General features: G+C 45.3%; 198 protein-coding genes, 5 tRNA genes, 1 riboswitch and 1 other annotated feature (1 of these 205 only partly in view). Of the genes, 78 read left to right on the top strand and 125 right to left on the bottom strand.

Annotation, left to right across the window (positions count from 1 at the left end):
* The 3 genes from NL646_RS13005 to NL646_RS12995 all read left to right on the top strand — a co-directional run.
* On the top strand, positions 1–56 hold the end of the coding sequence (locus NL646_RS13005; protein ID WP_005483298.1) for a hypothetical protein. It extends 175 nt beyond the left edge of the window; the window shows 56 of its 231 coding nt (coding positions 176–231); the start codon falls outside the window, past its left edge; it ends in the stop codon at positions 54–56.
* A 198-nt stretch (positions 57–254) separates the two neighbouring features.
* Positions 255–554, top strand: a complete 300-nt coding sequence (locus tag NL646_RS13000; RefSeq protein ID WP_005458048.1) for a hypothetical protein — start codon at positions 255–257, stop codon at positions 552–554.
* Between the two features lie 373 nt (positions 555–927).
* Positions 928–2,118: an amino acid aminotransferase gene (locus NL646_RS12995; protein WP_253664309.1), complete on the top strand. Its 1,191-nt coding sequence runs from the start codon at positions 928–930 to the stop codon at positions 2,116–2,118.
* A 99-nt stretch (positions 2,119–2,217) separates the two neighbouring features.
* Here NL646_RS12995 and NL646_RS12990 read toward each other — a convergent pair whose 3' ends face one another.
* Complete coding sequence (locus NL646_RS12990) at positions 2,218–2,859, bottom strand: outer membrane beta-barrel protein (RefSeq protein WP_005485468.1); 642 nt, start codon at positions 2,857–2,859, stop codon at positions 2,218–2,220.
* A gap of 194 nt (positions 2,860–3,053) precedes the next feature.
* On the opposite strand from NL646_RS12990, the gene NL646_RS12985 reads away from it, so the two are divergent.
* The gene (locus tag NL646_RS12985) at positions 3,054–4,943 is read left to right on the top strand and encodes a putative nucleotidyltransferase substrate binding domain-containing protein (protein WP_140355782.1); all 1,890 of its coding nucleotides are present in this window, start codon (positions 3,054–3,056) and stop codon (positions 4,941–4,943) included.
* A gap of 8 nt (positions 4,944–4,951) precedes the next feature.
* A complete protein-coding gene (locus NL646_RS12980; RefSeq protein WP_172401897.1) occupies positions 4,952–5,671 on the top strand; it encodes a 3'-5' exonuclease in 720 nt (239 codons plus the stop codon).
* Between the two features lie 101 nt (positions 5,672–5,772).
* Here the strand turns inward: NL646_RS12980 and NL646_RS12975 are convergent, their stop codons facing one another.
* Both NL646_RS12975 and NL646_RS12970 read right to left on the bottom strand, forming a co-directional pair.
* A complete protein-coding gene (locus NL646_RS12975) occupies positions 5,773–7,656 on the bottom strand; it encodes a methyl-accepting chemotaxis protein (protein WP_005458057.1) in 1,884 nt (627 codons plus the stop codon).
* A gap of 226 nt (positions 7,657–7,882) precedes the next feature.
* On the bottom strand, positions 7,883–9,454 hold the full coding sequence (locus tag NL646_RS12970) for a BCCT family transporter (RefSeq protein ID WP_005458059.1): 1,572 nt from the start codon (positions 9,452–9,454) through the stop codon (positions 7,883–7,885).
* A 395-nt stretch (positions 9,455–9,849) separates the two neighbouring features.
* Here NL646_RS12970 and cosR point away from each other — a divergent pair, with 395 nt between their 5' ends.
* Complete coding sequence (gene cosR, locus NL646_RS12965) at positions 9,850–10,326, top strand: MarR family transcriptional regulator CosR (protein WP_005494763.1); 477 nt, start codon at positions 9,850–9,852, stop codon at positions 10,324–10,326.
* 37 nt (positions 10,327–10,363) lie between these two features.
* On the opposite strand, the gene NL646_RS12960 is transcribed toward cosR, so the two are convergent.
* The 6 genes from NL646_RS12960 to NL646_RS12935 all read right to left on the bottom strand — a co-directional run bounded on the left by NL646_RS12960 (position 10,364) and on the right by NL646_RS12935 (position 16,394).
* Positions 10,364–11,002, bottom strand: coding sequence for a response regulator transcription factor (locus NL646_RS12960; protein WP_005458063.1), 639 nt, complete (start codon positions 11,000–11,002; stop codon positions 10,364–10,366).
* Positions 10,986–12,350: a cache domain-containing protein gene (locus NL646_RS12955; protein ID WP_020840950.1), complete on the bottom strand. Its 1,365-nt coding sequence runs from the start codon at positions 12,348–12,350 to the stop codon at positions 10,986–10,988. Before NL646_RS12955 ends, NL646_RS12960 begins: the two co-directional genes overlap by 17 nt.
* 114 nt (positions 12,351–12,464) lie before the next feature.
* A complete protein-coding gene (locus NL646_RS12950) occupies positions 12,465–13,751 on the bottom strand; it encodes a TRAP transporter large permease subunit (protein WP_005483284.1) in 1,287 nt (428 codons plus the stop codon).
* Between the two features lie 12 nt (positions 13,752–13,763).
* Positions 13,764–14,303 carry a TRAP transporter small permease subunit gene (locus NL646_RS12945; protein WP_020838784.1) on the bottom strand — a complete coding sequence of 180 codons (540 nt, stop codon included), beginning with the start codon at positions 14,301–14,303 and terminating at the stop codon, positions 13,764–13,766.
* Between the two features lie 125 nt (positions 14,304–14,428).
* Positions 14,429–15,517, bottom strand: coding sequence for a TRAP transporter substrate-binding protein (locus NL646_RS12940; RefSeq protein ID WP_005483136.1), 1,089 nt, complete (start codon positions 15,515–15,517; stop codon positions 14,429–14,431).
* Between the two features lie 487 nt (positions 15,518–16,004).
* The gene (locus tag NL646_RS12935) at positions 16,005–16,394 is read right to left on the bottom strand and encodes a hypothetical protein (RefSeq protein ID WP_005490722.1); all 390 of its coding nucleotides are present in this window, start codon (positions 16,392–16,394) and stop codon (positions 16,005–16,007) included.
* A gap of 270 nt (positions 16,395–16,664) precedes the next feature.
* Here NL646_RS12935 and NL646_RS12930 point away from each other — a divergent pair, with 270 nt between their 5' ends.
* Positions 16,665–17,330: a DUF2982 domain-containing protein gene (locus NL646_RS12930; protein WP_238802734.1), complete on the top strand. Its 666-nt coding sequence runs from the start codon at positions 16,665–16,667 to the stop codon at positions 17,328–17,330.
* Between the two features lie 20 nt (positions 17,331–17,350).
* Here NL646_RS12930 and NL646_RS12925 read toward each other — a convergent pair whose 3' ends face one another.
* The 15 genes from NL646_RS12925 to nrfB form a co-directional block, all read right to left on the bottom strand.
* Entirely contained in the window at positions 17,351–18,007 is a 657-nt protein-coding gene (locus tag NL646_RS12925) for an MBL fold metallo-hydrolase (protein WP_005457830.1), read from the bottom strand.
* Between the two features lie 96 nt (positions 18,008–18,103).
* Positions 18,104–18,652 (bottom strand): DUF882 domain-containing protein, encoded by a 549-nt coding sequence (locus NL646_RS12920; RefSeq protein WP_005457820.1) that lies wholly within the window; start codon positions 18,650–18,652, stop codon positions 18,104–18,106.
* A gap of 181 nt (positions 18,653–18,833) precedes the next feature.
* A complete protein-coding gene (locus tag NL646_RS12915) occupies positions 18,834–20,375 on the bottom strand; it encodes a murein L,D-transpeptidase (protein ID WP_024702487.1) in 1,542 nt (513 codons plus the stop codon).
* Between the two features lie 152 nt (positions 20,376–20,527).
* A complete protein-coding gene (locus NL646_RS12910) occupies positions 20,528–21,610 on the bottom strand; it encodes a DUF1513 domain-containing protein (RefSeq protein ID WP_253664308.1) in 1,083 nt (360 codons plus the stop codon).
* A complete protein-coding gene (locus NL646_RS12905) occupies positions 21,591–22,628 on the bottom strand; it encodes an imelysin family protein (RefSeq protein ID WP_069514905.1) in 1,038 nt (345 codons plus the stop codon). The genes NL646_RS12910 and NL646_RS12905 overlap by 20 nt, the downstream gene beginning before the upstream one ends.
* Before the next feature lie 10 nt (positions 22,629–22,638).
* Positions 22,639–24,021, bottom strand: a complete 1,383-nt coding sequence (locus NL646_RS12900; protein ID WP_180787701.1) for a di-heme oxidoredictase family protein — start codon at positions 24,019–24,021, stop codon at positions 22,639–22,641.
* A gap of 84 nt (positions 24,022–24,105) precedes the next feature.
* Positions 24,106–25,368 carry an imelysin family protein gene (locus NL646_RS12895; protein ID WP_025593582.1) on the bottom strand — a complete coding sequence of 421 codons (1,263 nt, stop codon included), beginning with the start codon at positions 25,366–25,368 and terminating at the stop codon, positions 24,106–24,108.
* A gap of 176 nt (positions 25,369–25,544) precedes the next feature.
* Positions 25,545–26,201 carry a GTP cyclohydrolase II gene (gene ribA, locus NL646_RS12890; protein WP_005457833.1) on the bottom strand — a complete coding sequence of 219 codons (657 nt, stop codon included), beginning with the start codon at positions 26,199–26,201 and terminating at the stop codon, positions 25,545–25,547.
* A 221-nt stretch (positions 26,202–26,422) separates the two neighbouring features.
* Positions 26,423–26,599, bottom strand: a complete 177-nt coding sequence (locus tag NL646_RS12885) for a hypothetical protein (protein WP_005483239.1) — start codon at positions 26,597–26,599, stop codon at positions 26,423–26,425.
* A gap of 148 nt (positions 26,600–26,747) precedes the next feature.
* A complete protein-coding gene (gene nrfF / locus NL646_RS12880; protein WP_029842703.1) occupies positions 26,748–27,158 on the bottom strand; it encodes a heme lyase NrfEFG subunit NrfF in 411 nt (136 codons plus the stop codon).
* A complete protein-coding gene (locus NL646_RS12875) occupies positions 27,145–27,678 on the bottom strand; it encodes a DsbE family thiol:disulfide interchange protein (protein ID WP_005457824.1) in 534 nt (177 codons plus the stop codon). The genes nrfF and NL646_RS12875 overlap by 14 nt, the downstream gene beginning before the upstream one ends.
* A complete protein-coding gene (locus NL646_RS12870) occupies positions 27,656–29,563 on the bottom strand; it encodes a heme lyase CcmF/NrfE family subunit (protein ID WP_253664307.1) in 1,908 nt (635 codons plus the stop codon). Before NL646_RS12870 ends, NL646_RS12875 begins: the two co-directional genes overlap by 23 nt.
* 9 nt (positions 29,564–29,572) lie before the next feature.
* Positions 29,573–30,544 (bottom strand): cytochrome c nitrite reductase subunit NrfD, encoded by a 972-nt coding sequence (nrfD, locus tag NL646_RS12865; protein ID WP_017448430.1) that lies wholly within the window; start codon positions 30,542–30,544, stop codon positions 29,573–29,575.
* A complete protein-coding gene (nrfC, locus tag NL646_RS12860) occupies positions 30,541–31,227 on the bottom strand; it encodes a cytochrome c nitrite reductase Fe-S protein (RefSeq protein WP_253664306.1) in 687 nt (228 codons plus the stop codon). Before nrfC ends, nrfD (NL646_RS12865) begins: the two co-directional genes overlap by 4 nt.
* A 1-nt stretch (position 31,228) precedes the next feature.
* On the bottom strand, positions 31,229–31,831 hold the full coding sequence (gene nrfB / locus NL646_RS12855) for a cytochrome c nitrite reductase pentaheme subunit (RefSeq protein WP_023623873.1): 603 nt from the start codon (positions 31,829–31,831) through the stop codon (positions 31,229–31,231).
* A 450-nt stretch (positions 31,832–32,281) separates the two neighbouring features.
* Between nrfB and nrfA the strand changes: the two genes are divergently transcribed.
* A complete protein-coding gene (gene nrfA / locus NL646_RS12850) occupies positions 32,282–33,709 on the top strand; it encodes an ammonia-forming nitrite reductase cytochrome c552 subunit (protein ID WP_161610316.1) in 1,428 nt (475 codons plus the stop codon).
* A gap of 116 nt (positions 33,710–33,825) precedes the next feature.
* Here nrfA and NL646_RS12845 read toward each other — a convergent pair whose 3' ends face one another.
* The 3 genes from NL646_RS12845 to gyrA all read right to left on the bottom strand — a co-directional run bounded on the left by NL646_RS12845 (position 33,826) and on the right by gyrA (position 37,791).
* The gene (locus NL646_RS12845) at positions 33,826–34,377 is read right to left on the bottom strand and encodes a hypothetical protein (RefSeq protein WP_017448426.1); all 552 of its coding nucleotides are present in this window, start codon (positions 34,375–34,377) and stop codon (positions 33,826–33,828) included.
* 32 nt (positions 34,378–34,409) lie between these two features.
* Positions 34,410–35,033, bottom strand: a complete 624-nt coding sequence (locus tag NL646_RS12840) for a hypothetical protein (RefSeq protein ID WP_253664305.1) — start codon at positions 35,031–35,033, stop codon at positions 34,410–34,412.
* A gap of 121 nt (positions 35,034–35,154) precedes the next feature.
* Entirely contained in the window at positions 35,155–37,791 is a 2,637-nt protein-coding gene (gyrA, locus tag NL646_RS12835; RefSeq protein WP_005494728.1) for a DNA topoisomerase (ATP-hydrolyzing) subunit A, read from the bottom strand.
* Positions 37,792–38,100: 309 nt separating this feature from the next.
* On the opposite strand from gyrA, the gene ubiG reads away from it, so the two are divergent.
* The 4 genes from ubiG to yfaE all read left to right on the top strand — a co-directional run bounded on the left by ubiG (position 38,101) and on the right by yfaE (position 43,085).
* Positions 38,101–38,808 carry a bifunctional 2-polyprenyl-6-hydroxyphenol methylase/3-demethylubiquinol 3-O-methyltransferase UbiG gene (ubiG, locus tag NL646_RS12830; protein WP_025535381.1) on the top strand — a complete coding sequence of 236 codons (708 nt, stop codon included), beginning with the start codon at positions 38,101–38,103 and terminating at the stop codon, positions 38,806–38,808.
* A 501-nt stretch (positions 38,809–39,309) separates the two neighbouring features.
* Positions 39,310–41,592, top strand: coding sequence for a class 1a ribonucleoside-diphosphate reductase subunit alpha (gene nrdA / locus NL646_RS12825; protein ID WP_005457837.1), 2,283 nt, complete (start codon positions 39,310–39,312; stop codon positions 41,590–41,592).
* 81 nt (positions 41,593–41,673) lie between these two features.
* Positions 41,674–42,807, top strand: a complete 1,134-nt coding sequence (gene nrdB, locus NL646_RS12820; RefSeq protein WP_023623868.1) for a class Ia ribonucleoside-diphosphate reductase subunit beta — start codon at positions 41,674–41,676, stop codon at positions 42,805–42,807.
* Complete coding sequence (gene yfaE, locus NL646_RS12815) at positions 42,807–43,085, top strand: class I ribonucleotide reductase maintenance protein YfaE (RefSeq protein ID WP_005457859.1); 279 nt, start codon at positions 42,807–42,809, stop codon at positions 43,083–43,085. Before nrdB ends, yfaE begins: the two co-directional genes overlap by 1 nt.
* 72 nt (positions 43,086–43,157) lie before the next feature.
* Here yfaE and NL646_RS12810 read toward each other — a convergent pair whose 3' ends face one another.
* Complete coding sequence (locus NL646_RS12810; RefSeq protein ID WP_021448871.1) at positions 43,158–44,390, bottom strand: CinA family nicotinamide mononucleotide deamidase-related protein; 1,233 nt, start codon at positions 44,388–44,390, stop codon at positions 43,158–43,160.
* A gap of 197 nt (positions 44,391–44,587) precedes the next feature.
* Here NL646_RS12810 and NL646_RS12805 point away from each other — a divergent pair, with 197 nt between their 5' ends.
* Positions 44,588–45,490 carry a DUF3943 domain-containing protein gene (locus tag NL646_RS12805; RefSeq protein ID WP_180798422.1) on the top strand — a complete coding sequence of 301 codons (903 nt, stop codon included), beginning with the start codon at positions 44,588–44,590 and terminating at the stop codon, positions 45,488–45,490.
* A gap of 224 nt (positions 45,491–45,714) precedes the next feature.
* Positions 45,715–46,227 carry a glycine cleavage system protein R gene (locus tag NL646_RS12800; RefSeq protein ID WP_005483182.1) on the top strand — a complete coding sequence of 171 codons (513 nt, stop codon included), beginning with the start codon at positions 45,715–45,717 and terminating at the stop codon, positions 46,225–46,227.
* Between the two features lie 77 nt (positions 46,228–46,304).
* Here NL646_RS12800 and nspC read toward each other — a convergent pair whose 3' ends face one another.
* The 10 genes from nspC to uvrY form a co-directional block, all read right to left on the bottom strand.
* Entirely contained in the window at positions 46,305–47,438 is a 1,134-nt protein-coding gene (gene nspC / locus NL646_RS12795) for a carboxynorspermidine decarboxylase (RefSeq protein WP_253664304.1), read from the bottom strand.
* Positions 47,439–47,552: 114 nt separating this feature from the next.
* Positions 47,553–48,806, bottom strand: a complete 1,254-nt coding sequence (locus NL646_RS12790) for a carboxynorspermidine synthase (RefSeq protein ID WP_253664303.1) — start codon at positions 48,804–48,806, stop codon at positions 47,553–47,555.
* 18 nt (positions 48,807–48,824) lie between these two features.
* Complete coding sequence (locus tag NL646_RS12785) at positions 48,825–51,701, bottom strand: pyridoxal phosphate-dependent class III aminotransferase (protein ID WP_140082479.1); 2,877 nt, start codon at positions 51,699–51,701, stop codon at positions 48,825–48,827.
* A gap of 736 nt (positions 51,702–52,437) precedes the next feature.
* Positions 52,438–52,513, bottom strand: a tRNA-Gly gene (locus tag NL646_RS12780).
* Between the two features lie 10 nt (positions 52,514–52,523).
* Positions 52,524–52,610: transfer RNA gene (locus tag NL646_RS12775), tRNA-Leu, on the bottom strand.
* A 76-nt stretch (positions 52,611–52,686) separates the two neighbouring features.
* A tRNA-Gly gene (locus NL646_RS12770) sits at positions 52,687–52,762 on the bottom strand.
* A gap of 37 nt (positions 52,763–52,799) precedes the next feature.
* Positions 52,800–52,873, bottom strand: a tRNA-Cys gene (locus NL646_RS12765).
* A gap of 390 nt (positions 52,874–53,263) precedes the next feature.
* Positions 53,264–53,821: a CDP-diacylglycerol--glycerol-3-phosphate 3-phosphatidyltransferase gene (gene pgsA, locus NL646_RS12760; RefSeq protein ID WP_005494716.1), complete on the bottom strand. Its 558-nt coding sequence runs from the start codon at positions 53,819–53,821 to the stop codon at positions 53,264–53,266.
* Between the two features lie 46 nt (positions 53,822–53,867).
* Positions 53,868–55,700 carry an excinuclease ABC subunit UvrC gene (uvrC, locus tag NL646_RS12755; protein WP_005494715.1) on the bottom strand — a complete coding sequence of 611 codons (1,833 nt, stop codon included), beginning with the start codon at positions 55,698–55,700 and terminating at the stop codon, positions 53,868–53,870.
* 1 nt (position 55,701) lies between these two features.
* Positions 55,702–56,346 carry a UvrY/SirA/GacA family response regulator transcription factor gene (uvrY, locus tag NL646_RS12750; protein WP_005386783.1) on the bottom strand — a complete coding sequence of 215 codons (645 nt, stop codon included), beginning with the start codon at positions 56,344–56,346 and terminating at the stop codon, positions 55,702–55,704.
* Positions 56,347–56,845: 499 nt separating this feature from the next.
* On the opposite strand from uvrY, the gene NL646_RS12745 reads away from it, so the two are divergent.
* The gene (locus NL646_RS12745; RefSeq protein WP_140252630.1) at positions 56,846–59,209 is read left to right on the top strand and encodes a DNA polymerase II; all 2,364 of its coding nucleotides are present in this window, start codon (positions 56,846–56,848) and stop codon (positions 59,207–59,209) included.
* Here the strand turns inward: NL646_RS12745 and NL646_RS12740 are convergent.
* A complete protein-coding gene (locus NL646_RS12740) occupies positions 59,206–59,973 on the bottom strand; it encodes a nucleotidyltransferase domain-containing protein (protein WP_005465078.1) in 768 nt (255 codons plus the stop codon). The two genes, NL646_RS12745 and NL646_RS12740, sit on opposite strands and share 4 nt — an antisense overlap.
* 186 nt (positions 59,974–60,159) lie before the next feature.
* Between NL646_RS12740 and yeiP the strand changes: the two genes are divergently transcribed.
* Positions 60,160–60,726: an elongation factor P-like protein YeiP gene (yeiP, locus tag NL646_RS12735; protein WP_005465079.1), complete on the top strand. Its 567-nt coding sequence runs from the start codon at positions 60,160–60,162 to the stop codon at positions 60,724–60,726.
* 2 nt (positions 60,727–60,728) lie between these two features.
* Positions 60,729–61,049: an HI1450 family dsDNA-mimic protein gene (locus NL646_RS12730; protein WP_005465080.1), complete on the top strand. Its 321-nt coding sequence runs from the start codon at positions 60,729–60,731 to the stop codon at positions 61,047–61,049.
* 150 nt (positions 61,050–61,199) lie between these two features.
* Here NL646_RS12730 and rluB read toward each other — a convergent pair whose 3' ends face one another.
* A complete protein-coding gene (rluB, locus tag NL646_RS12725; protein WP_005465081.1) occupies positions 61,200–62,138 on the bottom strand; it encodes a 23S rRNA pseudouridine(2605) synthase RluB in 939 nt (312 codons plus the stop codon).
* A gap of 344 nt (positions 62,139–62,482) precedes the next feature.
* Here rluB and NL646_RS12720 point away from each other — a divergent pair, with 344 nt between their 5' ends.
* Positions 62,483–63,193: a calcium-binding protein gene (locus NL646_RS12720; protein WP_015296975.1), complete on the top strand. Its 711-nt coding sequence runs from the start codon at positions 62,483–62,485 to the stop codon at positions 63,191–63,193.
* An 89-nt stretch (positions 63,194–63,282) separates the two neighbouring features.
* Here NL646_RS12720 and NL646_RS12715 read toward each other — a convergent pair whose 3' ends face one another.
* Both NL646_RS12715 and NL646_RS12710 read right to left on the bottom strand, forming a co-directional pair.
* Positions 63,283–63,903 (bottom strand): L-threonylcarbamoyladenylate synthase, encoded by a 621-nt coding sequence (locus NL646_RS12715; RefSeq protein ID WP_005465083.1) that lies wholly within the window; start codon positions 63,901–63,903, stop codon positions 63,283–63,285.
* 109 nt (positions 63,904–64,012) lie between these two features.
* On the bottom strand, positions 64,013–64,870 hold the full coding sequence (locus NL646_RS12710) for a PHP domain-containing protein (RefSeq protein ID WP_005465084.1): 858 nt from the start codon (positions 64,868–64,870) through the stop codon (positions 64,013–64,015).
* Positions 64,871–64,965: 95 nt separating this feature from the next.
* Between NL646_RS12710 and NL646_RS12705 the strand changes: the two genes are divergently transcribed.
* From NL646_RS12705 to NL646_RS12670, 8 genes are all read left to right on the top strand, one after another.
* The gene (locus NL646_RS12705; protein ID WP_005465085.1) at positions 64,966–65,091 is read left to right on the top strand and encodes a trp operon leader peptide; all 126 of its coding nucleotides are present in this window, start codon (positions 64,966–64,968) and stop codon (positions 65,089–65,091) included.
* Positions 65,038–65,141: a sequence feature (Trp leader region), on the top strand. Its footprint overlaps the gene before it by 54 nt.
* A 125-nt stretch (positions 65,142–65,266) precedes the next feature.
* The gene (locus tag NL646_RS12700) at positions 65,267–66,844 is read left to right on the top strand and encodes an anthranilate synthase component 1 (protein WP_025578818.1); all 1,578 of its coding nucleotides are present in this window, start codon (positions 65,267–65,269) and stop codon (positions 66,842–66,844) included.
* Between the two features lie 5 nt (positions 66,845–66,849).
* Positions 66,850–67,440, top strand: a complete 591-nt coding sequence (locus NL646_RS12695; protein WP_005465090.1) for an aminodeoxychorismate/anthranilate synthase component II — start codon at positions 66,850–66,852, stop codon at positions 67,438–67,440.
* 19 nt (positions 67,441–67,459) lie between these two features.
* A complete protein-coding gene (gene trpD / locus NL646_RS12690; protein ID WP_253664302.1) occupies positions 67,460–68,458 on the top strand; it encodes an anthranilate phosphoribosyltransferase in 999 nt (332 codons plus the stop codon).
* Positions 68,459–68,471: 13 nt separating this feature from the next.
* Positions 68,472–69,911: a bifunctional indole-3-glycerol-phosphate synthase TrpC/phosphoribosylanthranilate isomerase TrpF gene (trpCF, locus tag NL646_RS12685; RefSeq protein ID WP_253664301.1), complete on the top strand. Its 1,440-nt coding sequence runs from the start codon at positions 68,472–68,474 to the stop codon at positions 69,909–69,911.
* A 40-nt stretch (positions 69,912–69,951) separates the two neighbouring features.
* Positions 69,952–71,142, top strand: coding sequence for a tryptophan synthase subunit beta (gene trpB / locus NL646_RS12680; protein ID WP_005465096.1), 1,191 nt, complete (start codon positions 69,952–69,954; stop codon positions 71,140–71,142).
* On the top strand, positions 71,142–71,948 hold the full coding sequence (trpA, locus tag NL646_RS12675) for a tryptophan synthase subunit alpha (protein WP_021484954.1): 807 nt from the start codon (positions 71,142–71,144) through the stop codon (positions 71,946–71,948). Before trpB ends, trpA begins: the two co-directional genes overlap by 1 nt.
* 173 nt (positions 71,949–72,121) lie before the next feature.
* Positions 72,122–72,814 (top strand): Crp/Fnr family transcriptional regulator, encoded by a 693-nt coding sequence (locus NL646_RS12670; RefSeq protein WP_005465100.1) that lies wholly within the window; start codon positions 72,122–72,124, stop codon positions 72,812–72,814.
* Positions 72,815–72,932: 118 nt separating this feature from the next.
* Here NL646_RS12670 and NL646_RS12665 read toward each other — a convergent pair whose 3' ends face one another.
* Positions 72,933–74,474 (bottom strand): long-chain fatty acid--CoA ligase, encoded by a 1,542-nt coding sequence (locus NL646_RS12665; RefSeq protein ID WP_025793136.1) that lies wholly within the window; start codon positions 74,472–74,474, stop codon positions 72,933–72,935.
* Positions 74,475–75,015: 541 nt separating this feature from the next.
* Between NL646_RS12665 and NL646_RS12660 the strand changes: the two genes are divergently transcribed.
* From NL646_RS12660 to NL646_RS12625, 8 genes are all read left to right on the top strand, one after another.
* Positions 75,016–76,275, top strand: coding sequence for a dicarboxylate/amino acid:cation symporter (locus NL646_RS12660; RefSeq protein WP_005481619.1), 1,260 nt, complete (start codon positions 75,016–75,018; stop codon positions 76,273–76,275).
* A 155-nt stretch (positions 76,276–76,430) separates the two neighbouring features.
* Entirely contained in the window at positions 76,431–77,612 is a 1,182-nt protein-coding gene (gene opaM, locus NL646_RS12655; RefSeq protein ID WP_253664300.1) for an acyl-homoserine-lactone synthase OpaM, read from the top strand.
* On the top strand, positions 77,605–80,157 hold the full coding sequence (locus NL646_RS12650; RefSeq protein WP_253664299.1) for a hybrid sensor histidine kinase/response regulator: 2,553 nt from the start codon (positions 77,605–77,607) through the stop codon (positions 80,155–80,157). Before opaM ends, NL646_RS12650 begins: the two co-directional genes overlap by 8 nt.
* A 95-nt stretch (positions 80,158–80,252) precedes the next feature.
* Positions 80,253–80,495: a hypothetical protein gene (locus tag NL646_RS12645; protein WP_005481662.1), complete on the top strand. Its 243-nt coding sequence runs from the start codon at positions 80,253–80,255 to the stop codon at positions 80,493–80,495.
* Positions 80,496–80,716: 221 nt separating this feature from the next.
* Positions 80,717–81,280 (top strand): septation protein A, encoded by a 564-nt coding sequence (locus NL646_RS12640; protein ID WP_253664298.1) that lies wholly within the window; start codon positions 80,717–80,719, stop codon positions 81,278–81,280.
* 157 nt (positions 81,281–81,437) lie between these two features.
* A complete protein-coding gene (gene yciA, locus NL646_RS12635; RefSeq protein WP_005459205.1) occupies positions 81,438–81,833 on the top strand; it encodes an acyl-CoA thioester hydrolase YciA in 396 nt (131 codons plus the stop codon).
* A 115-nt stretch (positions 81,834–81,948) separates the two neighbouring features.
* The gene (locus tag NL646_RS12630; RefSeq protein WP_005481648.1) at positions 81,949–82,245 is read left to right on the top strand and encodes a YciI family protein; all 297 of its coding nucleotides are present in this window, start codon (positions 81,949–81,951) and stop codon (positions 82,243–82,245) included.
* Positions 82,246–82,248: 3 nt separating this feature from the next.
* Positions 82,249–82,641: a GspS/AspS pilotin family protein gene (locus NL646_RS12625; protein ID WP_015296982.1), complete on the top strand. Its 393-nt coding sequence runs from the start codon at positions 82,249–82,251 to the stop codon at positions 82,639–82,641.
* Between the two features lie 144 nt (positions 82,642–82,785).
* Here NL646_RS12625 and metE read toward each other — a convergent pair whose 3' ends face one another.
* Positions 82,786–85,068, bottom strand: a complete 2,283-nt coding sequence (gene metE / locus NL646_RS12620) for a 5-methyltetrahydropteroyltriglutamate--homocysteine S-methyltransferase (protein ID WP_140116059.1) — start codon at positions 85,066–85,068, stop codon at positions 82,786–82,788.
* 445 nt (positions 85,069–85,513) lie between these two features.
* On the opposite strand from metE, the gene metR reads away from it, so the two are divergent.
* Complete coding sequence (gene metR, locus NL646_RS12615) at positions 85,514–86,425, top strand: HTH-type transcriptional regulator MetR (protein WP_005481610.1); 912 nt, start codon at positions 85,514–85,516, stop codon at positions 86,423–86,425.
* Positions 86,426–86,445: 20 nt separating this feature from the next.
* Here metR and NL646_RS12610 read toward each other — a convergent pair whose 3' ends face one another.
* The 3 genes from NL646_RS12610 to NL646_RS12600 form a co-directional block, all read right to left on the bottom strand.
* On the bottom strand, positions 86,446–86,646 hold the full coding sequence (locus tag NL646_RS12610; protein WP_005457961.1) for a DUF4250 domain-containing protein: 201 nt from the start codon (positions 86,644–86,646) through the stop codon (positions 86,446–86,448).
* A 108-nt stretch (positions 86,647–86,754) separates the two neighbouring features.
* Entirely contained in the window at positions 86,755–87,441 is a 687-nt protein-coding gene (locus tag NL646_RS12605; protein ID WP_021453098.1) for a hypothetical protein, read from the bottom strand.
* A gap of 164 nt (positions 87,442–87,605) precedes the next feature.
* Positions 87,606–90,062, bottom strand: a complete 2,457-nt coding sequence (locus NL646_RS12600) for an EAL domain-containing protein (RefSeq protein ID WP_021453774.1) — start codon at positions 90,060–90,062, stop codon at positions 87,606–87,608.
* A 432-nt stretch (positions 90,063–90,494) separates the two neighbouring features.
* Here NL646_RS12600 and NL646_RS12595 point away from each other — a divergent pair, with 432 nt between their 5' ends.
* Positions 90,495–92,828: a YgiQ family radical SAM protein gene (locus NL646_RS12595; RefSeq protein WP_253664297.1), complete on the top strand. Its 2,334-nt coding sequence runs from the start codon at positions 90,495–90,497 to the stop codon at positions 92,826–92,828.
* A gap of 134 nt (positions 92,829–92,962) precedes the next feature.
* Here the strand turns inward: NL646_RS12595 and NL646_RS12590 are convergent, their stop codons facing one another.
* On the bottom strand, positions 92,963–95,059 hold the full coding sequence (locus tag NL646_RS12590; RefSeq protein ID WP_253664296.1) for a methyl-accepting chemotaxis protein: 2,097 nt from the start codon (positions 95,057–95,059) through the stop codon (positions 92,963–92,965).
* Between the two features lie 561 nt (positions 95,060–95,620).
* Between NL646_RS12590 and NL646_RS12585 the strand changes: the two genes are divergently transcribed.
* Together NL646_RS12585 and NL646_RS12580 are read left to right on the top strand one after the other, a co-directional pair.
* A complete protein-coding gene (locus NL646_RS12585) occupies positions 95,621–96,298 on the top strand; it encodes a response regulator transcription factor (RefSeq protein ID WP_005457963.1) in 678 nt (225 codons plus the stop codon).
* Positions 96,295–97,599, top strand: coding sequence for a HAMP domain-containing sensor histidine kinase (locus NL646_RS12580; protein ID WP_253664295.1), 1,305 nt, complete (start codon positions 96,295–96,297; stop codon positions 97,597–97,599). The genes NL646_RS12585 and NL646_RS12580 overlap by 4 nt, the downstream gene beginning before the upstream one ends.
* A gap of 85 nt (positions 97,600–97,684) precedes the next feature.
* Here NL646_RS12580 and NL646_RS12575 read toward each other — a convergent pair whose 3' ends face one another.
* Positions 97,685–98,923 (bottom strand): leucine-rich repeat-containing protein kinase family protein, encoded by a 1,239-nt coding sequence (locus NL646_RS12575; RefSeq protein ID WP_253664320.1) that lies wholly within the window; start codon positions 98,921–98,923, stop codon positions 97,685–97,687.
* A 280-nt stretch (positions 98,924–99,203) separates the two neighbouring features.
* On the opposite strand from NL646_RS12575, the gene NL646_RS12570 reads away from it, so the two are divergent.
* The gene (locus NL646_RS12570; protein WP_253664319.1) at positions 99,204–100,100 is read left to right on the top strand and encodes a 1-aminocyclopropane-1-carboxylate deaminase/D-cysteine desulfhydrase; all 897 of its coding nucleotides are present in this window, start codon (positions 99,204–99,206) and stop codon (positions 100,098–100,100) included.
* 39 nt (positions 100,101–100,139) lie between these two features.
* Here NL646_RS12570 and NL646_RS12565 read toward each other — a convergent pair whose 3' ends face one another.
* A complete protein-coding gene (locus NL646_RS12565) occupies positions 100,140–100,682 on the bottom strand; it encodes a hydrolase (protein ID WP_025591497.1) in 543 nt (180 codons plus the stop codon).
* A gap of 150 nt (positions 100,683–100,832) precedes the next feature.
* Positions 100,833–101,693: a LysR family transcriptional regulator gene (locus NL646_RS12560; protein WP_005376746.1), complete on the bottom strand. Its 861-nt coding sequence runs from the start codon at positions 101,691–101,693 to the stop codon at positions 100,833–100,835.
* A 99-nt stretch (positions 101,694–101,792) separates the two neighbouring features.
* On the opposite strand from NL646_RS12560, the gene NL646_RS12555 reads away from it, so the two are divergent.
* Together NL646_RS12555 and NL646_RS12550 are read left to right on the top strand one after the other, a co-directional pair.
* Positions 101,793–102,857, top strand: a complete 1,065-nt coding sequence (locus NL646_RS12555) for an HlyD family secretion protein (protein WP_253664294.1) — start codon at positions 101,793–101,795, stop codon at positions 102,855–102,857.
* A gap of 9 nt (positions 102,858–102,866) precedes the next feature.
* The gene (locus tag NL646_RS12550) at positions 102,867–103,886 is read left to right on the top strand and encodes a DUF2955 domain-containing protein (RefSeq protein WP_015296992.1); all 1,020 of its coding nucleotides are present in this window, start codon (positions 102,867–102,869) and stop codon (positions 103,884–103,886) included.
* Between the two features lie 91 nt (positions 103,887–103,977).
* On the opposite strand, the gene NL646_RS12545 is transcribed toward NL646_RS12550, so the two are convergent.
* The 3 genes from NL646_RS12545 to NL646_RS12535 form a co-directional block, all read right to left on the bottom strand.
* On the bottom strand, positions 103,978–105,006 hold the full coding sequence (locus NL646_RS12545; protein WP_025524089.1) for a methionine synthase: 1,029 nt from the start codon (positions 105,004–105,006) through the stop codon (positions 103,978–103,980).
* 30 nt (positions 105,007–105,036) lie between these two features.
* Positions 105,037–106,011, bottom strand: a complete 975-nt coding sequence (locus tag NL646_RS12540; protein ID WP_025794951.1) for a DUF1852 domain-containing protein — start codon at positions 106,009–106,011, stop codon at positions 105,037–105,039.
* Between the two features lie 328 nt (positions 106,012–106,339).
* Positions 106,340–107,254 carry a GlxA family transcriptional regulator gene (locus NL646_RS12535; protein ID WP_253664293.1) on the bottom strand — a complete coding sequence of 305 codons (915 nt, stop codon included), beginning with the start codon at positions 107,252–107,254 and terminating at the stop codon, positions 106,340–106,342.
* A gap of 110 nt (positions 107,255–107,364) precedes the next feature.
* On the opposite strand from NL646_RS12535, the gene NL646_RS12530 reads away from it, so the two are divergent.
* On the top strand, positions 107,365–107,889 hold the full coding sequence (locus tag NL646_RS12530) for a cysteine hydrolase family protein (protein ID WP_253664292.1): 525 nt from the start codon (positions 107,365–107,367) through the stop codon (positions 107,887–107,889).
* A gap of 120 nt (positions 107,890–108,009) precedes the next feature.
* On the opposite strand, the gene NL646_RS12525 is transcribed toward NL646_RS12530, so the two are convergent.
* From NL646_RS12525 to NL646_RS12495, 7 genes are all read right to left on the bottom strand, one after another.
* Complete coding sequence (locus tag NL646_RS12525) at positions 108,010–108,729, bottom strand: ABC transporter ATP-binding protein (RefSeq protein WP_005457931.1); 720 nt, start codon at positions 108,727–108,729, stop codon at positions 108,010–108,012.
* Between the two features lie 22 nt (positions 108,730–108,751).
* A complete protein-coding gene (locus NL646_RS12520; RefSeq protein ID WP_253664291.1) occupies positions 108,752–110,035 on the bottom strand; it encodes an ABC transporter permease in 1,284 nt (427 codons plus the stop codon).
* Between the two features lie 2 nt (positions 110,036–110,037).
* Positions 110,038–111,252, bottom strand: coding sequence for an ABC transporter permease (locus NL646_RS12515; protein WP_021822522.1), 1,215 nt, complete (start codon positions 111,250–111,252; stop codon positions 110,038–110,040).
* Complete coding sequence (locus tag NL646_RS12510; protein WP_253664290.1) at positions 111,249–112,520, bottom strand: TolC family protein; 1,272 nt, start codon at positions 112,518–112,520, stop codon at positions 111,249–111,251. Before NL646_RS12510 ends, NL646_RS12515 begins: the two co-directional genes overlap by 4 nt.
* On the bottom strand, positions 112,513–113,646 hold the full coding sequence (locus tag NL646_RS12505; protein WP_253664289.1) for an efflux RND transporter periplasmic adaptor subunit: 1,134 nt from the start codon (positions 113,644–113,646) through the stop codon (positions 112,513–112,515). Before NL646_RS12505 ends, NL646_RS12510 begins: the two co-directional genes overlap by 8 nt.
* Positions 113,647–113,873: 227 nt before the next feature.
* Entirely contained in the window at positions 113,874–114,308 is a 435-nt protein-coding gene (locus NL646_RS12500; RefSeq protein ID WP_024703003.1) for a hypothetical protein, read from the bottom strand.
* Positions 114,309–114,310: 2 nt separating this feature from the next.
* On the bottom strand, positions 114,311–115,123 hold the full coding sequence (locus NL646_RS12495; RefSeq protein ID WP_020841003.1) for a TIGR02594 family protein: 813 nt from the start codon (positions 115,121–115,123) through the stop codon (positions 114,311–114,313).
* Between the two features lie 376 nt (positions 115,124–115,499).
* Between NL646_RS12495 and NL646_RS12490 the strand changes: the two genes are divergently transcribed.
* Positions 115,500–116,033: a hypothetical protein gene (locus NL646_RS12490; protein WP_005457970.1), complete on the top strand. Its 534-nt coding sequence runs from the start codon at positions 115,500–115,502 to the stop codon at positions 116,031–116,033.
* A 49-nt stretch (positions 116,034–116,082) separates the two neighbouring features.
* Here NL646_RS12490 and NL646_RS12485 read toward each other — a convergent pair whose 3' ends face one another.
* From NL646_RS12485 to NL646_RS12475, 3 genes are all read right to left on the bottom strand, one after another.
* Positions 116,083–116,598 (bottom strand): protein disulfide oxidoreductase, encoded by a 516-nt coding sequence (locus NL646_RS12485; RefSeq protein ID WP_253664288.1) that lies wholly within the window; start codon positions 116,596–116,598, stop codon positions 116,083–116,085.
* Positions 116,595–118,706, bottom strand: a complete 2,112-nt coding sequence (locus NL646_RS12480; RefSeq protein ID WP_253664287.1) for a protein-disulfide reductase DsbD — start codon at positions 118,704–118,706, stop codon at positions 116,595–116,597. Before NL646_RS12480 ends, NL646_RS12485 begins: the two co-directional genes overlap by 4 nt.
* A 61-nt stretch (positions 118,707–118,767) precedes the next feature.
* Positions 118,768–119,166 carry a hypothetical protein gene (locus NL646_RS12475; protein WP_005494637.1) on the bottom strand — a complete coding sequence of 133 codons (399 nt, stop codon included), beginning with the start codon at positions 119,164–119,166 and terminating at the stop codon, positions 118,768–118,770.
* A gap of 140 nt (positions 119,167–119,306) precedes the next feature.
* On the opposite strand from NL646_RS12475, the gene NL646_RS12470 reads away from it, so the two are divergent.
* Positions 119,307–120,203 (top strand): LysR family transcriptional regulator, encoded by an 897-nt coding sequence (locus NL646_RS12470; protein WP_253664286.1) that lies wholly within the window; start codon positions 119,307–119,309, stop codon positions 120,201–120,203.
* Between the two features lie 19 nt (positions 120,204–120,222).
* Here the strand turns inward: NL646_RS12470 and NL646_RS12465 are convergent, their stop codons facing one another.
* Together NL646_RS12465 and NL646_RS12460 are read right to left on the bottom strand one after the other, a co-directional pair.
* A complete protein-coding gene (locus NL646_RS12465) occupies positions 120,223–120,834 on the bottom strand; it encodes a response regulator transcription factor (RefSeq protein ID WP_253664285.1) in 612 nt (203 codons plus the stop codon).
* Positions 120,835–120,854: 20 nt separating this feature from the next.
* Positions 120,855–122,690 carry a sensor histidine kinase gene (locus NL646_RS12460; RefSeq protein WP_253664284.1) on the bottom strand — a complete coding sequence of 612 codons (1,836 nt, stop codon included), beginning with the start codon at positions 122,688–122,690 and terminating at the stop codon, positions 120,855–120,857.
* Positions 122,691–122,868: 178 nt separating this feature from the next.
* Here NL646_RS12460 and dsrO point away from each other — a divergent pair, with 178 nt between their 5' ends.
* The 8 genes from dsrO to NL646_RS12420 all read left to right on the top strand — a co-directional run bounded on the left by dsrO (position 122,869) and on the right by NL646_RS12420 (position 133,571).
* Positions 122,869–123,636, top strand: a complete 768-nt coding sequence (dsrO, locus tag NL646_RS12455) for a sulfate reduction electron transfer complex DsrMKJOP subunit DsrO (RefSeq protein ID WP_025502983.1) — start codon at positions 122,869–122,871, stop codon at positions 123,634–123,636.
* Positions 123,633–124,763 (top strand): NrfD/PsrC family molybdoenzyme membrane anchor subunit, encoded by a 1,131-nt coding sequence (gene nrfD / locus NL646_RS12450; protein ID WP_253664283.1) that lies wholly within the window; start codon positions 123,633–123,635, stop codon positions 124,761–124,763. The genes dsrO and nrfD (NL646_RS12450) overlap by 4 nt, the downstream gene beginning before the upstream one ends.
* Positions 124,764–124,779: 16 nt before the next feature.
* The gene (locus NL646_RS12445) at positions 124,780–127,872 is read left to right on the top strand and encodes a tetrathionate reductase subunit A (protein ID WP_253664282.1); all 3,093 of its coding nucleotides are present in this window, start codon (positions 124,780–124,782) and stop codon (positions 127,870–127,872) included.
* A 164-nt stretch (positions 127,873–128,036) separates the two neighbouring features.
* The gene (locus tag NL646_RS12440; protein WP_017448376.1) at positions 128,037–128,648 is read left to right on the top strand and encodes a c-type cytochrome; all 612 of its coding nucleotides are present in this window, start codon (positions 128,037–128,039) and stop codon (positions 128,646–128,648) included.
* 8 nt (positions 128,649–128,656) lie between these two features.
* Entirely contained in the window at positions 128,657–129,709 is a 1,053-nt protein-coding gene (locus NL646_RS12435) for a c-type cytochrome (protein ID WP_052697646.1), read from the top strand.
* A 313-nt stretch (positions 129,710–130,022) separates the two neighbouring features.
* A complete protein-coding gene (locus NL646_RS12430) occupies positions 130,023–131,354 on the top strand; it encodes a paraquat-inducible protein A (protein ID WP_005457979.1) in 1,332 nt (443 codons plus the stop codon).
* Positions 131,347–132,993 carry an intermembrane transport protein PqiB gene (gene pqiB / locus NL646_RS12425; protein WP_005457973.1) on the top strand — a complete coding sequence of 549 codons (1,647 nt, stop codon included), beginning with the start codon at positions 131,347–131,349 and terminating at the stop codon, positions 132,991–132,993. The genes NL646_RS12430 and pqiB overlap by 8 nt, the downstream gene beginning before the upstream one ends.
* Positions 132,993–133,571 carry a membrane integrity-associated transporter subunit PqiC gene (locus tag NL646_RS12420; RefSeq protein WP_025540129.1) on the top strand — a complete coding sequence of 193 codons (579 nt, stop codon included), beginning with the start codon at positions 132,993–132,995 and terminating at the stop codon, positions 133,569–133,571. Before pqiB ends, NL646_RS12420 begins: the two co-directional genes overlap by 1 nt.
* 91 nt (positions 133,572–133,662) lie before the next feature.
* Here NL646_RS12420 and NL646_RS12415 read toward each other — a convergent pair whose 3' ends face one another.
* Genes NL646_RS12415 through NL646_RS12400 form a run of 4 tightly spaced genes read right to left on the bottom strand, consistent with a single transcriptional unit; the run spans position 133,663 to position 137,856 of the window.
* The gene (locus NL646_RS12415) at positions 133,663–135,387 is read right to left on the bottom strand and encodes a glycosyltransferase family 39 protein (protein WP_253664281.1); all 1,725 of its coding nucleotides are present in this window, start codon (positions 135,385–135,387) and stop codon (positions 133,663–133,665) included.
* A complete protein-coding gene (locus tag NL646_RS12410; RefSeq protein ID WP_025593952.1) occupies positions 135,384–136,052 on the bottom strand; it encodes a TVP38/TMEM64 family protein in 669 nt (222 codons plus the stop codon). The genes NL646_RS12415 and NL646_RS12410 overlap by 4 nt, the downstream gene beginning before the upstream one ends.
* Positions 136,049–136,798 (bottom strand): glycosyltransferase family 2 protein, encoded by a 750-nt coding sequence (locus tag NL646_RS12405; RefSeq protein WP_025555633.1) that lies wholly within the window; start codon positions 136,796–136,798, stop codon positions 136,049–136,051. Before NL646_RS12405 ends, NL646_RS12410 begins: the two co-directional genes overlap by 4 nt.
* A 53-nt stretch (positions 136,799–136,851) precedes the next feature.
* Entirely contained in the window at positions 136,852–137,856 is a 1,005-nt protein-coding gene (locus NL646_RS12400; protein WP_017448371.1) for an NAD-dependent epimerase, read from the bottom strand.
* 490 nt (positions 137,857–138,346) lie between these two features.
* Here NL646_RS12400 and NL646_RS12395 point away from each other — a divergent pair, with 490 nt between their 5' ends.
* Positions 138,347–138,586, top strand: coding sequence for a hypothetical protein (locus NL646_RS12395; RefSeq protein WP_005457983.1), 240 nt, complete (start codon positions 138,347–138,349; stop codon positions 138,584–138,586).
* Between the two features lie 71 nt (positions 138,587–138,657).
* On the opposite strand, the gene NL646_RS12390 is transcribed toward NL646_RS12395, so the two are convergent.
* The 8 genes from NL646_RS12390 to sohB all read right to left on the bottom strand — a co-directional run bounded on the left by NL646_RS12390 (position 138,658) and on the right by sohB (position 147,717).
* Positions 138,658–140,496, bottom strand: coding sequence for an extracellular solute-binding protein (locus NL646_RS12390; protein ID WP_017448370.1), 1,839 nt, complete (start codon positions 140,494–140,496; stop codon positions 138,658–138,660).
* 434 nt (positions 140,497–140,930) lie between these two features.
* Positions 140,931–141,632 (bottom strand): orotidine-5'-phosphate decarboxylase, encoded by a 702-nt coding sequence (gene pyrF / locus NL646_RS12385; protein ID WP_025502055.1) that lies wholly within the window; start codon positions 141,630–141,632, stop codon positions 140,931–140,933.
* Between the two features lie 90 nt (positions 141,633–141,722).
* A complete protein-coding gene (lapB, locus tag NL646_RS12380; protein WP_005457985.1) occupies positions 141,723–142,898 on the bottom strand; it encodes a lipopolysaccharide assembly protein LapB in 1,176 nt (391 codons plus the stop codon).
* 18 nt (positions 142,899–142,916) lie between these two features.
* Positions 142,917–143,210 carry a lipopolysaccharide assembly protein LapA domain-containing protein gene (locus tag NL646_RS12375; RefSeq protein WP_005457987.1) on the bottom strand — a complete coding sequence of 98 codons (294 nt, stop codon included), beginning with the start codon at positions 143,208–143,210 and terminating at the stop codon, positions 142,917–142,919.
* Positions 143,211–143,460: 250 nt separating this feature from the next.
* Entirely contained in the window at positions 143,461–143,742 is a 282-nt protein-coding gene (ihfB, locus tag NL646_RS12370; protein WP_005491075.1) for an integration host factor subunit beta, read from the bottom strand.
* Between the two features lie 204 nt (positions 143,743–143,946).
* Entirely contained in the window at positions 143,947–145,617 is a 1,671-nt protein-coding gene (gene rpsA, locus NL646_RS12365; protein WP_005494602.1) for a 30S ribosomal protein S1, read from the bottom strand.
* 110 nt (positions 145,618–145,727) lie between these two features.
* Positions 145,728–146,408, bottom strand: coding sequence for a (d)CMP kinase (gene cmk / locus NL646_RS12360; protein WP_011106010.1), 681 nt, complete (start codon positions 146,406–146,408; stop codon positions 145,728–145,730).
* A 247-nt stretch (positions 146,409–146,655) separates the two neighbouring features.
* Positions 146,656–147,717: a protease SohB gene (sohB, locus tag NL646_RS12355; protein WP_005494599.1), complete on the bottom strand. Its 1,062-nt coding sequence runs from the start codon at positions 147,715–147,717 to the stop codon at positions 146,656–146,658.
* 255 nt (positions 147,718–147,972) lie between these two features.
* Here sohB and NL646_RS12350 point away from each other — a divergent pair, with 255 nt between their 5' ends.
* The 4 genes from NL646_RS12350 (at position 147,973) to NL646_RS12335 (ending at position 154,032) form a co-directional block, all read left to right on the top strand.
* Entirely contained in the window at positions 147,973–148,719 is a 747-nt protein-coding gene (locus tag NL646_RS12350) for a YciK family oxidoreductase (RefSeq protein WP_253664280.1), read from the top strand.
* A gap of 131 nt (positions 148,720–148,850) precedes the next feature.
* A complete protein-coding gene (imuA, locus tag NL646_RS12345; RefSeq protein WP_015297025.1) occupies positions 148,851–149,543 on the top strand; it encodes a translesion DNA synthesis-associated protein ImuA in 693 nt (230 codons plus the stop codon).
* A gap of 4 nt (positions 149,544–149,547) precedes the next feature.
* Complete coding sequence (locus NL646_RS12340) at positions 149,548–150,951, top strand: DNA polymerase Y family protein (RefSeq protein ID WP_140156470.1); 1,404 nt, start codon at positions 149,548–149,550, stop codon at positions 150,949–150,951.
* Between the two features lie 6 nt (positions 150,952–150,957).
* Positions 150,958–154,032: an error-prone DNA polymerase gene (locus NL646_RS12335; RefSeq protein ID WP_253664279.1), complete on the top strand. Its 3,075-nt coding sequence runs from the start codon at positions 150,958–150,960 to the stop codon at positions 154,030–154,032.
* A gap of 58 nt (positions 154,033–154,090) precedes the next feature.
* Here the strand turns inward: NL646_RS12335 and NL646_RS12330 are convergent, their stop codons facing one another.
* Together NL646_RS12330 and NL646_RS12325 are read right to left on the bottom strand one after the other, a co-directional pair.
* Positions 154,091–155,044 carry a chemotaxis protein CheV gene (locus NL646_RS12330; RefSeq protein WP_005494587.1) on the bottom strand — a complete coding sequence of 318 codons (954 nt, stop codon included), beginning with the start codon at positions 155,042–155,044 and terminating at the stop codon, positions 154,091–154,093.
* Between the two features lie 288 nt (positions 155,045–155,332).
* A complete protein-coding gene (locus tag NL646_RS12325) occupies positions 155,333–156,550 on the bottom strand; it encodes an ROK family protein (protein WP_021453636.1) in 1,218 nt (405 codons plus the stop codon).
* Positions 156,551–156,971: 421 nt separating this feature from the next.
* On the opposite strand from NL646_RS12325, the gene pyk reads away from it, so the two are divergent.
* Positions 156,972–158,414, top strand: a complete 1,443-nt coding sequence (gene pyk / locus NL646_RS12320) for a pyruvate kinase (RefSeq protein ID WP_005453949.1) — start codon at positions 156,972–156,974, stop codon at positions 158,412–158,414.
* A 68-nt stretch (positions 158,415–158,482) separates the two neighbouring features.
* Here the strand turns inward: pyk and NL646_RS12315 are convergent, their stop codons facing one another.
* Complete coding sequence (locus NL646_RS12315) at positions 158,483–159,634, bottom strand: patatin family protein (protein ID WP_005453952.1); 1,152 nt, start codon at positions 159,632–159,634, stop codon at positions 158,483–158,485.
* Between the two features lie 30 nt (positions 159,635–159,664).
* A complete protein-coding gene (locus tag NL646_RS12310; protein WP_005494575.1) occupies positions 159,665–159,757 on the bottom strand; it encodes a YnhF family membrane protein in 93 nt (30 codons plus the stop codon).
* 127 nt (positions 159,758–159,884) lie between these two features.
* On the opposite strand from NL646_RS12310, the gene NL646_RS12305 reads away from it, so the two are divergent.
* From NL646_RS12305 to NL646_RS12295, 3 genes are all read left to right on the top strand, one after another.
* Positions 159,885–160,475: an outer membrane beta-barrel protein gene (locus NL646_RS12305; protein WP_005494573.1), complete on the top strand. Its 591-nt coding sequence runs from the start codon at positions 159,885–159,887 to the stop codon at positions 160,473–160,475.
* Between the two features lie 477 nt (positions 160,476–160,952).
* The gene (locus tag NL646_RS12300) at positions 160,953–162,419 is read left to right on the top strand and encodes a sodium-dependent transporter (protein ID WP_005453956.1); all 1,467 of its coding nucleotides are present in this window, start codon (positions 160,953–160,955) and stop codon (positions 162,417–162,419) included.
* The gene (locus NL646_RS12295) at positions 162,416–162,511 is read left to right on the top strand and encodes a MetS family NSS transporter small subunit (protein WP_005494570.1); all 96 of its coding nucleotides are present in this window, start codon (positions 162,416–162,418) and stop codon (positions 162,509–162,511) included. The genes NL646_RS12300 and NL646_RS12295 overlap by 4 nt, the downstream gene beginning before the upstream one ends.
* A gap of 66 nt (positions 162,512–162,577) precedes the next feature.
* Here the strand turns inward: NL646_RS12295 and NL646_RS12290 are convergent, their stop codons facing one another.
* The 15 genes from NL646_RS12290 to yceD form a co-directional block, all read right to left on the bottom strand.
* Positions 162,578–162,979 carry a hypothetical protein gene (locus NL646_RS12290; RefSeq protein ID WP_005453959.1) on the bottom strand — a complete coding sequence of 134 codons (402 nt, stop codon included), beginning with the start codon at positions 162,977–162,979 and terminating at the stop codon, positions 162,578–162,580.
* 284 nt (positions 162,980–163,263) lie between these two features.
* Positions 163,264–164,694, bottom strand: coding sequence for a PTS glucose transporter subunit IIBC (ptsG, locus tag NL646_RS12285; RefSeq protein WP_005453963.1), 1,431 nt, complete (start codon positions 164,692–164,694; stop codon positions 163,264–163,266).
* A gap of 445 nt (positions 164,695–165,139) precedes the next feature.
* On the bottom strand, positions 165,140–165,907 hold the full coding sequence (locus NL646_RS12280) for a TatD family hydrolase (RefSeq protein WP_017448366.1): 768 nt from the start codon (positions 165,905–165,907) through the stop codon (positions 165,140–165,142).
* On the bottom strand, positions 165,898–166,860 hold the full coding sequence (locus NL646_RS12275) for a DNA polymerase III subunit delta' (protein ID WP_253664278.1): 963 nt from the start codon (positions 166,858–166,860) through the stop codon (positions 165,898–165,900). The genes NL646_RS12280 and NL646_RS12275 overlap by 10 nt, the downstream gene beginning before the upstream one ends.
* 24 nt (positions 166,861–166,884) lie before the next feature.
* On the bottom strand, positions 166,885–167,517 hold the full coding sequence (tmk, locus tag NL646_RS12270; RefSeq protein ID WP_005490472.1) for a dTMP kinase: 633 nt from the start codon (positions 167,515–167,517) through the stop codon (positions 166,885–166,887).
* A complete protein-coding gene (mltG, locus tag NL646_RS12265; RefSeq protein ID WP_253664277.1) occupies positions 167,514–168,530 on the bottom strand; it encodes an endolytic transglycosylase MltG in 1,017 nt (338 codons plus the stop codon). Before mltG ends, tmk begins: the two co-directional genes overlap by 4 nt.
* Entirely contained in the window at positions 168,527–169,345 is an 819-nt protein-coding gene (pabC, locus tag NL646_RS12260) for an aminodeoxychorismate lyase (protein WP_025532769.1), read from the bottom strand. Before pabC ends, mltG begins: the two co-directional genes overlap by 4 nt.
* Before the next feature lie 106 nt (positions 169,346–169,451).
* A complete protein-coding gene (gene fabF, locus NL646_RS12255; RefSeq protein WP_031815438.1) occupies positions 169,452–170,702 on the bottom strand; it encodes a beta-ketoacyl-ACP synthase II in 1,251 nt (416 codons plus the stop codon).
* Between the two features lie 93 nt (positions 170,703–170,795).
* A complete protein-coding gene (acpP, locus tag NL646_RS12250) occupies positions 170,796–171,029 on the bottom strand; it encodes an acyl carrier protein (protein ID WP_004406112.1) in 234 nt (77 codons plus the stop codon).
* Between the two features lie 245 nt (positions 171,030–171,274).
* Positions 171,275–172,009, bottom strand: a complete 735-nt coding sequence (gene fabG / locus NL646_RS12245; protein ID WP_253664318.1) for a 3-oxoacyl-ACP reductase FabG — start codon at positions 172,007–172,009, stop codon at positions 171,275–171,277.
* Positions 172,010–172,043: 34 nt separating this feature from the next.
* Positions 172,044–172,967, bottom strand: coding sequence for an ACP S-malonyltransferase (gene fabD, locus NL646_RS12240; protein WP_015297035.1), 924 nt, complete (start codon positions 172,965–172,967; stop codon positions 172,044–172,046).
* A gap of 76 nt (positions 172,968–173,043) precedes the next feature.
* On the bottom strand, positions 173,044–173,994 hold the full coding sequence (locus NL646_RS12235; protein ID WP_005490641.1) for a beta-ketoacyl-ACP synthase III: 951 nt from the start codon (positions 173,992–173,994) through the stop codon (positions 173,044–173,046).
* 5 nt (positions 173,995–173,999) lie between these two features.
* A complete protein-coding gene (plsX, locus tag NL646_RS12230) occupies positions 174,000–175,025 on the bottom strand; it encodes a phosphate acyltransferase PlsX (protein ID WP_005490633.1) in 1,026 nt (341 codons plus the stop codon).
* Positions 175,026–175,035: 10 nt separating this feature from the next.
* Positions 175,036–175,206 carry a 50S ribosomal protein L32 gene (rpmF, locus tag NL646_RS12225; protein WP_005396978.1) on the bottom strand — a complete coding sequence of 57 codons (171 nt, stop codon included), beginning with the start codon at positions 175,204–175,206 and terminating at the stop codon, positions 175,036–175,038.
* Between the two features lie 59 nt (positions 175,207–175,265).
* Positions 175,266–175,790 (bottom strand): 23S rRNA accumulation protein YceD, encoded by a 525-nt coding sequence (gene yceD / locus NL646_RS12220; protein WP_005461584.1) that lies wholly within the window; start codon positions 175,788–175,790, stop codon positions 175,266–175,268.
* A gap of 149 nt (positions 175,791–175,939) precedes the next feature.
* On the opposite strand from yceD, the gene NL646_RS12215 reads away from it, so the two are divergent.
* On the top strand, positions 175,940–176,521 hold the full coding sequence (locus NL646_RS12215; protein ID WP_015297036.1) for a nucleoside triphosphate pyrophosphatase: 582 nt from the start codon (positions 175,940–175,942) through the stop codon (positions 176,519–176,521).
* A gap of 94 nt (positions 176,522–176,615) precedes the next feature.
* Here NL646_RS12215 and rluC read toward each other — a convergent pair whose 3' ends face one another.
* The gene (rluC, locus tag NL646_RS12210; RefSeq protein ID WP_025505949.1) at positions 176,616–177,563 is read right to left on the bottom strand and encodes a 23S rRNA pseudouridine(955/2504/2580) synthase RluC; all 948 of its coding nucleotides are present in this window, start codon (positions 177,561–177,563) and stop codon (positions 176,616–176,618) included.
* A gap of 638 nt (positions 177,564–178,201) precedes the next feature.
* Here rluC and rne point away from each other — a divergent pair.
* Entirely contained in the window at positions 178,202–181,300 is a 3,099-nt protein-coding gene (gene rne, locus NL646_RS12205) for a ribonuclease E (protein WP_253664276.1), read from the top strand.
* A 328-nt stretch (positions 181,301–181,628) separates the two neighbouring features.
* Positions 181,629–183,188: a SulP family inorganic anion transporter gene (locus NL646_RS12200; protein ID WP_005482406.1), complete on the top strand. Its 1,560-nt coding sequence runs from the start codon at positions 181,629–181,631 to the stop codon at positions 183,186–183,188.
* A 61-nt stretch (positions 183,189–183,249) separates the two neighbouring features.
* Here NL646_RS12200 and NL646_RS12195 read toward each other — a convergent pair whose 3' ends face one another.
* Complete coding sequence (locus tag NL646_RS12195) at positions 183,250–183,699, bottom strand: low molecular weight protein-tyrosine-phosphatase (RefSeq protein WP_005462468.1); 450 nt, start codon at positions 183,697–183,699, stop codon at positions 183,250–183,252.
* Between the two features lie 117 nt (positions 183,700–183,816).
* On the opposite strand from NL646_RS12195, the gene cobO reads away from it, so the two are divergent.
* Positions 183,817–184,422: a cob(I)yrinic acid a,c-diamide adenosyltransferase gene (gene cobO / locus NL646_RS12190; protein WP_239959000.1), complete on the top strand. Its 606-nt coding sequence runs from the start codon at positions 183,817–183,819 to the stop codon at positions 184,420–184,422.
* Positions 184,423–184,490: 68 nt separating this feature from the next.
* Here the strand turns inward: cobO and NL646_RS12185 are convergent, their stop codons facing one another.
* The 3 genes from NL646_RS12185 to apbC all read right to left on the bottom strand — a co-directional run bounded on the left by NL646_RS12185 (position 184,491) and on the right by apbC (position 188,656).
* Positions 184,491–186,578 carry an AsmA family protein gene (locus tag NL646_RS12185; RefSeq protein ID WP_253664275.1) on the bottom strand — a complete coding sequence of 696 codons (2,088 nt, stop codon included), beginning with the start codon at positions 186,576–186,578 and terminating at the stop codon, positions 184,491–184,493.
* Positions 186,579–186,766: 188 nt separating this feature from the next.
* Positions 186,767–187,408 (bottom strand): uridine kinase, encoded by a 642-nt coding sequence (gene udk / locus NL646_RS12180; RefSeq protein ID WP_005461598.1) that lies wholly within the window; start codon positions 187,406–187,408, stop codon positions 186,767–186,769.
* 171 nt (positions 187,409–187,579) lie between these two features.
* Positions 187,580–188,656, bottom strand: coding sequence for an iron-sulfur cluster carrier protein ApbC (apbC, locus tag NL646_RS12175; RefSeq protein ID WP_025553341.1), 1,077 nt, complete (start codon positions 188,654–188,656; stop codon positions 187,580–187,582).
* Between the two features lie 162 nt (positions 188,657–188,818).
* On the opposite strand from apbC, the gene metG reads away from it, so the two are divergent.
* Positions 188,819–190,885 carry a methionine--tRNA ligase gene (gene metG / locus NL646_RS12170; protein ID WP_253664274.1) on the top strand — a complete coding sequence of 689 codons (2,067 nt, stop codon included), beginning with the start codon at positions 188,819–188,821 and terminating at the stop codon, positions 190,883–190,885.
* Positions 190,886–191,097: 212 nt separating this feature from the next.
* Positions 191,098–191,904, top strand: a complete 807-nt coding sequence (locus NL646_RS12165; protein ID WP_005494538.1) for a hypothetical protein — start codon at positions 191,098–191,100, stop codon at positions 191,902–191,904.
* Positions 191,905–192,019: 115 nt separating this feature from the next.
* Here the strand turns inward: NL646_RS12165 and fadR are convergent, their stop codons facing one another.
* Positions 192,020–192,859 (bottom strand): fatty acid metabolism transcriptional regulator FadR, encoded by an 840-nt coding sequence (fadR, locus tag NL646_RS12160; protein ID WP_005461531.1) that lies wholly within the window; start codon positions 192,857–192,859, stop codon positions 192,020–192,022.
* 641 nt (positions 192,860–193,500) lie between these two features.
* Here fadR and nhaB point away from each other — a divergent pair.
* A complete protein-coding gene (gene nhaB, locus NL646_RS12155; protein ID WP_005461506.1) occupies positions 193,501–195,087 on the top strand; it encodes a Na(+)/H(+) antiporter NhaB in 1,587 nt (528 codons plus the stop codon).
* A gap of 84 nt (positions 195,088–195,171) precedes the next feature.
* Complete coding sequence (dsbB, locus tag NL646_RS12150) at positions 195,172–195,708, top strand: disulfide bond formation protein DsbB (RefSeq protein WP_025535112.1); 537 nt, start codon at positions 195,172–195,174, stop codon at positions 195,706–195,708.
* Between the two features lie 84 nt (positions 195,709–195,792).
* On the opposite strand, the gene NL646_RS12145 is transcribed toward dsbB, so the two are convergent.
* Positions 195,793–196,401, bottom strand: a complete 609-nt coding sequence (locus tag NL646_RS12145; RefSeq protein WP_253664273.1) for an SEC-C metal-binding domain-containing protein — start codon at positions 196,399–196,401, stop codon at positions 195,793–195,795.
* 149 nt (positions 196,402–196,550) lie between these two features.
* Between NL646_RS12145 and dusC the strand changes: the two genes are divergently transcribed.
* Positions 196,551–197,519: a tRNA dihydrouridine(16) synthase DusC gene (gene dusC, locus NL646_RS12140; protein ID WP_005461533.1), complete on the top strand. Its 969-nt coding sequence runs from the start codon at positions 196,551–196,553 to the stop codon at positions 197,517–197,519.
* Positions 197,520–197,632: 113 nt separating this feature from the next.
* Here dusC and NL646_RS12135 read toward each other — a convergent pair whose 3' ends face one another.
* From NL646_RS12135 to yfbV, 6 genes are all read right to left on the bottom strand, one after another.
* Positions 197,633–199,093, bottom strand: a complete 1,461-nt coding sequence (locus NL646_RS12135) for a sensor domain-containing diguanylate cyclase (protein WP_005493122.1) — start codon at positions 199,091–199,093, stop codon at positions 197,633–197,635.
* 108 nt (positions 199,094–199,201) lie between these two features.
* Positions 199,202–201,028, bottom strand: coding sequence for a maltodextrin glucosidase (malZ, locus tag NL646_RS12130; protein ID WP_115206390.1), 1,827 nt, complete (start codon positions 201,026–201,028; stop codon positions 199,202–199,204).
* 174 nt (positions 201,029–201,202) lie between these two features.
* Positions 201,203–201,997, bottom strand: coding sequence for an ABC transporter ATP-binding protein (locus tag NL646_RS12125; RefSeq protein WP_005482418.1), 795 nt, complete (start codon positions 201,995–201,997; stop codon positions 201,203–201,205).
* Positions 201,994–202,929 carry an ABC transporter permease gene (locus tag NL646_RS12120; protein ID WP_005461508.1) on the bottom strand — a complete coding sequence of 312 codons (936 nt, stop codon included), beginning with the start codon at positions 202,927–202,929 and terminating at the stop codon, positions 201,994–201,996. Before NL646_RS12120 ends, NL646_RS12125 begins: the two co-directional genes overlap by 4 nt.
* Positions 202,930–203,118: 189 nt before the next feature.
* On the bottom strand, positions 203,119–204,084 hold the full coding sequence (locus tag NL646_RS12115; protein ID WP_005461481.1) for an ABC transporter substrate-binding protein: 966 nt from the start codon (positions 204,082–204,084) through the stop codon (positions 203,119–203,121).
* 367 nt (positions 204,085–204,451) lie between these two features.
* Complete coding sequence (gene yfbV / locus NL646_RS12110; protein WP_005461479.1) at positions 204,452–204,904, bottom strand: terminus macrodomain insulation protein YfbV; 453 nt, start codon at positions 204,902–204,904, stop codon at positions 204,452–204,454.
* Positions 204,905–205,249: 345 nt separating this feature from the next.
* Between yfbV and NL646_RS12105 the strand changes: the two genes are divergently transcribed.
* Together NL646_RS12105 and pta are read left to right on the top strand one after the other, a co-directional pair.
* Positions 205,250–206,446 carry an acetate kinase gene (locus tag NL646_RS12105; RefSeq protein WP_005461478.1) on the top strand — a complete coding sequence of 399 codons (1,197 nt, stop codon included), beginning with the start codon at positions 205,250–205,252 and terminating at the stop codon, positions 206,444–206,446.
* Positions 206,447–206,581: 135 nt separating this feature from the next.
* Positions 206,582–208,726, top strand: coding sequence for a phosphate acetyltransferase (pta, locus tag NL646_RS12100; RefSeq protein ID WP_005461502.1), 2,145 nt, complete (start codon positions 206,582–206,584; stop codon positions 208,724–208,726).
* Between the two features lie 90 nt (positions 208,727–208,816).
* On the opposite strand, the gene NL646_RS12095 is transcribed toward pta, so the two are convergent.
* A complete protein-coding gene (locus NL646_RS12095; protein WP_020838701.1) occupies positions 208,817–210,091 on the bottom strand; it encodes an MgtC/SapB family protein in 1,275 nt (424 codons plus the stop codon).
* A gap of 285 nt (positions 210,092–210,376) precedes the next feature.
* Here NL646_RS12095 and NL646_RS12090 point away from each other — a divergent pair, with 285 nt between their 5' ends.
* The gene (locus NL646_RS12090) at positions 210,377–210,799 is read left to right on the top strand and encodes a hypothetical protein (protein ID WP_031815427.1); all 423 of its coding nucleotides are present in this window, start codon (positions 210,377–210,379) and stop codon (positions 210,797–210,799) included.
* Positions 210,800–210,913: 114 nt separating this feature from the next.
* Here the strand turns inward: NL646_RS12090 and NL646_RS12085 are convergent, their stop codons facing one another.
* The 11 genes from NL646_RS12085 to moaA all read right to left on the bottom strand — a co-directional run bounded on the left by NL646_RS12085 (position 210,914) and on the right by moaA (position 221,089).
* A complete protein-coding gene (locus NL646_RS12085) occupies positions 210,914–211,861 on the bottom strand; it encodes a glutathione S-transferase family protein (protein ID WP_140330589.1) in 948 nt (315 codons plus the stop codon).
* Between the two features lie 212 nt (positions 211,862–212,073).
* Positions 212,074–213,066, bottom strand: coding sequence for a murein tripeptide/oligopeptide ABC transporter ATP binding protein OppF (gene oppF / locus NL646_RS12080; RefSeq protein ID WP_017447834.1), 993 nt, complete (start codon positions 213,064–213,066; stop codon positions 212,074–212,076).
* Positions 213,063–214,034 (bottom strand): ABC transporter ATP-binding protein, encoded by a 972-nt coding sequence (locus NL646_RS12075; protein WP_005482402.1) that lies wholly within the window; start codon positions 214,032–214,034, stop codon positions 213,063–213,065. Before NL646_RS12075 ends, oppF begins: the two co-directional genes overlap by 4 nt.
* A 27-nt stretch (positions 214,035–214,061) precedes the next feature.
* On the bottom strand, positions 214,062–214,964 hold the full coding sequence (gene oppC / locus NL646_RS12070; protein ID WP_005482423.1) for an oligopeptide ABC transporter permease OppC: 903 nt from the start codon (positions 214,962–214,964) through the stop codon (positions 214,062–214,064).
* A gap of 15 nt (positions 214,965–214,979) precedes the next feature.
* Positions 214,980–215,900, bottom strand: coding sequence for an oligopeptide ABC transporter permease OppB (gene oppB, locus NL646_RS12065; protein ID WP_017447833.1), 921 nt, complete (start codon positions 215,898–215,900; stop codon positions 214,980–214,982).
* Between the two features lie 132 nt (positions 215,901–216,032).
* Positions 216,033–217,706 (bottom strand): ABC transporter substrate-binding protein, encoded by a 1,674-nt coding sequence (locus NL646_RS12060; RefSeq protein WP_054391303.1) that lies wholly within the window; start codon positions 217,704–217,706, stop codon positions 216,033–216,035.
* Between the two features lie 561 nt (positions 217,707–218,267).
* The gene (moaE, locus tag NL646_RS12055; protein WP_253664272.1) at positions 218,268–218,723 is read right to left on the bottom strand and encodes a molybdopterin synthase catalytic subunit MoaE; all 456 of its coding nucleotides are present in this window, start codon (positions 218,721–218,723) and stop codon (positions 218,268–218,270) included.
* Between the two features lies 1 nt (position 218,724).
* Positions 218,725–218,982, bottom strand: a complete 258-nt coding sequence (gene moaD / locus NL646_RS12050) for a molybdopterin synthase sulfur carrier subunit (RefSeq protein WP_005461535.1) — start codon at positions 218,980–218,982, stop codon at positions 218,725–218,727.
* Positions 218,979–219,458: a cyclic pyranopterin monophosphate synthase MoaC gene (moaC, locus tag NL646_RS12045; protein ID WP_005461493.1), complete on the bottom strand. Its 480-nt coding sequence runs from the start codon at positions 219,456–219,458 to the stop codon at positions 218,979–218,981. Before moaC ends, moaD begins: the two co-directional genes overlap by 4 nt.
* 26 nt (positions 219,459–219,484) lie before the next feature.
* Positions 219,485–219,997 (bottom strand): molybdenum cofactor biosynthesis protein B, encoded by a 513-nt coding sequence (gene moaB, locus NL646_RS12040; protein WP_005461494.1) that lies wholly within the window; start codon positions 219,995–219,997, stop codon positions 219,485–219,487.
* A gap of 102 nt (positions 219,998–220,099) precedes the next feature.
* Positions 220,100–221,089, bottom strand: a complete 990-nt coding sequence (gene moaA, locus NL646_RS12035) for a GTP 3',8-cyclase MoaA (protein ID WP_140276697.1) — start codon at positions 221,087–221,089, stop codon at positions 220,100–220,102.
* Positions 221,078–221,211: riboswitch (molybdenum cofactor riboswitch) on the bottom strand. Its footprint overlaps the gene before it by 12 nt.
* Before the next feature lie 173 nt (positions 221,212–221,384).
* On the opposite strand from moaA, the gene NL646_RS12030 reads away from it, so the two are divergent.
* On the top strand, positions 221,385–222,278 hold the full coding sequence (locus NL646_RS12030; protein WP_253664271.1) for a YvcK family protein: 894 nt from the start codon (positions 221,385–221,387) through the stop codon (positions 222,276–222,278).
* A 76-nt stretch (positions 222,279–222,354) separates the two neighbouring features.
* On the opposite strand, the gene luxU is transcribed toward NL646_RS12030, so the two are convergent.
* The 3 genes from luxU to uvrB all read right to left on the bottom strand — a co-directional run bounded on the left by luxU (position 222,355) and on the right by uvrB (position 226,419).
* Complete coding sequence (luxU, locus tag NL646_RS12025; RefSeq protein WP_020838698.1) at positions 222,355–222,693, bottom strand: quorum-sensing phosphorelay protein LuxU; 339 nt, start codon at positions 222,691–222,693, stop codon at positions 222,355–222,357.
* A 2-nt stretch (positions 222,694–222,695) separates the two neighbouring features.
* Positions 222,696–224,099, bottom strand: a complete 1,404-nt coding sequence (gene luxO, locus NL646_RS12020) for a quorum-sensing sigma-54 dependent transcriptional regulator LuxO (protein ID WP_005461534.1) — start codon at positions 224,097–224,099, stop codon at positions 222,696–222,698.
* A gap of 289 nt (positions 224,100–224,388) precedes the next feature.
* On the bottom strand, positions 224,389–226,419 hold the full coding sequence (uvrB, locus tag NL646_RS12015) for an excinuclease ABC subunit UvrB (protein ID WP_005494496.1): 2,031 nt from the start codon (positions 226,417–226,419) through the stop codon (positions 224,389–224,391).
* Between the two features lie 587 nt (positions 226,420–227,006).
* Between uvrB and NL646_RS12010 the strand changes: the two genes are divergently transcribed.
* The 4 genes from NL646_RS12010 to rsxC form a co-directional block, all read left to right on the top strand.
* Positions 227,007–227,082: transfer RNA gene (locus tag NL646_RS12010), tRNA-Asn, on the top strand.
* Positions 227,083–227,409: 327 nt separating this feature from the next.
* On the top strand, positions 227,410–227,988 hold the full coding sequence (gene rsxA, locus NL646_RS12005; protein WP_005380762.1) for an electron transport complex subunit RsxA: 579 nt from the start codon (positions 227,410–227,412) through the stop codon (positions 227,986–227,988).
* A gap of 3 nt (positions 227,989–227,991) precedes the next feature.
* Positions 227,992–228,588: an electron transport complex subunit RsxB gene (gene rsxB / locus NL646_RS12000; protein ID WP_005480813.1), complete on the top strand. Its 597-nt coding sequence runs from the start codon at positions 227,992–227,994 to the stop codon at positions 228,586–228,588.
* Positions 228,589–228,596: 8 nt separating this feature from the next.
* A partial coding sequence (gene rsxC, locus NL646_RS11995) for an electron transport complex subunit RsxC (protein WP_253664317.1) occupies positions 228,597–230,686 on the top strand: 2,090 nt, incomplete at its 3' end.

The raw sequence follows: 230,686 nt of genomic DNA, 5'->3' as shown, positions 1-230,686 counted from the left end.
CACCAACAGAAGAGCACGCAAAAGAGGCGATTGTTAAGCACATTAATGGTGAATAGCCAGAAGCGAACCTTCTGTTATGCAAGGTTGAGAGCCTTTTGGAACAAAACATGTCTGAATGAGAACTGTGCATCATCGTGAGCAATCTATCGACAGGATAAATAGATTGCTATCACATTAATTTTCATGCCATCTGTTACATTTAGAGGCTAATGGTGATGCACACCTCAACTCATAGACTATGAGAGACGATTATAATGACGAAATACAACGAGAATGACATCAAATATAAAGGCGAGACCAATGGCGTACATACGTGGAGTGTGCCATCAGGACAGCCTTACTACTGGCATCCAGATTGGCTACACGTTGCCGAAGATGCGACAGGGTCACACCCAAAAGAAAAACTAGATGTTCAAGCTGGTGACACCCCAACGCAAAAGCATGCGCTTAAAGCAATCCTAAAACACATGAACGATTGGGCGACAGATAAGTTGTCTTCAAATCCTGACATCGAAACCAATGCGGTAGAGTCAGAAATTGAGCTAAAGAAATAGACCTCAACGTTCGATGTAAATTGAATATGCAAGCGCCCCTCACCGTTGGGGCGTTTCTTACCCTTCCCTACTTTTTCCTCCACAACAGGCTCTGCTTACCTCGCTGGATTCACGTTTTAAACCGCCTAAAATCGCTCCTCAGTAGCCATCAGATTCATGAATTGTTCGATTGAATAAATTAGCACCGAGTTGCTACAAAACTCCCCTTTACATCCGGATTTAACCAAGGTTTTCATAGCAAAAGCATCGGTTATGTTAGCATCCTGTTTCAAATCGAAATTTTTTTACGTTTTCTTATCAGTAAGTGTTGTAACGAATATTGCTGAAAGGTATAAATACGAGCAGACCCCTTCGATTAACATGGATGAAGATTATGTTTGAAAAAGTAGTTGCCGCTCCGGCCGACCCTATCCTTGGCCTTACTGAAGAATTTAAAAAAGATCCTCGCGCTGAAAAGATTAACCTTGGCGTTGGTATTTACAAAAACGAACAAGGCGAAACACCTGTTCTTGCTACCGTAAAGAAAGCCGAAGCAGCACTGATTGAAACGGAAAAAACCAAATCATACCTAACCATCGAAGGGACTGCTGAGTACGGTCTGGCGGTACAAAAACTACTTTTCGGTGCAGACGCTGAAATCGTAGCGGAAAAACGCGCAAAAACAGCTCAAGCGCCTGGTGGTACAGGTGCATTACGCGTGGCGGGTGAATTCATCAAACGCCAACTTGGTAACGTAAAAATCTGGATCAGCAACCCAACTTGGGCAAACCACAACGGCGTGTTTACCGCTGCAGGTCTAGAAACGGCTCAATACACTTACTACAACGCAGAAACTAAAGACAAAGACTTCGATGCAATGCTAAACGATCTTCAAGCTGCATCTGAAGGTGACATCGTTCTTCTACACGGCTGCTGCCACAACCCAACCGGCATCGATCCAACTGCTGAAGAATGGGAAACACTAGCGAAGCTGATTGCTGAGAAGAAACTGCTTCCTCTGTTCGACTTTGCATACCAAGGCTTTGCTAAGGGTGTAGAAGAAGACGCAGCTGGCCTACGTACTTTCGCGAAATACAACAAAGAAATTCTCGTTGCGAGCTCGTTCTCGAAAAACTTCGGCCTATACAATGAACGTGTAGGCGCATTCACGCTTGTTGCTGAATCTGAAGAAGTGGCAACAACAGCATTCTCTCAAGTGAAAGCGATCATCCGCTCTATCTACTCTAACCCACCAGCTCACGGCAGTGCTGTTGTTACTCATATTCTAAACAACGAAGAACTGCGTGCCGAATGGGAAGCGGAAGTACAAGAAATGCGTGACCGTATTCAAGAGATGCGCGAGCTGTTCGTAGCAACTCTGAAAGAAGAAGGTGTGGATGCAGATTTCAGCTTTATCGAACGTCAAAACGGCATGTTCTCGTTCTCTGGTCTATCTAAAGAGCAAGTTAACCGTCTGAAAGATGAGTTCGCAATTTACATCGTTGGTTCTGGCCGTATCAGCGTAGCTGGTATGACACAATCAAACATGGGCCCGCTATGTAAAGGTATCGCAGCGGTTCTATAATCTGTCGAAAACAGACAAAATAAACGAAAAGGTCAGCGTATGCTGACCTTTTTTGTTGTTCTTAAATCTGTTGATTCCGGTTGAAGTTACTAAATGGGATTAAAATACGAACTTCAAACTTAAGCCGACTTCGTTGATGTAATCCGAACTTTCACCACTGTAATCTGTATCACGGTATTGGTAATACAAGCCCGTGCCAATCACATCATGCCATTGGTAATTGAAGCCGATTCTGTACTTGTTCTCGTCAACCACATCACTTCGGTTGGCCTGAATCTGTGCTGACACCATCCATTGTTCATTTAAAAGATAGTTTGCACCAATGGTCACCGCTTGAAGAAACTCGGTGTCAGAGGAAATGGTGCTATCCGTTTTTTCATCCGTCGCTTTCGCTTTCAGCGCACCAAGCCCATAAGTACCATAAACGTCCAGTTGGTCGTTAATCCCATAACGATAACCACCACCAAACAACAATCGATCCACACGTAGTGTTAGATCGTCAGGATGGAAAAACTGCGCTGAGTAATCAACATTAAACAACCAATTATCGGTGATGAGATAATTGCCACCCAATCCCAGCGTGGTCGCATTCGAGTTGTCTAGCCAATCTTTATTGGTCGTACCCGACCCCACATCCAAATAAATGTGCTCATACCCAAATTTTGCAGCTTGTTCCGCTTCCGAAGCGATACTGATTGCGGGCAAAACTACAAGAGGTACAAGCAATAACTGTCTCACCATCTTACTTCCTTTCATGAGAGTCACCTAAAAACTTAACTACAATTGGCAATTTCCATATTAGCCGAATTAACAAAACCTTGTCGCGGGAGATGTCCGAATCTTATGACTCAGTACGAAAAAGCGTGATCCAATAAGATTCTGTCTTAAAACTGCGTTAAGATTACTTTATTATTTGCGAAACAAAAGGCACCCGAATGGATGCAGAACTTCTCGAGATATATAACTTTCTCGCCAAGTACCCCCCTTTCAACGAACTTCCAGAAGAAACTCTGACCAAAGTGACAGAAAACGTTGAAATCTCTTACTACCGACAAGATACCCCAATCATTCACTTTGGTGATCATATTCAAGATCTCTTCGTGGTAAGAAGTGGCGTGGTGGAAGTTTATCGCCGCAAGGGTGAGCTTTATAACCGTCTCGATGAAGGCGACTTATTCGGTCAAATGGGGCTGCTTACCAACAACAAAGTTCGTTTCCCGGTAAAAGCTATTGAAGACACCCTACTCTACTGCATTCCGGTCGAGGTGTTTCAAGAGATCTACGACAACTTCGACTCTTTCGCCGATTTTGTTGAAGTAGAAAACAGCGCCCGCTTGCGCCAAACCATTTCAGAAAACAAAGACGCAAACGACTTAACCACCTCTAAAGTCAAGACCCTACTTACTGGCGATGCCCCGACCATAAACCGCGGCCAAACAATCCAACAAGCAGCGCAGTTAATGGCTCAGGACAACATTTCATCACTCTTGATTGTCGACCCCGATTTTGTCCTTGACGAAGATGACCCGCAATCGCCCGTTTTAGGCATCATTACTGACCGAGATTTATGTACTCGAGTGCTTGCAGAAGGCTTGTCTCCTCAAGATGATGTTTCAACGGTCATGACGACGGAAGTGATTTCTCTCGACCATAATGCTTACATCTACGAAGCCATGCTAACGATGTTACGCTACAATGTGCATCATCTGCCGGTGGTCAAAAATCAACTGCCGATAGGCATCATCGAAACTACCGATATTGTTCGTTATGAATCGCAAAACTCACTGCTTCTCGTAAGCAGCATTTTTCAGCAGCAAAGCATCGAAGATTTAGCAACAGTCGCAGAAGAAGTCAAAAGCAGCTTCGTACGTCTGGTTAACGAAGACGCCAATTCACACATGGTTGGCAGCGCGATGTCGGTAATTGGCCGAAGTTTCAAACAGCGTTTGTTGGAGTTGGCCGAAGAAGAACTTGGTGCGCCTCCGATTCCTTATTGTTTCCTCGCATTAGGTTCAATGGGACGCGACGAACAGTTGCTGGTTACTGACCAAGACAACGCCATTATTCTGGACGAATCCTATCAAGAAGAGAAACATGGCAAGTATTTTGAAGATCTCGCCAAGTTTGTCAGTGACGGCCTTGACGCTTGTGGTTACAAATATTGTACCGGTGACATCATGGCCACGAACCCAATGTGGCGAATGACTCGCTCCGAATGGGAAGAATGTTTCGCTGACTGGATTGACGATCCCAACCCGAAAGCGTTACTGAATGCATCAATATTTTTCGATTTAGATGGCGTGTATGGCCGCTTAAAATGGGCAGAACAGCTCACCAGCTTCATTGTGCGTCGAGCGCGTAAAAATAATCGCTTCTTAGCATGTTTGGCTAGAAATGCGCTAAACCGCACGCCGCCATTAGGCTTCTTCAAAGATTTTGTGATGGAAAAAGACGGCCAGCACAAAAACTCGATCAACCTAAAACGTCGTGGCACCGCGCCGCTGGTTGATCTGATTCGTGTGCATGCCTTGGCAGTTGGCTCTCGTGCACAAAACTCGTTTGAACGTCTCGACGACATTATTGACGCAGGCATCTTGCCAAAAGGTCGAGCACAGGATTTAAAAGACGCGTTAGAGTTCATCTCTATGGTACGAATTCGACATCAAGCGACCGATGTTGAGCTCGGAATTGAGCCAGATAACAACATCGAGCCAGAAAATCTCTCCGATTTTGAACGCCGTAATTTGAAAGATGCCTTCCAAATTCTCAGCAATGGGCAGAACTTCCTTAAGTTTCGCTATCAAGCAAATAAGAGCTTTAAGTGAGGTTTGGCATGATCAAAAAGCTATTTCAAAAGCCTGCGATTCAATGGCCAACCAAGTTCCAGCAAAAGTTGGAGCTCGTCAGTGATGAAAATCTTGTCGCCTTTTACGACAGCGAATTACCAGCGCCCAATACCCCCATTTCAGAGGTTGAATTTGTCGCATTGGATTTCGAAACGACGGGACTCAATCCCGAAAAACACGACATTATTACTATCGGTTTAGTACCTTTCAATCTGAGACGTATTTTTCTGCGCGATGCTCGACATTGGAAAGTAAGGCCTCAGAAAAAGTTGGATGAAGATTCCGTCATCATCCACGGCATCACTCACAGCGAATTGATTGATGCGCCAGATCTGAGCGATATTTTGGGTGAGTTGCTGCCTTGCTTAAGCGGCAAAATCATCGTTGTACATTATCGTCGAATCGAGAGAGAATTCTTGGATCAAGCGCTGAAAGCGCGCATAGGGGAAGGGATTGAGTTTCCCGTGTTAGACACGCTACAAATCGAAGAGAACATCCAAAAGAGAAGCGCTGGCGGCATTTGGAATCGCCTGAAAGGAAAGAGACCAGAGTCTCTACGTTTGGCGCAGTCTCGACGCCGCTATGGGTTACCAGACTACTCTCCGCATCACGCGTTAACTGATGCGATTGCTACTGCCGAGTTGCTTCAGGCGCAGATGGCGCATCACTACAATGATGACCAACCCATCAGTGATTTTTGGTTGTAGATAGATTTTTTGTTGTAGCTATTTACCAACAATCATTCACCGAAAAACATGCATTAAAAAGGAGCCTATCGGCTCCTTTTGTTTTTTAGTCAAACTGAGAATTACAGTTTAAAACGTTTGATCTCTTGCTCAAGCTCGTGAGACAGCTCAGATAGGTGCGCTGCTTGCTCCGCTGCTGAGTGAGCTTCTACAGAAAGCTCGTTCGATACGTCGCGGATGCCTTCTGTGTTACGAGTGATTTCTGTCGTTACAGATGCTTGCTCTTCCGCCGCAGACGCAATTTGCGTTGCCATGTCACTGATGCGCTCTACCGCACTGTGGATTTGCGTCAGGCTCGCTGCTGCAGAATTCGCGTCATCCACACTGGTATCAGCCAAACGACGACCATCTCCCATGATATCAACCGCTTTCTTGGTTGTACCTTGAAGCATTTCGATCGTTTCTTGGATTTCTTTGGTCGATGCGTGAGTACGTTGGCTCAATACGCGAACTTCGTCAGCAACGACCGCAAAACCACGACCTTGATCGCCTGCACGCGCCGCTTCGATCGCTGCGTTCAGTGCCAACAAGTTAGTTTGCTCTGCAATGTCTTGAATCGTCGATAGAATCGTGTTGATGCTATTACCGTGCGCTTCAAGTTCTTGGATAACATTTGTCGCGACTTGAACTTCTTGCGCCAAATTCTGGATAGAACCTTGCGTTTGATTCACTTGGCTAGAACCGTGAGCACATGCTTGCACCGCTTCTTCAGAGCTATGCGCTGTGCTGTCTGCGTTACCCGCAATCTCTTGCGTTGCTGCTGCCATTTCATTAACCGCTGTCGCAACCATGTTGATTTCGTCTTGCTGGTAAGAAATACGCTGGCTACGTTCTTCTGCTTGTTGTGCCGTTGTACGAGCTTGCTCAGAAAGTGAGGCAGAAACTTGGCTTAGCTTGGTAACCATCGTGTGCATGTTACCCACAAAGCGGTTGAAGTTCTCAGCCAGTTTGCCCACTTCATCGTCACTGCGAGGTTCTAGGCGTTGAGTAAGGTCGCCCTCACCAGATGCAATTTCTTCCAATGCATCAGACACGCGGCCTAGGTCACGGAACAAGAAGCCAACCAACCAAGATACCGCAAGAATCACAACGATGGTGATCATCACAGCGGTGATCAGCAGGTCACGAAGCAGTACTGCATGGCCTGCTTCTTCTGTTGCGCGATCCATTTCAATCGCGAACATCCAATGCGTGCCAGGTACTTTCTTGAAGTAGTAAAGCTTCTCTTGGCCTTTCAGCATCGTGCTTTCAATCTTGCCTTCTGCTGCCGCACGCTCAATAGCCTCTTCTGAAAAGTCTTTTAGAAAACTGGTGATAGGCTTAAGCGTTAGGCTTTTATCTGGGTGAGCAAGGAACGTACCTTCGTTCATATCAATCAACATTGCGTGCGCATTTTCACCCGCATCAAGATTGATTACGTCATCGATAAGCTGATCAATAAGTACGTCAGCACCCACTACACCGATAAACTTGCCGTTTTTCATTACTGGTTCAGCAATGGTCACTAGCAATGCGTTAGTGATAGCGTCTTGATATGCTTCTGTGATGATCTGCTTACCTGCTGCATTGGCATCTTTATACCAAGGGCGAGTACGCGGATCGTAGTCAGCACGGTTACGCTCTGGGTGAGAACGGTACATATCTCCGTTTGGTGTACCCAAGAAGATGTCGTCAAAGCCACCAGCTTTGCGTGCTTGCTGTAGGAAAGGAACAACGTCTTGCTCTGTCGAGTAGTCGTTGAATGCGCTTGCAATATCCTTACGGATATTAACCCAGTCCGAAATACCTTCTGACGCTGTGGTACTTAGACTTTGTGCTCGTGAATAGACACCTGAACGAGTCTGATCAAATAATTGACCAGCCGACAACCAAGTAAGTGCTGTTGCCATCACAACAACAGCAGAAAGGCTTGCGCCTATTAGCTTTTGTTTTAATGATATTTTCATAATTATAATTGAGTTGGGAGAACAGTTAAGGTGGGTGAATATTACACACTTTTTCACGACTATTCACTAATTTTTAAAAAACAAAATAGCGCATTAACTCTTTGTAAAATATGGACTTTTACGTGTCATTTTTTTGTCTAGCGTCAGAAAAACCGCACAAAAAAAGCCAGCAGGGTGCTGGCTTCTTAATTACTTGTTATTTAAGCAAATTTATAAAATTGATCGATTATTGACGCTCTGTCTTCATCCCCATCAATAAACTTACACACATTGCTAGCAATATAAAGGTAAATGGCAGTGCTGTAGAAATGGCGCCCGCTTGTAACGCTTGTACCGCTTCTGAGCCACCAATCCAAAGCAATGCAACCGCAATCGCACCTTCCATAAATGCCCAGAAAACACGTTGCAATACAGGCGCATCGACTTTACCACCCGCCGTAATGCTGTCGATAACCAACGAGCCAGAGTCTGAAGAGGTGATAAAGAATACCAATACCAGAACCACAGCAATGATCGACAATATGTTGCCAAATGGCAGCACATCAAACATTTGGAACATCGCCAGTGATACGTCGGTCAGACCGTTTGCGCCTAACTCGCCTACTTTGTTGACGACTTGATCAATCGCCAGACCGCCAAACACCGACATCCAAACCACGGTGACTACCGTCGGAACAATCAGTACCGCTGTGATGAACTCACGTACTGTACGGCCACGTGAAACGCGAGCGATGAACATACCAACGAATGGTGACCAAGAGATCCACCAAGCCCAGTAGAATACCGTCCAGCCTTGGAACCAAGCTTCGTCGGTACGACCAAACGGGTTACTCAATGGAATGATGTTTTCTACGTACGCCATTAACGTTGTTGGGATCGAGCCTAAACTCGCCGCCCAGCCAATCAAACCAACAAGGATAAGCAGCAAAAACGCTACAACCATGTTGATGTTACTGATCACTTTTACGCCGCCGTCGATACCGCGAACAACAGAAACCACTGCGAGCAGAGTAACCACAGTGATAACTACAATTTGCAAACCTAAACCAGGTTCAACACCAAATACATGGTGAATACCACTTGCCGCCTGCTGAGCGCCCAAACCAAGTGATGTCGCTAGACCAAATAGAGTGGCAAGTACTGCAAGAATATCAACGATATGGCCAGCCCAGCCCCAAGCGCGATCGCCCAATAATGGGTAAAAGATCGAACGCATTGATAGAGGCAAACCTTTGTTGTAGGTGAAAAATGCAAGTGAAAGTGCCACAACGCCGTAAATTGCCCAAGGGTGGAGACCCCAGTGGAACATCGTCGCGCCTAGCGCCAAACGTGCGGCTTCTGGTGAGTTTGCTTCTACGCCGAGTGGCGTTTCGTACCAACCAGTGAAGTAAGCCACAGGTTCTGCCACACTCCAGAACATCAAACCAATACCCATACCGGCTGCGAACAACATCGCGAGCCAAGACATGAATGAATAATCAGCGACGGCATCTTTACCGCCTAAGCGTATTTTCCCAAGCGGCGACACAATCAACGCTAAACAGAAAATAACGAAAATGTTACCAGCGATAATAAACAGCCAGTCGAATGAACCAATGATCTTCCACTTAAGCCCATCCAATGCCGTCTTCGCGGTATGAGCATCTAGAACTAATGCTGCGACAAGAAACAGTGCAATAAAGCCTGCACTAATACCAAAAACTGGGTTATGAACATCAAAGCCCCACTTTTGAACGTTGTCTTGACCTACCGTATAGTCGGTACTGTCAATACTGTACTTATCTATACCCTTTGTCATCGTTCCTCTCTATTTTTGTATTATTTTTTCCGTACCAAACAAAAAATCGTTCGAACACGATACGTTTTACATTCCGTGAAAGCGGAAGATCCTATCATTTGAGGCGTTTTTGTCTATCTTTTGCTGTTAAAAAATCCAATAACTTACTTTTCAGTCGGTAATTTGCATTACAAAAAGCGCAAATCCCCACACCATTAATTAGACCACAAACAATTATTGCTATAATAATTTTAGGTCTTTCTGTTTCAGTTGCACGAGCGAATAAAAAGAAATCGCCAAAGACGAATAAATAGTTGAAAAATGTCGACCTAAATTTTGACTACAGCCCTTTAAATAACAGCGCATTTGAGTTAGTGTCGCGTCGTTACATGTTCCCTACAGACTGGATGAAAAAATTGGAAAAGTACGAAGAAGTATTGGTCTCGATTCGTCAGATCATCCGCGCTATTGATTTACATTCTAAAAAGCTGAGCAAAGAGTCGGGATTGACCGCTCCGCAATTGATTTTGATGCGTGCTATCAATGAGTTAGATAACGTGACTATCAAACAGTTGTCTAACCACACCAATATGAGTCAAGCAACTGCGACCACGATTTTGGACAGATTAGAACGCAATCAACTCGTTGAGCGTCGTCGTAGCGTTGAAGATAAACGTAAGGTACATGCGGTACTTACCGAGAAGGGCGAAGAAGCTCTGAGACAGGCGCCAACTCCGCTGCAAGAACACTTCATCAATCGATTCCAAAAATTGGAAGAGTGGGAACAAACATTGCTGCTTTCTTCTGTCCAGCGCATCTCCACCATGATGAACGCAGAAGACATCGATGTAGCGCCTCTTCTAGAAATCGGCAGCATCACCAAACCAGAATAATCACCTCTTTAAGTGCTCGTATTAAACGGGCACTTTTTTATTCCGTCAGCCCCGTTTCAAATGCGTATTTGGCTAATTCCGCTGTCGAATGCAGATCTAATTTGTGTTTGATGTTGTGACGATGCGTTTCTACTGTTCGATAGCTGATATTGAGTAACGTCGCGATTTTCTTACTGCTATTGCCTTGTGCCACCAACCTCAAGACCGCCTCTTCTCGTCGACTAAGCGGATTGGGTTTGTGATGGGCGGGTTTGATTTCTTGCGTAAAGAGCGTCTGAGTTACGGACTCGCAAAAATAGGTTGAACCTTGGTTCACGGTTTTGATGGCTTGCACCATTTTCTCGGCTGAAATTTCCTTGAGCATGTACCCCACCGCCCCTGCCTGCATCACTTTCATGATGTATTCGCGGTTATCATGCATCGTAAGCATGAGAATTTTACTCTCTGGTAATTCCTCTTTAATCACACCCGTTGCTTCGATGCCATTCATGATTGGCATGCTGATGTCCATAAGCACAACATCCGGACGCAGATGCTTAACGACCTCAATCGCTTCCAAGCCGTTGCTTGCCGTGCCAATCACATCAATGTCCGGCTCCAGCTCTAAACGCGCGATAAATCCATCTAACACCACTTGGTGATCATCGACGATCACCACACTAATCGGTTTGTCCATAAACTAATTCATCCAAATTCAAAAGCACGGTAATTTCCGTGCCTAAACCAAGCTCACTCATGAGTTCGAACTCGCCACCAATAAACTCCACACGTTCTTGCATGTTGCGCAAACCAATCCCTTGGCGATGCACAGCTTGGTTGACGACAAACCCTACGCCATCGTCTCTAATGAGTAATTGCAGCATATTGCCCATTTTTTGCAAAATAACCGTCACTTTTTTCGCTTTTGCATGCTTTTCAATGTTATTTAGCGACTCTTGCGCAACTCGGTACAGTGTTGTTGCGACTTCGGAGGTCAGCTTGTGCTGTTGAGTGTCAAAATGGCTGTCGATATCAATTTCAGAGTGTGAATGAAAATCTTGCAACAATGTCGTCAACGCAGCTTCCAAACCGATATCATCCAATGCGCTTGGGCGAAGTTGATGGGAAATGTGCCGCACTTCATTAATTGCCGTCACCAAAGAACGTTGTGATTTGTCGAGATGTGACTTGAGCTTTTCATCTTGCAATCGATGGCTCATTAAATCCAAATGACATTTACTCGATACCAGAAGCTGATTGATCCCATCGTGCAACTCGCGCGCTAAATGTTTCTTCTCATCTTCTTGAAACATCACCGTTTTGTGAGCAAGTTCTTTGAGGTTTTTATCGGCAAGTCGATGCTCATGTAAATTGATGGCTAAAGTCAGAACAATGATCACCGCCACGGTGACCACCAAAATCACCACCACAGAAAAAAACGTGGTCTCGATGTTTTTGTTCACCGCAGCACGCATGTTCGCGACTTCTTGGCTGACATCTTCAATGTAAAGACCAGTGCCAATCATCCACTCCCATTTATCCAACCATGCGGCGTAACTGAGCTTGGGTACAATGTCGCCAGTCGAGGGTTTCTGCCACAAGTATTGGTGAAAGCCGCCTCCGGATTGCGCTTGGTAAAGCAACGCTTCTATAAGCCTGTCGCCATTTTCGTCTTCTAGGTGAAGTAAGTTCTCCCCAACCAATTCAGGAAGAACGGGATGTACGAGGTTAGTGCCGTGTTTATCGTAAGCAAAGAAGTACCCGTCAGAGCCGTAAGTTAGGCGATTGAGAATGGCCTTCACTCGAGCTTTAGCGACACGTTCTTCAATCGTCGAATCGTTGTAAATGTGGGAAATGGCATCAAATGCGACATCAACGGTATCTTTGAGCGCCGCTTCTTTGGATTGAATGAGGTTTTGATGGAAGATCTCCACCTCTCGTTGACCCAATGTTTTGGCCTGATAAATGGAAATCCAACTGATGCTTGCCGACACTAAAACCACTGGAATCAATGTCAGCAAAATTAACTTGGCTTTGAGAGGCATCCTTCCCTCCATGAAACGCTGCCCAAAGGGTCAATATGCCCCAAAAGCAGCTTAACAACTTGTCTCAAAAGGTGAAGACTCTCAGCTCACAAAATCTCTTTTATTCCTTACTCATTACCCCATGCCGTAGAAACTTGGGAAAAACAGTAAGGAGGCAAGGACGAGAATTTGAATCGCAATGAATGGCATCACGCCACGATAAATATCCCGTGTAGTCACGCCTGCAGGCGCAACCCCTTTCAAATAGAACAAGCTGAAGCCAAATGGCGGTGTTAAGAAGGAGGTTTGTAAGTTCATCGCGATGAGAATCGCAAACCACGTCATGTTGATGCCGAGCAGCTCAGCAACCGGTGCGATAATAGGAACGATGATGAAACAGATTTCAACGAAGTCGATAAAGAAGCCCAGAATCAAAATCACAATCATCGTAATGATCAAGAAGCCCCACTTCTCACCCGGGATCTGCAACATCCATTCTTCGACCAGATAGTCACCGCCTGTATACGTAAACGCCATCGAGAACGCCGTCGCACCCAGCAAAATCGCGAACACCATCGCGGTCACTTTAACCGTCTCTTTCGACGCATCGTAGACCATTGACCAACTAAATTGCTTGTACAGTACGGCGAGAACAATCGCCCCAGCCCCACCCAGTGCTGCCGATTCCGTTGGCGTTGCAACACCGGCAAAGATGGAGCCCAACACAACAATGATCAACGCCAATGGTGGTAATACAGCTTTCAGCGCCTTGATCACTTCTTCCCTGCGGCTGAGTGACTCATCACGTTCAATCGGCTGCGCTGCTTCAGGGTTAAGCTTGGCGTAAATAAGGATGTAAACAACGTATGCACCCACTAGCGCGATACCCGGCCACACGGCCGCTTGGAACAAATCTCCCACTGGCACGCCAAGCACATCGCCGAGCAAAATGAGTACGATGGAAGGAGGAATAATTTGCCCCAACGTACCTGAAGCACAAATGGTTCCGCACGCGAGGCCTTTGTCATAGTTGTATTTGAGCATCACAGGCAGAGAGATCAACCCCATGGCCACCACAGACGCCCCCACTACGCCAGTCGATGCCGCAAGTAGCGCGCCCACCAGCACCGTCGAAATTGCGATGCCGCCACGGACGCCACCAAACAGACGCCCCATCGATTCCAGCAGCTGCTCTGCTAGCTTCGTTTTTTGCAGCACGAGCCCCATGAAAACAAACAGCGGTACAGCCATCAGCACCGTGTTTTCCATGATGGATTGAATTCGATATGGCATGAAGGCAAACATGTCCATGCCCTCTGCCCAAACACCAAAAATAAGAGCAATACCGCCGAATGTGAACGCGACGGGAAACCCGAGCAGTAACGCAAAGAGCGCCACAAAAAACATCACTATACCGATCATAATGACTTCCTTTTACGACTTACCGTTGCTACCGGCATAGATAAGATGAGGGTTAACGATTTTATTGACTGAGTGCAGCAGCAAACCAACGCCACTTACCGCCATAAATAAGAAAGAAACCGGGATCATGCCTTTGATTATCCATCGATACGGCAAACCACCTGGGTCACCAGACGTCTCGCCCAAGGCATAACTCTCTTTCGCGAAATCAATACCAAACCATGCGACCAGCAAACAAAAAGGAAAGAGGAAAAACAGGGTGCCGATGATGTCGATGATGGATTGCGCTTTATATGACAGTCGCTCATAAAAAATGTCGACTCGAACGTGACCGCCGGATTTGATGGCATAAGGCACGCCAAGCAAAAAGACAGCAGAGAATAAGTGCCACTCCATTTCTTGAAACGCGATAGACACGTCGTTAAACACGTAACGCATCACAACGTCATACACCACGTTCAACAACAACAAAATGAAGAGGATGCTGGATAACCACCCCAGAAAATCACCAAAGCGGTTGAAGATTCGCTCAATATAGATAAGGCTTCTCATTCCGAACTCCATGGAACGTGTGGGTTGGCTCCGCAGTATCTACGGAGCGTTTTTATGATTTTTATTTGAAATTTTTCTTGGGCTTCCTCGTCGGCCAAATCATACGATTTGGCCAGACCGAGTTTTTATTGCGCTTGGCTATTCAAGTACGCTCGGTGCGAGATGTTCGACCATGGACGAACTTGCTTAATGTAGTTCGCTTGAGATTCTTGAATCTCTTTTGCCAACGCATCTTCCTCAGCATGCTGTTTAAGCAGCTTGTCATTGGCAGCACGCAGCGCGTCCATCACCTCAGGTGGGAAATCTTTTACTTCCACATTTGGGTACTCAGACTGAATAGATGCCCAGTTTTTGCCGCTTTCATGCTTCGATTGCGTGTACATGTCGTACGCAGCGGTTTTCATCGCGACTTGGAGAATTGCTTTCAGATCATCCGGTAGACGCTCCCAAGTTCGCTTATTGACGAGGAACTGAAGCTCAGTCGCAGGCTCATGCCAACCTGTGTAGTAGTAAGGCGCAATTTTGTGAAAGCCCATACGTAAATCCAAAGACGGACCTACCCACTCCAACGCATCGATAGTGCGACGCTCAAGTGAGGTATAAAGCTCACCCGGTGCGATGTTGGTTGGCTTCGCGCCTAATTCTGCCAAGATTTCACCCGCAAAACCCGGAATACGCATCTTCAACCCTTGTAGGTCATCGACCGACTTAATTTCTTTTTGGAACCAGCCACCCATCTGAACATCGGTGTTACCACCAGGGAAAGACATCAAATTGTGCGGAGAGTAAACCTTCTCCATCAACTCCATCCCGCCACCGTAGTAGAACCATGCGTATTGTTCTGTCGGTAACATACCGAAAGGCATAGAAGTGAAGTAAAGCGTGTTTGGCACTTTGCCTTTCCAGTAATAAGACGCAGAGTGTCCCATGTCGTATTGGCCGGATTTCACCATGTCAAATACGCCAAATGGTGCTTTGTGTTTGTTCGCAGAGTCGATACGAATTTGTAGACGACCGTTTGACATTTCCTCTGCCATTTTCGCCATATTTTTCGTCGTGTCGCCAAAGATTGGGAAGTTAGGCCCCCACGTTTCAGCCAGCTTTAGGCGATATACTTTTTCAGCAGCACTTGCAGAAGTTGCCACGAATGTCATCGCTGCCACTACGGCAGTCATTTTGAGCACTCGTTTCAAAGATTTTTGGATAAGACTCATCGTTCACGTCCTTTGTCACCAAGGTTATTGTTGTCATCCATTTCATGCGGATTTGAAGTACGACAAGCTGACCAGCACCATTCTCATGTCAAAACACGAGCCGAGTCGCGACGCTTGAAGTAACTTGGGTATAAAGATGTAACAATGTTGTCTAATTCGAAATGGGCGTGAACACGCAAGTTATCTTAGTATCAATAACCTGATTAGCCCTTAGTATTACGTATTTATACGTAGGAGATTAGATGGTGGTAATGTTATAACGCCTTAAATCATTAAGTTATGAATCAGGCATGAAAGGCATTATTTAGAAAGCTACTTACGTATTAACTTGCCAAAAAATTTACACAGTATTTAAAAAAATGTGACAAACGCCATTTTTGTATCGCTAAAATACACGCTTGTTTAGAAGGGAAAGTTAAGAAATTAGGGCAAAAAAATACCTCGGCGATCACCGAGGCATTGTATAAAAACAGAACAATAGCGGTAATTAAACTGCTTTGTAGATAACTTTGTTACCTGCCAACTGCTCTTTTTGAACTAGGTTTTCTTCAAGAAGCTTCTTCAGTGCGCCAGTAGCCCATGATGCTGCTTTAGCGTCTTCTTGACCCGCTGCTAAACCGATGCCTTTAGGATTGATACCTTCAGCATTCGCTACAACGATGTCTAGTACTTGTTGTTGCTTAGGAGTAAGTGCAACATCAACAGTTTTCGCTGCAGCTACTTTCTTCTCAGCTACTGCTTTCTCCACAACAGGTTTTACTGCTGCTTTTTCCGCAACAGGCTTTGCTGTTTTTGGTGCTGCAGCTAGGTTTGCTACTGTCGCTTTAATGCGTTTTTGCAGTTTCATCTGCACTTTACGCTTATGAGCAAGTCTCATTGAATATTTCTCCAGTTCACTGCATCTCAGCAGGGATGAAAATTTGAAGCGCGTTTTATACCAAAATTTACAATCGATTTGTAGGTTTTAGCGGCGAAACGCTACGAAAAATGCGCTCAAAGCTTAGAACGTCTACTATTTAAACAGATCATTTGTGAACGGATTTATTGAATACTGGGTATAAAAACAGAGGTTTCGTTTTGATTAAAAGCATCAAGTTGCATATCAAGAAATCTCGATTTTATTTAGAGTATTCATTGAGGTATGAGCATGGAAACGCTGCATCTAACAAATTCACACTTCAAGTCTGATTCGCCAATCAACAGATTGATTTTGTTGCTGGTAGCGCTCATTACGCTATTTCTTGTCGTGATTTCTCCGGGTTGGAAACAAGCAATGCTTTCCGTCATTTTGATGGCAATCATCGTCGGTTTCGCCGTCTTGATGATTAAGAAAAGCCAAGTCACTTTCACACTGACCGCCTCGCACTTTCAACAACACCTGTTTAAAGGCGGTTGGGTTGTTCGTTGGCGAAATATTGAGTCCATTGGTATATGCAGTTATCAACAAGACGGTTGGCATCAACCGCTCCCGTGGATAGGCATCCGCTTGAAACACTACTCCCCTTATCTTGATGCAATTTGCCCGCGTATCGCGACGGAGATTTTACTTAGCCAACGCGCTTTGTTGTATTTGGGCGCAAGGCAGAACCATTGTGAAGAGAAATTTGAAGATATGGTGCTCGACTCACAACCGTACACTAGCAAAGCGGGAAAACAATACGACGGTTTGCAAGCCATGCTGGCGAATAGAATGAAGTATCAAAGAAAATTTTACGGCTATGATGTGTTTATTTCTGCCAGTGATTTAGACAGGGAAGCCGACGAATTTGTAGGGCTGACTCGGCGATACTTAGCGGCCGCCGAGCCAGAATAGTAACGAGTACAGACAAGGCGCTAGTATAGTGGCATCTCGTCAGCAACAAACGGGTTGGTTTTGCGCTCGTGACCGAAGGTAGATTGAGGACCATGACCCGGTACAAATGTAACATCGTTACCTAGAGGCCAAAGTTTCTCTTTAATTGAACTAATCAACGTATTGAAGTCGCCTTGGGGGAAGTCAGTACGACCAATGCTACCGTTAAACAGGACATCACCAACAAACGCTAAACGGGCTTCTTCACTATAAAGTACTACGTGACCTGGTGTATGACCCGGCGTATGGATAACGTTCAGCTTTTGATTACCAAAAGTGACAACGTCACCCTCATTCAACCATTGATTCGGCTCAAATGCCTCAGTTAGAGGGAAACCGAACATTTTGCTTTGCCCTTCCAAACCTTGTAGCCAGAAGTTATCCGCTTTGTGCGGACCAACGATTTCTGTTCCGCCTAACAGCGCTGATAATGGCTCAGTACCGCCAACGTGATCTAAGTGACCATGGGTCAATACCAATTTCACCACATCAACACCCAGCTCTTTGATGAGCATTGCAAGCTGTTTTTCGTCACCGCCAGGGTCAACAACGATGCCTTTCATCGTTTCGTCACACCAAACGATAGAACAGTTTTGAGAAAAAGAAGTCACTGGGACAACTTGGTATTTCAGAGCCATAGATAACCTATTACCGAATAAATTTGCGTTAAAACTGCCGCAACTATGACACTAACCCTAGGCGACTTCAAGACTTACGCCAGCCCTAAAATAGGCTTACCAACTGCGTACTGCACCCGTATCAATGTGGACAAAGTTACTGCCCGGATAGTATCCAACACCACCAGCCTTCAAACTGATTGCCGCATCACGCACCGTAGACAGCTTTACACCATCGAGACGAAAATCAATCGCCTTCCCTTCCATGTGTAGACTCTTCTTAGCAACACCAGTAGAACCGCTGCGCAGGGACGCATTGGTCACAGGAGAACGGTAGCCAGAAATCACGATAACTTCGGATTCAGTACCGATGAGCTTTTGAATTTGGCTGATTTGATCGAACAGACGTTTATCCATTGGATGCACTTCATTACGGCGATGATCACGGCAGAACTCATTCAAACGCTGCAATTCTTTGCCGACGTAGCGATTGCCATCGAAGTAGCACGTCTCGAGAAGCTCACCCGTATTCAAGTTATTCATGGCTAACACGCGTGGTTCATCCGGAAGTGAAGCCCATGAAAGTGTAGGCATTGCAGACGCCAGTACGACACCACCAGCGGTCATTTTAAGGAAATCACGGCGAGAAAAATTACGACTTACCATAAACAAAAACACTGCTCAATTACTAAACAAAGAAAGCGGACGATACCGAAACCAATTTATCTCGTCAAATGCATAAATTGGTCCGGAATATCGAAGTCTCGCTAAAACTTTTGTTTACTTATTGAACAGAAAACGATTTTTTAGAATTGTAAATTTTCTTAAATTTACGAGCCATGCAGGCTTAGCCTTGATGGTCGTATTTGTAGATGTCATCTCGGTAATACAGCGTACCTTCTTCCAACCAAGCTGTTTGGTAGATGATGTGTACCGGAATACGCTCCCCTAGTGGCACCGAAGTCGTTGATGAACGAGCGCTTTCCCGCTTTTTCTCTAAACGCTCTTCCAAACCTTGAGTTTTGAACAGAAGCTCTGCAAGTTGATCGGCGTTTTCTACTCGAACACAACCCGAGCTAAACGCCCTTCTATCTTGTTGGAACAAGTTTTTACTCGGCGTGTCGTGTAAATATATGGCTTGTGGGTTCGGCATGTTGAATTTGTACAAACCCAACGCATTGTGCGAACCAGAAGCCTGACGCATGCGGTACGGGAAGGTTCTTGGATTAACTGTTGCCCAGTTGATCGTGGTTGGATCGATGATTTCGCGCGAGGTCCAAGAACGGATGATTTGAATGTTATGTTCCATTAAATACATCGGATTGCGTTTCACTTTTGGAATAATGTCTTTCACCATGATTTTCCAAGGCACATTCCAAGTAGGATTTAAAATCACCGAATCTAGCGTTCCAGTCATGATTGGGGTTTTTCTTGAAGCTCGACCAACCACAACTTTTGATTCAAACAGTGGCTGACCATCATGCCAGTACGTAACTTCATAACCCGGCACGTTCACAAACACGACATTGTCTCGTTCTTTCGCCCAAATACGAGAACGCTCAGCATTCAATGCCAGCAAGTGCAAACGTTGTTGAGGAGAGAAGTTGATCCAACGAATGGTGTTCGGACCAATTACGCCATCTTGGTTCAAGCCATGAATACGCTGGAACTCTTTCACCGCCAGCTCCAAATTTTCATCGTATTGCGGTATTTCTGAATCGATGTAACTGACATCCACTCCGACGATCGCCATGCGTTCAACAAGGGTTGATTTGTTTTCTATCGGATCACCGACGCGCAACAGACCTTTTTGCTCATAGAAAGGATATTGATATTGCGAGAATTCAGAAAGCGAAGCAAATACCGTATTAAATGAGGCATCCATTTGCAAAGGCGATCGCAAGCTGGCTAAAAACTGATCCAACTTCCCTACCGTGATCTCATTGCTCAGTACAGATAGCGTATCCACACTAGGCGCAGGAAAGCTCACATGGGCTTTATTTGCAAACAACCAGTTAACGCCTTCTTGAGGAACCTGCTCAAGATAGCTGAGGTACATAAGGAGGGAATCGGTCATCACCAAATCGAAGTCAAGGTTGTCACCTTTCCATCTTACTTGGTTAATACGATGCAGTTGGTTGTCAAACTCTTTAGAAACGTCAGCAAGCGCGACCAGCTTCATCTGAAAAATGAACTGTTCAACATCGCTCTCATTTTCCCAATTCAAACGGTAATTCGTACTTTGATAAAGTTGATCAATCACCGTTGGATAATGGATCATTTTTTCAACAGACAACTGCTCTACGGCCCCTTCTTGCTCCGTTTGGGCAGAAGCGTCGAGAGAAACCACGGTAGAAAAGCTGCAAAACGGCACCATAAGTGCCGTCATTATTAAAACCCTAGCAAACACTGAAACGATCCTTGCGCTACTTGCCATAAAAAAAGTATGGCAAATATCTCACAGCTTGCAGGTTTAAAATTAAGAATCTGGTGACGAAATCGACAACAAATCTCTCAATAAGAGATTATTTATTGAACTTTTTAAATAATTCGCGACCAATGATTGTCCCATTGAACACCGCTTGAGTATGCGTTTTTGAATTGCGAAGGTCTCTGTTCAACGACTTTTCCCGCTCCAGAACTGACGCGAAACTCATCGCCGTAAATCACCACACCAGACGCATCTGGCAGTGCATTCAGCTCCACCAGCTTGCCCGTTTCTTTAGACCAAATACCATAACAACTGCCCGGAGGTGATGTTGCTAAAATCCAATCATTGGTTGCAGCAATACTGGCTATATATTGATTAAAGCGTGCCCATTCTTCAGGTTCTGCTTGCAGTGTTTGCATCTCTCCTCCACGCGTATGCATGGCGAGCAAAGCAGGATATTCGTCAGGTTCTCCGCGATATTGCTGGCCGCACAACACCGTTTCTGAACCATCATGCGCAAGGTGACGAATGCTCAACTTATGATCCGGCAACGCAACTTGATCAAGCAACTCGCCGTTTTGCGAAAGGTAGCTCAAGCTTGGCGTCATGCTGTCCAAATTCAAAGGCTCACGACCATTAGTATGCACCCCACCCACACCAATCGCTAACGTGCCATCGGGCATCATGATCACTTCATGAGGCCCAATGCCGAATCCCGATAACTCAGCGATTTTTCGGTATTGGTTTTTAACATCGTAAACACCGATGATACCTCGGCTAGTGCCTCTTTCGCCTTCCGTAGCGAAGAGATAAAGACCATCGTGAGAATAAACGCCGTGGCCGTAAAAATGGCGCTCCGGTTTTGCCAGTTCCAACTTGAGCATTTGTTCTGTTCGATAGTCGAACACCATAAAGAAAGTGCCAGGACGTCGACCAAAAACAACCGCGTGGCCATGCTGATTGGTCGCCACGCCATGTCCACGTTCAGGGATAGGTAACGTCGAAATAGGCATACCATGTTCATCAGCCACCACGGCAGCAAACTGATCTCGCCCGACAATGGAACAGCCAATTAATGCGGGCTCTCGCTTTGTTGTCGCCGCACAACCAAACGGCAACACGGGAGTTGCCGCTCCAAATAGTGCCGCTTTTAGAAGCGTTCGGCGGATTTGATCAGTCACCATCGGTTGCATTAAACCCTATAACGACACCAAGCTCGATAGCCACCTCTTCATGGATGAGGTATTTAAGTTGTTCTAGCTTGTTGTATTGCGCGAGAACCAAACGATATCCGTCCACACTTTGTAGTGCAGAGAACAGGCTTTTATCTTCAGGCCAAGTCTCTAAAGCCATGTCAAACTGATACGCAACGCGATCCGCCAATTGCGTTTTACCTTGCGCTCTCAACAGCGCATCTAAACCTTTACCGTTCGCAAAATACAACTGATGCAAGCTTTCTAGGTTAGCTTTTAAGTTAGAGAGCGAGGTTTCTGAGCGCCAAGACTCCGAGAAGTAAGGACGAGGATGCCCTATCTTGGCTAGCGGACGGCTGAGCTTTTTCATGCTGTATTCTAGCTGGTTAGAAAGCAGCGAAATGTACTCCGATTCCCACTCTGTCTTTTGCAAAGACTTCCACGGGTTTTGAGCCCAAGAATTAGCGATGATCTGTGCTTTATCGTGCAAGTTTTCGGCAATAGCAACACCTGAGGCACATACATTGCTATTGGTATTAAGCGTGGATGCATCATCAAAAAGTAACCATTCCAACGCCCCCAGACCTTGCACAGTCACGCTTTGTGTCGAGATCTCTTCCACTGTCCAAACTTTATCGGCTTTAGTCAGCGCCGACATTTTACGCCCGGTGGTATTTTTTTTATCGGGCCAGAATTGTACGTTCCAGCTTTGCTCCAGCGCGGTCGCGGGGCCACGTTCCTGTCCTTGAAGCGCCATCCAAGCCAGCATGGTGCTGTGCCACTGTTGTTGTACTGGTTCCACGTCATTTTTCGGCGCCGAACAAAAATCAGCAAAGCTCTGTTCTAACTGCGAAGCTTGGCTTAAAAATGACTGTGCGGCATGAAACTCCACTTCGTAAACAGCTTGAGAAATATGGCTAGTTTGCTCTGGTTGTGCATCCGACGAGCCCGTTGTCGATTGGCAACCAACTAAGCTTAGCGTTGCAACAACAGCGCTCATTAATATTGTTTTCTTCATGGTTGCATCCTTACAGAGAGTTCAGAAACGCGATCAATGCGTCACGTTCTTTTTGGTTAAGCGATAGCACGTTTTGTTTCGCTTGTTCCGCTTCACCACCATGCCAAAGCACCGCTTCCATCAAGTTACGTGCTCGACCATCATGTAAGAAATACGTGTGACCGTTCACTTCTTCTGTGTAACCAATCCCCCAAAGTGGTGGCGTACGCCATTCACGGCCATTGGCAAGATATTCAGGTCGATGATCAGCAAGGCCCTCTCCCATGTCATGCAACAGCAGATCGGTATACGGGTGGATAAGTTGCTCTGAAAGCGCAGGCCGGTCTGCTCGTTTTGTCGTTTTTACACTGGTTTTATGGCAGCTTTCGCACCCCGAAGCAGCAAAGATCTTTTGGCCAAGCTGAACATCAGGATCATTCACATTTCGACGAATCGGCACGGCTAAGTGTTGGCTGTAAAACTCTACGAAGTCGAGTATGTTTTGGCTTACTTCTGGCTTGCCGCCATTTGGCAACTCCTCACAAAGGGATTGCTTCGCCGTGCAATTTTCATTCGGGAACAAGTGACTTGTTAGACCGACATCACCATTAAACGCGGCCGCATTTTGCTGCATCAACGTTGGTTGTCCTGCTTTCCATCCAAAACGGCCAATCGAAAAGTCGCCTTTTTCGATGTCCCAAACTTTATTCACCTTGCCTGAGATGCCATCGCTATCACTGTCATTTTCGTCTGCCCACTTAAGCAACGTTTCATCAGGAATACTTTCTAGCAAACCTAAACCAATCATAGGTGGCGCGACACGAGCGGAAAACTGCGTATCAGGGTGCATGTCCCCATAACCTAAATCGGTAATTTTCAGCGCAGGCTTTCTCAACGTCACTTTGGTGCCATCTTTAAACTCAACGGGAACGTCCGTATAAGTAATAGCAATTTTGCCCTCTGGCGTTTGGTCTTGCAGAGCAAAATCTTGCAGTTGTCCGCCATACGTAGGCTCCGGAATACCGCCATCCATGATGTAAGCTTTCTTCTGCTCTAGCGTCATCGCCGGGATACTCAAACGCACCAACATAGACACGGCATGAATGTCGCCTTTTTCAGGAGGATGCCCACGGCCATCTTTTATGTGGCAATTCTGACAACCATTGGTGTTGAAAAGCGGGCCAAGGCCGTCTCTTGCATCTGTAGTCGCTGGCGCTTGCACCCATGGGTTACGGAAAAAACTATTGCCCACACTAAAATCGAGTCGCTTACTCATTGGCAAGTTCGTCGCGGGTAATGAATAGGCATTAGCACCGTCTTTTTTGACACTGGTGTTGCCACCAGACTTAACATCGTAAGCCATGGCAGAAGTCGAAAGGATCGCGGCAAAGGCGGAAAGTAGGTATGGCTTCATATCACTGCTCTTATATGAATGGATAACAACGAGCTCTAACGGCAAAAGGGCTCACGATGAGCCCTTGTTTATTATTATGTGTTCTTAAAACTCGTGGTCTGCGGTGTCTGGGCTTAGGCTATCGATGCCGACAATACCCGCTGCACGCTCAATAGCACCTGTTTGTGCAACCAACGCCATGATGGTGTCGTTAACCAGAGCATTGCCTTGAGCATTACCCGCCGCAATAAGTTGGTCGAAATGCTGATTGTGTTTTTCAGCAGAAGTCACCAACTCGCCAACTTGACTGCGTGTTGCGTCAAATTGCTTCTGGATTTCTTCAGCGGCTTTCTTATCTTCCTGAGCAACTAGGTTTGCGATACTTGGACCAGTAAGAACCGTGCCATCTTGGCGGCTGTATGTACCCGTATAAACGTTGTAGATACCTTGCTCGTTGTAGTAATGCGAGTTGTGCGTGTTATCCGAGAAGCAATCGTGCTCGTCTTCCGTAGAGTTCGCTTCTAGCGCAACTTTCATACGCTCACCAGCTAACTCACCCAAAGACAAAGAGCCCATACCAAACAGCATTTTACGTAAACCATTCTCTGCTGAACCTGTTAGTAGCTCTTGACGGTAGTTGCCTTTTTCATCAGCAGACCACTGTTTTTCCATCCATTCAAGATCTTGAACAAGTAGATCGGCCGCGGCTTTTAAGTACTCACCGCGACGATCGCAGTGACCATTTGTACAACCAGAACCAACAACAAAGTCCGTGTAAGCACGCTGACCTGCACCTGCATTGGTGCCGTTCAGATCTTGTCCCCATAGAAGAAATTCGATCGCGTGATAGCCCGTTGCTACGTTTGCTTCTGAGCCACCTACTTCGTTCAAGCTAGCAAGTAATTCTGGAGTAATTTTTGCCACGTCAAGCTTAGACGGGCCGATCGTTAGGCTTGTGTTGGCAATGATATTTGCCGCTGCACCTTCGTTACCAAGCTCATATTGGTAGTCAGCAGCCACATAATCGATAAGACCTTCGTCAAGTGGCCAGGCATTAAGTTGACCTTCCCAATCGTCGACTACTGCGTTGCCAAAACGGAAAACTTCAGACTGTTGGTATGGCACGCGGGACTCTAGCCAAGCTTGCTTAACGTCTTCAAGCTTTGCCTCAGATGGTGCTTTTAAAAATTCAACGATTTTCACTTCCAACGTTTTTGCCGTCGTCAGTGAGTCAGCAAATACGGCGTGAGCCACATCTGCATAATGTTCAACAACTTGTTGTTTTGTTACTTGAGCAGCAACGGTAGTACCACTGGCAATGAGGAGTGAAGCAGCAATAGATTGGACTAATACTGTTTTTGCATTCATCTGAAGCATCCTTGTTGAGCAATTCATTTGTTATATTCGTAGTGCTAATTATTCTTATTTGCACTTTTAGTCACGAGATAATACAAATTTACAATTTATTTGCAACTCCAGATACAAAAAAAGCCTCATCACTGTGAGGCTTTTAACATTCATAATTGACAGTTTTCTCTTTAGGATTAAACCTTTAGGTTATGTTTGCCGTGAGAAACTTTCGCTCTAAGATAGTTTTCATTACCATCTTTAATGTGCGCCGAAGTATTGACAACTTCGACAATCTCAATTCCGTATTCCGCTAATTCACGGATTTTCTTAGGGTTATTGGTCACAAGACGAATTTTCTTGATACCTAACGCTTCTAACATTTGTGCCGCTTCGGTGAAGTCTCTTAAATCATCATCAAAGCCTAAATGGTTGTTTGCTTCGTAAGTGTTCATCCCCTGGCTTTGCAGACGATACGCATCAATCTTGTTGTACAAACCGATACCACGGCCCTCTTGGCGAAGGTAAAGGATCACGCCGCCAGATTCGCCCATACGTTGGATCGTTTCTTCTAACTGCTCACCGCAGTCACAGCGAGATGAGTGGAAAACATCGCCAGTCAGACACTCGGAATGCATACGCACTAGCGGCGTGTCTTGCGTTTGATCCGCTTGTTTAAAAATAACTGCCACATGCTCTTTATCTGTCTTAAGGCCACGGAAAGACAGGATCTCAGCATCGATATTACTTTTAGCCCCGACTTTAAAATCTACTCTGGCACGTACTTCCGCCATATCTATACTCACTCGATTTATTGCTTGATGCGCTTGATGCGTTTTTGTTATTGCATTCATGGGATTCACTTATTGCCCTTCAACTATGGGGATTGATACCGCATTTTTCAATGTTGAGATCACAATTGGGTTGATCTTATCCCCTTCCGCGAACAAAGACGATCACTTATCTTGCTGCGCTGATGAATTGTTATAGTATAACAATTTTATAAAACTACAATAAAAAACCCCAGACAAATTTTTGCCTGGGGTTGGTAAAGGTTAGAGCATGAAAAGGAATCTTAATGAGTTTGGCTACGTTTCCAAACCGCTAATTCTATCCATACCGCTTCGAGTTCTTGAATTTCTTCGTCTGTTAGGACGGCGAGAGTTGAAGTCACTTGTGGCAGCTTCGGTGTTTGAAACGCACGAATCTGCGAATAAAAGTCCTTCTTTAACTGCAATATAACTGAATCCACTGCGTACACCTACTGTTGTTCTTTTATTACTTCTCCAGCTCAAATTTTATCGTTAGCTTTATACTGGAGGCTTCATAAATTCCAAAAAATGATAACACTCTGCTTGTTATATGCACAATTTATTTTCCATACTGGAATAATGGTCACATTAATTTCGCTTGATTAGTCGGATCGAAAATAGAGCAAAAAAGATCAAAAATATAATAGGAAAGATCCACAATAGCGCAGTTGAATAATTAAATGGAGGTTGATACAGAACAATATTTCCATATCGTTCAACCAAATAATCTTTTACCTGCTGATCGGAGCTACCTTCATTGACCATGGTATAGACCTTTAACCGAAGATCTTTAGCCGCTGGCGCATTGGACTCAATCAAGTTCTGGTTTTGGCATTGTGGGCAGCGCAATGTCTTAGCGAGCGAGGTTGCTCGTTGTTGCACTTCTACAGATTGAAATTCAAAAAGATCAACGTTCTGCTTAATTTCACTCCCATTGCTCACAGGAGAATATAATGCAAGTGCAAAAACGGTAACAAATATATATTTAAATAGCGCCATTAAAATACCTAGAAAATATTGAGTTCCATTTGTCGATCGTGATTGCTCCCCGATATTTGATCAAAACCTTGCCATTTTGATCAATAAGATAAGTTTCTGGTGTACCTATCACTCCCAGCTCAACCGCTAATTCGCCATTTGGGTCACTAATCACGTCTTGATAAGGATTGTTTTTAGAGCTCAAGTAGTTTTGAGCGGCAGAGTTATTATCTCGATAATTCAAACCAATGATCGGCACTCCCGCATCCGCTATCTGCAAAAGTGTTTCATGTTCTTTCTTACAGATCCCACACCATGACGCCCACACATTCAGCAACTTATAGCCATTGTCTTGAAACAACACCTGAGTGACCTCTTTTCCAGAGATAACCGATACAGCGCTGAAATTTGGAACCATTAGCGTGCTTTCCTTTGCTTGCTCAACGTGGGGGCGGTCAGATAACGCCGCAACGACCACGACTGAAAAGACGGCAACAACAATAAATAACCCGAATAGTTTAGGCATAGTTTTCGGTGACATTCACGGCCCTCTTTCTTTTGCGATACACAGTCGTCAGTGCGCCAAACACCGCTATCAAACCGCCTGACCATATCCACCAAATCCCCGCCCGGTACTGAACTTTTATCGCATAAGCGTTTGTGCCAACTTTATCCCCCAACGTCAGATAATAGTCTCCGTGCCATAAACTCAGAATCGCGGGCTCAGTCATGTTCATTACTCGCACGGGATAATGGCGTTTTTCAGGTTGTAATGCATAGCGGGTCTGATCATCAAGGCGCAAAATGATCCTTGCTTGTTCTGCGGTGTAATTTGGCCCTATTACCCAATCCATACCTTGATAATCGATACCAATGTTTGCTCTTTGATGTGAAACACCTGGCTCTACTCGCAAGTTGTATTGGTACGAGTATTCACTGTTGAAGACAGCTCCTACAACGGCTAAAGAAAAACCGACGTGTGCTAATACCATCTTGATTAGTGGCCCTTTGTTTTCGGCATTCAGCCATAACATAGTGTGCGTAGTAATAACCCAAGCTGCTAAAAATACACTTGTAATTGTCCCAATACGCACGGTATCAACCGATAAGATAAAGACGGCTACGGCACCTAATGCGATTATACTTGCGAAGGCGAATTGCCTTTTCCAGTTCGCACACACTCCTTTTGTCCACCGCAAAATTGGCGTCATGGCTAACGCCAACAAAGCGAAAATACTAAGAGGAAATATCAAGCTATTAAAATACGGCGCACCAACAGAGATGTTTCCCAACCCTAGCAATTGATAAATCATCGGGTAGAACGTACCTAAAAAGACGATCGCCGTGGATATGACCAAAAGTCCAATGGCCACACACACCATATAAGAACGACTAATCAAGGAACGTAATCTAAATGGTTTGATGGCATCTCCACGCACAATCAGTACGCCAAACGTCATCAATACTAACGCACTAAGCACAGCAAGCAGGGCTAAACCTTTGGTAGGATCCACTGCAAAAGCATGCACCGATGTCAATACGCCAGAACGTACGATAAATGTCCCGAGAATGCTTAAACTAAAGGTTGCAAACGCCAACGCGTATGTGCTCCACAACGCTCCCTGATTTTTCTTTGCTAATACCCCGCTGTGCAGGAGTGCAGTGCCGGTTAACCACGGCAATAAAGAGGCATTTTCTACTGGGTCCCAAAACCACCAGCCTCCCCAGCCAAGTTCATTGTATGCCCACCAAGAGCCGACGAGGATACCAACAGTCAGGGTTCCCCAGGCAAAATACGCGGCCTTTCGCGTACAACGGTACCATTCATTGACAGGCCGTTTGCTTAATAACGCCGCAAGTGCAAACGCCAAAATGGCGGAATAACCAACGTAACCTAAATATAAAAGTGGCGGATGAATGATCAATCCGATGTCCTGCAGCATTGGATTCAAATCACGTCCTTCTACCGCCAATGTTTTTGCGAACTCAAAAGGGTTAGACGTTGTTAACGTAAACCAAGCAAAAACGGCAATCAGAACATTCATAATGCCAAGGCAATCTGCGGTGTAGCATTGGTTAATCGGAGAACTAAGAGCAATGTATGATGCCCATAAACTAAGCGTCACGACCCAAAACAGCATGGAGCCTTGGTGCCCACCCCATGCCGCTGCAACCTTGTAAGCGGTTGGCAATTGGCTGTTGGAATGAGTGACCACATATTCAAGAGTAAAATGGTCTTGGATAAAACAGACAATCAGCAGTAATAGACAAACTACAGAGGCCAAACTGATGAGATGTGAGGTCGCAAGTTGGTGTTCTAACATAATGGGCTTAGCCGCTGCACGGCGATACCAATGCAGTGCAGCGGAACAACTCGCCCCCATTGCGACGAAAATCAGTAAGAAGAACCCTAGTTCAGCCTCCATTGTTCCTCCTTAGACAACGGTCATTTGACCAGCATAGAGTATGAATGTACGCAGCATCAGCACGCCGACCAAACTCAATGTCGTCACGACAAAGACGTAACTACCTTTATGGCGAACTTCAGAAGGCATTAACCAGTTCAATGTTAGCGGCATCAACATACCAATCAACACAACACCAACCCAGAACCACTGCGCCCAAAAGCCGTTGGATATTGCATTCCAAGCTGCGACTTCGTTTTGTCCCCCGCTGAAAATCAGGCCAGTAAAGAACGTTACTAAAACGAACAACTCGAATAATACAACCGGACGTTCAAAGCCATGCACCCATGACACACTAGGACTGGATGTCGGCTCTTTAAACACTAAGATTCCGAACATCAAACATGCCGCTGCGCCCGAAGAAAGGCTTGAGAATAGGAACAAAATCGGCAACACCGGATTGTTAAGCATCGGGTAGGTTTTAAGTGCCGATAGTAGGAAACCAGTATATGCCGCCAGTACTATCGCCAAGAAACCCAAGAACAACTCGATGGCATTACTCACCTTTCCAGCCTTGATCAAAAAGCCATCCACAAAGTCGAGTAATCCGCTCGGTAATTTGCCTTCACAAAAGCTGATGATTTGATGGCGAAAGATCACGCCAATCCAAACAAACAACACAACCATGTAGACTTGAAACAAGACAACGCCCATCGACATCACCGACGTCGGGTTGTAGTAAATCATGATTTTCCAAAACTGGAGTGGCTTAGTTAAATGGAAAATCAAAATCACCAAACCGGAAATGATGCCAAATGGCGCGAGCCAAGCCATCGCTTTCATAATGCCATTGTTCGCCGGATCACCCTCAATGACTTTGCGTTTAAGGTAGATAGAAATCATCACTGCACCAGCAGACATCCCAGCTAAAAATAGGTAAATCGCGATGATCCAATCCCACACTAATGAATCAAAGTGGAAAGCACTTTCAAAACCGTTCATGATGACACCTCCCCTTTGTTGTGCGGAATTTTAAACAGCTTAGGTTGCGTTCCTAAATGTGACTTATCGCGATACACAAGGTGGTTATCAATGACTTTGCTTACCTCGCTAGTTGGGTCATTCAGATCACCAAAGATGAGTGCTTTTGTTGGGCAAGATTCCACGCAAGCTGGCTGCTTACCTTGCGCCAGGTTGGTATCACGGCAGAAGTTACATTTGTCTGCAGAATGGTCAACAGGGTTGAAAAAGCGCACTTGATAAGGACAAGCCGCCAAACAATAGCCACAACCGACACATCGCTCTTTGTGCACATCTACTATGCCCGTAGCTTCATCTTTGTACGCAGCACCCGTAGGGCAAACATACACACATGGTGGATTATCACAGTGCTGACAAGATTCACGCGTAAACTGGTACTCAACATCAGGAAATTCCCTAATGGGTTCACTGCGATGAATTTTTAGGCGGGTCACCCCTTCTGGCACTTCATTCACTTCGCGACATGCTTCGGTACACGCAGTACATCCTATACACGCATTTTCATCATGCACCATGCCAAAACGTTTGGTTTGCTCACTATCACTGGCATAAAGAGAAGCACTAACAACAGAAGTGCCAGCAACGCCAGTGGTCAAAATCAATGCGCCGCTACTGGCTAAAAAATTTCGTCTTGAACACTTCATGCTATCTCTCCTCTTCTTTTGCAAGTTCAGGTTCAGCAGCAAACTGAGAGTGGCAATCGACACATTGTTTGATGAGCTGTTTTCTGTCGTAAGAAAGCGCTTTCGTTTTGGCAGCGTGAACATCGTGACAATTTGAACAGGTCAAATTTTTAGCATGAACATCATGCGTCCAATTACTTTCTCTCAACTGAGTTGGAGCGTGGCAATCTACACACTGGCTATTCGCTTTGAGAATGGTACTTGGATCAAGAAAAACCTTGTCATGCACTGCTTTTGACTGCGCAGCAGCAAACTTGATCACATCAGGAGCCCCTTCACGGTGATCAGGCCCGATATTGCTGTGACAGTTTGTACAGTTAAGTGTTTTACCTTGGCTAAGCAGCGCTTCTGGCTCATGCGACAAATTCAGAGTTTCTTTGGCATCCTTATGACATTGAAGACATTTGTAGTCTCGGTCACGAATCAGCTCAACTTGATGGCGAGTGGTTTGTGCACCCTCAACAGGCTCTGATGAAATCGCATGGGCGGAGATAGAAAAACCATAGATGGCAAAGGCGAAGAGAAATTTCAGCATTGTCACTATGGTCAATTTTATATTGCCCATATTTTTCTTTCCTTAGCTCTAAAATAATTGATAACTGTTCTCAACTATTTAATGGAGCGACAATTAATTTCTTCTGAAGATATTTTTATACCTTCAAATGACATCAATTCTTATTTTGGAAAGCCACAACGCTAAACCTATATTCATAATACCCCTATTATTCCTAAGAGGTAGAAGGTACTGTTCAAAAAGCGAACTTAATCACCTTATTTATAAAATGGTTATATCTCTAACCTACTGTCAATAAAGAGGATTAAATCATACCACTTTAGGGGTATATGGAATTAAACATGATTAAGATCACTAGTGTAAATTGATCTAAAGCAAGACTCATTCCGCTCACTATTTCATCTCTTTATTTACACAATAATATTATTTGTAGATCTCCGATTCTTATTTGGAATAGCTTCTCACAACGCTGCTAATAAAAACGAATATGGAGATAACACCGTGAGCATAAAACACTGGATGAGCGCACCTATCGCGGTTGCGACCTTATTCGCTAGCCAATTATTGTTGGCCGGCTCTGTGTTGGCGGCAGAAAACAGCGATCGACTTGATCCTCGTAATGACGCCTTCGAACAAAACCATCCTGACCAATATCATTCTTGGAAGGCAACATCAGAAAGTAAACATATTGAAGACGCCCTAAGTGAAGACCCAAATATGGTGATTCTTTGGGCTGGCTACGGATTTGCTAAAGATTACAACAAGGCTCGAGGTCACTTTTATGCGCTCGACGATGTAAGGCAGACCCTAAGAACAGGCGCACCGGCAGATGAAAACTCCGGGCCAATGCCAATGGCGTGTTGGAGTTGTAAAAGTCCTGATGTCGCTCGCGTGATAGAAGAACGTGGCGAGGATGGCTATTTCTCTGGTAAATGGGCACGTCTAGGCTCAGAAATCGTCAATCCTATCGGATGTTCTGATTGTCACGACACTCGCTCAGAAAAATTCAACCAAGGCGAGCCAGAACTAGCACTAACCAGACCTTATGTTGAGCGAGCATTCGATGTAATTGGAAAAAGCTTTGATGAGCAGTCACGCCTTGATAAACAAGCGTCTGTGTGTGCTCAGTGCCATGTCGAATACTACTTTACAGGACCAACGAAAGCGGTGAAATTCCCTTGGGATATGGGTACGACTGTCGGTGACATGGAGAAGTATTACGATGCGTTGGACTTTAAAGATTGGACTCACGCCGTTTCTAAAGCACCGATGCTAAAAGCACAGCACCCTGGGTTCGAGACTTGGCGTGAAGGGATTCACGGCAAAAACAAAGTAGTTTGCGTCGACTGCCATATGCCGAAGGTGACAAAAGCAGATGGTACCGTTTATACCGATCATAAAGTAGGCAATCCTTTCGACCGCTTCGAAGACACATGTGCGCAGTGCCATACTCAAACCAAAGAGCAGCTACGTAACATCGTGTCGTCACGTAAAGCGCAGGTGTTGAACATGAAATTAACCGCCGAGAAGCAAATTGTCGCGGCGCATTTTGAAGCTGGAGAAGCATGGAAAGCAGGAGCAACGGAAGAAGAAATGAAGCCGATTCTCCAAGATATTCGCCATGCGCAATGGCGTTGGGATTATGCGATCGCCTCTCACGGTGTTCACATGCACGCACCAGAAGTGGCGCTGGAAGTTCTCGGTACCGCAGTTGATCGCGCCGCCGATGCTCGTACTAAATTGGTACGCTTACTGGCAACAAAAGGCATTACTGAACCTGTTCAAATTCCAGATATCTCGACCAAAGCAAAAGCCCAAGAAGCTTTAGGAATGGATATGGAAAAAATGAACGCGGATAAAAAGCACTTCTTAGACACCGTCGTGCCAGATTGGGATAAAGCAGCGGCCGAACGAGAAGCAACCTATTAGTCAAACCGAAAATAGGATTCGAGACCTATGATGCAACAACAAAGGGCGCGTTCTGCGCCCTTTGTTTTCATCAGTTCATTCTAGTCGAAGTACATCATCAAAATGCAAGTAAACCATTAACGTCGACGAATTCTTGGCACCGGTTGGATGTTTGGTCGAGTCTGAGGTCTCTGAATATTTGGCTTGGTAATCGGACGCGGTACGTTATGCGCGGGTAATGGCTGTGTCTTCAATGTTGATTCTGGCAACGTCGTTTGTTTTGGTAACGTTTTTGTTTCTACACGCTGGGGACGCTCGTGCCATTTTGCTTGAATCGCTTGTTTTTGTTTATCCGGCAACGTCTGCCAGTGGTTATCCAGTTGTCTCTTCATGTTATCGAAGTTGGCGTTCATATCGCCATCTTTCCAATCTTCAACTTTGTCTTTGATTGACTGTTGTTGATCGTCGTCGAGACTATTCCACCATGCCTCGAGCTTTTCTCGATGGTCATGTCCGTTGTCACAGCAACCCGGATAATAGTAAATCCAATAGTCATCGTGACCATACCACCAAGGGTCGTAATACCCACTCGAATAATAGACAGATGAAGAACCAGTTGAAGGAGACGAGCATCCCACCAGCACTGTACCGCACAACAATACCAACAAACCCGCTTCTAGCTTCTTCATACTGACTTTCCTCTTTACTCTACATTGTATACTTACATCAGCTTTTTCGCTTTGTTGATGGACTCGATGATCGTCACTCTGTCTAAATTGGGGTCATTGGAATCTAGGAGTAGAACCCAAGTATCGATGGCTTCTTGAAAGCGGAAAGAAATGAAGTGATCGTTCGCTATCAACGACAATGCGGCTTCATTATAAGGTTCAAGTTGCAACGCCTGTTCTAATAGTAAACTGACTTCATCAGTCATCGCTTGTTTATGCAGGTAGTATAATGTTGTCGCCTTCGCGGCAAGTTGCGTCGCGGTTACGTTGTCGGTGAGTTGGAGTGTGTAGTCGAAACAAATCAACGCGGCATCAAATTCTCCCTCCAACAGATAACCTTGACCTAACTGAAACCAAAGCTCATCGTTATTAGGCTCTTGTTTTAACTGTTGCTGTATTTCATCCATGATGTCTCGCGAGGTCATCATTCGAGCTATCTCCGCTTGGATAGGTTTCGGTCGGGTTTGCTTCAACAATAAGTAGCCAGCGCTAGTGAGTGCTAACACCATCAAACAAAAGCCAAACCACTGCGTAGGCTTAACTTTAGAAGCGCTAAGTGACAAAACGACGATAAAAAGCCCCATCAAAGTGATGGCAATGAAGAACCATAAAGACATAGCGATACCCGTGAGTAAACATAAGTTTAGTGTACTGGTTTGGTTGAAAGATTGCGTTGATGAAGATACAAAAAAGCCGAGCATCTTGCTCGGCTTTCATATTTAGCGATGAAGGAGAAGATTACTCTTCTTTGCCCTCTTCCGCGTCGTCTGCTGCTGGCGCTTCAGGAGCTTGCTGTTCTGCATTCGCTTCTGTTGTTTCTGCTTCTTCGCCTTCTGGCAATTCCACTTCTTCAACTTCATCGATACGTTGTAGACCAACAACTGACTCATCTTCTGCTGTACGGATCAGCGTTACACCTTGAGTGTTACGGCCTACTTGGCTAACTTCTGCTACACGTGTACGAACCAGAGTACCAGCGTCGGTGATCATCATCATCTCATCGCCTTCTTCTACTTGCACTGCGCCAACTACTGGACCATTACGCTCAGAAACCTTGATAGACACAACGCCCTGAGTTGCACGACCTTTCGTTGGGTATTCAGCCAATTCAGTACGTTTACCGTAACCGTTTTGAGTAACCGTTAGGATGTCGCCTTCGTTAGACGGAACGATTAGTGAAACCACTTGGTCGTCGTCAGCCAGCTTCATACCACGTACACCTGCCGCTGTACGACCCATTGCACGTACTTTGTCCTCGCTAAAGCGAACAACTTTACCTGCTTTAGAGAACAGCATGATGTCGCTTGAACCCGTTGTGATATCAACGCCGATTAGAGAATCGTCATCACGTAGGTTCACCGCAATTAGACCGTTTGAACGTACGTTCGCAAACTGGTCTAGAGAAGTCTTCTTAACGGTACCGTCGCCAGTTGCCATGAAGATGAACTTATCTGCTGAGAACTCATCAACCGGAAGAATTGCAGTGATACGCTCACCATCTTCCAATGGAAGGATGTTCACGATCGGTTTACCACGTGCAGTACGGCTCGCTAGTGGCAATTGGTAAACTTTCAGACGGTAAGTCTTACCGCGAGTAGAGAAACATAGAATGTTGTCGTGGGTATTCGCCACTAGAAGACGTTCAATGTAGTCTTCATCTTTCATTCGAGTTGCACTCTTACCTTTACCACCACGGCGCTGTGCTTCGTAGTCGCTTAGGATTTGGTACTTAACGTAACCTTCGTGAGATAGAGTTACGACTACGTCTTCACGAGCAATCAGCTCTTCCATGTCGATGTCATGGCTAGCTGCTGTGATTTCAGTACGGCGTGCATCAGCAAATCCGTCACGAACTGCTTCTAGTTCTTCACGAATCACTTCCATCAAACGCTCAGTGCTTGCAAGAATGTGCATTAACTCAGCGATTTCTTCTAGAAGCTCTTTGTATTCAGCAAGAATCTTCTCGTGTTCTAGACCGGTCAATTTATGTAGACGTAGATCTAGAATTGCTTGCGCTTGTTGTTCAGTCAGGAAGTATTGACCGTCGCGGATACCGTATTGAGGCTCTAGCCATTCTGGGCGAGCCGCATCAGTACCAGCACGCTCAAGCATTGCTGCTACGTTACCTAGATCCCAACCACGAGCAATAAGACCAGCTTTTGCTTCAGCAGGAGTCGGCGCTTTACGAATTAGGTCGATGATTTCATCGATGTTCGCTAGAGCAAGTGCAAGACCTTCAAGAATGTGCGCACGCTCACGAGCTTTACGCAATTCGAAGATAGTACGGCGAGTCACGACTTCACGACGGTGATCCACAAAGCACTTCAACATATCTTTCAGGTTGAATAGCTGTGGCTGACCATTGTTCAGCGCAACCATGTTGATACCGAAAGTCGTTTGTAGCTGAGTTTGAGCGTAAAGGTTGTTAAGAACCACTTCGCCTACTGCATCACGCTTACATTCAATAACGATACGCATACCATCTTTGTCAGATTCGTCACGTAGCGCACTGATGCCTTCAACTTTCTTATCTTTAACAAGTTCAGCAATCTTCTCGATCAGACGAGCTTTGTTCACTTGGTAAGGAATTTCGGTAACGATGATGGTTTCTTTACCGTTTTTCTCTGTTTCGATTTCCGCTTTTGAACGCATGTAGATCTTACCGCGACCTGTTTTGTACGCGTCTACAATGCCTTTACGACCGCTGATAAGCGCCGCAGTTGGGAAATCTGGACCAGGGATGTAATCCATTAGTTCATCAATAGTGATTTCTTCATTATTGATGTATGCAAGACAGCCATCGATCACTTCGCCAAGGTTATGTGGCGGGATGTTGGTTGCCATACCTACCGCGATACCAGAAGCACCGTTTACCAATAGGTTTGGAATTTTGGTTGGAAGAACCGCTGGAATCTGTTCTGTACCATCATAGTTAGGTACGTAGTCTACGGTTTCTTTGTCTAGGTCAGCCAAAAGTTCGTGGGCAATTTTTGCCATACGTACTTCGGTGTAACGCATTGCCGCAGCAGAGTCGCCATCGATTGAGCCAAAGTTACCTTGACCATCGACCAGCATGTAACGAAGTGAGAACGGCTGAGCCATACGTACGATTGTGTCGTACACAGCACTATCACCGTGTGGGTGATATTTACCGATTACGTCGCCGACAACACGGGCTGATTTTTTATATGGTTTGTTCCAATCGTTGCCTAGTACGTTCATCGCGAATAAAACGCGGCGGTGTACTGGTTTTAGGCCATCACGCACATCTGGAAGAGCACGACCCACGATAACTGACATCGCGTAGTCTAGGTATGAACCTCTAAGCTCATCTTCAATGTTTACGGGCGTGATCTCTTTAGCTAAATCGCTCATAGAGCCATTATCCCTCTATTTTCTGATCGTAATTACGATACGTGTAAGGTGCAAAAATATAACACACAATTCATCACTGGGGCATCACTTTCCCGCTCGTTTTATCAGGTTGTGAGCTTCGTTATGAGTTAAATGAAGAGAAATTGCACATTCATCCCATATCTTTCTGAAAACTGACTACATTTCCACCAGCTGTCGCCAAAAAAGTCTCCTGTAACTATTGTGAGAAAAGAAGCAGTTTAAACGTATCGTACCATTAGAGTATAATCTCGCCTTCCAAAGGACTATTAGCGAAGCAAAATAACTATCATGACTAAAGCACAAAACGTCGACCCTAGTGAAATTAAGAAATTCGAAGAGATGGCTTCTCGTTGGTGGGATTTAGAAGGCGAGTTCAAACCTCTTCATCAAATTAATCCGCTTCGCTTGAACTATGTCCTAGAAAAAGCCGATGGCCTTTTCGGCAAGAAAGTTCTCGATGTTGGTTGTGGCGGCGGCATCTTAGCAGAAAGTATGGCAAAGGAAGGCGCCACCGTGACTGGTCTAGATATGGGTAAAGAGCCACTAGAAGTTGCTCGCCTACATGCATTGGAGACAGGGACTAAACTGACCTACATCCAAAGTACCATCGAAGACCACGCTGCGGAAAATGCGGGGACTTACGATGTTGTGACCTGCATGGAAATGCTAGAACACGTGCCAGACCCACTCTCTGTAATTCGTTCATGTGCCGCGTTGGTTAAGCCTGGAGGACATGTGTTCTTCTCGACGTTAAACCGCAACATCAAGTCGTACTTGTTTGCGATTGTAGGCGCAGAAAAACTATTGAAGATTGTGCCAGAAGGCACGCACGATCATGAAAAGTTCATCAAACCTGCTGAAATGATGAAGATGATCGACCAAACAGATTTGACTGAAATGGGCATCACAGGCCTTCATTACAACCCGCTAAATGACAACTATAAGCTAGGTCGTAATGTAGATGTAAACTACATCGTCCACACTAAAAAATACTGAACGGCGTTACATTAAAAACGCCTTCTTGTGATTGACATTTCAGTCATAAAATGAATCAAAAGCGGTAGCACAAAGTTGCCGCTTTTTTTGTCTTTTTATGTATGAAATTCGTGCTCTAGATTCCATTTTAACCAACCCATTTTTCGCAAATAAAAACAGGCAAAGATCAAGGAATTTTTTTTTGAGGGCGGTTATTTATAAACCAATCTTCAAAGCTTAGTTTTCCCCATTCAAGTCAGCTCTTTTCTCATCGGTTAGTGTTCACTTACTGAATTTTTTTATTTTATTACTTATCCACAAGTCATCCCAAATCTGTACCTTGATAAATCAGTGCAATAGCACTATCTTGTAACCCGCAAACAAATGAACCCCTATATGTTGTGTTTAAGCTACAATATATAGATAGACTTTGATCACAAAGCCGCCGCAAGCTTTACAAACTTTGCACATAAACAAACAAAAATACGGCTTTTATCAGTTTTCTTAGGGAAATAAAGCAGAATGAACCAACAACTTACCGTCACTAAGCGTGATGGCCGTAAAGAAAGTATTGATCTGGATAAAATCCATCGCGTTATCACTTGGGCTGCAGAAGGTCTAAATAACGTTTCAGTCTCTCAAGTAGAACTTCGCGCTCACATCCAGTTTTACGACGGTATCACAACGACAGATATCCACGAGACTATCATCAAGTCAGCGGCAGACCTGATCTCTGAAGAGACCCCGGATTACCAATACCTAGCTGCTCGCCTAGCGGTATTCCACCTACGTAAAAAAGCGTACGGCCAATATGAGCCGCCAACGCTGTTTGATCACGTGTCTCGTCTTGTAGATATGGGTAAGTACGACCAACATATCCTTGAAGACTACTCGAAAGCTGAACTGGACGAACTAGATTCTTACATCGACCACAAACGCGACCTTAACTTCTCTTACGCTGCGGTCAAACAGCTTGAAGGCAAGTACTTCGTGCAAAACCGTGTGTCTGGCGAGATCTACGAAAGTGCTCAGTTCCTTTACATTCTAGTGTCGGCTTGCCTATTCGCTAACTACCCGAAAGAAACACGTCTTGACTACATCAAGCGTTTCTACGATGCGACGTCAACATTTAAAATCTCTCTACCTACACCAATTATGTCTGGTGTACGTACCCCTACTCGTCAGTTCAGCTCATGCGTACTGATTGAGTGTGGTGACAGCCTAGATTCTATCAACGCAACTGCAAGTTCTATTGTTCGTTACGTATCTCAACGTGCTGGTATCGGTATCAACGCGGGTCGCATTCGTGCGCTAGGTTCTGAGATCCGTGGCGGTGAAGCATTCCACACAGGTTGTATCCCGTTCTACAAGTACTTCCAAACAGCCGTAAAATGTTGTTCTCAAGGTGGTGTACGTGGTGGTGCAGCAACGGTGTTCTACCCAATGTGGCACGGCGAAGCACGTTCACTAATGGTGCTAAAGAACAACCGTGGTGTCGAAGAGAACCGCGTTCGTCACATGGATTACGGCGTACAGCTAAACAAACTGATGTACCAGCGTCTGGTTGAGGGTGGCAACATCACTCTATTCTCACCTTCAGACGTACCGGGTCTATACGACGCATTCTTCGAGAACCAAGAAGAATTTGAACGTCTATACGTGAAATACGAGAACGATCCTTCAGTTAAGAAGGAAACGGTAAAAGCCATCGAAATGTTCTCGCTACTCATGCAAGAGCGTGCTTCAACAGGTCGCATCTACATTCAGAACGTAGACCACTGTAACACTCACAGCCCATTCGACTCTGAAGTTGCACCAGTTCGTCAGTCTAACCTATGTCTGGAAATCGCACTTCCAACTAAACCACTGACTAACGTTGAAGATGATTCAGGTGAGATTGCACTATGTACGCTTTCCGCGTTCAACCTTGGCGCAATCAAATCTCTAGATGATTTCGAAGAGCTTTCTGATCTTGTTGTTCGCGCTCTAGATGCACTACTGGATTACCAAGATTACCCACTACCAGCGGCGTACAAGTCAACAATGAACCGTCGTACGCTAGGTGTTGGTGTTATCAACTTCGCTTACTACCTAGCGAAGCACGGAGTGAAATACTCTGACGGCAGCGCAAATGGCCTGACTCACCGCACGTTTGAAGCAATGCAATACTACTTGCTAAAAGCATCAGTAGCGCTAGCAAAAGAACAAGGCAAGTGTCCTTCGTTCCACGAAACAAACTACGCGAAAGGCTTACTGCCAATCGACACTTACAAGAAAGATATCGACCTAATTTGTGATGAAGAGCTGCACTACGATTGGGACAGCCTACGTCAAGAAATCATGGAACACGGTCTTCGTAACTCAACGCTGACAGCGCTAATGCCTTCTGAGACCTCTTCTCAGATCTCGAACGCTACAAACGGTATTGAGCCACCACGCGGTTACGTATCTGTAAAAGCATCAAAAGATGGTATCTTGAAGCAAGTTGTTCCTGAGTTCACAGAACTGAAAAACAACTACGAACTGCTTTGGAATATCGGTTCTAACGACGGTTACCTTCACCTTGTTGGCATCATGCAGAAATTCGTTGACCAAGCGATCTCTGCAAACACAAACTACGACCCATCGCGTTACGAGACGGGCAAGGTTCCAATGAAGAAACTTCTTCAAGACCTACTTACAGCGTATAAGTTTGGTGTTAAGACGCTTTACTACCATAACACTCGTGATGGTGCGAAAGACGACCAGAAAGACGCAGTTCAACCACAAGATGACGATTGTGCAGGCGGCGGTTGTAAGATTTAATCTTCCCTACCCTAACAATCCGCAGTAACAGAATATCGAACACCTCCCCTTATGGGGAGGTCTAAAAGGAATTGAGGCATTATGGCTTACAGTACTTTTAACCAGAACAAAAATGACCAACTAAAAGAACCTATGTTCCTTGGTCAATCAGTAAACGTTGCTCGTTACGACCAACAAAAATTCGAAATTTTCGAAAAGCTTATCGAAAAGCAACTGTCTTTCTTCTGGCGTCCAGAAGAAGTTGACGTATCTAGCGATCGTATCGACTACAACAAACTGCCAGACCACGAGAAGCACATCTTCATCTCTAACTTGAAGTACCAAACGCTTCTAGACTCAATCCAAGGTCGTAGCCCAAACGTGGCACTACTTCCACTTGTTTCTCTTCCTGAGCTAGAAACATGGATTGAAACTTGGTCTTTCTCTGAAACGATTCACTCTCGTTCATACACACACATCATCCGTAACATCGTGAATGATCCAAGTGTTGTATTTGACGACATCGTAGAGAACGAGCACATTCTAAAACGTGCTAAAGACATTGCACACTACTACGATGACCTGATCCAAGCGACAAATGACTACCACCGTTACGGTGAAGGTGAGCACGTTTTGAACGGCGAAACGGTTAAAGTGAGCCTGTACGATCTTAAGAAGAAACTGTACATCTGTCTGATGTCTGTAAACGCTCTAGAAGCAATCCGTTTCTACGTAAGTTTCGCGTGTTCATTCGCTTTCGCAGAGCGTGAGCTAATGGAAGGTAACGCGAAAATCATCAAGCTGATCGCTCGTGATGAAGCACTTCACTTGAATGGCACGCAGCACATGATCAACCTGCTACGTAACGGTCAAGATGACTTCTCATTCATGCAAATCGCAGAAGAAGCAAAACAAGACTGTTTTGACCTATTCAAAGAAGCGGCAGAGCAAGAGAAGGAATGGGCAGAGTACTTGTTCAAAGACGGTTCAATGATCGGCTTGAACAAAGACATCCTGAGCCAATACGTTGAGTACATCACCAACATCCGTATGCAAGCGGTAGGCCTACCAGCAGCGTACCCAGAAGCAACAACCAACCCAATCCCATGGATTAACGCTTGGTTGTCTTCAGATAACGTTCAAGTAGCGCCTCAAGAAGCGGAAATTTCGTCTTACCTAGTCGGTCAGATTGACAACGAAGTTCGCGCAGACGACTTTGAAGGGTTCGAGCTGTAATGCCAACCATCAAAATCAACAAACTTGTTAGCATTGAATCCAACCCATCCAATACCATTTTGGAGACCATGGAACAGGCGGGCTTACTTCCAGAATACAACTGTCGCGACGGTCACTGCGGTGCATGTCGTTGTAAGTTGGAATCTGGTGAAGTGGAGTATGTTGGTTTTGCCATGGCTTACACGCAAGGTGATGAGATTCTCCCTTGTATCTGTAAAGCCAAATCAAGCGTTTCGCTGACTGGTGTGAACTACGCGATGAAAGAAAAGCGCGCATAGTTCCAGACGAAGAAACACGAAAAAGCCAAGGCGATCGCCTTGGCTTTTTGTTATCTGTAGATGGTGAATAGCCTAAAGTGCGCTGTTAGGAATATGCATCTCTTTCACTTTCTCTAAAAACGCATAGTGGGCAAACATAGGTTTTCGCTCTAAGTAACGGCGTAATAAATCCAGCGCTGCGGTGCTGATCACTTTCACTTGGTCGTCACGTTGATACTTTTTCGCTAACTTATAAGACGCGCCCCATTCACCTGATGGTGTAGACAAGGCGACAGAAAATACCCCACCTTCAACCTGTCCGGTCACTAATGCTAAATCGGTAGCGCACTTTTCGCGAGTCGCTCCCGCTAACGCAAATGTTGCAGCCAATGGATCGCCCTCATGGTTTACAGTTTGGTTACGTCCTGCCAGCACCCAACCGTGACCCAATTGCTTTTCTGCATTTTCATCACTGTTTAACCAGTAGGTTAAATATCCAGCACTGCTTTTTTCAGACACAGAAAGTGTGAGATCTTTATCCGCCAGCAGTTGTCCTACATGCTCAACCATCGGAAGGTCGATGCTAACCGTATTGCTTTCGAGGTGCTTGTTGATCAACTGCATCAGCTTCAAACGTTGTTCAAGCTGATCTGCCGGGCCAAACAGCTTCACTTCAATAAAAGGCAGATAAGAGCGATACCCAAGCTCATAGCCTTGTGGCAGTTTTAGCTGATCCAACTTATCCGAGATCCCAGATTCAGAAAGACCAAAAGTGTAGATTCGACTACAGCATGAACCTTTTACATCAGGAAATACTCTTCGAAGATCAGGCAAAATTTGTGTTTCTGCCATCAATTTGAATTCGCTTGGTACACCAGGAGTAAAATAAAAAATCGCGTCATTGATCAGCATTTTAAAGCCACATGCCGTGCCAATAGGATTGTCTAAAATTTCTGCTATTTCAGGTAGCATGGCTTGTTTTAAATTGCTATCAGGCATAGGAATGCCACGCCGAGCATACATGCTCTCCAGTTGCTCTAGCCATTCTTTAAACAATACCAGTTTGCACTCAGCCGCTTTCGCTGCCGCTGCGGCGCTCATGTCGTCGGTCGTTGGCCCCAATCCACCGTTAACAATGACTACGTCATTGTTGAAGCTCAGCATTAAAAACTCTTCGATTAAGCTCGACTGCTTGTCTCCCACAGTGGATCGTTTGGTTAAACCAAACCCATGCTGATAAAACAAACTCGACAGCCACGCCGCGTTAGTATCAACAATATCTCCGTGAAGCACTTCCTCACCAGTACTTAGCATTGCAATTTTCACAACTGACTCCTGAACATAAGCACAATTCTATTTCTATACGGAGCACTTATATCGTTTTCTTTTTATCAGACTAATCGCTTAGTCAATTTGTTGGGATTAAATTAAGGTCAAGTATTTAAATGGGTTTTCTTTTAAGGGATAATTGTGAGCCCGATCATCAAACCATTAACTCGGAGACCTTTGTGTCAAAATCATCCATGTTCAAGAAGACTCTCGCAGGACTCTTACTGACGACGTCGGCCGTTGCTAACGCAAGCCAGTACGATATGAGCCGCCACTCAGAGTTTTCTTACACGCCTGATTGTATGTCAGGTTACTGCGAAACAACCAATCTGTACACCTTCGAATCTCAAAATCGCAGTCTTGCTTTTGAACAGAATAACGATGATTCTTTAAATCTTGACGCAGGCCTTCAGCCTAGACACCTTATCGTTCCTCAAGATAAGGACTGGGGTTACCTAATGGGCCAGACGTACACCATCCTTGGCCTGAGTGTGGCTACTGTTGGTTTGATGACGTTTCTTCCTGAAAGCATTACTAAGTGGGACGAAGAAGACCGCGACATGAGCAAGCTGGGTAGCAAATGGAAAGATAACGTTTCTGATGGCCCGGTATGGGACCGTGACGAACACTTCCTAAACTACATCATGCACCCATACTTTGGCGGTGTTTACTACACAGCGGCAAGACATGCAGGTTACAACGAATTTGAATCATTCTTGTACTCTGCCACCATGTCTACTTTCTTCTGGGAATACGGTGTTGAAGCGTTTGCAGAAGTCCCTTCTTGGCAGGACATCTTTATCACGCCATTCTTTGGTGCGGTCGTGGGTGAAATGATGCTAACAGCAGAGCAAGACATCGTAGCAAATGGCGGCGAAGTGTTAGGTTCAGAAACTGCAGGCGACGTTTCTCTCTTCTTCCTAAACCCTGTTGGTCATATCCACCACTGGGTGACTGACGCATGGGGCGGCAGCGCTGAATTGAAATTCAACTCCTCACCTTGGTTCGGCAATCAAGATGTTGCGAAGTTTGCCATGGACGCAGGTGCAAGCTACGACAGTCAGTTTTACGGCGTAGAGCTGAAAGTAACGTTCTAAGCCAACCATATTGAACGACATTAATGAAGAGCAGCCAAACGGCTGCTCTTTTTGTATCTAGTGCACTGTTTTGATTATTTGCTTCGCGAATTAGTGTGAAAAATTGACTTCTATCAAACATAACCCCTTCCTAGGACCTACACTGAAGAAAAGGACTTATTCCAATAACTTAAGCGATGCGTTCCACCGCACTGCGTCCAAACCTTATTCCAGGAGGGGACATCATGAACACTGTGTTTATCGTTAACTTTGTCGGTCAAGCATCACCGGCGACTATCAAACAACTGGCTGCTGTTACTCATGAAAACGGAGGCAAATGGTTAATCAGTAAAGTAAACTTTATTGAAGACCAAGTCGCTGGGGTGATAAAAGTTGAGTTACCTGAAGAAAACGCGGACACGGTGAAAGAAGCGTTTTCAGCCTGCCAGACTCTAGTAGTTAAATTTGTGGATTCAGAGCCTCACTCACACAAAGAAGATACCATTTTCCAACTTCGTCTCGATTCCAATGACCGTGCAGGTATCGTCAATGAAATCACTCACGTTCTGGATGCACAAGGCATCTCTATTTTAGATATGGATTGCCAACGCGTATTTATTGCCGGGGGTGGCGGTGTGAGTTCTAGCTTGTTCAGCGCCAAAATGGCTATCAAGCTGCCGAGCGAATTGGAAATCGAAGATGTGGCGAACGAGTTAGAAGCGCTCAGCGAAGACACCAGAGTGATAATTGAAAGCTAGTCGATTTAGCCTTTTATTCATAGAAAAAGAGCAGCTATAATTAGCTGCTCTTTGTCATTGTAAGCATGAGAAAAACATTACTTCACAGACCACTGTGACAGTGAGCGTTTGAAGTCTGAGTAGTCAAACTCATTCAGTTTTTGAATCTCGCCGCTTGAACGCTCACAGTAAACAGAAGGCATACGTAGACCATTGAACCAGTTTAGTTTCACCATCGTGTAACCAGCGCTGTCTAGAATGTGCAGACGTTGACCAATCTCTAGTGGCTGATCAAAATTCGCCACACAGAACTGATCACCGGCAAGACATGAACACGAACCAATCACGTACTCGTGCTCGCCGTTGTCAGATGCCTCTAGAATGGAAGCTGGTTCATTGTAAATCAGCGTATCAAGACGGTGTGCTTCAGTTGCAGAGTCAACAATTGCTGTCTTCTTCACGTTCTCAACGATATCGACCACAGTAACCACTAAGTCTGTCGTCTTAGTGATGATGGCTTCACCCGGCTCTAGGTACATTTGCACGCCGTGCTTTTCAGAGAAGGCTTTCAGCGCAAAACCCAACTTCTCAATATCGTAGCCAGGCCAGGTAAAGAATACACCTCCGCCCATGCTTACCCAGTCCAGCTTGTTCAGATATTCTCCAAACTGCTCTGAGATAGAATCCAGCAAACCGATAAACGCATCCACATCTTTGTTTTCACAGTTCATGTGGAACATCACGCCATCAATATCGTCAAACACTTCTGCTTTGATATGATCAGCTTGTACACCAAGACGTGAGAATTGACGTGCAGGGTTTGCTAAATCCTGACCAGCATAACTCACACCTGGATTGAGGCGCAGACCAATCGACGCTTTACCTTCTACGATATGACGATGAGCAGCAAGCTGAGACTGAGAGTTAAAGATCATCTTGTCACAAATATCAGCAACTTCACGTACGTCATCTTCACTGTAACCCACGCTGTATGCGTGAGTTTCACCGCCGAAAGTTTCGTAGCCAAGCTTTACTTCGAATGGGCCAGAACTGGTTGTCCCATCCAGGTAAGGCTTGATGATGTCAAAAACACCCCAAGTTGAGAAGCACTTCAGTGCCAGCACCAGTTTCACGCCAGAGATCTCTTTTAGCTGCTTCGCTTTCTCCAGGTTCTCTATTAGTTTGTCTTCATTAATCATGAAGTACGGAGTTTTTAATTCACTGTGTTGCATTTTAATACCTTGAGTCCCCTCGCCTAAACGAGGGTTCGATAAAATCGAACAAAGCCGACGCATTCGCATCGGCTTAGATTTAGGTTAATTCCAGGTTGCTACGAGCTTAGCTACTTATTTTTTAAGCTCGTGGATAACTGGTAACTCTTGAGCTGGTTCCAACTCCTGAACATGCCAGTCCAAGCCGATAGAAGGCATTGTTTCCAGGAACGGATCCGGATCTAGCTGTTCCATGTTGAACACACCTTTATCCGCCCACTTACCACGGAAGAACTGAAGTGCTGCTGTGATCGCCGGTACACCTGTAGTGTATGAGATTGCTTGGTGCTCTACATCTTCGTATGCAACTTCGTGGTCTGCATTATTGTAGATGAACACACTGCGCTCTTTACCGTCTTTCTTACCTTGTACCCATGTACCGATACAAGTCAGGCCTGTATAACCAGGCGCCAGAGAAGTTGGATCTGGTAGCAACGCTTTTAGCACGTGTAGTGGCTGAACAACTGTGCCATCGTGCAGTGTTAACGGGTCTGGGCTCAGTAGACCGATATCACGCATTACATTGAAGTAATTCAGGTAACGATCACCAAAGCCCATCCAGAACTCAATGCGTTTAGCTGGGATGAACTCTTTCATTGAACGAACTTCATCGTGCGCCATTGAGTACACTTTGTGCGTACCACAGTTAGGGAAATCAAACTCAAGCATACGAGAGTGGCAAGGTACTTGTTTCCACTCACCATTTTCCCAGTAGAAAGAATCGCCCTGGATCTCTAGCATGTTGGTTTCCGGGTCAAAGTTTGTCGCAAACTTCTTACCGTGGTCACCAGCGTTCACATCCATTACGTCGATAGTGTCAATTTCATCGAACAGATGCTTCACTGCGTACGCTGCGAATACAGATACTACGCCTGGATCGAAACCTGCGCCTAGGATACCTGTGATGCCCGCTTCTGCGAACTTCTCGCGGTAGCCCCACTGCCAGTCATAAGCTTGTGGTACCTGCTGACCTTCAGAACACAAGTCAACCGCTACTGATGTATCTAAGTAAGAAACTTTAGCTTGGTAACACGCTTCCATGATTGGCATGTTTACCCATGGAGGACCCGCGTTGATAACTAGGTCTGGTTTCACTTCTTCAATCAAAGCAACAAGAGAATCTACGTCGTCAGCATTTACTGCACGAGCTTCTAGTTTCTTAGTTGAATCTTTCAGATTGTTTTTCTTCTGAATCGATTCGATGATTTTCTCACACTTACCTACGGTACGTGATGCGATTGTGATATCACCCAGAACGTCGTTGTTTTGTGCTGCTTTGTGTGCAACTACCCAGCCAACGCCGCCTGCACCAATCTGTAGAATTGCCATAGTTTTCCGTTACCTTTGTTAAACTAGCTCAACTGCTAGCATATTGATTTTAGAGAGCAAAGATTCAAAGTCCGCAGTCGTTAGACACGGGTTCAAAATCGTAAATTTAAGCGCGGTTTTACCGTCGACAATGGTTTCACCCAATACCGCGATACCGCGAGTCAACGCTTCTAAACGTAGCGCTTTGTTCAGTTCATCAAGATCTGCTGTTTCGTGTGTTGCACGGAACAATACCGTCGACAGTGAAGGCTCAGCTAGTAGTTCAAATTGATCGTTTGTACGGATCATGTCAGCCACTTCAAGCGTTTGAGCGAGTAGATGATCGTACATGTCACCCAGTGCCTTCGGACCCACGTTTTGCATGGTCATAAAGACTTTCAATGCATCGAAACGTTTGGTTGTCGCGATAGATTTATCGACCAAGTTTGGTAGCTCATCGTGCTCACGATTCAAGTAATCTGCGTGATGAAGCAAGAACTTAAAGTTCGACTTGTCGTTCACCAAAAGTGCGCCACAGCTGATTGTTTGGTAGAACAATTTGTGGAAATCGACACTGATAGAGTGAGCGCGCTCAACGCCTTTCAGGCGAGACTTATGACTGCTAAGGATCAGCGCACCACCGTAAGCACCATCCACATGCATCCACATGTCGTGCTTGACTGCCATGTCGGCGATGAAGTCTAGGTCATCAATTGCACCGTGATCCGTCGTACCCGCAGTACCAACAATCGCAAATGGAATTAGCCCTTCAGCTTTCGCTTGCGCAATCACTTCATCTAGCTTCGTGATATCCATGGTGCCATCAGCGTTTGCATCCACAGTCATCACCGCTTTCTCACCAAGCCCCATCCAAGATGCAGACTTTTGAACTGTGAAGTGTGATTTCTTAGAACATACGATGCGAAGTTTGTCAGCGTAGTCAGGCAGACCTAACTTCTGGATTGAATGACCACTGAGCTTATCTGCGATCCAATCACGTGCCAGCATCAAACCCATTTGGTTACTTTGCGTGCCACCGCTCGTGAAAATACCATCGGCTTTTTCGCTTAGGTCGTACTTGTCGCACAGCCAGTTGACCACTTTTTGCTCAACGTAAGTTGCAGAAGATGCTTGGTCCCATGAATCCATTGATTGGTTCAGTGCTGCAATCATCGCCTCTGCTGCAACAGCCGGCATTAAAGGAGGCGTATGCAAATGCGCGATACAATCAGGGTGTTGAGTGAAGATAGCGTTCTTTGCCACCAGCTCTGCCACATCATCGATTACGGATTTAAGTGGCGCATTTTTGTTGTCTAGGTCAACCGCGTTGATCGCATCTTCTAACGCTTTAGGATCCATACCTGAGTATGGTGCGTTAACTTGTTCAAACACTGACTTCATTGCAGAAGTTGTGTGACTCATTACTGATGCAAACTCAGCACTGCCTAGTTCACCGGTATGGATGAAGTGCTTTTTCCACTCTTCTTGTGGTGCAGCTTCAACGTGGCTACCGCCTGCGGCGATGATCGCTTCTTCAAGCACACGTAATGCGAAGTCAATCTGTTCGAATGAAATGATAAGTGGTGGAAGGAAGCGAATAACAGAACCTTCGCGGCCGCCTTTCTCAACCATCAAACCACGCTCAAGCGCAGCACGTTGAATCGCTAGGGTCAACTGACCGTCCGCAAGAGGTTCACCAAACTTGTTAAGCTCGCCGTTAGGATTCTTGATTTCAACGCCTAGCATCAAGCCTTTGCCACGAACTTCAGCAATACAGTTAACACGTTTTTGGATGCTTTCGAGACCAAAACGTAGGTATTGGCCCGCAACGTTCGCATGCTCAACAAGGTTGTCACGTTGGATAATTTCAAGCGCTTTAGCACCTGAAACCATTGCAAGTTGGTTACCACGGAATGTGCCCGTGTGCTCGCCTGGCTTCCACGTATCGTGTTGCTTATTGATCACAAGCAGTGACATTGGCAAGCCGCCGCCAATCGCTTTAGAAAGACACAATACATCAGGCACGATACCCGCTTCTTCGAAAGCGAAGTTGTAACCAGATTTACCCACACCACACTGAATTTCATCAAAAATCAGTAGGATACCGTGTTCATCACAAATACGACGTAGTTCGCGCAACCAGAATGCTGGAGCAGGAATTACACCGCCCTCACCTTGAACTGGCTCTACGATGATCGCAGCAGGCTTCATGATACCCGCTTCATCATCGTTCAACAAACGCTCGATATAACGAATGCTTGCTTTCGCACCTTCGTCACCGCCAAGGCCAAATGGACAGCGTAGGTTGTATGGGAAAGGCATAAAGTGCACATCTGACATTAAGCCAGTACGACGCGCTTTTGTTCCTAAATTACCCATCATGCCCATCGTACCGTTTGTCATACCGTGGTATGCCCCACGGAAAGCAAACATGGTATTACGACCTGTCGTTTGTTTCGCTAGCTTGATCGCAGCTTCAACCGCATCAGCACCCGATGGTCCACAGAACTGAATAACACAGTTATCGCCCAGCTCTTGAGGAAGAAAAGACTTAACAGACTTAATAAAGTGAGTTTTAGCAGAAGTGGCAATATCAAGAGTTTGATAAGGCAAGCCAGAGTCTAACTGCTCCTTTAACGCTTGGTTAATTTCAGGATGGTTGTAACCCAACGCTAAAGTACCAGCACCAGCTAGACAATCTAGGAAGACTTGACCACGCGTATCTTCTACCAAACAGCCATATGCTTGCTTTATCGCAATCGGTAGACGACGTGGATAAGAACGAACCTCAGATTCATGCTCCGCCTGTTCTAATAGAACTTGATCCGGCGTTAAGTCATACGTTCCCTCAACAAAAGGAACCTGAGAAGAAAAAATGTTTGCGATAGTGTTATCGACTTCAAAGGCAGTGCTCATACTACTTAATCCCTTGAATTGTAATAATTCTCGAACCTGTATTTATTTTCGTTTGAATTTAATTACAGGAGATATAGGTAAACCTCCGCATTTGTCGCTATGTAAAAGACAAATACAGATAGTCAGTCACAACATCGGTGACTTTTATTTGTGCTGGGAATTAATCAAGGTTCCGTAATGCAACCGTTTTGTAAAACAGGACATTTCGGCAGTATGAAGCTGATTAGTGTGTGTTTATTCAAAGGTTTCAATGTTGGGTTTCCCATTAACATGCTGCATTTACAGCATTAGTATCCCGTCTATCGACAAATGGCTTTACCGATACCTACCCTACGTAGTGTCACAATCAGCTTGAATGGTCACTACGCGTATCCCCCAGAGAACTAGCGTCATAAATTACGCTCCGAGATTGCGCGCGAATTTATCACAAAATAAAATCTTCTGGCAACGACTTTTCACAATTCATAAGTTGACAGCGATCACAACAAAACCATTCTTATTCTGATCTCAATAACTTACCTGATAGAGGTGAATTTATCTTGTTCTGTCGATATGCATCTAACAAAGTCATAAATAAAACTGGTTGAATAGTATGGATGTGCATTTAAAAGAACGGGTTTCCCAGATAGCTTAGAATTTGCATTTATTTGTTTGGCGAGAGTCGGACTTACTTTTTGAAGTTGTTGAGAAACAACAAATACGAAAAAGCCCAGCTAAAAAGCTGGGCTTATCAATCTGGAGCGACACACGAGGTTCGAACTCGTGACCTCAACCTTGGCAAGGTTGCGCTCTACCAACTGAGCTAGTGTCGCAGATTTAAGATGGTGCCCCGGGCCGGACTTGAACCGGCACAACGCGAACGTCGAGGGATTTTAAATCCCTTGTGTCTACCAATTCCACCACCAGGGCACACAAATATTCTTTGTGATGCCTTTACAGAAAAGTAAAACACCATCTGATACCGCATAACGCCATATCTATAATTTGGAGCGACACACGAGGTTCGAACTCGTGACCTCAACCTTGGCAAGGTTGCGCTCTACCAACTGAGCTAGTGTCGCATTTATTCTCGAAAGCAATTCACTCTCAAAAGAATAATGGAGGCGCCTCCCGGAGTCGAACCGAGGTCCACGGATTTGCAATCCGCTGCATAGCCACTCTGCCAAGGCGCCTCATTTGTGAAGTAAGCATCGCTTTTTTCACCACCCTTTCAAGCCGTGCTCTCTTGGGTACGGGATGCATTCTACGGATTCGAGCGATCGAGTCAACACTATTTTTATTTTTTTAAATCGTTTGACCAGATTTTGTGCGAAAGACTGTGGATTGATTAGTTTTAACACGAAAACATGACCAATTACACTTGTTTATCTTGAGTTTATGGCTACTCAGCACCCGCTGCTAGGGTAGGTTCTCGCCATTTCAAGTAGAGATAATTGGACAATTACAAATCTAACAAACACCGACTGAACAAAAAACAAGATTAAGATCACATTTCTATTTTTAGAAAGTCATTCGAAATGCACAAAAAAAGCAGGCATAGCGACCTGCTTTCTTAATCTCGTTTAGTGATGTTCTTCGTTCAGCAAATCATCTTTTGCTGCTGCAAGATACTGAACCATCGACCAATATGTTAGGAATGTAGCGACGTACAGAGCGGCAAAGCCTAGCCAAACCATCCATTCGTCATAGCGCCAAATCAGAACCCATAATGCAAACATCTGAGAAACTGTTTTTACTTTACCAACCCAGGATACAGCGACACTTGCGCGTTTACCGATTTCAGCCATCCATTCACGCAATGCAGAGATGATAATCTCTCGCGCAATCATGGTTACAGCAGGGATAGTTACCCAAATAGTGTGGTAGTGCTCTGTAATCAAAATCAACGCTGTCGCAACCAGTACTTTATCAGCGACTGGATCGATAAACGCACCAAACCTTGAAGTTTGGCCAAGTTTACGAGCTAGCATGCCATCTAACCAGTCGGTAAAACCTGCAACCCAGAACACCATTGCTGCCGCAAAGGGAGCCCAAGAATAAGGCAGATAGAAGACAACCACGAATACAGGGATTAAGAACAGTCTAAGAAGGGACAGAATGTTCGGGATATTCAAACGCATTTTATTATTCTCTTACACATTGCGTGTTTATGTTGCTGGATTTTCCTTATTGTTTCAATGCTTGGAAAATAATTTCTGCTAAAGAGTGACTAATTCCCGGTACTTTGGCGATTTCTTCAACACTTGCACGCTTAAGTTCCTGCAATCCACCCATGTATTTCAATAAAGCTTGGCGTCGTTTTGGCCCAACACCTTCAATCCCCTCCAACGCGCTTGTACGTCGAGTTTTACCACGTTTCGCTCTGTGACCCGCAATCGCATGATTATGACTCTCATCGCGAATATGTTGAATCAAGTGTAGCGCTGGAGCGTCACTAGGTAAGTTGAACTCTTCGCCATCAACCGTAATTAAGGTTTCAAGGCCAGGTTTACGTGTTACACCTTTGGCAATACCAATCATGATTGGTCGCTTAGGCCAATCTCCCCAATACTGGGCGATGATTTCATGCGCACGATTTAACTGACCTTTACCACCATCAATAAAGATGATGTCAGGGATTTTTTCTACGTCCAACTGCTTTGAGTAGCGCCGCTCTAACGCCTGCCCCATCGCTGCATAATCATCACCACCCGTGATTCCAGTAATGTTATAGCGTCGGTATTCTTGCTTTACCGGACCTTCGTTGTTGAAGACCACACATGATGCGATAGTGCTCTCGCCCATCGTATGGGAAATATCAAAACACTCCATCCTCATAATAGACTCCATTCCCAGCGTCTCGCGAAGTGCTTTGAAACGTTGGTTGATCGTCATCTTATGGTTGATTTTTGTCGTGATGGCAGTAAGTGCATTGGTATTAGACAGCTTAAGATATCTCCCTCTCGCACCAGTCGGAGAAGTATGGAAATGAACCTTACGCCCTGCGACTTCACTCAGTGCTTTTTGAATGGGTTCGAGATCGTCGGCCAACTCTTGGTTCAGTATTATTCGAGATGGGATTGTTCGCGCCTCATTGTGGCTCAGGTAGTACTGAGTCAAAAAGCTATCGAATACCTCTTGTTGGCTCGTGTTTTGAGGAATCTTAGGGAAATGACTGCGACTGCCTAACACTTTACCCTGACGAATCATCAATATGTGGATGCAAGCAATGCCGTTCTCTTGCGCAAAACCCAGAACATCCATATCATCCATGCTGTCTTCCGATACATATTGCTGTTCTTGGACTCGTCTTATCGCTTGTATCTGATCACGAAACTTTGCCGCGTCTTCAAACCGAAGTTGCTGACTTGCAACCTCCATTTTCTCTATCAACTGCTTCAGTACTTGCTGATCTTTACCTTGCAGAAATAGACGGACGAAACCCACCAGCTCTGCATACTCTTCATCTGAGATAATCGAGCTCACACACGGGCCAGCGCAACGACCAATTTGATACATCAAGCAAGGGCGCGTTCGATTGGAGTAAACCGTATCTTCACACTGTCTAACAGGAAATATTTTTTGCAGCAAGTGCAGCGTTTCTCGTACCGCCCCAGAGTCAGGGTAAGGACCAAAATACTCGCCTTTGCGCTTCTTGGCCCCACGATGCATCGACAATCTCGGATGTTTATGACCGCTAATGAATATATAAGGGTACGATTTATCATCACGCAGAAGCACGTTGTATTTCGGTAAATACTGCTTGATGTAATTGTGTTCAAGAATCAGCGCTTCTGTCTCGGTATGCGTCACCGTGACATCTATTTTGGCAATATTGCTCACCAAAGCGCGTGTTTTTTCACTGTCGACTTTTTTGCGAAAGTAACTAGAAAGGCGTTTTTGAAGATCTTTGGCTTTACCGACGTAAATAACAACAGCATCGGCGTTGTACATGCGGTACACGCCGGGCTGATGAGTTACTGTCTTGAGAAAGGAAGCCGAATCGAAAGGAGGATTCACACTAAAGGGTCTCGGTGTCCAGCATTCCGTGGCGAATCGCTAAGTGTGTTAACTCGACGTCACCATTAATGTCCAGCTTGCTAAACAGTCGATAGCGGTAGCTGTTGACTGTCTTTGGACTTAAGTTAAGTTGCTCAGAAATATCCGTTACTTTCTGACCTTTCGTGATCATAAGCATGATTTGCAGTTCACGTTCGGACAAATCTTTAAATGGGTTTTCAGAGGCTGGTGAGAACTGGCTCAATGCCATTTGCTGCGCTATCTCTGGAGAGATGTAACGCTGCCCACTATTGACCACACGAATTGCATTTACCATTTCATCCGGCCCTGCACCTTTGGTTAAATAACCAGAAGCACCAGCCTGCATCACTTTGGTTGGAAACGGATTTTCCGTATGAACGGTTAGTACGATGATTTTCACATCTGGATTCACGCGAAGAATTTTCTTGGTGGCTTCCAAGCCGCCAATCCCAGGCATGTTCATGTCCATTAAAACGACGTCAGCATGATTACTGCGACACCATTTAACTGCATCTTCACCGCTGTCAGCTTCTCCTGCTACGTTCATTCCACGGACGTCTTCAATAATACGTCGTATCCCTGTGCGAACCAGCTCGTGATCATCTACAAGGAAAACATTAATCAAACTTGTATCTCCACACTTTTTATTGGCTCTGCACCCACATAACTTTACTAAATGTGGATATCAGTATGACTGCCTATATACTAACGTATTTGGCAAAAAATTGCTTTCTATGAATATGTGCTGAAACGCAAACTTTAGCAAGAACTTATTCATAAACCACTCTATTATTTCAGAGCGTGATGTGCAGAGCCGAAATCTAGGAAAAACTAATTAACAACATTACCCCCAACAAATCAAGTATCTATATCCATATAACCTCGATATATGAGAATCACTTAACTTGCAAACGAGAAAACAACTGGCAGATCTGGTGGTTTAATATACAGAAATCGTTAACTAGAAATCCTTTTTTAAGCCATTTGTAATTGCTAAAAACCTCCGATTAAACAAGCCAGAAGTAACTATGCTGAAGTATCTAATTCCATTTTCTATTACTGGTTATTTTTACAGTCCATAATGTTAGAATGGCGACTTGAAAAATTTATAAGGTTTCTCTCTTTTGAACATCCAACAAGGTTTCCTACTTACTCGCCAAGCACGAGACATCAAAGGCCAAACTCAGATAGAGTTGTGGCTCGCGACAGAAGCAGGTCCGACTCAACTATTGATCAATGGTGAGAAACCCGTGTTCTTCATCGCTCAAGAACACATTGAACAAACCCAAAACCTGGCGTTATCGAAAAGTATTCAAGTTGAAATTCGAACTCTTGAACTGAAAACGTTCGAGCATACCCCTCTCGCAGCTTGCTATACGAAAGTAACCAAAGAAGCACTCGTATTACAAGATCTGCTCTCACAGCAAGATATCGTGACTTACGAAGGCGATATACGACTCGCTGACCGCTATCTAATGGAGCGCTTTATTAAAGGGAGTGTGGAGTTTACAGGTCATCAGCAATCGCGAAATGGCTTTCATCGTATCCAGAATGCAAAGTGTCGAAGTGGTGACTATGAGCCTAAGTTGCATGTCGTTTCGCTAGACTTGGAGTGTTCAGAAAAAGGCATTCTTTACTCCATCGGTTTGGATAGCCCTCATGACTCTCGAGTCATTATGATTGGAGAACCAGAACCAGCTGAAACAAATATTCAATGGGTTCAAAATGAAAAAGCACTACTCGAAGCATTGATTGCTTGGTTTAAGTCGTTCGATCCTGATGTTATTGTTGGTTGGAACGTTATCGACTTCGATTTTCGTCTCCTTCATAAACGTGCGGAATGGCACAACATGAAGTTGATGTTGGGTCGCGCCGATCAGCCAAGCTTCTTTCGTAGCTCATCCCAAAGCCAACAGGGGTTTATCTCAATTCCCGGACGTGTAGTACTCGATGGCATCGATACACTAAAAACCGCGACTTATCACTTTCGGTCTTGGTCATTAGAATCGGTTTCACAAGAATTACTCGGTGAAGGCAAAGAGATCCATAACGTGCATGACCGTATGGACGAAATCAATCGCATGTATCGCTCCGATAAGCCTTCACTTGCCAAATACAACCTGCAAGACTGCGTGCTGGTAAACAAAATCTTCGAACACACTCATCTCCTCGCGTTTGCTATTGAACGGTCGAGGTTGACGGGGGTTGAGTTGGATCGCGTCGGAGGCTCAGTCGCGGCGTTCACCAATCTTTATTTGCCACAAATTCATCGAGCAGGTTACGTCGCACCCAATTTGCACCCTGAAAACTGGATTGCGAGTCCCGGCGGTTACGTAATGGACTCAATCCCTAACCTTTATGACTCAGTTTTAGTGCTGGATTTTAAGAGTCTATATCCCTCTATTATTCGCTCTTTCTTGATCGACCCTATGGGTTTGGTCGAGGGTTTATTACTGGACATTGGTAAGGATGACGATCAAGCCGTGCCTGGTTTTCGTGGTGGTCAGTTTCATCGTTCGAAACACTTTTTGCCAGAGATGATCGAAAAGCTTTGGGCGGCACGAGATGTTGCGAAGAAAAACAACGAGAAAGCCTTTTCTCAAGCCATAAAAATCATCATGAACTCGTTTTATGGCGTATTGGGCTCATCGGGATGTCGTTTCTTTGATACTCGATTAGCTTCCAGTATTACCATGCGTGGGCATGAAATCATGAAGCAAACTAAAGTGCTGATTGAAAACAAAGGCTATCAAGTAATTTATGGAGACACAGACTCAACATTTGTCTCTTTGAATGGTTCATACAGCCAAGCGGAAGCGGATGAAGTCGGCAATCACTTGGTTGAATATATAAACTCTTGGTGGCAAGAGCATCTTCGCGCTGAGTACAACCTCACTTCAATGCTTGAAATTGAATATGAAACTCACTACCGCAAGTTTCTGATGCCAACTATTCGTGGCTCGGAAACGGGCTCGAAAAAACGTTATGCGGGTTTAATTGGTGAGGGAGAACAAGAGCGGATTGTATTCAAAGGGCTAGAAAGTGCGCGTACCGACTGGACGCCATTAGCGCAAAAATTCCAAAACACGCTCTATCGAATGGTATTTCACGGCGAAGACCCGAGTGACTATGTGCGTGAAGTAGTAGAAAAAACCAATAATGGGGAGTTTGATGACCAATTGGTTTATCAAAAGCGACTACGCCGAAAGCTGCATGAGTACCAAAAAAACATCCCACCTCAAGTGCGTGCAGCACGTTTGGCCGACGACATTAATGCCAAGCTTGGCCGACCTTTACAGTATCAAAATCGTGGGCGCATAGAGTATTTGATTACCCTAAATGGCCCTGAGCCTCATGAATACCGTAACAGTCCTATCGACTACCAGCACTACATCGACAAACAGCTAAAGCCTGTTGCAGATGCGATTCTGCCATTTATCGGCACAGACTTTGAAACCCTCTCAGCACCACAGATGGGACTGTTCTAACCAATACGAAACTCAGTCTTTTGATACTGCTTCACGAGCCAGCCACCGAAAGCATCAATTAGGCCAATGACCGAACGCTTGGGAATTGGCCTTCCAGATAACAATATGCAGAGGCGGTCAATCTCCAGTTTTTTCTCGGGATGATATTGCAAAAACACTTCACCACATTCTATTGGATCATCAAACCAGCGCTTATCGCGATACATCACCAAAGAGTAAGAAGCTCTTAATAACTTTTTAGCGATGACTACCTGCGCACGAACTTGCTCCTCAAGGCTTGTCGCCTGAACAATCTTAGCTCGATACACCGCTAGCCATTCTTCAACATCCATATTCCAGTGCTTGGCAATTTCCCAACTCGGCACATAATCGCCAAAACAATCAGCCAAGTCATCGCCATGCACACAAACACAGCAGTGCTTGAGCATAAAGCCCCAAGTAAAAATGCTATCAAGATTGGCAACTTCGCTAACAAGTGCCGTTCTTATCGCCACTCCCTTGACTTGCGGGTGATTTTGCTGAGCTCGCCACTTTATAGTATTGAGCAACGTCGCTCGGTTGTTCTCAAACGTCGACTTTGTCACCACAACTAAATCTAGGTTAGACTTTCCTGCTACTGCCGTTTTTCGCGCAACACTTCCGTACACATAAACGCTGTGAAGATTTTGCCCTAGACCGCCTTTTAGGCACATCAACACTTCTTTGATTAAAGGAGCAAACTCTGGTTGAAAAGGTTGTTTAGGATCGATAACTGGAAGAGACATGGATTAAAAAGCGCGCTCAAAGTTTGTCAGTAAGATTCGCTTATGATCCCCTAGCCCCAATTCGGAATCAAGCCTAATCAAACGTTTAATCTTGATTCAACAATCACGATGAATTTTGGTGCCACACAACAAACTTAGCGCTATAATCAGCGAGTTTTGCTTAATAAGTATGAATAGGAATATACAATGCCAAAGGCAAGTGAAATCAAAAAGGGCTTCGCAATCGAGTCTAATGGTAAAACTCTTCTAGTTAAAGACATCGAAGTAACGACTCCTGGCGGTCGTGGCGGCGCTAAAATCTACAAAATGCGTTGTACAGATCTAACAACTGGCGCACGCGTAGACGAGCGTTACAAGTCTGATGACGTTGTAGAAACAGTTGAGATGAACAAACGAGCAGTTGTGTACTCATACGCTGACGGCGATGAGCATATCTTTATGGATAACGAAGACTACTCACAGTACACATTCAAACACAATGAAGTTGAAGACGACATGTTGTTCATCAACGAAGACACGCAAGGTATTCACATTATCCTTGTGGACGGTTCTGCTGTAGGTCTTGAACTGCCTTCTTCTGTTGAACTAGTCATCGAAGAAACTGACCCTTCAATCAAAGGCGCTTCAGCTTCTGCTCGTACTAAACCTGCGCGTTTTGCTTCAGGTCTAGTGGTTCAAGTTCCAGAATACATCGCAACTGGTGACCGTGTAGTTATCAACACTGCTGAACGTAAATACATGAGCCGAGCATAAGCATGTCTGATTTGATTTCTTACGACGACGTTATCGACGCAGCGTACGACATCTTCCTTGAAATGGCTCCAGACAATCTAGAGCCAGCTGATGTCATTCTGTTTACTGCTCAATTTGAAGATCGCGGTGCCGCAGAACTTGTTGAAACTGGTGAAGACTGGGTTGAACATGTGGGCTTTGAGGTCGACAAAGAAGTGTATGCAGAAGTTAGAATCGGCCTAGTAAACGAAGAAAATGACGTACTTGATGACGTATTCGCTCGTATGCTAATCAGCCGAGACCCAGAACATAAGTTCTGCCATATGCTTTGGAAGCGCGACTAACGCTCCTTCTCTTACGAATAAAAACACCAGCCTAGTGCTGGTGTTTTTTTATCTTCAAACATCACCGAAGATAGAAAACTGGCCTTTTTGCGTATAAGAAAAAGGCCTGCCAATTGGCAAGCCTTTCTGATTTTCGTTTTTCGCTCTCGATTAACGATGCTTGTTGCGTGCACCTTGTTCGCCAGCATTTTTCTTTGGCTTACGACGAGCAGGATTGTTGCTGCGACCTTTAGACGTGCTTACACGTTCTTCATGGCGCTTAACCGCGCGGCGGATTTTTTGGCTGCGAGCACGTTCACGCTTACGTGACGTATTATCCTTGCTCAAATCTAGCATGGTTTCTTTCTCTGGGCGAAGTTCTACAAGCTCACGCAGGTAGTTTACTTCTTTCAGATCCAGTTCCATCCAACCGCCACGAGGCAGTTTTTTGTCTAGGAAGATATCACCGTAACGAACACGTTTCAGACGGCTAACGGTACACTCTTGAGATTCCCATAGACGACGAACTTCACGGTTACGACCTTCGTTGATCACTACGTAGAAAGTGTGGTTCATACCTTCACCACCTGCGTAGACAACGTCTTCAAAGCGAGCTAAACCGTCTTCCAGTTCAACCCCTTTTACTAGATTACGAACTTTTTGTTCGGTTACTTCACCAAACACACGCACTAGGTATTCACGCTCAACTTGGCGACTTGGGTGCATTAGACGGTTTGCTAATTCACCATCAGTAGTGAAAAGTAGCAGACCAGACGTGTTTGCATCCAAACGACCAACAGAGATCCAACGAGAGCCACGAATTTTTGGCAGACGGTCGAAAACCGTGCGACGGCCTTCTGGGTCATGACGAGTACACAGCTCACCCTCAGGCTTGTAGTACGCAAGTACACGACAGATCACTTCTTCTTGAACCTTTGCAGATACAATGTGACCATCGATACGAACTACACTGCTCTCATCTTCCAGTCTTTCACCAAGTTTAGCGACCACACCGTTCACGCTTACGCGTCCGGATTTAATTAACGATTCGATCTCACGACGAGAACCGTGTCCAGCACGTGCTAATACTTTTTGTAACTTTTCGCTCATTTATCTACCTATGTGTCGTCTTCACAGACGTCGAGACCAGAATTGGCCTTCATTGTGCAAGTTACCCATGTAGATGGGATTTTTTCGGTCGGTCATTATACGCGATTCTTGCATTTAATGTAAGTGAAATCCTGCCAATTCTCCGCCCACAATTTACCGTTCAAGACAAACTCTCGGCCCAACTTTTGTCCTACTAAGTATGAGATATTCCCATGCAGAATCGAACTATTATGGGTCGTTCCTATCCTCTTTCAAACGGTCTCAGCTGATAAAATTGTCAGGGTTATAACAACAATAACCTATTTAGCTTGCTGGCTATGGTAATCAGATAAAAGGAATAAAAAATGTCTAAGACAAATCTTGACCTAAATTGGATTTTTGGCACATCCGGAGATGACGATTTAACAGGAACAAAAGGCTCTGAAACCACCGACATCTTTTTCGGATTTGGCGGTAACGATAAGTTTGTAGGTTACGGCGGCAATGATTATATTTTTGGCGGCTGGGGAGACGACACTCTGCTAGGCGGTCGTGGCAACGATTTTATTTCTGGCGGTTTTGGGAATGACTTCATCTCAGGTGGTCTAGGTAATGATTCATTGTTCGGTGGATGCGGTGATGATGTTATTTTCGACTATTCAGGCAACAACTTCCTCAGTGGGGGCTGGGGTAACGATACGCTTGTGGTCGGCGATGGCGAGTCAGTGTTGAGCGGGGGCTGTGGTGACGACACATTTGTCTTTACCAACCGTCTGGCGATTGGCGTTCCTGATCAACCGGTATCCTCCAATGATATTGAGATAGAAGCCGATGTTCTCGACTTTAATATCTTCCACGACAAACTGGTCTTTGATTTGGGTAAAGATACAGATGGTGATGGCATTCGCGATACTTTCTTAGATTCGGCGGATGATCTGACCCTTAGCTACAACGAATGTGGTTGGGCAGTATTCTCTAACGAAGAATACAACGTAGAAGTCACGCTAAATGGCGTTAATTCAGCTTACATAAACTATGCTGAACACCACGGTATCGACATTTTCGAATTCGCATAAGCCATCTTTACTCGGCGTAAACACTGCTCAAGTATAAATAATGAAAAAGGAGGCTGATAGCCTCCTTTTGTTTATGTTGGTATTTCAACTTATTCGAATGGTGATGGATCGCCAGAACCAATTCGCACCACTTCTGGCTCACCTTCGCTGAAGTCAATCACTGTAGTAGGTTGCTCACCTAAGTAACCACCATTCAGGATCACATCAACTGCATGTTCAAGTTTGTCGCGGATATCTTCCGGATCAGACTCTGTCACATCGCTACCAGGCAGAATCAATGACGTTGACATCAATGGCTCACCCAGTGCTTCGAGAAGATCCAATGCGATTTGGTTATTTGGCACACGAATACCGATAGTCTTACGTTTCGCATTCATCAAGCGACGAGGAACTTCCTTCGTACCTTTGAAGATGAACGTGTAAGGACCAGGAGTGTTGTTTTTCAGTAGTCGAAATGCTCCGTTGTCCACGCGCGCATACAGAGAAATTTCTGACAAATCGCGACACAACAACGTGAAGTTGTGCTTATCATCTAAGCGACGGATCTGACAAATGCGCTCTAGCGCTTGTTTGTTCTCCAATTGGCAACCAAGTGCATACCCTGAATCTGTCGGGTAAACCACGACACCGCCATTACGAATGATTGCTACTGCTTGATTGATCAAGCGAGCCTGTGGGTTTTCTGGATGAACGTAAAAAAACTGGCTCATTGTAATTCCTCATTATCGAGCCTCTCGGCTCTATATTTTTGTGGAGCTTGAATGCCGTCTTGTTGAGCACTATACCCAAGTCATTCTCGCTGAAACTAACGTCTTGACGTTACTTGGATACATCCAACGAAGGATCGATGCCCCAATCTTTCCAAACGGGTTCAACACCTGCAGGTAACCACAGGTTTCTGCCTAATTCCATCCAAGGAGATGGATAGTGAAAATCGCTGCCTTGAGAGGCTAATAGTTTGTATTGTATAGCATAATCAGCCAAGTTGCGTCTTTCTTGTTGTGCTTGCTGCGGTTGAGCAACTTCCATTGCATCTCCGTTAGCCTCAACAAACGCAGCTAGAAGACGCTTAATCCACTTTGCTGTCAACTGATATCTGCCCGGATGCGCCAATACCGCTTTACCACCAGCGGCATGGATAGCATCGACAGCCTCTTTCATTGAACACCAATTTGGCGGTACATAACCCGGGTTATTGCGAGTGAGATACTTTTTGAACACCATTTGCATAGTTTTCGCATAACCATTATCAACTAACCACTTAGCAAAGTGAGCTCGGGTAATCGGCGCGTCACCAGCCAGTTGCTGAACTTCTTCTAACACCCCTTCACGAGTGGCCTTTTGCAGACGAGAAGCGATCAGCTCAGAACGAGCCACACGATGTTGCTTTTGTTGCTCAATCAATGCCGCTAATGCAGGATTTTCAGGATCAATATTCAAACCAACGATATGGATATCTTTATTCTGCCAAACGGTTGATATTTCAATACCGTTAATGATTTTTATCGGCAAGTCGTTCTCTTCAACGTATTGTTTGGCACGCGCTAAACCGTCAACCGTGTCGTGATCTGTAATCGCCAAAACCTCGATATCAAAACCCAGTGCCCTATCCACTAAATCTTTCGGTTCTAATCGACCATCGGACGCCGTGGTGTGACTATGTAAATCAATTCTCATATTTTTGTCGTTTTAATGCTGTTTTGGGGTTGACTTTTTACTCTCGCACTAGTTAACTAGTACGCAAATACAAAGCACGTAATTTAAGGCTCACTATGTTACAAGAATTTAACCAGAACCAAAAAGCGAAAGTTGCTGTTTGTCTTAATAAGACAAACTCAGCAGATCTTGCTTGGTGGCGCACTTGGACAAGTTCTTGGTGGGCTAACGTGTACTTCTAGTTTAGAAAAACAAACGTCATAAAGCCCGCTACTCAAGCGGGCTTTTTATTTTGTCGCCCAACTCACATTCAACTGCCTAAACATTAATCGGATCTGACCAACTCTTGATTGGGAGAACGTTTGCTTTATGCGACTATGTACTGCAGGACGATTAAAACAGCTACAAGGAGGTCTTGTGAACAAGGCCATTGAAATTAAGAAACTTGGACAACTGGAAGTATTAAAAGCTTCTGTTCCTTACACTCAAGACCCAACCCGTCTGTTCCATACTATTTGTGAGAACAAAACGGATAGCTTGCTTTTAGAATCGGCTGAAATTGATTCTAAACAGAATCTCAAATCGCTGTTAATCGTCGATTCTGCGGTTCGCATCGTTTGTTATGGACATACCGTCAGCTTTCATGCTCTAACGGAGAACGGCAAAAACCTACTGACGCATGTGAATCAAAACGTACGTGGCGAAGTCGCAAGCCAATTTGACGGCGAAACACTGACTTTAGAATTCATCCAACCATGCGATACGATTGATGAAGATTCTCGTCTACGAGAAGCCTCTTCTTTTGATGCGCTTCGTTTGGTACAGCACAGTTTTGATCTTTCTTCGCAAGACAAACATGCCATTTTCCTTGGTGGCCTATTTGCGTATGACTTGGTGGCGAACTTCGAACCATTAGGAGACGCGGTAGCAACAAACCAGTGTCCGGATTACGTCTTCTATGTTGCGGAAACATTGCTGGTTGTAGATCACCAAACAGAATCCTGCCAACTGCAAGCAACATTGTTCGTTGACGGCTCGCAAAAAGCAGCGCTAGAAAGTCGAATCGAAGATATCCGAGCTCAATGCACATCGCCAAAGCGTCTTCCAGACGCAACGCAAGTGGCCAATATCACAGCTCAACCAAGCGTTTCGGATCAAGATTTCTGTCAAATCGTCCGTGATCTAAAAGAATTCGTGGTAAAAGGCGATATTTTCCAAGTGGTTCCTTCTCGTCGATTCACATTGCCTTGCCCTTCTCCGCTAGCTGCTTACAAAGAGCTAAAGCAAAGCAACCCAAGCCCTTACATGTTCTACATGCAAGACGAGCTGTTCACTTTGTTTGGTGCGTCTCCAGAAAGTGCGTTGAAGTATGAAACCGACACCAACCAAATAGAAATCTACCCAATTGCAGGGACTCGCCGTCGCGGTAAACGTCCAAATGGCGAAATCGATTTTGATTTAGATAGCCGTATTGAACTTGAACTGCGTAGCGACAAAAAAGAGAACGCTGAACATATGATGTTGGTAGACCTAGCTCGTAATGATGTAGCGCGCATCTCGCAAGCTGGTACTCGTCATGTTGCCGATCTCCTTAAAGTCGACCGCTATAGCCATGTTATGCACTTGGTGTCTCGCGTGGTTGGCCAGTTGCGCGATGACCTTGATGCTTTGCACGCTTACCAAGCTTGTATGAACATGGGCACGTTAACTGGAGCGCCAAAAATTCGTGCAATGCAACTGATTCGCGATGTCGAAGGTGCTCGTCGTGGCAGCTATGGCGGAGCGGTAGGCTACCTGACAGGAGAAGGCACGCTCGACACTTGTATCGTGATTCGCTCGGCTTACGTGGAAAACGGCATTGCTCAAGTACAAGCAGGTGCAGGCGTGGTATTCGATTCTGACCCTCAAGCGGAAGCCGATGAAACACGCGGAAAAGCTCAAGCGGTTATCTCTGCTATTCAAGCAGCGCATTCTCAACCTGCGAACAAGGAGTAGCAGACATGGCGAACATCGTATTCATCGATAACTTTGACTCGTTCACCTATAACCTTGTGGACCAATTCCGCTCATTAGGTCACTCAGTCAAAATTTATCGTAACCACATTCCGGCAGAAACCATCGAACAAGCAATAAACGAGCTCGAAAACCCCGTCGTTCTGCTATCACCGGGGCCAGGTGCGCCATCAGAAGCTGGTTCGATGCCAGAGCTGATTCAACGAATGAAAGGCAAAGTGCCAATGATTGGTATTTGTCTTGGTCACCAAGCGATTGTTGAAGCGTACGGCGGTACTGTCGCTGGCGCTGGTGAAATCATCCACGGCAAAGTGTCGATGATGGAGCACCAAGACCACGCAATTTATCAAAATCTGCCATCGCCACTTGCAATTGCGCGTTACCATTCTTTAGTGGCGACAAAGGTACCAGACAGCCTGACCATCACTGCCGAAGTCGACAATTTGGTCATGTCTGTTGTGCACGAACAAGATAAAGTTTGCGGATTTCAGTTCCACCCAGAGTCAATAATGACGACTTACGGCGCAACCTTGTTGGGCAACGCGATTGAATGGGCGCTTGAGAAAAATAACGCATAAGGAAATGGGGAGAGAAACTATGGAAGCAATCATCAACAAACTGTACGAACAGCAATCACTGACTCAAGAAGAAAGCCAACAGCTATTCGACATTATTATTCGCGGCGAGCTTGATCCAATTTTAATGGCATCGGCATTAACAGCATTAAAGATCAAAGGCGAAACGCCTGATGAAATTGCCGGTGCAGCAAAAGCCCTACTGGCGAATGCGAACCCGTTCCCTCGTCCTGATTACAACTTTGCAGACATCGTAGGGACAGGGGGCGATGGTCACAATACTATCAATATCTCGACGACGGCCGCCTTTGTTGCAGCAGCATGTGGCTTAAAAGTCGCGAAACACGGCAACCGCAGCGTATCAAGTAAATCCGGCTCTTCTGACTTACTGGACTCGTTTGGCATCAACCTAGCAATGAGTGCTGAAGACACCCGCAAAGCGGTTGACGACATTGGCGTTGCCTTCTTGTTCGCGCCTCAATATCACGGAGGCGTTCGCCACGCGATGCCTGTGCGCCAAACCATGAAAACGCGCACCATTTTCAACATTCTTGGCCCGTTGATTAACCCTGCACGTCCAAACATCGAACTAATGGGCGTCTACAGTGAAGAACTGGTTCGTCCTATCGCAGAAACCATGCTACAAATGGGTATGAAGCGCGCCGCTGTCGTACATGGTAGCGGATTGGATGAAGTGGCCATTCACGGTACAACAACGGTTGCCGAAATCAAAGATGGCAAGATCACTGAATACACCCTAACGCCAGAAGATTTTGGTCTAGAGTCTCACCCGTTAGAAGCCATTAAAGGCGGCGACCCGGAAGAAAACAAAGCAATAATCACCAACATTCTGACGGGTAAAGGTACAGACGCACAATTAGGTGCAGTCGCGGTTAACGTCGCACTTCTAATGCGTTTATTCGGCCACGAAGATTTAAAAGCCAACACGCAGCAAGCGATCGAGGCTATGAACTCAGGCAAAGCTTACCAATTGGTACAGCAACTTGCCGCACACGCTTAAGGAACAGATGAAGATGACTGACTTCAACACCCAGCAAGCAAACAACTTATCAGAGCACGTCTCAAAAAAAGAAGCAGAAATGGCGGAAGTGCTTGCCAAAATTGTTCGCGATAAATACCAATGGGTAGCAGAGCGAAAAGCATCACAGCATCTGAGCACTTTTCAGTCAGATCTATTGCCGTCGGATCGCAGTTTTTATGATGCATTGAGTGGCGATAAAACCGTATTCATTACAGAATGCAAAAAGGCATCGCCATCAAAAGGCCTTATTCGCAACGACTTCGATTTGGACTACATCGCGTCGGTTTACAACAACTACGCAGACGCGATCTCGGTTCTGACCGATGAAAAATACTTCCAGGGTAGCTTCGATTTTCTGCCTCAAGTTCGCCGACAAGTGAAACAGCCAGTGTTGTGTAAGGACTTCATGGTCGATACCTACCAAGTTTACCTTGCTCGTCATTATGGCGCGGATGCGGTATTGCTCATGCTTTCGGTACTGAATGACGAAGAGTACAAAGCGTTAGAAGAAGCTGCGCACAGCCTAAACATGGGCATTTTAACGGAAGTCAGCAACGAAGAAGAGCTTCACCGCGCAGTTCAGCTTGGCGCTAAAGTTATCGGTATAAACAACCGCAACTTGCGCGACTTAACAACGGATTTAAACCGAACTAAAGCGCTTGCGCCAACCATTCGTAAGCTTGCACCAAACGCAACGGTTATTTCAGAGTCTGGCATTTACACTCATCAACAAGTTCGTGACTTAGCAGAATATGCAGACGGCTTTTTGATTGGCAGCTCGCTGATGGCGGAAGACAACTTAGAACTTGCGGTTCGTAAAGTAACGCTAGGTGAAAATAAGGTTTGCGGTCTGACTCACCCAGATGATGCGGCAAAAGCGTATCAAGCAGGCGCAGTATTTGGTGGTCTGATTTTCGTTGAGAAATCAAAACGAGCGGTCGATTTTGAAAGTGCTCGCCTAACCATGAGCGGCGCGCCACTTAATTATGTTGGCGTGTTCCAAAATCACGACGTTGATTATGTCGCCTCAATCGTAACGTCGTTGGGTTTAAAAGCCGCGCAGTTACATGGGCTAGAAGATCAAGAGTACGTCAACCAGCTCAAAAAAGAACTACCCGTTGGCGTCGAGATTTGGAAAGCCTACGGCGTGGCGGATACAAAGCCATCCTTGCTCGCAGACAACATTGACCGTCACCTACTGGATGCTCAAGTTGGTACTCAAACTGGCGGCACAGGCCACGTGTTCGACTGGTCTTTGATCGGCGATCCAAGTCAAATCATGCTGGCAGGTGGACTGTCGCCTGAAAATGCACAGCAAGCAGCAAAATTAGGCTGCTTGGGATTAGATTTAAACTCTGGAGTAGAAAGCGCACCGGGGAAAAAAGATTCACAGAAGTTGCAAGCCGCATTTCACGCTATTCGCAACTACTAAAGTTATTCGCAGTTATAAAAATACGAGAAGGATTATCAAAATGGCAAAACTGAATGCCTACTTTGGCGAATATGGCGGTCAATACGTTCCGCAAATTCTAGTTCCAGCACTTGAGCAACTAGAGCAAGCGTTTATTGACGCGCAAGAAGATCCAGAATTCCGCAGCGAGTTCATGACGCTCCTTCAAGAGTACGCTGGTCGCCCAACGGCACTGACTCTGACTCGTAACCTAACCAAAGGCACAAAAACAAAATTGTACCTAAAACGTGAAGATCTGCTTCACGGCGGCGCACACAAAACCAACCAAGTACTTGGTCAGGCGCTACTTGCGAAGCGCATGGGTAAACACGAAATCATCGCAGAAACAGGCGCAGGTCAACACGGTGTAGCAACTGCACTTGCGTGTGCACTACTTGGCCTTAAGTGTCGAGTTTACATGGGTGCAAAAGACGTTGAACGTCAAAGCCCGAACGTGTTCCGCATGAAACTGATGGGTGCAGAAGTAATTCCTGTCCATTCAGGCTCTGCAACACTTAAAGATGCTTGTAATGAAGCACTGCGTGATTGGTCAGGCAGCTACGAAGACGCACACTACCTTCTCGGTACAGCTGCAGGCCCTCACCCATTCCCGACTATTGTGCGTGAGTTCCAACGCATGATTGGTGAAGAAACTAAAAACCAAATTCTGGCACGTGAAGGTCGCCTACCTGATGCTGTTATCGCCTGTGTGGGTGGCGGCTCAAACGCGATTGGTATGTTTGCAGATTTTATCGAAGAAGAAAGCGTTCGCCTGATTGGCGTGGAGCCAGCAGGTAAAGGTATCGATACAGATCAACACGGTGCGCCACTTAAGCATGGTAAAACAGGTATCTTCTTTGGTATGAAGGCACCATTAATGCAAGATGAGAATGGTCAGGTTGAAGAGTCTTACTCTGTTTCAGCAGGTCTAGACTTCCCTTCTGTTGGTCCACAGCACGCACACCTTAACGCTATCGGTCGCGCTGAATACGACAACGTAACGGATGATGAAGCATTAGAAGCATTCCAAGAACTAGCTCGCAGCGAAGGCATCATTCCTGCACTTGAATCTTCTCATGCTCTGGCACATGCACTGCGCATGGCTCGTGAGAATCCTGAAAAAGAGCAATTACTGGTTGTTAACCTATCTGGTCGTGGTGACAAAGACATCTTCACCGTACACGCCATCTTAGAAGAAAAAGGAGTAATCTAATGAGCCGTTATGAGAAGATGTTTGCACGCCTAAACGAGAAAAACCAAGGCGCATTTGTACCATTCGTGACGGTTTGTGATCCAAACGCCGAGCAATCGTACAAGATCATGGAAACACTGGTTGAATCTGGCGCTGATGCGCTTGAACTTGGTATTCCGTTCTCAGACCCATTGGCGGACGGCCCAACAATTCAAGGAGCCAACATTCGAGCCTTAGATTCGGGTGCAACTCCGGATATCTGTTTTGAGCAAATCGGAAAAATTCGAGCAAAGTACCCAGACCTACCAATTGGTCTATTGATGTACGCCAACCTTGTATACTCACGCGGTATTGAAAGTTTCTACGAGCGCTGTGCAAAAGCGGGCATCGACTCCGTTCTCATTGCAGACGTTCCGACTAACGAAAGCACAGAGTTCGTAACCGCGGCAGAGAAATTTGGAATCCACCCAATCTTTATCGCACCACCAACGGCAAGTGACGAGACACTAAAACAAGTTTCTGAATTAGGCGGCGGCTACACTTACCTGCTTTCGCGCGCGGGTGTGACGGGTGCAGAAACCAAAGCTAACATGCCAGTTGACCACATGCTTGAAAAGCTAAACCAGTTTGATGCACCACCAGCGTTACTAGGTTTCGGCATTTCTGAACCAGCACAAGTAAAACAAGCCATTGAAGCGGGTGCTGCAGGTGCAATTTCGGGTTCAGCAGTCGTAAAAATCATCGAAGCACACGTAGAGCAACCGCAAATCATGCTCGATAAGCTTGGGGAATTTGTCTCAGCAATGAAAGCGGCAACTCAAAAGTAATCGACACCACAAGCTAAACACAGCAAACGCCCATTAATTCTCGTTAATGGGCGTTTTTTCTATCAACTTGATTGCAAACCTCGCAATGCTCTCACTTCCAACCGTCTTTTAAAGAAGCGAATCCATAAAGTGATAACATGCCATTGTTCAAACCTGTTGTGTAAGGTACTGACATGGAAGATATCAAATCGTTGTTGCTGCAATGCCCTGTTTTAGCCGGTTTGCCAGTGGAAGGAATAAACGAAGCAGTACAAATCGTTCGCGCACGACACTTCGACGAGAAAGCACTCATTTGCAGCAAAGGCGCGCAGCACTCTTCATTGATGGTGATCGCCAAAGGATCTGTACGCGTTAACTCGATAAGTTCCAAAGGAAAAGAAGTCACCTTGATGATTTTCGAAGCCGGAGGATGGTTTGGCGACAATGTATTTTCACCCGGCATGCCACGTATTTTCGGAGCAACAGCTCATACCGACGTAACCCTATTAGAGCTACCTGGCGATAAATTTCGGCAGTTGTTAGCCAAATATCCACAAAGCTACCCTGTGATTCTGGATCTGCTCAGCCGCAGATTATGGTCAGCTATTTCCGTTATCGAAGACGACGCCATTCGCGGTATAGAAGAGAGGATCGGCAGACGGTTATTGCTTCTGGCAGAATATCAACATAACCGTCCTATAAGTGCCCAGTCTTGTGTAGTGAAAGTGACTCGTGAGCACATCGCCAACATGATGGGGCTAACACGACAAAGTGTTCACAAGGTATTAAAGAAATTGGAAAACTCGAACGTTCTTAGGCTGCAATACGGCAGTATTACCATACTGAATCCACTGAAAATGGAAGCGTATCTCAAACAGTTGGAATAGTTGTAGATGCAAACACGTCTCTGGTCTAACCGGCGAACTCAGCCAAAACGACCACCAGCCAATGCCATGTAGATCAAACAAAAAGCCAGCGAGAGCTTCGCTGGCTTTGACATCATACTTATGCGACTTCGAGTTCCGATTTTAGCTCTCTCTTTAAGATCTTACCCGTAGCACTCATCGGTAACTGTTCACGAATTTCGACAAACCTTGGGTATTTGAAATTGGCTAACTGCTCTCGCCCCCATAATTGCAGCTCATCGGCTTCGACAAATTGATTCGGTTTTAATACCACGTAGGCTTTGATCTCTTCGCCATATTCTTGATGCGGAATACCTATCACGGCCACCATCGCTACCGCAGGATGCGTCATGAATACTTCTTCAATCTCACGAGGATACACATTGAAGCCTCCTCGAATGATCAGGTCTTTCATCCTGTCGACAATAAACAGATTACCCGACTCATCAAATCGCCCGACGTCACCGGTATGGAACCAACCACTTTGCAACACCGATTCCGTCACTTCTGGGCGATCGAGATAACCTTTCATGACGTTGTGCCCGCGCACAATAATTTCTCCTTCCTCACCGACAGGGAGAGCATGACCGTCAAGATCAACGACTTTCACCTCAACACCTTGAATCGGTTGCCCGACAGAGCCCGGTACTCGCTCCTGATCAAGGTGATTAAAACACGCTATCGGACTGGTTTCGGACAAGCCGTAACCTTCTAAAATTGGTACATTGAATCGTGCTTCAAAGGTCTTAAATACTTCTGTCGGTAGCGACGAGCCTCCACTAACGGCTACTCGTAGCGACGAAATATCGCAATTATGTTCAACATGCAGCAAACCAATGTACATCGTAGGCACACCGGCAAAGAGCGTCACTCGATGCTTTTCGATCAGCTCCAACACATGTTTCGGATCAAATCGAGGTACTAAAACCAAAGTTGCACCGCTTTGCACGCTAGCATTGAGATGCACGGTTTGACCGAATGTATGAAACAGTGGCAACGTTACTAGATGAACATCATCAGCCTGACTCGCCATGATGTTCTGAGCCACAAGCGCATTCATTACGATGTTTTGCTGCGTGAGCTCTGCTCCTTTGGGCAGTCCCGTTGTGCCTGATGTATACAAAATCACACAAGTGTCATCCGCATCGCGAGCAACGTAATCCGCCAAAGGTTCGATATCTTCTATAAAAGACGTCAGTGTCGGTAAACCTTGGTACTCTTTTTGAGTGTGATCTTGCGTCATTACGATCATCGTTTCACACGCATCCACCTCTTTAAACGCTTTCATGCCTTCTTTCGCCATTGGCAGTTCGGGCGTTCCTTCAAAACAGAAGTAAAACTTCGCTTTCGAATCTTCTAGGTGGTATTTGATTTCTCTAGATTTGAGCAACACATTCAGCGGAACGGTAACGGCACCCGCCTTCTGAACCGCAAAATAAACGAAAGGAAAGAAAGGCAAATTCGGGCACGATAACGCCACTCGGTCTCCCGGTTTGACGCCTGCTTTAATCATCGAAGTCGCGATCTTACCCGCAATCGCGTCAAATTCTGCGTATGTGAATTTTTTATCACCACATATCAAAGCCGTTTTATTCGGTTTACTTGCAGCATTTCTCTGCAAGGCAGCAGCAAGGTTCATCATAATGGCTTACCCTCTAAAACTTTGTCATTTTCATTTTTGTTCGTGAATTCCTTTAAGAGAGTCACGCATCATGGGCGACTAAGAGGCTTGGAAAAGCCACACCGCCTTTTATTAACATTACATTTACAAGATTTAAAAACGCAAGAATGTAAAAAATTTAACATTCAGATGCCCGCACGAACCAAAATGTGAGCGTGTTAGCTAATTATTGTTATAAATATCAAACCAAAAAATCAAAGCCCTTCCTCAACTCCACCGTTGAACAAGCCATTAACATTAACTTAATTTCAACAAACGCAATTTATCACTCAAGAACACATCGAGACACAGAATCCATACATCAAGCAAATGGCAATCGTTTGCTATCGTGCAAAAAATTAGCACCCGTCAATGAAATATCGATTATTTCATCAATAAGCTTCTGCTGCATATTGCCAATTGTGAACGATACGTGTAAAAAGCAAGGCGAGATAATTATCCATAAAACAATTACAGGCTGGTGGGTAATTTTAGGATTTTACATTTTATTAGCACAGAGGTTATGGAAGTGTTAAAACAAAAGAGTTTGCTAAACAACATTGGCGTGCAAGTCGTCATTGCAATGATCGTGGGTACTGCCGTTGGTGCTCTAATGGGTCATGATGCGACTGTATTCGCGCCATTAGGTGCTATCTTTATCAACCTAATCAAGATGCTGGTAATCCCATTGGTTGCTGTCGCTTTGATTTCTGGTGCTGCTGGTCTTGGTAACAGCCAGTCTGCGGGTAAAGTTGGCTTGGTAACATTGGGTTACTTCGGTTTAACTTCGGCTCTAGCAGTTGCATTGGCTCTGTTTATGGGTGAAGTATTCCAACCGGGCATGGGCATCGACGTTTCTGGCGTAGAAGGCATGTTCTCGGCAGAGTACGCTTCAAAAGGTGAACTACCTACTTTCTGGGCAACCATTACTGGTATGATCCCAACCAACGTTTTCCAATCACTGAATGAAGCGAACATCCTACAGATCCTAGTATTCTGTATGTTCTTTGGTATTGCGATTTCTAAGCAAGCGAAAGAGCGTCGTGAACCAATCATCAATGGCGTGAACTGCATTGTTGATGCAATGGTTTGGATGATCAATAAAGTGATGATCATTGCACCTATTGGTGTTTTTGGTCTGATGGCAGAAGCCGTAGGTACGTTCGGTTTTGGCGCACTCATGGTTGTATTCAAACTGTTCGTTGTTTACGTTGCGGCAATCCTTGTGTTTGGCTTTATCGTATACCCTGCAATGGTGCATGTTTTCACTAAGACATCAGCGAAGAAATTCGTGTCTGCAATGAAAAAACCACAAGCAGTTGCACTATCAACAGCGTCGTCAATGGCGACACTGCCTGTCACTATGGATACGTGTGAAAAAGAACTTGGCGTGAAAAACTCAACTGCGTCATTCGTTCTGCCTCTGGGCGCGACCATCAACATGTCTGGTAATGCGATTTACTACGGCTTGGTGGCTATCTTCTTTGCACAGCTGTTCAACATCGACCTAGGCATGGGCGCTTACATCGCGATCATCGTGACTTCAACACTAGGTGCGGTTGGTCAAGCTGGTGTTCCGGGCCCTTCTTTCCTAGTGGTAGCAGTACTACTAGCGGCGGGTATCCCAATTGAAGGTCTGCCTCTACTCTTCGCTCTTGACCGTATCTTCGACATGATTCGTACGGCTCTAAACATTACTGGTGATGCAGCATGTGCGGTCATTGTTGATGCTTTAGTAGAAGAAACTGCCGCTGAAGCGGAGTTACAAAAGCAAGAAGCTTAGTTTCCTAACAAATACTTAAAAGCCGCTCAAAAGAGCGGCTTTTTTTTCGATTCTTTGCATTACGTAACCATACAAATATAAACTAATAGCATAATTTTTCTGAAGTGATATAACGCCCGTACTAACTATAAAAAACGTCAGATCTAGGTTGTATCATGAGTCTTAAGCTGTCTTTGGTTTCGCTTTCCAATACAGATTTGCCTATTGAAACAAAACAACAGGCACTGATCGATATTGTTCTTCGCTTCCTCACACCACAAGAGAGAGCCTCTCTCTTTGAGTCCATCACTCATCAACGAGAAACGAACTTGCTGGCACGCTATCCTGAGTACCAATCCAAAAGTCTTTCTGTCTTGTTTGAGTTAATGGATTATCGAGATTTGGTTCGACTGCATCCGAACAACCTACATGACGACGTCTATTTACTTGAACTAACCGTAGCAGAGTGCTTCCCTCATTGGTTAGACTTTTGGTGCGCTTGCGAAATCGAAGCCATCAAACAGAAATACTCGCTTGAAAACCGCGAGCCAGCGACTGAACTCTCCTTCGAAGACGCCTCTTACTCAGCAATGCTCATTGATGATATTTCAGAGTCTTCAATGCGCGTTCAACTGCCCAGCTACCCAGTGGCAATGACCTTGAGTGACGCAGTTGCGCTGAGTAATTTGGAGCTCTTCGTTCAAGGAGAAAAGTGGTATGAGATTTTGCCCTTGTTGTCACTTTCTCAGAAAGGTAAGCACTTTATTCTGCTCCAAACTCAGACAACTCCGGTGTTGGTCGCATCAGCGCTAATCCAAGACTGGAACCAACGTAACACTTGGCTAAGTTATGCGCCGCAGTTTAACAGTGAAAAATGGCGATTCTGTCTCCCCCTGCACGGCTATCAAGAGCTTAATCGTCTTGATATCTTGGCAAGTGACCTCGTTACAGACTATGGTTCTTTAACAGTGTTTGATCAGGCATTCCAAACACACATAACTAAAACAGAGACGGTATGCGAAGTGCTACGTCTTACTGTGAGCGGCAGCGTTCAACACAAGCTCTACTTCTTATATCTTGCACAAAAAGAGATGATGAATGTGCTGTTTCAGTCAGGCTACAAGGTTGGGTTCACCATTATAGAACAAGCGTTCATGTTAAATTTTTATCAATCTATTGATTCTAAAGCCTACTTTCATTCAGGATACTGCGACATTAACGGTGACGGTATTAATACGTACCGGGGCTTCTGGAATTTTGAATCGATGGTAGACACCTTTAAACGCACAGACTTTCGCGATTATAAACGCCGTATTCGAGTAATCAGACAAAATACGCAGGTGAATGAACATGCTTGATATAGGTCTTAGTGGCCTACTCTACCCGAAAGCCATCACACTGTTTGCTACAGTGGCCGTGGTTCTCGTGTGGCTGCTGTACTACTGCTATCGCCTTAAACAAAAGAACGAAGTGATCTTAGGTTCGTACCACGCGCCTTATATCGCCTATTCGACATGCATTATTATTTGGATTAGCAGTAACGCCTACTTCCATACCGATTTGCTACCTCTGCTTGGGCCAGAGGGCGGCATTTTCATGGCGAAATTAGCCAACTTAGCTTCCTTCTTCGCATTTGCTTTTGCTTTCTACTTTTCTTGCCAGCTCGCCGCTGAGCAGAAAAAAGGCAAAGTAAAACTGTGGCAACAAGGCATCTTTGTTGCGCTGACGGTTTATTCTCTGGTCATCAATTTACGCCCGAACCTAACCGTTGAGAATGTGCTGATTGATGGCCCTAGCCAATTTGTGATTGAGTTTGGCCCTCACACTTCTTATTTCTTCATGGGATTGGTGACCTTTGTCGTTATGACACTCACCAACCTCATTAGCATGCGCGCAAACAGCAGTAAGCTCTCTATAGCGAAGAACAATTACATGATCGCAGGGATCTTAGTATTCATGCTGTCTACGGCTGTCATACACCTAGGCATGACCTACTTCCTTGGGGATTTCTCACTAACGTGGCTGCCACCAGCGTTATCCATCAGTGAAATGCTGTTTGTTGGTTACGCGCTGCTTACATCGAGATTCTACAGCGCCAAATACCTTGCTTATCTGACGATCAGTGTGCTTTTTGTGTGCACCATTTTCGTCCTGCCATTAGGTGCGGTATTTATTCCAATGTCTGAAGACAATCAATGGCTCATCTCAATTCCGATTTGCGCCTTGATTGGCATCACCTGGCACTTGGTCTACAAACGCGTTAGCCGAATCGCATCGTTCTTTATCTACGGCAATCGACAAACACCAGTTCAGCAGATCTTAGCGTTAGAAGAAGAGTTTAAGCGCTCAATCGACGATGCCGTGCATCAGTTGAGCACATTACTCAACATACCCAATGACAAGCTTCAACTCGTAACCAGTAACTACACCGAAACCTTCTACGAAGATTATTTACACAGCAATGATTCGGTTTTGGTGCTCGACGAACTTTCTGAAAGACTCGACGAAAAACCGTCTTCAAAAGGTTCAATCAAAGCTCTGTATGAACGCATGAGATCGAGTAATACGGCACTTGTTATGCCACTGTTTGGCCGTGAAAAGTCAGTTTCACATTTGCTGATTTCTTCACACAAAAGCGATAACAAACTGTTCTCGAACGAAGAGATTTCAGCACTACAAACATTGTTGATCCGCGTACAAAATACGATTGAGTCTGATAGGAAGATTCGTCAAAGCCGCGCGTTGGCCAACTCGATCGCCCATGAGATGCGCAACCCATTGGCGCAAGTTCAGCTTCAATTTGAAGCGCTGAAACAGCACATTGATAGCAATGCATCCGATGACAAGATCAGAAGCGATATCGAAAAAGGCCAAGCAGCAATTCAGCGTGGACGCCAACTCATCGACATCATCTTGCGCGAAGTCAGCGATACTTCTGCTGTGCATGAGCCCCTTTCGCTCACCTCGATTCATAAAGCGGTGGATCTTGCGGTGAGTCGATACGGTTTTGAAAACGAACACATCATCGAAAGGGTGAAACTTCCGACTCAAAACGACTTTGTCGCCAAAATCAACGAGACGCTGTTTAACTTTGTCATTTTCAATTTGATTCGCAATGCGATTTACTATTTTGATTCCTATCCCGATAGTCAAATTGAAATCAGAACTCTCGTCGGCCCTTATGAAAACACGCTTGTTTTCCGCGATACAGGGCCAGGGATTGATGACAGCATCGTACACAAAATCTTTGATGACTTTTTCTCATTCCAGAAAAGCGGCGGTAGCGGACTTGGCTTGGGGTACTGTCAGCGTGTGATGCGTTCTTTTGGTGGTCGAATTGAGTGTAAATCGGTAACTAATGAATTTACTGAGTTTTATCTGTATTTTCCGGTTGTGCCAAATGCACCGAAAGTAGAAACGCTTCGGACGCCAAACTTTTACAACTGGAATCAGAAAGTCAAAACCACACCAAGTCCAGAACCTGTCGTTCAAATCAACAAAGATGCACCAACTGTGCTCATTGTCGATGATAAAGAGGTGCAACGTACTTTGGTTCAAATGTACCTAAATCGACTTGGCGTCAATAGTTTACAAGCCAATAACGGCGCAAATGCGGTGGAACTGTTTCAATCACATCAGGTCGATTTGGTGTTGATGGATGTTCAAATGCCGGTAATGAATGGGTTTGATGCCAGCGAAAAAATCAAGCAGTGCTCTCCAACTACACCAATCATCGCCCTGTCTGGCGAGTCTGGAGAGAAAGAGCTCGAGATGATCGCTAAGTTGATGGATGGTCGTCTGGAAAAGCCAACCACACTCAACGCATTACGTGATGTACTGGTGAGATGGCTTCATTTCGATAAAATCAGCGTGACGAACAGTTATCAAATTGCGAATGAATAGTTGGCATTAAAACTGCTTAAATGAAGTACAAACCGAATTATCCAGAGCGTTGAGCTTGCTGTTATGCAGTCAGTAAGCTTGATAAGGAGATGGCTATGTTACTTCACCGACACACATATTACGGCTTGATTCATCACGGAATAAAAGCACTATTGTTAGACAGAATCGGACGCTACACCGAGGAAGAGTATCACCAATATTTGAGTCTAATGACAGGTAAATCAACTTGCTTCACCATGACGCATGAAGAGCTAGAAGCCACCGTCGATAACTTGTTGAGAGAAGGCTATTTGGAAGACGTAAAGTCTCTGATTTCTCAATACCAACGTGTGGCGTAAGAAAGAACCGTTTAGCACTCGAGTCATGAGTCAAGCCTACAGAAGCTCACCAAGCTATCTGTATTAACGAGCAAGATTTCGCCTTTTTAGGTGCCTTAAACATATCAATACATTGCCGCTCATTGAGCGGCAATTTTTTATCCAAATCCCCTGAGCTATTCACATTACGCCAGATTCCGCTAGACTGTCAGCAACTCAACAACTCGGTAGTTTTTGGCAACATGAAGCAAATCCTTGATTTTATTCCTCTCATTATCTTCTTCGCTCTATACAAGATGTACGACATCTATGTAGCGACTGGAGCACTCATCGTTGCAACGGCAGTTCAACTTATCGTGACCTACGCGCTGTATAAGAAAGTAGAGAAGATGCAACTGATCACGTTTGTCATCGTCACGATATTCGGCAGCATGACCATTTTCTTCCATGACGACAACTTCATAAAATGGAAAGTCACTATCATTTACGTGGTGCTTGCAGTTGGCTTAACCGCCAGCCACTTAATGGGAAAATCGGTCGTCAAAGGCATGTTGGGTAAAGAGATCACGCTACCTGACGCGATTTGGGCGAAGATAAACTGGGCATGGGTAGGCTTCTTCTCATTTTTTGCAGGCCTAAACATTTACATCGCTTACGAGCTACCTCTGGATGTTTGGGTTAACTTCAAAGTGTTTGGAATGCTGATTACCACCTTCGCCTACATGATTGCTACTGGTGTCTACATTTACAAGCACATGCCAAAGGAAGAGAAAAATAACTCCTCCGATGTCTCGGTTGATGATTAAAAACTCAATTTTGCTATAATCCGCGCAAATGTATTATTCACAGCGACCTTCGGGTCGCTGTTTTGTTCAACGGACCAATAATTACTGCATTAGTATTCTTATTGGCACACCATATTTGCGCTTTTTTTGAGCGCCCTTGAAGATTTAGGATGTCACTATGAGCCAAGAATTTAACTCTCCGAAAGGCCAGCTTCTGCTTCGTACCCTTGCAATGCCCGCTGATACAAATGCAAACGGCGATATCTTTGGTGGTTGGATAATGTCTCAACTTGACTTGGCGGGTGCGATTCTGGCGAAAGAGATCTGTTCTGGTCGCGTCGTTACCGTTTCTGTTTCAAGCATTACATTTAAAAAACCAGTCAGCGTAGGTGACGTGGTTTGTTGTTACGGCGTGTGTAAGAAAATCGGCCGTACATCTATGAGCGTTGACCTAGAAGTTTGGGTGAAACCAGTGAAAGTAGACGGCATCGAAGATCGTTTCATGGTTTGCGAAGCAACCTTTAACTATGTAGCCATCGACAGTGAAGGCAAACCACGTCCAGTGCAAAGCTAAGTTGTCATAAAATCGAATTGCTAGGAAGAATCTCACATTTTCTATTGTTCACTTGTGAGAGGTTCAAAAAAGACGTTAAATTAACACTTTACCCCACCAATTAAGGAACTATGCTATGTGGTACGTCATCTTTTCTCAGGACGTCGAGAACTCATTGGAAAAACGTATGGGCGTTCGTCCTCAACATTTAGAACGCTTGCAACAGCTTCAAGATGAAGGTCGTTTACTTACCGCAGGTCCAATGCCAGCGATCGACTCTGATAACCCAGGAGAAGCCGGCTTTACTGGTTCGACAGTCATTGCTGAATTTTCCTCTTTGGAAGATGCCAAAACATGGGCTGACGCCGATCCTTATGTGGCGGCGGGCGTTTACGAAAACGTGATCGTAAAACCGTTCAAAAAAGTGTTTTAAGTTATGAAAAAATTACTGTGTCTCTTCCTCGCCTTTGGTGCATTGGCGGGTTGTTCATCAAACAATGACAACCAACGCCAACTTGAATTAATGGCGTCTAACCGTGCTGGTGTCTTGTCTGCCGGACTGCCGTTGGAATACGGTCCGCTGCAAATCATGCGTGTTTCTTCTAACAAGAACGTGGTAGAAATGATGATGATTTACAACGACGATGCTTTAGGTGCGAAACCATTAAACCAAGTACTGAATACCAGTATTTATACATACTGCAATACGCCGTCGGTAAGAGAGCAAATTGATATGGGTTTGATGTACCGATTGAAAGTGCGTAACTCACGCGGTCAGTTAATTGCTGATGAACTGGTTTCAGAGCAAACCTGTAGCAAAATCAAATAGTCACAGTAATTTGCTTGTCGCTCAAGCCCGACGACAACGAGAGCCGTCGTTAGTGAGCTAGGCGGACATTAAATAAAAGATACAAAAGCGGAGACGATGGTCTCCGCTTTTTTATTGGCCACTTTAAATTGGTGACGAGCTACCTTATGCAAGCTCTGCGCGAAGCTTCTTCGCAGCAGACACAAGGTTGGCAAGTGCAGCTTCCGTCTCTGCCCAGTTACGTGTTTTCAAACCACAGTCTGGGTTTACCCACAAACGTTGTACCGGAATCTTTTCTGCCGCTTTCTTGATTAAGCCTTCAATCCACTCTTCCGTCGGAATGTTTGGTGAGTGAATGTCATAAACACCTGGGCCGATTTCGTTCGGGTAATTGAACTCTTCAAACGCTTTAAGCAGTTCCATATTCGAGCGTGACGTTTCAATGGTAATCACATCCGCATCGAGCGCTGCAACAGAATCGATGATTTCATTGAACTCGCTGTAACACATGTGAGTGTGAATCTGAGTTTCTGGTTTTGCACTCGCTGCTGAGATCTTAAATGCGTTCACCGCCCATTCTAAATACGCTTTGTGGTCGCGCTTTTTCAACGGCAAACCTTCACGAATCGCAGGCTCATCGATTTGAATGATATTGATGCCTGCATCTTGCAAATCAGAAACCTCATCACGCAGTGCTAAAGCCAGTTGTTGCGCGATTTCTTGACGTGTGATGTCTTCACGCGGGAACGTCCAACATAGAATCGTCACAGGGCCAGTTAACATGCCTTTCATCTGCTTGCTGGTTAGCGATTGTGCGTACGTCGACCATTCAACCGTAATCGGCTTTTCACGCTCAATGTCGGCAACCACAATGGCTGGTTTCACACAGCGCGAACCATAACTCTGTACCCAACCAAACTTCGTCGTTTGGAAGCCCGCCAAATTCTCCGCGAAGTATTCCACCATGTCGTTACGTTCTGCTTCACCATGCACAAGTACATCTAGGTCGAGCGCTTCTTGGCGTTTTACGGCATCCGCAATGTGTCCTTTAAGTGCCTGGATATAGTCGGACTCAGATAACTGACCAGTACGATAAGCACTGCGCTGAACACGGATTTCACCCGTTTGAGGGAAAGAGCCGATTGTCGTGGTTGGCAGCAAAGGTAAACCCAACACTTCAGCTTGATGCGCAGCACGCTCCGCGTAAGGTGCGCTGCGCTCGGCAAGTGAAGCTGTAATATTGTTTAAACGAGCTTGCACTTGGGGCTTATTCACATGTGTTGCCGTTTTACGTGCTTTGATTGGCTGGCTATAGGTATCACAAGCGAGAATCGCATTTTGATCACCGTCGAGTGCTCGGCCAAGCAAAGCGACTTCTGTCACTTTTTGTTTTGCGAATGCAAACCAGCTTTTCACTTCTTCACTCAGCTCTGTTTCCAGTTCCAGATCAACTGGGCTATGTAATAGAGAGCATGAACTCGCCACCCAAAGCTTGTCGCCCAATTTCTCTTTGACTGGCTGTAGACGTTCAAGTTGCGCACTCAAATCCGAGCGCCACACGTTACGACCATTCACAACTCCGGCAGAAAGCACCCAACCTTCTGGTAGTTTGGCAACCACGTCGTCAAGCTGCTGAGGCGCGGCAGACAAATCAACGTGCAAACCGTCCACTGACAGATCAACAATTTTGTCTAGGGTATCGGTGACAGAATCGAAGTACGTCGTTAGCAGCACTTTCACATCGCTACGAATCACTTGGTATGCCAGCTTGAACGCGTCAGCCCACTGTTTTTCTAGCTCAAGTGACAAAATCGGCTCATCAATCTGAACCCACTCAACACCTTGGCTCGCCAGCTTAGCCAAAATAGCTTGGTAAGCCGTAAGCAATCGTGGCAGTAGCGTCAGTCGATCAAACCCTTCTTCTACCTCTTTACCTAAGTAAAGATAACTAACTGGGCCGAGCAATACCGGCTTCACTTTATGCCCGGCTTGTACTGCTTCGTTGATTTCCTCAAACAGTTGCGGCCAGCTCACTTCAAACGTATCGTCCTTGCTGAATTCAGGTACGATGTAGTGGTAGTTTGTGTTGAACCATTTAGTCATATCCGATGCTGCTGCACCCGCACAACCACAACCCGCTTGAGATTGACCACGACCCACTTTGAATAGCGTATCGAGATTAGGAAAACCACCTGCGTGACGTTTTGGCACGTGACCCAATAGCAATGTCGTCGTCAATACATGATCGTACCAAGCGAAGTCGCCAGCGGTAGTAAAACTTAAACCAGCCTCTGTTTGTGTTTGCCAGTTTTTAGCGCGCAGATCTGCACCAACTTTTTTAAGCTCTGTTTGATCGATGTCACCGCGCCAGTATTTTTCTTGAGCGAATTTTAATTCTCGTTTTTCACCGATGCGTGGGTAACCGAGTATGTGCGTTGTTGTAGCCATGTCCCTATTCCTTTTTCAATCTTGTTCAATTTGTTTAGGTCAGAGCATCTTTCTCTAAGTTCACAAGATGTCTGGATGGCTAAACTATCTCTCTCCTCTGTCGTTTGGACAACGTCCATTTATTCAACTTGTTTATTAAAAAAATTCATCATGGGTCAATTTCATTCGCAAATAAATCACAACAATAGACGTCTAGACGTTTACATATCCATTTTTTGTCGTTAAGTTAGTTATGTCTGTCGCAGTCAATCAATACGTTTTAACAGCAATAAAAAATTGCTTGCGAGTGAAGTGGATTTGTTTGATAAGTGTTTATTCTTAAATCAAAAATTCAAAGTAGCTATTGAGTATTTCAACAAGACAGAGCATTAAGAAACCATATTGAGCCGTTATTGACTGGGATAGGAATTCGTTCACGGCGAACCACAAAGGATGAAAGGGATTCATGATAGAGCTAAAACATTTGCGAACATTAACTTCGCTTCGAGACACCGGCTCGTTAACTGCTACGGCTACTGCCTTGCACTTAACGCAATCCGCTCTTTCTCACCAAATCAAAGATCTCGAATCTCGTATTGGCGGTCAGTTATTTTTACGCAAAACTCGCCCAGTGAAATTTACCTCTGAGGGTGAAATTCTCTTGCGCCTCGCGGAAGATATTTTGCCGAAGCTGGCAAGAGCAGAAAACGAACTGGCGAGTTTGAAAGAGGACGTCAACGGTCGATTACACATGGCGATCGAATGTCACTCATGCTTCCAATGGCTCATGCCTGCTCTAAGGGAATATCAATTGGCGTGGCCAAGCGTCACGTTGGATTTTTCGTCCGGCTTTGGGTTTGAGCCCCTACCCGCATTGTTGGCTGGCGAGTTAGATCTCGTTATCACGTCGGATATTCAACCTCGTTCTGAGGTACATTATGAACCGTTGTTTGACTTCGAAATGCGCCTAATTACTGCGACCAATCATCCATTAGCTGACAAAGAAATTATCGAACCGCAAGATCTTGCAGATCAAACTATGCTCTCTTATCCGGTTCAGAAACAAAGATTGGACGTTGTTAAGCACTTCTTGCAGCCAGCCGGCGTCGAGCCTGCCAGATGGAAGCAAGCGGACAATACCTTAATGCTGGTGCAAATGGTTTCCGCAGGGTTGGGCGTTGCGGCGCTGCCAAACTGGGCGATATCCGAGTTTTCTCGTCAGGGGTTAATCACCAGTAAACCATTTGGCAAAGGTTTGTGGCGTCGTCTGTTCGCAGCAACGCGTAACTCTGAAAAAGATAAGCGTTATCTGCAAGCCTTCTTCGCGACGGCGAGACAACAATGCAAAAGCCATCTTGACGGCATCAAGATGGCTTAACAACAAGGAATCGATTGAGACTAGCGTTCGTACGCTTTGAATTGATTGGTGAGTGGGTCGTACTGATAACCAAGCATATCAAGCTTGCCCACCACCGACTCAACATCCATTTCGTAGACCGAAGCCAACTCGTCAAAACTGTCGCACTCTAAGCGTAGTTTTTCGTTGACGATCCCCAACAAAATGATGCTATCCAGATTGCCTACATTGCTTAAATCCATCGCGACACTCCTCTTCGACAACGTATCAAGGTATATACATACAGCGTAGACAGGATCTGGAGAATTTAAAGTGAGCTCACTCGAGATCGTGAACTCACTATCAGACTGTTAAACAGCCAGAGCAAACAAACCTTGTAGGCTTGTCATGGAAGCAAGAGCAAGCAGCAAAGCAATGCTCAGTTGCACTTTTTCTGGCGCCTTGTGTGTGAAGATATGCCAACACCAAACCACAATGGTAGAGATAAGCAGCGCTAAAGAGATCAAAATCGGCTGCGTTGCGCTCGCAAGCGTAGCTTCATCCAATTGGTACGATGAAAATAAAATCGCAAGCACCAATAGCATGCCAGAAACAATACCCGTTACAGGTAAAATACGGTGGAACGCCTGTAGTCGGCTACGAGCAATCGTAAGCAGCAATTGAGAGAACGACGCACCTAAGAAGAAGATCATCACAGCCATCGCTGCTGAAGCAGGCCAATTCGGCTGTTCAAACACTTGAATGCTCACGTATGCAAAGGCCAAACCATTCGCCAAATGCAGCGCCCACAATGGGCCCTTTTCACGCGTTTTCTTAGTCTGAACTTGAGAGTAGAAATAGAAAATCGCGAACACCACCATAAACGCTTCAATACGAAGTGATGCCACCGCAAGCCAAAGTACCCCTATCGCAGGCAACATTTTGTGGAGACGACCTCGCTGACCCGGACAAATATCGCCCTTGATCAAAAGCAAAGTCAGCAGCGCTTGTGCGCCAAATAACATTGGAGGGAAAGTAACCAGCAATTGTTGAATCATGTTGAATGCAAGCTCAAAAGTCGTTTTGGGGTGGCGATAATAGCAAATCACCTATCGCCAAACCACCTAAACTCTCCGCCTAACTTGCGATCCAAATAGCATCAAACAGGCTTAATGCTCATGCATTCAATATTAAGCCTGTGCAGCAATACTTGACCTAGTCATTAGCAAGAAGCCAGATACTGCAAGGCATCATCTTGAGTGAGTAGCCCACGATATTCTTCTTTGGCGTCGCACAAGATCCAAGGGAAGCCTATACCAGCTTTGATCAAGTCTCGAATGGCCGCTACTGGCAAACAGGCGTCAACTTGCTCAAATGCGGTGCTCATCACCTGATTGACTGGCCGTTTCCAAAGTCGATGTTCGCGCTCGGTTTCTAAATCTGTCCCCATCGCTGGCGTCATGTGCAAGTTGACTTGTTCTTTGGTGATCAACCCAACGCAGCGGTTTTCATTGATAACCACTAAAGGTGCGCTTGGGCTCAGATTCATGTATTCCACCGCCAAAGACAGCGGTTCACCTGGGTCGAGTCGGCGCACATCGTGATGACATAACGACTGCAGCATCGCATCTTGAGTCGGTTTAACCATGACACCATTAAAAAGTGTGTCATGTGCTTGAGCGGTATCGAGTAGCACGACTGGCAACGCCTGAGAAAAGAGGAAACCCTGCATGTAATCAACACCAATACCAGCCAAAACTTCGAGCTCGCGTTGTGACTCGACACCTTCGGCAACCACCTCGACGTTCAGCTTGTGTGCCAAATCGGTAATGGTTTTGACGATGTTATAACTTGTACTGCCCTCATGAATATTCTTGACGAACTTGCGGTCGATTTTTAGTACATCAAATTGCCCTTCTTCCAAATAAGAAAACGAAGAGTAGCCCGTACCAAAGTCGTCAATCGCAATTTGAATGCCCTCTTGGCGAATCTGTTCTAACGCAAACGCGTGTTCTTCATCCTGCTCGAAATACGCGGTTTCTGTTAATTCAATAGTCACCAGTTTTGGGTTTACATCGCTGGCTTTAATCAAATCGAGCGATCGCTGGAGAACTTGCAATGAATCCAGCTTGGTATTCAACGAGCGATTAATAGAAAGTCCGATATTTTCGCCATAGATTTTTTGCAAATGTGGCCACTGCTTCAGTGCGGTTTGACAAACAACGTCATCCAGCGCAGCGATCAACTCCAGGTCTTCAATGATGGAAATCATCTCTTGCGTGCTGTACTCGCTGTTTTCGTGATAAAAGCGCGCTAATGCCTCAAACTTCACCACATTGCCGGTTCGCGTTTCGATAATTGGCTGAAAATACACATCCACCAGCTCACTTTCAATTTGGGTTTTCAGGAACGTTTCCAAATGCTGACGTTTCACCAACTCGGCGTGAAGTTCACTGTTGTAAAAGTTGAAGTAGCCGTTTTCTCCAGCTTTCGAAGACACCATCGCTTGCGCCGCATGAGCAAGTGCCTGTTTGGGATTGTTGGTGTCATACCCAAGAACAGAAACCCCGGTTTGCCCTTCCACAATCGTAGCGTGCATTTTGTTCCCCATTTCACTTCTCAGCTCAGAAAAGAAGCCTTTCATGGCTATTTGAATCAAGCGCAAGGGGCTCAACCACTGACAATGTGGCGTTTGTAAACAGACCACAAAGACGTCTCGCGATAACTGTCCCGCAATGCTGGTGTAGCGACTACGCATGATAAAGTCCGCAAAACCTAGCTGTTGTTCCAACATGCATTTCTGGGCAAAGTTCGGTCTTAGCGTCATCACGATATTGAGATCTTTGTGACCACTTTCGTTTGCGAGGTTATCCAATTGAAGTTCGAATTCATCTCTGGTTGGCAAAAATGCCGACCAGTCTTGCACTTGCTCACAACGATTTTTCATCCACAAAAGGGAAGCCGAGATATCCGTTGAAAAACCGAGAAAAAGCACACGCCCTGAATTGAATGTGAGGCGATAGATACACAAATGATGCGCTTGGTTGCTGCCATTGGCTGTACGGCTAAGAAGATTGCCGCTCCAATACCCTTCTTCATCAATGTGTTTCCAAAGCTGATCGTAAAACGCTTGGCTATGGTGAGAAGTGCTGAAGATGTAGGTTTTTAACCCAACGAGATCGCGATTTTGATAGCCCATCTGAAGCTCAAAGGCGCGATTGCAACCAAGAATACGCGTGTCTTCATCGGCAACGAGTACGCCGACGTTTGGCAAATCGAAGATGGTTTCAAGAATCTTCGCCAGCTCTTCACACCCAGTGATGGTCAGCTGAGGAATGATTGTGCCTTGAACAATCCGCTCGTTGAGCTTTTCAAAACTCATGGTGACATGAATGAGCTTGGCGTCATTAGGCATTAAGCAGCAAGAAAAATGCCCTTGCCCACCCATAAATTCGACGTCCGCAATGCGTTGACGACAAGCCTCTTGCTGCCCCATCAACATATATTGAAGCAGCTCATCTAAACTGTTAATCGGACGTTTAAAGCCAAAAGCATTGGCCATGCTTGGTTGGTCGCATTCAAACTCACGAGTATAGATGTCATAAGACCATTCCACGACCTGAGTATGATTGGCTGCGTGTTGCACTTGTCCTTGTGCAATCGTTAGTGATTCGCTCATTTCCTAGCCCCCTTATTTTGGTCGGCCTTTTTGCTCTCCATTCAAAACCCAATGTCACAGTCGATGTTTGAGGAACCTTTAGGTTCTCTGTTATGACTCGAAAGTTAACAGGTTAAGCCTTGCGGTTTTGAATGTTGCTTCGAGCATGCTCGGCACATGCACTTTTAACTATGCACTAATTTGATTATAGGCGAGTTTCAAATAAGCATTCCATTGCTTATCAAATGTATTAAAATTGCGACAAACAAATCTAAGCAGGCTAATAACCATAAGGCTTCAAAGGGGATATCAGATAAAAAATCGTCGATATAACAATGATATTTCTGCAAACCAAATAAAACTCGCTGAACTGAGCTTGAATAGATGAGTTTGTTATAGATACCTGATCATCAAATCGCTATAATTCGCGCTCCCTGGAACAGAGAGCAAAATATGACCAATAACATCACTCCTATTCATGAGTACAAAAAATACTGGGCAGAGTGTTTTGGTACGGCACCTTTCTTGCCGACCAGTCGCAAAGAAATGGATGCCCTAGGATGGGATAGCTGTGACATTATCATCGTAACCGGTGACGCTTACGTAGATCACCCAAGCTTTGGTATGGCTATCATTGGCCGCCTGCTAGAAGCGCAGGGGTTCCGTGTCGGTATCATTGCTCAACCAGAATGGCAAAACAAAGATGCGTTCATGCAGCTTGGTAAGCCAAATCTGTTCTTCGGGATCACTGCGGGTAACATGGACTCCATGATCAACCGTTACACTGCGGATAAAAAACTTCGTCACGATGACGCGTACACACCAAATAACGAAGGTGGCAAACGCCCAGACCGCGCGACTTTGGTTTACTCTCAGCGTTGTCGTGAAGCGTACAAAGAAGTACCTATTGTTTTAGGTGGTATCGAAGCCAGCCTACGCCGTGTTGCACACTACGATTACTGGTCAGATAAAGTTCGCCGTTCGGTACTATTTGATGCAAAAGCAGACATCCTACTTTTCGGTAACGCAGAACGCGCACTTGTAGAAGTAGCGCATCGCATTGCAAATGGCGAAGACATCAGCACCATGACCAATATTCGTGGTACTGCCGTGAACTTGCCAGCCGCGCCAGAAGGCTACACGGTTATCGATTCTTCTCGCATTGAAAAACCTCGTAAAGAAGCGTTCGTACCAAAGAACCCATACGAAGTAGAAACTCAGTGTGAAACTAAAAAAGATGAGCCAGTTGCACAACCAATCACGATTCGCCCATCACGCCACGATGCTGCGACAACTGCGGTTCGCCTGCCTTCGTTTGAAAAGCTAAGAAACGATCGCATTCTTTATGCTCATGCAAGTCGTGTATTGCATTTAGAAACGAACCCGTACTCAGGTCGAGCGTTACTTCAAAGCCATGGTGATCGTGAACTTTGGGTAAACCAAGCCCCAATCCCATTGACGACCGAAGAGATGGACTTTGTGTTTGGTCTGCCTTACGCGCGTGTTCCTCATCCTATGTACGGCAAAGCAAAAATTCCGGCGTATGACATGATCAAAACGTCTGTGAACATCATGCGTGGTTGTTTTGGTGGCTGTTCTTTCTGTTCAATTACCGAGCATGAAGGTCGAATTATTCAAAACCGCTCGAAAGAATCGATCATCAATGAGATTGAAGAAATTCGCGACAAAGTTCCGGGCTTTACCGGCACAATTTCCGATCTTGGTGGCCCGACTGCAAACATGTACCGCCTAGGTTGTAAAGATCCAAAAGCGGAAGCGAACTGTCGTCGTCCGTCTTGTGTATTCCCGGGCATCTGTAACAAGCTAAATACAGACCACAAACACACCATCGATCTATACCGCGAAGCGCGTAAAGTTGAAGGCGTGAAGAAAGTGATGGTCGCATCTGGCGTACGTTACGACCTTGCGATTGAATCACCAGAATACGTGAAAGAGCTCGTAACTCACCACGTAGGTGGTTACTTGAAGATTGCACCGGAACATACAGAGAAAGGCCCTCTTGATCTGATGATGAAACCGGGCATGGGCACGTACGATCGCTTTAAAGAAATGTTCGAGAAGTACAGTGCTGAAGCAGGCAAAAAGCAGTACTTAATCCCTTACTTTATCTCTGCGCACCCAGGTACAAAAGACGAAGACATGCTGAACCTTGCTCTGTGGCTGAAGAAAAACAACTTCGAGTGTGACCAAGTACAAAACTTCTACCCATCACCGATGTGTAACGCAACGTCAATGTACTACTCAGAGACTAACCCTCTGAAACGCGTGAAGTACAAACAGCGCGAAGACATTCCAGTAGCGAAAGGTGAACGTCAACGTCGTTTGCATAAAGCACTACTGCGTTACCACGATCCTGCTAACTGGCCATTGATTCGTGAAGCACTGATCAACATGGGCAAGAAGCATTTGATTGGTGACAAACCAACGTGTTTAGTTCCTGCAGAAGATATTGATGCTCAAACTCCAGCGCAACGTCGTAAGTCTGGCCGTCACGGTGCAAACCGCTTTGCAACCAAGCACACCAAAAACCAACCGGGTTTCGGTGGCCACTTGAACAAACGCGCTGAAGGCGGTTCAAAAGATGGTAAACCATCTGGCAACCGTAACGGTTCTGGTAAAGTACAAGGTGGTCAACGCCCTGCTAGCAACGGCCAGCGCCCTAGCGGCAACGGTGCAAACCGCCCAGCAGGTAGCAAGCCGCAAGGCCAAGGTCGTCCACAAGGCCAAGGCAAACCAGCCGGTCAACGTAAGCCAAAACGTCGTTAGTTCATTAGAACTTGAATACTAAAAAGGGCTCCAGAGGTAACTCTGGAGCCCTTTTGTTTTGTTCGATATTTCTCGCCAATTGTTTTGCCGGAAATGAACCGAGTGAGTCGGCTTGAACCTTCTCACTAGCTTGATTAAGACAACTTGAACTTACTCAACTCACCGTGAAGATCACTGGCTTTTATTGTCAGTTCGTTACTGATCGCTACAGAAGATGACATGGTATCCATCACTTCCATCGCCGTATCATTAATCACAACCACATTACGGTTGATCTCTTCTGACACCGAACTTTGCTCTTCTGCCGCTGAAGCGATCTGATTATTCATATCATTAATCACTTCAATAGCTTGGTTGATTTCGGCCAACGCCAACTGCGCTGCTTGTGTTTCTTCTTTGGTATCCACCGCTTGCTTCTGGCTTTGCTCCATCAACACGACGATTGATTGCGTTTCTTGCTCCAAACGAGCCAACATTGCACGAATTTCTTCTGTCGAGCCTTGTGTGCGCGTTGCAAGGTTGCGGACTTCATCGGCTACCACAGCAAAACCACGACCCGCTTCACCAGCACGCGCAGCTTCAATCGCAGCGTTTAGAGCCAACAAGTTGGTTTGATCGGCAATGCCACCAATCTCACTCAGAATACCCTGAATAGCCGTGCTTGAAGCCACCAAATTCTGCGTCTGGTGCTGTGCATCATTCACTTGCGAAGCGAGGTTATCCACCGCGCTTGCAGCATTGTCCATACGCGACATGCCATTCGCACTATTACTTTGAACTTGGCTTGCCGCCGCTGCTGCTTGTACCGCAGAATTTGCCACTTCTTGTGCGGTTGCGCTCATCTCATTAATCGCCGTTGCTAGCGAGTTGACTTCGTTTACTTGAACGTTCAGTTGATCTCTCGAAGCCGCCGCACGAGCTTGGCCTTCACTTGCGTTTTTATCAACTTGGTCTGCCGTCGCCATTACGGTTAAAAGCATTTCCTGAATGCGAGCGAGGAAGGTATTAAACCAGTGCGCCAACTGCGCGGTTTCGTCCTTGCCTTTCACCTCAATGCGGTAAGTTAGGTCGCCCTCGCCTTGTGCTGCGTCTTTAAAACGCTCCACTAAGTTAGTTAACACTTTACCCAACGAGGTCGCGATCATCGTCATCGCAACAATACCAATCAGAGCCGCAATAATCCCTGCCCACACTCCCTTTTCAAGAGCTTCTGCACTTTGTTCTTCACTCCATCGCTCGTAGTCATCCACGTTCTTTTTAAGGAAGCTACTGGGAACCGACACCATAACGATCCAAGGCGCATCGCTGGTTTCAATTGCAGTAATCGCATACTCATCCCCGCCAAACGTCACAAGGCCTGCGCCTTTTTGTTTCGCAATGGATTGAATACGCGCCCATTGAGACGCCAACTCATGAGAGACTTTCTTACCCACTTGATCCGCTTGGCTGCTGTTCGCCAGCGTGATGCCTTTCCACGAAGAAATCAGAATACGGCCTTGTCCATCAAATAAGTCGCTCGCGTAATCTTCACTTTGGCTTTGTAACTCGTTCAATGACAAATCAAAACCGAGAGAACCAATGATCTCGCCACGTAACTTGATTGGTTGGCTAATGGTCGTGATCAGTTCTTGTTTGCCGCGAACCGGATACATGTACGGTTCCATCACGAACGTTTTGCCCGTTTCGTAAGGCATCAAGTGCCAATCGTCTTTACGCTCACCGTTGTTGTTTAATTCAGTATTGCTAAAGCTATCCATCGCCACGACATCAAAACTGTTGTGCGAATTTGGCGAAAAGAATGGCGCTAAGTAGCCTTCGCTATTAAAGCCAAGGCTTTTGTCTTGAATCGTTGGCTCAACCCACGATGGCTTTTCCCACACCATATAACCAGCAAACACAGCTTTGTTCTGAGCTTCTAGCGACGCAATAAACTGTTTAACAATAATGTCTGGCGTTGCGGCCGTCTCTGCGCTTAATTCGATAATTGAACGCGCTTGCTTTAAGTTCGCCAACACTGGCTCTAACTGGTTGGAAATATTCAGCCCTTGCTGAATCGCCGTATTACTCAGGTCGGTCGTGGTGGCTTCGTTCAGTTGAGATTTTACTTTTGTAGTGATTTGTTCATTCACTTGCGTGAACGCATTGGTTGTCATACCCATTGCAATCAATAGAGTGAAGGCCATTGCCCCACCCGCACTGACAGCAATTCGAGTGCGTATACTGTTAAACATGATAGCCTCACAAATTGATTTTTATCTGGCATTAAGCATTGGAAGGATCATGGATTTTAAACAAGTAAAGTTAATGGGAGACTTTCGTTTGTGAACAGATCAAGAACAGAAAATGTAGTTTTATTAATAAAAATAAAATAATGCAGCGTTTCGCTTATGCATGAAACCATTGATTTGATTGAATTATCTCAAAAAAGAGAATCTAAGCGTTTGTATTTAAACATAATAACCATATCTAAAAAATGGTTTTATAAAAAGTAAGAACCTTTCCTATCGAGTGCACTTGTGAAGATTGGCAATTATTAATAATGTGCTCAGTGTCACATAAATAATTTAGTATCTTCATGTTTTATATGGAGTTAACAGAACCAACCAATCTATACCATTTATATTTCAATCAGTATTGATAGATATAAATAAACAGGTACCACTGTATTTAAGGTTAGACATTGAAAACCGACACAAAGGTGAGAAAATCATTGTCGACAACTTTTTCACACCTATAGTGAATAATGTTCGTTAAGATCAACATTCGAATTTATCGAGATTGGATAAGAATAAATGAAACGTGTACTTTTGGTAGAAGATAATCGTGAAATAGCGGGAATGTTGTTCGATTATTTTGAGTGTGCTGGCATGCAGCTGGATTATGCCGACAACGGTGAGCTAGGCTTAAAACTGGCGATGGATAATGCGTTTGACATCATTTTGCTCGACCTCATGCTGCCGCGCATGGATGGCCTAACACTGTGCAACAAGCTGCGCGATGCGGGTAATAACACTCCGGTGTTGATGCTGACTGCACTTGATAGCCGAGACGACATGCTAAAAGGCTTCCAACACGGCGCCGACGATTACCTCACCAAACCGTTTGATCTCGATATTCTTGAAGCACGCATGACTGCATTGATTAAACGCTACCGCGGTACGGTTGCATCAACCAAACTCCAGTATGGCGAAGTGTCTATCGATCAAAAAACGCATCAAGCCTACCGTCAAGATAAGCTGTTGGCGTTGAATCCAACCACGTACACGATTCTAGAAATGCTGGTCAAAAATGCCCCCGAAGTTGTGACGCGTGAAGAAATCGCATTCCGCCTATGGCAAGAAAATGAGCCAAACAATGATGTTTTGCGCAGCCACATTTATCAACTGCGCGGTCAACTCGATAAACCCTTTGAAGAACATTTATTGAAAACCATCCCTAAAGTCGGCTTCCGCTTGGAGCCGGGTGCATGATTCGCCGCTTATTTAACAACACACAGAGCTTAACTGGACGCCTCGAACTCTTCTTCCTATTGGTGTCGATTGTGATTGGTCTGCTGTGCTTCGCACTTGTTAGTGGCGCGTTGTTGTGGTCGGAAGATCGCGTCGGTGAACGACGTATTATGATCGACAAGAAAGAAGCGATTGAGCACTTTAGGCGTCATCCTGGCGACGGAATGATCAAGCTCGATCTGCTGACAACGGCGTACAACGACATCAATCTGATCCCACCTGTCTACCAGCCTTTTTTGCAAGACAAGCAGTACTTTCTCGGTGAAGTCGGTCAAGAGCCGAACACCAGAATGATTTACATGAGCACTTTTAACCAAAATGGCAAAGAGCACCCTATCATTCTGATTTCACTCATTGATGAAATCGAAATCACCTCAACCGAGTTTGTTTATGTCATCGTAATGGTACTGGCGGTAGTAACGGCGCTTATCCTAATTTTTGGCAGCCTTTTACTACGCCTATCACAACGTTTGATTGAGCCAGTCAGCGCACTCAAGGTACAGCTAGACAAACACCAAGGCGATACATCCCAAAAATTCATCGTGCCTGAAGGTTCGGCTAAAGAGTTCCAAACGTTAGCCTCTCAGCTCAATGAATATCGCAGCCAAATCAATCAGGTGATCAAACGTGAGCAAGCTTTTGCGCGATATGCCAGCCATGAACTGAGAACGCCACTAACGGTAATGAAAGGCTCGAGCAGCCTGCTAGCCAGAAGCCCAAGCACGCCGTTTCAAGAGCGTCAGATTGGCCGTATTCAAGATGCTACTCAGCAGATGTCGACCATGGTTGATGCTTTGTTGGGTTTGGTTCGATATGAACGCAACACCGACGACAGCCCCGTTCGAACCATCTCAGCGCAAGAGCTTCACAACATCGTTGCTCTTAGCCAAGCACAAGCCGATGAAAAGTCGTTGGAATTTAATGTACAGATATTGGGCCATCCGCAAACCAAAGCGACCACTGCAGTGCTTAACATTACGTTGAGTAACTTAATTCGCAACGGAATTGCAGCCACGTCAGCGGGAACGATTCATATCACCATGACCGATACCTCACTGTCGGTGAGAGATGAAGGCGAAGGCTTCTCTTCCGTGCCAGATGCCGAAGGCCATGGTTTGGGACTCATGATTGTGGACGACTTATGCCGACGCTATGGCTGGCAATTCACTATTGATACACATCCTGAGGGTGGATGTGAGGCAGTGATTGACCTTTCGTCAGAGCATCATGAGGCTTGCTCAGAGCAACTTCCTCAGCACTAGATTCAATCAAGAGGTATCTCATTTGCTCAGTATCAAAACGGGCAGTTCAGTTCGATACCTCTTTCTTATTCGATTGAATGAAATCTTATGCCGCAAGCGCAACTAGTCGTTCGAATGCTTGCGATGCCGATTCCGACGCTTCGCACACAGAAAACACATCTTCGATAAAGTACTTCAACGCTCTGGATTCAATGGCTCTGATTGCAGCTTGCTGCTCGCCCGATAAATAGCCGTAAATGCTCGCCGCGCCAAAGTCACCGAAGATCATCTCGCCTTGCTCGTTCACCAACGTATTGTGCGCATACAAATCACCATGACACACCTTGTTGTCGTGTAGGTGATTAAATACGTCCACCATCTGCTCAACAATAGAGTTCACTTGCTCGACTGTCAGCGTAAACCCTTGTGGGAACGTATCTCGGGTGCAGGTTTCCAACGTTGGCGGTAAACCTAAGTTGTAGTAACTGTTTGGAATCAGCTCCATCACCAACGCAAGCTCTTTACCGTCATCCACTTGCGCGATGGATTTCACTAAGTTGTTGTGATGTCCAGCTTGCAAACACGCTTCAAGTTCATCATGAGGGTAACCGTCACTGGTGACCTCGCCCTTGAACACTTTTACCGCAACTTCACTCGGGAAGTCGTATTGAGCGTCAATCCAGTTAGCATGAGAAATCACGCCACTTGCCCCTTGGCCGAGAACATGGTTAAGCGAGTAACTGTTTGTGGTCACTTTCGGCACACTGTCTAGCGAAGATGGGTGTTTGCAGAATGGATTACCTGCAAAAGCAAACCATGCCAATTTAGGTAGCTTCATCAGCACATCCGGAAAGTGCTCTAGCTGGTTCGCAGAGAGACGAACCAATTCCAAATTAACTAAATTTTCCATGCTACTTGGCAGTCGTTTGATGCAATTCCCTGCCAGTGCAAGCTTTCTTAAGCGCGGCCTTTCACCCAGACTGTTTGGCAGCGTTTCAATCTCGTTGTCAGTCAGGATCAGCCAACGCAACTGACTTGGTAGTGAGGCTTCACTCACCACTTTAATCTTGTTGGTTTTAAATCCAACCATCTCAAGGTTTGGCAGCTTGCCCAATACCTCTGGTAAATGGGTGAACTGATTATTGGAAGCAAAAATGATTTTTAGTTTGGTCAGCTGTTCCAGCTCTTGTGGCAAATCTGACAGTGCGTTGCCGGATAAATCTAACACTTCAAGCGAGTCTGCAAGCTCTAAAATTTCCATAGGGAACTCAGTTAGCCCTTCCGCCAACTTCAGTTGTTTAATTCCTACTAATTGTCCTGTTTTTAATTGTTCTAGAGTCTGCAAAACCAAGCCTTCTGATTGAATGGAAATAAGCGGCGTAGTGTACGTGGCTTGAGGCAGAAAGGCGAGACATGGGGTGGAATAGCATGGAATCAAAGCAACCAAAGGATAGAAGTGAAACCATTGCAATGGTATTACAGCACCGGTGAGTGCGAGTCAAAACATCAGGAATAACCGAAATGGTTGTACTGAAACACAGACTTTTTATCTGGGTTTAATGGCGTTACACTACGCGCCCTTTTTAAATGGCAAAGGTGACACGGTTTATTCCGTCAGCATCGACATGAAACTCTTAGAAAGTCCTATCACCCAACATAGCTTTAATGGGCGCAAATTTTTCCTTAAACGTGACGACATGCTCCACTCCCACTTTTCTGGGAACAAAGCACGTAAGTTTATGACGTTAATGGAAGAGCAAAATCCCGACATCACCACGTTAATAAGCTTTGGCTCCGCTCAATCTAATGCCATGTACTCGCTAGCGGCTCTCGCCCAGATTAAAGGTTGGGCATTTGAGTTTTATGTTCATCACATTCCATCTTGGCTAAAAAGCTCCCCCATCGGAAACTATCGCGGCGCTCTCGATTTGGGTATGAAAATCACCGCCATGCAAGACATCGGTAGCGAACTCCACCCTAGTGAATACATCCACCAGGTACGAAGATTAGATGAGTCGACATTGCTGATTCCAGAGGGTGGACGTTCCCACCTCGCTGAAGCTGGCATCAAACAGTTAGCACGAGAAATTCTTGATTGGACGCGATTGAGAGGTAAAGAGCATTTTACCGTCGCCCTGCCATCAGGCACCGGCACGACGGCTTTATATCTTCATAAACATTTAAGCCCACACGGCATAGAAGTGCTAACTTGCCCTTGCGTAGGCGATGCAGATTACTTAACTGAACAGTTCAACCAGCTCGGTGAAAACAGCCACCCAACCATTTTAACCGTGCGCAACAAACACCATTTTGGCCGCTTGTACGAAGAAGATTACATCACATGGAAAGCACTCTTTGAACAAACCGACCTCGAATTTGACCTGTTATACGACCCGTATATGTGGCAATGCCTCACCCCTTGGTTGGAAGAGAACACAGATAAAGCGGTGATTTATATTCACCAAGGCGGGTTACTTGGCAACGAGTCGATGTTGCCAAGATATCAACGAGAATTTGAATAGCGAGTTCAAATAAAGTTGTTGCTGATTACAGTGATTCCACTATTTGATGAGCGCCAGAATTTCTTTGAATTCAGGTGCTCGGCAATCTTCGACCATTTCATACAAACACATTTCTAGCCCAGTGAGCACCACACCGTTAGCGGTTAACTTCGCAAGAGCGAGCGCTTTATTGGCAGCGGTTCGGGAAGATACACAATCCGTGACTAATTCAACGCGATAACCGGACTGGCGCAGAGAAACCGCGGTTTGATAGACGCAAATGTGGGATTCAATACCGCAAACCAACCAGGTATCAACTTTCGCGTTCTCCACCGCGACGTTAAACGTCGCCTCTTTGCAGCCATCAAACGTGTACTTGGTAATAGGTAAATGCGTGCTTTCAAGCACTTCACGAATCGGCTCCGCGGTTGGGCCCAACCTTTCTGGATTCTGTTCTAGCCACAGAATAGGCAAATCTAGTGCTTTGGCACCCTTTACCAGTTTCGTGATATTTTCAATCAGTGCGTCGCTTTCATGCATTAATGTAGCGAGTTTGCCCTGAACATCCACCACAATCAGGCCCGTGTTTCCTTTCGATAACATTTCCATCTCCTATCTTGTGCGACCACAAATCATACCCAACAAGTTGAGTAACAGTTAATGTATCAGAACCCTTTCATGTTAGAGCAATAAAACCTAGAAAGATGACCTTCGCTCACACATTTGCCCTTAGGTAAGGGTGGTTTGAACTGACTATTTAAATTTCTCTCGAATTAGTTCAATCAAGGCTTTGACTTTATTGGGCAGAAATAAGGCCGAGGGATAAATCAGAGTAAGATGCTGCTTCGGATGCGCGAATTGAGGCAGCACCTCGACCAACAAACCGTCTCTCAGTGCAGGCTTGGAATGAATTTGAGGAATAAACGCGATGCCGTTTCCTGCTATCGCCATCGAGCGCAGCAAGTTGAGGTCATCCGAACGCAACGCCACATGCAAATCTGAATCGAGCAAATCGGCATTGTAACGATTAGTTAAAAGGCGATGCTGCTTAAGATCTTCCACCGTTTTTACTGGCGGATGCGATTCTAGATAGGCTTTTGACGCAACAAAGTGACTACGATAAGGCAAAAGACTGAACTGCACATAGCTGTCATCGGTGACTTTGACCACGCTCGGAAGAAGCTGTAAATCAAACGATTGACGCTTGAGATCGACACTCTCTTGATGGTTTTCAATCTCGACCGAAATCTCCGGATACCGCGTTGTGTACTCGGTGATGATCGCGTTAAACGCGGCAGAGCTCATCAATGCGGAAGGAATGGCTAAACGCACCTTGCCCGTCAGCTCTTGTTGATATTCGTGCATGGCATTTAAACCTTGCTGAATATGGTCAATAGGCTGCCCCACCAACTCAAACAAGCGTTTCCCGTGCTCCGTCAACTCAATGCTGCGTGTTGTGCGGATCAAAAGCTGTACCCCGAGCGATTTCTCTAATTCTTGCAGGCGACGACTCACTTTTGAGCGTTGTAGTTGATTCGCCTCTGCCGCTGCACTTATACCGCCGTGAACCACCGTCTGAGTGAATAGGTAAATATCATCAAAACTAACGTTCATTGTCCTATTTTTAGGTCATTTATGTTCGTATTATCATTCTACTGAATTGTGAGTGACTTCTCTATAATCCGCTATCCAATATGTTTAACGGAACTTGTAATGACGGCTGACCAAAAATTCAAACACTGGATGCGAACTTTGATTGTCCTGTTCATCGTACTATTTTTGTACATTATCATTGCAGACCGCCACGCCCCCTTAACGACCGAAGGACGAGTGCAAGGATACGTTGTCCAAGTCGCGCCCGAGGTATCTGGTAAAGTGACCGACGTTCTCATCGAGAATAACCAGTCCGTTCAAAAAGGCGATGTGTTGTTTACGATTGATGATCGTAAATACAATATAGCGCTTGAACAGGCGGAGCTGTCTCTGCAATCCGCTTATGAAAAAGAAGCAACGCTGTATTCTCAACGCGAAGCCGCTCTTGCCAATATTGCCCGCGCACAAGCGACATTTGATAATGCACACCGCGAATACAACCGCTTACTGACGTTATCGAAGCAGAAAGTCATCTCTCAATCGACACTCGATAATGCCTTTGCCCAAAATCAGGTATCACGTGCAGCGCTTAAAGCGGAACGACAAAACTTAAAAGTCATTGAGGCGCAATTAGGCGATCAAAAAGGTCAAAGCACCGCCGTTCGAATTGCCAAAAACGGGCTCGAAAAGGCGCAACTTGATTTGGCAAATACCGCGGTACTCGCTCCCAGTGATGGTGTCGTGACCAACCTGCAACTAGAAGTTGGCACGATGGCAAACACCAACATGCCATTGCTGACATTTGTACCAACAGGATCACTCTGGGTAGCCGCTGATTTTCGTGAAAAATCCGTCGCGAACGTAGACAAGACTTTCCACGCCTTGGTCACATTTGATGCCAACCCAGGTTCGGTGTACGACTTTGATTTAGCTAGCCGCGATTACGGTGTAGCAGCCGCACAACAAACGCCTAATGGCGCACTAACCAAAGTGGAAGTGAACAACCGCTGGGTACGTGATGCGCAACGTACACGAGTGAACCTAACCAGCAGCGAAGAGTTACCACCAGCGCTGTTTGTCGGCTCTCGCGCTACCATTGTTTTGTACCCAGACAACAGCATTTTCTGGCAGTGGATGGCGCAAGCACAGATTCACCTCGCAAGCTGGTTCCACTTCATTTACTAGGCGGCGACAATGAAAACCTTACGAATTTGGTTCGGCTGCTCTTTAGGGCTCGCGCTAAGCATGATCTTCGGTTGGTCTTACGGATTTTTTGCCATCATGATGCCGCTGTTTATATTGGGCAGAATGGACAACTTTAATATTTCGGCTTTATTGATCGTGTTTTTCTCTGCGGTGTGGACAACCATACAAGCCACATTTTTGCTGGAATACTTGCAGTTTCATCCAACATTAATGACCGTTGCCGTCGGAATCATGATGCTGTTCAAGTGCATTGCAATGATGAACCAGAAAACCTATTTGTTTGGTTACATGGGGCTGTTGGTGGGTTCAATTGTGTTGAATTTTGCCAGCTATAACTTCATGGATATTGAAGAGTTCAACGTCAACATGTGGGTGATGGCGTTCAGCAATATTTTTGTTTGCGCATTCGCGTATTGGTTGTTCCCGGAGCCAAAATCCCCCGCCGAGCACCTTGAGATGTCGACCCCAGTAAAAAGCGATATTGACTACATCAGCCAAGTTGCTATGGGTTGGGTAGTGGCGATGGCTGCGTTTATCGTATTCCAAGTAGCGGACTTATATGACTCGCTATCCGCACAAGCTTCCATTTTGATCATCCTAACCCCAATGACTTTAGCGGGCTCGCTCGCCATGGCAAAAATTCGCATCATCGGCACAGCACTAGGCTGCATCGCAGGGATGGCTGTTCAGCTGATATTGGGCAGTTGGTATGGGCATGGGCTACTCTTTTGGCTCGCCTTTACCATTGCGATGGGGCCATTCTGCTTGTGGCTCACCAAGGGGCAAATTAAAGCGGCTATCGCGTTTTCTGCCATGTCTGCCCTATCGGTTCCGCTGACGACCTCGTTGGTGCCAGAACAAAAAGACGCGTTCTTTTCGATCTTGTACCGTTTCAGCTCGATTTTCGTTGCGGTTCTGCTCACCGCGATGGTGATGTGGGTGGTGCATCACTGGATTCGTGTGATGTTGCTAAAGCATCCTGAAGTTCGACAGCTAGAAATGAACTAGCGCGAAGTTACAACCTCTGTTTTAAGAAAAAAACCAAGAACCGAGCTCTTGGTTTTTTTTGTTTATCTAAGGGGAAAATATTTTGAATAACTTAAGCAGACAGCTCTCTACGAACAATCTCCGCTCCCGCACTTAGCGCATTAAGCTTAGCGGTTGATACTTCACGAGACAAAGGCGCCATACCACAGTTGGTACATGGGTAAAGCTTGTCGGCATCAACGTATTTCAATGCCTCTCGCAGTGTATTCGCCACTTCTTCTGGCGTTTCAATTTCGTTGGTTGCAACGTCAATCGCACCAACCATCACTTTCTTACCGCGAATCAACTCAAGTAACTCAATAGGCACTCGTGAGTTATGACATTCGAGCGAGATAATATCGATATTCGACTGCTGCAATTTAGGGAATACTTCTTCGTATTGTCGCCATTCAGTGCCTAGCGTTTGCTTCCAATCCATGTTCGCTTTGATGCCGTAGCCATAGCAGATATGCACCGCCGTTTCACATTTCAGCCCTTCAATCGCACGCTCTAAACATGCAATGCCCCACTCGTTCACATCATCGAAAAACACATTGAACGCAGGCTCATCAAACTGAATGATGTCGACACCTGCCGCTTCAAGCTCTTTCGCTTCTTGATTGAGGATCTTTGCAAATTCCCAAGCCAGCTTTTCACGGCTACCGTAATGATCATCATAAAGCGTGTCGATCATCGTCATAGGGCCTGGCAGCGCCCACTTGATAGGTTGCTTAGTTTGCTGACGCAAGAACTTTGCATCTTCAACAAACACGGGCTTTGTGCGGCTTACTGGGCCAACCACAGTCGGAACACTTGCTTCATAACGGTTGCGAATGGTCACCGTTTTACGGTTTTCAAAATCTACGCCGCTTAAATGCTCAATAAAGGTCGTCACAAAATGTTGGCGAGTTTGCTCGCCATCACTGACGATATCAACGCCTGCCAGTTCTTGTTCTTGCAAAGCGACACGTAACGCATCGCGTTTGCCATCAATCAGTTCTTCACCTTGCAGTTTCCACGGTGACCAAAGTTTTTCTGGTTCCGCTAGCCAAGAAGGTTTCGGCAAGCTGCCAGCCGTTGAAGTCGGTAATAGTGTTTTCATCGTCATTCCTTTCTAGATTCTCGTTGTCGATTACGCGTAGTTTGCAGACCATTGTTCAAGAACAGATTGATAAGGTTTGATGAAATGCTCCTCGGCAAATTTCCCTTGTTCAATCGCCAGTTGGCTGCGCTCTTCTCGGTCGTAAACGATTTGAGTTAGCGAGTGGTCTAGGTTTTTTAGGTTTGGCTGGTAGCAATTACCGGCAACCGCGTTGGCATTGTAAATCTCAGGTCGGTAAATCTTCTGGAATGTCTCCATCGTGCTTATCGTGCTGATAAGCTCTAGGTTTGAGTAGTCGTTCAGCAAGTCACCGAAGAAATAGAATGCCAATGGTGCGACACTGTTTGGTGGCATAAAGTAGCGCACCTGTAAGCCCATTTTTTTGAAGTACTGCTCCGTCAACGAAGATTCGTTCGGCTGATATTCAAAGCCCAAAACAGGATGTTGATTTTCGGTGCGTCGGTATACTTTGTTGTCCGATACGCTCAAACAAATCACAGGCAGCTTTTTGAAATGCTGTTTGTAAGACTCAGAATTAACGAAAGCTTTGAACAGTTTGCCATGCAAATCACCGAAGTTAGCTGGGATGCTGAAACGGGGCTGGTTTTTGTTGTGGTCCAACAGCAAAACGCTAAAGTCGTAATCACGAACGTATGAAGAGAAGTTGTTGCCCACAATGCCTTCGATGCGCTCGTGAGTGTTGTGGTCAACAATGTTGGTTTTGAGCACTTCAATTGATGGGAAGGCTTCGCCACTGCCTTGGATATCCATATCAACAGAGATGATTTCAAGCTCTACTGAGTAGCGGTCACCTTGCGCATTATCCCAATGTGCCAACGCATTAAAACGATTGTCGATCATTCGGAGTGCGTTGCGCAGATTCTCTCGGCGGTAGTTTCCACGAGCCAGATTAGCAAAGTTGGTAGTGATTCGCGTATTGTCTGATGGTTGGTAATTCTCATCAAAACGAATGCTTTTGATAGCAAATGTGAAATCGTTATTCATCGTGAGTTGGTATCCTATTTCCTTAGATAAAGCAGACTTTTCCTAACTCTGTGCATGGGGATATTTTTGTTTTTTGGTTTTCCCAATCGTTAGGTTGCGCAGCGTTCACGACGAATAGTTCGTACTAAAAACGGTGGTCACAGTGCCTAACACCAGAGCAGTCCGTTTTTTATACTTGCTTCACGAGTTGAATAATATTGGTATTGTTTCACATTGAACATGAAAGAAATTCATGGCTGGAGAAATGGACCTACGCATACTTCCATTCTTTGTGGTTTCACTTGAAACTCGCGGCTTCACCGAGTTGCTCTACATATTCAAACAAGACTCAAGCAAATCGTTTTCTAAACTCTCGCGGAGTTAAACCAATAACGTTTATGAAAACCTTCCTACAGGCGCTCGTATCCTCGTAACCAACTTGATGGCTTATAGAATCAAAGGAATGTTGTGTGCTTTCTAACAAATCACATGCTCTCTGAATTCTAAGACGCTGCAAGTATTGATTAGGGTTGTATCCTGTCGCTTTCAAAAATCGTCGTTGCATCGTGCGTTCAATAAGGTTGGCTTGCTTTGCTAACCGCTTTATGGACAAAGGCTCTGCATAGCGCTGATGCATGATTTGTTGAATGAAAACAATCGCATAATCACCGTGAGAAAACGATGGATGAAACTGTTGGTAGTAGCTCTGCGCTCGCTGAGCGGTATCAATAACCAGCGTTTTTCCAAGCTGACGAACAACACTTGGCGAAGCGTATTTCGCGATCAGCTCAAAGCCAAGATCTAACCATGACATCATCCCACCTGCCGTTACTATGTCACCGTGATTGATCAATATCTTATTGCTATCTAGCGCAATGCTAGGAAAGGCTTGGGAGAATGTTTCCGCCAATGCCCAATGGGTCGTGACCTCTCTCGAATCGATCAAGTTGGTTGCGGCAAGAATGAATACTCCGGCACATGCAGAAGATAACACCGCCCCTTGTGAGTAGTGCGCTTTAAGCCATCGAATCAACGCATCATCAGGAGCTAAGTAGTAATTATCAAGTGACGCAGGTGGCAACAAAACAACCGTTAGTCTTTCTGCGGTTAGGTCTGTATGTGGAATTAAAATCGGCTCAAACACAACCTCAATGTTCTGTTCCTTACATATTCTGTTGGCCAGCAAAAACATCTCTTCAAAGCCATAAACTGCCGACTTCAATACTGAGGGATACTCGCAGATTCCAATCGTTATTTTGATCATCTTTAATTTGTCGTTTTTGACTTCTTTTATGTCATTTTAGACTCTAAAAATAATGCAGCAAGTTACTCATAATTTGGCAAGACGTGAACCCAAATCAGCAGGAATTGAAAATGAGCAACAGCGCATTACTTGTAATCGATATACAAAACGACTATTTCCCGAATGGCCGATTTCCTTTGTGGAATACCGATGCCACTCTGGACAACATTAAGCAGTTGATGGCGAAAGCCATAGCACAAGATATCCCGATATTCCTTGTTCAACATGTATCTTCGGCCCTTAAAGGGAAAGCGCCTTTCTTTGAGGAAGGCAGTGTTGGTGTGGAGATTCATACCGACGTCATCTCAATATGTCCTGACGCCGAGATCATTCAAAAACAGCACGCTGACAGTTTTTATCAAACGAACCTCGAACAAGCACTAGAACGGAGCGGCGTAGATGAATTGTTGATCTGCGGAATGATGACGCAAAATTGCGTGACACATACGGCAATTTCAAAAGCAACGGAAAAATACAACGTTTCCATCATTGAAGATTGTTGTACGACTACCGATCAAATGATTCATAACATTGCTTTAAGTGCGGTATCTATTCGAGTACCTCTATTGGCTTCTTCCGACGTGCTTTCAAAATAAACGCCCAACGAAAAATTAACCGGTATAATTCGCCCGTTAGCTCTCATACCAATCGAACTTAGGCAGTTATGGTGTCAGCATCCATAGCTGCCCAAATTCAAATCATCGACCTTATTTAGCTTAGCAGTGAGAAATTGCGTTCTCCTTCCCTATCGGCGCTCTATCCGAAATCACCTTACCATCTTTGATGGTGATGATGCGTTTAGTGCGCTCTGCCAGAGCGTTATCGTGAGTCACGATGATCAATGTTCTGCCTTCGGCGTGGAGTTGGTTGAACAAGGCTTCAATCTCTGCGCCGGATTTTGAATCCAATGCACCCGTTGGTTCATCCGCTAAGATGATTTGCGGATCGTTGACCAAGGCTCTTGCAATCGCGACCCTCTGTTTTTGACCGCCAGAAAGCTGGTTTGGTTTGTGGTCTAAACGATCCCCTAGCCCGACTTGCTCTAGCAATTTGGCGGCGCGCTGGCGACGTTCTTTGGCTTTGATGCCAGAGTAAACCAACGGCAGTGCCACGTTATCGAGCGCCGTCGCGTATTCCAATAAGTTAAAGCTTTGGAAGACAAATCCAATCTTTTGGTTACGAATGCCAGCCAGCTCATTCGCACTTAAACTTGCGACGTTTTGGCCGCCAAGTTGGTACTCGCCATCAGTGGGCTTATCTAAACAGCCGAGCATGTTCATCAACGTTGATTTACCCGAACCGGACGGGCCAAGAATCGAAAGAAACTCGCCTTGATTGATGGTTAAGTCAACGCCGTCTAACGCGCGAACTTCCGCCTCCCCGCTTGAGTAGTATTTACAGATGTTGGTCAGCTCAACAAGCGGCTTGTTCGACATGTTCTCTCCAGAGTTATTGTTGTTATTCACTTTGTAGCGCCTCCAACGGGCTGACTTTTGCGGCTCGGTTTGCAGGTAACCATGCAGATGCCACACCAATGATCACTAAGGTGAGGATGACAATCACGACAACGACCCACGACAACTCAGGGACAGGTTTACCCAGTTGTTCATAAAAAGCATTGCCCTCTAAAGGAATGGAACTGATGGCAGACACCAGCGCGTACGTCACGCCTAAGCCAAGCGCGCCCCCCATCATCATTGTCAATAAAGACTGCACTAAATAGTGCATGCGAATAGCAGTTGGGGTTGCACCGACTGCCATGCGCACACCGATATCACGCGTAGATCGCTTTACGGTGGCATACATCACATTGGCAATGCCGACGCCAGCAACAGCTAACGTCACGAAGCCGATAATGCCAAGAAAACTCTGCAAACCTATCATAAACTGCTGCATACTCTTTTGCTTAAGGAACATATCATCAACTTGGACGACCTGTTCATCACTGACACTTGCCCCGTGCTTACGGGCAATCACTTGCCTGCTCGTCTTTGCTAAGGCTTCTCGGTCTACATCCGCTTGTGGTTGCACATTGATGCCACCAATTTCACCGTTGACATGAAATCGCTTCCACGTCGCTAACGGCACAAAGCTGGAATAGTTGATAAGATCCCCCTGTTCTATTTGGGCGCTGTTTTTCTCCAATACGCCCACAACGGTGAACTCCTCATTGCCGATTTTTACCTTTTGCCCCACAGGGTTGACTTGCAATGTGACTGTCGCAAACCAACTAAAGTCCTCATTCGGGTTGAATAAGTCGGCTGCCAGTTCATAACCCAGTACAACGACTTTGCGCGTCTCTTTTTGATCGAGTGGATTTAACCATCGTCCCCCCGCCATCGGCACCAAATTGGTCATGGATTGAAACTCGCTCGTGACCGCTAAGGGCTCTTGCCACGAGCTTCTGTCACCAACGGTGATGCGCTCTTTCCACTTCGCAGTTGGCGCAACACTTTTTACATCGGGTAACGCTCGAACGACCTCTGAATCGTCCATTTTTAATGTCAGAAATTTACCTTGGTGAAAAGCACCGTGGTCGACGGTGGCCATCCCTCCGGTCAAATAGATCAAGTTGCCGTTACCATTTTGTGCGGTTTTCAATACGCCCTGACGAATACCCTCACCTACCGCCAACATAGCAGCGATACAGAGGGTCGCCCACGCTACAGCCAGAATGGTCAAACCCAATCTCAGCTTTTCTGCCGCCATTTCTTGGAAAATTTGTCTCATCGGTAACAGCATGACTAGGCCCTCGCACTCAAAGCAATGACTGGCGTGAGACGCGATGCTCGCCTTGCTGGGAAATACGATGCCATCAATGCCAAGATAAGCGTCACAAGTAAAGACCAAGCAATGGAATCTGGCGTGATCACAGGTAAACCAATCCATTCCGGTAATGCCATGCTGCTTAGGACAGACACCACGGCATACGAAAACATCAGACCTAATGCCGTGCCCACAGCTACCAAAATAAGCCCTTCAAGAATAAACTGACTTAGTATGGATTTTTGAGTCGCCCCGATCGCCAAACGCACACCGATTTCACGCGTGCGCTCCGTGACAGATAAAAACATGATGTTGGCAACGCCAAGCGCACCGACCGCCATGGTCATCGCACCGCTCGCTCCGAGAAAAATCTGAATGCCACGCAAAATTCCACTGATGACCGCCGCACCTTCACTAAAATCGGGTAATTCGACCGCATCTTTATCACTTGGGTCAAAATGAAGCTGCTTGGCGAAAAAGTTCACGATATTTTGTCGAAACGACGGTGCATCCATCCCGTCTCTCGGCTTCATCAATACCATCCAAGGTTTCGCATCCCACAAATCGCGGTACGTTGTTTGAGGAATGAAAACCGTGCGGCTATCGCCGAATGAAATGCCAGTGTCCTCACCAACGGTTATCCCAATCACCAAAAACGGAATGCCGTTGACTTTGAGCCTATCCCCGATTTGGATTCCGCCCATTTGCGCAATTTGATCGCCTAACACCGCCACGCGAGTGTGGTTGTCCATATCACTTGGTGACAGATTTCTCGAACCGGATTGCAGCTTGCGTTGCATTAAAGGAAAGTAAGACGTATCAATACCGCTGACCGTACTCGATAAGTTCTGTCCTTTGAGATTGGTGATATTCGCATCCCATTTGGCGTAAACGCTCGACGCCTGTTGCACGAAGCCCGACTGTTTGATCATGTCGACTTTTTCTTGTGGAATATCAATTTGTCGTCTTGAAGGTAACCCTTGCCACGGTTTACTGGTACTCGACGGAAACACCACTTGCACATTGTTGATCATAAATGAAAACGACTGGGTCTGATGGCGATAAAAGCCTTCGCCAAGTGCGATTAACACCACCACAGAGATCACGCCCCAAGCAATCGCGATAATGGCTAGCACACTCTTCATGCGGTGCGCCATCAACGTTTGCCAAGTCTGTTGCAACAGGCTGCTCATGAATGAAAAGCCCGAGAGATCAACGCCATGGTATCGTCATCGAGTTTCCCTGCGGTTTGCAGTAAGCCGATTCTCTTACGCCAGTAGCTGTACAAGTTGGTTTGCAGACTGTTTTTCGCCTCAAACAAGCTGTTGTGTGCACTGATAACTTCCGACACTTCAAGCAGACCAGCGTCGTAAAGTTTCTCTTTGCTTTGCAACACTCTGGCGCGCGACTCAACCAGCTCGTTCGCTATCAAAACTTGATTCCAGTTGATATCGACCTGCGTAAACTGCTGAATAACTCGTTTCTGAATATCAATTTCCACTCTACGCATTTCTTGCTTGGCGCTTAAAATGTTCAACGATGCTTCGTCCACTTTCGCTCGCACTGCACCATTGAGATCAATCGGCAAACTCAAACTAATCCCAGCGTTAAACTCGCCGTTTGAACGATTGTCACCATCGCTGTAGCCCACACTGCCTTTGACGGTTGGGTAGTATCCACCTTTAGCTGAATCTTTCGCGAACTCGCTCGCTTTCACCATCTGCGCCGCTACCAACAGCTCTGGACTACTGTCTTTCGCCAGCTTTAGCCATTGCTCCTGAGAGTCCACCAGCATCGGAGGCTGAATTAAAGAATCCGTTCGAATTTGGTCGACACTCTTCGGCATTTGATTAATTAACGCCGCAAGCTCTGCTTTTTTCACTTCGAGATCGGCTTTTGCATTGAGGATACTTGCTTGCTCAGAGACTTGATTCGCTCGCATCTCTTCAACATCAACCGACTTCACTTTGCCTGCTCGATAGCGTTTCTCAATGATGTTGAGAAGTTCCTTCCCCTCCTCCAGCTTGGACTGCGCCAATTTGAGGTCGCCCTGTGCGCTTGCCACATCTAGGTAAGCGGTGAGCAACTTCTGCGCAAGCTCGTTATGCGATTGAGATAGCTCTAACTGTGCTTTGAGATAATTGGCATTCGCTTGATCCAGTTCCGACCACAAACTGCTATCCCAAATAGTTTGAGATAAGGTAGCGCCGTAACTGTTGGAATGGCTTGAGGACTCATTCCAATCCGCTGACGCACTGGCACTTAAACCCGGTAATAACGCACTGCGGCTACTCTGTACGCCAACCTCGCCAAGCTGGACGCCGATTTTCGCTTTTTCGTAATTTGGATCGTGCTGCTTTGCTTGTTGCCAAGCTTGTTCAATAGAAATTGCGTAGGTCGGCAAACTGAGCGTGGAAGCCAACAATGCAAAGGCGATTTTTGATCGTTGCAGCTTAACCATGCGCCGCTCCCATCATGCTGTTGTCAATAACCTCTTCATCAAGCTCCACGCCGTCAAGCACTTCGACATTGATGCCATCTGACAGACCGAGTTTCACAGGTTGTTTATGAAACCCTTGTTCTGAGCTGTCGGGGATCAGAACATTCGGTGCGTCACCATCAAATTGCAGAGCGCGCTCCGGTAGAGTGAGCACGTTTTCAGACTTCTTCAGAATGATTTGAGCCGTCGACGAAAACCCAGAACGAAGCAACACATCTTGTGGGATCTTGAGTTCTCCCACTTCAACCTCAAAACCGTTATCAAAACTTTTTGCCGAAGCGTTGCCCTCTGGTGAGTTAAGGTTCTCAGATTGAATCGCCACTTTGGTTAGCACACCAGAAATCGCCACATCAGGATAAGGCGCAACCGTCAACATAACGGGCATTCCCGGAGACAACTGCGCAGCATCATGCTCACTGACGCTACCTTTAAAAATCAGACTGTTCATGTCGGCCAATGACATCATTTCAGTCGCGGCTTGGCTTGATTGAGTCGAGATGATCGGCTCTCCGACCTCAACTTTCTGGTTGAGTACCGTGCCATCAATTGGCGCGTAGATCGTCGACGTTAAACGCGCATCGCCGATAGACGCCTCACCACTGCGGATGAGTTCGAGATTCTGGCGCTTTTGCAATACGTCCGCTTGCGCAGATTTGACTGCCGAGCGCGCACTTACGTATTCGTCGTAGTTACTTGGAATAATGTCCTGCTTGACCAAGCTTTCTAAGTTGGACAGTTTTTGTTTGGCGGATTCCAGATCGGCTTCGCTACGCATGAGTTCTGCCGATACATCCGTTAATGCTTGGGGAGTTGGGTTTGGACGCACTTTGATCAGCGGCTGGCCTTGCTTCACCTTTTCACCAACTTTCGCGTAAATTTCACCGACGATACCGTCGATTTGTGACTTAATAGACACAGAGTGTGCAGGGACAATTTTACCAACAGCCACAGCTTGTTTTTCAATCGTGCCTTTTTCCACAATCAATGTAGGCAGCAATTCTGGTTGAGCAGCAGATTGGAGATAGAAATACGTAGCACCGCCGAGCAGCGCGATGCTCACAGCGGAGACAAGCCAACGTTTCGTCATTATTTATTCCAACAATTATTGGGTAGTCTAATGACTACTCCTAAAACACAAAGTTGAAGGAATAATATCCTGCTTTAATAGCGGTTTGGTTGTCACAGTTGGTATGGTTTTGTCAGTCGCCTCTGACAATCAAAGACTAAAAAATCTCGACGAATCATTCAGCAAAGACGCTGTCTACGATGGCGACTAACATGCTCTGTAACCGCTCGTTTCAACCGCCACCCATTTCATTCTGAACAATGTGCAAAATGGTGCTGTTCTATATCTAAGTGAGCAGCTGTTTCTTGAGCGTATAATATATTCTCTTGATTAGCCTCAAACTCAGCCCCCGTCCCAGGCCAATAATATGTATCTTTATCATGACATAGAGTGAGAATGACAGGATCATGGTGTATATTGGGCTCATCTCCTAGCTCGCCATACATACTGAAAGTAATCTCAGACCCAACGTCTCCACGAAGTTTCTGAATCACTTCTGCTTGAACTTTAAAGAGCACATCTTCCTCATGTTCAGAAAATTTTTCAAAACCTGTAACTTTCACCACTGCAGAATAGGGCGTTTGGAATATCGCATCTTTGAGTGCCTCATTCTGAGAGTACACTCCCTCTGAAGCACAAGCTGATAAGCTCACACAACCTAACAAACTTATAAATTTCTTCATATTTAACTTTCCGTTCCTGCTAAAGCAGAGCCTTTTGTATATACAGGTAAAGTGCCTTTTGTTTCATCGTAGTTACTCGGCACTACGAATTTGTCCCAAACATCAATAGAGTACTTTGCTATATTGACTTGGTTGTTTTGGTTTCCTCCTAACATGTACAAATGCCTCCCATCTGGGCTCTTTCCCACTACAAAAGCAACATGCCCGCCACCTTTTCTCGATTTAATCCCTAGAGCTCCATGTATAGGATCTGAGATGTTTTTACCAAAACCCTTCCACTCCTTTGCTCGATAAGCTTCTTTTACTGGAGTGATTCCGTGTTGTTTAAAAACCCAAGCGGCAAACGAACCACACCAAGCATTTTGACCTCCAGAGTCATCAGTCCCCCAGAACTTAGATGCCGTAAAATACTCTAAAATCCTTGGGTTGGCTTTAGTACCTGAAACTTCTTTTTGTCCAATTTCTCCCAACGCTGTTTTCATCCAAGGTACTTTGGTTACTAGCTTTTGAGCATCATGAGAATCATTTTTCACTGAGCTATTGGATGGTAACCCGTTGAGCTTACGATGAGTTTTACCATTTACATCAATCCGACCATCTGGCTTTACCATATAAAGCAGCTTACGCTGACACACTTTTATTGCCTCTACTGTTTTCGATAAATGAGGGCTCCGCCCTAACGAGCCATCAACAACCAACAGTCGGGTAAACCCTATTCTCTTTTGGTTATCATTTAAAAATTGTTGAACTGCTTTAACATCATTTTTAGAGTTAGTGCCATTTATACCAACAGAACCACGGATTTTTAGTCCCATTCTCATTACCTTTATAGCTAATCATATACTTAAGAAAGTACGCCTTAGCGTGACAACAATAAAGATGAAATATTTTTTATACGATTAGCCATACGAGGGAAATTAGGTGTTGAAAATATAGATTACAAATAAACTCAACTCATATCACTAAAAACACCTATCTAACATCTTTTGGTAACGCTTCAAAGCAGAACAGCCGGATGTTTTTAAACTACACGTATTAGTAGATGATAAACTGTATGTGAAAGAACACTTAAATTAACATAACAAACCTGTCGCTTATTATTTTTCATTTAAATAATGATTCTTATTTTTAATATCACTCTATAATTAAAGTGCTCAAATTCTCATGTTGTATTAACTTGAGGTTTAATTTATGAAACTAATTCCTTATTTAACTGCTGTTGTTTCGGTCAGCTGCGCTTTTGGCGCATTCGCAGCAGATGATTCAAACGCACTTTTAGAAGATGCACTGAGTGCAGCGCCACCGACTATTCGCGATAAAGTAACGGTGATGGACTGGAACAATAACGTTCTGCAAGAAGGTTCTAGCCAATACACTTGCTTCCCAACGCCACCTCAATTGGAAGGCATTGCTCCAATGTGTATGGATGGACCTTGGATGGAATGGGCAGACGCTTGGATGAACAAAAAACCTTTCCAAGCCAAAGCATTAGGCATTTCTTACATGTTAGCGGGTGATGGCGGTGCCAGTAACACCGACCCATTTGCAGAAGGGATGACGGACGATAATCAATGGATTGTGGAAGGGCCACACTTGATGATTATTACCCCAGACCAAGCGTTGCTGGACTCTCTACCAACCGATCCAAGTTATGGTGGCCCATACGTGATGTGGAAAGGCACGCCATACGCACACATTATGATTCCCGTTGGAGCGAGAAAATAAAAAGAAAAAATCCGATATTCAGTATTTTGAATATCGGATTTTTATTTCGTTATCGAGCCAACCAAATTCTCGCCAATATTCCTATCGGCGTTGTGATGCCTGTCGTAATAGAGGTCACTTCACCATTTCTTAAAATATAAATGGTTGGAGTCACGCTAATTTTCCATTCACGCATAATATCGCTTGAAGGATCGTTTATGTTTTCAAAACGATATTCTTTTGCCTGCATAAACTGCGCCACACGCTCATTCGGCCCCGATGAGCCAGAAACGCCAACTATGGCATAGTCATCACTCAGCCAACTCACGCTTGGGCTTACAAATTTACAAGCGGGACACCAAGTCGCCCAAAAATAAACAACGACAGGTTGTTCATGACTTTGCGCGATTGCATCGAAGTATTCACCATCGCTCAATACGGAGCTCAATGGTGGTGCCTCCTGTTTAGGAATATCTTTGGTGCGATACCAATCCATCGCGATAGAAATAGCGGTGACAATGAGCACCATCTGTACGATTTGAATGAGCCAATATCGGAATGTTCTACGCTGCTTTGTCGAACTCATTGAATGGCTCCCCCACTCGCTTGTTTCACCGCGCTTAAAACAACATCATCAGTCAGAATCACAGGTAACGGGATACCTTGTGGCGCCGCCGGGCCATAGACGATGTTAAACGGCACACCGTAACGCCCATGAGCTCGTAAAAAGTCCGTTACCGAGCCGTCCGGATGTGTCCAATCCCCTTTTAGCGTCGCCACATTAGGGCTTTGCAGCAATGAGTAGACAGGATCTTGCCAGATCACGCCGATCTTGTTCGCTTTACACGTGACACACCAATCCGCAGTCACATCCACAAACACCACTCGCCCATTATTGACGTGCTGTTCGATCGCCGAGTTGGAAAGCTTCTGCCATGTTAAGTCCTCAGGAAGCGGTGTCGCCCATTGATTTGCGGTGACACTGCCAAGTAGCAGCCCGCCAGCAATTAAGATAAGCGATGCAGAACCGGATACCACGAGTGCTTTATCGCCATGAACGCGTTTAACGCGAATCATCAGAACAATAAACGCGACTAAACCGGCGAGAATGACCCAAAACACTGGTAGGTGATTGGCCATCAAAGACAGTAGCCAAACGCTGGTGGCCAACATCATCACACCAAATACGTTTTTGACCACGTTCATCCACTGACCCGGCTTCGGCAATTTAAGCGCAATGCTTGGGAAAATTGCCACCATAATCCAAGGCAACGCCATCCCCAACGCTAAGGCGGTGAAAATTGCAAACAGCGTAACTACATCCGCACCCAAAGCAAACGCCACGGCTGTTCCTAGGAAAGGCGCAGAACACGGCGTAGCAAGCAAGGTTGCAAACATCCCTTGCACATAGTGTCCAGCTAACGAGTTGTCGCCTTTCGACGCGAGCCATGTACTGGAGCCAGACGAAAGACGGATTTGAAACAGTCCTAGCATGTTGGCGCCAAACAAACCTGTGACCAGAACCATCAATCCTAAAAACCAAGGACTTTGGAACTGAACGCCCCAACCAATGGCATTACCTGTTAGCTTGAGCACCAAAATAAAACCAGCGAGAATCCAAAACGACGTTAAGATGCCAAGTGAAGACGCAACAAACTGAGCGCGGATTTGACGACGCTCGATACCTTGAGCGGCAACAATACTACTGAGCTTCATCCCCAAAACCGGAAGAACGCAAGGCATGATGTTGAGAATCAAACCACCGAGCAAAGCGAACAGAAAAATACTCACTACAGACGTGCTCGGCAGTGGGTCTACTATCGCCTCAGCTATTGCTTGAGTGGTTTCTTCTGCCAACAAGTTGGCGTCTTTGATGGTCACAAACAGCGACTGATCACTTAACTCCACATCGCCTAACCAAGTATCCACCAAATAGCTCGCGGTAACGGTATTTCCCTCTTGATGTATACCTTCAAGCTTGAAGCTATAGTCTCGCGTTGCCTCATCGACACCGTCCACCAACACTTGTGGTTGGTTCCAACCTTGAGTGTTCGTGAGCTTGATTTGCAACTTCGATTGGTTTGCATCCCAACTTGCTTGAGTGACATCAATAAACGGCGATGGCTGGGGCACATTGCTCACCGCTTGGGCGTAACTGAACATCACCTGCTCGTCGATTTGCAGCTCAGAAGGCAGGAAGGTCAGTTGAATTTGATAGTCCGTCAACACACAGATGGTGGTGCAGGAAGAGAGCGTGAGCACTGCATCAATCGTGACGGGTTTCGACATATTGTCGATATGCAGCGTCATTGGGAACAAAGTGTCACCTTTGTAACCGAGAGTCTCAATGCCCAATAACTCGAACTTTTGCGGATACGGCCATTGCCAATCAACCTTGCTTAGGTTTTGCGAGTTTTGCCAATCTATCGATGGCGCGACACCACCCTCGCCCGGCGATCGCCAATAAGTTTTCCAGTCTCCGCTCAGCTTAACATCCAAATAACCAGTGAGCGTTTTTGCTTGCGGATCTTGCTGACCAGTCAAAACAAAACGCGTTTGCACAGGCGGATGCTGTGGATTGGTCATCCATCCCGTATCGGTAGTTTGCGCCGAGAGATTAAGAGAGAACAAACCCAATACCAACGCCATAAAGAATATGGACGCGAGTTGAGTCGCTTTAGTAATGTGATTCATAGTGATTCCTAATTAATAACAAGTGTAGAAAATGGCTGGCGTTTTCGGCCAGAATCACTTGTCATTCTCGGAACACACAAAAGGTAAGATGAATTCGATGTTTGTCGTAGATGGGCTCAGTCCATTGCCTTGCGTTAACAAAGGCACTGCATCGCCAAACTGCGGCTAAAACAATGCCAATGAACAAAACGACAATGAAGGCTTCGAGCTGATGCTGGGTAAACTGAATCAACTTTTCAGACAGTTCACACTTACTCGGCTCTTTGACTTTATCAGCTTTCACAACATGAGCATCATCGCTAGATAAAGCAGAAACCAAGGTTTGGTCATCACTCATCGAGCATGCCGAAACCAAACCAGAATTTTGCATCAGACACACGACGATGACCCAGCCAATCATTGCTAGCAGCCATTTCGCGCGCTTTTGAGGCGTGCCTTGTCGTGAAATCAATAAGCTCATAAAAAGTCAGATAAAGATGGAAACGCAGAAAATAATACGCAAGTTGTCGTAAAGCTCAAGTCGTTCGACCTTGCTTGCCGATATGATTGGTAAATAATTGTGATAACCTTAAACCCATCGCTTTTTGCAACACGCTCATTATGCTCAATAAAGTTAATCTCGCCGACATTCGCTCGTTTGTTTTGATCGCCCAACTTGGCAACTTCACCAAAGCGGCGGAAGCTCTGTCCGTTTCTCGATCTCACGTTTCTCGCCAGATCTGCGGACTTGAAGCGCAAATGGGCGTAACACTACTCAACCGAACCACACGCACGCTGCGTTTGACTCATGCCGGCGAGCGCTTTTATCACGACTGTGAAAAAGCTTTGCGAGACATCGACCAAGCGTTGATTGCCGCCGTCGATGATACTCAAGAGATTCGCGGCGTGATTCGAGTGAACTGTGTGGGTGGCTACATCGGCGAAGACATCATCGCCAAATACGTGTGTGAGTTTATGCAACAGTACCCGAACGTCAGCATTGATTTGGACTTTTCTTCGCCTCGTATTGATTTGATTGAAGATCAGTTTGATGTCGCATTTCGCATGGGGGAATTGGATGATGCAGGGTTTGTTGCTCGCAAGCTGATGACGGTTGACATGGTCACGCTCGCAAGCCCGAGCTATGTGCAGCAATATGGCATGCCAAAACACCCAAAAGAGCTGGCCGAACATCGAACTCTGACTGGTTCGGTTACGCGTTGGAACTATCGTAAAGCAGAGAACCCAAATGACCACGCCGATGCGGTCGTAAAAGGCAACTTGCGCTGTAAAAATGGACGAGCGTTAGTAATGGGCGCGCTGCACAGCAACGGCATTATTCGTGTTCCACTGAGTTACTGTGCAGAAGAAGTGGAGCTAGGCCAACTGATAAAAGTGATGCCAGATTGGGAAATCCCGTCGGTGCCCTTTTCCGCCATATTCCATCGAGATCATTATCAACCGAAACGACTGCGAACTTTTATCGATTTCATCAAACAGAAGTTTGAAGGCTCCTAATCTTACAGCTCAGCTCTCGTTAGATGGGATTCTCCAACTTGCCATAAATATAGGCCAATTCTGCGACGGTTTTGGCTGAGAACTTTTTCAGTAAGCTGGCTCGATGAACTTCCACCGTTCTCATTGCAATGCACAGCTCATCCGCAATTCGAATATTGCGCTTACCAGCAATGATCAAACGTAAGATATCTTTTTCGCGCGGCGTTAGTGATTCATACGCCGCTCTTGCCGCCACCATATCGAGGCTCGCCGCGGACTGCATCTGACCATGTAATATTGCTTGAGCCAGTTCATCGCCTTTAACTGGTTTTTGGAAAAAGTTGACCGCCCCAGCTTGCAACGCATCGACCGCCATCGGTACATCACCATGACCGGTCAGATAAATCACCGCTAATGGGCTGTGCGCCTCATGCAAAAATTGATGAACTTGCTGACCACGAAGGTTAGGCATTCGGCTATCAAGGATCACGCATCCGGCCTGATGAATGTTCACTTCGTCGAGAAAAGATTGCCCATCAGCAAAAGTCGTCACGTTAAAGTCATGCTCCTCCAGCATAAAAGCCAGCGAATCACGTACCGATTCGTCATCGTCAACCACATAAACAGGCAGCTGCTTTTCACTGCTGATCATTAACTGCTCCTAAATACCGATTAGTTTTGATAAGGAAACACAAGCTCAACCAAACAGCCGTGCGGCGTGGTCGAAGCAATGAGAAACTCGCCGCCGTGCATTTCCATTACGTCACGACAAATCGCCAGCCCCAGCCCAAGTCCTTCGGCTTTAGAGCTCACAAAAGCTTGGGTCGGATTATCTTGCTGTAACCCAGTGCCGTTATCCAATATGCGAATAGAAAGCTGGTTAGCTTGGTAGTCACAATGCAGGGCAATTTTACCTTGGTAGTCCGACGAGTGGTATTTCTCCTGAAACAAAGCACACGCATCAATGGCGTTGTTGATCACATTAACCAAAACCTGCTGAACGCCCACGGAGTCTGCCAGTGGAGGACGTATCTCTCCTTCAACGCTAGTCACAATGGCGACGTTCTGCTTTTGCATTCGAAAATGAAGCAGCTCAATGGTGTCTGTAATCAAGGCTTGAACATCGCATGGTGTCTTATCAACACTGCGTTTGCGTATCAACGTTCTTAAACGCTGAATGATGGCATCGGCTCGTTCCACTTGCCCTTGTATTTTCTCTAGCACAGGCACAATATCTTCATGCGGACGCTTCTTCGCAAGACGCAGTAACCCACCTTCACTGTAATTACGAATGGCTGCCAGCGGTTGATTTAATTCATGGGCCAGACTGCTGCCAATTTCCCCGACAATCGCCACTCTTTGTGAATGTTCTAACTGCTCGCTTTTCTCTTTCAGCCTTAGCGATGTCAGCTCTAATGCTTGTTTGCTTTTGCTAAAACGATACTCAAGCCAAAAGTGGTACGCGTTCAATACAATCACAAACATGAACAGTGCCCACGCCCATTCTTGATGACTGCGCAACCAGCGCAGCGCCTCACTCCACCAAGGTTGCTGCAATGGATGTAAATCCAACGCCTGATAGAGTTTATCGATGCTCAACAAGCTAACGGGCGATGTCCAGCCTGACGCGCCAGCGGCAATAATGGCGGGGTGCTCTGGTGGCATAGCAAGCAAGACTTGCGCGATTTTTTTCGCCAGAAGAGACGAGCCGCGTTCTGTTTTGGCAAACGACCAGTTTGGATATAACGGCGTAGAAACAGCGCACGAAGAATGTTCATTTGGCTGTTGGTTTAAGACTCGAAAATCACCGAGCTGTAACAGACCTTCATTTTGCATCTGTTCTAGTAGACAAGCAGGCACGACAGCGGCTTCAACATTGCCGTCACGTAATTGGTAGAGGTTGGCATCAATTGGGAAACCAAGATAGCGAACATCCGCAAAAAAATCATTCGGATCGAGTCCCATTTCCACGATTTGATAGCGCAGGGTCAGATAACCACCAAACGCTTTTTCGGACACTGCCGCGACAGGAAATCCAGAAACATCTTTTAATGTTTGGTATGGCGAATTTGCCCGAACCACCAGCGCAGAACCAATGCTATAGTTCGAGTTTTGCGGTGCGCGCCCCGTCAATGTTGCCATCCATGACAACGCATATTGTCTGCCCAAGCGCACAGCCTGACCTGGGTTGGTTAAGATGAAGTCCATGGTCTGAAACTTCACCGCCTCCCCCATTTCGTCCAAATTGAGCGGATGCAGTTCAAAGTGCACATCCGAGATTTGCTGGTTGAGCCAATCGATGGTCGGTTGCCATCTCTGCTCGGCATAAAGGTGACCACGTATCGCTAACACGCCCACTTCGACTTTCTGCTTGGCCTCTGGCTGCACCGTCTTTTGCTGCTGCATTCCTTGCAGATATTCTTGTTCAGAAACAGCGCCCTGAGCTAAAGATGCAAAGACAACCAAGCACAGAATCCAAAACTGAAGCAACCGTGGCGTTTTGTTCATGATGAGTCGAATCGTTCCTTCGAAAATAATGAAGCAAGAATAACAGCTATCTTCCGTAAACCACATTTGTTTTAGATCAACTTTGATCTGGGTATGTGGAAATCCACTATATCGACGTCGCAGCGCATTTCTCACAATGGAATCAGTCAGTTCAAATTCAACTAACAGCAGGTGAGTTATGGATTCCACCAAACGTCGCTTTCTTAGCGCCATTACAGCGGGTGCCGCGTTGATCCCCATTGCAGGTATTGGCACCGCAACCGCGGGCAATGTTATTCGCAATAACCAATCCGCCGACCGAAAAGGACAAGTCGGAAAACGTTACGCCATGGTGATCGATTTACGTAAATGCGTCGGCTGCCAAGCGTGCACCGTAGGTTGCAGTATTGAAAACCAAGCGCCAATCGGTCAGTTCCGAACCACAGTGAAACAATACGAAGTCACGCTCGATGACGGTTCCACAACCACACAAGAAGCAAAGGCCTTTATGCTGCCTCGGCTTTGTAATCACTGCGATAACCCGCCGTGCGTAGCCGTTTGTCCCGTTCAAGCAACCTTTCAGCGAGAAGATGGCATCGTCATGGTGGATAACAGTCGCTGCGTAGCGTGTGCGTACTGTGTACAAGCCTGCCCTTACGATGCGCGTTTTATCAATGAAGACACGCTCACCGCAGACAAATGCACCTTCTGCGCACACCGCTTAGAACAAGGTTTGTTACCCGCTTGTGTGGAAACCTGCGTGGGTGGTGCTCGCGTGATTGGTGATTTGAATGATCCATCAAGTGAAGCCCGCCGCTTAATTACGAAGCACCAAGACGACATCAAAGTGCTAAAGCCCAATGAAGAGACCAAGCCACATGTGTTTTACATCGGCATGGATGAACGTTTCACCAGCCACATCGACGGGCAGCCAGCTATTTACGACCCTCAAGGAGAGCGAGCATGAACATCACCGAAGTGTTAGTCCAACCTCAAGCGATGGCTTGGCTACCGTGGGCGGTGCAGTACTTCTTCTACATCGGTTCTGCTTACGCTGCCGCTATTTTGTTCCTAATCGCACTGTTATTTGAGCAACACACCAGTCATCGGTTACGCGTCGCGCTGGTGCTAACGATGGCCATCGGCGCTATCGTCGGCCCGTTGGCGTTAACTGGCGACCTTCACCAGCCGGGACGAGCTTGGCATTTTTACGCGCACATCACGCCGTGGTCATGGATGTCTCTAGGCTCACTATTCTTGCCTGTATTTTCTGCGCTTGCCGTTGCAACTGCATGGTTGTATCTACGTCAGGACCTTATTGCACTACGAAACCAACCGGGAAAAGTATTGCCTCTGTTATCTAAACTATCGCTTGGTGAGTGGGCTATTTCTCGCAAAGTGATGCTCACAATATCTGCAATCACCGTGTTATCAGGCTTAACCATCGCCCTTTATACTGGAGCTGAAATTGCAGTCGTTAAATCGCGCTCTTTGTGGCACCAACCCGCGTCACCAATTCTTTGGTTTGTCACTGCATTTATGGGCGCTGTCGGATTTTCTCTGCTGATTTGGTTACTACTGCCTAGCCAATCGAAAACTCTCACTTCTGGTGATAACAATTTACTCAAAAAGTCACTGGTAACGAGCGGCGTTCTGACGCTGATTCTCCTGCCCATTTGGGCATCCAACAATTCCGCATTTTCGCTCTATTCTAGCGAACAATGGATGCACAACATTGCCTTGCTCACTTTTGTCGTTTTAGGTTGTGTTTTGCTCGCCTTCATCTTCTTGCGCGATACCCAAAAGTCCACATCAGCCAGATTTCGTCACGTCATAGGGCTCGGCTTTGTGTCTGCTGCCGCATTGGCAAGCGCGTGGCTGATTCGCTGGTTCACCATCATGGAAGTACAAACCATCGCCAAGTTCGATGCAGGGCTGTATCCATACCAACTCACTATGGATGGAAATGGCTGGATAGGCATTATCGGCATGCTCGGATTATGGCTTGCTCTGGCACTGCTCGGCTCAGAGCTGGTTCAGCCAAAACAAAGTATCGAAGCAAAAGCATCATCACTCACCTTAACTGAACGCTAATCAAGAGGATTTCATTATGGATAACAAACGCCGTCAGTTTTTGAAATCATGCCTTGCAGTCGGTGGGCTTGGCGCATTTGCTGCAGGTTACGCCACCACAACCAAGCACATGGTAGAAGGTGCGCTGGAAGGCACTGCTGGGCAAAAGACTCGCGATATTCACCACGGCAATTCCCTCGAACCAGAATACGCCGTCAATGACCAAGGTAATCTGATCCCAAATCCAAACCAACGTGTTGCGCCATCGATGTGTTTTGGTTGTTGGTCACTGTGCGGATTGCGTGTACGCATTGATAACCGCAACGACGAGATCTTGCGTATTAGTGGCAACCCATATCACCCACTCTCTCATCAACAACACATTCCTTTCGAAACGCCAGTCAAAGATGCTTATTTAAGTTTGACAGGAGAAGCGGGCCTTTATGGCCGTTCGACCGCCTGTGCGAGAGGAAACGGGATGCTAGAAATTCGCAACAGCCCGTACCGCATTACTCAGCCGCTGAAACGAGTTGGCAAACGCGGCGAAGGAAAATGGATTCCGATCAGCTACGAGCAATTGATAGAAGAAGTCGTTGAAGGTGGTGATTTATTTGGTGAAGGCCATGTTGATGGCTTACGCGACATTCGCGATTTAACAACGCCCGTTGATCCTGAAAACCCAGAATATGGGCCGAAAGCCAACCAATTGTTAATGACCAACGCAGGTAACGAAGGCCGAGACGACATATTCAAACGCTTCGCGTTCAACAGCTATGGTACGCGTAACTTTGGGCATCATGGCTCTTACTGCGGCTATGCATTTCGTGCTGGCAGCGGTGCATTTATGAACGATTTAGATAAGAACGCACACTTAAAGCCAGACTTTGATAATGCGGAATACATCATCTTCATCGGTATGTCGCCAGCTCAAGCTGGCAACCCTTTTAAACGTCAGGCGCGCCAACTCGCCAATGTGCGAACAGAAGGCAGCTTGGAATACACCATCGTCACACCAAGTTTGCCGGCGGGTTCATCGAGCTTGGCAGCAGGTGACAATAACCGCTGGATACCAATCAAACCGGGCACCGACTCTGCCCTCGTGCTTGGCATGATCCAATGGATCATCGAAAACCAACGCTACAACAAAACCTTCTTGGCGCAGCCGGGGGAAAACGCGATGAAACGAGCCGGCACCGCGCACTGGTGTAATGCTACACATCTCGTGATAAGCGATGAGCAGCACCCGAGAAACGGCACGTTTTTACGCGCATCGGATCTGAATCTGCCATTCGAGGGCGAAGCGTTGTCTGATTCCGACCCGTACGTCATCGTGGATGATCAAAGCGGCGAATTTGGTGTGCATACCCAGACAGAAGAAGCGGCACTGTTTGTCGATAAAACGGTTTCGCTTGCATCAGGCGAAGTACGAGTAAAATCGTCTCTACAAAGGCTCAAAGAAGAGGCGTTCAAATACCGTCTTGAGTTCTACAGCCAACAATGTGAGATCCCTGTTGAGCAAATCGCAGAACTAGCGAAACGCTTCACCAGCTACGGCACAAAAGCGGTGGTCGATACCCACGGTGGCAACATGCACACCAATGGGTTCTATAACTCGTTTACCATCATGATGCTCAATGCGTTGATTGGTAATATCAACATGAAAGGCGGCGCGATGACCAAAGCGGGTGGCTACCCAACTTCCGCTGCGGGTCCTCGTTACGACTTCACCAAATTTGCTGGCAAAGTCGGCCCGAAAGGCGTCTTTTTATCGCGCAGTAAATTCCCATACCACAAAACCAGCGAATACAAACGTCGCGTTGAGGCAGGAAAATCCCCTTACCCAACTCGCGCACCTTGGTATCCGTTTGCAGCGCCACTGCTGACAGAACACCTATCTGCGGCTATTGATGGTTATCCATATCGCGTTAAAGCGTGGATCAACCACATGGCGAACCCGATGTATGGTGTACCCGGTTTGAAAACGCTGCTGGAAGACAAGCTTAAAGATCCAAAGCAGCTCGGTTTGATTGTGTCTATTGATGCGTTCATTAACGAAACCACCGCGTTGTCGGATTACATTGTGCCGGATACCGTCACCTACGAAAGCTGGGGCATGGCAACGCCTTGGCACGATGTTCCGGTGAAAACCGTCACCGCTCGTTGGCCGATAGTGGAAGCGCGAACAGAGAAAACCGCCGACGGTCGCTCGATTTGTTTAGAGAACTTCCTGATTGATGTTGCTAAGAAAATGCAGCTGGGCGGTTTTGGTGACAATGCAATTCAAGATGCACAAGGCAACTGGCACGCTCTCCATCGCGCCGAAGATTTCTATTTGCGAGCTGCGGCAAACTTGGCTTATGTGAAAGGCGGCGTGCCTGAAGTTTCGGCAGAAGACATTGCATGGTCAGGCTTAGAGCGTTTAATGCCAGCGATGCAAAGAACGCTAACAGCGGATGAGATGCAACGAGTGGCGTTTATTTTTGCTCGCGGCGGACGCTTTGAAAATGCAACCGAAGCGTATCAAGGTGAGCAAATGAAGCACAAATGGACACGACCAGTTGCGATATGGAATGAACGTGTCGGCAGCGCAAGAAACACCATGACCGGTGATTTCTACACCGGTTGCCCAACATGGCATCCACAAAAGCTGGCCGATGGCACACCAATGGAAGAACAGTTCCCAAGCTCAGAATGGCCTTTCAGCCTGACTAACTTTAAATCCAACATTCACAGTGCGGTGTCCAATCTATCGCCAAGGTTGAACTCGATTAAAGGCGTAAACCCTGTGTACATCCATCCAATCGATGCCGAACGCGCAGGCATTAAAACGGGTGATGAGTTTGTTATCGAGACTCCATCTGCAAGCACCAAAGCACTTGCGATGATAGTCAACGGAATTCGCCCTGGCACACTCGGATTTGAACATGGGTTTGGTCATACCGAGCTAGGACAACGCTCGCACTGGATCGGCGATAAACAGCAACCAGTAAGAACTCGCAGCCAAGATGGAGTCAACATTAACGACATCGGATTAATTGACCCAACCCGAGAAGGGAAAGGCGTGTTGTTAGATTGGGTGGTAGGAGCCGCTGCTCGCCAATCATTACCAGCCAAAATCCGCAAAGCTTAGTAGACAACCAAACCTGAAGAGCTGCCATTTAGCAGCTCTTCACATCCTCTAAATATGTGGAAATCCACAATACCTTTAGTTATTGACAAAGCCGACAATACAGCATCCAAGTCACTATCACAGTAGACACTTGGAGATATTAATAACAATTAAAGTGAGTCAGCATGTCAAAAATACTACCTGTGGTGACGGCCTGTTTGCTGGCAACCACAATGGGCGCAAGCGCCTCGTCTATTCCTGAAAAAGCCAGCGTGTGCAGCGGTTGTCACGGCCAAGATGGCATGGGTCAACCAAACATTGCGCCTATGATTGCTGGTCTGAACGCGAATTATCTCAACACCCAAATAGAGCTCTTCCTTAGTGGCGAACGACAAAACGTAGTCATGCAAGGCATGGCGAAAGAGCTTAGCGATCCTGCCGTTCGTAAAGAAGTCATGGATTACTTTGCTAATCTTCCAAGCTACGAGTTCACTAACCCAGAGCAACGCGGCGACCAAGCCGACATTCGTAACCCGTATCGTAAATTGATCTTCCAAGGTGATTGGGATAGAAACATTCCAGCTTGCGCGACTTGTCATGGAGCCAGCGGAATGGGCGTCGACAAATTCCCTCGCCTCGCAAGCCAACATGCTGATTACTTAAAAACGCAATTGATGGCATGGAAAAACGGCACTCGCAGTGGTGACCCGCTCAATATGATGGGTACTATCGCGAAAAATCTCACTGACGAAGAGATTGAAAACCTTTCCTACTACTTTGCCTCATTACGTTACTAGGAGCAGACATGAAACGTTTCTATTCTTTGTTCGCATTGCCTCTCATCTCTGCTGCTACTTTGGCCAACGAGCCACTGCCGGATCGTCAAACTGAACTGCCCGCGGTAAAAAAAGAGAATCACGGTGAATATTTGCAACCTCGCGATCTGAGTAAAATTCCAAACACCGCATTTGGTGAGCAAGTAAAACGTGGTTACTCGCTCTTTGTTAACTCGCAACAGATGCGCGGCAAATACGTTGGCAATGAGCAAAACTGTGTGAACTGCCATATGGAAGCAGGACGAAAAGCCAATGCAGCACCGCTGTGGGCGGCGTACATGGCCTATCCGGCTTATCGCAAGAAAAACGATCGCGTAAACAGCTACGCAGACCGTATTCAAGGTTGCTTCGAATACTCCATGAACGGCAAAGCCCCCGCTTACGACTCACCCGAAATTGTTGCCCTCAGCGCTTACGCTTATTGGTTGGCAATGGGTGGATTACTCGATAGTTATGGTATGAACGATGAAGCGGTGCCAGAGCTAGACATTAAAGCTCTCCAAGTGGGTGGTAAAGCACAGGACTTCCCTTTGCCAGACGCTATCGCTCAAGCATTACCGGTTAAAGAGCGCGGCAACCTCGCAGGACGTGGCTACCCAAAAATCGCCGCACCGAAGCAAGAACCATCACCAGAGCGAGGGGCTTTAGTCTATGAAAAGAACTGCGAGACTTGTCATCGCGCCGACGGCTCGGGTATCAAAGGCACCGACGGCCATTCATACATTCCTCCGCTTTGGGGCGAATTTGCGTATAACTGGGGCGCAGGTATGCACCGCATTAACACAGCGGCCTATTTTATTTATGAGAACATGCCACTTGGAAAAAGTGTGCAGCTGACTGAGCAAGAAGCTTGGGACGTTGCTGCGTACATCAATAGTCACGAACGCCCACAAGATCCTCGATTTAAAGGCAGCGTCACCGCAAATGCTGAAAAATACCACCAGCACCAAGGTTACTACGGCAAAACACTAAACGGTAAGCAAATAGGTAAAAACGCATTTGCAAGCGGAACGGTTGAGTAGCAACGTTAGAGCTTGCCGTATAGCTACATCCTTATATACATTCCTGCCCTATGCTTGGGCAGGTTCTTTCTCTCCCTCATCCCAAAAATCACCATTTCATTTGCTTCACTCAAACCACTTCTATGCGGTAACGACTTCCCAATTTCAAACCCTAGCAGTAAAATGTTGCATACTTTTCAGCGTCGCTTGGCATGTTTTAGCAACACGAGTACGGCGATTGCAAAAGTAAGAAACTCGTAAACTCCTGAATCAACACAAGCGTGTCTAGTGAAAACAGAGTATTCTTAGGACAAATGAATTCAAAACCTACCCAATGAGTATTCAACCTAATTCACGTCAGTTAATTTCTTGCGAAGAATGTGGCCTTGTCGTCCGCATTCCGGAGATCGAGCAAGGGCAAAAAGCTCAATGCCCTCGATGTTCGCATTCACTTACAAAAATTAACGCCAAGCCTTATCAAAGCGTGATTGCGGTATCGTCTGCGTGTTTGATCATGCTGGTGCTCAGTATCTCTTTCCCATTCATGTCATTCAGCGTGCAAGGGTTGTCGCAAGAGATCACTCTGCTTCACGCAGCCAAAATGCTGGCTGAATTTCAAAACGCCCTTCTTGGTGCGCTTCTGCTCGCGACGGTCGTCGTTTTGCCAGCTATCTATGTGGGTTTGATCCTTTTTCTGCACCTTGAGGCGTTAAAAGCTCGCAACCATCCGCCGTCTAAAAAGCAGCAGCGTATGGCCAAAGTACTTTGCCGAATTCTGTTTCGAGTTGAACCGTGGTTAATGGTCGATGTGTTTTTAATTGGCGTATTGGTGAGCTTAATTAAAATTGCGTCTCTGGCCGACATCGGTATGGGCAGCTCGTTTTGGGCGTTTTGCGTATACACAATATTGGTGGTGAAATGCATTTCGATGGTCGATAAAAGCTGGCTGTGGGGGCACTTTATTCCGGCAATCGAGTTACCAAGCGTGAAAGAAGGTGACACTCACCACAACCACAATCACATCGGTTGCCACACTTGCCACCAACTCAATCCCATCGAGGATAAAAAACATCAGCGCTGTATTCGCTGTTACAGTCGACTTCACGAATACAACCCCAGCGAGAACCTACAAAAAGCGTGGGCATTGTTGTTTGCCTCGGTGATTTTTTATATCCCAGCAAACCTCTACCCTATGATGTACACCGTCAGTCTTGGGCACTCAGAAGGATCAACCATTATGGAAGGCGTCATCTTGCTGTGGCATTTAGGCTCCTACCCTATCGCCATGGTGATTTTCTTCGCGAGTGTGTTTATCCCGATGGCGAAAATGTTGGCGTTGGCGTGGTTGTATTACAATGCGCAAAAGGCTCAATACCTTCCACCTGAAGAGAGCATTTCGCGCTTAAAGATATACCGATTAACCGAATTCATTGGCCGTTGGTCAATGATCGATATTTTTGTTGTCGCCATTTTGGTTGCACTGGTTCAGTTGCAAAACTTAATGGCCATTTACCCCGGCCCTGCTGCATTATCTTTTGCCGCAGTGGTCATTTTCACCATGCTCTCTGCGATGATTTTTGACTCCCGTTTGTTGTGGCAACTACCACAGAGCGAAGTGCAAGAGCCGATGACTAATAACCTAACTGAGAAAGCCAAATATGAGTGATGAGAACAACGCAACCGCTCAAATAAAACCGCAAAAGCAGATTTCTGCTATTTGGATTGTTCCGATCCTTGCGCTAGCCATGGGAGCGTGGATGCTGTTCCAATACATCAACAGTACTGGCCCACAAATTACTTTACAGCTGCCAACTGCAGATGGGATTGAAGTCGGCAAGACAGAAATCCGCGCACTGAATGTAAAAGTGGGACTGATCACTGAAGTCACACTCAGTGAGAACTACGATCACATCATCGCCAAAGCGCAGATGAATAAAGACGCGGAGCGCATGCTGCGAGATGACACCATGTTTTGGGTGGTGAAGCCGCGCATTGGCCGTGATGGCGTCTCTGGTTTGGAAACCCTTCTCTCCGGTGCTTACATTCAATTGCAACCGGGCAGTTCTGAGGTCGAAAAAGATCATTTCGCAGTTCTGGATGTGCCACCTGTCGCTTCGCCTGACGCAGAAGGTCTGCGCATTGTCTTGACTCACCGTGAAGCAGGTAAGCTTGGTGTGGGTGACCCGGTTATTTATAAAGGCTTTACGGTTGGGCGAGTAGAGAAAACCAGCTTTGACGTAGATACGCGCCGTGCTCTTTACCAACTTTTCATCTTTAAGCCTTACGACAGTTTAGTGCGCACTCGCACCAAATTCTGGCTCAATTCAGGCCTCGATCTACAATTGAATGCGGAAGGATTTGAAGTGAAATTTGGCTCGCTTGAAAGCCTTCTTACTGGTGGCGTCACCTTTGATAGCATTCCTGGAATGGAGTCAGGCGAAGCTCTTACCAAAGACATGACGAACTTCCGTTTGTACGATGATGTTAAACAAGTACGCGAAGGCATGTACGACGAATACATCGAATTCGTAATGCTATTCGAAGAGTCCGTTCGTGGCCTAAAACGCAAAGCTCCGGTTGAATACCGAGGCCTACGCATTGGTACAGTAATGAGAGTGCCTATGCGTCTTCCAACTCCAGAAGAGCATTTCTCGGCTAAGAGAATTCCGGTGTTAGTCCGTATTGAGCTAGGCCGTGTATACGGTGATGTTGAGTCCCACTCGATGGAAATGTTCAAAGAGAAACTAAAAGACGAGTTTGCAAAAGGACTTCGCGGCACACTAAAAACCGGGAATTTGTTGACTGGTGCACTGTACATTGATGCGGATTTTTATCCAGACGATACGCCATATGAAGCTAACACGTATGAAGGGCTAGACGTCTTCCCTACAATGCGAGGTGGCTTTGCACAGGTTCAGCGCCAAGTAAATGACTTCTTAAACAAGCTTAATAACTTACCAATGGAAGATACATTAACGTCTCTGAACGCAACGTTGAAAACGTCTGAGCGCACCTTGGCGTCCGCAGAAAAAGTGGCGAATAGCATAGATAAGCTCTTAAGCCAAAAAGACACACAAGAGATCCCTGCAGATATTCGCCAAAGCTTGCAGCAACTGCAAAAAACGCTGGATGGATACGGCCCTAACTCGACAATGTACAGTGAAATGGAATCGACATTGAAAGAGCTAGAGAAGGTGATGACGGAATTCAAACCTGTTTTAAAGCAGCTAAATGAAAAACCAAACTCATTAGTATTTGGAGAAGATGAAGTGAAGGATCCAATTCCTGTTAGAGGGCAACAATAATGAAACGTGTATTTTTATTAGCGACAGCACTTGTAACCGGATTGACAGGATGCAGCAGCGCGCCAGAAACAACGGGGGCGCTGTATCTCCTACCTAAAGCTGAGACAAAAACGTCTAACCAGATGAGCGTTGCAGAACGCCCTTTACTGGTGATTCGTCCGGCTCAACTCGCTAGTTACCTGAATGACAATAGTATTGTGTATCGCACATCAGATACTCAGATTGTTCAAGCCAAACGCCACCAGTGGGCCCAAAGTATTTCTGAGCAAATTACCCAACGTATTGTGGCTGAGCTACGCCAAAAACAAAGCGACTATTGGCCAGTTGAAATGAATAATCTTCTGGATCAAAGTGGAGAATCCAAGCTTCAACTTAGTTTGAACAAGTTTAATGGTAGCTACCAAGGTAATGCAGAGATTGAAGGTGAATGGTTACTCATCGATGCAAGCGGCAACGTCGTTCGAAGCTCGCAAGTAAAAATATTGATGCCATTGCAAGATGAAGGCTACGACGCTCTGGTTGATGCACTGTCGGCAGGTTTGAACCAACTAACCGACGATATGGCTGCGCAGCTATAGTAAATAGACACCAGAGACGAAAGTCATCAGATCAGGGAGGGGAGCATCACGCTCCCCTTTCTTGTTTATGTATGTTTAGCGGCTCAAGAGATTAAGAATATGGCTTGTCGATATGTAGCTCATATCGTTTGATGCTTCTTGGCGGCTGACAGGATTCAAACGCACTCTCGGCATCAAATAAAATCCAATCCCGGCGGTGGGCTTCCCCTAGTTTTTTCGCTTTGTTGGCATCGAAACATTCCATCTCATTCCCACCTTGGGTCAAGATATACCGATTCGGCTTTTCTTGTAGCCACAACCAAGCATTGCGCTCTTGCTCTTTGTGATCTGACAAATAGCTAAAATGTGTTACCGACACAGGTGAAAACAGCAAAAATTGCTCTTTAAATAGCGTCAGTCCTAACTCACCATCTTTACCGATTGCTTTTTGTGCTTCTGACATGATCTCTTTAGCCGGCGTGCGAACTGGGTTAAGCAATGTATATCCCGTAACGCTATACCAGACCCAAGTCAGCGCAAGAGCCACCCAAAAGGTATATCGAGCCTGTACCGTGCGCGTTTTGAAAAATGCGCCAACCCAAATCGCTGCAGCAACAAGAAAGAATACGACGTAAGGGAATATGGAATCGTACTCACCTAAATGCTTCGTGACGGATTTAACCTCTAGACCTGCAACAACAGCGGCAGAAAACAAAACTACGCTTAAAATCAAAACGATAGCTTTAAGTAATTTGTCGGTCCATTTAGGCCAAGCTTGGTTCGTTAACGCATAACCCGCAATAACAGCAAGCATTGGAAGCGCTGGCAATATGTAAACACCTCGCTTACCCGGGCTCAGACTAAAGAAAGCGATAACAAGCACAACCCAAGCGAACAAACTTAATAACGCAGGTGATAATCGTAGTTGTTGCCAACACTTCTTATTGAAAAACACCAAGTACAGCGGGAACCACATAACGGGAATCACACTGACAATAAAGTAATACCATGGCTGAATGTGTCCCCAAGAGTTCGCATAACGCTCACCCGTTTGTTTAAACAAGATGTTGTCTCTGTAAGCAGCAAAATCAGGGTTATGACTGATCTCTACGATCGAAACCATAGGCACAAACCAACATGCAATAGTCAAAAGCATGAACACTGGGCCCAGTAATAGCTTCCACGAAACCGCATCATCAAAATGGTGTCTGCCAGAAAAATGCAAAAACAAAACGGGTATCAAAAACAACGCGGGAAGAAATCCAACACCTTTTGTAATAATGCCAAGACCCATAAACACCCAAGCCAAGCAATACCAAACCCAGTTGGTCTTAATATAGAAGTGTCGCAACAGCCCATACATTGAGATGGTGATCCACGCGGCTACCATCGCATCAATTTGCGCCGCTTTTGCTTGAATAATAAATTGTGGAGCAAGCAATAGTAGAAAGCCCACATTTCGCGCAGTTTTGACATTCCACAGCTTTGCGGAAATATCGTAACAGCACACCAAAGCAATTAGGCTGACAATCGCATTAGGTAACATGAACGTTGCTTTTAGACTGCCGGTCAACCAATAAAAAGCCGCCATTGACCACATAAATACTGGCGGTTTATCGGGATAGAGCTCTCCCCCTCTGGTAGGAAAAAACCAGTTTCCCGATTGCACCATCTCTCGAGCGACTTCGACAAAGCGTGGTTCATCGGCAGGCCATGGGTCCCGTAACCCTATCCCCGAAAAAATAATGATGAAGGCGAGGAACAACAAAAACCATAGGGTTTGATAATAGTCATCACTTTGCCAAACTTGTCGACACTTGGACGTCACTAAGCTCATACTTCCTCTTCCATATTCAATAATTCGACACGACTTTTAATATGATCTCGATAGAGAAACCCTGTGAGTACCGCGCTAAAAATACCAAAGAAAATACTGAGATATATCATTGTATTACTCGATGAATGAATACCAGCGCCCATCAATGCGAAGATGATAATTTGAGGCAAGTATCCCAACAGACTGGCGGAGATAAAGGCAAAGAACGGCACTCGGACACTACCCGATAAAACGTTGGTCACGACGTTATTCCCAATCGGAAACAAACGTAGCAGAAGGATTTTGTAAAACGGCTTACGACTCGCAAATGAATTAAAACGCGTCATTTTTTTCGGGAACCGTCGATATAGCCAATTTCCGATGAGAAAGCGCGCGCAGGCGTAGTTAAATGTCGCCCCAAAAACACAAGCAAATAAGGTGATAAGCACGCCTAATTGGACGTGGTATAAATAGCCGAATACCAATGCGATGGCTTGCTTTGGCCCACTCAACGACAAAAACACCACACTGAATGTGAAGATGACCACATGCCCTAAAGCCCCGTTTTTTTGAATGTAGCCAACCAGCCAGTTCCTATCTGTGAGGTGAGATAAAACGGGATTATCGAGCTGATTTGCTAACAAAACCCCAGCAAGTATAAGAAGTGCAAGCTTTAACCATTTCATTGTTTTGCATTTTCATTGGCAATGCTGACAGCTTTGATCATCGGATTTTTCGTGCGCTTTTGTAACCAGATCACACCAAACATATCAACAATCCCTACCCAAGCACGGTTCCATGCATTGTAATTGGAAGTGCCTGCTTCTCTGTCTCGGTGCGCGACTGGGTGAACGACGATTTCCCCGCCCATCGCTTTGATGAGCGCAGGCAAAAACCGATGCATATGATCAAAATACGGCAAGCGCAGATAAGTCGATTTAGGGATGACTTTAAGTCCACAACCAGAATCTGGAACACCATCACCTAGTAATGCATGACGCACTCTGTTCGCCACCTTCGATTGAAACCTAACCCAAGCTGTATCTAACCTTTTTGCTCGATAACCCGCGATGCAAAAATTCGGATTGCTGACTTTAGCAGCAAGCTCAAGCATCTTAGGCATATCCGACGGATCGTTCTGCCCATCAGCATCGGAGGTAACAATCCACTCGCCTTTTGCATGTTTGACGGCAGTTAACACTGCTGTGCTTTGACCGCAACTATGTTCGTGGCTTACCACTTGCAGGTCACACCCACATTCTTTAGCAGCTTCAAGTGCCTCTTGCACCGTATCATCGGTACTACCGTCGTCCGTAATGACAATTTCGACGTTAGGGTATGCTTCTAAACTGGCATGAATTTCTTTCACTAACTTCCCAATATTTCCTTGTTCATTTTTTGCAGGAATAACGACTGATATACTCGGTAACATAGCTCTAACCTTATGTGAACTCTCGACCTTGAAAGTTCTGAATGACAAATCTTTTACTTGTTATAAAAATTCCGGTACCAAGCGACAAACTCGGCAATACCTTCTTCTACGGAAACTGACGGCCGATAACCAGTGGCTTGATAGAAAGCTGTTGTATCAGCATAGGTTTGGTATACATCTCCTGGCTGCATCTCTCGATAATTCTTCTTTGCTTCTATTCCGAGTTCATTTTCTATTGCTTTGATAAAATCCATCAAACAAATCGGTGAACCATAACCAATATTGTAAATAGAATAAGGAGCAGAACTATCCGCTGGAGTACTATTTTCAAACTGCCATCGCTGATTAATTCTTGGTATGACATCAGAAATTCTGACTATCCCTTCGACAATGTCATTAATATGGGTAAAGTCCCTCCACATATCACCATTATTATTAATATCAATAGACTGACCGTTAATTATTTTCTCAGTAAAGATAAAAGGCGCCATATCTGGACGTCCCCAAGAACCATACACAGTAAAAAAACGTAAGCCTGTTGTAGGAAGTTGATAGAGATGAGAATAACTATGCGCCATCAATTCATTAGATTTTTTAGTCGCTGCATATAAAGAAACGGGGTGATCAACATTATCCGATGTAGAGAAAGGCACTTTCTTGTTTAAGCCGTAAACGGAGCTGGAAGATGCATATATGAAATGCTTGATATGGCTTTTACGACAAGCTTCTAAGACGTTTAAAAATCCACTTAAATTCGATTCAGCGTAACAATGTGGGTTTACAAGTGAATATCTAACACCAGCCTGTGCGGCAAGATGGATAACTCTGTCAAACTTTTCTTTCTCAAATAAACGTTCTATTTCATTTTTATTTGATATATCCATATTAAAGAATCGAAATAATGGATTTTTTATAAAACTTAATCTTGCATACTTTAACTCAACATCATAATAGTCATTGATATTATCAATACCTACAACCTCATATCCTAATGAGTTTAGTTTTCTAATAGTTGCACTACCAATAAAACCTGCCGCACCTGTAACTAAGTACTTCATAAATTAACACCATAAGACGCATACAACAAAAATAGTAGTAATTTGTTGATATGTAAAGCTAATTAACTAGCGCTACTTCTTGGTTATATTGAATTTAATGATGCTGTGATTTTGATCTAGATTATTATGAAAAACGAAGAAAAACATCAATATTAATAGTGAAGTTAACCGGCAAGAGTATTTTTATTACGTTATTTATATTTCATATTTATTTAATGAAAACTCAATTATTTCCATTCATAATCTACATTTGATAAAGAATAAAAATACTTACTTCGGTTTTACATTAAGCATAATATCGCCATCCAAGCATTAGGTGCTTAGACTTTCTGCTAGCTCACCTCTATCTCAAAGCGTTTGACACTGGTACGAACTGCACAAATTGATCTCCATCAGTCTGTGCTCCACAGGTTAGTGATACTCTACCGCCAAATATAAAGCCCACGTCCTATGGCTCAGCAAAGCCTGTAGATAAGGTCATTAAGTAGCAATGTCGATTAATATTTCAGATCTAACAAATGCACTAACTAAAGTCGAACACGTTCATAAAGTTCAGTTGGAAAACGTCCATCAGTTTTTCAGAACAAATGAAGCGTTATCAATCGAAACATTCAGTCAAATCATCGCCTGTGATTCTATTGATGAACGATTTAAAACGATCGACAAAGCGTTTTCGCCCCTAGGTGATGTAAAAACTTACCTATTAGAGGCGTCTTACTTAGTTAGCTAACGCAGCATGATCCATAAACAAAAAGCCCCACTCATATGGTGGGGCTTTCTTTCTATCTTAGTCAGTAACGATTACAGCTTGTAGCGATCATCAATCACGGTGACTTCTGGGAAGGATCTACCGCTCTTCATGGCTTTTTCAGTCTCTTTCTTAACGGATTCATCAATCCAGAAGTTACCGATATCCATTGGGTGCAGAACCCATTCCGTTGCTTTAGTCATGCCATCTTTTGGAATTTTAACCCAACGCCAATGTGCTACACGTGAGTAAGGCACCATGTACCCAGGAACAATAATATTTGCTTCTTTTACGTATTCTTGAATCTGGTGCGACAGCTCATAACGTTTATTCTGATCAAACTCAGCATCATACGCTTCGATCAACTTATCGAGTTCTGGGCTACTGTAGTTGGTGTGAGCATTGGTTTGCGGCTTGTTCGCATTGTCAGAATGCAAGTACTCCCAGTAAGCTGGAATCTCACCAGATCCCATGTTCAGGAATGCCAGCTGGTGCTTCTTCTCTAAAATGTACTTAAACGCAGATGAACCATCGACTAAGTTCAATGTGAACTCTAGACCTGCCAGCTTCGCTTGCTCTTTTAAGTATGCAATACGAGGTGTCCATGAGTTGTAACCGTACGTAATCGCAAAGCTTAAACGTTGGCCTTTGTCGTTTACGCGAATACCATCTGAACCTAAAGTATCAAAACCTGCTTTTTCAAAATGCTTAACCGCAGCATCGACATCAAACTTTGGCGGTGTGTTGTTTGGATCGTCATACTCACCATGACCAAAGCCCAAACCATGTGGCTTACGTGAGTAGTCACCACGCATGATGTTCTCTATCATGCCATCAAAATCTGTTGCAGCCATGATGCCTTTGCGCACTTCAAGATTATCCAACAAAGGCATTGCCGTATTCATCCATACACCACCAGCGCCTTGTGGTGATTGGTTGAATCCCCAATACTTTTGGATATAACCTTTTTTGTAAACATCAGTGTTCGTTTTATCGTGCCAAAAGCTTGGTAGCACCATTTCAAAGTAATCGAGATTGCCTTTTTCGAAGTGCTTCATCGCAATGTCAGGATCGCGAATAACTGTGATACGCACTTTCTCTACGTTATAACGGTTCTTATAGTAACGATTGTTGTAGCCCCACCAATCTTCACCAACATGCTTAAAGGTAACACTTTTCCCTTTTTTAACCTTATCTAGGTAGTATGGTGCTGCCGTTGGTTCAGCTTTGAAGTTAAATTTACGTACAAAGTTATCCGGCATGCCATCGTTGTTTTCATCCTTCTCACCTTTGAAAAAGTGTTTTGGACGAGGTTGGAAACCATTGCTTGGCATATTAATCATGACCATCAGAGAGTCATGACTCTGTGCAACCGCTAAATTAACGCGGATGGTGTAATCATCAATTTTTTCCACGCTAACAATGCTGTTGGTAAAAAAGTCATTGTACCAAGGGTCAATAATGTCTTTTGAGGTGTAGTACTGCATCATGAAGACATAATCATCGGCCGTGATTTTCTCACCATCAGACCATTTCGCAGTGTCATCAAGCTTAAAATAAACCGTTTTATTATCTTCACCAAATGCCCATGACTTAGCCAATTGAGGAATCCACTTACCCGTATTTGGGTGACGTTGAGCCATTTTTGGTGTGCCATCCATCAAATATTGACGCAATCCAGAGTTAGCATCCGGACCAACACTGCGTAATGTCTGCGGAAAACTTTCGATGTAAGTGCGGTAAGTTCCACCATAAACGGCTTCTTCCGAAGCAAATAACGGCTCATTATTATTTGAAACCCACTCGATATCAGCAGGCAACTCAGCTGCATGCAGTTGAAAACTGACAGCAGTCAGTGCAGCCAAAACTGAAAATGGCATTTTTTTGGTCATATTTCTTCCTTGTTGTGTTTGCGCACTAAGGTCAGTACAAGGAAGACGAGTGTGAAGCTCACGATAGGCTGCGGACACGACAGTACGCAGATAGGAAATAGTAGGGGCATAATATGAAAGCGACATCCTGCCGACTTCTATATTGATTTCAAAGAGTTTCACCAGGTCATCCTAGACCTTACAACGCAGTGAATGCATCTTCGACATAGTATTCGTTACCTATTTGTAACGCAAGCCATCTACAGCACATGGTTGCATTTTCGGCTTATCATTATCAATTATGTTATTAAAGTGTGATCGATATAGTGCATTCCCCTGTAGGACTAAGAATAATCCGTAGAACCTTTGTTCTCATCGGGTAATTCGTTGTTCTGAGAAACAAAAAAGGTGAGGCATCCTAGCCTCACCTTTATCCATTTAATGCTCGAGAGTTATTACTTGCTAGCTAAGCTGTCGTTGATAGATTTCAATACGGCAGCAGGGTCCGTCGCCTGAGTGATCGGACGGCCAATAACAAGGTAGTCAGAACCCGCTTGAATAGCATCAACTGGCGTCATAATACGACGTTGGTCGCCTTGCTCAGAACCAGCAGGACGAATTCCTGGAGTGATAAGTTTAAACTCTTTACCTAGCTCATTTTTAAGTAGTGAAGATTCTTGCGCAGAGCACACTACACCATCGAGACCTGAGTTCTTAGTCAATGTCGCTAGACGAATCACTTGCTCTTGCGGTTCGACATTCAGACCAATACCTGCCAAGTCACTTTGTTCCATGCTAGTCAGTACCGTTACACCAATCAGAAGTGGACGATCTTTACCATATGGCTCAAGAATCTCACGTGATGCTGTCATCATACGTTCACCACCGCTTGCATGAACGTTCACCATCCATACACCTAACTCAGCAGCAGCGCGTACCGCTTTTGAACAGGTGTTCGGGATATCATGAAATTTCAAATCCAGGAATACGGAAAAACCACGTTTGTGGAGTTCACGTACGAAATCAGGACCAAATAGCGTAAACATTTCCTTGCCGACTTTTAGGCGACATGACGCAGGATCAATTCTATCTACAAACGCTAGCGCATCAGCTTGGTTATCATAATCCAGTGCGACAATAACTTTTTGGTCGATCATTTCATCTCCTAATTATTTTTGGTTCTTTTACTTGTTAGACATAAGGTTAAAAAAATGCAGCGGACAGAAACTCTGCCAGCTGCATTAAAACTATTCACCATCCAATCCGCGGATTGGCTTGATCGTCCCCCACCCTTTACAGGAAGGGCAATGCCAATAAAGGGAATGAGTAGAGAAGCCACACTTCCTGCATCGGTAGTGCGGTTTTACTTTTAATTGTTCTCCAACCATCGCTTGTAATGTAGATAAACTGTCTTTTGCGCGACCGTCTTCAGCCTCTGCAATGTGGTAGTCAATCAGGCGATAAAAGCCCTTCATGGTTGGATTTTTCAGTAGCTGTTTCGTCAGCAATTCTTGGGCAGCGCCGACGCTTTCATGGTGAGCGACTAACTGAGCCAGCATCAACTCCGCTGACACCCCTGCCTTTTTATCAATACAGGCGCGTAAAAACTCGACCAGTTCATCTTCTTGCCCGAGATGGTGATAGCACTCAGCAATTGTCGGCAAAACATCGCTCACAAAGTCTTTGTCTTGCTCCAATACACCCGTTAGATACTTAATGGTTTGTTTGTAGTCTTCTGACTCCAAGTAAATCCGGCCGAGCGAAATACTTGCTCGAACACATTTTGGATCTTCGGAAAGTGCTTTTTTGAAATGCTGGATAGCTTTATTCGTATTGCCATCAGCTTGATCTAGCATGGCAATTTCACACCAAAAATGCGCAATATTTGTACGCATACGGCTACGCTGATTACCCATTTTAGCTAGCTGATTGGCGTAATGAATCGCTTTTTCCCATTCACGCGTTTGCTGGTAAATAGTGACTAACTGTTGGAGCGCCGCCTCTTTGTAATCGGGCTCTTCAACTAATTGTTCGAAGATTTTTTCAGCTCGGTCTAAAAACCCCGACACCATATAGTCTTTCGCTAACTGCTGCAGGGCTAAGTTTTTCTGATCTAGAGTCAAACCAGAACGAGAAATGAGATTTTGGTGGATACGAATAGCACGGTCGACTTCACCACGAGAACGGAAAAGATTACCCAGCGCTAAGTGAGTATCAATCGTTTCGTTGTCAACTTGGAGCAATTCAATAAAGTGGTCTACGGCTTTATCTGATTGATCAGAGAGCAGTAAGTTCAGACCCGCCATATACTGACGGGAAATTTGATGAGATTGCTTCTGCTTGTCTTGCTGAGCGCTGCGATGCCCCATGTACCAGCCATACGCAGCCGCTATCGGCAACAACAAGAAGAGTAGTTCAAGCATTAAAGTTAAGCCTTATCCTTATGCCTGTTTTTCAATGGCTGGCTTTGCAGTTTTTTCTGCTTCAGCCGGCTCGTACTTTTTCAGTTTCTTTTTAAGACGTCGAACTTGAAGCTGAGTTTTTAGTTGAATGCTAGCGAAGATAACCCAAGCTACAGCAAAACCAACCACAAATACCACGCCCAATAGCGTTGATAAATGGAATTCTCCTTTCGCTAAAAGGTAATTAAAGGTCACAAGTTCTTGGTTTTGTGAGCCTAAAGCCAGTGCAACTAAAAAGAGAACTAAAACAGCAACGATTTTTATAATTTTCATTTTACATCACCCTTCGAGGAGTAAGTAGGTAAGATTATGCAGGAAAATGCTTCTTCAGACTACGTATATTAGCAATAATCTATACCCAAGTAACCTCAAGATGCTGGGTTTGTAGACACACCCTAGAAGTTAAAGTTATTTGGGTATCACAACTTGCGTATGAAATGACCTAATTGAATTTTCGTAAGCGATATTACAAAAAAGCGGCATACACAAAAGTATGCCGCTTTTTTAATCCAATAAGAGTGCGTTAGCCTAGATTCACACGCTCACGAAGCTCTTTACCAGGTTTGAAATGTGGAACGTATTTACCTTCCAATTCCACTTTGTCGCCCGTTTTAGGGTTACGACCGACGCGAGGCTCACGGTAATGAAGAGAAAAACTACCAAAGCCACGGATCTCGATACGATCACCGCTCTCTAGTGTAGAGGCCATGTGCTCTAAAATATCTTTTACAGCATCCTCTACCTCTTTCGCTGATAAATGTGTTTGCTCAGCGCAGAGTCTTTCAATCAGTTCAGACTTAGTCATAGTTGCCCTCTTTGAGTATCTTTATCACTCATTATAGTAAGTAATACTAATTCCAACAAACACTTGCTAACAATTCTAGACAAAATTTACGCAAATTGCGTAATGATGAAATGCCTTTTATTAAGATAGTTTACCAGCATTAGTATTACTACTTTGAACATAAAAAAGGAGCCTTGCGGCTCCTTTTTAGCTTAAGCGAGTATATTATTCGCCTTTAGCAGCTTTGAAAGCGTCAGCCATTGCATTACCAAAAGCAGCTTCGTCTTGCTTGTTGATAGATGCCATTGCTTCTTGCTCTTCAGCTTCGTCTTTAGCTTTGATAGATAGGTTGATTACGCGGTTCTTACGGTCTACACCTGTGAACTTAGCTTCAACAACATCACCAGCGCTTAGGATTAGAGAAGCATCTTCTACGCGATCGCGAGATACTTCAGAAGCACGGATGTAACCTTCAACGCCTTCTGCGATTTCAACAGTAGCACCTTTAGCGTCAACTGCAGTTACAGTAGCGTTAACTAGAGTACCTTTCTTGTTGTCAGCAACGTAAGCATTGAATGGGTCGTTTTCCATTTGCTTGATGCCTAGAGAGATACGCTCACGCTCAGCGTCTACTGCTAGAACAACTGCAGAGATCTCGTCGCCTTTCTTGTACTCACGTACAGCTTCTTCGCCAGCAACATTCCAAGAAATGTCAGATAGGTGAACTAGACCGTCGATGCCGCCTTCTAGACCGATGAAGATACCGAAGTCAGTGATTGACTTGATCTTACCAGTAACTTTGTCGCCTTTAGCTTGTGCTTCAGCGAATGACTGCCATGGGTTAGCTTTACACTGTTTCAGACCTAGAGAGATACGACGACGTTCTTCGTCGATTTCAAGAACCATAACCTCAACTTCGTCGCCAACATTAACAACTTTAGAAGGGTGGATGTTCTTGTTAGTCCAATCCATTTCAGAAACGTGTACTAGACCTTCAACGCCTTCTTCGATTTCAACGAAGCAGCCGTAGTCAGTTAGGTTAGTTACGCGACCAGTTAGTTTGTGACCTTCTGGGTAACGCTTAGCGATTGCTACCCATGGATCTTCGCCTAGTTGCTTAAGACCTAGTGATACGCGAGTACGCTCACGATCGAACTTAAGAACTTTAACTTGGATCTCGTCACCAACGTTAACGATTTCAGATGGGTGCTTAACGCGCTTCCAAGCCATATCTGTGATATGTAGAAGACCGTCAACGCCACCTAGGTCAACGAACGCACCGTAGTCAGTAAGGTTCTTAACGATACCTTTAACTTCAGAACCTTCTTGTAGAGTTTCTAGAAGCTCGTCACGCTCAACGCTGTTTTCAGATTCGATAACAGCACGACGTGAAACAACTACGTTGTTACGTTTTTGGTCAAGTTTGATAACTTTGAACTCTAGCTCTTTGTTTTCTAGGTGAGCAGTGTCGCGGATTGGACGTACGTCTACTAGAGAGCCAGGAAGGAAAGCACGGATACCGTTTAGTTCAACAGTGAAACCGCCTTTAACTTTACCGTTGATGATACCAACAACAGTTTCAGCTTCTTCGTAAGCTTTCTCAAGAACGATCCAAGCTTCGTGACGCTTAGCTTTCTCACGAGAAAGTTGAGTTTCACCGAAACCATCTTCAACAGCGTCTAGAGCTACGTCTACTTCAGCGCCAACTTCAACTTCAAGTTCGCCAGCAGCGTTCTTGAACTGTTCAGCAGGGATAGCAGATTCAGACTTAAGACCAGCGTCAACAAGAACGAAACCGTTCTCGATAGCTACTACAGTACCTTTAACGATGCTGCCTTGTTGGAATTCTGTTTCGTTTAGAAACTCTTCAAAGAGTTGAGCAAAAGATTCAGTCATTTATTTAATCTTCAATAAATTAAACGTCCACGGGTATCCTACCTCATGGGGTTATTAAATTCGCCGGTCATCATCCTTGCGACCAACGCTCTTAGCTTAGTCGAGTATCATTACTCAGCTAGCTTCGATTCGATATATTGTAGTGCCTTTTCTACTACTTCGTCGATAGTCATCGACGTAGAATCTAGCACAAGCGCATCCTCTGCAGGGCGTAGTGGCGCCACTGGGCGGTTACGATCTCGGTCGTCACGCTCTTGGATCTCGCTTAAAAGGTCAGCAAATCTAACATCTAACCCTTTATCTTGCAACTGTTTAAGGCGTCGATTTGCACGCTCTTCCGCGCTTGCATCAAGGAAAATTTTTGCTTGAGCACTTGGGAATACAACCGTACCCATATCACGACCATCAGCAACAAGGCCAGGAGCGGCTTCAAACGCACGCTGACGGCGCAATAATGCTTCGCGAACGCGTGGTAATGCAGCCACTTTAGACGCAGCCATACCCGTTTCTTCTTTACGAAGCTCACCTGAGACATCTTCACCTTCTAAGATAACCTTCACTAGGTCACCTTCGGCGATAAATTGGACGTCTAGGTGTGTCGCTAGCGGGACAAGAGCATCTTCAGACTCAGTATCAACACCGTGGTGAATCGCAGCGAGTGCAAGTACACGATAAATTGCGCCAGAGTCTAAGAGTTGGAAACCCAACTTTTTCGCCAGCAACATACATAAAGTGCCTTTACCTGCACCACTAGGTCCATCTACGGTTACAACCGGAGTTTGAGAGGACATGTTCTTCTCCACCTATAGTTTCTTTTTAGCAATTTGCTCGGTTTTCGAGGCGCGTATTATACGGGTAATCGCCTTCTGGAGCGAGGAAAAATGTCGTGTAAAGAATTACACCCAATGCTCACTTGGGTTCATCAGGACACATAAAAATAAGTACTGGATATTGAGTCGTTTGTAGACAAATTAGTTCCAATAAAAATGGCGAGAGTTTTCACTCTCGCCATGTTGAATGACCGAATTATCTCATTGATTAGACAATTGGTTTTTGACCACGCTCTGCAAGTTTAAGCACAACACTGTCAGCGACTTTACTTGCTACACCAGCAAGCTTGTCTGCCAATTTTTTCTTCTGCACGTAATGAACGGCTAACACTGTTTTTTCTTTGCACGCAGCAACAACAAGATCATCAGAGGTGCTGATTTCATCCACTAGTCCCAACTCTTTAGCTTGAGTACCAAACCAGTGCTCACCCGTCGCCACTTTTTCCAATTCTAAACTTGGACGACGCTCACGGATGAAGTCTTTGAACAATACGTGCGTTTCTTCTAGCTCTTGCTTGAATTTATCACGTGCTTTGTCGGTGTTTTCACCAAACATGGTTAGCGTGCGTTTGTATTCACCAGCCGTTAACTGCTCGTACTCGATGTCGTGCTTTTTCAGCAGCTTATTGAAGTTTGGAATTTGTGCGATGACACCAATCGAACCCACAATCGCAAATGGTGCAGAAACAATTTTGTCTGCTACACAAGCCATCATGTAACCGCCACTTGCTGCTACTTTATCAACCGAGATGGTCAGAGGAAGTCCGGCCGCTTTGATGCGATCGAGTTGAGAGGAAGCTAAGCCGTAACCATGAACCATACCACCACCAGACTCTAGACGAAGCAATACTTCATCGCCTTCACGAGCAACAGCCAAAATGGCAGTGATTTCTTCACGTAGAGACGCGACTTCTTTTGCATCGATGCTACCGTTGAAATCAAGAACAAACAGGTGTGGTTCGCGTTTGCTGTCTAGCGCCCCCTCTTTGCTCGCTTGTTTGATTTCTTTCTCGCGAGATTTGTTCTTCTCTTTTTCTTCTTTTTTCACCGCTTTGTCACGAGCTTTGATAAAAGCATCGTCATGCAAATAGTGTTCAAGCTGCTCGATAGATTGCTTGTGCTGTTCAGAAAGATTCGTCACTTCGAGTTCGCCTTTTGCAGCGCCCGATTTGCTACCAACCGATTTAACAAGGATGAGAATGACAATGATCGCAGCAACAACTGTCACAATCTTGGCCAAGAATAAGCCGTAATCTAATAAAAATTCCAATGAGAGCTCCTTTATCTCATTCCAGCGAATATGTCGCTATGCTACACCGATAAATCAGAGAGAAGGCAACGTGGTTTGTAACCACTTGTTCTGATTGATAGCATACCTAACGAAAGTTCTGGAATTGGTATAACACATGAATTGGTGTATTGTAACCAACTTGTCACGATTACCAAGATTTTCCATTGAGAAACAGGCGTATTTTAGCGCTAACCCACTACATGGACCCTCTTACAATAATAAGGATTAAATACCGTGAACTACTCCGATTCAAAAGATGCCCTAGAAGGTAAAGTCATTCTTGTTACTGGTGCAGGTAATGGCATTGGCCGCCAAGCGGCGCTTTCTTACGCCAAGCACGGCGCGACTGTGATTCTATTAGGCCGAAACGTTAAGAATCTTGAATCCATCTACGACGAAATTGAAGCCGCAGGTTACCCACAAGCCGCGATCATCCCTCTCGATTTAAAAGGCGCGACCAAGCAAAACTACATTGATATGGCCGAAACCATTGAAGGTCAATTTGGTCAACTAGATGGTTTATTACACAACGCTGGTGTTCTTAGCGCGTTATGTCCATTCGAGCAGATCAACGAAGAGGACTTCGATGACATCATGCAGATTAACGTAAAAGCCGAGGTGCTGATGACTCAAGCACTACTGCCTGTCATGCGTAAATCTGAAGCAGGTCGCATTATCTTTACCTCTTCTACCGTTGGCCATTCTGGCCGTGCTTTTTGGGGCCCATATGCGATATCTAAGTTCGCAGTAGAAGGTATGATGCAAGTATTGGCGGACGAGTTGAGTGACACGCCAATGCGCGTTAACGCAATTAACCCTGGCGCGACTCGAACTCGCATGCGTGAGAAAGCGTACCCAGGTGAAGACGCGAACACGCTGAAAACACCGCTAGACATTATGCCGCTGTATCTGCATTTGATGGATCCTGCGATGACAGACATACACGGCCAGTGTATTGACGCCCAACCTAAGCGTAAATAATACATTATCACAACCTCACATAATCGATTAAAAAGGCAGCAAACGCTGCCTTTTTTCATTTTCTCACTGACAAAAATCTTGCGTGTTTTCACCATAGAAATATACTGTATATATATACAGGTATTTTATTTATGCAAGACATCTTACAACACTTAAAAAGCCAGCATCTTGTTTGGCAGGCCAATTTAACAAAAGCGGACGACCATCAATTCCTAAGCAGCTCCGGTTTTGCTGAGCTAGACGAATTGCTTGGTGGCGGCTTTCCTTCTCACGGTGTGGTAGAGATGGAATCCGTAGGCAGTATTGGTGAACTGCGTTTACTCGCTCCATATCTAAAAGCGTCTCTTTCGAGAGGGGTAACCGCATTCATTCAGCCTCCAGCGTTAATGAATTCGCTGTTTCTACACAATATTGGCTTAGATATAAACCAAGTTTGGATCGTAAGTCCTACACATCATCGAGATGCTTTGTGGGCCGCAGAACAGTGTCTGAAAAGTGGTGTTTGTGCCAACGTATTGCTATGGCAAGACGAACTAGAAATCCACCAAGTAAAACGCTTACAGGTTGCCAGTGAACAAGGCGCTTGTCCGCTTTTTATGCTCAAACCGAGCATGGCAAATCGCTTGTCCCTACCTGTGTCATTGAGCTTAAAGCTGCAAGGTCATGAACAAGGCGTAAATGTGGAAGTATTGAAACGCAAAGGGGGCTGGAACAAAGGCAGTATCAATATCGACTTTCAACATGATTACCCGCAGTTGGTGATGCCAGTGATGACTCATATCCCATCGACTGTGGTGAACTTCCCATTGGCGAATCAAGGATAATCACATGGTTTTGTGGATCTACTTGCACTTCCCTCGCCTACAGTTGGATGCGCTGTTTGGCAACAACCAAGAGCACCCGGTCGTCATTGTCGAAAGTCAACGCTGCCGGATTATTCAATACAACGAGACGGCCGAGCAGCAAGGCATTAAGCCAAATATGGGCTTAGGCAGTGCTGCGTCTTTGTGCCATGACTTGCAAGTACATCCTTACCACCCACAAACGGAGTGGAATAAGTTGCAAGAGGTGGCTCAATGGATGTATTTGGTCACTTCTGATGTCGTATTGATGCCAAACCAAGGTATTTTGCTGCGTGCGACGCCAATGCTTAATCTCTATGAAGGATTACAAAACTATTGGAATAAAATCCGAACTCATTTAGATGAACTAAAATTGAGCTTTCAGTTTGGTTGTGGCTTCTCACCTTTTTCCGCTAAATTGATGGCATTATCTGGTGCGAATGTGCTTAACGAAGATAAAACTTCTATCCAAAAAGCTTTATTTCCGTTGCCATTAACCCTAACCGATTTATCGCCCTCCAATGTTGAAAAACTCCAACGAGTGGGCGTAACAACGCTGCAAGGGTTACTGGAATTGCCATTGCAAGACATCGCTCGCCGTTTTGATATTGATTTAGTCAACTACGTCGGACGACTTACTGGTCAGTTCAAACACCCTGTCGACTTTTACCATCCAAGCGAGTCGTTCCAAGTGTATTTGGAGTTACTGTTTGAGATCGAAAACGTTCAATGGATTGAAAAACCGTTAGCAAAGCTCCTTCGCCAACTCGAAACCTTTCTAAAATTGCGAGACAAAGTCGCCTTTGAACTTCGCTTAACGCTCCATCAACGCGATAAACACGAGCAACATCTTCAGCTCACCTCTGCTCAAGGCGATTATCTATGCCATCGCTGGCAACAACTGGCGAGTTTGAGCTTAGAGTCGCTCACGCTTAATGGAGCGGTGATCGGTTTGACACTCAAAGTTGTTCGTCAGGGTGAGCCTTTAAGTGCTGCGCGAGATCTTTTTTCTGGGCCCAAAGGACAGATGAATGCGTTAGAACTGCTCTCTTTACTCCAAGCTAAACTTGGGAAAAATGCGGTGCTCAAGCCAGATATTGCCTGCGACCCAAGACCGGAGAAAGCCAGCCAATACCGACTAGCCGATGAGCCAGACGTACCCACTCATAGCATCCCAGATTTGCTGCGCCCAGCAATGCAACTGCCTGTCCCAATTGCTCTGCAAGAACAAGTATCGCTGGTGCATGGGCCAGAACGAATCGTATCCGGATGGTGGGATGGCGACGAAATTATGCGCGATTACTACATTGCTCATACCAAGCAAGGTCGCTGGTTATGGGTATTTCGCGATCAACATAAACATTGGTTTCTTCATGGCTATTTTTGTTAAGTTGTTATGAGTTACGCAGAATTATTTTGTCAGTCTAATTTCTCTTTCCTCACTGGCGCTTCTCATGCAGAAGAGCTTGTGTTGCAAGCGGCTTTTTATCGCTACCATGCCATCGCGATTACTGATGAGTGCTCGGTCGCTGGCGTGGTCAAAGCCCATGCAACGATTGAACAGCATAAACTTGATATCAAACAGATCGTCGGCAGCATGTTCTGGCTCAACGAAGAGTGCCAAATAGTCCTACTTTGCCCCTGCCGTAAAGCTTATGCTGAGATGTGCCGTATCATCACTAACGCGAGACGACGCAGCGAAAAAGGCAGTTATCAGCTTTCTGAGTGGGATCTGATGTCGATTCGTCACTGCTTAGTATTGTGGCTTCCTACCCATCAAGCGAGTGACCATTACTGGGGGCGCTGGCTCAATCAACACCATAACAATCGACTATGGGTTGCGATTCAACGTCATCTTGGTGGCGACGATGATGCCTACACAAATCACTGCGAGAAGCTAGCTCACGAATTGCAACTGCCTATTACAGCTTGTGGCGGCGTACTCATGCACACGGCTGAGCGCCTGCCTTTACAACATATACTCACCGCCATTAAGCATGGTTGCAGTGTTGATAAGCTGGGCTTTGAACGTCTTTCTAATGCTGAACGCGCATTACGACCACTGAATAAGTTGGTTCGTATCTACAAACCAGAGTGGCTAGAGGAAAGTAAGTACATCGCGGATTTGTGCGAATTCAAATTGTCTGATCTGAAATACGAATACCCTACAGAACTGATTCCTAATGGCTATACACCAAATTCTTACTTACGAATGTTGGTGGAACAAGGTAAAGAGCGTCGCTTTCCTGAAGGCGTGCCAGAGGACATCAACCAAACCATCGAAAACGAACTGAGGTTGATAGAAGACCTCAAGTACCATTATTACTTTTTAACCATTCATGACATCGTCATGTTTGCTAAACAGCAAGGCATTCTTTATCAAGGCCGAGGATCAGCGGCGAATTCCGTCGTGTGTTACTGCTTAGAAATCACCGCCGTCGATCCAAGACAAGTCTCTGTCTTGTTCGAACGATTTATCAGTAAGGAACGCAAAGAGCCACCAGATATCGACGTTGACTTCGAACACGAGCGCCGTGAAGAAGTCATTCAATACATTTATAAAAAATACGGACGTGAACGTGCCGCTCTTGCCGCAACAGTGATCAGTTATCGCTTCAAAAGTGCGGTACGTGAGGTCGGAAAAGCGTTAGGTATTGAAGAGACCCAATTGGATTTTTTCATCAAAAATGTTAACCGCCGAGATCGTAGCCAAGGTTGGCAAGCACAAATTATTGAGCTTGGTTTGCAACCGGAATCGCTCAAAGGTCAGCAGTTTATCCAACTGGTGAATGAGATCATTGGTTTTCCTCGTCATCTTTCTCAGCATGTCGGCGGCTTCGTGATTTCATCTGGTCCATTATATGAATTGGTGCCCGTTGAAAATGCAGCAATGGAAGATCGAACTATCATTCAATGGGATAAGGACGATCTCGAAAGCTTAGAGCTTCTGAAAGTCGATGTATTGGCGCTCGGGATGCTCAATGCTATCCGTAAATGCTTTCAATTAATTGAGAAACACCATCAGCGATCACTTTCAATTGCTGAGATCACTCGCCGACAAGATGATCCTCATGTATATCGCATGCTCCAAAAAGCAGACACCGTTGGCGTTTTTCAAATCGAATCTCGCGCGCAAATGAGCATGCTGCCTCGCTTAAAACCAGCTTGTTATTACGACTTAGTTATTCAAATCGCGATCGTACGCCCAGGGCCGATTCAAGGCGACATGGTTCACCCGTTTTTGAAAAGGCGCAACGGCGAAGAGCCTGTCAGCTATCCATCAGAAGCAGTGAAAAGCGTTTTAGAAAGAACCATGGGCGTGCCTATCTTCCAAGAACAAGTCATCAAACTTGCCATGGTCGCTGCGGGGTTTAGTGGTGGCGAGGCCGATCAACTTCGTCGAGCCATGGCGTCATGGAAAAAGAATGGTGATTTAGCCAAGTTTAAGCCTAAGCTGCTCAATGGCATGCAAGAGCGAGGTTACGACTTAGCATTTGCGGAGCGCATTTTTGAACAAATTTGTGGCTTTGGTGAATACGGATTTCCAGAAAGTCATTCAGCGTCTTTCGCCGTTTTGGCGTATTGCTCGGCATGGCTAAAATACTACTATCCCGCAGAGTTTTATACGGCACTGTTAAACAGCCAGCCAATGGGGTTTTACAGCCCTTCTCAATTGGTGCAAGACGCTCGTCGTCACGGCGTCGAAGTTCTGCCTATCTGTGTCAATCACTCCTATTACCAGCATCATTTGATTCAACGCTCCAATGGCCGACTCGGTGTGCAACTGGGCTTTCGATTGGTTAAAGGCTTTAATGAGGAAAGCGCGACTCGCTTAGTCGAACGACGACCAAAAACGGGCTATCACTCAATACAAGAGGTCAAACAAATCTTGAGAAGTCGTCGTGATATCGAATTATTAGCTTCTGCAAATGCCTTTCAGATCTTATCGGGTAACCGTTATAACGCACGTTGGGCAGCGATGGATTCACTGTCCGATTTGCCTTTGTTTCATCATATCGAAGAGCCAAGCGTTAGCTATCAAGCACAGCCATCTGAATATGAAAGCCTTATTGAAGACTATGCCAGTACAGGTCTTTCGCTGAACCGGCACCCAATTACTCTGCTAGAAGAAGCGGGAATACTTCCTCGCTTTACGCGTATGAAACAATTGGTTGATAAAGAGCATAAGTCGCTTGTGACAGTGGCAGGTGTCGTCACCGGAAGGCAGTCCCCAGGCACTGCAGCAGGCGTTACATTTTTCACCTTAGAAGATGATACTGGCAACATTAACGTTGTGGTATGGAGCGCGACGGCAAGAGCGCAAAAGCAAGCTTACCTCACCTCAAAAATATTGATGGTAAAAGGTATTTTGGAAAGAGAGGGAGAAGTCATCCACGTCATTGCGGGTAAATTGATTGACTGTACTCATTACTTATCCAACTTGCAGAGTAAGTCTCGTGACTTTCATTAAGAATGAGTAGATACAACAAAGGGAGGTTACCCTCCCTTTGTTTACATTCATTGATGAGTTAGGCGTTTGTAGAAAGCACCTGACGCAAACGATCTTGTGCTACTTCAACTAACAAATCTGGCTGGAATTTTGAGATAAAACGATCACAGCCTACCTTTTGCACCATCGCCTCGTTAAAGCTACCGCTGAGTGACGTGTTCAACGTGATGAACAACTTCGACATACGAGGATCGCTACGGACTTCGTGAGTCAATTTGTAACCATCCATCTCTGGCATTTCAGCGTCCGTGATCATCATTAACAGCTCTTTTTCAACGTCACGACCTTCATCACACCAACGTTTGAGCACCGTTAATGCCTCTAAACCATCTCGGCACTCGATGATGTTCATACCCAATTGAGAAAGGGTGTCACGTACTTGGTTTCTTGCTGTCGAAGAGTCGTCTACGATAAGAACGTTACGTCCAACCATCGACTGCGATAAGTCGTGATCTAAGATATCTTCTGAGATAGTGACATCATAATGAACGATTTCCGCCAACACTTTCTCAACGTCAATAATCTCAACGATTTGAGAAGTATCACCATCTTTCACTTGGGTGATAGCTGTGAGGTAGTTAGAGCGTCCAGAAGTCGATGGCGGCGGCTGAATTTCAGTCCATGCGGTATTGATGATGTTACGTACCGGACCAACAAGGAAACCCTGCACCGAACGGTTATATTCCGTCACGATCAAGTTTTCTTCTTCCGCTTCTCCACGAAGAGGAGGAAAACCAATCGAACAACGCAAATCAATCACAGGTACAGCTTCACCTCGAAGAGAAGCAACACCACGGATGTTGTAGTGTGAGCCAGGCAGCTTAGTCAACGGCGGAAGCTTTATCACCTCTTTCACTTTGAACACATTAATCGCAAATAACTGACGACTGTTTAACGTGAACAGCAAAAGTTCCAGTCGGTTTTCACCCACTAAGTTCGTACGCTGATCAACCGTATTTAAAACTCCGGACATACTACTACCTAAATTCTGAACGATTATTTTTCACTCTTTATTGGAAACCTTGCTGAGAATACAAGGCGACGTTTTTTAATGAGTGTATAGATATCTAAGTAAACTCAATACGTTAGCTTGATACGTTTAACATCATGAGCCAAATTAGATATAAGTGCAAATTACATCAATGACGTGCACATAGCAATGCACTGCTGCTCAGATTCGTCATTTGATGGCTTTTTAAGATCAAAAAAGGGTGCGCTCTTGAGCCACACCCTAAATCAAATTAAAGATAGAAAGAAGTGATTAACCTTCCACCACCTTCATTAACAACTGCCCATCATACAGAGCTTGTTTTATCAGCGCAGCGCCCGGCATCGTCGCTTGTTTATAAAAGCGAGATTCCACCAGCTCAAGATCTTGGTGATAAACAGGCAAGCTTTGTTCTTCAATACAACGGCGAACGGCTGGATAAAGCACCTCTTTCGCTTGGTTAATTACCCCACCAATCAAAATCTTTTCTGGGTTAAACAAGTTGATCACGATAGCAATTGCAGAACCTAAATAGCGTCCCAATTTTTCAATCACATCAACCGCGAGAGGATCGCCATTTGCCGCGGCTTCACAGATACTTTCGATACTCATCTCTTCTTGATCCGCAAGAATAGAGGCTTCACCTTCAGAGATGCGTCTCACCACTTCTTCACGAATCGCTTGCGAGCTGGCAACCGTCTCTAAGCAACCAATGTTGCCACAGTGACATCGCTTCCCGTTGGGATCAATTTGAATATGCCCTAGTTCACCGATATTACCGTGGCGGCCTTGAAGAACTCGCCCATCAAGAATGATACCGGCGCCTAAACCATGGTGAATCGAAATAAGAACAGAGTTGTCATTTTCTTGGGAATGACCAAAGAGCTTTTCAGCTAAAGCCCAAGCACGCGTATCGTTGGCAATAAAGACCGGCAAACCCGTCGCTTTGTAAATCTCTGGCCCTAAAGCAAGGTTTTCGACGTTATAGTGAGGCATTTGTAGCACCACGCCCTGCTCAGAGTTTACAAGGCCTGGAAGCGTAATCGCGATGCTAGTAACGCGATCTAGTTGATCAGCATACGTCTGAAAAAAGTCGTCAATTTCGTAGAGCAGACGCTCAAGAACATCGTCTTGGTCACGTTCATGAATTTCGATTTTGGTATCGATCAAGACATCGCCACCCAACTCATGCAGAGCAATAGTCAGATAGCCACGACCTAAACGCATCGACAGAAACTGCCAACCTTCGTTGTTAACTTGTAGGCCTACGGCAGGACGACCACGACTTGTCGCCTCTTGTACGGTAGTTTCATGAATCAAGTGTGCTTCGATTAATTCTCGAGTGATTTTGGTGATACTCGCAGGCGCAAGCTCACTTTGCTTCGACAAATCAATTCGAGAAATTGGACCTTTTAGGTCAATAAGTTTATATACACGACCAGCATTGACCTGTTTGATATGATCAATATGGCCCGGTTGAGCCATGTACATCTTGCACTCCGAAATTCTATAACGAGACAATTTTTTTACTTTGCGAAGTAATTGTGAAGTGAATTAATAAATCCCCGTGACAAGCATCACGTATAAACATGTTTGTTTGTGTATTCAATCAAATAACGGGAAATCTACTCCTGTTAAATTGTTTGAAAAATAACTTATTTTATTCTTCAAATTAGGAGAGCAACATAAGCGACCACAGAGCATCCCTACAAAGAGGTTTTCGCTAACTCGTTAGTCCTCTATGTATTATCCGTCTGTTTTAGCGAGTGCCACTCTTCATGCAAACAATCTGTGCATATACTTATACCTAACTGGCATCGAGCTTAGAAAATACTGACCTCGACAGTGGTTAGATTAAGTAAGAATAAAATTTGAGTTACTTTGTCCTACACCTGCATTCTTCGGAGAATCTATGACTTCCAAATTAAGAAGAACGAAAATTGTCACCACTCTTGGCCCTTCAACTGATAAAGACAATGTGCTGGAGGAGATCATTAAAGCTGGTGCGAACGTCGTTCGTATGAACTTTTCTCACGGTACAAGTGAAGACCACATTCAACGCGCTAAAAAAGTACGCGCGATTGCCGCAAGATTAGGGCGTCAGGTTGCCATTCTTGGCGATTTACAGGGACCTAAAATTCGTGTTTCGACCTTTAAAGACGGTAAAATCACACTCAAAGTCGGCGATAAATTCACACTAGATAGCGACTTACCAAAAGGCGAAGGGAACCAAGAATCCGTTGGTTTGGATTACAAAGAACTGCCTCAAGATGTTTCACCGAACGACATTCTACTGCTTGATGATGGCAGAGTTCAATTGCAAGTCACCAGCGTAGAAGGAAATAAAGTCCATACCCGTGTGACCGTTGGTGGTCCATTATCCAACAACAAGGGCATCAACAAAAAAGGCGGTGGCTTATCAGCCGATGCACTCACGGAAAAAGACAAAGCTGACATCATCACAGCCGCAGAAATTAAGGTCGACTATTTGGCCATTTCTTTCCCACGCAATGGCGAGGACATGCACTATGCCAGACGCTTGGCCCGGGATGCCGGCTTAGAAGCAAAACTCGTCGCAAAAGTAGAACGTGCAGAAACCGTCGCCACGAGCGAGTCGATTGACGATATCATCCTAGCTTCTGACGTCGTGATGGTTGCTCGCGGCGATTTAGGCGTTGAGATTGGCGATCCTGAGCTGATCGGTGTTCAGAAAAAACTCATTCGTCGAGCTCGAAGTTTGAACCGCGTTGTCATTACTGCAACTCAAATGATGGAATCGATGATCAATAGCCCAATGCCAACGCGTGCAGAAGTCATGGACGTAGCAAACGCCGTTTTGGATGGCACCGATGCCGTGATGCTGTCTGGAGAGACCGCTGCCGGTCAATATCCGGTAGAGACCGTGAAATCAATGGCGGATGTCTGTATTGGCGCAGAAAAGATGTCTGAAGCAAGTCTATCGACCTACCGTCTCGACCGCACCTTTGAAACAGCAGAAGAGACCATTGCAATGGCAACCATGTACTCAGCGAACCACATGGAAGGCATCAAAGCGATGATTGCATTAACAGAATCAGGAAGAACTGCTTTGATGATGTCACGCCTAAGCTCGGGTTTGCCGATTTTTGCTTTATCGCGTAACGAATCGACGCTCAACCGCGCAGCGTTATATCGTGGCGTGACGCCAGTGTACTTTGATGCGAAATGCGATGCGGGCTTACCAACCGCTCAAGCCGCAATTTCCAGCCTCAAAGATCAAGGTTACCTACATGAAGGTGACTTAGTGATCATCACTCAAGGTGACGTGATGGACGTCGTTGGTTCAACCAACTGCATGCGTATTCTGCCAGTCTAACGTAATAGAAATGCTAAGGGCTCCAGTGGAGCCCTTTTTAGTTTATCGCTTAGGTGACTTACGCTAGCTTAAGCACTTTCTCTACCTTCAAGGTCCATATTCAGTTGATCGTATAACTGAACCAGATTAAACCCGGCTTGCAAGCCCAATTGATAATCATGTTCTAACGCTTCTGGTTCACTCAGGAGTGAAGAAGATTTCAAGCCCTCTTTGGGCGCAATTTGCAAAATAAACGTGTCGTCCGGTGGGTTTGATAAAAACGCCTGCGTTAGCTCAAAGGTCTGATAGTGAATCATCAGCATATCGGCCAAGCCAGAATCAAAATTCTCACCAATCAAATGGCTTAATCGATACAAATTATCAGCACCAAATAACCAACGACCACCGTTGAGAAGCATTTTCCCAGTTAACTTAGACTGGTGCGCAGTATTAATTTTTTGTTGGAAGAAAGACGTCCAGTCAGACTTCCATTGGCTGACTTTTTGTTGCCAAGATTGCTGCACCGAGTTTATGGATTCGCGATACCATTCTACTGGCACGTCTCCGATTTCACTTTGCGCCCTCGCCTCTATCTCAGAGAAGGGTTCTGTGCGAATCACAATAATGTTGCGCGCATTTTGTCGCCACGCTTCTTGAACCGGAATCGAGGCTGATACACCACCATCCACAAACTTTTGCCCATTTACATCGACAGGGCCATGGTACAACTTAGGAATCGCACACGTGGCTAGCATGGTGTGGAACCAATCATCCCCAAGAATCGGCAAATACTGATCGGATAAATTTTCCACGTTCGTAACGGCTGCAAACGCTCCTCTTCCAGCCAAGGTCTTACGCCCTAAATCGAGATCAAGTTTGTAAGGAAAATCTTGGATTCTTTCTAGCGCCCACTCAAGACTCAAGTATTGTTGCTTACGAATGTAGCGGAAAAGATTAAAAAACTCAGGAGAAGTAGTTAGTTCGGTAATGAACGCTTTACCCATGCCATGTTGACGACATAAATACGAGCAAAGGTTTAGAGCACCGGCAGAAGTGCCGTAAAACTCATCGAAAGGATCGAAATTAGAAAGGAGTAGTGCATCCAACACTCCAGCGGTAAAAATCCCTCGCTGCCCTCCTCCTTGTGTGACTAGAGCAGTTTTGCCATGTCTAAAGTGCTCATAAACTTCTATATCGAGCTCTGTATGGCTTTCGGTGATTATACCGCTGTTACGTATCATCGGCTCACGCCAGTTTTCTGATGCTTATTGTTAGGCCGTCGTAATCGCAATAATTCCGAACGACAAAAGCACTGCGAAAACACTGACGACAATGATTAGTGCGGATTTTAGATCGTGTTCCATAAACGCCTCCTTGACCTGTAACAAATTAATAACACCAGTGTGAAACATGTTCAAGATTTGGTTAATTTAGTCGCGCGATTTTGACTAAGCCATCACAATTAGCTTAGTCATAATAAGGAGATAGGACATGAAGAATAAACTCAGTTGGCTAGTTGGGGGCATGTTAATGAGCTGCGCATTGAGCGCGCAAGCAAATGTTATCGTAACCCCATTTATTGGCTTCACTGGCGGCGGGCAAGTCGAAGATGAAAACAAAAACACCTATGACATAGACCCTGCCCTCAGTTACGCCTTATCAATAGAAACACCTTTTGAAATGGGAAAAATCGGCCTTTTCTATTCTGCACAACCGACAGAGCTCAAAGAGTTGTCGAACTCCGCCGATATCCATTATTTACAATTCCAAAGCAGTATTTACTATCCCCTCGCTGAAGGTTGGCAAAGCTATGTAGGGTTGGGGGTTGGCGGGTCTTACACCGACGTCGACTGGGCTGATAAAAAATACGGTTTTTCTGCCAGTGCTTTTGCTGGGTTAGAGTACGCATTTTCAAAAAACTTTGCTCTAACGGCACAAGTACGCTGGTTAGGTACGGTCGTAGATAATGACACATCTGGTGCATGCACTTTGCCATCAGATGGTTCAAGCTGCATCATCAAATTCGATACTGATTGGATGAACCAATTTCAGTCAAACGTAGGCTTTAGTTTTCGCTTTTAACTGAGGCAAATTAACCGGAACATTATCTATAGGGTGTGCAAAAGATAGTCGTACGCCCTAAATGATAAAAATAGTCCATAAGACCATTCAAATAGCAATATAGCAGTCATTTATTTCACTAAACCGCCTAACCAACCTTTCAGATCACCTATTTTATCACTATTTAACAACATTAAAACCACACAAAACACTACTGTTAACATTTAGAATCTATTGCGCTCTGTATTATTAGAAGTTAGTCTGAATAACGAAAACAGATAAATATTTCAGTTTTATCAAACACACATCAACATAATAAGAGTTAATCTCTAACTTCTCTTACGTTAGGCAAAACATAACTCTGCAAATTAATAACAAGTTAGAATTTAGGATCATAAAACTGACGGATAACAGTTGTCCTTTCTTTTAACAATTTAGCAGGGATTGCTGATCAACTGAGAGAGCTTCATTCCTTAGGGAGTCGTATAGGAGTCAGATATGAAGCGAGAACAATGGGGATCCCGTGCAGGGTTCATCTTAGCAGCAGTCGGGTCAGCCATCGGGTTGGGTAACATTTGGCGTTTCCCATACATGGCTTACGAAAACGGTGGCGGCGCATTTTTTATTCCTTACCTTTTTGCCATGATCACTGCCGGTATCCCATTCATGATCCTTGAGTTCAGTATGGGACAAAAATACCGTGGTTCAGCACCGAAAACACTAGCAAAAATCCATTCGAAGTTTGAATGGCTTGGCTGGTTCCAAGTTGGCGTTGCTGCTGTTATTGCCGTTTACTATGTTGCGGTAATTGGTTGGTCTATCTCTTACTTTGGTATGTCGTTTACTCAAAGTTGGGGAACCGACACTAACGCGTTTTTCTTTAGCGAATACCTAAAGTTAGGTGATAACTCACCAACAAACTTAGGTGGTATTCAATGGAAAATTGCTATAGCGATGACCATTGCTTGGGCTGTCACTTACATTGCCATTGCAAGTGGCGTTAAGTCCGGCATCGAACGCGCATCAAAAATCATGATGCCAATCCTATTCTTGATGGTTCTATTTCTGATCGGTCGCATGGTATTCCTACCAGGTGCACTCGATGGTGTGAACTATATGTTCGAACCCGATTTCAGCAAGATTTGGGACGTAAAAGTATGGGCTGCCGCGTATGGTCAAATCTTCTTTACCCTAAGTATCGGCTTTGCAATCATGTTGGCCTACTCAAGCTACTTGCCTGAGAAGTCTGACATCACAAACAACGCCTTTATGACCGTACTGATCAACTGTGGTTTCTCTATCCTTGCAGGTATCATGATCTTCTCTGTATTGGGTTACATGGCTCAAGAGCAAGGTAAACCACTAACAGAAGTTGTCTCTGCCGGCGTAGGCCTTGCCTTTGTGACGTTACCTGCGGCAATTAACCTATTACCAGCGCCTTACATTCTTGGCCCGCTGTTCTTCTTTGCGCTTGTTGTGGCCGGTCTAAGTTCACACATTTCGATTATGGAAGCCGTGACGTCAGCCATTATTGATAAGTTAAAGTGGAGCCGTAAGAAAGCAGCAAATGTGGTAATCGGTACTGGCTTTGTTGTGTCAATGGCATTTGCGACCAACGGTGGCCTACTGCTACTAGACTTAGTCGACCACTTTGCAAACAATGTTGGTATTATGGTTGGTGGCTTGATTGAAATCGTATTGATGGCTTGGTTGCTAAACCGTGTACCAGAAGTACGCGGCTACGTGAATGAGCGTTCTGATTTCTCTATCGGCCAATGGTTTGAGATTTGTTTACGCTTTGTAACACCAATCATGTTAGCAATCATCTTGGCAACTAAGCTTTATGCTCTATTTACAGAAGGCTATGGTGGCTACGATCTAACTCTAGGTTGGGCAATCATTGCCGCACTCTTTATCTTTGGCTTACTTATCAACGCAGCAAACCGCAAGGAGGCAGTAAAATGACCGTTAGCGCAATCATTATGATGGTTCTTGGTTTGGGCATCACTTGGGGTGGTGCAGCTATCTGCATTAAACGTGCGATGAACAAACAGTAAGATTGAAATTCCGTCGTAGTCAGACACAAAATGCCGGCATCTATGCCGGCATTTTTTATTTGAGAGCTAGAAGCTGTATTTCACACCAACTGCCCCACCCAACTGTAAGTCAGGGCCTTTATAGAGATCGAGCTCAGGATGGATCTGCGCATAAACGTCCCACCCTTTCGATAGGTCCCAGTTCACGCCAAGTGGAACACGAATACCAAATTCGTCATCCCACTCATACCAGCCACCAACCCCGACATACCAAGTGATTGGCATATTCTGGTCAAACGCACCACGCTTCGCAATATAGTCGAACGCCATGCCATCGTTGCCAATGATACCTCGATACTTGTTGTCAACTTCCACAACCACGCTCAATTGCTGGTCTACTGCCATACCGACAGACAGATTAGCAGGCTCGTTAGCCGCCATTGCCGAGCTAGAAATAAGACCCACTGCTAAGATAATTTTATTCTTCATACACGTTATCAATTCTTAAAAAAACATCGTGCATAATTCAAACATGTTCAATATTTGTTATGTCATCAGCGAGTAAACGGTTTGTACGAAAAAGCCGACAAAAGTAAAGATGAGTTTGAGATCACAAGGTTCAATAAGGTGAGCCTAGGTCGTACTTATGAAACCAATAGGTGAAAAATATCGGCAAGAAAGTCAGGTAGGCAATAGATAATAAGTTATTCAGCGATATCCAAAACACAAAAAAGGAGGCCTTAGCCTCCTTTCAAAACAATGAATGTTGGGGATTAACCGTGGTTACGGATCCACTCATCCATTTCAGTTTTTAGGTTGTCAGACTTAGTACCGAAGATAGCCTGAACACCACCTGCAACAACTACAACACCAGCAGCGCCAAGTTGTTTTAGTTTGTCTTGGTCAACCGCAGCAGTATCTGCAACAGCAACACGTAGACGAGTGATACATGCGTCTAGACCAGTGATGTTTGCTTTGCCGCCGAATGCTGCAACAAGCTCACCTGCCATGTCTGAACTAGAAGTCGCCGCAGCTTCTTCAGTTTCATCTTCACGACCAGGAGTTTTTAGGTCAAGAGCTGTGATTACTGCACGGAACACTACGTAGTAGATTACTGCGTAAACTAGACCAACAGCGATCATCAGACCCATCTTCTGAGCGTTACCAGATAGTACTAGGAAGTCGATCAGACCATGAGAGAAAGATGTACCGTGTACAAAGCCTAGAGTGTTAGCAACGATGTATGCAGAACCAGCTAGTAGAGCGTGGATACCGTATAGAACAGGAGCAACGAATAGGAATGAGAATTCGATTGGCTCAGTAATACCTGTTAGGAATGAAGTCAGAGCAGCTGACGCCATGATACCCATTACTTTCGCGCGGTTTTCAGGTTTAGCACAGTGAGCAATCGCGATTGCTGCAGCTGGTAGACCGAACATCTTGAACATGTAACCACCCGCTAGCTGACCGAAGCCATTACCAGCAGCACGAGATGCTTCATCAGCAACTAGGTAACAAGTTAGAACGCCGTGTTGAGTTTCGCCTGCTGCGTTAACACAAGTACCAGCTTCGAAGAAGAAAGGTACGTTCCAAACGTGGTGTAGACCGAATGGGATTAGTGAACGCTCAACAACACCGTAGATACCGAATGCTAGTTGTGGGTTTTGGTGCGCAGCCCAGTCAGAGAATGCAGAGATTGCACCGCCGATTGGTGGCCAAATTACAGAAAGAATTACACCAAGGATGATCGCTGCAAAACCAGTGATGATTGGCACTGCACGCTTACCAGCAAAGAAGCCAAGGTATTCTGGAAGTTGAATTTTGAAGAAACGGTTGAATGCCCAAGCAGCAACACCACCGACAAGGATACCACCTAGTACACCTGTATCGATTTTTTCAACGCCCATTACGCCAGCCATAACACCTAGTGTTGCAGTCATGATGCCGTAACCAACAATTGCAGCTAGACCAGCTACACCATCGTTGTTTGTGAAGCCTAGTGCAACACCTACAGCGAATAGAAGTGCCATTTGGCCGAATACTGAACCACCAGCTTGTTCCATAAGGTTAGAAACGATCTCTGGAATAAAGCTTAGGTGGGCAGCACCAACACCTAGTAAAATACCTGCAACTGGTAAAACTGATACTGGAAGCATCAGCGCCTTACCAACTTTTTGCAGGTTAGCAAAAAGGTTCTTAAACATGTTTATGCTCCTGATAAATTTATAAGTATTATTTGGGCACTAACGGCACACCCCCGTAGCCTAAAGGTTAGCACCCAATGAAAATGTAACCACAACTGCATTATATTTTCCGGCTCTAAATATATATTGATGACCCTCAAACTTTCCACACAGTTACGAAATTTAGTTTCAAAACAAGTCTTAGATCACACCCAAAAACGGTCAATGAAAAGGTTTGCATTTAACTTATATTACTGTTTTATAAAGGTTTTATTATTTATATTATTAATTTTAAGGCGTAAATAAAATACAGAACAATGTTATTTTTAGTAACAAAATTACATTTGTGAAATTTGAATGTTATTGAATCAACATTTTTCGTAAACATTAAAATGAAGAGTACATCTGACGTATTTGTAAACAAAAAAAGGAGCTTTCGCTCCTTTTTAATACCGGATGTCATTTTTTATCGCAAAAAAAGATTTCGGAAGTTTTCGGTGGTTTTATGCGCAACTTCAGACAGTGCACATGACTTAAGTTGCGCAATATACGCGGCAACCTCGACAACATAAGCCGGTTGGTTCTCTTTTCCTCGATGAGGAATTGGAGCCAAGTATGGTGAGTCGGTCTCAATCAACAGTCGCTCTAATGGCAACGCTTTCACCACTTCTTTCAACTCGGTAGCTTGACGAAAAGTTACGATGCCTGAAATCGAGATATAAAAACCCAAATCCATAGCAGCTTCGGCAAAGGGAAGATCTTCAGTAAAGCAATGAATGACACCACCACATTTATCCGCGCCACCATTACGTAAAATGTCCAATGTATCTTCACGCGCATTGCGGGTGTGGATAATTAGTGGCTTGTTCAGTTCAACCGCCAACTCAACCTGCTGCTCAAAACGCTCTTTTTGAAGTGCCGCTGTTTCTGGTTTGTAGTGGTAGTCCAATCCAGTTTCGCCAATAGCAACAACTCTTTCGTGGCTAGCATAGCGACGCAACGTCTCCATGGAAAACGCACTCTCAACATCCAATGGGTGAACACCACAAGAAGCGTACACATTCTCGTAAGGTTCGATCATCTCCAACATATTAGGAAATGAGTCTAACGTAACACCTACAGATAGCAGCTCTTTTACGTTAGCTTGCTTTGCTTTGTTAATAACGTCTTCAATATTGATATGAAGATCATCGTAATTCAATTTGTCTAAATGACAGTGCGAATCTACGAACATAATGCCTCTCGTGATTCAATTAACCAGTTCATTGATAGTAGCTCAAGGTTCAAACCCGGAAAGGTTTGCATTTGCGCTTTGAGCTCCATGAGTTTCTTTGTTGATGCATACAACCCATCGTAATGATGGGGCTGAAATTTCGCGACACCAGGCAGTATGCCTTCGTCTACAACACCAAACTGCGCCTTCTGAGCATCCGTCAATAACAACCATGCCCAATCCAGCGCTTGGTCTGGATTTTTTGCCATTAACGATGCACATTTGGATACATCAGACGTCGGAGATAACAGTGTTTCAACCAAACAACGTTCGAAAGCCGAATACTCCTCTAGCTCACCATTTTTCAACGATTCAAGCGTTTTTAATGGAGAACCCATATTCAGTTTCAACGCGAAAACCGGTACTTTAGACAAGCCTTGCTCCCCAATCCACTGCATAGCTTGATCGGTTGAAGGCGGCGTCACAACCCAATGCTGGCATCGGCTACGAATCGTCGGTAGCAATCTTTCTTGATTATGAGTGACCAGCAAAAACAAACATTTTTCGCCCGGTTCTTCCAGCGTTTTTAACAGCGCATTAGAAGCGGATTCATTCATCGCATCGGCTGGCTCAATCACAAACAAACGGTAACCATTCAGCTGAGAAGATTCATGAGCTAGACGATTGCAAGCGCGAATTTGGTCAACCGTAATCGCCTTGCCTTCTTTCTCTGGCCTAATCCAGTGCAAATCTGGATGGCTTTGAGATTTCGTCAGTTGACAGCTATGGCAGAAACCACAAGCTTCGCTGCTGTAGTTTTGACAAAGAAGTGCATGACTAAAAAACTCAACAAGCTTTTCTACTGCCAAGCCTTTATTACTTTGCAGCAATAAAGCTCCAGGAATTCGATCTGAATCCAACCCAGATTTGAGGTTCTCCCATGCTGGCTTTAGCCAAGGAAAATCATTAAACATGCGTAACCTATATTCGCTTTTTACTTACTGGCGAGACAACCATTCGTTCAAGGCGTCTTGAATATCACGAGACACTTCTTCAATCGATTGTTCTGCATTGATCACAACAATTGACGGATCAGCATTAGCGATTTCCAAGTAACGCTCACGAGTGCGCTCAAAGAAGCTGATATCCATCTTTTCAATACGGTCTAGCTCGCCACGACCACGAGCACGCTCAAGACCGATACGAGGATCGATATCCATATAAAGTGTAAATGCGGGCTTAAAGTCACCCAACGTGGTGTCACGAAGGTTTTTCATGAGTGACGCATCAATTTGACGGCCACCACCTTGGTAAGCTTGTGATGACAAGTCATGGCGATCGCCAACGACCCATTGTCCGTTTGCAAGCGCTGGCTTAATCACATTCTCAACCAGTTGAACACGCGCGGCGTACAACAGAAGCAACTCTGTCATGTCTTTCAACTCTTCGCCTTCATGCTCTTCCTTGACTAAAGCGCGCATTTTCTCGGCAAGAGGTGTCCCACCAGGTTCACGCGTGTTAACGATGTTTTCGATTCCCGCTTGTTTGAGCGTGTCCAAAACCGTTTTAATCGCGGTGCTTTTCCCTGCGCCTTCAAGGCCCTCTACGACAATAAAGTTTGCTTTCATCATTTATTCTTTCTTAGTTCTCTTAAATAGGCTCGAACAGCACGATTGTGCTCAGCAAGTGATTTCGAGAAAACGTGTCCGCCCGTCCCACTTGCTACAAAATATAAGTAATCACTGCTTTCTGGGTTTAGTGCAGCTTCAATAGAGGCTTCTCCGGCCATTGCAATAGGTGTCGGCGGCAAACCATTAATAACGTAGGTATTGTATGGTGTTGGGGTGCGTAGGTCTTTCTTACGGATGTTACCATCGTAAGCATCCCCCATTCCGTAGATAACGGTCGGATCCGTTTGAAGTCGCATACGTTTATTCAAACGGTTAACAAACACAGAAGCAACACGTTCGCGTTCTGAATCAATCGCCGTTTCTTTTTCGATAATAGAGGCAAGGATCAGCGCTTCATACTTGTCTTTGAGAGGCAGCTTCTCCTGACGAGCGTACCAGTTCGCATCCAGTATTTTATTTAATTTGGAATGTGCACGCTTTAGCAACTGACTTTCGCTTGCACCAGCGGTGTAGTGGTACGTTTCAGCCAAAAACAAGCCTTCAAGCTTATCACGTTCAATACCAAGCTTCTGTGCCATCTCTTTTTCTGACAACCCTGAAAGGTCGTGTTCAACATACGGTGCGCTTTGAAGTTGCTCTAACCACTCAGAAAAACGACTACCTTCAACAAACGTGATGGCAAATTGATGTTCTTTGCCTGTATTGAGTAGCTCTAACGCCTCGTAAAGCGATACATTTGGCTCGAGTTGGTAAGTGCCTGCTCGCACTTGAAGAAGCTCTGGGTAAAGATGGGGCATTAAGCGAGTGTAATCAGACGCTTTTATGATGTTCTCTTTCACCAAATCGCGCATTACACGATGAAAGCTTGTGCCGTTTTCGACAGTGAACAGTTGAGGTTGCTCAATTAAAATTGGCGAGTTAACGTATTGCTTTGTTTGTGAAACAACGTAAAAAAACCCTGCTGCGCTTATCACAGCGATCAGCACAACAAAAGCCAACAGTTTTTTAATCACGTATTTAAATTCCCTTGCAGTCGTTGAGTCAGTTTTCCTATCGGAAAGACAGTTTTGTGGTTATTGGAGGCTGTAATGCTCGTGACAGGTGCAACACCTAGTAGTGAGTTGCACATCCATACTTCATCCGCAGAAAGCAGTTCCATCAGAGAAAAGTCCCCTACTTCAACTTCGGTATTATTGGCCTCAAAAAATTCAAGCACCTTACGACGCATCACGCCTGCGACGCCAGACAAATTTAAGCTAGGCGTATAAACCTTGTTATCTTTAACCCAAAAAAGGTTTGCCATTGTAGTTTCAATGACATGATTTTGCACATTTAACGTCACTGCATCGGCAAAGTTAGAGTGCTCAATTTCAGCTTTCGCAAGCACTTGTTCTAAGCGATTGTTGTGTTTATGCCCTGCCAGCAAAGGCTGAATTCCGAGACGGGTTTCGCATACCCCCAGATTCACCCCATTTTGTTGCCAGTCGACATAATGGACAGGAAATGCAAAGTTCGAGATGGTCACCATTGGGCACTCAATGCCCTTAGTGCCATACCCTCTTCCACCGATTCCGCGGCTAATGTGAATTTTGATTCCAGCGTGTTCATCTTTCAGGGTAGCCAAGTGAGCCCACTCGGAAACTATACTCCAGTCAGGTAAAGGAATATGAAGTGTTTTGAGACATGCTTCCAAACGTTCAACATGCGCTTGCCAATACTCTAGCTCGCCGTTTTTAGTCTGGATAGTAGTAAAGCAACCGTCTCCATATTGAAAAGAGCGGTCACCTAATGAAACCTGTGTTTGTGGAACTCCATTTACCCAAAACATTAGAACACCCTTAGGTTACAGACGACAAATAAAAGAAAACGGCTCAATGCTAAGCATCGAGCCGTTAGAATACAAGTTTCGCGGTCTTAAAACCTTATTAGAGATTTTACTCAGCGAACTTTTTGAAGATCAAAGAACCGTTTGTACCACCAAAGCCAAACGAGTTACAGATTGCGTATTCCATACCTTCAACTTTGCGCGCAGTGTGCGGCACAAGGTCAATGTCTAGACCTTCTTCTGGATCATCAAGGTTAATCGTTGGTGGAACGATTTGGTCAACCAAAGACATAATCGTGATGATAGCTTCAACTGAACCAGCAGCACCCAATAGGTGACCAGTCATTGACTTAGTTGAAGAAACAAGAACTTGTTTTGCGCCTTCTTCACCAAGAGCACGTTTCACACCCTTGATTTCAGCAACGTCGCCAGCAGGAGTAGATGTACCGTGAGCATTCACGTAACCTACTTGAGTACCCGTGATGTTCGCATCACGCATTGCTGCTTCCATTGCTAACGCACCACCTGAACCATCTTCACTTGGTGAAGTCATGTGGTAAGCATCACCAGACATACCAAAGCCAACTAGCTCAGCGTAAATCTTAGCGCCACGTGCTTTCGCATGTTCGTATTCTTCAAGAACCATCACGCCAGCACCATCACCTAGAACGAAGCCATCACGGCCTTTATCCCATGGGCGAGATGCCTTTTGAGGTTCGTCATTGCGAGTAGAAAGTGCTTTAGCAGCACCGAAGCCTGCCATACCAAGAGGCGTAGAAGCTTTCTCTGCACCACCAGCAACCATCGCCTCTGCATCACCGTATGCAATCATACGAGCAGCGTGGCCAATGTTATGTAGACCTGTAGTACATGCAGTAGAGATCGCGATGTTTGGACCACGAAGACCACGCATGATAGACAGGTTACCCGCAACCATGTTTACGATGGTCGAAGGAACAAAAAATGGGCTAACTTTGCGAGGACCTTTCTCAACCAGTGCTGAGTGACCAGTTTCAATGAGGTCTAGGCCGCCAATACCTGAGCCGATTGCAACACCAACTCGAGGCGCGTTTTCTTCGGTAATTTGTAAGCCAGAGTCATCTAGCGCTTGGATACCCGCTGCAATGCCGTACTGGATGAATAGATCCATTTTACGAGCATCTTTTTTAGACATGTACTCTGTGCAATCGAAATCTTTAACAAGACCTGCAAAACGAGTTGAGAAGTTCGTAGTATCGAAGTGTTCGATATTTACGATACCGCTTTTACCTTCAAGCAGGGCTTTCCAAGATGATTCTACTGTGTTGCCTACCGGTGACAACATACCCATGCCAGTGACAACTACACGACGCTTGGACACGATATAATTCTCCGGGAATTGAATATTTCTATGAGAGGATAGAAGAAGTTAGAAAGAACACAGGCGGTCTAGGAGACCGCCTGGGAGAGATAATTACTGAGCGCTGTTTACGTAGTCGATTGCAGCTTGAACAGTAGTGATCTTCTCAGCTTCTTCATCAGGAATCTCAGTGTCGAATTCCTCTTCTAGAGCCATAACTAGTTCTACAGTGTCTAGAGAATCAGCACCTAGATCATCAACGAAAGAAGCTTCGTTTTTAACTTCTGCTTCGTCTACACCTAGCTGTTCAACAATGATTTTCTTTACGCGTTCTTCGATGTTGCTCATTTTTCTTTTCCTTTACAGATTTCGCCTAATGCGATGATTCCGTAGTTTATTCGAACTATTGAAAGTTGCAAGGGGGTCCTTGCTGGTCAAACCACAAAATTAGCGAATTTAACCGAATTTCAATACATTTTTGACTTAAATCATGCACAAATCTTGCGCATAAGCATGACAAGTTCATGACAGTTAATTGCAACTATAGGCTATTTTTCACAATGTAAAATAGCTAAATTTGCACGAACTGTGCATTAAACCATGTACATGCCACCATTTACATGCAAAGTTTCACCAGTAATGTAAGCGGCTTCAGGTGAAGCTAGGAAAACTACTGCTGATGCAATTTCACGAGGATCACCCAAGCGACCAGCTGGCACGTTCGCCAACGTTGCTGCTCGTTGGTCGTCATTTAGCGCCTTAGTCATGTCAGTTTCGATGAAACCAGGTGCAACTGTGTTAACAGTTACGCCACGAGAAGCCACTTCACGAGCCATTGATTTGGTAAAACCAATCACGCCCGCTTTTGCTGCTGCGTAGTTAGTTTGACCCGCATTACCCATAGTGCCTACAACAGAACCTACGTTGATGATACGACCCGCGCGTTTTTTCATCATTCCACGCAGAACCGCTTTAGACATACGGTAAATAGGCGTTAGGTTTGTGTTGATGATGTCGTTCCACTCATCGTCTTTCATGCGCATTAGTAGGTTATCGCGAGCGATACCTGCGTTATTCACTAGAATATCGATCGCACCAAACTCATCGTTAATGGTTTTTAGTGTTGCTTCAATAGACTCAACGTCAGTGACGTTAAGCGCTAAACCTTTACCATTTTCGCCTAGGTATTCGCTGATCGCAGCCGCGCCGCTTTCAGACGTTGCGGTACCAATAACGGTGGCACCGCGTTCAACAAGAAGCTCAGCAATCGCACGACCAATGCCACGGCTTGCGCCAGTCACTAGAGCGATTTTACCTTCTAGATTCATCATGTTGTGTTTTCCTTTTCTTATCGTGAAAGAATTATTTAGCGGCTTCTAACGACGCCACATCGTTAACTGCTGCTGCACTTAGTGTTTTCACGATACGTTTTGTTAGACCTGTCAGAACTTTGCCCGGGCCAAGTTCAAGAAGGTTTTCTACACCTTGTTCACTCATTAGCTGTACGCTTTCAGTCCAACGAACTGGGCTGTATAGCTGACGAACAAGCGCGTCTTTGATTTTTGCAGGATCAGTTTCAGCTGCCACATCAACGTTATTGATAACTGGAAGTTGTGGTGTGTTGAATTCGATAGACTCTAGCGCTACTGCTAGTTTATCAGCTGCTGGTTTCATTAACGCGCAGTGTGAAGGCACTGACACAGGAAGAGGAAGAGCACGTTTCGCGCCAGCTTCTTTACACAGTGCGCCAGCGCGCTCTACTGCATCTTTGCTACCTGCGATAACAACTTGACCAGGAGAATTGAAGTTTACTGGAGAAACGACATCGCCTTGCGCTGCTTCTTCACACGCCTTTGCAATCGCATCATCATCTAGACCGATGATTGCATACATTGCGCCAGTACCCGCAGGAACCGCTTCTTGCATTAGCTTGCCACGTAGTTCAACCAATTTGATTGCTTCTTTAAAGTCAATCACGCCAGCGCACACAAGCGCTGAGTATTCACCGAGACTGTGACCCGCTAGGTTTGCTGGTTGTTCTAGACCAAGCTCTTGCCATACGCGCCAAATAGCGACAGAAGAAGCAAGCAATGCAGGCTGAGTACGGAAAGTTTGGTTTAGATCTTCAGCAGGGCCATTTTGAACAAGCGCCCATAGATCGTAACCTAGTGCGTCAGATGCTTCTGCAAATGTTTGTTTTACTACGTCATATTGTTCGCCTAGATCAGCAAGCATACCTACAGCTTGAGAACCTTGACCTGGAAATACGATAGCAAACTTGCTCATGTTGTTTTCCTTTAAGCAATGTAAAAAGAAATAAGATGCACGTGAGTGCACCTTAAATTTTGAATTCTCGCGAAACTTAGAATTTCACCAGAGCAGAGCCCCATGTGAAACCGCCACCGAAAGCTTCAAGTAGCAACGTTTGTCCACGCTTAATACGGCCATCACGAACCGCTTCATCAAGCGCCGTCGGAACTGTCGCTGCCGACGTGTTACCGTGCCTGTCTAATGTGACAACAACTTGGTCTAGTGACATTGACAGTTTTTTCGCCGTCGCTGAAATAATACGGTAGTTCGCTTGGTGCGGCACTAGCCAGTCTAGCTCAGACTTGTGCATATCGTTTGCTTCAAGCGTATCTTTAACGAGTTTAGACAGTTGAGTTACCGCAACTTTGAATACTTCGTTACCAGCCATATGAAGCCATTTATCAACATCTTTACCACGCTCTGGTACAGGTAGACTTAATAAATCACCAAATTGGCCATCCGCGTAGATATGCGTAGAGATAATGCCAGGCTCTTGGCTTGCACCAACAACAACTGCACCCGCACCGTCACCAAACAAAATGATCGTTGAACGGTCAGTTGGATCACACGTTTTAGATAGTGCATCTGCACCAATCACCAATACGTTTTTACACATACCTGATTTGATATGTTGATCCGCAACAGACAATGCGTACACAAAACCAGAACAAGCAGCGGCTAAGTCGAAAGCCGGACAACCTTTAATGCCAAGCTTTGCCTGCACCTGACACGCAGATGAAGGGAAAGTATGGCTACTGCTCGTGGTAGCAACGATAATTAGGTCGATATCATTTTTATCAATGCCGGCCATATCGATAGCGTTTTCAGCTGCGTAGAATGCCATGTCCGCAACAGTTTCGTCTTCTGCTGCAATTCGACGCTCTTTAATACCAGTACGAGCTACGATCCACTCATCACTTGTATCTACCATTTTCTCTAGGTCTGCGTTAGTACGCACTTGAGATGGCAGGTAGCTGCCAGTACCTAAAATTTTGCTATACATGAAGACTAATAATGCCTCTCGAGTAAAACCGCTTCCAAACGATCGCTAATACGGCTTGGTACTTGTCGTTTGACCTCGTGTACTGCCTCGCCAAGTGCATTGACAATCGCAGATACATCCGCACTTCCATGGCTTTTTATGACAATGCCGCGCAATCCTAGCAAACTTGCGCCGTTATACTGGTCGGGGTTCAGTGTTTTTAGTTCATTAAATAGCCGAGAAAACAACTTTCTAGCAATCCAACCCTTTATCGTCGATGCCATCATGCTGGTTTTTAGTTTTTCGATAAAAAGTTGTGCTGTTCCCTCGCTGGCTTTTAAGCATACGTTGCCAACAAATCCATCACAAACGATGACATCGGCTACGTCATGCAAAATTTGATTACCTTCAATATAACCAACAAAATTGATAGCGTCGGTTTGAGAAAGCATTTCTGCACAGCGTTTAACTAAATCGTTCCCTTTAATTTCTTCTGCACCAATATTAAGTACAGCAACGCGAGGAGGACGACATAGGTGTTCTTCTGCTAATGCACTGCCCATCACGGCAAACTGAAACAGACTGTCTGCGTCACAAGACACATTCGCACCAAGATCTAACATCCAAGTACGTTTGCCACTGATGGTGGGTAAAGCTGAAACTAAAGCAGGCCGCTCTATACCGGGAAGCAACTTGAGGATAAATCGCGACAGCGCCATTAATGCGCCGGTGTTGCCGCCACTTACACAAGCATCCGCTTCTTGGTCAGAAACCAGATCAATTGCCATACGCATAGAACTGTTTTGGCTATTGCGTAATGCTAAAGACGGTTTTTCTGAGTTCGAGATAACTTTCTCGCTATGAAGAATAGTCAAGCGGGAACTGGTAGAGGTACCGAGTTGAGATAATTGAGATGTGATCAGGCTTTGATCACCTATAAGAATCACTTTTAGCTCTGGGAAATGAGACAGTGCCTGCACGGCGGCAGGCACTGTTACGCGTGGACCGAAATCCCCGCCCATTGCATCAAGTGCAACGGTAATACTTTGCAAAGGTTCAACCTTACTTGTTGATAACCTTTTGACCACGGTAGTAACCTTCAGCAGTTACGTTGTGGCGTAGGTGAGTTTCACCAGAAGTCGCGTCTACAGATAGTGCAGCTGTAGTTAGCGCATCGTGTGAACGACGCATACCGCGCTTAGAACGAGTTTTACGGTTTTTCTGTACGGCCATTGACCCTACTCCTATACTATTGGGTTAAAAACCTAAAGAAGAAGCGGCTACCACACCAGTTACTTTTTCAGATTTTTCAAAACGTCGAATGGATTCGGTTTCTTTTCCTCAATTTCTTCAGGAAGCTCACCAAAAACCATGTTATTTGAATCAACGCTACAATCCGCTTCATCGTGCATCGCAATTTGAGGTAATGCTAAGATGAACTCGTCTTCAACCAGTTGTATAAGGTCTAATTCACCGTACTCATTTAGATCTACCAAATCATAAATTTCTGGTGCTTCCTCTTCCGTCTTCTCACCGTAGTAAGGAGTGTAAAGGAATTCAACTTCACACGCGTGTGTGAATACCTCATTACAACGCTGACACTCTAATTCGACTTCGATGTTAGCTTTACCAGAGATAACAACAAGTCGCTGTTCATCTATCTCAAATGACAATGAGACTTCTGCGTCGCGTTTTACGCCTTCAGTTGCTTCCGCTAAGCGCTTGAAAAGACTAGCTTGGATGATGCCATCGTAATCTAATCGTTTCTGTGCGGACTTTGCTGGATCAACCGTTCGCGGTATTTTTACCTTTTGCATAGGGCGCGAATATTATCTTCCAAATCAAAATTAGTCAAAGAAAAAGGCAAAAAAGTTGTACTTTTTTACGCTTAACATACAGAGCATTAGCCATAATCAATTTTGATCGATTATCCTATTGGAAATGCTTGCGTGAATTGTAATTCAAAATGAAAAATTACCAACTGGTTTTAGCCTCAACCTCCCCTTTTCGTCAACAACTGCTTGAAAAGCTTTCAGTCCCGTTCATTTGTTTATCTCCTGACTGCGATGAAACGCCGTATGAGAGTGAAACTCCTCTGGATCTAGTGCAGCGCTTAGCCGTAAACAAAGCAACCTCTTGCTCTATTAAAAAACCAAGTTTGGTCATCGGCAGCGATCAAGTTTGCGTAATTGATGGAAAAATCGTTGGCAAACCTCTAAATCGTGAAAATGCTATCAATCAATTACTTGCTCAAAGTGGTAAAGCCATCACTTTCTATACCGGACTGGCGGTTTATAACTCGGTGACGAATCTGACTGAAGTTGGCTACGACACTTTTGAAGTACATTTTAGAAACTTAAACCGTGAACAAATTGAACGTTACGTCGACAGAGAAGAACCGTTTTACTGTGCTGGCAGCTTCAAAAGCGAAGGGATGGGAATTTGTTTGTTCGAAAAGTTAGTCGGCAAAGATCCAAACACTCTCGTTGGCCTGCCTCTGATTGATTTGATTGATATGCTGCAAAAGCAAGGTTTCGAGATCTTGTAAGTTTAATCAACGCCTCTACTCATCATTTGAAACCTAATATATAAGTGAAATGCAAAAAGGGAGCTAGAGCTCCCTTTGTTTATAGTAAATGCGTTCAGTTTGCCTTTCTTAATCCAACAAGCACTTTCTCTAGTTTGGATTCCATCGGAGCATTAACTTCCATCCATTCATCATTAGACGGATGTTGAAACTTAATGTTCGCGGCATGCAAAAACAAACGGTCCAATCCAAGTTGACCAGTGTAGGCATCAAAACGTCTATCTCCGTAACGGTCATCCCATGCGATAGGATGTCCGGAGTACTGAGTATGCACTCGAATTTGGTGAGTACGCCCCGTAATTGGGCTGGCTTGAATCAACGTCGCTTGCTCAAATTTCTCAAGAATTTTGAAACGCGTTTCCGATGGCTTACCGTTTGGGTTCACTCGTACAATACTGTTCACTTCATTTTTAAGTAGGGGGGCGTTCACAACTTTACAGCTGCTTTTCCATTGCCCCATCACTAAGGCGAAGTAAAACTTCTTCACCGTTTTTTCACGAAACTGCGCTTGCAAATGGCGAAGCGCCGAGCGCTTTTTAGCAACCAGTAAAATACCCGAGGTATCTCTGTCAATACGGTGAACCAATTCGAGGAAGCGTGCCTGTGGACGCAATGCCCTTAATGCTTCAATTGCACCAAACTTCAAGCCACTACCACCATGCACTGCTGTACCAGACGGTTTGTTCAGAATCAGCATATGATCATCTTCATAAATGATCATATGTTCTAGTTCAGCAACCTTATTAAGTTTCGTGCTTGGTGCGACATCCTCTTCCTTTTTCTCAACCGTTACAGGTGGAATTCGGACTAGGTCGCCAGCTTTTAGTTTATATTCGGCTTTGATGCGCTTTTTGTTCACGCGCACTTCACCCTTACGCACGATTCGATAAATCATGCTCTTTGGAATGTCTTTTAATTGGTTACGCAAAAAGTTATCAATGCGTTGACCCGCCATGTCTTCGTCGATATCAACGAACTGGACTTGTGTTCTTATCTCGCTCATGCGCGCTATTGTAAACGTAAATCCGCGTGACTTCACATTATTCTTGCTGCAAAAGAAACACTTGTTGCGAGAATCTGCTCCGAAATACGCCAACCTTTTGTTTAGATTATTAAAACCCTTTCCCTTGTTCGGGTTTTGTTTTCTGTCTTTGGAAGTTTACGTGATTCAATCGCTTATTTAACAGCCAGTTATAAATTGGAAAGTTTGAGTTTAGCGGCAAATTTTCCATCGTTTGCGCTAAAGCAGATTGCTGATATCCACGCGCACTGCTATAGTTCACAGCTGCTAAGGAAGGTTTGGTTATATTTTATTCACTACCAATCATTTGTCCTCAAGCAATGTGAGTAGAAGGTTGAAGCTCAGGTGCTGCATTGGCGTAAGACACATTGAATTCAACACTCTTGCCACCCTACTCCTCGCATATTCACGTTGAGTACCTACCGCCCAAATAGCGGGTTACAAGTCTACGTTTCTAACAGAAACCAAAATAGATTTGTGATGACTGAAGTGCCCCAGAGCATCCCCTTCCAGCCGGGAGGCTGCAAAATATTAGCCATGGGATCAGGCACCGTGAAACAGCGAAAAAACGTGGCAAGTCGACAAGAAAGATATAAAAGAAAAGACAACGAGAATTTTCAATGAAAAGAATGTTAATTAACGCAACTCAAAAAGAAGAGTTGCGTGTCGCTCTGGTTGATGGCCAGCGACTTTTCGATCTTGATATCGAGAGTCCAGGACATGAATCTAAAAAAGCGAATATCTACAAAGGACGTATCACACGTATTGAACCAAGCTTAGAAGCCGCATTTGTTGATTACGGTGCTGAGCGTCACGGTTTCCTCCCTCTAAAAGAAATTGCCCGCGAATACTTCCCTGAAGGTTATACCTACCAAGGCCGTCCAAGCATTAAAGAAGTGCTGACTGAGGGCCAAGAAGTAATCGTACAAGTAGAAAAAGAAGAACGTGGTAGCAAGGGCGCAGCTCTAACCACGTTTATTTCTCTTGCGGGTAGCTACCTTGTTCTTATGCCAAACAACCCTCGTGCAGGCGGTATTTCTCGCCGTATCGAAGGTGATGAGCGTACTCAACTAAAAGCAGCATTAAGCACTCTAGAACTGCCTCAAGGCATGGGTCTGATTGTTCGTACTGCTGGCGTTGGTAAGAGCGCAGAAGAACTTGAGTGGGACTTGAACGTACTGCTGAACCATTGGAGCGCGATTAAAGGCGCGGCAGACTCTAACCCTGCCCCATTCTTAATCCACCAAGAAAGTAACGTTATCGTTCGTGCAATTCGTGACTATTTACGTCGTGATATTGGTGAAATCCTTATCGACAGCAACACCATTTATGAACGTGCGAAAGAGCACATTCAATTGGTTCGACCAGATTTCATCAACCGCGTTAAGAAATACGAAGGCGAAGTGCCGCTGTTTAGCCACTACCAAATCGAGAGCCAAATTGAATCGGCTTTCCAACGTGAAGTGCGCCTACCATCTGGCGGTTCTATCGTAATCGACCCAACGGAAGCTCTGACTTCTATCGATATCAACTCTGCTCGTGCAACCAAGGGCGGTGATATCGAGGAAACAGCACTTAATACCAACCTAGAAGCAGCAGACGAGATCGCTCGTCAATTGCGTCTACGCGACCTAGGTGGTCTAGTGGTTATCGACTTTATCGATATGACACCAGTACGCCACCAACGTGAAGTAGAAAACCGCCTACGTGAAGCAGTTCGATTAGACCGTGCTCGCGTACAAATCGGTCGTATCTCACGCTTTGGTCTTCTAGAGATGTCTCGTCAACGATTGAGCCCTTCTCTTGCAGAAGCAAGCCACCACATTTGTCCTCGCTGTAGCGGCACAGGTGTTGTTCGTGACAACGAATCTCTAGCACTTTCAGTTCTTCGTTTGATTGAAGAAGAAGCACTAAAAGACAACACAGCTCAAGTATTGGCTGTAGTACCTGTCCCAATCGCATCTTACCTATTGAACGAAAAACGTCGCTCGGTTAACCATATCGAACGAATTCAAGAAGTGAAAATTACGGTTGTTCCTAACTCAGACATGGAAACACCGCACTTTGAAGTAATTCGCGTACGCGAAGGTGAAGAGTTTGATTTAATTTCTTACCTACTTCCTAAGAAGTTGGAAGCAATGAAAGAAGCAGAAGGTAAAGAACCTTCTGAAACAGACATCAAACCTAAGCGAATCGAAGAGCCAGTTCTTAAGGGCTTTGCAGCGCCAGCTCAAACCGCTCCAGCTCCTGTTTCTAAACCTGCGCCGGTAGCGAAGAAGAAAGAAGTAGAGCAAGAAGCAAAACCTGGCCTATTCAGCCGTTTGTTTAAAGCACTAGGTAGCTTCCTATTTGGTGGTTCTGAAGAAGTAAAAGAAGAACCAAAACAAGAAGAGAAGAAATCAAACCGCGACAACAAGCGCAACAAACGCGATCGCAACGACCGTCGTCGTAGCAACCAACGCGATAACCGCGAAGGTCGTGAAAACCGTGATAACCGTCGTCGCCGTAAGCCTCGTGAAGAGCAAGCAAATGAGCAAAACGAAGCTCAACAGCCTGCAAACAAACAGCAACCAAACCGTAGCCAGAAGCGTAAGCCAAAACCTCAACAAGCTGAAAAAGCTCAAGAGCCGAAAGCAAACGCGAAAGTAGCGGAAAAAGGCTTGCAACTTGCGGCTGAAGCTCGCTCAGAAGTGAAGCCTGAAGAGAATAAAGCGAAAGCAAACGCGAAAACAGAGAAAGTCAAAGAGCGCCGTCAACGTCGCAAACTGAACAAATCTGTTCGTGTTAAAGATCAACTTGCCGATGAGCAAGTAGAAGAAACAGCAGTAAAAGCAATTGAACCTGTTGAGTCTCAAGTAGATCAAGCCGTTGATACAGCAGCAGACGCACAGCAAGACAACAAGCAAGGTGAATCGAAACAACGTCGTAACCGTCGTTCTCCTCGTCACCTACGAGCAAGTGGTCAACGTCGTCGTCGTGGTCGTGATCGTCGTCCTAACCCATTCCGTCTGCGCAAAGGCGGTGTAGCATCTCCTGAGATGGCAATGGGTAAAGTGATGCCACGTTACATTCCAAAACCAGCGCCTAAGAAGGAAGAGCGAGTTCAGGAAGAAGCGGTTGTGGCAATTGCAACTGTACCTGCTATGCAAGGAGGTTTTGCTTGCCCTGAAATGGCAATGGGTAAAGTCATCATCCGTCGTGAGCAACCAGCGGTAGCTGAAGCACCTGTTGTTAAACCTAAAGTTCAAGAAACAGTAGAAGCTGTAGAAGCTGTAGAAGCTGTAGAAGCTAAAGCTGAATCACCGATTGTTGAAGCTGTAGCGCCTGAAAAGGCAGAGCCAGTAGCGGTTGATCAAGCTCCTGTAGAGCCGATCGTTGAAGTGGCTGAAGCACCTGTTGCGGAAGCAACAACAGAAACAGTTGTTGAAGAAGCTCCGGTTCAAGAGCCAGTCGTTGCAGAAACTGTGGAAGAAGCAGCAACAGAAGTTGCCGTTGAAACTCCAGTAGCAGCGCCAGAGATGAAAGCTGAAGTTATCAACGTTGTTGCTAAGCCACGAGCTAGCGCACCAATGACAAAAGCACCTGGTCCTCAAGAACTACGTGAAATCGAAGTAGCCGCAGCGCCGTTTAAAGCTGAACGCTACCAAGCTAAAGGTGCTGGTAGCCAAGTGGCAACAAACCGCGCCTCTGCAGCAATGACAAAGCCAAACTTCAACTAAGTTTGAATATCATTGCGATAGCCTGAAAGCTAGAATCAAAAGGCCACCGAAAGGTGGCCTTTTTTGTTTGTTCTCGGTCTAGCGTAATTGGCCATATTAATATCAACGACGGATCACATTTGTGGTTCATTATCCGTATCATTCTTGAACTTAATCACACTTTTCGGTAGCATTCGCCAACTCAAGTTTTCGACACCATTCTACTGCTGCTCTTTTATTACTACGGTTTACACTAAGTACCTTGAATGTATTTTCATCACTTAGTGGTTAATGCAAATACGAATATGTGTCGGGATAAACTCATCTCAACGAGAACTTAAAGACAAACATGTTCGAATTCCCGCAATTTTCTAAGCACTCTATTAAAAATGACGTGCTATCAGGTTTGACGGTTGCCCTGGCACTTGTCCCTGAAGCCGTAGCATTTGCATTCGTTGCTGGTGTAGACCCAATGGTTGGTCTGTACGCAGCATTCATCGTTGGCCTTATCACCTCAATCTTTGGTGGTCGCCCAGGCATGATCTCTGGTGCTACAGGCGCAATGGCTGTAGTAATGGTCTCTCTTGTTGCAAGCCACGGTGTTCAGTACTTATTTGCTGCCATTATGTTGGCCGGTATTCTGCAAATTGCTGCCGGTTTATTTAAATTGGGCAAATTCATTCGAATCGTTCCACACCCTGTAATGATTGGTTTTGTTAACGGCCTAGCGATTGTTATCTTCCTCGCGCAATTAGGACAATTCAAGGCTCCAGACATAAATGGCGTGCTGACTTGGCTTCCACAAGATCAAATGATGTTAATGCTAGGTTTGGTTGCGCTGACCATGGCGATCATCTACTTCTTGCCGAAAATTACAACAGCAGTGCCATCTTCACTTGTTGCTATCGTAACCGTGACAGCACTAGTTGTTGGGTTAGATCTAGAGACACGTACAGTTGTCGACTTCCTACGTTCTATGTCAGGTAATGAAGCCGCTACACTAGCAGGCTCTTTGCCAACCTTCTCTATTCCATCAGTGCCATTTACGCTAGAGACTCTGCAAATCATCTTGCCTTATGCAGTGATCCTTGCGGCCATCGGCCTAATTGAATCTTTGCTAACGCTGACCGTTTTAGACGAAATGACAAATACTCGTGGCCAATCTAACCGCGAATGTATCGGTCAGGGCATGGCAAACATGACATGTTCTGTATTCGGCGCGATGGGTGGTTGTGCAATGATTGGGCAGTCAATGATCAACGTAAACTCCGGTGGCCGTGGCCGTCTGTCTGGCATCGTAGCGGCTGTAGCTCTGCTGATGTTCATTTTGTTTGCGTCATCGTTGATTGAAATGATTCCACTAGCAGCCCTAGTTGGTGTGATGTTCATGGTTGTGATTGGCACATTCGAATGGGCAACATTTAAGTTGGCTCGCCGTGTACCAAAGCAAGATTTCTTCGTTATCGTACTAGTAACTGTCGTTACAGTACTGACTGACCTTGCTGTTGCGGTCGCGGTTGGTGTAATCGCTTCAGCGCTGATGTTTGCATGGCAACATGCGAAGCACATTTACGCAGATACTTGCTTGAACGCAGAAGGCTCAAAAGAGTACAAAATTCACGGTCCAATCTTCTTTGGTTCAGCAGCAAACTTCCTCGAGCTGTTTAATGCGCCAGAAGATCCTAAAGATGTGATTGTCGATTTCGCAGACTCTCGCGTAACAGACCACTCGGCAATTGAGGCAATTGAAACGCTAGCAGAGCGCTACGCTTCCATCGGCAAAACGCTTCACCTTCGTCACCTAAGTCCGGATTGTCGCAAACTACTCGACAAAGCTGGCAGTCTAGTCGAAATCAACGTGAAAGAAGACCCTAGCTACAAAGTCGCAACCGACATTTTAGCTGGCTAATCTATGCGTAAAGGGATGAGCAATGCTCATCCCTTTTATTATTTATCTGATATCGAAATAATTACAGCTTCTGCAAAACCGCTACCGACGCCTCTTCGATTAAGTCCAATACCAACTCAAATCCATCATCTCCACCATAGTAAGGATCTGGGATCTCGTCATAACTCGAATTAGAGTGGCTTAAAAATAGCGAGACTTTATGACGATGTTCTGCAGGACAAATATCGAGTAAGTCAGCCAAGTTTGCTTTATCCGCAGCCAGTACCAAATCGAAGTCTTCGAAATCTTGCACTGACACTTGGCGCGCTCGCATTCCTTTAAACGAATAGCCACGTTGTTTCCCTGCCGCCATGGCTCTTGAGTCTGGCGTGTTTCCAGTGTGATAGCCAATTGTCCCAGCCGAATCAATGTCGACATCGACACCTAACTCTTCCGCTTTAGCTCTCAGAACGGCCTCTCCGGTTGGTGAACGGCAAATATTTCCCATACAAACAACGAGTATTCTCTTCATTTTATTCCCTGAATTATCGATGGTTTTTCTTCACGATATGTTGGTCTATCATAGCGAGATAATTCAATGAACCCAAGCTACCGCGGGCAAAGCACGAAACGGATTTAAGGAAGTATTATGTCTATCGAAGAAAATAAAGAAGCACGCCATAAGGCACGCCAACAAAAAGTAAAAGAACAGGTAGACGCAAAAATTGCGGCCGCTCAAGAAGAGAAAGGTCTACTGCTGATCATTACTGGTAATGGTAAAGGTAAATCAACATCGGGCTTTGGCACGATTGCTCGCGCCGTCGGTCACGGCCTTACGTGTTCAGTGGCTCAATTTATCAAAGGCACTTGGGACAACGGCGAGCGCAACTTGCTAGAAAAATTGGGAGTAGAATTCCAAGTTATGGCGACTGGTTTTACTTGGGAGACGCAGAACAAAACCGCCGATACCGAAGCAGCGCAACTGGTCTGGAAAGAATGTAAGCGTATGCTGCAAGACGTCTCTATTGATGTCATCTTATTCGATGAGCTAACTTACATGGTGAGTTACGGTTACATCGATTTGGACGAAGTGGTCGAAGCGTTAAACAATCGCCCAAAAATGCAGTCGGTTGTGATTACTGGTCGTGGTGCACATCGCACTCTAATTGAAATGGCCGATACCGTTTCTGAAGTGAAGAATGTAAAGCACGCATTTGAATCTGGCGTAAAAGCGCTGAAAGGCGTCGACTGGTAAAGCTTGCAGCACAATAAAAAAAGGGTTGGCACAACGCCAACCCTTTCACTTTCACTTTCAACGCGTGGTTAGTTGAAAAGGTTCTTCAGCAGACCATCGACCGCTTCTTTGGTTTTCTCGTCTTTGATTTTGTCCGTTAGCTTCTCTACGCCACGGTCAATTTCTTTCTGAGCTTTCTGTTTAAGAACATCATCGAATACGAGTTTGAATTTAGGGTCCGCCCACTTACCAGACACATTGATTGGAATCGTGATGTCCTTCAGCTCATCGATGTTTTTACCACCTTGGCCTTCTAGCGTACCCACAATTGAAGTACTGATAGTAAAGTCTACCGTCTCATTGATGTAGTTTGCACTGCCTTTACCACGCACACGTAGTAACGGTGATTGAGCATGTAAGTTGTCCGTTGATACCACACCTTTGTTTAGTTTCAACGTCGCGGTCATCGCACTGAAGTCTGTTTTCTTCACTTCGTTGGTACTTTCAACTTTTTGCCCTTTGAATCGCGCGTAGTTTTCACGAATCAATTGAGCAACGTTGATGCCATTTACCGCACCATCAGCAAAGTTAATCACTACCGTACCAGCAAGGTTCTGTTTGATACCTGTCGGCGTCAAACTGCTACCTTGGACATTCACGTCGATATTACCCGTACCTTCTAACTTGTCGTTGTTAGCAACATCAATCAGTAGCGGTTGAACTTTCACACCTTTGATTGATTTTTTCACGCTGTAAGTCGCTGGCGTCTTACGTGCATCTAGTCTTGCTGTTGCTGAAATTGTGCCTTGGTACAACTTCGAGCTAAATGATGTGAGGTCAAACACACCACGATTGACAGTGAAGCTCGCTTTTACCGCTTCCATTTTTGCGTTAGCCGCTTTGAACTTATCGATGGTGATATCACCTTTGACATCCAGCGCTTTCAGTGCTGAAAGATCCGGCTCAACTTCAGGCCCCGCGGATGCACTCTTACCACCAGATGCTGGCTTTTCGCTTGCTGGTGCTTGTTTATCCAAGCCTAAGAATTCATCTAAATCGATATTAGGGCTATGAAGGGCAAAACGTATTTTTGGAATGTCTCCCAATGTCACATCGGCTTTACCATCCAATGCAATCGCGTTTGCGGTTAACTTCTCTAGAATAAAGCTAAGGTGGCTTTTGTTTAGGTCAAATGAGAGATCAGAGACCATATCAACTTTCATTGGTGATTGTGGCAAAGCATCACCTTCAAAGCTTGATTTCAGCGTAAGCTTATTCAACAACACTTTGCTAATCGCTTGGTCAACCGTAAGCTGCCCTCCGCCTTGCATGTCCAGCTTCATACCAGCCGCACTGCCTTGAAGCGCGTAGCTAAGATTGTTTACTTTATCGAATTCAAACGTATCTAAGCCAATTTTTGCCGATTCAATAGTGTTGTTTGGATCAGTGTACGTCGCATCAACATTGATGTTCTTCAACGCATAACTTGCAAGACCTTTCGCCAGTTTAAAGTCAGCCTTACCTTCTGCAGTAAACTTCTGGTCATTCATCTCGCCTTTCATACCAAAGTCAGCTGTCGTCCAGCTGTCAAAAGCAAATTCAGAAAGGTTCAACGATACATCATACAGCTTGGTGTAATTGCCGGCTTGCTTGTCTTGAATTTCTAGTGAGCCATTAGAAACCGTAACACCAGCCAGGTTGATACTCCAATCTGAGCCTGCAGACTGCGATTCGCCACTTTGATCTGGTGCAGTATCATTCGGTTGCTCTGCTTGTTGAGTTTGCGCTTTCGTTAAAGCATCAATGTTCTTGCTGCCGTCTTTCTTCGTTTCAACGTAGAACTCCGCACCATCTAAAGTAATGTTACCGATTTCAAGTTGTTTGCTAAAAAGTGGTGTGACAGAAACATCAACACCGACAGTGTCGACTTTAAAAAGATTTGGCTGACTAAAACCTTGCGGGTTACGCAGTTCGGTTCTTCCCAATTCAAAACCAATTGATGGGAAGAATTGCCAACTGATATCCCCTTCAATCACTAATTCTAACCCTGTTTGTTTCTGAGCTTGCTCAACAATCAGTGGCTTAAATTGGTTTGGATTGACAAAAATAGTTAACGCTAAAATTGCAGCAACAAATACCACAACAGGTATCACGAGAACTAAGAGCAGTTTCTTCATTTGTTTTTCCTTGCTCGTGTGTTTTTAAAATTATAAGCGCAGACTAGATTTACCGCCGAGAGTTCCACAAAAGCGTGAAAATCATCCGGTTTTGACATGCAACTGACTAATTTAAAAACAAAAAAAGAAGTGGCACCTAAAGTGCCACTTCTTATCATAAAAATAAAGCGATATAGCCGTCTAAAGACTTAAGCTTTCAAAAGTTTTGCAATGTGAGCTTTTAGTACATCGATCGCGATACGGTTCTTACCGCCACGAGGTACGATGATGTCCGCATATTGCTTAGAAGGTTCGATAAACTGCATGAACATCGGACGAACAGTTTGCTGATATTGCTTAAGAACGGATTCCATTGTACGGCCACGCTCTTCAACGTCACGCTTAACACGGCGAAGTAGGCAGATATCCAGAGGCGTATCCATAAATACAGTCGCGTGCATCAGGTCACGAAGACGAGGGTCAGTAAGAAGAAGGATACCTTCTAAAATGATTACCTTTTTAGGGGTCATTGTGGTGGTGTTACTTGTTCTTGTGTGCTCTGTGTAGCTGTACTCAGGCACTTCCACGGCCTCACCACGTACAAGCTTCTCTAGGTGCTCGCACAATAGGTCGTGGTCCAACGCACTCGGGTGATCGTAGTTCGTCTTTACTCGCTCTTCCATGCTTAGGTGGCTTTGGTCGTTGTAGTAGCAATCTTCCGTGATGACACCGATTTGATGATCGCCTACTTTCGCGCGAAGCTCATTGTAAATTGTGCTCGCGATCAGACTTTTTCCAGAAGCAGAAGCGCCAGCAATACCTACGATGACGCATTGATTATTATCAGACATTAGTTTGCACCCGATGATGATTTCTAGTCACATAAAAAGATAAACTGCCTGATTATAGGGAGTTCACCCCGTAGTTACTAGCTGGAATTAGAGTTTAGTCATAAGTTTCTGCCTGCCCAGAGGATTAACCTCCAGGCAAACGTTAAAATGTGCAACTTTCAACCACCAACCTCAGTTTACCATTGTAAAACTGATTGCATCTGGTTTCGCTTTGCCTTGCCAAAACATTGTGCTACACACTCGATCTGCAAGCTGTTTGTAGTAGCCTGAATGCTCACTGTCAGGTCGTCTCGCAACGGTTGGCACACCAGCATCAATGTCTTCTCGCATAGAAATATGCAACGGAATTTGGCCCAATAGCGCTAAGCCAAACTCTTGAGACATTTTCTCCGCGCCACCCATACCAAAGATGTGTTCAGTCGCGCCACATTGGCTACAAATGTGGTAACTCATATTTTCGACCACACCTACTACTGGCACATTGACTTTGTTAAACATTGCTGCGCCTTTGCGCGCGTCTGCCAACGCTAAATCTTGTGGCGTCGTCACCAAAACCGTGCCGGTAACAGGAATTTGTTGTGACAACGTCAACTGGATATCACCCGTGCCTGGAGGCATGTCTATCACGAGGTAATCCAGCTCTGGCCAATCGGTTTCATTCAATAGCTGAGCTAACGCTTTCGATGCCATAGGGCCACGCCAGATCGCTGCTTCAGATTTATTAACTAAATAGCCAATAGAATGAGTATAGATGCCGTGAGCAAAAATAGGCTCCATCCATTTGCCATCACGAACTTCTGGTTTCGCATCTTCCTGGCCGAGCATCATCGGAACCGATGGACCGTATATATCGGCATCCAATAGGCCAACCTTCGCTCCCGACTGCGCGATAGCCAAGGCTAAGTTAACGGCTGTTGTGGATTTGCCCACCCCACCCTTTGCAGAGCTCACCGCAATGATATTCTTCACACCTTTCACCGCATTAGAAACCTGCGTTTCTAGTGCTTTTACGCCGAGTTCAATGTGATACGGAAACGCGGCTACAGCTTTGGATGCTTGCTGTTGTTGAATCCATTCTTGCAATGTGCGCTGAAGCTCATTACTAGCAAATGGCAATGTAATCTTCACCTCACCTTGAGCGGTGATGGTGACAACGCCGTGAATATCGGCCCAGTTTTCCACTAACTGTGGATGTTGAAATTGATTAAACCAATGACAAAAATCTTGTTTTGAAGTGAACTGATGCATAAGTCCTCCTTTTGAGTACCATGCTACCACCGACCCGACATAACCAGAACCCTAAAAAAACTAAGGCATTCCGCGGTTTGACACCTTGGAGTTAGTGAGTTCATGGGGTAGTATTATCCATCAAAATTTTTTTATACCTATCAAGAAAAGCGAATATTAAGTATGGCAAACGATCCAAGACACCTTCCTTCAAGGAAACTGCTGGTAACTTGTGCCCTTCCGTACGCTAACGGTTCGATCCACCTTGGCCATATGCTTGAGCATATCCAAGCGGACATTTGGGTTCGTTACCAACGCCTACGCGGCAACACTGTAAACTTCATCTGTGCTGACGATGCTCACGGCACGCCAATCATGCTTAAAGCGCAACAGATGGGTATTACTCCAGAAGAGATGATTGCCGCTGTTAGCGAAGAGCACCAAAAAGACTTCGCTGGCTTTGATATCAGCTTTGATAACTACCACAGCACGCACTCAGAAGAGAACCGCGAACTGGCATCTCACATTTACCTAGAGCTAAAGAAAAACGGCTTTATCTCTAGCCGTACTATCTCTCAGCTTTTCGACCCTGAAAAGGAGATGTTCCTACCGGATCGTTTCGTAAAAGGTACATGTCCTAAGTGTAAGTCTGAAGATCAGTACGGTGATAACTGTGACAACTGTGGCGAGACTTACAGCCCGACAGAACTGATCAATCCTAAATCTGCCGTTTCTGGTGCGACGCCAGTAATGAAAGATTCTGAGCACTTCTTCTTTGACCTGCCTCAATTTGAAAGCATGCTAAAAGAGTGGACTCGCTCTGGTTCTCTGCAATCAGAAACCGCGAACAAGATGCAAGAGTGGTTTGAATCTGGTCTGCAACAATGGGATATCTCGCGTGACGCACCTTACTTTGGCTTCGAAATCCCAGGCGAAAAAGACAAGTTCTTCTACGTATGGCTAGATGCACCTATTGGCTACATGGGCTCATTCAAAAACCTATGTAACAAACGTGACGATCTAGACTTCGATGAATACTGGAACAAAGACAGTAAAACTGAACTTTACCACTTCATCGGTAAAGACATCGTGTACTTCCACAGCTTATTCTGGCCTGCAATGCTTGAAGGTTCTGGCTTCCGTAAACCAAACAACGTGTTCGTACACGGCTACGTAACGGTAAACGGCGCGAAAATGTCTAAGTCGAAAGGTACATTCGTGAAAGCAAGCACGTACCTCGATCACCTAGACCCAGAATGTCTACGTTACTACTACGCAGCGAAACTAAACAGCCGTATTGACGATCTAGATCTTAACCTTGAAGACTTCACTCAGCGCGTTAACGCTGACGTAGTCAACAAGATCGTTAACCTAGCATCTCGTAACGCAGGCTTCATCGCTAAACGTTTCGAAGGCAAACTGTCTGACAACTTCGCTGAACCAGAGCTTTACAACGAATTCGTGGCAGCGGCTGACCGTATCGCAGAGCTTTTTGAAGCTCGCGAATTTGGCCGTGCTATCCGTGAAATCACGGCACTTGCGGATAAAGCAAACCAATACGTTGACGAGAAAGCCCCTTGGGTTGTAGCGAAAGAAGAAGGCAAAGATCAGGAACTACAAGAAATCTGTTCTGTAGGTATCAACCTGTTCCGCGTACTAATGACTTACTTGAAACCAGTAATGCCAGCTCTTGCTGCACGTACTGAAGCATTCCTAAACCAAGAGCTAACTTGGGAAGGCATTGCTCAGCCACTCACTGGCCACGAAATCACTAAGTTCAAAGCGCTATTCAACCGTATCGATCCAAAGAACATCGAAGCGATGATCGAAGCATCGAAAGAAGACGCTGCAGCAGAAATGGCAGCGAAAGAGAAAGCTGAAGCGGCTAAAACAGAAACTAAGCTAAGCAAAGACCCAATCGCGGACGAGATTGAGTTTGATACTTTTGCTCAAGTGGATTTGCGCATCGCTCGCATCATCTCTTGTGAAGAAGTGCCTAAAGCAAACAAACTACTTAAGTTCCAACTGGACATCGGTGGTGAAACTCGTCAAGTTTTCTCTGGCATCAAATCAGCCTACAAACCTGAAGAGCTAGAAGGCAAGCTAACCGTAATGGTAGCGAACCTAAAACCTCGTAAGATGAAATTCGGTATGTCTGAAGGCATGATCCTAGCGGCAGGCCCTGGTGGTAGCGACCTATGGATTCTTGAGCCACACGAAGGCGCTCAGCCTGGCATGCGTGTAATGTAATTCCCTTACGTTACGCTTGAAATGAGTTCAATCCCCGCCCCTCTCGGCGGGGATTTTTTTGATCAAATTCACATTATTGGGGAGCTTCTGCACCAATAACGCGCAAAACATTTAGGTTTAAAATTTAACCATTTGTTTTTAAAGTAATTTTAATTGGCATCAAAACTGCAAATTTCTTCTTGCTAGGTCCAAACACTAACAAGGAGTTGGTTATGTTTGTTTTGATTTCAACGTTATTATCCGTCGCCATATTAGCCGGCATTTACCACCTTTCCACAAAACGCGAACAGCAACATGCACGAAAGTATCAGTTGCTTACCCTACTTCGCGATGTCGTTAACTTGCTTAGACGTCATCGAGCAATCACACATTACTCCCTTCAATCCCAACAAAACTATGAGCGAGAAATAGAAGAGATCCATCATGCTCTCAACAACAAGCTGCACCTTTTGTTGGAAACATCGCGCTTTGAAAATAAACCCATGTATCGTGTGTTACAGATAAAAGTCAGTAAGTTGCTAGAACAATGGCAGGAAAACAGCATCGCGAGAAATCAAATGGAGCACGGAAAGCTGATTCGACATTGTTTGTTCTTAATGGATGAAGTCACTATTGCGTGGCTAGCAGTTGAGCAACGAGATGAGTTGCATGATGAGTACCACATGAATTGGCAAACCATTATCGATAGCCTCGAAACCTTGACTCAACTTCGTATTAGCATTCAAGACTTAAACGAACAAGGAGGAAGCGTTCGAGTAAAGAACTACGCATCTGTAATGACACGTAAACTGAATCAGTTAGCGGTAATAGCACCATTGACTATCGCAGCGCCGATCTCCGTACGTTCGACACAAGCGTTAAACGACTATGTCGAAGGAAAACACACCGGACTAACAGAAGAAGAACTTTATGGCATCACCTCAGATCTGTCACTGACGATTTTCAATACCTATGATCACGTGCTATCAGATATTGTCGAAACACTGTATTTGCCTTTGCCCAGACTCTCATTAGCCTGAAAAACTCATTTTTCGACATAATTGCATGAGGAACTAGATCAAAAGCCGTAAGTAACGAGCAATAAAAAACCGCAGGCATTGCCTACGGTTTTTTCTAACTTTGCTCACTCAATGCTTAACTATCATCTTCAGTGAAGTTGGTTGGTAGTTGCTTTTTCATCTCGTTCCAGATTTGAGCACTTTCCATACCGTAGTGGCGAATTACAACTGGCAATTGTTCACGCTGGCCCGTTTCACAAGTTTCTAGCAGTTGACGATAGAATCTTAGCGCCAAATCACGTGAGGCCGGGTTAGAGAAGTAGTAACTGCCAACTCGGTCATACAGCTTCTTCAAGCCATTGAAAATCAAACCGTAGATTTGGTTACCAGAGTGGAATGCCAAGCGTTGGAACAACATGTAATCGTAAAAGTTAAATGTTTTCGCGATCAAGATTTCCTGACGCTTTGCTTCATCTTTTTCGTTGTCTTCTTTAACGCTTTGAAGCACCTTATCCGCATACGGAGAAGAGGCAATAAAATCATCCCAAGATGATGCATTCACAAGCGCTTCACAAGACTCAATTACGTTCTTGATTGTACGCTCAGAGTTTTCTTTGTTCGCCTTGAATGCATAACGCATAAAGATAGGGCTGATGTTGGTACGTGCCGCAAGCAAATCTTCTACAATATTTGTTGCATTATCGACGTCTAGCGTCATCAACGTATCCAAGATATGCAGACCAGATGTCTCCATAAATTGGTTAACTTTTGTTGGTTTACCGTGTTGGATAGTCAACCATCCATCACGTGCTAGTCGTTGAAGAACCTCTCGTAAAGTCGTTCGAGTAACACCAATCAGTTCGGACAGCTCGCGCTCAGCAGGTAAAATTGAGCCAGGAGGAAAACGGCCGTTCCAAATGCTCTCGATAATATATTTTTCTGCGAATCCCGCAGGGCTTTTCGCCTTAATGACCATTCTACTTTTTATCCAATATTGATTTCTGAGGGTCGATACTACTCATCATACCACTACTTAACGATTTGAGAAAATTTACGATCAATTATTGAAACGATCCCTCAATATAGAGTTAATACTCTACACGTTCGCTGAATTTAAGATACTTAGTGAAGCAGTTCAAAGCCGTAAAATTTGTATTTTATAAAAAAGAAACCGAACACAAATAGAGAAAAAATAACGACAAGTACGTCACATTTTTATGTTTATAATATGCAAAATAAATTTGTATTCTCTGGTTAATATTCCTTTTTAATTGATCTTTTCTCGTCACTTGGCGTCATTTAAAATCCAAGGGGATTTTTTCAAGCTTTCCATGATATAGTAACGCCGTTTTGATCGCGTTATTACACTTAAAAAGTAGTTTTAGTCGGAAGCATTACGTTTTGTTATTGACTAATAAAAGCCGGAGTGTAGAGTTTGCGATCGAAAGTGAGCGGTGCTTGAGTTCAGGGGAAGTAACTTGGCAAAACTACAATAAAACAAAGGATTGTTGTTTTACTAAGTTATTGTTTTAAAAGACTAGTTAATAAGTCTAACAAACAGATACTTGAGCGCTAATTGTAGTGTCTATTCATAATATTGTTATAAAGAGAATTATCATGCCGATATCGCTCGGAAACGCTTTTATCAAGAATTTCCTTGGTAAAGCGCCTGATTGGTACAAAGTTGCCATTATAGCCTTCCTTATTATTAACCCGATTGTTTTCTTCCTAATAAATCCATTTGTTGCTGGGTGGTTGCTTGTCGCGGAATTTATTTTCACGCTTGCAATGGCTTTAAAATGCTACCCATTACAACCTGGTGGTTTACTTGCAATTGAAGCTATTGCTATTGGCATGACCAGCCCAGCGCAAGTAAAACATGAGTTGGTTGCGAATATAGAAGTATTACTACTTTTAGTATTCATGGTTGCGGGTATCTACTTCATGAAACAGCTTCTGCTGTTCATCTTCACCAAAATCCTGCTTGGTATTCGTTCAAAAACTCTGCTTTCGCTTGCATTCTGTTTCGCAGCCGCGTTTTTGTCAGCATTCTTAGATGCGTTGACAGTAATCGCTGTTGTCATCAGCGTAGCAGTTGGTTTCTACTCGATTTACCACAAAGTTGCTTCAGGTAACCCAATTGGCGATCACGACCATACTCAAGACGACACCATCACAGAACTGACTCGTGATGACCTTGAAAACTATCGTGCATTCCTACGTTCGCTGCTTATGCACGCTGGTGTGGGTACCGCTCTGGGCGGCGTAACAACGATGGTTGGTGAACCTCAAAACCTTATCATTGCAGACCAAGCGGGTTGGTTATTTGGTGAATTCCTAATCCGTATGTCTCCTGTGACGTTACCAGTATTTATCTGTGGTCTTATTACCTGTGCATTGGTTGAGAAGCTAAAAGTATTTGGTTACGGCGCACAACTGCCTGATAACGTACGTCAAATCCTTGTGGACTTTGACCGCGAAGAACGTAAGACACGTACAAACCAAGACGTCGCAAAACTGTGGGTACAAGGTATTATCGCCGTTTGGCTGATTGTCGCGTTAGCGCTTCACTTAGCAGCCGTTGGCCTGATTGGTCTGTCTGTCATTATCCTAGCAACGTCATTTACTGGTGTCATTGAAGAGCACTCAATGGGCAAAGCATTTGAAGAGGCTCTACCTTTCACTGCGCTACTCGCGGTTTTCTTCTCGATCGTTGCAGTAATCATTGACCAAGAGCTATTTAAACCTGTTATTGACGCCGTGTTAGCCGTTGAAGACAAAGGCACACAGCTTGCCCTCTTCTACGTTGCGAACGGTTTGTTATCGATGGTTTCAGACAACGTATTCGTAGGTACGGTATACATCAACGAAGTGAAATCAGCCCTTATGGAAGGCTTGATCACGCGTGAACAGTTCGACCTGCTAGCAGTTGCAATCAACACCGGTACAAACTTACCTTCTGTTGCAACGCCAAACGGTCAAGCCGCTTTCCTATTCCTACTAACGTCTGCGCTAGCACCGTTAATTCGTCTGTCTTACGGTCGAATGGTAGTGATGGCATTGCCATACACTGTCGTTTTGGCGATTGTAGGTCTGATGGGCATCATGTTCTTCCTAGAGCCAGCAACAGCGTCTTTCTACGATGCGGGCTGGATTGCACCTCATACCGGTGATCTGACTCCAGTTGTGTCTGGCGGACACTAAAATTTGAGTTGATTAGGAAACTTATACACGATAAAAAGCTCTGAGTATTCAGAGCTTTTTTCTATTTCAGACAGGATTGAAACCGTGACTATTTTTTCATCACTTAACCAATTTTCGAAGGGACGCGTATCGTGGTTGCTTCTTCTTTTGTTCATCATATTTTTTGAAGCCTGCGCACTCTACTTCCAACACGTAATGATGCTTGCACCATGTGTAATGTGTATTTATGAGCGTGTGGCAATGATGGGTATTGGCGGTGCAGCTATCATCGGACTTATCGCACCGAACAACGCACTATTCCGCTGGTTAGGGCTTATTGGTTGGGGATTAAGCTCGTACAAAGGATTGATGCTTGCAATGCAGCATGTTGATTACCAGTTCAATCCATCACCATTTGCAACTTGTGATCTTTTTGTCACCTTCCCAAGTTGGGCTCCGTTAAACCAATGGGTTCCTTGGATGTTTGAAGCGTATGGCGATTGTTCAAAAATTGTTTGGCAGTTCTTCGACTTATCGATGCCACAATGGTTGGAGGTTATCTTCGCTGGTAACTTGGTCGCTTTGGCGTTGATCGTGATTGCACAGTTCTTTCCGGTGAAACGTAAGAATCCAATTCGTTAAGACGTATAAAAATATAGATGAGAAAAAGCCGACCTTACGGTCGGCTTTTTATTGGGTCCGATTCAGTAACTCGCTTTTATAGTGTTACTTACCACAACATTGTTTGAACTTTTTACCGCTCTCACAAGGGCATGGATCGTTACGCCCCACATCTTTAAACGGGTTTAAGCTTTGAGATTTATTGCCAACCATTAGTTCATCTGCACCCAATGCGACTTCAACTAACATCAAATCAAGTTGATCAACAAGGTCTGTTAACGCTGGCGGTGTTTCAATGCCCGAGTCACGCATATGTTGCTGAGTAGACTCTTCATCAATGGCTAGCATCATTGTGGTAAGCAGCGCTTGCAGCATACGTTGTAAACCATCATTTAGCTCAACCTCTTGCCACTGCTCTTCAATCAAAGGCCAAACCGACATGAAACCTTCAGCAAAATCGGCTAACTGCTCAGGATCTTTTCCAGTTAGCTCTAGAGCTGAATACTCATTACGTAAAATACGGTTATGTTGCTTGTGAATTTGCTCTTCGACCGCTGGCTGAATCGATTTAAAACCTTCACCAAATAACGGCTCAAGCCAGGCCTCTGGCGCCAAAGGTTTTGTGGTTAGGTTTGCGGCAAGTACCGCACCTTCAATAAATAGCGAAGATTCATCAAGTTGAACTTCACCTTTTTCAATCAAAGTGTATTGCATGACATCTGGTTTCCCATGAATTTGGCGGCATTATACTCCAATACAAGTGAGATGCCAGTTGGCACCAGCGCCGAGTCTTTTAATGACAAACTTAGCCGACATCGCTACAATCGCCCTCCTTTTTATCACCAAACTGTATTAGGCAAACTATGCGAGTTGTATTAGGCCCAATGGAAGGCGTTTTAGACCATTTGATGCGCCAAATCCTGACCGAAATAAACGACTATGATCTGTGTGTGACGGAGTTCGTTCGAGTGATCGATCAAGTCCTGCCAGACCATGTCTTTCATCGCTTATGTCCGGAGCTTATGCAAGGCTCTCAGACCACTTCTGGTGTGCCTGTACATGTTCAACTACTAGGTCAAGAGCCACACTGGATGGCGGAAAACGCAATCCGAGCAGCAGAGCTTGGCGCGCGCGGCATCGACCTAAATTTTGGTTGCCCAGCAAAAATGGTCAACAAAAGCAAAGGAGGTGCGGCGCTATTGCAGCATCCTGAGTTGATTCATAGCGTGGTAAAAGCATGCCGTGACGCAGTGCCTGCGAATATCCCTGTCTCCGCAAAAATTCGTCTGGGCTGGGAAAACCCTGAAGACTGTTTTGAAATCGTGGATGCGATTCAATCTGCGGGAGCGAATGAACTGACCGTTCACGCACGTACTAAGCAAGGCGGTTATAAAGCATCTGAAATCAAGTGGGAATACATCAATAAAATTCGCGAGCGATTCTCCATCCCTTTGATTGCCAATGGTGAAATCTGGAATTTCGAAGATGGTCAACGCTGCATTGAAACCACTGGTGTCGACTCTCTGATGGTGTGCCGCGGTGCGTTCAACATTCCTAACCTAGGTAACATGGTAAAACACAACCACACGCCAATGGTTTGGTCTGATGTGGTCGACCTGCTGATCTACTACTCAAAGTTTGAAATGAAGGGTGATAAAGGTTTGTACTATCCAAACCGCGTGAAGCAATGGTTCGCTTACCTGCGCCAATCTTACCCAGAGGCTAACGAATTATTCCGCGAAATCCGAACATTTAATAAAGCAGCACCGATTGTTGAGCACATCCAGCGCTACCGAGATGAACTCCAATCGCGTCAAAGCCAAGTGGCTTAAGCACTCCACATGCACGAATTGTGCGTGATGGTTGAACGACAAATAGCTAAAAGGGCGATATTATCGCCCTTTTAGCTATTGGTCAGACTGCTTTTTAGCAAGCGCGCCTCGAACTAATAACAAATCTTGTTCTTTCCGGTACTTTTCGCTTCATAGAGCTTCTCATCAGCCGCCTTGAACAGTTCATCAAAGCTTTCCGCTTTGCTTGCAGAGCTAAAGACCACACCACCCGACACGGTAAATCCATTCTTCGTGACTCGTCGTGATCGTTCATCAATCGCTTTTTTGACTCGTTCGAGAATGTGCTTCATCCCTTCAATATCTTCATCGTATATCGCGAGAATAAACTCTTCGCCACCAAAGCGAGATGCGACGTCACTGTGACGAATGTTGTCTCGGATGCACTTCGCGACCAGTTGAATCGCAGAGTCACCTACGTCATGGCCGTAAGTATCATTGATAGTCTTAAAGTTATCGATATCGAACACAGCCAATGCCACGTTCTTCTTCGTCATTTTATTACGCCAAACGGCCTGCATTCCTCTGCGGTTGAGCAGCCCTGTCATTGGGTCTCTTGCAGCAAGATCTTTAAAGTAGCGACGTTCGGTGTGCATGTTGACATAAAACAGTACTACGGTACTCAATACGTAAATAAAGACCGCGACCATGATGCTGTACTTTTCAAAGAACGTTAAATTCTTAATCTCGCTCCATAAGTTATATTCGTAATAAATACTGTGATTGGCACTCAAGCGCTCTTTTTCAATGGGCTTGATCCGCACGGCATCTTCAGGAATCGTTTGGAAATTGGAAACTAAGTGCAGCTTCCCGACAAGGTTTTCAGAAGTCGTGAGCAGCGCATCGACATCAAAATCAATCGAGAGCACCCCTTGGTGGACGCCTTTTTCGTAAATTGGCACTGTTAAACTGATGATTTGTCCTTCCATGGAATCAAGCATCGGCCCAGGCCCAGCCAATGTAATGTTGACCTTATCTTGCGCGGTTTTTTGCCAGAATGGCCTCGCCTTTAACGTTGACCAAAGCTCTTTAGTAAAATTCTTCGCGTACTTATCGGGCGACGAAATCACATAACCACGTTTATCGATGTAATGGATACCAACAATGTGGGATTCAATATCATGAAGGAAGGACAAAGAAGGGGCAAAGCCTGCTTTTTGTTCTGCCAGTTTGTTGATTTTCGTCCCTGCCTGACACAAGCTTTTTTCGCCGACGATCATGTAGTCAACATCAACCGCTGGCAGTCCATCGCTGTAAACGTTCTCCAATAGCAAAACATCTATCGGCCATATATAGCAGATATCGCCTTTCACAATAGAGTTATGCTCTTCAGAAAGAGGGTTCGCGAAGTTTGAATAGTTGGTAAAGCTGTAGTCCAGTGCAGTTAAGACTTTGATACCACGAGTTAACGCTCTATCGATACGCGAATATTCAGTATCAATATAGCGATTGACTGCATCGTAGTAGTTTTTTGTAGTAACGAGCATTACCACAATGAATAGAACTAAAGGAAAGAAAACAACAAATGAGAGGCTAAATCGCCTTTGGTTAACCATTGAGTACCATTGTTTAAGTGTTCGCCTCTCATATGCATCGGCTTAAAGAGGCTGTTTATAGTTATTAATGAACATATTCACAAATTTTAATAAATATAGAATGCGGTGTCACTTCACTTGCCACAAATTGATACTTAATGCTGCCATATTGACAGAAACATGACCTTCATAATCAATTATTTCACACTTATCTAATAATTGATGCAAGTGTTTCGCATTCAAGCCTAACTGCCACAATGGTAGGTCAATCGTGCTTTCTTGTAGACCAATATTGACTGCAACAATGAGCGTCTCTTCACCAAGCTGTCTTGCATAAGCAAATGCCCTTTCGTCACAATAAAGCCATTGCATGCTGCCAGATTGTAGGGCTTTGAACTGTTTGCGAATTTCAATCCACTGTTGGTACAGATGGAGCCAAGGAGAACCCTGAACTAAATGCCAAGGGAAACAACGTCTGTTATCTGGGTCAAAGCTTCCCTCAAGACCGACTTCACTACCATAATAAATGCATGGTGCGCCGACATAAGTCATGAGTAAGGCCAACGCGATTTTCATTTTTTTCTCATCCCCATTCACCAAGGTGAGAAAACGCGCCGTGTCATGGCTATCGAGTTGATTGAGTTGTGAGAGCTGATTGGCAAAAGGAACTTTTGCTCTGGCTTCATCTAACCACGCTTTGAACTCAAAACCATCTATATCGATTGGGTCGTACGTGATGTCTTGATGCGCAATAAACGCTCGAACAGGGTGGGCAAAACCGTAGTAGTTCATCGCGCCGTCTTCTTGCTCCCCTTGCAACCATTGAGTCGCCTCAAAAAAATGCTCACCTAACACATAAGCATTCGGATTAACTGATTTGGTCGCTTGGCGAAATGCTTTCACGTAGTGAGCATTATTTTTCGCCCCCTCCCCTTCACCTAGCATATGAATGACATCAAAACGCCAGCCATCCACGGAATATGGTGGCTTCAGCCAATGTTTGATAACCGACGCCTCACCTTGGTAGATATATTCTCTGACTTCGTGATTCTCAAAATTCAATACCGGCAGATTGTCGATACCTTTCCAGCCAATATAGTGATTACTCTCCCCATCAAAGAAGTAATAGTCGCGAAAATCGGATTGAGGATTCCCGTACGCGCCTTTCCCTTTCTGCTGAATATCAAACCAAGGGTGATGCACAGAAGTATGGTTAAAGACTGCATCCAATACGATCTTCATGTTTTTGCTGCGGATTTTTTCGCACAATGACGCAAAATGCTCGTTAGTGCCGAACATAGGATCAATCGTGAAATAATCCGTGGTGTCGTACTTATGGTTACTTGGCGAGGAAAAAATCGGATTGAAGTACAATGCGGTCACACCCAATTGTTCAAGGTATCCAAGCTTTTGCTCAACGCCTTTTAGATCACCACCGAAGAACTCACGTGCCCCAGAGTTTTGGTGATTCCCTACTGGTTCTCCCCACATTTTAATCACAGCATCAGGATCGTACTCGCAGTACGCTTCACGAATCGCAGACTCACTTTGACTCGCGGCAAAACGATCAGGAAAAATCTGATAGAAAACTTGTTCTTGAACCCACTTTGGCGGTTGATGGTTTACATTCAATTTGAAATGAAATTCTTTGGGCGGAATACGTTTTTGCACTCCACGTGCGTCTAGCCAATATTGCTGACCATTTCTAACGACTTTAAATACATAGTGGGTGATGTCTCGATCTCTATTCGGCTCGAACGATACTTCCCACAGCAGTAACTCTCCAGCTCTGCCGCATTGCTCCATGGCGACAAGGTATTCTTCGTTGTCTGGCTCAATACGCACATAAACAGCATCAAATGTTAACGCTTCTGTTTTTAGACAGACCTTCACGCGTTTACCATCGAAGGCTAAACCATCAACCGTCTGGCTATGAAAGAGAAATGGCAAAGACATAATAAGCACTCTTTAATAGGTGGATATGCCACTATTTTATTAAAGAATGAGAGACAAAAAATCCTCCTTGGAAATTCGGAGCTTTACCTATTTTCTCAAGGAGGATCACACTTGGTAGGCGTAGTCGCGGCTCTGACTATGTCGAAGAAACGCGTAACGAATCAGACATGCTATTTAATTGAGCAATAAACTGTCATCCGAAAGTTCTTCACCTCGAACTTTAGAGAACATGTCTAGTAAATCAGGCACTTGCATATTGGCGCGCTGTTCTCCAGCGACATCCAGAACGATTTCTCCTTGGTGGAGCATGACGGTTCTGTCACCACAAGCGAGCGCGTCTTTCATCGAGTGCGTTACCATCATCACCGTCAAATCAAACTCATTGACGATACGCTTGGTTAAATCGATGACAAAAGCCGCCATACGTGGGTCAAGCGCGGCCGTATGTTCATCAAGCAGCAATAACTTACTCTCCGATAACGTCGCCATCACTAGGCTCACGGCTTGTCGTTGTCCACCAGACAACAAACCAATACTGTCACCTAATCGGTCTTCCAAACCTAACCCCAAAATACTGATGCGTTCTTGGAACAACTTGCGACGTTTGGCAGACAGCGCCAGCCCCCAGCCACGTTTTTTACCTCGCATGTACGCTAGAGCCATGTTTTCTTCAATGGTTAGCTCACCACACGTTCCAGCTAACGGGTCCTGAAACACTCGAGCGCATTGAGTAGCGCGCTGGGCAACCGTCTGCTTGGTGACATCTTTGCCGTCAATGATCACTTGACCACCAATCATTGGTGTCTCACCCGTCACCGCTCCGAGCAATGTCGATTTACCCGCACCGTTAGACCCGATTACGGTTAGAAATTGGTGCTCTGGTACTTCTAACGATACCCCTTTCAACGCGCGATTTTCCAAAATCGTACCAGGGTTGAACGTCACTTGGATGTTGTTAAGTTCAATCATAACGCCTCCCCAGAACCATTTTTAGATGCCGCTTGTTTCGCAGTCGTTACGCGTTGTTTGGCTTTCATACTTTGCTTGAGCTTAGGCGCAATGAGCGCTACCGCAACCAACACTGCGGTCACGAGGTTGAGATCCGAGGCCTGAAGGCCAAACATGCCAGAACTCAACGCAAAAGCGACGGCTAGTCGATACAACACCGAGCCCAAAATAACGGCGCAAACGGCAACCCAAATTTTGCGACCTGGAATGAGCGTTTGACCCAAAATAACCGCAGCCAAGCCGACCACGATGGTACCAACGCCTGATGTTACGTCAGCAAAGCTGTTGGTTTGCGCAAATAGCGCACCAGCGAAGCCAACAAATCCATTCGACAGCGCCAAACAAAAATAGGTGTAGAACCCTGTGCTTGCGCCTTGCGCAGACACCATTCGGCCATTCACACCCGTCGCTCGAAGGCCCAAGCCGAAGTCGCTATTTAGCAATCGCACCACCAAAAAGGCAGAGATGAGAACCAGTACGCCTACGACTAACGGACGAATAAACATCGCATCGCCCATCGATTCAAAAGGAGTGAGAATGGTGTCTTCACCCAAAAGAGCCATATTGGGTTTGCCCATGATACGAATGTTGATAGAAAACGCGGCAATCATAGTGAGGATGGACGCTAAGAGATGCAAAATTCCACAGCGTACAGCGAGAAATGCGGTGACCCAGCCTGTCATGCCACCAGCAATAATCGCCATACCGGTTGCAATCCAAGGGTTGATGCCTGCAACGATAGCTGTCGCAGCAACCGCGGCTCCCATAGGGAAACTACCATCAACACTTAAGTCAGGAAAATCAAGAACACGAAACGTAAGATAGACGCCCAAAGCAACCAAGCCATAAATCAAGCCGATCTCAAGCGCGCCAAAAAAAGCAAATGCAGACATAACTGCTCCTTTCTGCATGTTCAGATCGCTAGCAGCGATCTGACGTTACAACTTTCAACTTAGGTCGAGGTAAAGAGAGCAATCCACTCAGAAAAAACTTGCTCTCATAAACTTACGATTTACGAGCCCATTTTTCATGCTGAGACAAATGGGCCTGAGAGAAAGAGTCTTTACCTCAAGATAAGTGATTTACTGCATGCTAGTCGCACGTTGAACAACAGAACTCGGCAGTTGGATGCCCAACTTAGAAGCGGCGCTCTCATTGATGACCAAATCCGAACCCGTTGCGACTTTTACATCCAGCTTTCCTGGCTCTTGACCATCAAGTATGGCTGCTACGTAATCTGCCGTTTGCACACCGACTTGGTAGTAGTCAAAACCAAGGCCAGCAATCGCACCTTTTTCAACATAAGATGTTGCACCGCCAAAGACTGGCTTTTTCGCTTGGTTCGCCGCGACAATCATGCCTTCGATCGCACTCGCTACAGTGTTATCCGTAGGCGCGTAAAGGATGTCTGATTTTGCTGCGATGGCTTGCGTAGCAGATTGAACATCGGCACTTTTCAAAGCAGTGGCTTCCACCACTTTAATGCCTTTCGCCTCTGCACTTTCTTTTAGAAGATTAACCAGCGTCACCGCATTCGCCTCGCCAGGGTTGAAGACGACACCAATGCTTTTGACTTGAGGAAGGATTTCTTGAATGAGCTCAACGTGCTGAGCCACTGGAGACAGGTCTGATAAACCTGTTACGTTTTTGCCCGGCTGCTTCATAGATTTAACCAACTTGGCTCCTACCGGGTCAGTCACCGCAGTAAACACAACAGGAATCGTACGAGTCGCAGAAACCAGTGCCTGCGCTGACGGCGTTGCAATACCGACTAGCACGTCTGGGCTCTCTCCCACGTATTGACGCGCAATTTGTACCGCAATTGCAGGGTTACCTTGTGCTGTTTTATAGTCGAATTCTAGGTTTTTACCCTCTTCATAGCCTTTTGCTTTCAATCCATCTAGCAAACCTTGGCGAGTGGCATCCAAAGCTGGATGCTCAACGATCTGAGAAACCGCAACTGTTGCGGTATTAGCAAATACATGGGTGGAAGAAAGAATAGCAGTAGCGGATAGAACGGCAGTGGCTAATAAACGTTTCGTTTTCATCATAACTCCTTGATGTGTCTTCGTCCTTGTTTCACGAGCTTCAGCAATATGTGGGTACTCATGAGATCAAATGTGAGAAGGCGTGATGTTGTGTTTGCGTATCTGTGCACTTCTTGTGCATCTTATTTTTATTATTACTACTAAGTCTTAGTAAAGAAAAGAAACATTTAACACTAAGGCAACATTTGTGATCGCAAGATCGCATTCTATTACGCAACAATGTAATACACTCAAACGTAGCTAGAGGATGGTTGCGGGCTAAAGGCTTAGTCCCACTGCGCATACTGCGCGATGAGGATATAGACAAAACAAAAAATGGAGTGGCAATTGCACACTCCATTTAAAAATTGTTGAACGCTAAAATGAGTTAGAACCAGCGCTCTAGTGAGGACTTATCAAGCTGGCGGAAAGCACGATTCAAAATTATTGCGAGCTCTTTATAACGAGGTCGCGCTTTAACTGGCTCTAAGGCAAAGCCTGTTTCCACGATTTTTTGATGAAGTTCGCGATACCAAGAAGCCAATGATGGCGGTAATTTGGTGTTTGAACGAGCACCAAGCCACCAGATACCTTGCAAAGGCAAGCTGATAGCGAACAGGGCTACTACAATAGATTGAGGTAACGCGTTGTAATTGTTGAACGCCATTTGAGTGAGAACACTGATAGCAGCGACAGCTGGCATAACTTTAATGCCAAAACGAGTCGCTTTGATAATACGTTGCTCAGGAAATATGGCACCCAGCTCTTTACGAACTGGCCAGATCTCCATGTAACTTTGGCCATCTTTCAGGCTATGGATCAATCCGACTTTATTACTCATACCGCTCTCTCACTAAAAAATAGTTGAACATTTCAACTGAAGGTACAAAAAATTGATGAAAGTTAATATTCTTTCAAATTTTTTTTGTTATCATTGCCTATTATCGCTATCCTTTGCAGACCCTCAATCTCATTGTTGCTGTTATTTACAATTTAAGCAACTCCGAGATATCTATCTGCACGGATCGCATCATAGTGATGGATGGGTTCATCACTATTTCTTTATATGGAATTAGAACGATTTTTGACCAAGATTAGTACGCAGCATTGCTGATATCGGCTACTCTTGTGATTAATTTTTCATCCTTTAACTGATTTTGATCAGACGAATAACAGGTAGTCACACATGTCTAAGCTAGTTTTAGTTTTAAACTGCGGTAGTTCTTCTCTTAAATTTGCTGTTGTTGATGCCGAGAACGGCGAAGAGCATCTATCAGGTCTTGCTGAATGTCTTCACCTTCCTGAAGCACGTATCAAGTGGAAACTTGATGGCAAACACGAAGCTCAACTTGGTAACGGTGCAGCACACGAAGAAGCACTAGCGTTCATGGTAGAAACTATTCTTGCTTCTAAGCCAGAGCTTTCTGAGAACCTAGCTGCTATCGGTCACCGTGTAGTACACGGCGGCGAGCAATTCACTCAGTCTGCACTTATCACTGACGACGTACTAAAAGGTATCGAAGACTGTGCAACTCTAGCACCACTTCACAACCCTGCACACATCATCGGTATCAAAGCAGCTCAAAAATCTTTCCCAGCACTTAAAAACGTTGCTGTGTTCGATACTGCTTTCCACCAAACAATGCCTGAAGAGTCTTACCTATACGCTCTTCCATACAACCTATACAAAGAGCACGGTATCCGTCGTTACGGCATGCACGGTACTTCACACCTATTCATCACTCGTGAAGTTGCAGGCCTACTAAACAAACCAGTTGAAGAAGTAAACATCATCAACTGTCACCTAGGTAACGGTGCTTCTGTATGTGCAGTTAAGAACGGTCAATCTGTAGATACTTCAATGGGTCTAACGCCACTTGAAGGTCTAGTAATGGGTACTCGTTGTGGTGACATCGACCCTGCGATCATCTTCCACCTACACGACACTCTTGGTTACTCAGTTGAGAAAATCAACACAATGCTAACTAAAGAGTCTGGCCTTCAAGGTCTAACTGAAGTGACTTCTGACTGTCGTTTCGTTGAAGACAACTACGGTGAGAAAGAAGAAGCAACTCGTGCAATGGACGTGTTCTGTCACCGTCTAGCTAAGTACGTTGCTGGTTACACAGCAACTCTAGATGGTCGTCTAGACGCAATCACTTTCACTGGCGGCATCGGCGAAAACTCTGCACCTATCCGTGAAATGGTTCTAAACCGTCTAGGTATCTTCGGTATCGAAGTAGACAGCGAAGCTAACCTTAAAGCTCGTTTCGGCGGCGAAGGCGTTATCACTACTGAAAACAGCCGTATCCCTGCAATGGTTATCTCTACTAACGAAGAGTTAGTTATTGCTGAAGACACTGCACGTCTAGCAGGTCTTTAATTGAATTTTCTGGCTAGCCACTCGGCTAGCCAGATTTTCATCCAACGAATTTCTTAGGGGCTCAACTCCTATTCTTCGAGCGTCATGGAATAAGAGTTGAGCTTTTATCCCCCAATAGCTAAAGGTACTCTACGAATGTCTCGTACTATTATGCTTATCCCTGCAAGTGCTGGTGTTGGTCTAACTAGCGTAAGCATGGGTGTTCTTCGCGCAATGGAGCGCAAAGGCGTTAAGGTTTCTTTCTACAAACCAATTTCTCAACCACGTTCTGGTGGTGATCAACCTGATCTGACTTCTACTATCGTTGGCCACAACAGCGATATGAAGATCGGTGAACCTATGGCGATGTCTGTTGCTGAGAGCCTAATCGGTAACGACAACATGGACGAGCTACTAGAAACTGTTGTTGAGCGTTACAACCAAATCAATAAAGATGCGGATGTAACACTTATCGAAGGTCTAGTACCAACTCGTAAGCACCCATTCGCTAACCAAGTGAACGCTGAAATCGCAGCAACACTTGGCGCAGAAATTGTTCTAGTGGCTACTCCAGGCACTGATAACCCAGCTCAACTTAAAGAGCGCATTGAAGTAGCATGTTCTAACTTCGGCGGTACTAAGAACAAAAACATCTCTGGCGTTATCATCAACAAGCTAAACGCACCTGTTGACGAAGCTGGCCGTACTCGCCCTGACCTATCTGAAATCTTTGACGATGCAGATAGCGCGAAGCAAAACGAAATGAAAGTGATGGAAATCTTCAACACTTCTCCAATTCGTGTACTAGGTTGCGTGCCATGGAGCATCGATCTTATTGCTACTCGTGCAATCGACATGGCGAAGCACCTGAAAGCAGATATCATCAACGAAGGTGACATCAACACTCGTCGCATCAAGAGCATCACGTTCTGTGCACGTTCTCTGCCAAACATGATTGAGCACTTCAAACCAGGTTCTCTACTTGTTACTTCTGCAGACCGTCCAGACGTAATCGTTGCAGCTTCTCTAGCGGCAATGAACGGCGTTGATATCGGTGCTGTACTGCTAACTGGCGGTTACGACATCCCACGTGAGATCGAAGGTCTATGTAAGCCAGCGTTCGAAACTGGTCTACCTATCTTCAAAGCACAAGGTAACACTTGGCAGACTTCTCTAAACCTACAGAGCTTCAGCATTGAAGTACCTGCAGACGACAAAGAGCGTATCGAGTTCATTAACGAGCACGTTGCTGGTCACATCGACGGTAACTGGATCGAGTCAATGACGGAAGGTACTCAAAAATCTCGTCGTCTAAGCCCACCAGCATTCCGTTACCAGTTAACTGAACTTGCTCGTAAAGCAGGTAAGCGCATCGTTCTTCCTGAAGGTGATGAGCCACGTACAGTGAAAGCAGCGGCTATCTGTGCAGAGCGCGGCATTGCAGAATGTGTGCTTCTAGGTAACCCAGCAGAAATCAAACGCGTTGCAGCACAGCAAGGTGTTGAGCTAGGTGCTGGCGTTCAAATCATCGACGCTGATGCTATTCGCGAAAACTACGTTGCTCGTCTGGTTGAGCTACGTGGCGCGAAAGGTATGACTGAAGTTGTAGCTCGTGAGAAACTACAAGATTCAGTATTCCTTGGCACAATGATGCTTGAGAACAACGAAGTTGACGGCCTAGTTTCTGGTGCGGTTCACACTACGGCGAACACTATCGTTCCTCCGTTCCAAATCATCAAGACTGCACCAAACGCGTCTATCGTATCTTCAGTATTCTTCATGCTTCTGCCTGATCAAGTACTGGTATACGGTGACTGTGCGATCAACCCAGATCCAACAGCTGAACAGCTTGCTGAAATCGCTATCCAATCTGCTGACTCTGCAGCAGCATTCGGTATCGAACCACGCGTTGCAATGATCTCTTACTCTACTGGTGAATCTGGTAAGGGTGCAGACGTTGATAAAGTACGTGAAGCAACAAAACTGGCTCAAGAGAAACGTCCTGATCTTATCATCGACGGTCCTCTACAGTACGACGCTGCGATCATGGAAAACGTTGCTGCTTCTAAAGCACCAAACTCTCCAGTTGCAGGTAAAGCGACAGTATTCGTATTCCCAGACCTAAACACTGGTAACACGACTTACAAAGCGGTACAACGTTCAGCTGACCTAGTATCTATCGGTCCAATGCTGCAAGGTATGCGCAAGCCAGTAAACGACTTGTCTCGTGGCGCGCTAGTAGACGATATCGTGTACACCATCGCTCTAACAGCAATCCAAGCAACTCAAGAACAGAAGTAATTCTTTTCTTTGCTTGAATGAATAGTCAAAGCCCTCGATTCGTCGAGGGCTTTTTTGTTGTTCAAGACACACGGTTTAGAAAACAGATACTCAATACAAGACAAAGAACATCAGTGCCCCAACGGCAACACATCCCACCATCACAGGCGCGACCCTAAGCCATAATTTTTTGTCTCCTATCGCGACAACCATACTCATCTTAACAATGGTATTGACCGATGCTGCAATTAAGATACCCAACGCGGCGGTGGTTACGCTCAATATTTGGATGCTCTGACGACCGAGCGCCAAGGAAATCGCGTCTACATCCGTAATCCCTGAAAGGGCCGATAAAATTAAGACACCCGCATTACCGAACCACTCAGCTAGCGCATGTGACAGCAGCATAATCACCGCCAGCATCATCCCAAAAAACAGCGCCGATTGCAGTGCGAGTGGGTTGCTCTGTTTGTTCGATTGTTCGATCTGTTCCACTTCGCTCCGCCGCCATATCCACCAAGCAGGCAAATACAGCGCCGCCATCATGGCCATCACAATCGGCCATAGTAACGAGACAAGTTGAGGATTAATCACAAACAGAATAATCAACAGCCGAGGAAACATGGTGCCGCAACTCAAGAGTATGCCACTGGCGAGCAATGGGCTGATATTGGCTTGCTCCCGAGAAAGATGGGAAAACTGCAGTGTTAACGCCGTCGAAGAACTTAAACCTGCAAAAATGGAAGTGAACAATATGCCACGTTTCGCCCCACCGATTTTGATTGCGAAATAGCCCACAAACGAAATACTGGCAATCAACACAACCATCCACCAAATCTCGTAAGGGTTAAGAGCGTTCCAAGGGCCATAGGATTGATTTGGAAGAAGCGGCAATAACACGATGGAGATAATCAGCAACCGGAGCGCTGCATCCAGCTCGTATTCCTGTAATTTTTGCAACGCTTGGTGAAGTTCTCGTTTGTTGTCGAGCACCACTGCGGTAATCACAGCTGCAGATGCCGCAAGCACCGCTTCTCCCGACACAGCTAAACTGCCCAACACAAACGTCACCAACAAGCTAACCACGCCAGTAATACTGATATCACGACTCTTCTTCTGCTGCATGACAAACGCGATACACGCCAATATCACCAACGCAATCAAGGCAAAACCAAGCAATAAAGGAGAATAGAGATCCGCAAGAATCGCGACAAGACCACCAAGTAACCCGACAAGAGAGAACGTACGAATACCAGCAACACGACTACCTTCAACACTATTTCGCATCACCCAGCCGCGCTGTGTCCCGATAATCGCACCCAATAGCAAGGCAATAAGCAGATTCCAGATAAGATGCTCGCCAGTCGCAAACTCGTTGATATCCATGCATCACCCCGTTAAAAAGCGGTTGTCATATCATTAGTTTATTTGAATATTGGTAAGAAGCTGTGACGACAAGAAGATAATCTGAAACTGGCTACCGTTCCTGCCTTACCAGCGGGTCTTGTCCTAGCTTTTAACTATCACCAGAGCTCAATAATACGGAGCGATTTTCCCTCTCCCGTTCAATTTATCGGCATTATTTTCATATCATCTGAACTTTCTTACGAGAAACTACGTAACGAAGATGGAATGCAATTACGCAATCTCACACATAAGTAAGGAATACATATGAACAACTCCATCAACAACTCATTTCTAAAGTTTGGTTTAGCTGCATGTCTGTTCAGTTTTTCTGCATTTAGTTTTTCCTCTCCAAGTATTGAAGGCGCAGATCAAGATATGTCCGCGGGCACGGTAACGGCAAAAATGGCTCATGCTGACGAAAACGGCTGGATGGTTGTACATCGAACAGATGAATCGATGAAGCCAGGCCCCGTGATCGGCTATGCTCCGCTTAAAATGGGACAAAATGAGAACGTGAATGCAATTTTGATGGAACCGGTTGAGTCCGGTGACATGCTAATGCTAATGATCCACGGAGAAAAAGGTGGAATGAAGACGGGCGTATTTGAGTATTCACTCGGAGCCAAAGAAGATGGCCCAGTAAAGGTTGACGGTAAGTTGGTGATGGACATCGTCCGCGCTAAATAAAGCGAGCATATATTTAAAAAATGCCCCTCTATCTCCCAGTACTTAGCGTAAATAAAAGCCCTTAACAACGCAGTTCGTCGTTAAGGGCTTTTGTATTGGATGAACCGTTACAAACTAACCGGTCATTTCTCTTTGGTGAGGAGAACTAAAGTCTAAATCAGGCCCTTTAGGCACCACTTGCGTTGGATTAATCCCTGTGTGACTGAAGTAATAATGGCGCTTAATATGATAGAAATCGGTGGTATCGGCGATACCGTCAATCTGATACAACTCTTTCAGATAACCCTGAATATTGACGTAATCGGCAATGCGTTGTTTATTACACTTGAAGTGCCCAACATACACGGCATCAAAACGCACTAACGTGGTGAACAAACGCCAATCGGCTTCCGTAATTTTATTGCCTGCTAGATAGCGATGGGTCGCCAGATGGGCATCAATTTTATCTAAGGCCGAAAACAATGATTCAAAAGCCTCTTCATACGCTTCTTGTGAAGTAGCAAAACCGCAACGGTACACCCCATTATTCACGTTTGGATAAATGTAATCATTCCATTCATCAATCACACCGCGTAGTGGCTCGGGATAATAATCGTCATGATTGCCCGTGAGATCGTTAAATGCGGAGTTAAACATACGAATGATCTCTGACGATTCATTCGACACGATGGTGTTGGTCTTTTTGTCCCATAAAACTGGCACCGTAACACGCCCTGTGTAGTCGGGTTTCGCTTGAGTGTAGATTTGGTGCATACGTGTATGACCAAACAGCGGCTCGGGTAAACCCATTTGCCAACCTTGACTGAGCATATCAGGGCAAACAACCGTCACATCAATGTGTGGCTCTAGACCTTTCAACTTACGGAAGATAAGCGTTCGATGTGCCCAAGGACACGCGAGAGAAACGTACAAATGGTAACGGCCAAATTCTGGTTGGAATACCGCCTCTGAATCATTTTTAATCCAGTCACGAAATCCAGCGTCTTCACGAACGAACTTCCCGCCATTCGCTTTTGTGTCATACCACACATCGTGCCATACGCCTTCGACCAACTTACCCATGATTGCTCTCCTATTTCTTATGTCTCCCTTTATATTAGAGATTCATAAGAAACAGAAAATCATCACGCTTAGGACATCTTGTTCAAGAAATTCGAATGAGCATTGAAATTCATGTTCAAAGAAAATGAGCATAAAAAAAGCGCGACCCTAGTAAAAGGAATCGCGCTTAAGCCCGTCACAGGCTGAATTTACTTAACCTAACATTTGGTTGGTTACACGCTCACGTGAATACAAGAAACCGCGTGAATGTCTGTACCTTCAATCGTAGGTTTGGTTTTTGCACACTCTTCTGTCGCTTGAGGGCAACGAGTACGGAACACACAACCTGAAGGAGGATTGATTGGTGATGGCAGATCCCCTTCCAACATTTGGATGGTTTTATTGCGTTCTAACTCTGGGTCTGGGATTGGAACCGCCGACATCAGCGCACGCGTATAAGGGTGCTTAGGGTCTGCAAATAGCGCATCCGCTTCGCCTAACTCTACCGCGTTACCCAAATACATCACGAGAACACGATCAGAGATGTGTTTCACCACTGACAAATCGTGTGCAATAAACACCAAAGAAAGTCCTAGCTCTTTTTGCAGCTCTTTCAGAAGGTTAACGACTTGAGCCTGAATCGATACGTCTAGCGCCGAAACTGGTTCGTCACAGATGATCATTTTTGGCTTAAGGATAAGTGCGCGTGCGATACCGATACGCTGACACTGACCACCTGAGAATTCGTGCGGGTACCGGTTGATTACGTTTGGCAATAGACCAACTTTCGCCATCATCTCTTTAACGCGGTCTTTCACTTCTTGCTTAGACAGTTCTGGATAGAACGTTTCTAGCGGCTCAGCGATGATGTCGCCAACCGTCATACGCGGGTTAAGAGAAGCCAAAGGATCTTGGAAAATCATCTGGATTTCTTTACGCGTTTCACGGCGCTGTACATCTTTCATTTTGGTGAGGTCTTGGCCTAACCAAACCACTTCGCCATCGGTCGCTTCAACAAGTCCAATGATGGCACGTGCGAAGGTCGATTTACCACAACCTGACTCACCTACTACGCCAAGCGTTTCCCCTTCATAGAGGCGCACATTTACGCCATCTACCGCTTTTAGGCTGGAAGGTTTTGACCAAGGCCACGCTGATTTTGATGCGATGCTGAAGTGAACTTTCAGATCAGATACATCCAGAATTAACTTTTTATCTGCGCTCATTTGTTCCAAGCCTCCCATTCAGAAAAACATGCACGCTGACGACCATCACCAAATGGCGTCAAGATTGGTGCCTCACGCTTACAGCGGTCCATCACACGATGACAACGCTCTTGGTAAGGGCAGCCCGGTGGTAGACGCAGTAAGTTTGGTGGATTGCCAGGAATGGTTGGCAGAATTTCGCCTTCTGTATCCAGACGAGGGATCGCCTTTAACAGACCTTCCGCATAAGGGTGGCTTGGGTTGTAAAAAATTTCGTTTACGTTGCCGTACTCCATCGTACGACCTGCGTACATCACAAGCACTTTGTCACATGAACCAGCAACAACACCTAGGTCGTGGGTGATCATAATGATTGCAGTGTTGAACTCGGATTTCAGCTCGTTCAACAAGTCCATGATCTGTGCCTGAACGGTTACGTCCAACGCGGTTGTTGGTTCATCAGCAATAAGCAGTTTAGGACGGCACAATAGCGCCATCGCAATCATTACACGCTGACGCATACCGCCTGAAAATTCGTGCGGATACATGGTGATACGTTTGCGAGCTTCAGGGATTTTTACCGCTTCAAGCATGCGAACAGATTCTTCAAACGCTTCTGACTTGCCCATGCCTTTATGCAGCATCAACACTTCCATCAGCTGATCGCTCACTTTCATGTATGGGTTTAGCGAGGTCATCGGATCTTGGAAGATCATCGCGATCTGTTCTGCACGAACTTTGTTCAGCTCTTTTTCTGGAAGGTTAAGAATTTCTCGACCTTCAAATTTCGCACTGCCTGAGATCTTGCCGTTTTTCGCCAGTAGACCCATGATTGCGAATACAGTTTGTGATTTACCTGAACCAGATTCACCCACGATACCGAGAGTTTCGCCCTGCTTCAGAGAGAAGTTCAAATCGTTTACTGCGGTTACGATACCATCTTGGGTGGTAAATTCGACACGCAGATCTTTGACATCTAATAAGCTCATCATTGCTTCCTTAATCTTATCTTTTAATTATCTGTCTTTTGGATCCAGCGCGTCGCGCAGGCCGTCACCAACGTAGTTGAAGCAGAATAGAGTCACAACCATGAACGCCGCTGGGAATGCCAACTGCCAAATTGCTACTTCCATTGTCTGTGCACCTTCTTGTAGAAGTGCGCCCCAACTTGTCATTGGTTCCTGAACACCAAGACCAAGGAATGATAGGAATGATTCGGTCAGAATCATGCTCGGAATTAGAAGCGTAGAGTAAACCGCTACAATACCTAATACGTTCGGTACAATATGGCGAGTAATGATCTTCCAATTACTTACACCACAAACATGCGCCGCTTCGATGAACTCTTTACTACGTAGGCTGAGTGTCTGACCACGTACGATACGCGCCATATCCAACCAGGCGATTGCACCAATCGCAACGAAGATAAGAATGATGTTACGGCCGAAGAAGGTAACAAGTACGATAACTAGGAACATGAACGGTACAGCGTACAAGATTTCTAGAATACGCATCATAATGCGGTCAACTTTACCGCCAATGAAGCCAGAAGCCGCACCGTAAAGTGTACCAATCAATACCGCTACGAATGCACCCATCACGCCAACCATTAGCGAGATACGGCCGCCGATTAGAGTACGCACGTACAAATCTCGACCAAGACTGTCGGTACCAAACCAGTGTTCAGAGTTTGGCGCAACGTGCATTGCATACCAGTCAGTATCGTCAAAAGCATAAGGAGCGATCATCGGCAGAACAATTACCGCCAACGTCATTAAAACAAGAATAAATAAGCTCACCATCGCCGCTTTGTTACGCATAAAGCGGATACGAGCATCTTGCCAAAGACTGCGACCTTCAATCTCTAAGTTCTCAGAGAATTTTTCAATCGCTTCTAGGTTTTCTTTTTTCGTCAACATAACCAAACTTCCCTGTTAGTAGCGAATTTTCGGGTCAATCATTGCAAGTAGAATATCTACAATCGCGTTGAATAAGATAAATAGGAAACCAATCAGAATGGTTACACCCATTACTAGCGAGTAGTCACGGTTAAATGCAGCGTTAACGAATAGCTTACCGATACCCGGCAAACCAAAGATGGTTTCGATAACAACAGAACCCGTGATGATGCCTACGAAAGCAGGACCCATGTATGAAACAACAGGAAGAAGTGCTGGTTTAAGAGCATGTTTGATGATGATGTAACGGTAACTCAGACCTTTAGCACGAGCAGTGCGGATAAAGTTACTGTTTAGTGTCTCAATCATTGAACCGCGAGTAATACGGGCAAACGTTGCAACGTAAAGCAATGACATACCAATAACCGGCAACACTAAAAACTGCCAGCTACCATCTTGCCAACCACCCGCAGGGAAAATGTGCCAATGTAGAGAGAATAGGTAAATCAGAGCTGGCGCCAATACGAACGACGGCATAACCACACCAAGCATCGCGGTCGACATTATGGTGTAGTCAACCCACGTATTCTGCTTGAGAGCCGCTATCGTCCCGACCGTAACGCCCATGACCAACGTAAAAATGAAGGCGATAAAACCCACTTTCGCTGACACTGGCAGAGCAACGGCGATCAACTCGTTTACGGTGTAATCTAGGTATTTAAACGATGGACCAAAATCACCTTGCAGAACGTTGGTCAAATACGTTGTGTATTGCTCGAATACTGGCTTATCAAGGCCGTATTTCGCTTCAATGTTCGCCATAACTTCTGGCGGTAGTGGACGTTCTGTCGAGAAAGGGTTTCCCGGTGCAAAACGCATAAGAAAGAAAGATACGGTGATCAAAACCAACATTGTTGGGATCGCCTCAAATATCCTTTTTGCGATGAATTTAAGCATAAACTCACTCTTTCAGTCTGTGACAATTTAAATGAAAAAGAATAGTCCGATTTATTTTGGACTGAACATAGGCGCTACATGCAATTTCTCACATGCAGAGCCTAGTTTTTATAGTTCTATCTGATTGAAGATTTACTCAGTGATGTAGAGATCTTTAGAGTAGATCTTTTCTTCCGCGTTGTTTGATGGGAAGCCACCCACTTTCGTAGATAGTAGACGTGATTTCACGTACTGGTAGATAGGTGCAATTGGCATATCCTTCGCCATTAGCTTCTCAGCTTCTAGGTAAAGCGCCTGACGCTCTTCGTTTGACGTAGAGCTGAACGCTTTATTCATAATTGCATCATATTCTTTGCTGTCGTAGTGAATACCACCAGTGGTGTTGTTGCTCATCATTAGAGTCAAGAATGACGAAGCTTCGTTGTAGTCACCACACCAACCAGCACGAGCAACTTCGAAGTTACCTGAGTCTTTTGTTGATAGGTATGTTTTCCACTCTTGGTTTTCTAGCGTTACATCTAGACCAAGTGTTTTCTTCCACATAGAGCCTAGAGCAACCGCAATTTTCTTGTGGTTCTCAGACGTGTTGTAAAGAAGGTTAAACTTAAGTGGGTTATCTGCGCCGTAGCCTGCTTCTTCCAATAGACGAGCCGCTTCTGCGTTACGCTCTTCTTGCGTCATCTTGCCGTAAGCAGGAATTTCTGGGTTGAAACCTGCTGTGATTTCTGGCGTTAGGAAGTAAGCTGGTTTTTGACCTTGAGCTAAAATCGCATCAGTTACGATGTTACGGTCAATCGCGTAAGAGATAGCTTGGCGAACACGTACATCATCAAACGGAGCTTTCTTCGTGTTGAAGATGTAGTAGTAAGTACATAGGTTACCCGTCACAGATACTTCTTGTGGGTGCTCTTTCTTCAGACGCTTGAAGTGCTCTGTTGGCAGTTCGTTCGTGAAGTCGATTTCACCCGCTAGGAAGCGGTTCATTTCTGCAACTTGGTTTTCAATCGGTAGGAAAGTAACTTTCTCTAGTGTGGTGTTTTCGTTGTCCCAGTATTGCTCGTTACGCTTCAATACTAGACGCTCGTTCACAACCCAGTTGTCAACAACATAAGCACCGTTACCAACAAAGTTCTCTGGCTTCGTCCATTGATCGCCGAACTTCTCTACTGTCGCTTGGTGAACAGGTTTCACTGTTGTGTGGCCCATCATCATCACGAAGTAAGGTACAGCTGTATCTAGCTCTACCACTAGAGTGTGGTCATCCACAGCTTTAACACCCAGCTCGCTCTTGTCTTTTTTGCCAGCAACGATGTCTTTCGCATTCTTCATCTTGGTGTATTCCATGTACCAAGCGTATGGAGAAGCCGTTGCAGGGTCGACAGCACGTTGGAAACTGTAAACGAAGTCACCTGCTGTTACAGGATCGCCGTTTGACCATTTCGCGTCTTTGCGTAGGTGGAAAGTGTATGTTTTGTTGTCTTCAGTTTCCCAAGATTCTGCAACACCTGGGATAGTGTTACCGTCTGCGTCTTGGTTTACTAGGCCTTCAAGTAGGTCGCGAATCACGTGAGACTCAGGAACACCTTGAGATTTGTGAGGGTCTATTGTCGCAACTTCTGTACCGTTACCACGCACCAATTCTTGAACTGCTGCTAGTTTCGGTTCTGAAGAATCAGCTTTTGCTTCTGGTGCAGGTGCCGGCTGAGCCGCCTGTTTTTCTTCTGGCTTATTGTCGCCACAACCCGCTAGGGCAAGAGAAAGACCAGCACCAATAAATAAAGCGCGCGTGATTTTATTCTTATACATGCGTAAAACTCCAAGTTTTTTCGTTAGCATCCATGACTTCTCTATAAGGGACTGGAACGGTCAGCGTTTTAGATTTTTTTAGTGCACTTTCTGAGCACAAAAGCCTAAAACCTTACAGAGACTGCGGCACACATTAGCAATCATTGAAGTAATTTGCCATAAAAATGTAGCAAAAAAACTAATAATTCTGTAATAACCGCACATATCTAGCAATAAACTCCAATACAAAAGCATTCACTAGTAAAATGAAGACTGTAACTGACATTTATCAGCCAAAACTTTCGATTACTCTAAATTTAAACTATTTGATAGCATCTTATGCTAGATATTTGCATATCATTTAACATTTGTGACAAACGAAGTCTAACAAATAATCGTTTATATATTGCTCGATATTTTTTATTGTGAACAATGTCACCGAGATAAAACACGGGTGTTTTCGAAGATAAGAATCGCAGTATTGAACCGTTTCAATATGATTGAACAAATCGCGAAATACAAAAAAAGCTAAGTGCGATTAACACTTAGCTTTTTATTTTTTGTCAAAACGAGTGGCTGGTTCTATTTTTCCCAGCGCTGCGCTGCTTGATGATCGGTGTCGCGCGATTCAATCCAACGATCTTCGTTAGTTGTGCGCTCTTTTTTCCAAAACGGTGCTTTGGTTTTCAGGTAGTCCATAATGAACTCGCACGCATCAAATGCCGCGCCGCGGTGCGCACTAGAAACGCCCACAAATACAATTTGGTCGCCGCTGTCCATATCACCCACACGATGAATCACGCGCACGCCAAGCAGAGGCCAGCGAGCTTCAGCTTCCTCACAAATATCGCTCAAGCTCTTTTCCGTCATGCCCGGATAATGCTCTAGGTGCAGTCCAATCACGTTATCACCAAGGTTCATATCTCTGACTTTACCAATAAAGGTCACGACCGCACCAGCAGCAATGCCTTTCGACAAGCGTTGATATTCTTGATCAACAGAAAAGTCTTCAACTTGTACAGAAACACGAGGATCCATCTTAGCCTCCCGTTACCGGTGGGAAAAACGCAACTTCGTCACCCGCTTTTACTTGTGTATCCAGTGGAACGATCGATTGGTTCACTGCAGCAAGCAGCTTGCCTGGCTCAAGCGCCAAATCCCACTTGCCTGCTTTTTCTGCGCCCGCTTCGACAAGATGTGCGCGAACGGCTTCGACCGTATCGAACTGGCCGTCCAAATCAACGCTGTCGATACCCACTAGCTCGCGGGTTTGAGCAAAGAAAAGTACTTTAATCATGATTCCGCCTTGAAATGTCCAGATTTGCCACCCGTCTTCTCTAATAGACGAACTTGACCAATGACCATGTCTTTTTGTACTGCTTTACACATATCGTAAATCGTTAGTGCAGCGACGGAAGCTGCAGTGAGCGCTTCCATTTCGACACCAGTTTTACCCGCAAGTTTACATACAGACTCGATGCGAACTTTGTTTTCTGCTTCGATAGCTTCCAGTTGAACTTCAACTTTAGAAAGCAGTAGCGGATGACAAAGCGGAATCAAATCCCATGTTTTCTTCGCTGCTTGAATACCAGCAATACGAGCCGTTGCGAACACATCACCTTTGTGGTGCTGGCCAGAGACAATAAGTTGCAAGGTTTCTGGAGCCATGTGTACAAATGCTTCAGCGCGAGCTTCACGCACGGTTTCTGCTTTTGCAGACACATCGACCATGTTCGCTTCGCCAGATGCATTAATGTGTGTAAATTGGGTCATTGTTTTTCCTTCGCTTTTAGGAAAGGTTATACAGATAGGTGTGGCATGAAGTTACAAGGGCGATGACTTGCATCCAACTGCTGTTTAATAATTTTTGTCCAGCCTGTACGACACGCACCAGTTGAACCTGGCATTGCGAAGATCACGGTGTGGTTAGCAAAACCTGCAATCGCACGAGACTGAATAGTAGACGTACCGATCTCTTCATACGACACCATACGGAACAACTCACCAAAGCCTTCAACTTCTTTATCAAATAGAGGCTTAAGTGCTTCTGGCGTGCTATCGCGTGAGGTAAAACCTGTACCGCCAGTGATCATGATCGCTTGGACGTTTTCATCGGCAATCCATTGAGAAACGATCGCGCGGATCTTGTACATGTCATCAATAACGATTTGTTTGTCTACTACGTTGTGACCCGCTTCTTGAGCGTGTTCAACAAGGTAACGACCAGAGGTATCGTTTTCTTCAGTACGTGTGTCAGATACCGTTAGAACGGCAATATTTGCAGGTTGAAATTTGCTTTCAGCGTGACCCATTTGTTCACCTATTCTCTAAATTAGCTTTGATACGCTTGGTATCGATTCGGAAAAAGTTAGAGCCAGCTTAGCACCAAGCTCTCTCTAAAAAATTGAATAAAGTTAGCCGCCGATAGACGCAAGATGCGGCGTCATACCAGTATTGCCATCGTGTAAGAAGTGGCTTACGGACTTTGTTTGCAGCTGCGATTGGATACGTTCAATCAACTCGTTTTCTTGGTCATCACGTTCCAGCAAATCACGCAGTTCAACGCCATGTTCACCAAATAAGCAAAGGTGCAGCTTACCCAACGCAGAAACACGCAGACGGTTGCAGCTTTCGCAAAAGTCTTTTTCATAAGGCATGATAAGACCGATTTCACCTTTATAATCTGGGTGAACAAACACCTGAGCGGGGCCATCATTGTGCGAACGCACTTTCAGTAACCAACCGTTCGCAATCAGTTGATTACGAATCGCAACACCAGAAACATGATGCTTTGAAAATAGGCCATCCATCTCGCCCGTTTGCATTAGCTCAATAAAGCGCAATTGGATTGGACGGTCTTTGATCCAGTTAAGAAATGCGGGTAGCTCGTGATGGTTCAGATCTTTCATCAACACCACATTAACTTTGACCTGCTCATAACCGACTTCGAACGCACGCTCGATACCATTCATGACTTCAGCGAACTTGTTTTCACCAGTAATCTGATGGAACATTCGAGGGTCGAGGCTATCTACACTCACGTTGATGTTTGTTAAACCGGCTTCACGCCAGTCTGCAACTTGCTTCGCCATTCTGTAGCCGTTAGTCGTCGTCGCCACCTTTTTGATGCCTGGCGTCGTTGCGACAGAATGAATGATGTCAGTGAAATCTTTGCGTAAGCTTGGCTCACCGCCAGTAATGCGCACTTTTGACGTGCCACAATCAGCAAACGCTTTTACGACCCGTTTGATTTCAGGAAGAGATAAAAAAGACGAGTTTTTGTTGCCCGATGGTTTGTAACCACCAGGAAGGCAATAGGTACATTTGAAATTACATACGTCGGTCACAGACAGACGCAAGTAATAAAACTTACGATGAAATTTGTCTTCGAATTGTTGCGCCACGGAACACCTTTCCAAACACGGGAGGCATGGCCATTTCCAATCATGCCCTTGTGACAGTATGTCACTGGCTCAAAATGCTTATCCTCAGACTTAGCATAGTGAGCTCGGAGTTATGGCAACCAGAGGGATAACCCCTGATAGCTTTGCGGAGTAAAATACTTAATATTTGTAATGGAATCCAGACTTGAGTGATAAAAAACTCTCTAGAGACACAAATTACCGCTTAGTGAGTACCGTTAGGACACTCATTAAGTTAAATTGTAGCCGTTTTTTACAACATTATTAGAAGAACGTAATGAATATCTATACGGATAAGAAAGTGGTCGCTGTTGGCGGTGGTCATGGCTTAGGTCGAATGTTAGCCGCTTTAAAAGACTTTGGCAGCAATGCTACGGGCATTGTTGCCACAACCGACAATGGTGGTTCAACTGGGCGTATTCGTCACTGCCAAGGTGGCATCGCTTGGGGAGACACCAGAAACTGCATCAACCAGCTAATCACTGAACCATCTATCAGTTCGATGATGTTCGAATACCGCTTTAAAGGTACGGGAGAGCTGGACGGCCACAACCTTGGCAATTTGATGCTAACAGCATTGGATAACTTGTCGGTTCGACCGCTGGATGCAATCAATCTGATCCGAAACATGCTTAAGGTTGATGTCAATATTCTGCCAATGTCAGAGCACCCTTCGGATTTGTCTGCACTTTCAGTGAACGGTCAATGGGTCACAGGTGAAACCAATGTGGATGAGATGGAAACCGACTTACGTCGCTTAGATCTTTCACCAGAAGTTCCAGCCACTAAAGAAGCCGTTACTGCTCTGGCAGAAGCCGATACAATCATTCTTGGCCCAGGCAGTTTCCTCACCAGTATTATGCCGCCATTGTTATTGCCTGAGCTGGGCAAAGCCATTGCAGCAAACCGAAAAGCGAAGGTGATATTCGTTGCTAACCTCAGCCCTGAATACGGCCCAGCAGGTCGAATGTCGATGGCGCAAAAGCTGGAATGGTGTGAACGTGCGTGCCAAGGACGAAGAATCGATGTCGTCCTTGCCGAAGAAACGGACCAGAAAGTGTTGGAACAATGGAACGTCGTTACCGAATCATTAGCCTCAACCAACCGAGATTGGCGTCACGACCGAGATAAGTTGAAAGCAGCGATAGAAAACCAACTACTCGCTAAGTAGCCACTTGAGACTGCCAACGTTGATACGACAAAGCCCTTCCAATATGGAAGGGCTTTGTGTTTAAAAAGTAAAGGCTTTATTGAGTCCAAGAGCGATACGCGTCGCGTGTTTCATTCAAGCGATCAAGCATAGTGTTAACCTCACTACCCTGTTCAACTAACTCACCAGATTTGGCTTTTTTATCGATAGACATCGCTAACTCACACAAACTGTCGGCTCCGAAACTCGCAGCACTGCTTTTTAGCGCATGGCTGATCTCTTTCAAATACACTAAGCGCTCTGAACCTTCTAACTGCGACAAGTTGTCGATGTACGTATCCATCTCACCCAAAAAAATATCGAGCAAAACAGGCACGTTATCACTGCCGATTTCCATCGACAGTTCATCTATTTTTTGTTGATTCAATATCGTCATGCTTACACCTTCTGCCGCTCTTCTTTACCATTCCATGCTTGTAGTTTGCGGTAAATCGTTGACGGACTGACATCAAGATACCCAGCGGCTCTTGGAATATTGCCGTCACACGCCTCAATCGCTTGCTCAATCGCCATTTTCTCTGTCATCCATAGCGGCATGATCTCTGAAACAGTCATCGCTTTTGGCTCAATCAGTTTAGATACAGATGGCCTATCTAACGGTTGATTCAGCGGCGGTGGCAACATATCTAACGTAATTTCTTTGCCGTTGTTGAGCACCACGATATTGCGTAGTACGTTTTGTAGTTGTCGGACGTTACCCGGCCACTCATAACTGTTAAAGCGGTCAATCACTTCTTGAGAAAAGCGGACAAAGTTTTTGCCCTCTTCATGAGACATGTAGCCTAACAGTGAGTACGCAATTTCAATCACATCTTCACCACGTTCGCGAAGAGGCGGAAGATGCAAAGGAATCACGTATAAACGGTAGTATAAGTCTTCGCGGAAACGCCCTTCTTGAACTTCTTTCCAAGGGTCTCGGTTGGTCGCACAAACGAAACGCACATCCACACTCTTCATTTTTGAAGAGCCCACTTTCTGGAACGTACCGGTTTGGATGAATCGCAATAATTTGGTTTGTAGGTCCAAATCCATTTCACACAATTCATCGAGGAACAACGTGCCACCATCGGCTAACTCAGCGGCACCTTGACGGTCATTTGCCGCACCAGTAAATGCTCCTTTTACGTGACCAAATAGTTCACTTTCAATTAAGTCTTTAGGTATGGCTGCACAGTTGATGGCAATAAACGGCTTATCACCACGTTTGCTTGCAGCGTGGATGGCTTCTGCGCATACCTCTTTACCCGTACCACTTTCACCAGTAATAAAGATACTCGCTTTACTGCTAGCGGCAGAGTCAATGGTGCGATAGACCTGCTGCATGGTTTGGCTGCTGCCGATAAAACCTTGGTAATTCTGATTACCCGGATTATCTGCTTCATTTTTTAGCTTAGTTGCTTTGCGAATTGCGTTGTTGACCGTAACACGCAGACGGTCGGCTTCACACGGTTTGATCAAAAAGTCTTGAGAGCCGTGACGCATCGCTTCTACCGCTGTATCGATAGAGCCATGAGCCGTCATGAAAATGATCGGCACATCTGGATGACTCTTTTTAACGGCGTGCAAAACATCCATCCCCGTCATATCAGGCAGACGAAGATCGAGAAGAATAAGATCTGGAATTCGATGATTGAGACTTTCAATGGCATCTCTACCTGTACCGACAATATTAATGTCGATCCCTAACGGCGTGAGGTACGAGCGGTATAACGCCGCAACCGATGCTGTATCCTCAACCATCAGAAGGTAACGAGATTTTTGGCCTTCAGTTTTTTGTTGCATAACCTAGCTAATATTTTGTTGTGTTTTAAACAATAATCGCATTACGCTTTGCATTTTGCAAATAACATTAGCAAAGTTACGGTTAATGATAATAGAATCAAAAATGATATCAATAGGTTAAAAAGTGGCATAAAGCATGCTGATATATTAGCGACCCCTCGGGTCACCTAGCCAACTGACGTTGTTAGTGAACGATATGTTCACAAAACAAGCCAATAGACCCGACTGCCTATTGGCTTCTTTTTTTGCCTATTCCAAGTATCTCTTTAGAAACAGCTTTTCGTGTTAGCTAGCTATTCGCGATGAATTGCGCACGCAGTTTTTCTATTTCATCACGCTTCTCAGCCGCAAGCTCGAATTCCAGATCCTGAGCATGTTGGTACATCGCCGCTTCTAGTCGACTGATTTCCTTCTCCAATTGTTGTGGAGACATCACTTCGTAAGTTTGAGATGGTTCAGCGACTTTAGACAGTGGCACTTGCTTAGTATTGCGTTGACGTTTGGACTTAGTAATGTCGCCCAACTCCATAATATCCTTGATATTACGTTTTAGCGCTTGCGGCGTAATGCCCATTTTCTCGTTGTACGCTTGCTGCTTCTCACGACGACGATTGGTTTCATCCATCGCTTTTTTCATCGATTTTGTAATGCTATCCGCATAGAGAATCGCTTTACCCTCAATGTTTCGTGCAGCACGACCTATCGTCTGAATGAGTGAACGTTCTGAACGCAAGAAACCTTCTTTGTCGGCATCCAAAATTGCCACCAGCGAGACTTCCGGCATATCCAAACCTTCTCGAAGCAAGTTGATACCCACTAAGACATCGAACTCACCTAAGCGCAAATCTCGAATGATCTCGACGCGCTCTACCGTGTCGATGTCGGAGTGAAGATATCGAACACGGACATCATGCTCATGCAGATATTCCGTTAAATCTTCCGCCATTCGTTTGGTCAGAGTCGTAACAAGAACACGTTCCTCTTTGGCGGCACGAATACGAATTTCAGACAATAGATCATCGACCTGAGTCGCGACTGGTCGAACTTCGAGTATTGGATCCAGCAAGCCGGTAGGACGCACGACTTGATCCGCAATTTCACCTGCCGATTTCTCTAGCTCATAATTGCCCGGCGTTGCCGAGACGAAAATAGTTTGCGGAGCAAGAGACTCAAATTCTTCAAATTTTAGAGGACGGTTGTCCAACGCCGATGGTAAGCGGAAACCAAACTCAACCAGAGTTTCTTTACGTGAACGGTCACCTTTATACATCGCACCAATCTGCGGTACAGTCACGTGGGACTCATCGATGATAAGCAAACCATCATGAGGCAAGTAATCGAACAAGGTTGGAGGCGGCTCACCCTCAGAACGACCACTGAGATAACGTGAGTAGTTTTCGATACCAGAGCAAAAACCGAGCTCATTCATCATCTCGATATCAAACTGTGTACGCTGGCTAATGCGCTGCTCTTCTATTAGCTTGTTATTCTCTAGTAATTGTTTCTTGCGTACTTCGAGCTCAACTTTGATACTTTCTATCGCTTCGAGAATACGGTCGCGGGGCGTCACGTAGTGCGTTTTCGGGTAAATCGTGTAACGCGGTAAATCTCTTTGTTTCACGACACCCGTCAATGGGTCAAACACACTGATACAATCCACTTCATCATCAAACATTTCAACACGGACAGCATCTTGGTCAGACTCAGCTGGGAATATGTCGATCACTTCGCCGCGAACACGGAACTGACCGCGTTCAAAAGCGACATCATTACGCGAGTATTGAAGTTCCGCTAAGCGACGAAGCATGTCACGCTGATCGATCACGTCACCACGGCGTAAGTGCAGCATCATCTGTAAATACGACTCGGGATCACCCAAACCATAAATGGCTGAGACCGAAGCGACGATGATGGCGTCTTTTCGTTCTAGTAAAGCTTTGGTGGCAGACAAACGCATTTGCTCAATGTGAGCGTTCACTGACGCATCTTTTTCAATAAAGGTGTCAGTTGTAGGCACGTACGCTTCTGGTTGATAGTAGTCGTAGTAAGACACAAAATACTCGACCGCATTGTTAGGAAAGAACGATTTCATTTCCCCATACAACTGAGCCGCGAGGGTTTTATTTGGCGCCAGTAAAATTGCAGGGCGCTGTGCTTGAGCAATCACATTCGCTAGCGTGAACGTTTTACCAGAACCCGTTACACCTAAAAGCGTCTGATGCGCCAACCCCGCATCTAAGCCTTCTAATAATTGCTTAATCGCGGTTGGCTGGTCACCTGATGGTTGATACTCAGAGACCAGTTCATAAACTTTACTCATACCCTTCCTCAATCTTTACTGCCTTTACTACGTTAGGCTGTGTTACCACTTCTGCGCTGTATATATATACACCTTAGTAAACGAAATCTATGCCTAAATGATTTTTCTCACTCATTGTTAATAATTTTTGTACTTTGTCTATATGGCTATAGCCTTATTCGAGTCGCTCTGATATAGTAATTCGCCCTAGTTGATAAACACTCCTCTAATATCAGCTTATAGTTTCCACAACTTTTCCCCAAAACTTCTCTAAAAAGCTCGTTATCCCCAAAAGCTCATCTTTTATCCACTTTGAATATTTTACCCACTCACTCAATAAATCACTGTTTCATCTGCCTATTTTGCGCATAAAACTGACTAAAAATGCACACAAAACAAACCGCGTTGCATATAAAAGATCTTTACTCAGATCTCATCAACACACTTATCCACAATTTTAGTGGATAAGTAACTCTAGCCCTTTACTGGCAAGCACTACAAAAAAGTAAAGCGCTTTAAGCGCAATTTTTTCAAAAAAATGTATTTTTTTACTGTTGACACTAGTTTTAGTGCTCGGTAAGATTCTTCCCGCTTTCAAGCAAAGCAATTCCCCCTTAGTTCAGTCGGTAGAACGGCGGACTGTTAATCCGTATGTCGCAAGTTCAAGTCTTGCAGGGGGAGCCAAATTCAAGAAAAAAGCTCAGTTGAAAAACTGAGCTTTTTTCGTTTTTAATCGTCAAAAAATCTGCTTAAAATTTGTATCCACTTGCTAAGTATCAGAGGCCAACTCAATCATTCGTATGGGCCACTCAGGATTCGCGCACTTTTCGTTAGCTCTCATTTCCCCAACAAATTATTCACCAAACTATTAATTCCGATACAAATTCATCTATCTAACTCACATTGACGGTTATTTTTCAGCCGTGTGTATAAAACCACATCGTTCACTGGTTGTTATTGGTGTCACAAAACACGATAATATTGGGATCGGATTTTAAGAACGTAACAACTATGACCGAATATGTTTTGTTGTTGGTCGGCACTGTGCTGGTGAACAACTTTGTACTGGTGAAGTTTTTGGGCTTGTGTCCATTTATGGGCGTGTCTAAAAAACTGGAAACAGCAATAGGCATGGGGTTAGCAACCACTTTTGTGCTAACCCTCGCATCTGTGTGTGCGTACTTAGTGGAAAGCTATATCTTGCGACCGCTCGGTATCGAGTACTTAAGAACCATGAGCTTTATTTTGGTGATCGCTGTCGTGGTACAGTTCACCGAGATGGTGGTACACAAAACTAGCCCGACCCTTTATCGCTTGCTTGGTATCTTCTTACCACTGATCACGACCAACTGCGCCGTATTGGGTGTTGCACTTCTCAACATCAATGAGAATCATAACTTCATCGAATCTATCATTTATGGTTTTGGTGCAGCAGTCGGTTTTTCACTTGTATTGATCCTTTTTGCTTCTATGCGTGAGCGTATCGCTGCGGCTGACGTGCCTGTTCCATTTAAAGGTGCATCGATTGCAATGATCACAGCGGGTTTAATGTCGCTTGCTTTCATGGGCTTTACAGGTTTGGTGAAGTAAACAATGAGTACGATTTTAATTGCGATCATCGCACTCGCTGTGCTTGCTGCGATTTTTGGTGCCATTCTTGGTTTTGCTTCAATTCGTTTTAAAGTTGAAGCGGATCCTATCGTGGATCAAATCGACGCGATTCTTCCACAAACACAATGTGGCCAATGTGGTTATCCAGGCTGTCGACCATACGCAGAAGCGATTGCGAATGGAGACAACATCAATAAGTGTCCTCCCGGCGGTCAAGCAACCATCGAAAAACTCGCAGACTTAATGGGTGTGGAACCTGAAGAGTCGGCACACGATCTAGACAGCAAAGTACCGACCGTTGCCTTCATTCACGAAGATATGTGTATCGGTTGTACTAAGTGTATTCAAGCTTGTCCTGTTGATGCGATTGTTGGTGGGACAAAAGCCGTTCACACGGTCATCAAAGACGAATGTACAGGCTGCGACTTGTGTGTCGCGCCATGTCCAACCGATTGTATTGAAATGATTCCTGTGGAAACCACCACAGATAGCTGGAAGTGGCAACTTAACGCCATCCCAGTGGTTAACATTACGGATGCTGCCAGCGATGCAGCGAACGTGAAAGATTCAATTAAGTAAGGTTTCGTATGTTGTCTTTGATTGAACAAATTCGTACTGGCTCGCTTTGGGACTTCCCAGGCGGTGTGCATCCGGCAGAAAACAAAAAACAATCCAATAAAGCCGACTTAGTGCGAGCATCCATTCCCGCTGAAATCATTCTTCCGCTGAAACAGCACATTGGTAAAGCGGGTAACTTGTTGGTCTCTGTTGGTGAGCACGTTTTAAAAGGACAAGCTTTAACCCAATCAGAAACTGGGTTTACAGTACCCGTACATGCGCCAACTTCTGGCACTATTACTGCCATCGAGCCTCGAACGGTGGCTCACCCTTCTGGTTTGAGCGAATTGTGCGCCGTCATCACTCCTGACGGCCAAGATACTTGGTGTGAAAAGTCACCTATCGCTGACTACACTCAAGAATCCGCCGATGCACTCATCGACATTATTCGCCTTGCTGGCATTTCAGGGATGGGTGGTGCTGGCTTCCCTACCGCGAAAAAGATCCAATCAGGCATTGCTCGTACAGAAATCCTGATTGTAAATGCAGCAGAATGTGAACCGTACATCACGGCCGATGACAAACTGATGCAGGAGCATGCCGAAGAGCTTATTCAGGGCATCGAAATCGTCGAACATATCCTTAAGCCAAAACTGACGATCATTGGTATCGAAGATAACAAGCCAGATGCCATTAAAGCGCTGGAAAGTGCCGCTCTGAACAAGGACATTGTTATTCGAGTAATCCCGACGAAATACCCATCGGGTGGTGAAAAGCAGCTGATAAAGATTCTGACCAACAAGGAAGTTCCTAGCGGCTCTATCCCTGCAGATATTGGCATCTTGGTTCAAAACGTCGGTTCTTTATACTCAATTAAGCGCGCTATCATCGATGGCGAGCCAATGATCGAACGTGTCGTTACGTTAACAGGTAAAACCTTTAAACAGCCTCGAAACGTCTGGGCGCTCTTGGGTACCCCAGTTCAAGCACTGCTCGACGAATTCGGGTACAAAGCCGATAAAAAACTTCAGCGTTTGATCATGGGCGGACCAATGATGGGCTTTACCCTGCCCCACTCACAGGTTCCTATCACCAAAACGGCGAACTGTATTTTAGCTCCGACTCGTCACGAGATTTCAGCTCATCAATACGAGATGGAATGTATACGTTGTGGTCAATGTGCGGAAGCTTGTCCTGCATCTCTACTGCCACAGCAGCTTCAATGGCATGCTAAGGCCGAAGAATATGACAAGCTAGAAGAACTAAATCTAAAAGATTGTATCGAGTGTGGCGCTTGTGCGTTTGTTTGTCCAAGTGAAATTCCACTGGTGCAATATTACCGCCAAGCAAAAGCAGAAATTCGTACTCGAACTCAAGAAGCAGAAGCCGCAGAGCGTGCAAAACTGCGCTTCGAAGAGAAAAAAGCGCGTATGGAGCGCGAAAAAGCAGAACGTGAGAACCGCTTCAAGAAAGCCGCGGATGACCGTCGAAAAGAGATGAAGTCAACCGGTGGTGATGATGCTATCGCCGCAGCCATTGCTCGTGTTAAAGCACAAAAATCGAACGAAGATAATAAAGCTGAGCCAGCAGTTAAACCTGCTGTCGCGGCTGCCATTGCCAAAGCAAAAGCGAAGCAAGCCGCAGCAGCAAAAGTTGGTGCAACTGAGCCTGACAACTCCGAAATGGCAAAACTGCGTGAAGAGCGCAAGCGTCTTGCTCGTGAACGTAAAGCAGAAAAAGAACAAAGCGAAACCCCTGCTAACAATGCTGATGACAAAAAGTCCGCAGTTGCTGCAGCAATCGCGCGCGCGAAAGCGAAAAAAGCTCAGCAGGAAGAAAACGCATCTGAAGAGCCAGAAGATAAAAAAGCTGCAGTAACCGCTGCTATTGCTCGTGCAAAAGCGCGCAAAGCACCACAAGAAACTGAATCTCAACCTGTTGAAGAAACAGCTTCTCAAGAGCTTGGCGAAGATCCGAAGAAAGCCGCAGTTGCAGCCGCTATTGCTCGTGCAAAAGCGCGCAAAGCACCACAAGAAACTGAATCTCAACCTGTTGAAGAAACAGCTTCTCAAGAGCTTGGCGAAGATCCGAAGAAAGCCGCAGTTGCAGCCGCTATTGC

It is taken from the genome of Vibrio sp. Y20_XG_PY13 (assembly GCF_024181925.1).
Lineage (GTDB): Bacteria > Pseudomonadota > Gammaproteobacteria > Enterobacterales > Vibrionaceae > Vibrio > Vibrio parahaemolyticus.
This window is presented reverse-complemented; position numbering and strand designations above follow the sequence as displayed.

What these genes read in the sequence shown, in the direction of transcription:
- NL646_RS12330 (WP_005494587.1), bottom strand. Translation starts at nt 155,044, where the DNA reads ATGTCCGGAGTTTTAAATACGGTTGATCAGCGTACGAACTTAGTGGGT.
- NL646_RS12640 (WP_253664298.1), top strand. Translation starts at nt 80,717, where the DNA reads ATGAAGCAAATCCTTGATTTTATTCCTCTCATTATCTTCTTCGCTCTA.
- NL646_RS12975 (WP_005458057.1), bottom strand. Translation starts at nt 7,656, where the DNA reads ATGAAAATATCATTAAAACAAAAGCTAATAGGCGCAAGCCTTTCTGCT.
- oppF (WP_017447834.1), bottom strand. Translation starts at nt 213,066, where the DNA reads ATGAGCGCAGATAAAAAGTTAATTCTGGATGTATCTGATCTGAAAGTT.
- NL646_RS12200 (WP_005482406.1), top strand. Translation starts at nt 181,629, where the DNA reads ATGTTCGAATTCCCGCAATTTTCTAAGCACTCTATTAAAAATGACGTG.
- NL646_RS12465 (WP_253664285.1), bottom strand. Translation starts at nt 120,834, where the DNA reads ATGATCAGCAGTGAAAAGCAGCTGCCTGTTTATGTGGTTGACGATGAC.
- yfaE (WP_005457859.1), top strand. Translation starts at nt 42,807, where the DNA reads ATGCCAACCATCAAAATCAACAAACTTGTTAGCATTGAATCCAACCCA.
- NL646_RS12960 (WP_005458063.1), bottom strand. Translation starts at nt 11,002, where the DNA reads ATGGACAAACCGATTAGTGTGGTGATCGTCGATGATCACCAAGTGGTG.
- NL646_RS12415 (WP_253664281.1), bottom strand. Translation starts at nt 135,387, where the DNA reads ATGAGCTTAGTGACGTCCAAGTGTCGACAAGTTTGGCAAAGTGATGAC.
- dsrO (WP_025502983.1), top strand. Translation starts at nt 122,869, where the DNA reads ATGGATTCCACCAAACGTCGCTTTCTTAGCGCCATTACAGCGGGTGCC.
- NL646_RS12275 (WP_253664278.1), bottom strand. Translation starts at nt 166,860, where the DNA reads ATGTTTAATGATTTTCCTTGGCTAAAGCCAGCATGGGAGAACCTCAAA.
- NL646_RS12800 (WP_005483182.1), top strand. Translation starts at nt 45,715, where the DNA reads ATGAACACTGTGTTTATCGTTAACTTTGTCGGTCAAGCATCACCGGCG.
- NL646_RS12310 (WP_005494575.1), bottom strand. Translation starts at nt 159,757, where the DNA reads ATGGAACACGATCTAAAATCCGCACTAATCATTGTCGTCAGTGTTTTC.
- lapB (WP_005457985.1), bottom strand. Translation starts at nt 142,898, where the DNA reads ATGCTTGAACTACTCTTCTTGTTGTTGCCGATAGCGGCTGCGTATGGC.
- NL646_RS12300 (WP_005453956.1), top strand. Translation starts at nt 160,953, where the DNA reads ATGAAGCGAGAACAATGGGGATCCCGTGCAGGGTTCATCTTAGCAGCA.
- NL646_RS12290 (WP_005453959.1), bottom strand. Translation starts at nt 162,979, where the DNA reads ATGAAGAATAAAATTATCTTAGCAGTGGGTCTTATTTCTAGCTCGGCA.
- uvrB (WP_005494496.1), bottom strand. Translation starts at nt 226,419, where the DNA reads ATGAGTAAAGTTTATGAACTGGTCTCTGAGTATCAACCATCAGGTGAC.
- NL646_RS12060 (WP_054391303.1), bottom strand. Translation starts at nt 217,706, where the DNA reads ATGTATAAGAATAAAATCACGCGCGCTTTATTTATTGGTGCTGGTCTT.
- NL646_RS12920 (WP_005457820.1), bottom strand. Translation starts at nt 18,652, where the DNA reads ATGGTAAGTCGTAATTTTTCTCGCCGTGATTTCCTTAAAATGACCGCT.
- NL646_RS12560 (WP_005376746.1), bottom strand. Translation starts at nt 101,693, where the DNA reads ATGAACGTTAGTTTTGATGATATTTACCTATTCACTCAGACGGTGGTT.
- NL646_RS12305 (WP_005494573.1), top strand. Translation starts at nt 159,885, where the DNA reads ATGAAGAATAAACTCAGTTGGCTAGTTGGGGGCATGTTAATGAGCTGC.
- NL646_RS12790 (WP_253664303.1), bottom strand. Translation starts at nt 48,806, where the DNA reads ATGGCAATTCTACAGATTGGTGCAGGCGGCGTTGGCTGGGTAGTTGCA.
- NL646_RS12335 (WP_253664279.1), top strand. Translation starts at nt 150,958, where the DNA reads ATGAGTTACGCAGAATTATTTTGTCAGTCTAATTTCTCTTTCCTCACT.
- NL646_RS12630 (WP_005481648.1), top strand. Translation starts at nt 81,949, where the DNA reads ATGTGGTACGTCATCTTTTCTCAGGACGTCGAGAACTCATTGGAAAAA.
- NL646_RS12075 (WP_005482402.1), bottom strand. Translation starts at nt 214,034, where the DNA reads ATGAGCTTATTAGATGTCAAAGATCTGCGTGTCGAATTTACCACCCAA.
- NL646_RS12185 (WP_253664275.1), bottom strand. Translation starts at nt 186,578, where the DNA reads ATGAAGAAACTGCTCTTAGTTCTCGTGATACCTGTTGTGGTATTTGTT.
- NL646_RS12845 (WP_017448426.1), bottom strand. Translation starts at nt 34,377, where the DNA reads ATGAAGAAGCTAGAAGCGGGTTTGTTGGTATTGTTGTGCGGTACAGTG.
- metE (WP_140116059.1), bottom strand. Translation starts at nt 85,068, where the DNA reads ATGGCTACAACAACGCACATACTCGGTTACCCACGCATCGGTGAAAAA.
- NL646_RS12580 (WP_253664295.1), top strand. Translation starts at nt 96,295, where the DNA reads ATGATTCGCCGCTTATTTAACAACACACAGAGCTTAACTGGACGCCTC.
- NL646_RS12925 (WP_005457830.1), bottom strand. Translation starts at nt 18,007, where the DNA reads ATGGCTCTGAAATACCAAGTTGTCCCAGTGACTTCTTTTTCTCAAAAC.
- fadR (WP_005461531.1), bottom strand. Translation starts at nt 192,859, where the DNA reads ATGGTCATTAAGGCGAAAAGCCCTGCGGGATTCGCAGAAAAATATATT.
- trpB (WP_005465096.1), top strand. Translation starts at nt 69,952, where the DNA reads ATGGCAAAACTGAATGCCTACTTTGGCGAATATGGCGGTCAATACGTT.
- NL646_RS12295 (WP_005494570.1), top strand. Translation starts at nt 162,416, where the DNA reads ATGACCGTTAGCGCAATCATTATGATGGTTCTTGGTTTGGGCATCACT.
- metR (WP_005481610.1), top strand. Translation starts at nt 85,514, where the DNA reads ATGATAGAGCTAAAACATTTGCGAACATTAACTTCGCTTCGAGACACC.
- NL646_RS12470 (WP_253664286.1), top strand. Translation starts at nt 119,307, where the DNA reads ATGCTCAATAAAGTTAATCTCGCCGACATTCGCTCGTTTGTTTTGATC.
- NL646_RS12595 (WP_253664297.1), top strand. Translation starts at nt 90,495, where the DNA reads ATGACCAATAACATCACTCCTATTCATGAGTACAAAAAATACTGGGCA.
- NL646_RS12430 (WP_005457979.1), top strand. Translation starts at nt 130,023, where the DNA reads ATGAGTATTCAACCTAATTCACGTCAGTTAATTTCTTGCGAAGAATGT.
- rpmF (WP_005396978.1), bottom strand. Translation starts at nt 175,206, where the DNA reads ATGGCCGTACAGAAAAACCGTAAAACTCGTTCTAAGCGCGGTATGCGT.
- NL646_RS12910 (WP_253664308.1), bottom strand. Translation starts at nt 21,610, where the DNA reads ATGCAACCGATGGTGACTGATCAAATCCGCCGAACGCTTCTAAAAGCG.
- NL646_RS12145 (WP_253664273.1), bottom strand. Translation starts at nt 196,401, where the DNA reads ATGCAATACACTTTGATTGAAAAAGGTGAAGTTCAACTTGATGAATCT.
- NL646_RS12995 (WP_253664309.1), top strand. Translation starts at nt 928, where the DNA reads ATGTTTGAAAAAGTAGTTGCCGCTCCGGCCGACCCTATCCTTGGCCTT.
- NL646_RS12900 (WP_180787701.1), bottom strand. Translation starts at nt 24,021, where the DNA reads ATGAAGCCATACCTACTTTCCGCCTTTGCCGCGATCCTTTCGACTTCT.
- NL646_RS12730 (WP_005465080.1), top strand. Translation starts at nt 60,729, where the DNA reads ATGTCTGATTTGATTTCTTACGACGACGTTATCGACGCAGCGTACGAC.
- ribA (WP_005457833.1), bottom strand. Translation starts at nt 26,201, where the DNA reads ATGAATGCAATAACAAAAACGCATCAAGCGCATCAAGCAATAAATCGA.
- NL646_RS12695 (WP_005465090.1), top strand. Translation starts at nt 66,850, where the DNA reads ATGGCGAACATCGTATTCATCGATAACTTTGACTCGTTCACCTATAAC.
- NL646_RS12665 (WP_025793136.1), bottom strand. Translation starts at nt 74,474, where the DNA reads ATGATGAACCTTGCTGCTGCCTTGCAGAGAAATGCTGCAAGTAAACCG.
- NL646_RS12590 (WP_253664296.1), bottom strand. Translation starts at nt 95,059, where the DNA reads ATGTTTAACAGTATACGCACTCGAATTGCTGTCAGTGCGGGTGGGGCA.
- NL646_RS12660 (WP_005481619.1), top strand. Translation starts at nt 75,016, where the DNA reads ATGGAAGTGTTAAAACAAAAGAGTTTGCTAAACAACATTGGCGTGCAA.
- NL646_RS12970 (WP_005458059.1), bottom strand. Translation starts at nt 9,454, where the DNA reads ATGACAAAGGGTATAGATAAGTACAGTATTGACAGTACCGACTATACG.
- yfbV (WP_005461479.1), bottom strand. Translation starts at nt 204,904, where the DNA reads ATGAGTAATAAAGTCGGATTGATCCATAGCCTGAAAGATGGCCAAAGT.
- NL646_RS12895 (WP_025593582.1), bottom strand. Translation starts at nt 25,368, where the DNA reads ATGAATGCAAAAACAGTATTAGTCCAATCTATTGCTGCTTCACTCCTC.
- cobO (WP_239959000.1), top strand. Translation starts at nt 183,817, where the DNA reads ATGTCTATCGAAGAAAATAAAGAAGCACGCCATAAGGCACGCCAACAA.
- nrfB (WP_023623873.1), bottom strand. Translation starts at nt 31,831, where the DNA reads ATGGGCAATATAAAATTGACCATAGTGACAATGCTGAAATTTCTCTTC.
- NL646_RS12985 (WP_140355782.1), top strand. Translation starts at nt 3,054, where the DNA reads ATGGATGCAGAACTTCTCGAGATATATAACTTTCTCGCCAAGTACCCC.
- pgsA (WP_005494716.1), bottom strand. Translation starts at nt 53,821, where the DNA reads ATGCGTTTGAATATCCCGAACATTCTGTCCCTTCTTAGACTGTTCTTA.
- nhaB (WP_005461506.1), top strand. Translation starts at nt 193,501, where the DNA reads ATGCCGATATCGCTCGGAAACGCTTTTATCAAGAATTTCCTTGGTAAA.
- NL646_RS12215 (WP_015297036.1), top strand. Translation starts at nt 175,940, where the DNA reads ATGAAAAATTACCAACTGGTTTTAGCCTCAACCTCCCCTTTTCGTCAA.
- NL646_RS12400 (WP_017448371.1), bottom strand. Translation starts at nt 137,856, where the DNA reads ATGAAGTACTTAGTTACAGGTGCGGCAGGTTTTATTGGTAGTGCAACT.
- opaM (WP_253664300.1), top strand. Translation starts at nt 76,431, where the DNA reads ATGAGTCTTAAGCTGTCTTTGGTTTCGCTTTCCAATACAGATTTGCCT.
- NL646_RS12710 (WP_005465084.1), bottom strand. Translation starts at nt 64,870, where the DNA reads ATGAGAATTGATTTACATAGTCACACCACGGCGTCCGATGGTCGATTA.
- NL646_RS12715 (WP_005465083.1), bottom strand. Translation starts at nt 63,903, where the DNA reads ATGAGCCAGTTTTTTTACGTTCATCCAGAAAACCCACAGGCTCGCTTG.
- rne (WP_253664276.1), top strand. Translation starts at nt 178,202, where the DNA reads ATGAAAAGAATGTTAATTAACGCAACTCAAAAAGAAGAGTTGCGTGTC.
- nrdA (WP_005457837.1), top strand. Translation starts at nt 39,310, where the DNA reads ATGAACCAACAACTTACCGTCACTAAGCGTGATGGCCGTAAAGAAAGT.
- NL646_RS12095 (WP_020838701.1), bottom strand. Translation starts at nt 210,091, where the DNA reads ATGGATATCAACGAGTTTGCGACTGGCGAGCATCTTATCTGGAATCTG.
- NL646_RS12585 (WP_005457963.1), top strand. Translation starts at nt 95,621, where the DNA reads ATGAAACGTGTACTTTTGGTAGAAGATAATCGTGAAATAGCGGGAATG.
- NL646_RS12085 (WP_140330589.1), bottom strand. Translation starts at nt 211,861, where the DNA reads ATGGGTAAGTTGGTCGAAGGCGTATGGCACGATGTGTGGTATGACACA.
- NL646_RS12570 (WP_253664319.1), top strand. Translation starts at nt 99,204, where the DNA reads ATGAAACTCTTAGAAAGTCCTATCACCCAACATAGCTTTAATGGGCGC.
- NL646_RS12990 (WP_005485468.1), bottom strand. Translation starts at nt 2,859, where the DNA reads ATGGTGAGACAGTTATTGCTTGTACCTCTTGTAGTTTTGCCCGCAATC.
- NL646_RS12460 (WP_253664284.1), bottom strand. Translation starts at nt 122,690, where the DNA reads ATGAACAAAACGCCACGGTTGCTTCAGTTTTGGATTCTGTGCTTGGTT.
- trpA (WP_021484954.1), top strand. Translation starts at nt 71,142, where the DNA reads ATGAGCCGTTATGAGAAGATGTTTGCACGCCTAAACGAGAAAAACCAA.
- NL646_RS12535 (WP_253664293.1), bottom strand. Translation starts at nt 107,254, where the DNA reads ATGATCAAAATAACGATTGGAATCTGCGAGTATCCCTCAGTATTGAAG.
- acpP (WP_004406112.1), bottom strand. Translation starts at nt 171,029, where the DNA reads ATGAGCAACATCGAAGAACGCGTAAAGAAAATCATTGTTGAACAGCTA.
- NL646_RS12540 (WP_025794951.1), bottom strand. Translation starts at nt 106,011, where the DNA reads ATGAATAACGATTTCACATTTGCTATCAAAAGCATTCGTTTTGATGAG.
- NL646_RS12870 (WP_253664307.1), bottom strand. Translation starts at nt 29,563, where the DNA reads ATGGAGGCTGAACTAGGGTTCTTCTTACTGATTTTCGTCGCAATGGGG.
- luxO (WP_005461534.1), bottom strand. Translation starts at nt 224,099, where the DNA reads ATGCAACAAAAAACTGAAGGCCAAAAATCTCGTTACCTTCTGATGGTT.
- moaD (WP_005461535.1), bottom strand. Translation starts at nt 218,982, where the DNA reads ATGATTAAAGTACTTTTCTTTGCTCAAACCCGCGAGCTAGTGGGTATC.
- NL646_RS12740 (WP_005465078.1), bottom strand. Translation starts at nt 59,973, where the DNA reads ATGTCTCTTCCAGTTATCGATCCTAAACAACCTTTTCAACCAGAGTTT.
- NL646_RS12515 (WP_021822522.1), bottom strand. Translation starts at nt 111,252, where the DNA reads ATGAGCAGCCTGTTGCAACAGACTTGGCAAACGTTGATGGCGCACCGC.
- NL646_RS12510 (WP_253664290.1), bottom strand. Translation starts at nt 112,520, where the DNA reads ATGGTTAAGCTGCAACGATCAAAAATCGCCTTTGCATTGTTGGCTTCC.
- NL646_RS12125 (WP_005482418.1), bottom strand. Translation starts at nt 201,997, where the DNA reads ATGATTGAACTTAACAACATCCAAGTGACGTTCAACCCTGGTACGATT.
- oppC (WP_005482423.1), bottom strand. Translation starts at nt 214,964, where the DNA reads ATGTTGACGAAAAAAGAAAACCTAGAAGCGATTGAAAAATTCTCTGAG.
- NL646_RS12390 (WP_017448370.1), bottom strand. Translation starts at nt 140,496, where the DNA reads ATGACCAAAAAAATGCCATTTTCAGTTTTGGCTGCACTGACTGCTGTC.
- luxU (WP_020838698.1), bottom strand. Translation starts at nt 222,693, where the DNA reads ATGACGATATTGAATCAACAAAAAATAGATGAACTGTCGATGGAAATC.
- NL646_RS12530 (WP_253664292.1), top strand. Translation starts at nt 107,365, where the DNA reads ATGAGCAACAGCGCATTACTTGTAATCGATATACAAAACGACTATTTC.
- NL646_RS12445 (WP_253664282.1), top strand. Translation starts at nt 124,780, where the DNA reads ATGGATAACAAACGCCGTCAGTTTTTGAAATCATGCCTTGCAGTCGGT.
- NL646_RS12090 (WP_031815427.1), top strand. Translation starts at nt 210,377, where the DNA reads ATGAACAACTCCATCAACAACTCATTTCTAAAGTTTGGTTTAGCTGCA.
- NL646_RS12325 (WP_021453636.1), bottom strand. Translation starts at nt 156,550, where the DNA reads ATGTACATGGCTCAACCGGGCCATATTGATCATATCAAACAGGTCAAT.
- pyrF (WP_025502055.1), bottom strand. Translation starts at nt 141,632, where the DNA reads ATGATCGACCAAAAAGTTATTGTCGCACTGGATTATGATAACCAAGCT.
- NL646_RS12280 (WP_017448366.1), bottom strand. Translation starts at nt 165,907, where the DNA reads ATGTTCGTAGATTCGCACTGTCATTTAGACAAATTGAATTACGATGAT.
- NL646_RS12440 (WP_017448376.1), top strand. Translation starts at nt 128,037, where the DNA reads ATGTCAAAAATACTACCTGTGGTGACGGCCTGTTTGCTGGCAACCACA.
- NL646_RS12785 (WP_140082479.1), bottom strand. Translation starts at nt 51,701, where the DNA reads ATGAGCACTGCCTTTGAAGTCGATAACACTATCGCAAACATTTTTTCT.
- NL646_RS12375 (WP_005457987.1), bottom strand. Translation starts at nt 143,210, where the DNA reads ATGAAAATTATAAAAATCGTTGCTGTTTTAGTTCTCTTTTTAGTTGCA.
- udk (WP_005461598.1), bottom strand. Translation starts at nt 187,408, where the DNA reads ATGTCTGATAATAATCAATGCGTCATCGTAGGTATTGCTGGCGCTTCT.
- NL646_RS12115 (WP_005461481.1), bottom strand. Translation starts at nt 204,084, where the DNA reads ATGAAAACGAAACGTTTATTAGCCACTGCCGTTCTATCCGCTACTGCT.
- NL646_RS12525 (WP_005457931.1), bottom strand. Translation starts at nt 108,729, where the DNA reads ATGTCGAACAAGCCGCTTGTTGAGCTGACCAACATCTGTAAATACTAC.
- yeiP (WP_005465079.1), top strand. Translation starts at nt 60,160, where the DNA reads ATGCCAAAGGCAAGTGAAATCAAAAAGGGCTTCGCAATCGAGTCTAAT.
- NL646_RS12480 (WP_253664287.1), bottom strand. Translation starts at nt 118,706, where the DNA reads ATGAATCACATTACTAAAGCGACTCAACTCGCGTCCATATTCTTTATG.
- NL646_RS12235 (WP_005490641.1), bottom strand. Translation starts at nt 173,994, where the DNA reads ATGTATAGCAAAATTTTAGGTACTGGCAGCTACCTGCCATCTCAAGTG.
- yceD (WP_005461584.1), bottom strand. Translation starts at nt 175,790, where the DNA reads ATGCAAAAGGTAAAAATACCGCGAACGGTTGATCCAGCAAAGTCCGCA.
- NL646_RS12420 (WP_025540129.1), top strand. Translation starts at nt 132,993, where the DNA reads ATGAAACGTGTATTTTTATTAGCGACAGCACTTGTAACCGGATTGACA.
- NL646_RS12120 (WP_005461508.1), bottom strand. Translation starts at nt 202,929, where the DNA reads ATGTCTGCATTTGCTTTTTTTGGCGCGCTTGAGATCGGCTTGATTTAT.
- fabG (WP_253664318.1), bottom strand. Translation starts at nt 172,009, where the DNA reads ATGAATCTAGAAGGTAAAATCGCTCTAGTGACTGGCGCAAGCCGTGGC.
- NL646_RS12600 (WP_021453774.1), bottom strand. Translation starts at nt 90,062, where the DNA reads ATGAGCGAATCACTAACGATTGCACAAGGACAAGTGCAACACGCAGCC.
- nrfF (WP_029842703.1), bottom strand. Translation starts at nt 27,158, where the DNA reads ATGGCGCTATTTAAATATATATTTGTTACCGTTTTTGCACTTGCATTA.
- rpsA (WP_005494602.1), bottom strand. Translation starts at nt 145,617, where the DNA reads ATGACTGAATCTTTTGCTCAACTCTTTGAAGAGTTTCTAAACGAAACA.
- nrdB (WP_023623868.1), top strand. Translation starts at nt 41,674, where the DNA reads ATGGCTTACAGTACTTTTAACCAGAACAAAAATGACCAACTAAAAGAA.
- NL646_RS12955 (WP_020840950.1), bottom strand. Translation starts at nt 12,350, where the DNA reads ATGCCTCTCAAAGCCAAGTTAATTTTGCTGACATTGATTCCAGTGGTT.
- NL646_RS12485 (WP_253664288.1), bottom strand. Translation starts at nt 116,598, where the DNA reads ATGAGTTCGACAAAGCAGCGTAGAACATTCCGATATTGGCTCATTCAA.
- dusC (WP_005461533.1), top strand. Translation starts at nt 196,551, where the DNA reads ATGCGAGTTGTATTAGGCCCAATGGAAGGCGTTTTAGACCATTTGATG.
- NL646_RS12405 (WP_025555633.1), bottom strand. Translation starts at nt 136,798, where the DNA reads ATGTTACCGAGTATATCAGTCGTTATTCCTGCAAAAAATGAACAAGGA.
- rsxA (WP_005380762.1), top strand. Translation starts at nt 227,410, where the DNA reads ATGACCGAATATGTTTTGTTGTTGGTCGGCACTGTGCTGGTGAACAAC.
- NL646_RS13000 (WP_005458048.1), top strand. Translation starts at nt 255, where the DNA reads ATGACGAAATACAACGAGAATGACATCAAATATAAAGGCGAGACCAAT.
- NL646_RS12495 (WP_020841003.1), bottom strand. Translation starts at nt 115,123, where the DNA reads ATGGGACTAAAAATCCGTGGTTCTGTTGGTATAAATGGCACTAACTCT.
- NL646_RS12195 (WP_005462468.1), bottom strand. Translation starts at nt 183,699, where the DNA reads ATGAAGAGAATACTCGTTGTTTGTATGGGAAATATTTGCCGTTCACCA.
- pta (WP_005461502.1), top strand. Translation starts at nt 206,582, where the DNA reads ATGTCTCGTACTATTATGCTTATCCCTGCAAGTGCTGGTGTTGGTCTA.
- NL646_RS12905 (WP_069514905.1), bottom strand. Translation starts at nt 22,628, where the DNA reads ATGAAGAAAACAATATTAATGAGCGCTGTTGTTGCAACGCTAAGCTTA.
- NL646_RS12840 (WP_253664305.1), bottom strand. Translation starts at nt 35,033, where the DNA reads ATGTCTTTATGGTTCTTCATTGCCATCACTTTGATGGGGCTTTTTATC.
- gyrA (WP_005494728.1), bottom strand. Translation starts at nt 37,791, where the DNA reads ATGAGCGATTTAGCTAAAGAGATCACGCCCGTAAACATTGAAGATGAG.
- NL646_RS12395 (WP_005457983.1), top strand. Translation starts at nt 138,347, where the DNA reads ATGTCGATTAATATTTCAGATCTAACAAATGCACTAACTAAAGTCGAA.
- NL646_RS12550 (WP_015296992.1), top strand. Translation starts at nt 102,867, where the DNA reads ATGAAAACCTTACGAATTTGGTTCGGCTGCTCTTTAGGGCTCGCGCTA.
- NL646_RS12340 (WP_140156470.1), top strand. Translation starts at nt 149,548, where the DNA reads ATGGTTTTGTGGATCTACTTGCACTTCCCTCGCCTACAGTTGGATGCG.
- rluB (WP_005465081.1), bottom strand. Translation starts at nt 62,138, where the DNA reads ATGAGCGAAAAGTTACAAAAAGTATTAGCACGTGCTGGACACGGTTCT.
- NL646_RS12720 (WP_015296975.1), top strand. Translation starts at nt 62,483, where the DNA reads ATGTCTAAGACAAATCTTGACCTAAATTGGATTTTTGGCACATCCGGA.
- yciA (WP_005459205.1), top strand. Translation starts at nt 81,438, where the DNA reads ATGAGCCAAGAATTTAACTCTCCGAAAGGCCAGCTTCTGCTTCGTACC.
- nrfC (WP_253664306.1), bottom strand. Translation starts at nt 31,227, where the DNA reads ATGAAGTGTTCAAGACGAAATTTTTTAGCCAGTAGCGGCGCATTGATT.
- NL646_RS12605 (WP_021453098.1), bottom strand. Translation starts at nt 87,441, where the DNA reads ATGATTCAACAATTGCTGGTTACTTTCCCTCCAATGTTATTTGGCGCA.
- NL646_RS12490 (WP_005457970.1), top strand. Translation starts at nt 115,500, where the DNA reads ATGAAACTAATTCCTTATTTAACTGCTGTTGTTTCGGTCAGCTGCGCT.
- NL646_RS12625 (WP_015296982.1), top strand. Translation starts at nt 82,249, where the DNA reads ATGAAAAAATTACTGTGTCTCTTCCTCGCCTTTGGTGCATTGGCGGGT.
- NL646_RS12805 (WP_180798422.1), top strand. Translation starts at nt 44,588, where the DNA reads ATGTTCAAGAAGACTCTCGCAGGACTCTTACTGACGACGTCGGCCGTT.
- NL646_RS12930 (WP_238802734.1), top strand. Translation starts at nt 16,665, where the DNA reads ATGGAAACGCTGCATCTAACAAATTCACACTTCAAGTCTGATTCGCCA.
- NL646_RS12950 (WP_005483284.1), bottom strand. Translation starts at nt 13,751, where the DNA reads ATGATCGGTATAGTGATGTTTTTTGTGGCGCTCTTTGCGTTACTGCTC.
- trpCF (WP_253664301.1), top strand. Translation starts at nt 68,472, where the DNA reads ATGACTGACTTCAACACCCAGCAAGCAAACAACTTATCAGAGCACGTC.
- ptsG (WP_005453963.1), bottom strand. Translation starts at nt 164,694, where the DNA reads ATGTTTAAGAACCTTTTTGCTAACCTGCAAAAAGTTGGTAAGGCGCTG.
- pyk (WP_005453949.1), top strand. Translation starts at nt 156,972, where the DNA reads ATGACTTCCAAATTAAGAAGAACGAAAATTGTCACCACTCTTGGCCCT.
- NL646_RS12650 (WP_253664299.1), top strand. Translation starts at nt 77,605, where the DNA reads ATGCTTGATATAGGTCTTAGTGGCCTACTCTACCCGAAAGCCATCACA.
- NL646_RS12135 (WP_005493122.1), bottom strand. Translation starts at nt 199,093, where the DNA reads ATGGTTAACCAAAGGCGATTTAGCCTCTCATTTGTTGTTTTCTTTCCT.
- moaC (WP_005461493.1), bottom strand. Translation starts at nt 219,458, where the DNA reads ATGACCCAATTTACACACATTAATGCATCTGGCGAAGCGAACATGGTC.
- imuA (WP_015297025.1), top strand. Translation starts at nt 148,851, where the DNA reads ATGCAAGACATCTTACAACACTTAAAAAGCCAGCATCTTGTTTGGCAG.
- NL646_RS12105 (WP_005461478.1), top strand. Translation starts at nt 205,250, where the DNA reads ATGTCTAAGCTAGTTTTAGTTTTAAACTGCGGTAGTTCTTCTCTTAAA.
- NL646_RS12645 (WP_005481662.1), top strand. Translation starts at nt 80,253, where the DNA reads ATGTTACTTCACCGACACACATATTACGGCTTGATTCATCACGGAATA.
- nspC (WP_253664304.1), bottom strand. Translation starts at nt 47,438, where the DNA reads ATGCAACACAGTGAATTAAAAACTCCGTACTTCATGATTAATGAAGAC.
- NL646_RS12475 (WP_005494637.1), bottom strand. Translation starts at nt 119,166, where the DNA reads ATGAGCTTATTGATTTCACGACAAGGCACGCCTCAAAAGCGCGCGAAA.
- NL646_RS12980 (WP_172401897.1), top strand. Translation starts at nt 4,952, where the DNA reads ATGATCAAAAAGCTATTTCAAAAGCCTGCGATTCAATGGCCAACCAAG.
- NL646_RS12505 (WP_253664289.1), bottom strand. Translation starts at nt 113,646, where the DNA reads ATGACGAAACGTTGGCTTGTCTCCGCTGTGAGCATCGCGCTGCTCGGC.
- NL646_RS12945 (WP_020838784.1), bottom strand. Translation starts at nt 14,303, where the DNA reads ATGAGAAGCCTTATCTATATTGAGCGAATCTTCAACCGCTTTGGTGAT.
- NL646_RS12610 (WP_005457961.1), bottom strand. Translation starts at nt 86,646, where the DNA reads ATGGATTTAAGCAATGTAGGCAATCTGGATAGCATCATTTTGTTGGGG.
- nrfD (WP_253664283.1), top strand. Translation starts at nt 123,633, where the DNA reads ATGAACATCACCGAAGTGTTAGTCCAACCTCAAGCGATGGCTTGGCTA.
- NL646_RS12935 (WP_005490722.1), bottom strand. Translation starts at nt 16,394, where the DNA reads ATGAGACTTGCTCATAAGCGTAAAGTGCAGATGAAACTGCAAAAACGC.
- malZ (WP_115206390.1), bottom strand. Translation starts at nt 201,028, where the DNA reads ATGTCTTTGCCATTTCTCTTTCATAGCCAGACGGTTGATGGTTTAGCC.
- NL646_RS12520 (WP_253664291.1), bottom strand. Translation starts at nt 110,035, where the DNA reads ATGCTGTTACCGATGAGACAAATTTTCCAAGAAATGGCGGCAGAAAAG.
- rluC (WP_025505949.1), bottom strand. Translation starts at nt 177,563, where the DNA reads ATGAGCGAGATAAGAACACAAGTCCAGTTCGTTGATATCGACGAAGAC.
- NL646_RS12500 (WP_024703003.1), bottom strand. Translation starts at nt 114,308, where the DNA reads ATGAAGAAATTTATAAGTTTGTTAGGTTGTGTGAGCTTATCAGCTTGT.
- oppB (WP_017447833.1), bottom strand. Translation starts at nt 215,900, where the DNA reads ATGCTTAAATTCATCGCAAAAAGGATATTTGAGGCGATCCCAACAATG.
- nrfD (WP_017448430.1), bottom strand. Translation starts at nt 30,544, where the DNA reads ATGAACGGTTTTGAAAGTGCTTTCCACTTTGATTCATTAGTGTGGGAT.
- ubiG (WP_025535381.1), top strand. Translation starts at nt 38,101, where the DNA reads ATGACTAAAGCACAAAACGTCGACCCTAGTGAAATTAAGAAATTCGAA.
- NL646_RS12545 (WP_025524089.1), bottom strand. Translation starts at nt 105,006, where the DNA reads ATGAAAACACTATTACCGACTTCAACGGCTGGCAGCTTGCCGAAACCT.
- NL646_RS12705 (WP_005465085.1), top strand. Translation starts at nt 64,966, where the DNA reads ATGTTACAAGAATTTAACCAGAACCAAAAAGCGAAAGTTGCTGTTTGT.
- fabD (WP_015297035.1), bottom strand. Translation starts at nt 172,967, where the DNA reads ATGAGCAAGTTTGCTATCGTATTTCCAGGTCAAGGTTCTCAAGCTGTA.
- NL646_RS12315 (WP_005453952.1), bottom strand. Translation starts at nt 159,634, where the DNA reads ATGATACGTAACAGCGGTATAATCACCGAAAGCCATACAGAGCTCGAT.
- NL646_RS12555 (WP_253664294.1), top strand. Translation starts at nt 101,793, where the DNA reads ATGACGGCTGACCAAAAATTCAAACACTGGATGCGAACTTTGATTGTC.
- NL646_RS12435 (WP_052697646.1), top strand. Translation starts at nt 128,657, where the DNA reads ATGAAACGTTTCTATTCTTTGTTCGCATTGCCTCTCATCTCTGCTGCT.
- metG (WP_253664274.1), top strand. Translation starts at nt 188,819, where the DNA reads ATGGCAAACGATCCAAGACACCTTCCTTCAAGGAAACTGCTGGTAACT.
- NL646_RS12670 (WP_005465100.1), top strand. Translation starts at nt 72,122, where the DNA reads ATGGAAGATATCAAATCGTTGTTGCTGCAATGCCCTGTTTTAGCCGGT.
- NL646_RS12940 (WP_005483136.1), bottom strand. Translation starts at nt 15,517, where the DNA reads ATGAGTCTTATCCAAAAATCTTTGAAACGAGTGCTCAAAATGACTGCC.
- pqiB (WP_005457973.1), top strand. Translation starts at nt 131,347, where the DNA reads ATGAGTGATGAGAACAACGCAACCGCTCAAATAAAACCGCAAAAGCAG.
- tmk (WP_005490472.1), bottom strand. Translation starts at nt 167,517, where the DNA reads ATGATGAAAGCAAACTTTATTGTCGTAGAGGGCCTTGAAGGCGCAGGG.
- NL646_RS12165 (WP_005494538.1), top strand. Translation starts at nt 191,098, where the DNA reads ATGTTTGTTTTGATTTCAACGTTATTATCCGTCGCCATATTAGCCGGC.
- trpD (WP_253664302.1), top strand. Translation starts at nt 67,460, where the DNA reads ATGGAAGCAATCATCAACAAACTGTACGAACAGCAATCACTGACTCAA.
- NL646_RS12875 (WP_005457824.1), bottom strand. Translation starts at nt 27,678, where the DNA reads ATGTCACCGAAAACTATGCCTAAACTATTCGGGTTATTTATTGTTGTT.
- NL646_RS12410 (WP_025593952.1), bottom strand. Translation starts at nt 136,052, where the DNA reads ATGAAATGGTTAAAGCTTGCACTTCTTATACTTGCTGGGGTTTTGTTA.
- NL646_RS12565 (WP_025591497.1), bottom strand. Translation starts at nt 100,682, where the DNA reads ATGTTATCGAAAGGAAACACGGGCCTGATTGTGGTGGATGTTCAGGGC.
- cmk (WP_011106010.1), bottom strand. Translation starts at nt 146,408, where the DNA reads ATGTCCTCTCAAACTCCGGTTGTAACCGTAGATGGACCTAGTGGTGCA.
- NL646_RS12915 (WP_024702487.1), bottom strand. Translation starts at nt 20,375, where the DNA reads ATGACGGCACTTATGGTGCCGTTTTGCAGCTTTTCTACCGTGGTTTCT.
- NL646_RS12030 (WP_253664271.1), top strand. Translation starts at nt 221,385, where the DNA reads ATGAATATCTATACGGATAAGAAAGTGGTCGCTGTTGGCGGTGGTCAT.
- moaE (WP_253664272.1), bottom strand. Translation starts at nt 218,723, where the DNA reads ATGGATCCTCGTGTTTCTGTACAAGTTGAAGACTTTTCTGTTGATCAA.
- rsxB (WP_005480813.1), top strand. Translation starts at nt 227,992, where the DNA reads ATGAGTACGATTTTAATTGCGATCATCGCACTCGCTGTGCTTGCTGCG.
- pabC (WP_025532769.1), bottom strand. Translation starts at nt 169,345, where the DNA reads ATGTTTTGGGTAAATGGAGTTCCACAAACACAGGTTTCATTAGGTGAC.
- ihfB (WP_005491075.1), bottom strand. Translation starts at nt 143,742, where the DNA reads ATGACTAAGTCTGAACTGATTGAAAGACTCTGCGCTGAGCAAACACAT.
- apbC (WP_025553341.1), bottom strand. Translation starts at nt 188,656, where the DNA reads ATGCATCAGTTCACTTCAAAACAAGATTTTTGTCATTGGTTTAATCAA.
- moaB (WP_005461494.1), bottom strand. Translation starts at nt 219,997, where the DNA reads ATGGGTCACGCTGAAAGCAAATTTCAACCTGCAAATATTGCCGTTCTA.